Genomic DNA, 226,453 nt, shown 5'->3' with positions numbered 1-226,453 from the left:
CCGCACGAGACGCGACATCCTGCGCCGCGTTCTGGTCGGGGAGCACTCGGTGACCGCGCTGGCCGCGAACTACGACATGAGCTTCGCGGCGGTGCAGAAGCACGTCGCCGTCCTCGAACGCGCGGGCTTGATCACCAAGCGCCGCAGCGGCCGGGAGAACCTCGCCACCGGCGAGGTGGAGGCGGTGCGCTCAGTGGCATCGATGCTGGGCGAACTGGAGGAAGTGTGGCGCGGGCGCGTCGCCCGCATCGACGAGCTCCTCGCCACCGAGGGGCCGACCGGAACAAGCGAGGGAGAATGACCATGCCTGTCACCGACGTTCGACACGATCTCGACGAGCTGACCCTGACCATCACCGCGGAGTTCGCCGCCCCGGTGCAGCGCGTCTGGGACATCTACGCCGACCCGCGTCAGCTGGAGAAGATCTGGGGGCCGCCCACCTACCCGGCGACGTTCGTCGACCACGACCTGACCCCGGGCGGGCGCATCAACTACTACATGACCAGCCCGGAAGGTGAGAAGTTCTGCGGCTGGTGGGTGGTCAAGACCGTCGACGAACCCCGCGAGTTCACCTTCGAGGACGGCTTCGCCGACGAGGACTTCAACCCGCTCCCGGACATGCCGGTCTCCCACAACACCTACACCTTCGAGGAGACGAGCAGCGGCACCCGAGTCACCTACGCCAGCCGCTACGTCTCGGCCGAAGCCCTCCAGAAGGTCCTCGACATGGGAGTCGTCGAAGGCGCTTCCTCCGCCATCAACCAGATCGACGACCTCCTCGCAGCCTGACCCACCCCCGGGGGACGAGAACCGCGGCTTTCAGCCGACGAATGTTGCGGTTTTCGTCCCCGAGGTATCGGGTGCGGACGGCGGTTCCGCGCGGATCGGAGGCGGGGCATCGTTGGATTCGGTGCGGTGGGCCGGGTTCCGTGCATGCTCGTGATGCTGGACGGCTGGGCGTGGCGTGCCGCGCGACGGCGAGGGGGAAGGGCAGCGCCCGGTTCGCTGCCCGGTCGATGGGGAAGCGAGGGTGGCGTGGTGGAGCTGATCGGGGAGAGCGTGCGGCTTCGGGAGTTTCGAGCTTAGCTCTGACCGTCGTGGAGTGGTGGGCAGGGGACAGTTTTAGTGAAAACTGTCCGGGCAAAACGGACATTGATCATGGGTGATTCGAGGAAAAACTGTCCGCTGCCGAGCTCCGTGGCCGTCGGGACGCGGGGAAGCCGATGTCGGGACGAGGGTCAGTGGCTGAGGATTTTGACTCCGACGACCAGGATTCCGAGGGTGAGGAGGACGAGGACGACGAGGATGCGCTTCCACCACGGGAGCTTGGTGCGCCGGGCGGCCAGGAGGGCGAAGAGGCCGAGGGTGCCGATCGAGAGGCCGACCGCGGTCCACAGGGCGATGTGCAGGGACATGACGCCGAGGGCGGCGAGCAGGACGAGCAGCAGCGGGGCGATCGCTGCTTCGAGGATCTGACCGGAGGCGCGCAGCCCGTGCAGGAGTTCCGCGCCGCGCGGGCCCCTGCCGTGTGCGGTGAGGTGCGCGAGGTAGTCGGCGAACAGGCTCGCGGCCCAGAGACTGCCGTTGGCCACCGCGACGTCGAGGAACGCCGACCAGGCCGACGGGCTTTCGTCGAGGTGGCGCAGCAGGACGAGAAGCGTGCTCAGGCAGGCGATGCCGCCGTAGATGCGTTCGCGCAGCAGACCCGCGATCTGCTCCGGCGCGAGGGTCGATCGTCGTGCAGCGGTCATCGCGTCCTCCCCGGGTTCGCGGAGGACGTTAGCGCGCAGGGGAGGCACGGCGCGCAGCGCGGGTTTCGCGCTGCGCGCCGGTGCGGTTCAGTAGCCGCGGGCCTTCCAGTCGTCGAGGTTGGGGGCCTCGGTGCCGATCGTGGTGCCGTCGCCGTGCCCGGTGTGGACCTGGGTGTCGCCGGGCAGGGTGAACAGGCGGTCGCCGATCGAGGTGATGATCGTCGGGAAGTCCGAGAAGGACCGCCCCGTCGCGCCCGGTCCGCCGGAGAACAGGGTGTCGCCGGTGAACAGCGCCTTCGCCTCGGGCAGGTGCAGGCACACCGAGCCGGGCGAGTGGCCCGGGGTGTGCAGGACCTCCAGGGAGGTGCCCGCGACCGGGATCAGGTCGCCGTCGGCCAGCTCCCGGAACCGCTCGCCCGAGTGGGTCATGTCCCACAGCTGCTGGTCGCCCGGGTGCAGCAGCACCGGCGCGTCCAGCTCCGCGGCCAGCTGCGGCGCGACCGTGACGTGGTCGTTGTGGCCGTGGGTGCACAGGATCGCGGTGACGTTGCGGTCGCCGACGGCCTCGATGATCGGCTCCTTGTCGTGGGCCGCGTCGATGACCACCACGTCATCGTCGTCGCCGACGAGCCAGACGTTGTTGTCGACCTCCCACTCGCCGCCGTCGAGGGCGAACACGCCCGAGGTGATGACTCTTTCGACGATCAGGTTGCTCACAGGACCACCACCGAACGCAGCACCTCACCGGCGTGCATGGTGTGGAACGCTTCCTCGACCTCGTCGAGTTTGATGCGCTCGGTCACGAACTTCTCCAGCGGCAACCGGCCCTGCTGGTGCAGGTCGACCAGCATCGGGAAGTCGCGCTCCGGCAGGCAGTCGCCGTACCAGGAGGACTTCAGGGAACCGCCGCGGCCGAAGACGTCCAGCAGCGGCACCTCCAGGGTCATCTCCGGCGTGGGCACGCCGACGAGCACGACGGTGCCGGCGAGGTCGCGGGCGTAGAAGGCTTCCTTCCACGTCTCCGGGCGGCCGACCGCGTCGATGACGACGTCGGCGCCGAAACCGCCGGTCAGCGCGCGGATCTCCTCGACGCTGTCGCTCTCGGAGGCGTTGACGGTGTGGGTGGCGCCCAGGTCGCGGGCCCAGTCCAGCTTCCGCGGGTCCCGGTCCACGGCGATGATCTTCGAGGCACCGGCCAGGCGGGCGCCCATGACGGCCGCGTCGCCGACGCCGCCGCAGCCGATGACCGCGACCGTGTCGCCGCGGCTCACGCCGCCGGTGTTGACCGCCGCGCCGAGACCGGCCATGACACCGCAGCCGAGCAGGCCGACGACGGCCGGGTCGGCGGTCGGGTCGACCTTGGTGCACTGACCGGCGTGGACCAGGGTCTTGTCGGCGAACGCGCCGATGCCCAGGGCCGGGGACAGCTCGGTGCCGTCGGTCAGGGTCATCTTCTGCTCGGCGTTGAACGTGTCGAAGCAGTACTGCGGGCGACCGCGCTTGCACGCCCGGCAGTTGCCGCAGACGGCGCGCCAGTTGAGGACCACGTAGTCGCCCGGCTGCACCGTCTCGACGCCCTCGCCGACGCTCTCCACCGTTCCGGCGGCCTCGTGGCCGAGCAGGAACGGGTACTCGTCGTTGATCCCGCCCTCGCGGTAGGTCAGGTCGGTGTGGCAGACCCCGCAGGCGGCCACGGACACGACGACCTCACCCGGGCCGGGGTCGGGGACGACGATGTCGACGAGCTCGACGGGAGCGCCCTTGGCGCGGGCGATCACGCCGCGGACCTGTTGTGGCATGCGTCCTCTTCTTTCTTCGCAGGTGAACGGGTGCGCGCGCGGTGCACGACCTGGAAAACCGTACGTCCGTGACGACGTGCGGCCACCTGATCGGAAGGACGGACAAACCCCGACCTCCGTCGAGTCAAGGCCGGTAGGATCCGCGTCGTGTTCGACGTCGAAGAGGCCCTGACCTCGCTGCGCACCGTGATCGACGGGCCGCTGCACGAGATCGCGCCCCGGTTCTCCCGGGCGCTGGCCGACGGCTGGCCGCACACCGCGCTGGTCATCTTCACCCGCGAGTGCACCGGTCGTCCCCGCAAGGTCGCCGGCTCGTCCGGCGTGGTCGACAAGATCACCATCGAGGAGCTCGACCGGATCAAGGCCGACATCGACCTCGGCGGCCGGTCCAGCATCACCGCCACCCTGGGTGGCAGCGAGCGGCGGGTGTGGGCGCTGCGGGACCGGATCGGCACGCTGCTGGTCCTGGTGCCGCGCGGCTCAGGTCGGCAGTTGCCGCACCCGGAGCTGCTGGCCGGGCTGTTCGGCGTCGTGGCGACCTCGATCCGCCAGCAGGTCGCCCAGGCCAGCCCCGACTACCTCGCCGAGTCGCGCGCGGCGTCGAGCGAACGCGCCCGCACCATCGCCGAACTCGTGGCCACGCACGAGACGGCGCTGGTCACGATCCTCTCGGCGCTGCGATCCAGCGGCCTGGACGACCACCGCGCCCGCATCGCCGCCACCGAGGCCGCGGCTTCGGCGCTGGTGGCGACCCGCTCGGTGCCGCAGTCGGACGCCGCGCTGTCGGAGGAAGGTGCGCAGTCGGCCTTCGGCGAGCTGCGCAAGGAGATCCGGCAGACGCTGCGGCACCACGGGGCGGAGGTCGAGTTCGTCGCCCCCGCCAAGGAATCCCGCGCGCTCCCTGGCGAAATCGCTTACGCGGCGAGGGCGATGACGCGCACCGTCGTGCTGGCCTTCACCGCGCAGCCGGAGCTGACCCGCCTGCGCATCGCCTGGTACTGCGCGGAGGACTCGCTGCGCGTGGACGTCCGCGACGACCACTCGGGTGCGCTGGACGTCACCGCGCTGCGACGTCAGCTCGACGGTCGCGCCCGGACGCTCGGCGGCAGCATCGAGCTGGAGGCCACCCCGGGCTGGGGCAGCCGCGCCGTCATCGACCTGCCGCTGGAAACCGTCCCCGATCACGCGGGGGAAACCCGCCTGGCCAGCCTCAACCGCCGCGAACTCGACGTGCTCACCCTGGTCGCTCGCGGCAAGCGCAACAAGACCATCGCCGCCGAACTAGGCGTTACCGAGAGCACCATCAAGTTCCACATGGGCGGAGTACTCAAGAAGCTCGAAGTCACCACCCGAGGGGAAGCAGCAGCCCTCGCCATAGCCGCGGGCATCAGCTGACCCCCGGCCCGCCCCCTTCACCCGTTCGAAAACCGCTGCATTCGCGCGACGAAAACCGGGGTTTTCGACACGACGAATGTTGCGGTTTTCGACGTGAGGGGTTGCGTGGCCGGTCAGCGGGTGTTGAGGGCTCGGGTGAGGGTGTGGGCTTCGTGGAGGAGCAGCGCGCCGAGGTCTGGTTGGCGGCTGGGTTTGAAGCGGGATTCGATGCCGGTGAGGGTGAGGGCCCAGGCGGGTTTGCCCTGGGTGTCGAAGACCGCGGCGGCCATGCCCCAGCTGCCTTCGACGACCAGGCCCGGGTTGAGGGCGTAGCCGTGGCGGCGGGTGCGGGCGATGCGCTCGCGGATCGACTCGGGGGAGTGCTCCGGCCCCCAGCGGGTGGTGAGGTCGGTGCGGTGCAGGTAGGCGTCGATCGTCGCGTCGTCCTGGAAGGCGAGCAGGACCAGGCCCGCTGAGACCACGCCCAGGGGGAAGCGGGCGCCCTCGTAGAGGACGAACGAGCGGATCGGGAAGTCGCCGTCCTCGCGGACCAGGCAGACCGTCTCCTCGCCGCGCAGGGCGGAGAAGAACGCGCTCTCGCCGGTTTTGGTGGCCAGCCGGTGGACGCTGTCGCGGGCCTGGTGGGTGACGTCGTAGCGGGACCCGGCGGTCTGGCCGAGCAGGTAGAGCTCCGGGCCGAGGAACCAGCTGCCCGTCTGCTGGTCGCGGTCGACGAAGCCCTCGTCGGCCAGCGAGCTCAGCAGGCGGTGCGCGGTCGGGCGGGGGATCCCGGTGTCGCGGGCGAGATCGGTCGTGGCCGCGCCGGTGTTCCTGGCCGACAGCGCCCGCAGCAGGGCGCCGATCTTGCCGACGAGGTGGTTGTCCGTCACGACCCGAGAATAGCGTTCACTGAGTGGACGCGGAATGCTGCCGCTGCTCGGTGGGTGAGCGGATCACACCCGAATGTTGCGGTGAACAGCACGATCCCCCTTTACTCCCAGGCGTCCGGTAGTTGGACGGGGAGAGGTGACGAGTTGTCGAAGCTGCGGAGTGACGCGCAGGAGGCGCTGGCGGGCGTGCTCACCGACGGCATGACCCTGGCGGTCGGCGGGTTCGGGTTGAGCGGCGTGCCCAACGACCTCATCGAGGTCGTGCGCGACAGCGGCGTCACCGGGCTGACGGTGGTGTCGAACAACATGGGCGTCGACGGCAAGGGCCTCGGCCTGCTGCTGGAGAACAAGCAGGTCGCCAAGGCGATCTCGTCCTACGTCGGGGAGAACAAGCTATTCGCCCAGCAGTACCTCGACAAGACGCTGGAGGTCGAGTTCGCGCCGCAGGGCACGCTGTCGGAGCGGATGCGGGCCGGAGGTGCGGGCATCGCCGCCTTCTACACCCGCGCCGGGGTCGGCACCCCGGTCGCCGAGGGCAAGCCGCACGCCGAGTTCGACGGGCGCACCTACGTGCAGGAACGCGCCATCGTCGCCGACGTAGCGCTCGTCCACGCCCACACCGCCGACCCGGCGGGCAACCTCGTGTACCGGGCCAGCTCACGCAACTTCAACCCGGTGGTGGCCACCTGCGGGCGGGTGGCGGTCGTGGAGGTCGAGCACCTCAGCGACGAGCACCTCGACCCCGAGCAGGTCGTGACCCCCGGCATCTACGTGAACCGGCTGGTGCGGGCCCGGCCTCGGGTCAAGGACATCGAGAAGCGCACGGTGCGCCCCCGCGCGGCCGCGACGAACTAGGAGCAGCACATGACCTGGACCCGGGACGAGATGGCGGCGCTGGCCGCCGCCGAACTCCGCGACGGCGACTACGTCAACCTCGGCATCGGCATCCCCACCCTCGTCGCCAACCACGTCCCCGACGGCGTGGAGGTGACGCTGCAGAGCGAGAACGGCATCCTCGGCGTCGGCCCGTTCCCGTTCGAGGGCGAGGAGGACGCCGACCTCATCAACGCCGGCAAGCAGACCGTCACGGTCAACCCCGGGGCGAGCTACTTCGACTCGGCGGCCTCGTTCGCGATGATGCGCGGCGGGCACATCGACATCGCCGTGCTCGGCGCGCTGCAGGTCGGCGCCAACGGCGACCTGGCGAACTGGACGATCCCCGGCGCGCTGGTCAAGGGCATGGGCGGCGCGATGGACCTGGTCGTCGGCGCACGCCGGATCGTCGTGCTCACCGACCACGTCGCCAAGGACGGCAGCCCGAAGCTCGTCGAGCGCTGCGCGCTGCCGCTGACCGGCGCGGGCGTGGTCAACCGCGTCATCACCGACCTCGCCGTCCTCGACGTCACCCCCGACGGGTTCGCCCTGGTCGACCTCGCCCCCGGAGTCACCGAGGACGAGGTGGTGGCCAAGACCGGCTCCCCGGTCGGCCGGGTCGCCGCGCCGACCCCGGGCTGAGCGAACTCGTAGGATCGCGGGGTCGCAACGGCGCTGGAAGGGGGCCCGGGTGAACCTCGCTCAGGTGGATCTGAACCTGCTGGTCGTGCTGGACGCGCTGCTGCGCGAGCAGAACGTCACCCGGGCCGCCGAGCGGCTGCACATGTCGCAGCCGGCGACCAGCACGGCCCTGGCGCGGTTGCGCAAGATCCTCGGCGACCCGCTGCTGGTCCGGCAGGGCCGCTACCTGCGGTTGACGCCGCGCGGCGAGGCGCTGATCGAGCCGGTGCGGGAGGTGCTGGCCACCATCGAGCAGCACATCGTCGCGCCGCCCGACTTCGACCCGGGCCGCGACGAGCGGACGTTCAACCTCGTGGCCAGCGACTACGTGGGCGTGGTGATCATGCGGCCGCTGCTGGCGCGGGTGAACGGCCTGGTGCCCAACGTCCGCCTGGAGCTCGGGTCGCTGTCGGCCGACGCGGCCCGCATGGTCGAGCGCGACGAGATCGACCTGGTCATCCTGCCCGAGGTGCTCGGCGAGGAGATGCTCTCCGACTCGTGCTCCAGCGCGCCCGTGGTCCGCGACCGCTACGTCGGGGCGGCGTGGTCGCAGCACCCGCTGGCCGGGGGAGGAGTGCTGCCGCTGCGGGCCCTGGAGCAGCACCCCTACCTGGCGTTCGCGCCGCCCAACGGTTGCAGCCTCATGGACGAGGACATCGAGCGGGCCGGGGTGACGCCGCGGCCGGAGGCGACCTCGGTCAACTTCATCACCATGCCGTTCCTCATGGCAGGCACCGACATGGTCACCATCATCCCGGAGAGCCTCGGCGAGAAGCTCGCGCCCGCCGCCGACATCGTGCTGCTGGAACCGGATTTCGAGCTGCGCCCGGTGCGGGAGTCCGCCTACTGGCACAGCCGCCGCGACGCCGACCCCGGCCACCGCTGGTTGCGCGACCAACTGCTGTCCGTCGTGCCATAGCTGGTATCCACACCGCGCATTTCCGCGCTCACCCCCACGCGCCTTAGCGTCGAACGCGTCGAAGGAGGACGCGATGACGCGACGGGTCGACGGCTACGCGCTGGGGACTTTCTCGGACGGGAACGGTGAATTCGCCGGACTCGTCTCGGGCGACCGGGTGATGCCGCTGGAGGCGGCGACGGTCCGGGATCTGCTGGACGAGTGGGAGTCGGTGCGCGACCGGCTCCCGGAACGGGCGGCGACGCTCGCCGACGGCGGCGGCAGGCCGCTGGCCGAGCTGGCGGTGCGGGCGCCGGTGATGCCGCGCCAGATCATCCAGGCGGGCGCGAACTACCGCAGCCACGTCGCCGAGATCGTGCTGTCGGGCCGCGAACCCGACGACACCCGCAGCGACGAGGAGCTGCGCCGCGAGGCGGAGACGATGATGGACGAGAAGACTCGCACGGGCAGCCCGTTCTTCTTCTCCGGTCTCCCGGCGGCGATCTGCGGTCCCGACGACGACGTGCTGCTGCCCCCCGAGTCCGCCAAGGTCGACTGGGAGGTCGAGCTGACCGCGGTCATCGGCAAGACCGCGCACCGGGTCCCGCGCGAACGCGTGATGGAGCACGTCGCCGGGTTCACCGTGTGCAACGACATCAGCGCCCGGGACCTGCAGTTCCCGCCGGAGCACCGGCCGCTGGGCGGCGACTGGATCCGGGCTAAGAACCGGCCGACGTTCCTGCCGACGGGCCCGTTCATCACCCCGGTCGAGGTGCTGGGCGACTACCGGGAGCGGGCGATCACCCTCGACCTCAACGGCGAGCGCAAGCAGTCCGACGTCCCGGCGAACCTGCTGTTCGACGTGGAGGCGATCATCGCCGCCGCGTCGACGGCCACCACCCTCTACCCGGGGGACCTGGTGCTGACAGGCAGCCCGGCGGGCAACGGCGGCAAGTGGCAGCGCTGGCTCGGACCCGGTGATGTCGTGGAGGCCGGGATCTCGGGAATCGGCGTGCAGCGCAACACCTGCGTGCAGGAGCCCCGATGAGCGGGCCGCAGCCGGGACGCGCCGAGGAGGTCTCCGACGGGGTCCACGCGTTCGTCCAGCCCGACGGCAGCTGGATGATCAACAACAGCGGGTTCGTGGTCGGCCGCTCGGGCGTGGTGTGCATCGACGCCTGCGCGACCGAACGCCGCACCCGCGACCTGCTGGCGGCCATCGGCGAGGTGACCACCGCCCCGGTGCGGACGCTGGTCAACACCCACCACCACCCGGATCACACTGCGGGCAACGGGTTCTTCCCCAACGCCACCATCGTCGCCCACGAGCAGGCGCGGCCCGAGATGCGCGCCCTGGGGCTGCCCTCCAACGACGGCGTCTGGTCCGAAGTGGACTACGGGGACCTGGAGCTGCAGCTGCCGTTCCTCACCTTCACCGACCGGATCTCGGTGTGGGCCGACGACCTGCGCTGCGAGCTCATCCACCCCGGACGCACGGCGCACACCAGCAACGACGTGGTCGTGTGATCCCGGAGCGCGAGGTGCTCTTCGGCGGTGACCTCGTGTTCCACGGCGGCACCCCGTTCCTGCTGTCCGGGTCGGTGCGCGGTTCCGTCGAGGTGCTGGAGAACTTCCTGAAACCCCTGGGCGCCACCACCATCGTGCCCGGCCACGGCCCGGTGTGCGGGCCGGAGGTGATCGACGAGGTGCTGGACTACCTGCGCTTCGTCCTCGACGTCGCCGAACGCGGCCGCGAAGCCGGGCTGAGCCCGCTGGAGCTGGCGCGCGAGACCGATCTCGGCCGCTTCGCCGAGTGGACCGACGGTGAGCGCATCGTCGGCAACCTGCACAGCACCTACGCCGAGGAGTCCGGGCGACCGCTCGACCCCGGCGCCGCGCTGCGCGACATGGTCGCCTACAACGGCGGCCGCCCCTTGACCTGCTGGGCCTGAACCCCCTTCTCCCCCGAGGAGTTCCCATGTCGGAGATCTTGTTGTCGCAGCTCGCCCACGTCGAGCTGATCAGCCCGAAGCCCGCCGAGACCGTGGAGTGGATGAAGGAGGTCTTCGGCCTGGAGGAGACCTCCCGCGAGGGCCAGTCGGTCTACCTGCGCGGCTGGGCGGAGTGGCTGCACTCCAGCCTCATCATCACCGAGGGCCGCGAGCCCGGCGTGGGCCGGATCGGCTGGCGCACCTACGGACCCGAGGACCCGGAGATCGTCGCCAAGCGGCTCGCCGACACCGAGGAGGCCGTGGGCTGGGTCGACGACTGGGAGGGCCACGGCGCCACCTACCAGTACCGCGCGCCGCACGGCCGGCACCTGCACGAGGTGTTCTGGGACGTCGAGCGCTACCAGGCGCCGCCGGAGAAGCAGGACCCGGTGATCAAGAACCGGCCGCAGCGGTACTCCGGCAAGGGCATCGGCGCCCGCTACCTCGACCACGTGACGATGCCGACGCAGAACATGGTCGGCGACATCGACTTCTACAAGCGGCTCGGCGCCCGCCACACCGCGCAGACCGAGGTCGAACCGGGATTCGAGGTGTTCTCCACCTTGACCTGCAACGGGATCCGCTCCACCCACGACCTCGCGCTGGTGCCCGACTTCAGCGGCATGACCGGGCGCGCCCACCACATCGCCTTCCGCGTCGACCAGCGCCAGGACGTGGAGCGTGCCGCGGAGGTGTTCCTGGCCAACGACACGCCGATCGAGTTCGGGCCGGGCGTGCACGGCATCGACGAGATCACCTACCTCTACGTCCGCGAGCCCGGCGGCTTCCGGATGGAGATCAACTCCGGAGGCTGGATCAACACCATGCCGGACTGGGAAACCACCACCTACCAGGCCGCCGGCGGCAACCCGGGGCAGAGCATCTGGCGCAACGTCGAGGCCCCGGAGGGCTTCCACGAGGCGTGGCCGCTGCCGGCCGGTGCGGCCGCCGCGAAGAACGACGAGGCCATCGCGGGCGAGAACGTGCGCGACTTCTTCGGCGACCAGGTGGGCGGATCGCGGTGAGCGTGCGGTCGTCGGCGGCGGCATCGGCGGGCTGTCGGCGACCCTCGCGCTGCGCCAGGCAGGCGTCGAGGTCGACCTGGTGGAGAAGGACGCCGAGTGGTCGGTCCACGGCGTCGGGATCATCCAGCCGGGCAACGCGCTGCGCGCGCTGGACCGGCTGGGCGTGGCCGAGGAGTGCGTGGCTCAGGGGCATCCGATGACGGGGATGCGCAGCTGGACCGCTGACGGCGAGACCTTGCTGCGGGCGGACGAATTCCCGCCCGCGGTGGAGGGCTTGCCGCCGAACAACGGCATCACCCGCCGACGCCTGCACGACATCCTGGTCGCCGCCGCCCGGAAGTCCGGTGCCCGCATCCGCACCGGCGTCACCACGTCCGCGGTCGAACCCGGCACCGGCGATGTCGGGTTCAGCGACGGGACGACCGGCGCCTACGACCTGGTGGTGGGCGCGGACGGCCTGTACTCGCCACTGCGCGCGCGGCTGTTCGGGGTCCGGGCGAAGTTCACCGGGCAGGTCGCCTGGCGCTACAACCTGCCGCGGATCCCCGACCTCGACCGGTTGTGGGTGTACCGGGGTTCTCGGGGCACGGCTGGGTTCGTCCCGCTGGCACCGGATCTGATGTACATGCTCACCATCGAGAAGGTCCCCGAGGGCGCCCCGGTCCGGCTGCCCCGGGAGGGGCTCGCGGCCGAATACCGCCGCAGGCTCGCCGAGTACGGGGGAGCGGTCGCCGAGCACCGGGACCTGGTGCGCGACGACGCCGAGGTCGTCTACCGCCCGGTCGACAACGTCCTGCTGCCCGCTCCGTGGCATCGCGGGAAGGTGCTGCTCATCGGCGACGCCGCCCACGGCACGTCCCCGCACTGCGGCCAGGGAGGCGCCCAGGCCATCGAGGACGGCGTGGTGCTCGCCGAGGAGATCGCCGGAGGCGCCCCGGTCGAGCAGGTCCTCGACGCGTTCATGCGCCGCCGCTTCGAGCGCTGCAGGACCGTCGTCGAAGGCTCCGAACGCATCGGCCGCTGGGAGCAGGACCACACCCTCGACATCGACCCCGACGCGGTGGCCCACGCCGTCACCACGGCGGCCATGGCCCCGCTATGACCCCGCTCAACGAGGAGGAACCGATGCCCCACACCGTTCCGGCGGTCGACGTCCACGCCCACGTGGGGACGCCCGCCGTCGACGCGCTGATCGCCGACGAGCCGGGGCTGGCCCGGCAGCGGGAGATCGACGGCGCGTCGCTGGGGCCGGAGTCGGCGGCCCACAACGTCGAGCAGATCCGGTCGCTCGCGGTGAAGCTGACCGATGTGGACGCCCGGCTCGCGGCGATGGACCGCGCCGGGGTCGACGTCCAGGCGGTCAGCCCGGTGCCGCTGCCGCACAGCTGGGCGTCGCGAGACCTCGCCGAGCGCATCGCGGCGCTGGCCAACGACGCGGTCGCCGCGCTCGTCGCGAGCCGGCCGGACAGGTTCGTCGGCATCGGCGCGGTCTCGCTGCAGCACACCGATCTGGCCGTGGAGCAGCTGCGCGACGCGGTAAGGGGGCTGGGTATGCGGGGCGTGCAGATCTCCACCGCCGCCGCGCCCGGCGTCGAGCTCGACGACCCGTCGCTGGCGGAGTTCTGGGCCGCTGCCGAGGAGCTGGACGCCGCGATCCTCATCCACCCGTGGGGCTGCACCCTGGGCGAACGGCTCAACGCCTACTACCTGTTCAACACCGTCGGCAACCCGGTGGAAACGGCCCTGGCCCTGTCCCGCATCGCCTTCTCCGGCCTGCTGGAGCGCCACCCGCGCCTGAAGATCTGGTCCGCCCACGGCGGCGGCTACCTCGGCAGCTACCTGACCCGCGCCGACCACGCCTGGACGATGCGCGCCGACGCCCGCACCACCCAGGCCCCGCCCAGCGAACTCCTCCGCCGCACCTACGTCGACTCCCTGGTCTACACATCCGACCAGCTCCGCCACCTGATCACCACGATGGGCCCCACCCAGATCACCCTCGGCAGCGACTACCCGTTCGACATGGGGGTCGACGATCCCGTCGACCGCCTCCGCGCAGCAGACCTCGACCCCGCCGCGGTGGACGCGATCCGGGGCGGCAACGCGGTCCGCCTGCTGGGCGCGCTCCCTACGAGCTCCTGAAGCTCCAGTTCTGGGTCAGCAGCAGGGCTCCCGCGAGCAGGGCGGTGGTGAAGAACGCCGCGCCCTCGCCGAGCGCGAGGCACAGCAGGGACAGGGCCGCGACGGCGAGCGCGAACGCCCGGCGGCGGGTCAGCCACGCGCGGAAGTGGATGCGGGTGTTGGTCATCCTGTCGGCGAGAGCCGGGTCGTCGCTGGACAGCTGGCGTTCCATCTCACCGAGGATGCGGAGTTCGTGTCGTCGCAGCATGGTGGCCTCCCGCGGTCGACTGGCCAGGCCACCATCGCGCCCGGTGAGCCGGGGCCGGTAGGGGAGATAGACCCTGATCCGAGGACCCGGAACGTAGACTCGGTGCGGCCCTCGTCCCCGTGCCGGAAGGAGTGGAGATGCTCAGCGACGACGAGGTGGCTCGCGCGCTGGAGAACCTGCCCGGGTGGGACGGTGACGGGCGAGCGATCAGCCGGACCTGGACGCTGAAGGGCTTCAACGGAGCGATGCAGCTGGCCAACGTCGTGGCCTTCGTCGCCAACCGCGCCAACCACCACCCGGACATCAGCATCCACGACTACAAGCAGGTCACCGTCACCTCCACCACCCACGACGAGAACGCCACCACCGAACACGACCTCGCCCTGGCGCGCCGCCTCAACGAGGTCCTCGACGCCTAGGCGCCGAGGACCTCCGAGTCGGCCTGGTCTCAGGTGACGACCGGTTCTCGCAGGTAGCGGGCCAGTGCGGTGGCGGCGTCGCGGCCCGCGCGGTTGGCCCCGACCGTGGATTGGGAGGGGCCGAAGCCGACGAGGTGGACGCGGGGGTCGGCGACGACCTGCGTGCCGCGCACCTGGATGCCGCCGAGCTCGTTGTGCAGCCCGAGCGGGTCCAGGTGGGTGAGCGCGGGCCGGAAGCCCGTCGCCCAGAGGATCGCGTCGACCGGGGTGAAGGTGCCGTCCGCTTCGCGGAGCCCCCTCGGTTCGATCCTGGTGAACATGGGGCGGCGCTGCAGCGCTCCCCGGCGGTGAGCGGCCAGGGCGTAGGAGGACCAGCCGAGACCGGTGTAGGAGACGATGCTGCCGCTGGGGCGGCCGGCCTCCACGTCGGCGGCGACCTCGGCGACCACTTCGCGCCCGGCTTCGCTGTCGAACTCGCCGTCGCGGAAGTCGGGTTCGCGGCGGGTGTACCAGAACGTGGTGGCGACCCGGGAGATCTCCTCCAGCTGCTGGACCGCGGAGATCCCGCCGCCGACGATCGCCACGCGCTGACCGGCGAAGTGCTCGGCGGAGACGTAGTCGCGGGTGTGGAGCTGCGTCCCGGTGAAGGTCTCCTGGCCCGGGTAGTGGGGGAGGACCGGGTTGGTCCACGTGCCGGTGGCGTTGATGATCGCGCGGGTCCGCCACGGGCCGCCGTCGGTCTCGACGATCAGATCGGGATCGTCGTCGCGGACGGCGCTGACTCTCACCGGACGCAGGATCGGCAGGTCCGCGGCGTCCTCGAAGGCGCGGAAGTAGCGCGGCACCGCGTCCCGGCTGGGCTCGTCCGGGTCGATCGGGGGTTTCGCGAAGCCGGGCAGGTCGAAGATCCCGTTCACCGTCGCCATCCGCAGCGACTCCCAGCGCTGCCGCCACGCCCCACCGGGCGCGGGCGAGTCGTCGAGCACGACGAAGCTCCGCTCGGCCCGCTCCAGGGCGCTCGCGAAGCCTTTCCGCCGCAGGTGGTAGGCCGCCGACAGTCCGGACTGCCCACCGCCGATGACCACGACCGTCGCGAACCGCATCGCTGGACCCTCCTCGCACCGAGCACGCCGTTCAACAACCGGCGAGGACGCCTGCTTCCGCCGCGGGCCGGGAAGTGTCGCAGGCCACCGGGGTAACCTCCTCGCCGTGCTCGCCCCGAGCGCACGAGTTCCGAAGGGAAGTTCGATGACACCCCGGTTGTGGCTCTTGGTGGCGCTGCTCGTCGTCGCCTCGGGCGTCGGGTTGTGGCTGGTGCCGGGGTCGTCGTTGTTGCAGGTGGAGCAGTGGCGGTCGGCGCCGTGGCTGTTCCTGCTGTTCTTCGCCGTCGCCGCGCTCGCGTTCGTGCCCCGACCCGCCCTGGCCGCGGTCGCCGGGATGCTGTTCACCCCGCCGATCGCGCTGCTCGTCGTGATGGCCGGGACCGTGAGCGGGGCGGGACTCGCCTTCGGCGTCGCCCGCCTGCTCGGCCGCGAGGCCATCGCACCACGACTGCGCAGCGGACGCCTCGAAGCCCTGGACTCCCTGTTCGCGCGCCGCGGCTTCACCGCGACGATCCTCTGCCGCCTGCTCCCGGTCGTGCCCTACGGCGTCGTCAACTACGGCGCCGGCGTCACCCGAGTCCGCGCCCTCCCGTTCCTCGCGGGCACGGCGGTGGGCACCCTCCCGGCCAACCTCACCTACATCACCGCGGGTAACGCCCTCACCTCCGGGACCTGGACCCCGCTCCTCTGGCTCGCGCTCGCCGCGGTGGCACTCGCAGCCGCGACCTGGGGCACCCGGCGGCTCGTGGGTTCTGGAGGGCGACAGTTTTAGTGAGAACTGTCCGGGCGAAACGGACATTGATCATGGGTGATTCGAGGAAAAACTGTCCCCTGGTGCGTTGAGCGCAACACGTGAGCCGAAGTCGGCGGCGTGAGGGATGCGGTGATACTGGGCGGGGCGGGCGGTGGTGTTAGGTTCTGCTGCAGCGTCGCGTGCCGGTGGCAGTCCGTGCCAGGCATGGAGGCGTGGGATTCGAAGGACACGACATGATGATGTCCACGCCTTCGCCCTCCCGTGACTGAGGGCGAGAAGTCCAGGCTGGTCGCCTGGAACCAGGAGATGCGCCGGGTGCACGCGCGTTTGCGCGAAGCGCTGGCGGTCGTGCGCGAGGAGCTCGACTCCGGTGCGGCCGAGAAGGCCGGACGCGATCTGCTGCTGTTCTGCCGGGGGTTCTGCACCGCGCTGACCGGGCACCACGAAGGCGAGGACCGGCAGCTGTTCCCGGCGATCGCCGCCGACCACCCGGAGCTGCGCGAGACTCTTCGCGCGCTGGAGCAGGACCACTCGATGATCGGCCACCTGCTGAGCGACATGCGGGCCGCGATGAACCGGGACGCCTCCCCGGCGGAGCTCGAACGCCACCTGGAGGGCATCGGCGCGATCATGGAGAGCCACTTCCGGTTCGAGGAGCGAAAACTCATGTCCGTGCTGGAAGAACTCGCCCTCGACGCCGACCCCGACGAAGTCCTGGGCAACCTGTGAGCGCGGGAGTCACCGCGCGATGCCCTCGGCCATGCGGTCCCCGACCGGCGCGACGGGGCGTCGGCCGAGGTGCTGGAGCGCGAGTCGTCTTGTGCTCGGTCGGTCGATCTGGCTGTATGGCCTGGCCGAGGCCTACGTCCGGGGGAACCCGATCCGCTGAGGAGGCGCTGTGAGCGTGTACGACGACAAGCCGTGGTTGGCCCGCTACGCCGCAGGTCAGCCCGCTGAGATCGCGGTGGAGCACGACAACGCGGTGGACATGTTCGCCGCCTCGGTGGCGCGCGATCCGAACGGCGAGATCATCCGGTACTTCGACGGGCGGATCACGTTGCGCGAGCTCGATGAGCTCAGCGACGCGTTCGCGGCGGGTCTGGTGGACGCGGGGTTCGCGGCGGGGGAGCGGGTGGCGATCTACGCGCAGAACGTGCCGCAGTTCATGATCGCCCAGTTGGGCACATGGAAGGCCGGTGGGATCGCGGTGTCGGTGAATCCGATGAACCGCGAGCGGGAGTTGGAGGTGATCCTGCGGGATTCCGGGGCGAGTGTGCTGGTGTGCCTGGAGGGCCTCTATCTCGATGTCGCGAGCAATGTCGTGGGCGGCACCGATGTCCGCACCGTCGTCACCACTTCGGAGCTGGAGTATCAGACCCGCGGTGATCAGCGGGTTTTCGGCGGTGTTGAGCGGGTGTCGTGCGCGGGAACGGTCGACATGGCCGAGATGATCGAGCGGCACCGGGGCAGCGTCCCGCCGGACGTGTCGATCGGACCCGATGACGTCGCGCTCCTGACCTACACCTCGGGGACGACGGGTCCGCCTAAGGGCGCGATGGCCACGCACCGCAACGTGGTGTTCAACGCCCAGACCTACCGGGTCTGGATCGGGATCGGTTCCGATGACGTGATCCTGGGCGTGGCGCCGTTGTTCCACATCACCGGCCTGATCGGGCACGTGGCGTTGTCGCTGCTGGTCGGGGCGCCGCTGGTGCTGATGTACCGGTTGGACCCGGGCGTCACCCTGGAGACGGTCCGCGAGGAGAGGGCGACGTTCACGGTCGGGTCGATCACGGTGTTCATCGCGTTGATGAACGCGCCCGGTGCGGATGAGGAGGCCTTGGCCAGTCTCACGAAGGTGTACTCGGGTGGGGCGCCGATCCCGCCGAGCACGGTGAAGGCGTTCCAGGAGGTCTTCGGGCATTACATCCACAACATCTACGGGCTGACGGAGACGACTTCTCCGTCGCACGGGGTGCCGTTCGGCGCGGACGCCCCGGTGGATCCGGCCTCGGGTGCGTTGTCGGTGGGGGTGCCGGTTTACAACACGGTGGTGCGCATCGTCGGTGAGGATGGTGAGGAGCTGCCGCCGGGCGAGGTCGGTGAGCTGGTGATCTCCGGTCCGCAGGTGGTGCCCGGGTACTGGAACAAGCCCGAGGAGACGGCGAAGGCGATGGGCGGTGGCCGGTTCCGCACCGGCGACGTCGGCTACATGGACGAGGCCGGGTGGTTCTACATCGTCGACCGCAAGAAGGACCAGATCAACGCCGGTGGGTACAAGATCTGGCCGCGTGAGGTCGAGGACGTGCTCTACGAGCACGATTCGGTCCGCGAAGCCGCGGTGGTCGGGGTGGCTGATGAGTACCGGGGTGAGACGGTCAAGGCGTTCGTGAGCCTGCGGCCCGGCGCCAGTGCGGACGCCGAGGAGCTGATCGCGTTCTGCAAGCAGCGCATGGCCGCCTACAAGTACCCGCGCCAGGTCGAAATCCTCGACGAACTGCCCAAGACCGTGACCGGCAAACTCCTCCGCCGAGAACTCCGGGCGCGCGAGTCGCCTCACGGCGGATCGTGAAGCGATCGGCAGCGGCTTGGGTTCCGTCCTGGAAAGGAGATCATCCTCTGCGGTCACGACCGCCTTCGCGCTGGTTCGTGATCTGACCGAGCCCACGAACCGCGGTGGTCTCCGGTGATCTCAGGTCGTCTCGTTCATTCACCTTCTGCTGAGAGATCGGAGTGGCGCCGAAGCTCATCGACAGCGGGCTCGTCGCCTCGTGGCTCGTCTGCGGCGGGCTGAGCGACTTCCGCCTGCAGGCCTCCTTCGGCCGGATCCGACGAGTGCACCCGCGCAGGCTGGTCCTGGTGCGTCATGACATCAACCTTTCCCCTGGCACCGGTCCTGGTGGCGGGCCGGGCGCGGTGCCGACGCTCCGCCTCGACGCGGTGCGAGGCCGGTGCCCATGTCCTTCCCCGCCTTCAGGGGGCCTAAACGTCGTTCCGGAGGCTGATCGTCAGCAGCAGTGCCGATCCCGAGTGGCCGCGAGACGTCACCGGAGTCCGCGATGCGGCCCCCGGGCTCGGTGACGGGGAGGTGTGGGAGTTCAAGAACGGTTCCGGTGGCGATACGTGATCCACTGCCACAACCAGCCGCCGATTTCGGTCCGGTGCCGAGGAGTTCGATAAGGGGCGAGGTCGTCGTCCGGCTCTGGCCCGCCCCGGGCGGCCTGTGACGCCGAGTCCCACCACCTCGCCGAGCACTCACCGGACCGCTACGGCGCGCGCCTCGCGCGGTGGCGTCGGGGTCGGTCCCGACCTACGGTGAGGGGCATGCGGAATCCCGGCTCGGCGCGGTCTCAGGGGGGATCGACGACACCCAGCGCTCCGCCGATGCGCGCCATGCCGGCGACGTAGCCGTCGCACGCGTCGTCCTCCAGCGGCACCACGCCGTAGCGCGGGTGGCATCGAAGCTGGGCGCAGGACGTGTCCGCGGACCGCGTTGCGGTAGTGGGCAGCCGCGCTCGGAGGGGCGCGGCCCGATGCCGAGCTGTGGGGAAGTGAACCCGTGAGCGATTCGGAGCTCGACGCCGCTGGGATCTCCGACCCGCGACTCCGGCAGGCCTACCAGCGGTGCCGCACCCTGAACGCGCAGCACGGGCGGACCTACTTCCTGGCCACCCGGCTGCTCCCCCGGGAGCGGCGTCCGGCGGTGCACGCCCTGTACGGGTTCGCGCGCTGGGCCGACGACATCGTCGACGAACCCGCACCGCCCGATGGCCACCGCACTCGCGGCCACGCGCTGGAGGAGCTGCGCCGCGACCTGCTGGCCGGTCTCGACCAGGGTTGCAGCAACGACGAACTGCTCGCCGCGGTGGTGCACACCGCCGTGCGCTACGGGCTGCCCCGGGCGCTGTTCGAGGACTTCCTGACCTCGATGCGCATGGACCTCTCGGTATCCGATTACCCGGACCGAGCGGCCCTCAACCGGTACGTGCGCGGCTCGGCGGAAGCCATCGGGCTGCAGCTGCTCCCGGTGCTGGGTACCGTGAGCCCGCCCGAACACGCCGCACCGCACGCCGCGGCCCTGGGAAAGGCGTTCCAGCTGACCAACTTCCTGCGGGACGTCGCCGAGGACCTGGACCGCGACCGGGTCTACCTGCCGGCCGACGAACTGGCCGCGCACGGGGTGGACCGAGAGCTGCTCATCTGGTGCAGGCAGCGCAGGTGCACCGATCCGCGAGTTCGCCGCGCTCTGGCCGAGCAGCACGCCGCCACCAGGGAGGTTTACCGCTTCGCCCGGAGGGGAATCGCGCTGCTGGAACCGGTTTCACGTCCGTGCGTGGAGACGGCGTGCACCCTCTACGCCCAGATCCTGGACCGCATCGAGGAGGAGGACTTCGCCGTCTTCCGGATCCGCGCGACGGTCGGCCGGTGGCGCCGGGTCCGCGTCGCGACGTCGGGGTTGGTCCGCTCGACCCTGGCCCGCCGGGCCGGACGCGCACCGGGCACCCGCCAGGAGCGAAGGGAGATCGCGTGACCGGATCGGACGCCGCGGAGCACCGGGGAGCAGGAGGCGGCCATGACAGCTGATCAGATGCGCTACCTGCTCGTCCTCGCCCTGTGCCTGGCCATCACGGCACCGCTGGAATTCCTCGGCGGCAGGGTCTACCGCAGACCGCTGCGCACGATCAAGGCCGTGCTGCCGGTCGCCGCGGTGTTCCTGGTCTGGGACGCGGTGGCCCTCGCGAGCGGCGTGTGGTCGTTGAACCCGCGTCACGTCTCCGGGGTGGGAGCGCTCGGCCTCCCGATCGAGGAAGTGCTGTTCTTCGTCGTGGTTCCGCTGTGCGCGCTGCTGACCTTCGGGTGCGTCGAGGCGCTGCTGGGCGTCTCCCGGCGAGCAGGGCGCCCGCGGTCCGGGAAGGAGCGTGCTCCGTGATCGGCATCGGCTACACCCTGCCCGCATTGCTGTCGGTGCTCGTCGTGCTGGTGTGGGAGTCGGCGTGGCTGCGCACGGGGTTGTTCGCCAAACCGGGCTACTGGTTGACGATGGCCATCGTGCTGGGCTTCCAGATCCCGGTCGACGGCATGCTCACCAGGCTCGACCAGCCCGTCGTCGTCTACGCCGAGGAGCACCTCACCGGCGTGCGGTTCCCGTGGGACATCCCCGTCGAGGACTTCCTGTTCGGGTTCTCGCTGGTGACCTCCGTGCTGCTGCTCTGGGAGCGCTCGCGCCGCGCGGAGGCGGCTGCGCCCGGGGAAGGAGAGGCGCGGTGAAGCAGGACGAGTTCCGCCCGGACGTGACCGCGGCCTTCGACGCCGCGGCCGGTGCCTACGACCGGCTCGTCGCGGCCAACCCCGGTTACCACCGGCACCTCCGATGTTCGGCGCGCCGGATGGCCTTGCCCGGCGCGGGTTCCGGGCTGCGCCTGCTCGACGCCGGTTGTGGGACGGGAGCTTCGACCGCAGCGCTGTTGGCGACGTACCCGCGCGCGGAGATCGTCGCGGTGGACGGGTCCGCCGCGATGCTGGCGGGCGCGCGGCGCAAGAGCTGGCCGGGATCGGTTCGGTTCGTGCAGGCGCCGATCGAGTCACCGGGGAGCGCCGTGGAACCCGGCCGGTTCGACGCGATCTTCGCCGCCTACTTGATCCGCAACCTGGCCGATCCGGACGGGCAGCTGCGGGCGTTCCGAGCCCTGCTCCGGCCGGGCGGGACCTTGTGCGTCCACGAGTACTCCGTCGGCGACTCACCGCTGGCGCGCGCCACCTGGAACGCGGTGTGCTGCGGCGTGATCATTCCCGTCGGGCTCGCCGCGACCGGTGACGCCGCGCTGTTCCGCTACCTGCGGCGCAGCGTCGTCGAGTTCGACGGGGTGAGCCGGTTCCGCCGCAGGCTCGGCGACGAGGGCCTGACCGCCGTGCGCACCGCGACGATGACGGGCTGGCAGCGCAACGTGGTGCACACCTTCCTCGCCCGGCGACCGGCGGAATCGGATCGAGGTCGCGATGGACGCTGAGATCGGTTCCGACCGCAGGATCGTCCGGCACCGGGCGCACCGCCCGCGCGCGCAGCAACCCTCGGCCGCGTCCGGCGGCCGCCGGGTGATCGTCGTCGGCGGCGGCATCGCGGGGCTGAGCGCGGCGACCGGGCTCGCCGAGCGCGGGGTGGAGGTCCAGCTCATCGAGCGCGAACCGCACCTCGGTGGCCGGGTCGGCGGCTGGACCGAACAGCACGGTGGCGAGGAGATCGCCATGAGCCGCGGCTTCCACGCGTTCTTCCGGCAGTACTACAACCTGCGCCGGCTGCTCCAGCGCGCCGACCCGGGGCTGGAGAAGTTGACGGCCCTGGACGACTACCCGCTGCTCGACTCGTCCGGGCGGCTGGACAGCTTTCGGGGCTTGCCCCGCCACCCTCCGTGGAACGCGGTCGCTTTCGCGCTGCGCAGCCCCACCTTCCGCGCGCGGGATCTGCTTCGCCTCGATCCGCGCGCCGCCGCGCCGCTGGGCGACGTCAGGGTGCCCGGGATCTACCACTCGCTGGACCACGTCGACGCCGAGAGCTTCCTGCGGTCGATCAACTTCCCACCGGCCGCCCGACACCTGGCGTTCGAGGTCTTCTCGCGCAGCTTCTTCGCACCCCCGTCGCAGATGTCGGCCGCGGAACTGGCCGCGATGTTCCACATCTACTTCCTGGGCTCCAGCGAGGGAATCCTCTTCGACGTCCCCGACGCCGGGTTCGACCGGAGCCTGTGGACACCGCTGCAGAAGTACTTGACCGCCCGCGGCACCGACTTCCGCATGGGCACCGCCGTCCAGCGGATCGATCGGGTCGGCGGTGACCGGGCGTTCCGGGTGCACGACGACGCGGGCCGCACCGAGGAGGCCGACGGCGTGGTCCTGGCCGCGGACGTGCCCGGTCTCCGCGCCGTCATCGACGCGTCCCCCGAGTTGCACGCACCGCGCTGGACCGAGTCGGTGCGGAGCTTGCGCGCGGCGCCGCCGTTCTTCGTCCAGCGCCTCTGGCTCGACCGGCCCGTGGCGCCCCACCGTCCCGCGTTCCTGGGCACGGCCGGTCGGGCGCCGCTGGACAACATCAGCGTGCTCGATCGCTACGACCGCGACGCGCAGGACTGGACGGTCCGCCACGGCGGTTCGATCGTCGAACTGCACGCCTACGCGCTACCTGAGGATCACCGCACCGACCGGCTCCGCCAAGAGCTGCTGAGCCGCTTGCACGAGATCTACCCGGAGACCGCGCAGGCCGGACTCATCGCCGAGCGGTTCCTCGTGCGCGAGGACTGCCCGCTGTTCGGTCTGGGGGACTTCGCCTGTCGGCCGGGCGTGGACACCCCGCATCCAGGTCTGGTGCTGGCCGGGGACGGAATCCGGATCGACCTGCCGGTGGCGCTGATGGAACGTGCGGCCACCACCGGTTGGCAGGCCGCCAACCGCTTGCTCGGCGGATGGGGCCTGCCCGGACACGACCTGTTCTCGGTGCCGACCGCCGGCCGGTCGGCCGCGCTGCGCTGGCTCAGCGCTAGAGCGAAGGAGGGCACGCGATGAGCGTGTGGGACGCACTCGATCGGCGCTGGCCCCGGCGTTGGCCCCTGCAACCGGTCGCGGACAGCAGCTGGGTCGCGCAGGAACCCACCTACCGGGACGCCGAGCCGGCGATCATCGACGCGGCGCTCAAGCGGGCCGAAGCGCGACCGTCCGGGAACTGGTACGTCTTCGCCGCCAGCGGCGAGATCGGGTCCGGCCGTCCCCGCGGGTTCCGGGTCGACGGGACCGAACTGGTCGCCTGGCGCGACTCCTGGGGAGGGCTGCACGCAGGGCCGGGGAGCTGTCCGCATCTCGGCGCTCCGCTGAGCGAGGCCGCGGTGGATTGCGACGCCCTGGTGTGCAGGTGGCACGGTCTCCGCGTGGGCCCGGGCGCCGGACGGGGGTGGAAACCGCTGCCGTGCCACGACGACGGCGTTCTCGCGTGGGTCCGGCTGGACGGCGTCGGAGGGGAGGAGCCGTTGGACCGGCCCGTCCTCGCCGAGCGACCACCCCGGGCTTCCGGAATCGCGGCCGTGGCCTCGATGGTCGGGGTGTGCGAACCGTCCGACATCGTCGCCAACCGGCTGGATCCCTGGCACGGTTCCTGGTTCCACCCCTATTCGTTCACGCGGCTGAAGGTCCTCAGCGCGCCTCCGCCCGTCCTCGACGACCAGTCCCAGGACCGGTTCCTGGTGGAGGTGACCTTCCGCGTGGCGGGCCGGTTCGGCGTGCCGGTGCGCGCGGAGTTCTCCTGCCCGGAGCCCAGGACCGTGGTGATGCGCATCGTCGAGGGTGAGGGGGAGGGAAGCGTGGTGGAAACGCACGCGACACCGCTCGGCCGGGCTGCGGACGGCCGTTTCAGGTCGGCGGTCGTCGAGGCTGTCGTGGCTGATTCGTCCCGCCCCGGCTTCGCGGTTGCCCGGCGGGTTGCGCCCGCGCTGCGCCCGCTCATCAGGCGCACGGCGGCCCGGTTGTGGCGCGACGACCTGGCCTACGCGGAAAGGCGTTGCGCGCTGCGGAATCGCTGAACCACAAACCCCTGGAGAGTTCCACCGATGCCCACGACCGCCATCGTCGTGTTCACCCGCGACCTGCGCGTGCACGACAACCCGGTGCTGGCCGCCGCGGCCGCGGCCGACCACGTCCTGCCGGTGTTCGTGCACGACCAGACCCTGGCGACGACCGGTTTCGCGACCGGCCCCCGCACGCGCTTCCTCGACGAGTGCCTCGCAGATCTCGACGCCGGGTTGCGCGAGCGCGGTGCCGCGCTGCTGCGCCGCGAGGGCGATCTGGTCACCGAGGTGGCCCGGCTCGCGCACGAGGTCGACGCCACCGCCGTGCACATCGCCGCCGACGCCTCCGCCTTCGCCGTCCGGCGGCAGCGGCGGCTCGCGGAAGCGCTCGCGGATCGTTGCGAGCTCGCCGTGCACGACGCGGTCCACACCGTGCTGGCCGCGGGGTCGATCACGCCGCGGGGAAACGACCACTTCGCGGTCTTCACCCCGTACCACCGCCGCTGGGCGGGCGCCGCCCGGCGGGAGATCGCCTCCGCTCCCCGGCGGCTGCGGCTGCCGCCCGCCGTGTCAGCACCGGAGGCGCCGGTCGGGGCGGGAGGGGAATCGGGGATGCCCGGCGGGGAAACCGAAGCCCGCCGCCGGGCGCACCGCTGGCTGGGCGAGGACGTCGACCACTACCACCGCCGCCACGACGATCTCGCCGCCGAACGCGGGACTTCCCGGCTGTCGCCGTACCTGCACTTCGGGTGCTTGTCCGCGCTCGAGCTCGCCGCTGAGGCCGGTGCCCGCCACACCGAGGGCGCCGACGCGTTCGTCCGCCAGCTGGCCTGGCGGGACTTCCACTTCCAGGTGCTGGCGGCACGACCGCGCGCGGCGCACGACGACTACCGGTCGCGCGCCGACGACTGGCGCGACGATCCGCAGGCGCTCCAGGCGTGGAAGGAGGGCCGGACCGGCATCCCGATCGTCGACGCCGGGATGCGGCAGCTGGCCGCCGAGGGCTGGATGCACAACCGCGCGCGGCTGATCACCGGCAGCTTCCTCGCCAAAACGCTCTACCTGGACTGGCGGGCCGGTGCGGCGCACTTCCAGCAGCACCTGCTCGACGGCGACATCGCCAACAACCAGATGAACTGGCAGTGGGTGGCGGGAACGGGTACGGACACGCGTCCGAACCGCGTCCTCAACCCGCTGCGGCAAGCCGAGCGCTACGACCCCACCGGTGACTACGTGCGAACTTGGGTGCCGGAACTCGCCGACCTCGACGACCCGCGCGACCTGCACCAGCCCTGGCGTCTCGGGCCCGCCGGGCTGCGCGGGCGCGGCTACCCGGCCCCGATCGTCGACCTCGACACCGCCCGCGACCGGTTCCAGCGGCACCGCCAGGTGGACCGGACCGCGTCCTAGGCAGGAACGCTGGCGGTCCGCGGAGTTCGGAGCTTCACCGCGACCCCGGTGTTCGCGCCGGTTCCCGGAGTGCGGGGTTGGTCAGGGGAAGCGGGTGATGACCGCGTCGGCTGCCCAGCACTCGGTTCCCGTGACGATCAGCGGGTTGATCTCCACGGTTTCGTAGTCGGCCAGCGCACCGCGCTCGAAGGCTTCGCAGAGCCGGGTGAGGGCTTTTCGGGCGGCCGGGTGCTCGGTGACCCCGGCCGTGCGAAGCAGGTGCTCGGCGTCGTCGGGGCGGAGCGGGAGACGGCGGGTGGTGGAGCGGTTGGCGAGTTCGGTGGCCGTGCCGCCCAAGCCGACCACGACGTGCTTGCCGAGAACGGGATCGGTGTTGAGACCGATGAGGATTTCCTTCCCGAACACCATTTCCTCGACGAGGTGGCCCTCGATCGTGGCGGGGTCGACTCCGGCGGAGGTGACGGCGGCCTCGATCTGCTTCGTCGTGGCGGGGAGGTCGTCGGTGCTGCAGATGCCGAGCGCCACGCCGCCGAGGCGGGACTTGTGGCTGACCGGGGCGATGATCTTGACCGCGAACGGGGGGCGCAGGTCGGCGGCCACCGCTGCCGGATCGTCACCCGGGCCGAGGCGGACACCGCGCACCACGGGTGTTCCGGCCGCTTCGACCAGGTCGCGGGAATCGGCTTCGCTCAGCACGCGGTCGTCGGTCTCGGGGCCGGGGGTGCGCTCCGCGTCCGGCAGGGCGGGGAAGAGCTTGGCGAGGGCGGTGAAGGTCAGCCGCAGGTTGTGCACCACCGCGACGTGCGGGTGCCGGGCCTGGTAGTCGCGGACCCAGTCGGTGACCGGGACGGGGGCCATCGAGGTGATGACCAGCGGCATCCCGTGCTCGGCGGACAACCTCGCCAGGTCGTCCCAGTTCCAGGTGTGGACGGCCTGCTCCGGTGAGTCGGAGGGCAGCTGCACGCTCCACGGCATCAGGACGAGCCCGGTGTTGGGGTCGGCGAAGACCCTGCTGTTGACGCTCTCGTCGCCCTCGCGGCGCTTGACGCCGATCACGTCGAGCGGGTTGTCGACGAAGGAACCGGGGCCGGCGAGCTCGCGGATCCGGGCGATCGTCTCGTCGGCGAAGACGGTGAGGTTCACGCCGTGGCGTTCGGCCAGGTCGCTGCACAGCGCCGCGGCGCCGCCGGAACCGCCCAGGATCGAGACCGCGCGCGGCCGACCGGGTTTGACACCGGCGAGGCTCAGGGTGGCCAGGCGCATCAGTTCGTCGATGCCGTCGGCGCGCAGCACGCCGTGCTCGCGCAGCAGCTCGGAGAGCACCGCGTCGCCTCCGGAGATGCTGGCGGTGTGGGAGAGCACGACGCGGCCGCCGCGTTCGGACACCCCGGACTTCAGCACGATGATCTGCTTGCCCGCCTCGCGGGCGCGTTCGAAGGCGTCGACGAACACGGGGAGCTGCTCGGCGGAGATGCCTTCCAGGTAGACGCAGATGACCCGGGTGGTGGCCCTGCCGATCGCCAGCGAGATCGCCTCGGCGACCCCCAGCAGCGCGCCGTTGCCGGTCGAGGCGCAGAAGTCCACGCCCAGGTGCTCCTCGGTGGCCGCGGCGACCAGCGCGGACAGCAGGGCACCGCTCTGCGAGATGATCGAGACCGGGCCTGCGGCGGCGTCGAGCCATACCGGTTCGGCGACGGCGCAGACCCGCTCGTGGAAGTCGGCGAAACCGACGCAGTTGGGACCCCACAGGCGGGTCCCGGTACCGGAGACGATGTCGACGAGCTCGGCGTGCAGCCGACGGCCCAGGTCGTCGCCGCGTTCCCCGAAACCGTCGGAGACCAGCACGATGTCGGGGGTTCCCAGTTCGGTGAGCTCGCGGACGGCTTCGACGCTGGCCTCTCGCCGGATGGCGACCACGGCGGCGCGCGGCGCCTCCCGCAGCGCCCCGACGCCCGGGACGGTGGGCAGGCCGGCGACCTCGTCGTGGGTCGGGGTCACCGGGACGACCGAGAGGTCCGGGTTCAGCGTGCGCAGGTTGTGGATGGCGCACCGGGTCCAGAAGTTGCGGGGCGAGGCGCCGACGACGGCGATGGTGGATCGGGACACGGCGGTGGAGCTCCTTCGGGCTCGGCGGGAGGGTGCGGTGATCAGAAGGCGAGCGAGCCGCCCTCGGCGTACCAGGTGCGCGCGGCGGAGATGCCCAGCTCACCGAGCTTGGCGACCATGCGCCGGTTGCCCTCGGCGGTGTGGACCAGGGCGTCCCACCCGGCGCAGGCGTCCAGCGTTTCCCGGAAGCCCTGGCGGATCAGCACGTCGTTGGCGGCCCGCTTCTTGATCTCGAGCATGTCCAGCGGGGTCTTGGACACCTCGCGGGCGACTTCCCGCGTCTTGTCCAGCACCTCGTCGGCGGGGACCGCGTAGTTCGCCCAACCCCGGGAGGCGGCTTCGGCACCGGAGATGTGCGAACCGGCGGTGTAGGACAGTTCCTTGGCCTTCTTGGGACCGAGGTGCGACATCGCGACGGGCCCGAGCATGCCGCCGCCGATGGGCAGCACCGGCCATCCGATCTTGGTGTCCTCCCCGACGACCGCCAGGTCGGCGCAGGCCGGGATCAGCGTGGCGCCGCCCATGCAGTAGCCGTGCACACCGGCCACGACGGGCTTGGGCAGGTCGAAGACCGCGGTGAAGGCGCGGATGTGGCCGCGCAGGCGCAGCCAGTCCTCGTGGGCCGTGCGGTGGGCGGGCGCATCGCCGTTCGCGCTCGGTTCGGGGCGGGCGACGTCCCAGCCGACGCTGAACGCGCGGCCTGCACCGCGCACGATGATCACCGAGACCGAGGAGTCGTCCCCGAGCTCGTGCAACGCGCTCTCGTAGTCCTCGAACAACGCGTCGTTGAACGCGTTGAGCTTGTCCTCGCGGTCCAGCACGAGTTCGGCGACCTTCTCGTTCCGTTCGACGCGGACGAGACTCATGGCACGAGCCTTTCTGCTAGGGGAGAGGTGATGTCCGGCAAGGCGATCCGGTGGCGGTAAAGGACGAGTCCGCGGCCGCGCTCAGCGATCGAGCGCAGGGTCGCGGTGAGCTCGGCCCGGCACCGGCAGGCGTCGGGGTCGAAGAGGCAGTGCAGGCATTCGTCGTGGATGATCGGCGGCTCTCCGACGTCGTCGCCGAGGACGAGCGCCGTGATCTCGGCGGTCCCGCGGCGCCACCGGACCACGTCGAAGTCCGTGCCGCGGATCGTCAGCTGGAACGCGGCGGCACGCCGGTCACCGCGCACCAGCCGGTGCGCGAGCACGGCGGAGGTGGTCACCGCTACCAGCCCGTGCCGGTGCGCCCACGCGCGTGCTTCCGGGAGCCGCTGGACGGCGGTCGGGTCGGCGTCCGAGACCAGGCAGGCGCGAGCGGCGCCCGTTCCGGCACCGGCGAGCCTGACCAGGTCGAGAGCGGCTTCACCGGCGTCGAGCCTGCCCAGCACCCCTTCGTCGTGGGCCCGGTAGGTCAGCACGTGCCCGGGGCGTGCGAACGCCTCGGCCGCGGTCGTGGGGTCGCCGAGCAGGGCGATCGTGCGGGCGCGGTCGGCCGCGGAGATGCCGGTGCCGGCGCTCCCCGCGGTGTCCACGGCGACGCCGTACTCGGGAGCGCCGGGCGTGCTGCGGTCGCGGCTGATCGGGGGCAAGTCGAGCCGGTCGGCGTCCTGCCGGGACAGCGCGACCTGCAGCAGGCCCGAGGTGTGCCGGACCGCGAAGGAGACCGTGGCGGTCGTCGCCAGGCTCGCGGCGAACACCAGCTCACCGCACGGGTGCCGACCGGTGTCGTCCACCAGCACGACCGGATCACCCTCGCGCAGGGCGGAAGTCGCGTCGTCGACCGAGTCGGTCCGATGTGGACCGGATGTGTCCGCGACGTCGTCGGGTCGGGGATGTTCCGCGGTGGCGACCACGTCGGCGATCCCGCTCATGACGACTCACCGGGCCGCGCGGAGAAGATCTCCTGCGGGTTGTCCACGAGCATGGTGTCGATGTCGCGCCGGCTCACACCGGCTTCCAGCAGCGCGGGGAGGACGTCGCGGGTGATGTGCGCGAAGTTCCAGCGGGGCAGGTGTTCGGCCCGGTAGGCGTCGGGGAAGTTGTGGCTGTGGCACGACGCGTCGTGCGAGAGCACCAGGCGCGGGGCGTACCCGCGGCGGACGAGTTCGACGACCGTTCGGATGCGCTTGTCGAAGGGCAGGCGGTTGTCCAGCCCGAACCGGTCCATGCCCAGGTAGGACCCGTTGTCGAGCAGCCGCTGGAGGTAGTCGAGGTCCTCGGAGTCGCCGCTGTGACCGATGATGACGTTGCCGAGGTCGACGCCTTCCTCGGCGAAGATCTTCTGCTGCTCCAGACCGCGCTCGGTGGCCACGTCGGTGTGCGTGGAGATCGGCACGCCGGTGCGCAGGTGGGCGCGGGCCACCGAGCGCAGCACCCGCTCGACGTCGGGGGTGACTCCCGGGACGTCGGTCGCGCACTTGAGGATCCCGGCGCGGATGCCGGTTCCGGCGATGCCCTCGCAGATGTCGCGCACGAACATGTCCACCATCGGCTCCTCGCCGCCGATGAGCCGTCCGGGCCCGCGGAGGCGCAGGTAGGTGGGCAGTTCGTTGAAGGTGTAGTAGCCGGTCGCGGCGATGATGGTGACCGGTGAGCGCTCCGCGACGGCGCGCACCCTGCGGATGTCCCTGCCGAGCCCGAGCACGGTGAGGTCGACGATCGTGTCGATGCCGTTGGCCTTGAGCTCGACGAGCTTGGCGACCGCGTCGTCGGTGCGCTCGGCGTCGTCCCAGGTCTCGGGGTAGTTGGCGGCGTACTCGTGGTTGAACACGAACACGTGCTCGTGCATCAGCACGCGGCCGAGCTGGGCGCTGTCGATGTCGCCGGTGATGGTCTGGACCGAAGTCATGGGGTGCGCATCTCCCTCGGAAACAGGGGTGGGGACAAGCGTTTTCGCCTGCGGTGGAAGTGCGGGCGGGGGAGTGGAGGTGACTGCGGAAGGCGTCTCTGGCTGTTGACAATGACGCGCGTGTCATGTTTAGTCAAGCCCGTCTTCACCCCGGGTTGAGCAGCGATTTCGCCCGGCGGCGCCGCGTTCGAGGCGGGCTGCCGGACCACCCCGTCATGGGTCTTTGAGGAGAGCAATGAGCAACGTCGCCACCCCGCATTACGGGATCTTCAGCCTCTCGAACGTGCCCCCGTGGAACACCCACAACGAGGTCGTGCACAAGGCGGTCGAGCAGATCAAGCACGCCGACCGCCTCGGCTTCGAGGAAGCCTGGGTGGCCGAGCACAACGGCCGCCGGTACGGGATCGTGGCCTCGGCGCAGATCCTGCTGGCCGCGGCCGCGGCGGCCACCGAGCGGATCCGCCTCGGATCCGGGGTCTCGCGGCTGCCGATGCACCACCCGCTGCGGCTGGCCGAGGACTACGCCTACGTCGACCAGCTCAGCAACGGGCGGTTGAACTTCGGTATCGGAAAGGCCTACGACCGCTTGGAGTTCCAGGCCTACGGGATTCCCGAGGCCGAGCGCGACGCCCGCTACGAAGAGGTCTTCGACATCGTCATGCAGGCCTGGCGCGACGGGAAGGTGAACTACCGGGGCGAGCACTACCAGGTGCCCGCCGAGGGCGAGGTGGTCGACGAGGTCGAGCTCTTCCCCGAGGTGGTCCAGAAGCCGACGCCACCGGTGTTCGTGATGGTCTCCTCCAGCGAGGAGTCGCTGCGGTCGGCGGCCCGGCGGGGCTTCTCGTTCGTCCTCGGTCAACGACCCACTCGCGACGACGTCAAGCACCTGGTCGGCGTGTACCGGGAGGAAGCGCGCGCGGCCGGGCACTCCTTCGACGCGATCGACGAGAACATCGCCCGCGCCTCCCAGCTCAAGGCCGTGCACGTCGCGGAGAGCCGGGAGCAGGCCAAGGAGGAGTACCGCGAGGGCTACATGTGGTATGTCGGGGTCCTGACCAATCGCGCGAAGGTAGGGCTGGGCATCGAGGAGCTCAGCTACGACGAGTACATCGAGCGCAAGACGCTCGTGCTCGGTTCGCCCGACGACGTCGCCGAGGAGCTGGCCTCCTTCCACAGCCACACCGGCCTGGGCGGCTTGGTCGCCTGGTTCGACGCGGGCAGTCAACCGCAGGACCGGGTGCTGCGATCGATGACAATGTTCGCGGAGAAGGTGCGTCCGCAACTGTGAGCGCGGCGGCGAGCTGAGCAGACGCCGGTGCGCCGCACGTCCGAGGAACGGGAGACACGATGGCGAAGGGCAGCTCCGGCGAGGAACAGCGGAAGGGTCCGCCGAAGGTTTCGCAGCAGAGCCCGGAACCGCGCACCGCGCGAGGTCGCCGCACGCGCGACCGACTGCTCGCGGCTGCGCGGGTGGTGTTCGAGACCCGGGGTTTCCTGGACACCCGCGTCGGTGACATCTGCGACGAGGCCGGGCTGGCGCAGGGCACCTTCTACATCTACTTCCAGTCCAAGGAAGACGTCTTCTACAACCTGGTCGACTCGGTCATCGCCGATCGCTATCTCCTGACGGCGGTCCCGGACGACTTCACCGGCACGGTCGCCGACAGGTTCGCGTACACGTTGCGGCAGTACTTCGCCGAGATGGAGCACTCCCGGCGGTTCAGCCGCATCGTCGAGCAGGTCGCCACGTTCGACGAGCGCATGCGGGAGAACCGCATGCAGATCCGGCGCGACTTCCGGCGGCGCGTGCAGCACGGCATCGAACGGCTGCAACGGCAAGGTGCGGCAGACCCCGACATCTCCGCCGAGCTCACGGCGGAGGCGATCGTGTCGATGATCAACAACTTCGCCTACATCAACCTGGTCATCGGTGAGCGAGAAGACCTCGACATCGAAGAAGTGGTTCAGACCCTCACCAACATTTGGGCGCGCGCCTTGACGCTGGACGTCGAGAAGGCGGAGGCCAACGACCTCAGGGAAGCGCCCCGGAGCAGAAAGACCTGACGCGCATGGAATTCACCGTTCCGGACGAGGCCGCGGAGACGGCCGAGGCGGTGCTCAGCTTCATCGAGCGCCACGTCGAACCGATCGAACGCGAGCACGCCGCGCTGCTCGACGACGAGCGCAAGCGCTACGACGACGACGGACTGCTAGTGCCGGCCGTTCAGGACCTGAAGAAGCAGGTCAGGATGGCCTCGGCAGAGGCCGGTTTCTACACCATGTTCGGCGATGAGGCGCTCGGCGGGGGCGGGCTCGGCGAGATCGCGCTGGTGCACATCCAGGAGGAGCTCAACCGGATCTGCGGCCCCGCCCGGCCACTGATCCACGAGAACGTGATCCCGTCGGTGTTCACCAACGGGCTGAGCCCGATCCTGTGCGAGCTCAAGCCCGACGTGCGGGCGCGGTACCTGGACGGCATCGCTTCGGGCGAGAAGACGCTGTGCTTCGGGCTCTCCGAACCGGGCGCCGGTTCCGACGTCCAGCGCATCCGCACCCGTGCGGTCCGCGACGGTGACGAGTGGGTCATCAACGGCTCCAAGCAGTGGATCACCAACGCGCCCTACGCGGACTACTGCATCCTGTTCGCCGTCACCGATCCCGAGGCGAACAAGGACCGGCGCGGCGGCATCACCGCGTTCTTCGTCGACACCCGGTCCGAGGGCTTCGAGTGCACCAGCGTCATCCCGATCCTGGGCCACGCCGGATCGCACATCGGGATCGTCACCGTCGAGGACCTGCGGGTTCCCGACGACCACATCATCGGGACCCTGCACAAGGGGCTGGCGCTGGCGCTGCTGGGGATCAGCAAGGGCCGGCTGTCGATGTCGGCGATGTGCGTCGGCCTGGCCCGCTGGGCGCTGGAGATGTCGCTGGACTACGCCCAGCAGCGCGAGACCTTCGACTCCGCCATCGGTGATCACCAGGCGATCCAGATCAAGCTGGCGGAGATGGCGATGGACGTCTACGCCGCCAAATCGGTGGTGGCGCGCACCGCGTGGCTGGTCGAGCAGCGCGAACGGGCGGTCAAGGAGACCTCGATGACCAAGGCCCTGTGCACCGAGATGCTGGGACGGGTCAGCGATTCGGCCATGCAGGTGCACGGCGCGATGGGCCTGACCAACGAGCTGCGGCTGCAGGAGGCGTGGCGGCACGCGCGCACGCTGCGGATCCCCGACGGGACCTCGGAGATCCAGCGCCGCACCATCGCCGGGCGCCTGCTCGCCGGCGACCACGAGCTCTAGTCGCGAACCGGAGAGGTGAGCAGTGGACATCGACGCGACATCGCTGCCCGAGTACGCGGAGCTGCCGCGGCTGGACGACATCGGCGCGAACTGCTCGTGGGGCGTGTTCGGGCCCGATGACGAGCTCGGCACCCTCAACCTGCTGGACGCCGAGGCGGTGCGCGCCGCCACCGCATCGGTGCGCACCGGCGAACGGATCGGGCTGAGCCTGCCGCTGGACCAACCGGATCCGCCGCTGTTCCGGCGAGAACCGTTCCAGCACACGATCAAGCGGATCGGCAGCATGTGGGACGACCGGCTGGACTCCTTCTTCCCGCAGGGATCGACCCAGTGGGACGGGTTCCGGCACCACCGGGTGCGCGAGCACGGCTTCTACGGCGGGGTCGTGGACGACCCGGCCACCGGGAACCCGCGGCTGAGCATCCACCACTGGGCCCGCGCCGGCATCATCGGGCGCGGAGTTCTGCTCGACGTCGCCGCGCATCTCAGCGGCAGCGGCTACGACCCGCTCGCCGAGCGCAGCATCTCCGCCGACGACCTGCGCGCCGTCGCGCGGGCGCAGGACGTCACGATCCGCCCCGGTGACGTGCTGTGCGTGCGAACCGGTTGGCTGGAGGCGTACCGGGCGCTGGAACCCGCGGCGCGGGAGGAGATCTCGGCCCGCAAGAGCGGGCTGGACTCGGCCGGGCTGGGTGCCGACGAGGCGACGGCGGAACTGCTGTGGGACTGGCACATCGCAGCGATCGGCGCGGACAACCCGGCGGTCGAGGTGACGCCCGGTGACCCGGCCGTGGGCAGCCTGCACCGCCGGTTGCTCGGGCTGCTCGGCATCCCGCTCGGCGAGCTGTTCGACTTCGACGAGCTCGCGGTGCGGCTCCGGGACCTCGGCCGCTCCGAGTTCCTGTTCGTGTCGGTGCCCCTGGCGCTGGTCGGCGGGCTGGGCTCACCCGGCAACGCGGTGGCGTTGCTCTGAATTCCTCCGTCATCCCGAAAGGTGGTGAAACATGGAAACGAGCGAAAGGGCGAGGAGTGAATTCCGCGGTCCGATCTCCCCGCAGCGCTTGCGCGAGGTGGTGGGGTCCTTCTGCTCCGGCGTCGTCGTGGTCTCGGCGGTGGGCGCCGACGGGCCGATCGGGCTGACCTGCCAGTCGTTCGCCTCGCTGTCGCTGGAGCCACCGCTGGTGACCTTCGCGGTCGCCCGGACGTCGCGGACCTGGCCGCGCATCCGCGACGTCGGTTCCTTCTGCGTCAACATCCTCGCGGCCGATCAGCGCGAGCTCAGCCAGCAGTTCTCCCGCTCCGGCGCGGACAAGTTCGCCGGGGTGGAGTGGTCGCCGAGCCCGCTGGGCGCACCCGTCCTGGACGGGGTGGTCGCGTGGATCGACTGCGAGCTGCGGCACGAGTACGACGGTGGCGATCACACCATCGTCATCGGCGAGGTGCACGACCTGGCCGGCACCGGCGAGCGCCGTCCGCTGCTGTTCCACCGCGGCGACTACCTGGATATACCGGGCACGACCGCGTGATCTGAACCCTCCGGGAATTCAACACTCCAATGCCGCACGCGTTGTTGCGCGATTGCGGCACGGGCCGAACGCGGCCGCATTTCGATGCCATTCGCGATCGCCGGAACATCGGCGAATCGAAAACCACTCGCTCTCAACGAAGAGAGACATCATGGCCACATTGCAGTCCAGACGCGCCGCTGCGGCGAGCGTGATCGGAACGACCATCGAGTACTACGACTTCTTCATCTACGCGACCGCCGCGGCGCTGGTGTTCAACAAGGTGTTCTTCCCCGCGCTGCAGGGCTTGGCGGGCACGCTGGTGTCGCTGTCGACCTTCGCGGTCGCCTTCCTCGTCCGCCCCATCGGCGGCGTGGTGATCGGTCACCTCGGCGACAAGATCGGTCGGCGCCCGATGCTCGTGCTGACCCTGACCCTCATGGGCGGCGCGACGCTGCTCATCGGACTCCTGCCGGGCTTCACTACCCTGGGCGTGGCCGCCCCGGTGCTGCTGATCCTGCTGCGGATCGTGCAGGGGTTCGCGATGGGCGGCGAGCTGGGCGGCGCGGTGCTGCTGACGATGGAGCACAGCCGACCTGAGAAGCAGGGCTACTTCGGCAGTTTCGTGCAGATCGGCGGTCCGCTCGGCCTGGTGCTGGCCACCCTGGTCTTCCTGCCGCTCAACGCGTTGCCGCAGGAGGCGTTCTTGAGCTGGGGTTGGCGCGTGCCGTTCTTGCTCAGCGCGATCCTCATCGTGCTGGGTTACGTGCTGCGGCGGACCATCGACGAGAGCCCGACCTTCGAGAAGATCAAGCAGCGCGGCGCCACCGACCGGGCTCCGGCGCTGACGATCCTGCGCACCTACCCGGTGCGGACGTTGCTGGTGGCCGGTACCACGCTCAGCGGCGGCGTGGTGTTCTACCTGATGTCGGTGTTCGGACTGTCCTACGCCACGACCTCGCTGGGCATCAGCCGCGGCACCATCCTGCTGATCGTCCTGGTGGCGATGATCTTGGACTGCGCGTTCGTGGTCGCCTCCGGCACGCTGTCGGACCGGGTCGGCCGCGGCCGGATGATCCTGGCCGGGGTGTTCGGCAAGGCGATCCTGGCCTTCCCGTGGATCTGGCTCGTCAGCAGCGGGGACGTGTGGCTGATCTTCCTCGGCTACGTGCTGATGTGCATCCCGCACGCCGCGGGCCAAGGCGTGGCCGGGGTGTTCTACGCGGAGGCGTTCCCGGTCAACGTGCGGTACTCGGGCCTGTCGATCGGCTACACCATCGGCATGATCGGCGGCAGCGCGATCGCCCCGATGGTGGCGGCCAGCCTCGTGGCCACGTTCGGCATCAACTCGCTGGGCTGGTACCTGCTGGCGATGAGCCTGATCTCGCTGGTCTCGACGATCGCGGTCATCCGGATCCGCAACAGGAGCGCCGCCGACGACGAGGCGGAGGTCGGCACCGGAGCCGCGGCGGCGGCGTCATGACCGGACCGGCACCGAGGGTCGCGGTCGTCACCGGGGCGGCGTCGGGGATCGGTGCGGCGATCGCCGACCAGCTGCGCCGGGACGGGCTCCACGTCGCCGCCCTCGACCGCGACGAGACCGGACTGGCCGCCGCGAGCGGTGACCGGGACCGCCTGGCCGTGCCCTGCGACGTGCGCGAGGACGCGCAGGTCGCAGCGGCCATCGGCGAGGTCGCCGGATGGCGGTCCCGCATCGACGTCGTGGTCAACGCGGCCGGGGTGCTGGTGCGCGCCGACGCGCGCGACACGACTCCCGAGATCTGGCGGTCGGTGCTCGACATCAACCTCGTCGGCACCTTCCGCGTCGTGCAGGCCGCGATACCGCACCTCACGGCCGGGGACGGGGCCAAGCGCGTGATCAACATCGGTTCCGGTGCCGCCGACCGCGGCTACGCCTACCCGGCCTACACGGCCTCCAAGGGCGGGATCGTCGCGCTGACCCGCCAGCTCGCCGCGGAACTCGCACCGGAAGGGGTGACGGTGAACGCGATCAACCCGGGATTCATCCGCACCGCCATCAACGACGACGCGTGGCGCGACGACGAGGCCAGAGCCCGGTGGGAACGCACCATCCCGCTGGGGCGGACGGGCCGGCCGGAGGAGGTCGCCGCCGTGGCGTCCTTCCTGGCCTCACCCGGGGCCGGCTACGTCACCGGCCAAGCGATCCGCGTCGACGGCGGCAGGTCCGCGATCTCGGGGCGCCCGACATGACCTCGGGCGGCGGTCGCCTCGCCGGGAAGACGTGCGTGGTCACGGGTGCGGCCGGTGGGCTCGGTGCGGAGATCTGCCGAGCCATCCGCCGTGAGGGCGGCGCGGCGATCGGACTGGACCTGGTGCGCCCACCGGGTTCCGAGCTGCTGCAGGTCGACATCCGGGACGAGCGCTCGGTGGCCGCGGCGATGCAGCGCATCGCGGAGGAGCACGGCGGGATCGACGTGCTGGTCAACAACGCCGGCGTCGGCGGACCGCGAAGACCGGCTCACGAGGTCGAGGTCGCGGAGTTCGACGAGCTCTTCGCCGTCAACGTGCGCGGAACCTGGCTGTGCACCAAGCACGTGGTGCCCCGGATGATCGCCGCAGGCGGCGGCAGCATCGTCAACATGTCCTCGATGTACGGGCTGGTCGGCAATGCGATGCTGCCGCTCTACCACGCGACGAAAGGGGCCGTGCGATTGATGACGAAAGCCGACGCGGCCACCTACGCCGAGCACGCGATCCGGGTGAACTCGGTCCACCCCGGCTCGATCGACACGGGCTCGGCCGGCTCGGTGCGCCAGGACGAGTCGCCGACGGCGCGCGAGTACAACGCGCGCACGCTCGCCGCGATACCGATGGGCGCCCGAGGCGAACCGGCCGACGTCGCCCACGGGGTGCTGTTCCTGGCCTCGGACGAGTCGAAGTACGTCACCGGAGCCGAGCTGGTCATCGACGGCGGCTACACGGCGGTGTGAAGGTCCTGCTGCGAGGAGACGACGTGCCCACTGTTGACGAGCTGCTCGCGCGCGCCGAGATCGGTGATGTCCTCGCGCGCTACGCCCACGCGATCGACCGGGGAGACCGCGAACTCGCCAGAACCTGCTACCACCCCGACGCCACGGACGACCACGGGCGATTCAGCGGAACCGTCGACGAGCTCTTCGAGTTCTTCGAGACCTACGGCGCCACGCTGGAGAGCACGTTCCACTTCATGAGCCCGCCCACCATCGCGCTGGACGGCGAGCGCGCGGAGGTGGAGACCTACTGCCTGTACCGGCGGCAGCCTGTCGAGGGCGGTGCGGTGTTCCAAGGGCTTCGCTACTTCGACATCTTCGAACGACGCGCCGGCCGGTGGCTCATCGCCGAGCGGACCGTGATCCTCGACTGGGAGCACGACGCTCCACCGCTGCCCGCGGCGGCGAGCCCGCCGACGTGGGTGCGGGGAAGCCGCGGCGATACCGACCCGGCCGCGCCCCTGACGAGGTCGCTCGCGGCCTCCCTGCGACGACGTGCCGGGTGATCACGGGTTCATCGGGAGGTGCACGTCGTCGTAGGCGGCGTCGGCCGCGTCGATCAGACTCGCCCCTCCGGTCCGGGCGTCGGCGATGGCCGCGTACCAGGCGTCGAGGGTGGCCTTGCAGTGCCGGATCAACTCCCGGGCAGCCGGGCTCAACGCCGCGCGCCGGTGGGTCACGCCGAAGGAAACCGATACCAGCGGCTCGGTTTCGATCACGACGGCACCGAGTCGTCGTGCCTGCACGGCCATCCGCAGCGGCAGGAATGCGTGCACCCCGCCACCGAGGACGAGGGTCAGCTGCGCGTGGCGGTTGGGCATGCTGGCGAGCAGGCGCGGTTCCACCCCGACGTCGCGCAGAGCCGTGGCCACGCGGTCGTTCTCGCGCTGCGCGAGCGAGCAGATCGTCAGCGGCAGCTCCCGGAGGGCGTCGAGCGGGAGTCGGCCGGTCGACGGTGCCGGTGATCCCGGCGGCATCACCAGCAGCAGCCGCTGCACGCCGAGCTCGACGAATTCGAGGCTCTTGGCGGGCACCGGCCGGGTGGTGAACCCGAGCTCGTAGTGCCCGGCGGTCACCTCGCCGCACAGGTCCCGCACGCCGGCGACCTCCGAGATGTCCAGCCGCACGTCCGGGTGCCGGGCCCGGAACGAGGTGATCCAGGAAGCGACCGCGTCGCTGGACATCTCGGGCATCGTGGCGATCGACACCGAACCCGCTTCGAGGTCCCGGGCCGAGCTCAGCGCGTCGCGGGCGGCCACGACGTCGTCGAGGATCGCTCGCGCTTTGGGAACAAGCAGCGTCCCCGCCGGGGTGAGGGCGAGGCTGCGGCGCGCGACGCGCTGGAACAGCTCCACGCCGAGCTCGCGTTCGAGCGCCTGGATCGCCTGGGACAGCGCCGGTTGGGAGACGTAGAGGTGCTGGGCGGCGCGGTTGAGCCCCTCGTGCTCGACCACGGCCAGGAAGTACTCGATCTGGCGCAGCTCCATCGTGCCTCCTCCGGTCTCCCGCGGACCAGCACTAACGTACGCGGTAGCTGTCCGGCAGCACTCCTTCCGCCGCGACGGACCTGGTCATCGCGCGGCCGAGGTTGCGCTCGTGGATGGCGGAAGCACCCTCGTAGATCCGCAGGGTGCGCGCGCGCCACATCCGGGGCACCGGGTGCGGTCCGACGATGCCCTCCCCGCCCAGCAGCTGCACGCACTGGTCGGCGACCCTGCCGACCATCTCCGAGCAGTACAGCTTCGCAGCCGAAATCCGGTGCCGGGGAACGGTTCCGGCGTCGAAGGAGCGCGCTGCGTCGAGGGCCAGCGCGCGCCCGGCCTCCATCTCCGAGTAGCACCGGCCCAGCTGGGCCTGCACGACCCCGAGCTCGGCGAGCGGCGCGCCGAACTGGTGCCTGTTCAGGACGTGGCGCGTGGTCTCCTCCAGCATCCGGGTCGCCTGGCCGACGCAGGTTGCCGCCACGTGCAGCCGGGCGTGGTTGATGCCGCGCATCGCGGCGGCGAGCCCGGTGCCCGGCACCCCGCCGAGCAGCCCGTTCTCGGCGACGGGCACCGAGTTCAGGTCGATCTCGCCGACCGGCCCTTCGGCGTGGCCGTTCATGAGCTCGGGCACCCGGGTCGACACGCCGGCGCGGTCCGGTCCACGAGGAAGGCCGACACCTCGGCGTCGGCGGTGCGCGCGAAGACCAGCAACGTGTCGGCCCAGTGCGCGTTGGTGATGTAGCGCTTGGAACCGTCCAGGACCCACCCGTCACCGGCGCGTTCGGCCGTGGTCCGCACGTTGGTGGCGTCCGAACCGGCTTCCGGCTCGGTCAGCGCGAACGACGTGACCCGCCGGCCGCTCGCCATCTCCGGCAGCAGCTCGCGGCGTTGCTGCTCGGTGCCGTGGTCGAGGATCGCCTGCGAGCAGAGCCCGATCACGGTCGAGAAGCGCGAGCGGTAGACGCACGAGGCCCTGGTGAACTCCAACGTCAGCAGCACCTGCTGCTCCATGCTCCAGCCGAGACCGCCGTAGGCGGGCGGGATCGAGATGCCGAACAGCCCGAGCTCGGCCATGCGCTGCACGAGCCCGTCCGGGACCTGCCCGGCGGCGACCATCTCGGGTTCGGCCGGGATCAGCTCGTCGTCGGTGAACTGGGCGATCGTGCGCAGGTACGCGTCGAAGTCGGGCGTGCCGCGGGTCATCGTGCCTCCATCCCTCGTGGGTGTTGCGGCTCGCCGACGACGCCGTCGTCGGCGAGCCGGTCGATCTCGTCGTCGCCGCGCCCGAGTTCGCGCAGCACGTCGCGGGTGTGCTGGCCCAGCCGGGGCGCGGCCGAGGTCCGGCCGCGAGCCGCCCCGTCGACCCGGAAGGGCGCGGCGGGGGCGTCGATGCCCAGCTCCTCCAGCTCGACGACCAGGCCCGACGCGGAGAGATCCGCGTCCTTCACCAGCTCGTCGAACGAGCGCACCGAGCCGCACACGATCCCCCGCGAAGCCAGCAGCGCGATGACCTCGGCGCGGGTGAGGTGGCCGAGAGCGGAGCCCAGGACCTCCTTGAGCTCCGGGCGGTGGGCGACCCTCGCTCGGTTGTCCGCGAAGCGCGGGTCGGCGGCGAGTTCGGGCCTGCCGATCGCCGAGCACAGCGCCGCCCACTTGGCTTCGGTGTAGGCCGACACCACGACGGCGCCGTCGACGGTCCGCACGAGGTCCGCGGCGGGTGCGACCGCGGGCTGGCCGTTTCCGGTCCGCCGGGGCGCTTCGCCGGTCAGCCGGTAGTTCGTCCATTGCGCCGCCTGAGCCGCCACCACCGCCTCCATCAGCGACGTCTCGACGAGCGCGCCGTCGCCGGTGCGGCCGCGGCGGACCAGGGCCGCGAGCACCCCGGTGGCGAGGGCGTTGGCGGCGAGCACGTCGGCGATGGTGAAGCCGACGCGCTGCGGTTCTCCGTCGGCGTCGCCGGTGGTGTGCATGACCCCGAACTCGGCCTGCGCGGCGATGTCCAGGCCCGCTCGTCCCGCGGAGGGGCCGCGGGTGCCGAAGCCGGTGACGTACCCGTAGACCAGGTGCGGGTGGCGTGAGCGCGCCTGCTCCGGACCGATGCCGAGGCGATCGGCCGAGCCGTGCCGGAAGTTGTGCAGCAGCACGTCCGACTCCGCGCACAGCTCGTCGACGATCTGGAAACCCTCCGGGCGGCGGAGGTCGACCGCGATGCTGCGCTTGCCGCGGTTGTTGGCGTGCAGCATCGCCTCGCCGAACGAACCGACGGAGCGCGCTTGGTCGCCGGTGAGGCTCTCCACCTTGATCACCTCGGCTCCCAGGTCGGCCAGCTGCTGCCCGGCCCCGGGAGCGGCGATGTACTGGCCCAGGTCGACGACCCGGATCCCGGTCAGCGGTAGCTGCGTCACGACGCCCTCCTCATCGCGGTCTCGGCCTCCAGCGCCTGGCGGGCGGCCTCCGGGTTCAGCAGCCGCGCACCGACCGCGGCGCACGCGCAGATGGCGATGCCGACGACGAGGAACCCGTTCGCGTAGCCCGCGGAGGCCGTCGGTCCGGCTTGGACGATGAGCCCCAGCGCGTAGGGGGCGATGATCCCCGCGAGGCTGTAGAAGCCGATCACGCAGCCGAAGAACGCGGCGCGCTGGCGTTGCGGGAGGAAGTCGGACGCGCCCGCGAAGGCGACCGAGAACGCGACGCTGTTGATGGAGAAGGTGCAGATCACCAGCGCCAGCTGGAGCTTCCCCGGACCGACCAGGGTGAACGCGATCATGCTCAGGCCCGCGAAGATGATCAGCGCGCCGCTGAAGTACCCGCGAGCGGCTCGCGAGCTCCAGCCCCGCGCGAGGAGCCGGCCGGAGAGGTAACCGCTGGCGATGAGGACCACGATCGCGGTCGCGTAGGGCAGGGTCACCAGCCATCCCACGGTGGTCGGCGAGTAGCCGAGTCCCTCGCCGAGGAACGCGGGCAGCCAGGCGACCTTCAGCGAGGTGATGAGGTAGCCCGCGAACGACATCAGGCTGAGCCCCCAGAAGCTCGGCAGCCGCAGCAACCGCAGGAACGGCACGTCGATGTGGCCGTTCGGGTCGGCTTCGGCCTCCTCGGCCGCGGGGCGTTTGCGCAGCGGCTGACGCTCGACGTAGCAGAGCCAGACGACCAGCCAGACGATGCCGACCGCGATCAGCACGAGGAACGCGGCGTGCCAGGAGTGCGAGACGATCACCCAGGTCAAGGCGGGTGCGGAGATCAGCGGACCGACCGAGGACCCGGCGTTGACGATCGACCCGGCGAAGGCGCGCTTCTCCTTCGGGAACCGGTCGGCGACCACGCTCTGGCACAGCGCGTGCGCAGGGCCTTCGAAGAAGCCCAGCACGATCCGCGACACCAGCAGCACGCCGAACGTGGTGGGCACCGCGAGCGGGAGCATGCTCGCCACCCAGGTGAACATCAGGATCGCCGCCGCCCACTTCGCGGAGATCCAGCGCATGGCCGCCGACAAGCCCACGGCTCCGACCGCGAACAACCAGAAGAACGCGCTGCCGACCAGCCCGAAGTCGGCTGCGCTGAGCCCGAGGTCGTGGCGGATCTGCTGCGACGCCAACCCCACCGCGGCCTTGTCCGCGAAGTTCAGGGTGAAGAAGGCGAAGAGCAGGATGACGACGCCCCAGGCCTTGCGGTCCCGATGGGGCACGGGTGGTGACACCACCGTTGCCCCGATTTCGGCTGATGCCATGTGAGCCTCCGTCACGGCTGTGGATCTGGTTGACCTGGCGCTGCGCTGGGACAACTCCACCGTTGATCGAGGGCGTCGACAAGGCCGGAATTCGAGTCAGGGTGATAGCCAGAGCCGATAATCCGCGTGACGTGCGTGCCGCGTGAACGCCCGCAGCCCCGCCTCCTGTCGCGCGATCCTCGGTCCGTTCGGACACTGGCCAGGAGACGAGTGGGGGAGCACATGGACTTCGCGAATCGAACCGTGATCGTGACCGGCGGCACCGGGGCGCTCGGCGTCGCCGTCGTGGCCGCGTTGCTCGACGCGGGCGCGCAGTGCCGCGTCCCGTACCTCACCGATGCCGAAGCCGATTCATTTCCGCATCGCGATCGGGTCACCCTCGTTCCCCGATGCGATCTGACCGACGAGTCGGACGTCGATCGCCTCTACGACGGCGTCTCCGACCTGTGGGCATCGATTCATCTCGCGGGCGGGTTCGGCATGGGAGACCTGGCCGACACCGACAAGGGCAGCCTCTTGCGCATGCTGAACACGAACCTCGTCAGCTGCTACCTGTGCTGCCGCCGGGCGCTCGCCGCGTTCGGTCCGAGCGGCGGCCGCATCGTCAACGTCGCCGCCCGTGCCGCGCTGGAGCCCCGGCAGGGTGCGGGCACGACGGCGTACACCGTCAGCAAGGCCGGTGTATCGGCTCTCACCCAGGCGCTCGCCGCCGAGGTGGTGCAACAGAACGTCCTGGTCAACGCGGTCGCGCCCGCGATCATCGACACCCCGGCCAACCGAGCGGCCATGCCGCGTGCCGACCACCGGCGCTGGCCTTCTCCAGCGGAGATCGCAGCAACGGTCGGTTTCCTGGCCGCGCCGGACAACGAGGTCACCACCGGAGGGGTGGTGCCCGTCCACGGCCGGGCCTGAGTCCCGCGGTGGTCGCCGGGGAAGCGGGACTTTCGGACCTGGTGACCTGCGCGTCCGCTCGGTTCACTTCTGACGGAAGCCCGGTCGGTCCGGCCGGGGTCTCACCGACGACTCGGGGGTAAGGGGGACGTGGCATGACCACACCGCACCACGGCGCAGGAACCAGGATCACGATCGACGGGACGACGCTGAGCATCGCGCTCGTCATGGCGTTGGTGCTGGCCACGGTCATGCTGTCGCTGTTCGTCGTCGGGGCCTAGCTCACCGCCTCGACGCGGCCGGCCGACTACGCAGGGTTGTTGGTAATTAATCCCCTGTTCGGGGCTGCTGCGGCGGAGGACGTTGGGTGGTGTCAGCTTCGCGCATCGCGCCACCCGGAACGGTCCGATCATGTACCCGTCGCAGATCTCCCAGCAGCCCTCGCACCACCAGGCACCCCACGTGTACCGCAACGCGTGCACCGGTACGTGGATATGCGACGTGGAAGGCACCCGCGCCCGGCCCGGCCCGGACAGCGCCCGGACCGTCTGCCGCAGCCACCTCGAGGCGGTCCTCGTCGCCCTGAGCCTGAGCACCCCGCGCTGACCCGCCTGGTCACGCGACGGGGCGCTCAGGTGTGCACCAGGTGCGTCGATCAGGCCGCGATGGCTCTCTTGTCGGCGAGGTTGTTGTGCGGGTCGAGCACGAACTTCTTGGAGACCCCGCTGTCGAAGTCCTGGTAGCCGCGAGGCGCGTCGTCCAGGCCGATCACCGTGGCGTTGACCGCCTTGGCGATGGTGCACCGCTCCTGCAGGATGGCCTTCATCAGTCCGCGGTGGTACCGCATGACCGGGCACTGCCCGGTGGTGAAGGTGTGCGACTTCGCCCAGCCCAGACCGATCCGGATCGACAGGCTCCCTTCCTGAGCGGCTGCGTCGACCGCGCCGGGATCGCCGGTGACGTAGAGCCCCGGGATGCCGAGCTTCCCGGCCGCCCTGGTGACCTGCATGATCGAGTTGAGTACGGTGGCGGGCTTCTCCTGGCCCGCCTGGTCTCCGTGCCCGCGAGCTTCGAAGCCCACCGCGTCGACGGCGGCGTCGACTTCGGGAACGCCGAGGATCTGCTCGATCTGCTCCCCGAGGGAGGCGTCCTTGGTCAGGTCGACGGTTTCGCAGCCGAAGCTGCGCGCTTGGTCGAGGCGCTGGGCGTTCATGTCGCCCACGATGACCACCGATGCCCCGAGCAGCTGAGCGGAGTGCGCAGCGGCCAGCCCCACCGGTCCCGCGCCGGCGATGTAGACCTGCGAGCCGGTGGTGACGCCCGCCGACACGCAACCGTGGTACCCGGTCGGGAAGATGTCCGAGAGCATCGTCAGGTCCAGGATCTTCTCCATGGCCTGGTCCTTGTCCGGGAACGGCAGCAGGTTCCAGTCGGCGTAGGGGACCATCACGTACTCGGCCTGGCCGCCGACCCAGCCGCCCATGTCGACGTAGCCGTAGGCCGACCCGGGCCGGTCCGGGTTGACGTTGAGGCACACGTCGGTGCGGCCCTCCTTGCAGTTCCGGCACCGGCCGCAGGCGATGTTGAACGGAACCGAGCACAGGTCACCCTGCTTGATGAATTCCACATCGCGGCCGACCTCGACGACTTCGCCGGTGATCTCGTGGCCGAGCACCAGTCCCGCCGGAGCGGTCGTGCGGCCGCGCACCATGTGCTGGTCCGAGCCGCAGATGTTGGTGGCGACGCACCGCAGGATGACCCCGTGGTGGCACTGGCGGCCCACGTTCGCCGGATTGACCCCAGGGCCGTCCTGCAGTTCGAGCTTCGGGTAGTCGATCGTTTGAACTTCGACGCGATGCGGCTCGATGTAGGCAACGGCCTTGTTGCCGGGCATAGACGTCATCTCCTCAGGTTTTCGGCGGTCGCTGAACCTTCTTCAGCACGCAGCCAGGCACGAGCCGGCATCGAAGATCGCAAGGGCGCCCGAGTCGGCAGTTGGCGACCAGCCCAGGATTGGACTCGCGACGACACCCCGCAACCGCAGCGGACGGGCAGCGAAACCACTTCTGATGACGCTTCAGCGCCGACCCGTCGGCCACGACGTGAGCGGCGTTCCCCACGTGCAGTTCAGCGAGCACACCCGGGAGAACCGCGGCCCTACCGGGAGCCGATGCTCTTCAGGAGCTTCAGCGCACTGGTCAGGAGGGTGGACCAGGTCTCGTGCGAGATGCCCGAGGGCGGGTAGAAGCCCTGGACGCGTTGGTGAGCGATGGTCTGGGCCTCGGTGTACTTGAGGATGCCGTCGATGCCGTGACGACGGCCGAGCCCGGAATCGCCCATGCCGCCCATCGGGGCGTCGATGCTTCCCCACGCGGCGGCGAAGGCGTCGTTGACGTTGACGGTTCCGGCGTGCAGGCGCGCTGCGACCGCGCGTCCTCTGGCGCCGTTGCGGGTCCAGACGCTGGCGTTGAGTCCGTAGGGTGTCGCGTTGGCCTGCGCGACGGCGTCGTCGAGGTCGCGGTAGGGGTAGACCGACACGACTGGGCCGAAGGTCTCCTGGTCGTGGGCCATCATGTCGGGGGTGACGCCGGTGAGGATGGTGGGTTCGTAGAACAACGGCCCGAGGTCGGGCCGCGCCCGGCCACCGGCACGGATGGTGGCGCCCTTGGTTCTGGCGTCTTCGACGTGCGCGGTGACGGTGTCGAGCTGGGAGGGATTGGTCAGGCACCCCACGTCGATGCTGTAGTCGTAGGCGGCGCCGAGCCGGAGCTTCTCGGTTCGGGCTGCGAACTCTGCGACGAACTCGTCGAAGATCTCCTCGGCGACGTAGATGCGCTCCATCGACACGCAGAGCTGACCGGTCGAGGGGAAGCCGGCGGTGATGGCGCCGTCGGCGGCGCGGCCGATGTCGGCGTCGTCGAGCACGAGCATGGCGTTCTTGCCGCCGAGTTCGAGCGAGGAGCCGATGAGGCGCTCACCGGCGTCGCGGGCGATCTTGCGTCCGCTGGCGGTGGATCCGGTGAACATCACGTAGTCGGCGCCTGCCATGAGCGCATCGCCGATGGAGCTGCCGCGCCCGATGACCATCTGCCACACGTCGGCGGGCAGTCCGGCCTGGTGCATGAGGTCCAGGGCCCAGAGCGCGGTGAGCGAGGTTTGGGTGTCGGGTTTTTGGACCACGGCGTTTCCGGCCATCAGCGCGGGGATGGCGTCGCCTGCGGCCATGCTCAGGGGGTAGTTCCACGGTGAGATGACGGTGACGACGCCCTTGGGGTGGCGCAGTTCGGTGGTGTGGGTCAGCAGCGGGATGGCGCCGCGGCGGCGCTGGGGCGCCAGGTATCGCTCGGCGCTGCGCGCGTAGTAGCGCGCGGTGATCGCGATGTCGGTGACTTCCAGGAACGCGTCGCGGCGGGTCTTGCCGCTCTCGGCCTGCATGAGGTCCAGGGCCTCGTTCTGCCGTTCGAGGACGAGGTCGTGGAAGCGCAGCAGGATCTTCTTGCGCTCATCGATGGGTGTGGCGGCCCAGGCCGCCTGCGCGCGGCGGGCCCGCGCGAACGCGCTCTCGACGTCCTCCGGCGTGGAGATCGGGAGGTCGGCGAGCGGGGCACCGGTGTAGGGGGCGCGGGTGGTGACCGTCGGGGCCTCGGCCGGAGCCGCGACCCGGGCGGTCAGGCGCTGCAGCACCGCCGGTGTGATCGACGGAGGCAGCGCTCCCGCAGTGGTCGGGGCGGTGCTGGCAGGTACGGGGTTCATGGTCTGGCTCCGTGCGCGAGAGGGGTACCGGGTAGAGGTGTGCTGTAAGTGGGCCGATCGGGCACCACGGTGGTTCGGTTCGGCGTGGCCGCTGCGTGCGGCCACGCCGAACCCGTCGGGTCTTCGCTACTGCAGCGCGGTTTTCAGGGCGTCGATGGCGAGGTGGCGGGCGACGTTGGCCGCGCGGGTGTCGCGGAGGCTGTCCAGGAGCAGGAAGTCGTGGACCATCCCGGCGACGCGGACCGAGGTGACGTCGACACCGGCCTCGCGCAGCTTGTTGGCGTACTGCTCGCCTTCGTCGCGCAGCACGTCGGCCTCGTCGGTGATGACGAGGGTGGTGGGCAGGCCCTTGAGCTCGTCCAGGGAGGCCTGCAGCGGTGAGGCGTACTTCTCCGCGCGCTGGGCGGGGTCGGTGGTGTACTGGTCCCAGAACCACTTCATGCCGTCGCGGGTGAGGTAGTAGCCCTCGGCGAACTGGACGTAGGACGGCGTGTCGAAGTCGGCGTTGGTCACCGGGTACAGCAGCACCTGGGCCTTGACGTCGATGCCGCCGCGTTCCTTGTTCATCAGCGCGAACACCGCGGACATGCAGCCGCCGACGGACTCACCGGTGACCGCGACGCGGGAGGTGTCCAGGCCGTGCTCGGCGCCGTGCTGCAGCACCCACCGGCCCACCGCGTAGTTCTGCTCGACCTGGGTCGGGTAGCCCTTCTCCGGTGCGCGGTCGTAGACCGGGAAGACGCCCGCGGCGCCGGCGCCGACGGTGAGTTCGCGGAAGAGGCGGTCGTGGGTCTTGTCGTCGCCGAAGACCCACCCGGCGCCGTGGATGTAGAACACCACCGGCAGCGGGCCCGACGCGCCTTTGGGGCGGATGATGCGGGTGGGGACGGTGCCCCACTCCCCGGCGTCGACCTCGACCCAGGTCTCGTCGACCTCCGGGCGCGGCACGCCTTCGCCGCTTTGCAGGTCGAGCAGGATCTGCCGGCCCTGATCGGGCGGCAGCTCGTAGATGCGCGGATGCGGATCGGTCGCCTTGGCCAGCTCCGCGGCTTCCGGTTCGAGAACCGGCGTGATGGGAGGCGGGATTTCAGGCATTGCTCTCTCCAACTCCGTGATGGTGTTCGGTGTCCGACCAGTCAGGTCCTGCGCATGGGGACCGCTTGGTGCTGGGCTACTCCTTTCCCGAAACGTCGGCGATGATGCGGCGCGTGAGTGCGGCTGAGGAGCCGGGGTTCTGCCCGGTGTAGACGTTGCGGTCGACGACGACCTTGGACTTCAGCGGGAGCCCGGCGGTGTAGTGCGCACCGGCCTGCTTGAGGCGGTCTTCGAGCAGCCACTTGGCCTTCCACGCGAAGGGGTTGATCCGCTCTTCGGCGTTGGACAGCCCGGTCATGGCGTAGCCGGCGAACGGCCAGCTGCCATCGGGGTTCTCGGCGGCCAGGGAGGCGGCCGGGGCGTGGCACAGCAGCGCGAGCGGACGGCCGGAGTGCAGCCGCTTGGTCAGCAGCGCGCCGGAGACCTCGTCGACGGCGAGGTCCTCCATCGGGCCGTGGCCGCCGGAGTAGAACACGACGTCGAAGTCGTCGGGATCCATCTCGGACAGGTCGGCCGGGCTGCGCAGCACCGGAGCGAGCTGGTCGAGTTCGGCGCGCAGCTTCTTCGCCCGGGACGGCAGGACACCGCCCCTGAATCCGAGGCTGAGTTCGTCGACGACCGGCTGCTTGCCGCCGGGGGTGGCCACGGTGACGTCCCAACCGGCCTGGATGAACAGCTGGTGCGGCACGACGAACTCCTCCGCCCAGAACCCGGTCGGGTGCTCGGTGCCGTCCTTGAGCGTCCACACGCGGGCGGCCGAGAGAACCTGCAGAACTCTGGTCATCAGTCGACTCCTCGATGACGTTGCGCGGACGTGAGTTTCCGGATCACGCCTTGGCCGGTACCGAGTGCGGAACGGGCATGTGCAGCGCGAGCTGTCCCTCGGTGATCACGTCGAGCCGGATGGTGCGGATCGGCTTGAGCGAGCGCACGTCGTCGGACATGCGTCCCCGGCCGAGCTGCAGGTCGAGGTCGCGTGGGAAGGCGGTGCTTCCCGCGGACAGGGCGTTGGTCTGGCTGAACGTCGAGTGCCACGCGCCGTTGATCGAGGTGTACGAGGTCAGGCCCGACACGCGTTCACCGCTGGGATACCGCGTCTGCGACGGGGTGGGTGCGGAGAACGCCACATCGGTCTCGCCTGCGTCGTTGGCCACGCGCGCGGTGGTGCGGCTGCTGTCGATGTCGACGTCGAGTTCGGTGACCCACTTGGGGAAGCCGTAGCCGTCGTGGCCGCGGACCTGGGCGATGTCGGTGCTGACCGGCAGCGACAGCACGTAGGAGTCCAGGTGGTCGTTCTTCAAAGCGGCGACCAGATCCACGAATCCGAGCTTGCCGTGACGTGCCGGCCGCACGGCGACTCCGACGGCGGCTTCGGTGTAGAAGTCGATGTCGCACACGTCGTAGCGGAAGAAGATCACCGACATCAGCCCGATTCCCGGCGCGACCTCCAGCGGTGCCAGCTCCCGGGGCAGGCGGGAGCGGATCGCGCGGGAGCGGGCGAGCATCGTCAGCCGGGTCGAGGACATGCGGTAGTAGAAGTTCGGCGTGAGCGTCGGGCCGATCGGCGAATCGACCTCGGTCTTGGGCAGGTTCCGGAAGAAGTCCACGCCGCTGACACGCGGATCGCGAGCGACCTCGTCCAGATCGGTGTTCATCCGGTACCGGTCGAACAAGCCGTCCCGGGGAACCTCGACCGTGCGGCCGGCCAGGTCGACCTCGACCGTGGCCTGGTGCGTCGTGGGCATTGGAGCAACTCCCTCATGGGCAATGTTAACGGTGCTCACGCAGATTAGGGGCGAATGTAAGCACTGTCAACACGAGTGTCGTCGCATCCGCTCTCACGTGCAACGCGGCGACATCGGAGTCGATGCAGGAGCTGGAGTTCGACGGATTCGGGGGTCGGGCCGCATCCGCTGACGGTGATGTTCGCGCTGAGGCTGCGCCACTGGTCCATTGTGGACTTATTGATCCGGCGCTGCTATGCCTGAAGTTCTGATCGGGTCACCGCGGTGTGATTCGTCCTCAACGGATCGCCATCCGTTCGGGAGGACGAGGTCGCGGCGGGTTCGTGCCGCGCGGCTCAGCTGCGGCGTCGTTTCTCGGATCCGTCCTGGATCGTGGTGATGGCCAGGAATGCCGAGCGCACTCGATCGGCGACCGCCTCGGGGGAGTCGGCCGGGAGTTTGCCGTCGAGGTGCAGGAACGCGAGGCCGTGGGCCAGGCTCCACCCGGCGCAGGCCAGCGCGGTGGTGTCCGCCTCGGGTGCGACGTGCGCCAGGGCTTGCCCGAGGAGTTCGTGCAGCGCGTCGGCCGCCTTCACCCGCTCGTCGTTGGAGTCGTCGCAGGGGTTGCCGAACATCAGCCGGAACAGCGCCGGTCGCCGCAGGGCGAAGTCGACGTAGGTGACGCCGAATTCCGCGAGGTCGGCGATCGAGGTGGGCAAGTCGTGGCCGTCGGTCAGATCGTGCTTGAGGTCGCTGAAGCCCTTGACCGCCAAAGCGGCCTCCAAGGCGTCGCGGTCCGGGAAGTGGCGGTAGGGAGCGGTGGGGGAGACGCCGGCGTTGCGGGCGATGGCGCGCAGCGAGAAGGTCTCCCCGTTCTCCAGCATCTGCATCGCCGTGGTCAGCAGGGTCGCGCGCAGGTCTCCGTGGTGGTAGCCGCTCTTCTCGGATATCGACACCGCTAGTTCACTCCTCAAGCCCGCGTAAGCGCTGTGAACATACCGCACGATCCGCCGGGTCGATGTCAGTCGCCCCTCATCACTGTTGGCGTGGGCCCTGCCCGATCCGCTCGTCGTGGGCCTCCGCGCGGATGATGCCGAGTCCGGTTCGATACGTGGTCACGGTGAAGTCGGGGAAGGCCGCGTTGAACTTCGAGGAGTCGAAGCGGCTGTCCTGCGCGTAGCGCGGCAGTAGCTCCTTGATCTCCCGAACCTGTTGGGAGAAGAGGCCGGCCGAGCTCAGCGCCCACCTGGGAACGACGGTGTACCCGGCGTCGCGGCCGAAGGTCTCGGCCGCCATGGCCACGAACTCCTTGTAGGTCGGCCGGTTGTCGTCGACCGGGAGGTGCCAGGTCTGCCCGTACGCCTTCGGCGTGTTGCCCAGTGCCGCCAATCCCCGGCTCGCATCAGGTGTCCAGATGAGCGTGCGCAGTCGGTCGTCGCGCACCGGCACGCGGGGCTTCCTGCCGTTCTTGATGTTGTCGATGATCAGGGTGTTGGTGAAGCTCTGCGTGCGACCGGGTCCGTAGAACTCCGGGGCGCGACCGATGAGCACGTCGATGTCGCCCCGCGCCATCTCGTCGAGCACCATCGAGGCCATCGTCGCGCGGACCTCGCCCTTGCGGCCGACCGGCGCGAACGGGGTGTCCTCGGTCTGGACGCGGTCGTCCTGCGGGTACATGTAGGTGTTGTCGAAGTACGCGAACTTCGCGCCTGCGGACCGGCTCGCGTCCAGGGCGTTCCGGAGCATCGTGGGGAACTGCGCCTCCCACAGCTCGGTTTTCGGGGGTAGTCCGGCGGTGAAGTAGACGATCTCGCTGCCCGCGACCGCTGCCTTCGTCTGCTCGGCGTCGAGCAGGTCGGCGGCGACCAGGCCGTCCGCGGCGTTGACCGCGCGCGGACGGCGACTCACGAGCCTCAGATCCGTCGTGTACCGGCGGTTCAGCTCCCGAGCCAACTCGACCGCGATCTGGCCGTTCGCTCCCAGGATGGTCTGCATCATCCCTCGTCTTCCGAATGCGCGCGCCGGTCACCGGCGAGGTGGGGAGGGCAATGCCCAGCCCACCATGTTTACAGTGATTACATCACGGTAGGCGCGGAAGTAAGCGCTGTCAACATCGGGGGTGTTCGGCGGCTCCGCCCACGGCGCCTCTGCCCCGCCGCGCTGATCACGACGGGGGAGAGGCGTCGAAGTGGGGGCGTGCGGCGGAGGTCTTGATCGCCGCGATGGTGGGTGGGACGACGTCGCGGGCGTCGGTGCGGTGCACCAGCCAGGTGTTCATGGCGAGTTCGAGGTCTTCGATCGGCTTCCAGACCCAGCCGTCGAGCTGGGTGCGCGCCGTGTGGGAACCGACGAGGACGGCGTCGGCCTCGGCTGCTTCGGCACAGGCGCGGGCGTGTTCGACGAAGCGCGCGAAGATCCATTCCGGTTCGATCCCGGCGGACCCGGCGGCGGCGAGCACTCCGTCCTGCTGGGTGGGGATCTGATCGCGGGAGTGCACGAGGATTCGCAGCCGGCCGAGGTCGGCCAAGCGGTATCGAGGCGCTTCGGCGAGCGGGTGGTCTGGCCGGATGGCGACGCCGAGGGGCTCGCTGGCGATCAGCACCGACCTGGTCTCGGCCGGTGGCAGTTGGTGCACCACGGCCACGTCGAGCCTGCCCTGCGTGAGCAGCCGCAGCTGTTCGGTGCTGCCGGCCTCGACGAACCGCACCGATGCGTTCGGCACGTCGTCCAGCAGTCGGCGGGAGACCTCGACGGTCCAGGCTTGCGGCAGTCCCGGCGGCAAGCCGATGTGCACGAGTTCGCGCTGCGGTGATTCCGCGCGCACGACCTCGCCGGTCGAGTCGGCCAGCGCCAGGACCTGCCTGACGTGGGCGGCGAACGTCCGGCCTGGCGGAGTCACCGAAGCACCGGTGGAACCGCGGTCGAAGAGCTTGACGCCGAGCTCGGCCTCGATGGCGCGGATCTGCCGGCTCAGCGCGGGCTGTGCGATGTGCAGTGCTTCGGCAGCGCGGCTGAACGACCCGTGGCGGGCCACCGCCAGGACGTAGCGCATGTGACGCAGTTCCCCCCGCGAGTATCGCACCGCGCGCCATGCCTACGAGGCATGGCCGGGGCGTCTCAGCTGGTCTTGGACAGGGGCGGGTGGTGCGGCGTTCACTCTCGGGCATGGTTGACATCGAAGAGAGGCGACCGTGAACCCCATCAGCGCCTGTTCGATCATGTTCTACGACCGGTCCCCGGACGAGGCGATCGCGCTCGCGGTCGAGACGGGGCTGGCCGGCATCGAGTGGCGCGTGACCGACGACGACCCGGGAACCGGAACCGACGTGTTCACCGACAACCGGTGCACCGTCGGATTCGCCGACGTCGCCGCGATCGCCGACCGGTGCCGCCGCAGCGGTGTGGAGGTCGTCGGGCTGGACACCTACGTCGAATGCGGCGATCTGGTCGCGGCCCGGCGGGCCGCGACGGTGGCCGCCGAAGCGGGCGTCCCGTGGTTCCGGTTCCGGACTCCTTGGCGCGACGGAGCGCCGTGGGTCGAGCACGCGGACCGCGCGCGCCGGTTCGTCGACGAGCTGCAGGAGATCGCCTCCGCGCACGGCGTTCGGGCCCTGCTGGAGCTGCACCAGCGCACGATCTGCCCCAGCGCGTCGCTGACGCAGCGGATCGTGGCCGACGCCGACCCCGCCCTCGTCGGCGTGATCTACGACGCCGGAAACCTGCTGGTCGAAGGCTACGAGGACCACGGAACCGCGGTGGACCTGCTCGGCGCGCACCTGGCCCACGTGCACGTCAAGAACGCGCGCTGGGTCCCCACCGGGACGGGCGGGCCGTGGGAGCTGCAGTGGTCTCCGATGGACGACGGCGTGCTCGACGTCGGTTCTCTCCGGACCGCGCTGCACCGCGGTGGCTACGACGGCTGGTTGTCCCTCGAGGACTTCACCACCGATCTGGCGCCCGAGGCCGCGCTGGAGGTCGGTCTGCAAGTCCTGCACGCCAACGAGCCCGCGGTGGTGACTTCGTGACCGCCGGCCGGGTCGCCCTCGTCACGGGCGGAGCCGGAGCCCTCGGGGCCGCGATCGGTGAACACCTCACCGGACAGGCCGATGTGGTGCTGCTCGCCGACCGGGACCTCGACGGTGCCCGCGAGCGCAGCGAGAACCTCACGGGCGTCGAGGCGTGCTACCTCGACGTCGCCGACGACGACTCGGTCCAGGCAATGGTGGAGATGGTCGAACGGCGATTCGGGCGGCTCGACGTGATCGTCAACAACGCCGCCGTCACCGCACCCCGCGGCATGGAGGCTCTCCACCGCGACGACTGGGAGCGCGTGATGGCCGTGAACGTCTGGGGCCCGACGGAGCTGTGCCGCCGCGCCGTTCCACTGTGGAGCGAGACGGGAACGGGCGGCCGCGTCGTGAACATCACCTCCCGGACCTGGTTGTCGGGCGGGCCGATCGCCTACACGAGCTCGAAAGCCGCCGTCGTCGGTCTCACCCGCTCCCTGGCCCTCGAACTGGCGCCGTTCGGTGTCACCGCCAACGCGGTCGCGCCCAGCATGGTGGCCACTCCCTTCACCCGAGGTGATCGCAGCGAGGAGGAGTACGCGGCCTTCGAGGCCAAGCACCTCGCGATGACGCCGATGCGGCGCATCGCGACGCCGGAGGACATCGCGCACGCGGTCGGCTACCTCGCCTCCGAGTCGGCCGGCTTCGTCACCGGCGAGGTCCTGCACGTCTGCGGCGGGGCCCAACTGGCCCCGGCGCCCTGATCCACCCGATCCCGCGCCAGCGGCTGCGGGACGATCGCTCTCAACGAGGAGACGCACATGACCACCGATCTGAGCCCGACCCCGGCCGATGACGCGCCGCGCGCGGTCCCGAAGTGGACGCCGTGGGCGGTGACCGCGGCGGCGGCCGGAGCCCACGTCCTGGTGTTCGTCGACAAAGGACTGCTGGGGATCGTCGCCAAACCGATCCGCGCCGAATTCGGCATGTCGGCGACGACCTACGGGATGATCAGCTGCGCCACGTACCTGCTCACCATGATCAGTTGCCTGGCGATCGGGCTGTCCGGACGACGCATCTCCACCCGCGTGGTCCTGCTCGGCTGCGGGCTGCTGTGCGCGCTCGGGCAGATCCCGGCGGCGCTTGCCGCCGGGGCGATGATGCTGGTGATGAGCCGGATCGTGGTCGGTACGGCCGAGGGGCCTGCGGTGCCGCTGGCCCACAACGCCGCCTACTCGTGGTTCCCCGCCAGCCGGCGCGGCCTGCCGGCCGCCATCATCACCAGTGGAGCGTCCTTCGCGAAGATCGCGCTGCTGCCGGTGATCTCGCTGCTCGTGGTGGCGTTCGGGTGGCGCGTCGGGTTCGTCGCGATCGGTGTCATCGCCGTGGTGTGGACGACGGTGTGGTTCTTCATCGGCCGCCCCGGCCCGCACGCGGGGTCCGACGACGTTGCCGCGACCGCGTCGGATCGCGGTTGGATGCGGGGCTTGCGGACCCCGACGATGCTGGCCTGCCTGTTCGCCACCTTCGCCCAGGGGGCGCTCGCGGCGGTGGTGTTCACCTGGTTGCCGTCCTACTTCCAGGCCGGGCTCGGTTACTCGGCGACCACCGCCGGAATGCTGTTCGCGCTGCCGAGCGTGGCGGGCGTGGGCGCGTTGGTGCTGATCGGCGGGATCGGCGACCGGCTGATGCGCGGAGGCGCCTCGACCAAGGTCGGCCGTGGTCGGGTCGGCGGCATCTGCCTGCTGCTGTCCGGCCTCGTGCTCGCCGCGATCCCGTTGATCGACGCCCCGGTGGTCGCCGTCGCCGCGGTCGTCCTCGGCTACGGCTTCTCGGTCACGGTCAACACGGTGACCTTCCCCGTCGTGTCCGAGCTGTTCTCCGCATCGCGACGGGCCGGTGCCTTGGCCATGATCACGGCGGCCTCCGCCGCGGCGGGAATCGTGAGCCCGCTGGTCGCCGGGCGGCTGGTCGACACCGCCGCCGCACCCGGCAGCGGCTACACCGCGTCCTTCCTCGTGTTCGGCGGCCTGCTCGCCCTCAGCGGCCTGATCTTCGCCCTGGCGGTCGATCCCTCCCGCGACCACTCGCACAACTGAAAACCCACGACCCATCAGGCCCTTCGCGGCGCTGGAGGCGCGAAAGCGCCGGAACAGCACCGCGAAGGGCCTCGTGCTCACCGGCGCGCTGTTGTGGCGGGGACGCGGAGTTCGCGCGCCGCAGTTCCGGATCAGTCCTCGGCTCCGGTGACGCCGGAGGTCAGCCAGGTCGCGATGTCGACGAGCTTGAGGTTGGTGTTCTGGGAGCTCTCCACGAGCATGCGGAACGCCTTGTAGTCGTCGATGCCGAAGCGCTCCATGAGGATTCCCTTGGCCTGGCCGATCAGGTCGCGGGTGCTCAGAGCTGTCGTGAGCTGTTCGGAGTTCTGGGCGTGGGCGAGGGCGATGCTCGCGTGCGAGGCGAAGAGCTCGCCCAGCAGCACGGCCTCGTCGTCGAACACGCCCGGCCGGCGGGCGTAGAGGTTCAGACTCATGCGCCGCTTGTCCGACCGGGTGTCGAGCCGGTAGCAGAGCGCGGCGGCGACGTTCTCGCGCCGGGCGGCCTCGGCCAGCTTCGGCCACCGGTCGTACTCCTCGCCCAGATCGTGCACGCGGATCGTCCGTCCCGTCGCCAGCGCCAGCGGGCACGGGCCTTCGGCGAGTTCGTGCTGGAGCCGGTCCACGATCTCGGGCAGGGCGCCGGTGGCGACGCGTTCGACGAACTGCTCGCGCCCGAACAGCTCGGTGATGCCGGCGCCCTCGGTGCCGGGGATGGCTTCGACCGCGCCCCGGGCGGTGGACTCCAGCGTCTGGGGGAGGTCGCGGGCCGCACCGAGGCCGCCGACCGCGTCGGCGAGCCATGTCAAGAGGCGTTCGGCCTCGTCCTCGGTCAACATCGCTCACCTCCCGGGTCGCGGAACACCCGAACCTACGCGCGACCTGCACCGCCCGCGAGAGACCGATGTCCTGAGCCGTGCGAAGCCCGCCGTCCTTCCGTAGGCTCGGGTTCATCGTCGGTTGAGCACACAGCCGCCGCGGTTCCGCCCGGACGTCCTGGCCCCTGGTCGGCCGGTGCCGGTGGGACTGCTTTCCTTCTGCAGTTCGCGCGCGCCTCGTCGCGCGGGGAACAGGCTTGGAGTGTGGTCTTCGTGATGAAAGCCGACCTGACCGATGCGGTTCCGTCCCCTCGTTCGGCGGAGGTGGCGTGCGCGGCGTTGCGGGTGCGGGTCTTCCGCCCCGGCGACGGGGTGGTGGTCGTGCGGGTGTCCGGCGAGCTGGACATGTCCGCCAGCCACTTCCTGACCGAGTTCCTCCGGCAGCGGCTCGTCGGCACCTCCAGGATGGTCGTCCTCGACTTCTCGGAGATCAGCTTCATCAACTCCGAGGGCGTGAGCGCCCTGCTGGAGGCCGAGCGGTTGGCCGAAGCCCGCGACAAGGAGCTGCTGCTGGTCCCGGCGCCCGTCGTCGACCGCGTGCTGACGCTGCTGGGCCTCGCCGGCCGGTTCACCTACGCCGCGGAGCGCGAGCTCACCGCGACCGGGTGACGGCGGCGCGGCGACGACGACCGGTGTCGCCTGTTTGACGAGGCGTGCTGGTCGGTAACCGGGGTTTGTGGGTTTTCGACTTCCGGAGAGGGATCCGATGGGCATGAGGACTTCCGCGGTGAGCGGCCTGGTGACCTACGTGCGGGGCGTGACCAGCGGGTTGGAGGAGTTCACCACGGTCGACCTGGAGGTCGAGGAGGCTCCGGCGACCGTGCTGATCCTGCTGGACTCGCGCGTCCCGACGCTGCCGGAGTATCCGCTGCTGCTGACCTGGGACGAGGTGAGCGGCTGGGCGTTGCGGGTCGAGACCGACGGTGAGGGTGGGACGACGCCGGTCTGCTTCCTCGGCGAGGACGTGCTGCCGGAGCCGAGCGCCGTGCAGGAGTTCCTGCGAGCGGCCGTGCGGGGCGAGAGCCCCGGGTCGATCGAGCCCCACGCCTTCCGGTGGCCGAACGCCCAGGACGACCTGGAACGCCGCCTCGAACTGTTCCAGGACGCGGAACACCGGTAGGGCAGCTGTCCGGGCATGTGGGAGACCACGATCGGGTGCTCCCCGCACCTGCCGGACACCGCCGGCAGGTCGGAAAGCTCTCCGCGAGTGAGGATCTCAGCGCACGACGTCGAAGACGTTGAGCTGAACGCCGTTCGGATACGCCTCGTGCTCGACGAGCTTCAGCCGCTGCGCGTCCTTGTCGGTGGTGCTGAACAGGCGCTTGCCCGCGCCGAGCAGGACCGGGAACACGAGCAGGTGGTAGCGGTCGATCAGCCCGGCATCGGAGAGGTTTCGGTTGAGGGTGGTGCTGCCGTGCACGATGATCGGGCCGCCGTCGGTCTCCTTGAGCGCGGCGACGTCGTCGACGGAGCGCAGGATCGTGGTCTCGCCCCAGCCGTCGACCAGGTCGTCCTCGGAGAGGGTGCTGGAGACGACGTACTTCGGCATCAGCTTGTAGTCGGCGAACTCCGCCATGTCCGGCCAGACGGGGCTGAACGCCTCGTAGCTGACCCGCCCGAGCAGGATCGCCGAGGCTTCCTTCTGCTCCCGCCCCTTGATCTCGAACGCCTGCTCGTCGAACTCGACCTCGTTGATGGTCCAGCCGGAGTTGCGGTATCCGGGCTCGCCGCCCGGAGCCTCGACGACCCCGTCGAGCGACACGAAAGCGGAACTGATCAGCGTGCGCATGTGGCCTTCTCCTCCAGTTGAGAGGCGGGGTTCGCCGGTCGGTGATGGCGAACCGGACCTGCCTCGCAATTATCGGCACGAGCCGTGCCGATCGTGGCGCCATATTGCTCGCATATCGGACGGATTGTCAACGGCACGGTACGTGCCGATAGAATCTCGCCATGACCGACACTCCCGCCGCCCCGAGGCGCCGAGGTGCCGCGCGCACCGAGGAGCTGCTGCGAGCCACGCTGGATCTGGCCGCGGAGGTCGGTTACGCGGGCCTGAACATCGAGGCGGTCACCAAGCGGGCGGGGGTCGGGAAGCACACGATCTACCGACGCTGGCCCTCGATGGCGGCGCTGCTGCTCGACGCGCTGAGCCTGGTGTGGTCCAGCGATCTGAACTACCGCGACACCGGGGACGTCCGCGCCGATCTGCGCGAGCAGTTCCTGCGGTCGAGCCTCGCCTTGTCCACCCCGCCCATCGGCCCCGTCTACCGCGCGGTCATCGCCGAGGCGCAGGCTGATCCCGCGCTGCGGGCGACCTTGCACGAACGGTTCCTGGTCACCGTGGAGCGGAGCACCCTCGACCGGATCGCCGATGCCCAGCGCACCGGCGAGCTCACCGCGGACGCGAACCTGGAATTCGCCGCGGAGGTGCTGTGCGGCACGCTGTACTACCGCCACCTGCTGTCGACTCGCCCCATCGACGAGCACGCGATCGACGGACTGCTGGACATGTTCATGGCCGCCTACGGAACACATCACCAGGACCGGAGGTGAGGTCTTCTTCGGCAACGGTGGCTCGTGTGCCTCTGGAGAACGCACCCGAGTGAAACGTATCTGCTCGCAGCAGGTCTCGACGATCGTTCAGCCGCGCGGCCCGGTGGAGTCCCGGGCGATGAGCTGTGAGGTCATGCGGACGTCGTCGTGGCGCGGTGGGCCGTCGATCTGGTTGAGCAGGAGGTCCACGGCGAGGGTGCCGCCTTCGGTGATGCCGACGTGGACCGAGGTGAGGCCCGGGTCGGAGACGGCGGCGACGTCGAGGTCGTCGATGCCGATGATGCTGAGGTCCGCGGGGCAGCGGCGGCCGAGCTTTCGGGCGCCCGCGCGGATTCCGAGCGCCACCAGGTCGTTGTAGGCGACGACGGCGGTGGCGCCGCTGGCCACGACCGACGCCGCGGCGGCCAGGCCGCCCGCCACCGAGGCCGACTGGTGGCAGACGACGGTGAGCCGAAGTCCTTGTGCGGAGCAGTGTTCCGAGAGGGCGTCGTGCCGGTTGCGGTCGGCCCACGAGTTCTCCGGGCCGGGCACGTAGACGACGTGCTCGTGGCCGAGCGCGCGCAGGTGCTCCGCGGCTTGGCGGAGGCCGTCGTCGGCGGCGATGAGCACGCTCGGCGCCTCGGCGGTCGTCCCGTTGATGGTCACCACGGGCTTCTTCGCCGCGACCTCGTCGAGCAGCTCGACGGGGGAGCGGGGCGAGCAGACGATGATGCCGTCGGCGGAGTTGGTGAAGCGGTCGAGGGCCTCGCGCTCGCGGTCGGCGTCCTCGTTGGTGTTGGTGACCACCAGCTGGTGCCTGCCGTGCCACGCCTGGTCGTGGATCGACCGCAGCAGCGAGGCGAACACCGCGTTGGCCATGTCGGGCAGGACCACGCCGAGCGTGCGGGTGGCCGGGACGGCCGGGGTCTCGTAGCCCAGCTCCGCCGCTGCGGACTGCACGCGCTGCAGCGTGCCCGGTGCCAGCCGGTCCGGCTCCTTGAACGCCCGCGACGCCGTGGCCAGCGAGACCTTCGCGCGGGCGGCGACGTCGGTGAGGGTGGCGGGCACGAGCGCTCCTTCATCACGACGGCGGCGGGCGGACCCATTGTGCAAGAACGGCGCGGGCGAGCCGATCACCGCAGCGCTGCTGGCCTCGGCGCGGTCCTGCTGACCTGCCCGATCCGGTCCCGGTGGAACCGCAGGAGCGGTCTGCGACCAGTGTGAAATAGTTGTGCAAGATTTGGCAAACATCTTGCCGCGGCTTCACCGCCTCGCTTAGCCTCATCGCCAACATCACCGGGGATGCGCCCACCCCGGTCGCCGTCGCCCGCTAGTCGCCAGGAGCTGATCACCGATGAAAGCCCTGTTCATCCACGGTGCCGAGGACATGCGCCTCGACGAGGTCGCCGTGCCGGAACCCGGCGAGGGCGAGGTGCTGCTGCGCGTCCGCTACGTGGGCATCTGCGGCTCCGACCTGCACTACTACTTCCACGGCAAGAACGGGGAGAACCTCGTGCGCGAGCCCTTCGCCCCGGGGCACGAGTTCTCCGCGACCGTCGAGCACGACCCGAGCGGGGAATGGGCCCAGGGCACGCCGGTGACCGCGCACCCCGCGCGCTTCGGCACCCCGGTCGACGGGATCGAGGACAAACCGCACCTGTGGCCCGGCGGCGACTACCTGGGCAGCGCCGCCGACTTCCCGCACCGCCAGGGCGCGGCGGCCGACTACGTCGTGGTCGAGAAGCACATGCTGCGGCGCCTGCCCGACGGGCTCTCGCTGCGGGACGCCGCGCTGGCCGAGCCCCTCGGCGTCGCGCTGCACGCGCTGACCGTCGCCGGTGACGAGCTGGGCTCCAGCGCCCTGGTCCTCGGCGCCGGGCCCATCGGCCTGCTGGTGATCGCGGCGCTGCGCGCCCGGGGCGTCGAGCACGTCGCGGTCGGCGACACCCAGGAATCGGCGCTGGCCCGGGCCCGCGCGCTCGGCGCGAACGAGACGTTCCTCGTCGGCACCGACGAGGTCCCGGCTACCGCCTACCCGGTGGTGTTCGAGTGCTCGGCGGCGCCCCCGTCGCTGAGCCAGGCGGTCGTCTCGGCCAGTCGTGCCGGAGTCGTCGTGCAGGTCGGCATGCTCGCCGATGCCGCGATCGGCGTGAACCTCGCGCCGCTGGTGTCGAAGGAGGTGCAGCTGCGCGGCACCTTCCGCTTCTCCACCGAGATCGACGAGGCCGTCGAGATGCTCGCCGCCCACCCCTCCATCGCCGGAGTCGTGACCCACGTGCTGCCCGCGAGCGACGCGGTCGCCGCGTTCACCACCGCCAAGGACTCCGCCGCCTCCGGCAAGGTCCTCATCGAGTTCTGACCCTCCTGCGCTAGACGGCTCCACCCACTGCTGAAGGAACAACGATGTCCACTTCACCCCAGAGCCCGGAGAACTCCGGAGCGAAACCATGCCCGCCCAACGCAAGACGAGCGATCTCGTGCGCGCGGCGATGTCGGGATGGTTGGGCACCGCGCTCGAGTTCATGGACTTCCAGCTGTACTCGCTGGCGGCCGGGCTGGTGTTCAGCCAGCTTTTCTTCGTCGGCGAGAGCCCCGCGCTGGCGGTCGTCTCGGCGATGGCCACCTACGCGGTCGGCTACCTGGCCCGGCCGGTCGGCGCCTGGTACTTCGGCCGACTCGGCGACCGCGTGGGCCGCACCAAGGTCCTGTTCATCACGATCGCCCTGATGGGTGGCGCGACGACGCTCATCGGCGCGCTGCCCACGGCGCACACGATCGGCATCCTCGCCCCGATCCTGCTCGCGCTGCTGCGCCTGGTGCAGGGCTTCGGCGCCGGTGCGGAGATCTCCGGTGCGGGCGTGATGCTCGCCGAGTACGCGCCGTCCGGCCGTCGCGGCATCATCGCCTCGCTCGTCGCCCTGGGCACCAACTGCGGCACGCTCGGCGCCTCGGCGATCTGGGGCGTTCTCGTCGCGGTGCTCTCCGAGGAGCAGCTGCTCGCGTGGGGCTGGCGCATCCCGTTCCTGGGCAGCGCGGTGATCCTGCTGTTCGCGGTGTGGGTCCGGTTCCGGCTCAAGGAGAGCCCGGTGTTCGAGGAGAGCGCCCACGTCACCGACGGCGTGGCGCTCACGACCGCCGAGATCCGGGAGAAGGCCGAGCAGGAGAACGACGAGCGGATGCTCGAAGCGCTGGAGCAGAACAAGTGGCGCGCCATGATCCCGGCGTTCCTGCTGCGCTTCGGGCAGGCGGGCAACTCAGGCCTGCTGCAGACCTACATGGTCTCGTTCATCACCGTCACGCTGGCCATGTCGGCCTCGGTCGGAACGAGCGTCGTGATCGTGTCCTCGCTGGTCGCGTTCCTGACCGTGCCGCTCGTCGGGGCGCTCGGCGACAAGTTCGGCCGCCGCCGCATGTACCAGGTCATGAGCATCATCTCGCTGGTGCTCATCGTGCCGACCGTGATGGCGATCGCCGGCGCGCAGGTGCCGCAGCTGTTCCTCGGCTACATCGTCATGCACAACGTGTCGGTGATGGCCCTGGCCTCGCTGGAGAACCTGACCCTGCCGGAGATCTTCGGCTCCCGGCACCGCTACGCCGCCACCGGCGTCATCCGCGAGATCGCCGCGATGGTGGCCACCGGCATCGGCCCGGTCGTCGTGGCCGCCTGGGTCGCCGCCGCGAGCGGCTCGTGGACCCCGATCGCGATCATGCTCGCGGCGTTCACGATCTGCCCGCTCATCGGCACCTTCCTGATGCCCGAGGTCGCCGGCCGCGACCTCAAGGACCCGCGCAACGCGGTCTGACCGCCCGGCGGCGCCCCGGCCACCAGGGGCGCCGCCGGGATTCCACCACCCACGCCGCGCCAACGCGGCCCGAAAACGGAAAGCCCGCACCGTGAGCATCTCCACCGCCGACGTCATCGTCACCAGCCCCGGACGCAACTTCGTCACCCTCAAGCTCGTCACCTCCGACGGCGTCGTCGGCTGGGGAGACGCCACGCTCAACGGGCGCGAGCTCGCCGCCGCGGCCTACCTCCGCGACCACGTCGCCGGCACCCTGATCGGCCGGGACGAGGACCGCATCGAGGACACCTGGCAGTACCTGTACCGGGGCGCCTACTGGCGTCGCGGTCCGGTGACGATGGCCGCGATCGCCGCGGTCGACATGGCGCTGTGGGACATCAAGGCCAAGAAGCTGGGCGCGCCGGTCTACCAGCTGCTCGGCGGCGCGAGCCGCGACAAGCTCCGCGTCTACGCCCACGCCTCCGGCAACGACTACGCGGCCCTGTCGCAGGCGATCCGCGGCTACGTCGACGAGGGCTACACCGCGGTCCGCATCCAGACCGGCGTGCCCGGTCTCGACTCGGTCTACGGCGTCTCGGCGACGGCGAAGCCGGGGGAGAAGTACGACTACGAGCCCGCGCACCGCGCGGCCGACGGCAGGCCGCCACCCGCCCCGACGAGGAGGAGTGGGACACCCCGGCCTACCTCCGCCACGTCCCGTCGATCTTCGAGAAGGTGCGCGAGGAGTTCGGCCCGGAGCTGCGCCTGCTGCACGACGGGCACCACCGGATGTCGCCGATCGAAGCCGCCCGGCTGGCGAAATCCCTGGAACCGCACGACCTGCTGTGGCTGGAGGACGCGACCCCGGGCGAGGACCAGGAAGCGTTCCGGCTGATCCGCCAGCACAGCACCACACCGCTGGCCACCGGCGAGGTCTTCAACTCCGTCTACGACTACCAGACGCTGATCACCGAGCGCCTGATCGACTACGTCCGCTCGGCGCCCACGCACACCGGCGGCATCACGGGGATGAAGAAGCTCCTCGACTTCGCCGGCATCTACGGCATCCGCTCCGGCCTGCACGGCCCCACCGACGTCTCCCCGATCGGCATGGCCGCGGCCCTGCACCTGGACCTGGCGATCCACAACTTCGGCATCCAGGAGTACATGCCCCACAGCGACCTCACCCTGGAGACCTTCCGCACCTCCTACACCTTCGACCGGGGCTTCCTCCACCCCGGAGACACCCCGGGCCTCGGAGTCGAACTCGACGAAACCCTCGCCGCCGAACACCCCTACACAACCGCCTACCTCCCCGTGAACCGCCTCCTCGACGGCACCGTGCACGACTGGTGAGCCGCCGCGGCAGGGACGGTTCTTCCTCGAATAATCACCCATGATCGAAGTCCCTTTCACCGGGTAAATTCGAGGGAGAACTGTCCTCTGGTGGTTCGGGTCAGCGCTTCAGGACCCTTCCGGTGCTGCGGACGAGACGGTTGGCCGGTACCGGCTATGGCCGTGTGATCGCGGTGGACTTCGGTGAGCCGTGTGGGAGGTCGGCCGGCGTGGGGGCTTCGGTGGTGGGCGTTCGGAGCCGCGACTTCCGGCGATTGCTCGCGTCGTGGGGTGCGGCGTCGGTCGGTGACGGGGTGCTCACGGCGGCGTTGCCGTTGTTCAGCGCGGTGACCACGCGTGATCCGCTGTCGGTGTCGATCGTGGCGGTCGCCTCGGTGCTGCCCTGGCTGCTCGTGGCCCTGCCCGCCGGGGCTCTGGTCGATCGATGGTCGCCGCGGACGGCGTTCATCGTCAGCCTCGTGATCCGCGGTGGGCTGACGGTGTCGCTGAGCGCGCTGATCGCGGCGGGAAGCGCCGACGTTACAGCCTTGGCGGTGTGCGCGTTCCTGCTCAGCAGTGCCGAGACGTTCGCGGACTCGGCCGGTCAGACCCTGCTGGTGACGCTGGCCGGTCCGTCCGAACTGGAGCGTGCCAACGGGCGAGTGGTCAGCACCGAGACGGTCGGAGTGGAGATCGCGGGCCCGCTCGCGGCCGCCGGGCTCTTCGCGTGGAGACCGGAATTGTGCTTCCTGGCAGTGGGAATGGCGTTCATCATCGCCGGCGGGCTGGCGGCCACGGTCACCGTGAGTGCCGAGCGCCCGGTGAGCAGCAACATCACGGCGTTGCGCACCGAGGTCCTCGAAGGGGTCCGGTTCTTGGTGCGGCAGCCGACGTTGCGCGCGGTGGTCGGCGTTGTCGGACTGACCGCTTTCGTGACCAGCGGCGTCAACGCCGTGGCGTTCCTCCACGCGATCGAGTCGCTGCGGCTGCCGGAGGCATCGGTCGCCACCCTGCTCGTGTGCACCGCGGTCGGCGCCCTCGTCGCGGCGCCACTGGCCACCCGGGCGGCGCTGCGCTGCGGCGGCGGACCGGTGATGGTCGGTGCTCTGCTCATCCTGGCGGCGGGCATCGCCGTGCTGGGGACCGGAGGTTCCCCTTGGGTGGCCTGGCCGGCCTACCTCGTGATGGGTCTGGGTGCCGGGGCGTGGAACGTGTTGTCGTCCGCCAACCGTCAACGGCTGACGCCGCGCCCGCTGATGGGACGGGTGACCAGCGCACACCGGGTGCTGGCGTGGGGATTGATGCCCCTCGGCGCGGCACTCGCCGGCCCGGCGGCCGAGGCCACGTCGCTGCGCGCGGTCATCATCGGTGCCGCCGTCGTCGTCGGGGCGATCGCGGTGCTCGCAACCCCACGACTGCTCGGACTGGGGCGAGCGGAAGACCGGGCATGAACCCGGGCGTGCCTTGAGGGGGAAGGCCCGGATTTCGGTTGGAATTCCCGCTGTAGGGCGAATTCGGACCCGGTCGGGCGAAACCCGAATTGCTGTTCGTGAAGATCGATCCTAGCGTGGCGACTCCGTGGCAGCGGACGCCTGCGTTGATCGAACAGCAGGAGATGGTGTGGATCTGGGGCCCGACTCGTCCGCTGACAAGCCCGGCGCGAACAATTCCGATCCGCCGAAGTTGCAGAAGTCCTGGGTGTGGGGACGGCTGACGATTCAATCGCGGCTCCTCGTCATGCTGCTGTCGGCCAGCATCATCGCGGTGCTCGTCGCGGGCCTCGTCGGCTACGAGTCCGGCAGCAGCGCGCTCAGCAAGGAGGCCTACGACCACATCATCACCGCGCGCGACGCCCGCGCGCGGCAAGCCGAAGCCCTCTTCGCCGACGTGCGCGAATCCCTCGCGGCCACCAGCGTCGCCGAGAGCACCCGCTCCGCGATGAGCGAGTTCGGCGCCGCGTTCGGCCAACTCGCCGACGCACCCGTGTCCCCGGCGGACCGCCAGAAGCTCGAGCAGTACTACCGGCAGGACTTCGTCCCCCGCGTGCACGCCACGTCGGGCACCAACGTGACCGCCGAGAACCTCCTGCCGCGCTCGAACCAGCAGATCTACCTCCAGGCGCACTACCTCTCCACCGGCGACCAGGACGACGCGCCGCGGCCCGCGATCACCGACGCGGGCGACGGCAGCGCGTGGTCGGCGGCGCACCTCCGGTACGGCGAGTACTTCCGGGCACTGCAGCGCGAGCGCGGCTACGAGGACGTGATGCTGGTCGATCCGGGCGGCAACGTCGTCTACAGCGCCGACGGCGGAATCCAACTGGGCGCCAACCTGTTCGGCGACGCGTTCAACAAGACCGAGCTGTCCGAGGGCGTGCGCGACGTCTTCCGCTCGAACGCCGTCAACGAGGTGAAGCTGACCGACTTCGAGCAGTACATGCCGAAGATGGATCGCCCGGCCGCCTTCGGCATCACGCCCATCGGCGTCGGCGGGAAGCTGGTCGGCGCGATGGTCATCCAGCTCTCGGTGGATCGGATCAACGAGGCGATGACGGCCGACGAGAACTGGAGGGGGACCGGGCTCGGTGAGACCGGGGAGGTCTACCTCGTCGGCGATGACGAACGCCTCCGCTCCACCTCCCGGCTTCTGGTCCAGGACCCGGAGGCCTACCGCACCGCCGCCAACAACCACGGCATGCCGCCCGGGACCGTCGACGAGATCGTCGCGCAGCGAGACCCCATCCTGCGCCAGGAGGTCGACTCGGACTCCATCCGCGACGGGCTCAACGGCGGCACCGGTATCGCGGAGGAGGACAACTACCTCGGTGACACGGTGCTGACCAACTACGCGCCGCTCGCCGACCCCGACCTGAACTGGGCCGTCGTCGGCCAGATGCACAAGTCCGAGGCGCTCGCGCCGGTCCGGTCGTTCACCCGCAACATCGGCCTGGTCGCCCTGCTGCTCGTGGTGCTGGTGACCGTGGCGTCGATGATGATCGCCCGCGCGTTCACCCGTCCCATCACGAGACTGCTCGCCGGGGCGGAACGGCTCAGCAGCGGCGACCTCGACACGCGAATACCGGTGCGCAGCCGGGACGAGTTCGGTGATCTCACGGTCGCGTTCAACACGATGGGCGATCGGCTCCGGGCCAAGCAGGACCAGCTCGACGAGGTGAACGAGGAGAACGACCGGTTGCTGACGAACGTGATGCCGGAACCGGTGGCCGAGCGCTACCGCGCCGGCGAGGACGACATCACGACCGAGAGCGACGACGCGTGCGTCATCGTGGCCGCGTTCACCGGACCCGACGAAGCCGACTGGCCGGGTGAGGCCGCCGAGCGGCGAGAGCGGTTGAACGAGCTGGTGCGCAGCGTCGAGGACGCGGCCGAGACGGCGGGCGTGGAACTCGTGCACGTCTCGCAGCTCAGGTTCATCGCGACCTGCGGCCTCGTGGTCCCGCGCGTCGACACCGCGCAGCGCACCCTCGACTTCGGCACCGAACTCCTCCGCATCATCGCGGGATTCCACGCGCGGTACGCCCAGCGGCTCGTCATCGAGGCCGGGATCGACACCGGTTCGCTCGCCGGCGGCCTGCTCGGCCGGCGCACCGGCTACGACGTGTGGGGTGAGGCGCTGGACTCGGCCCGGCGCGTGGCCCGGGCGTCGGGGGAACCCGGGATCTACGTCAGCAGCGCGGTCCGCGCCCGCGTGCGGGACAGCTTCGACTTCGCGGAGGTCGACGCGGGCGTCGACGGGCAGCCCGTGTGGCGCCTGGACGAAGGACCTCGCCGATGACCGGGCAGCCGTGGTTCGGGTGGTACATCGTGGTGATCATCGCGCTGCCGGTGGTGACCGTGGCGCTGACCGAGCTGCACGGAGTGCTGGTGCGGCGCGGCAACCCGCTGGCGAAACCGCTGCAGCTGCTGCGCACCTACATCGTGCCGGGCGTCGCGATCCTGATCCTGCTCGGCCTCGCGTCCGGGCGGGTCAGCGTCACGGAGGGCTCGAACTGGGTGCGCATCGTCGCCACCGTGCTCGGGGTCCTCATCCTGCAGTTCGTGCTCTCGGCGCTGAACGCGATGTTGTTCGTCAACGCCACGCAGGGCTCGTGGCGACGGCGCTTGCCGACCATCTTCATCGAGCTCGGCCGGGTGCTGCTCGTCGCCATCGGGGTGGCCGTGCTGCTGGCGTGGATCTGGGGCGCCGACATCGGGGGCCTGTTCGCGGCCCTCGGCGTCACCTCGATCGTGCTCGGCCTGGCGCTGCAGGACGCGGTCGGCGGCGTCATCTCGGGTCTGCTGCTGCTGTTCGAGCAACCGTTCGCGATCGGCGACTGGCTCGAGGTCGACGGTGAGGTCGGACAGGTCGTCCAGGTGAACTGGCGGGCGGTGCACCTGCAGACCTTCACCGGGACCCGGATCATCCCGAACTCCTCTCTGTCGAAGGCGTCCTTCGCCAACCACAGCCAGCCACCGGGTTCGTTCTACCTGATGGTCACCCTGGCGTTCAGCGAGAGCGACCCGCCGCAGAAGGTGATCCGGACCCTCACCGAGACGGCCGCGGACATCAGCCCCGAGCTGCACGCCGGAGCGCCGAAGACCATTCCGCTGTCCCCGCCGACGTCCTTCTCGCACACGCCGCTGATGAACTACTGCGTCATGGTCCCGATGAAGGACTTCGCCGATCACTGGGGCGTGCGCACCGAACTGCGCACCCGGGCCTGGTACGCGGCTCGCCGCGCGGGCCTGGCCTTCAACGGGGTCCGCGCGCAGCTCGCCGACGACGTGGACGAAGCGGCGGCCGCGCTGCGCCGGTTCGCGCCCCGGCTGCACATCGAGCCGGAGCAGGCGCCCGAGCTCGCGAGCAGGATGCGCGTCGAGCGCTACGCGGCCGGCGAGATCGTCCTCCGCGCCGGCCGCGTCCCGTCGGTGCTGTCGCTCGTGGTCGGGGGAGAAGCCTCGGCGACGATCGCCTCGGGCGCGGAGTCGATGCGGACGCTGCGCGAAGGCGACTACCTCGGGCACGGCGCGGTCACCCGCACCGCCGCGGTCGTCACGATCACCGCGACGACCGAGCTGACGCTGCTGGCCATCCCGTGCGACATGCTCGACGAACTGGTCCGCGACAAGCCGACGGTCACCCGCGAGATCGGCCAGCAGATCGAGCAGTGGAACCGCGAAGCCGCCAACCAGCTCGCGTGATCATCCACCTCGACGGCAGGTGGTGAAGTCCTCCTGGCGGGGTGGCCGTCACCGGTCCTTGTCGGTGATGGCCCGCCAGGCGAGGGCTACCGGGGAGCGGCCTTCCGTCGTGTCGGTGGGGTTCCCGCCGTTGTGGACGTGGCGGAGGTTGAAGTGGTGGTCGCCTTCGACCTGGGACCGAATCTTGCCGTGAGTGATCGGCGGGTTGTTGCCAGCGTGGTAGAGGTACTTGTGGTTGGCTCGGTAGTTGAGGTCGATGGCGGATTCGCCCGCTACCGTTTCGTCATCCTCCAGCGTCCCGGCGAAACTCCAGTCGACGCTCTTGGCCCACGGTTCGCTGAGCCGGTTCTCCGGCAGGTGCAGCACGCGCATGAATTCCGAGTCCGGGAGCATGGACTCCCACTGCGTGTCGCTGTGGCTTGCGTGCCTCACGCCCTTGTGCGGGGTTCCGAGGGTGATCACGTCGTCGACGTTGAGGTCCGCCGGGCTGCCGTCGGCGTCCTTCGGGAAGCCGTCCCAGCCCTGCGCGGTGCCCAGCAGCGCGACCCGGGTGACCAGACCGCCCATCGAGTGGGCGACGATGTCGATCTTCTCGCCGTCGTGGCTCGCGAGCTGGTGGGCGAACGCGGCGGCGACGTGCTTGATGCGGGTGTCGCGGGTGCCGTCGTTGTTGCCGTCGTTGCTGATGTCGGGGTAGTTGACGCCGTCGCGGCAGTTCTTCGACTCGTAGTCGCCGTCGTAGTAGCGCAGCAGGTACAGCTTGCTCGGCTGCATTCCCTGCTCGTCGGCGAAGTAGTCGACGGCGTTGCCCCAGGTCTCGTCGCAGTCCTTCGGACCGCCCCAGCCGTGCACGAAGTAGACCGGATTCTGGTCCGCGGCAGCGGGTTGCGCGGCGGAGGTGCCGGTCAGCGTCGCGCCGATGATCCCGGCGACGACGGTGATGATGGCCGAACGCGTCGTGCGTTTCATGATCCCCAGTCCTTCTCTCATCGGCGACGAATCACGTCGAGGAATTGATCGGGATGCTAGGGCACATCTCCGCTGGCCGCGTGCGCTTCGCGCAGATTCCCGGCCCACCCGTGCACGGTGCTCAGCGCCGGGGCGTCAGGTGAGCGAGGCGGTGAGGGAGATCGTGGTACCGGTGAGCGCCTGGCTGACCGGGCAGTTGGCCTTGGCGTCCTCGGCCGCGGCGCGGAAGGCGTCCTCGTCGATCCCCGGGATCTGGGCCTCGACGGTGAGGTGGATGCCGGTGATGCCCGCGCCCGGCTTGAAGGTCACCTCGGCCTTCGTGTTGAGCTCGGTGGGCGGCGTGCCCGCCTGGGTGAGGCCGTTCGACAACGCCATCGAGTAGCAGCTGGAGTGGGCCGCGGCGATGAGCTCCTCGGGGCTGGTCTTCCCGTTCGGGTCCTCCGCGCGCGACGGCCAGGACACCGCGTACTGCCCGACCTGCGAGGAGTCCAGGGACACCGTCCCGGAACCCTCCATGAGCGTGCCCTTCCAAACGGTGTGTGCGCTGCGCGTGGTGCTCATTCATGTCCTCCCTGGGTCGAAATGTGGTGCGGTCGGGGCCTGCCGGCGGCGCCGGGCCGGCCCTCAGCATCCGCTCAAGCCCACCTTCGCGCACGGCGTCTCACGGAGCCGGGGGTGGTGCTGTGGGGCTCGTGCGTGCGCAGGGGACAGTTTCTCCCAGAATCATCCGAGTGATCCACAGCGAAGCGCGGGCGATTCCGGGAAGAACCGCACCCTGGTGCCCCGAGCGCTCAACCGGAACCCGGCCGCGGACGAGTCAGCGGGTGGGGGTCTTGCGGGCGTACATGTCGACGTCGGCGTCGTGGAGGAGCTCGGCGGCCGGAGTCGTGGTGTCGGCCGTGGTGGCGAGGCCGACGCTGGCGCTGAGCTCGACCACCTCTCCGGAGATGACGACGTCGGTGCGCAGCTGGTCGGAGAGGTCGTCGCGGAACGTCCTGGCCGTGGCGAGGTCCGGGGCGCGGGAGACCACCACGAACTCGTCGCCGCCGAGGCGGGCCACGGTGTCCCCGGGCTGGACGGCGTGCAGGAGGCGGTCGGCGGTGGTGACGATCAGCTGGTCGCCCGAGGCGTGGCCGAATCGGTCGTTGACGGGCTTGAGCCGGTTGAGGTCGGCGACGAGCACCATCACGATGCCGCCGTGCAAGGGGAGCGCGGCGAGCTCCTGGTTGATCCGGTCCATCAGCAGCGCCCGGTTGGCGAGGCCGGTCAGCGGGTCGTGCAGCGCCATGTGCGCGATGTGGCTGTCGCGGAGCTGCTCGTCGCCGATCGTCTCGTACTGGGCGACGACGTAGGCGGGCTGGTCGTCGGCGCCGCGGACGACGTTGAACCGGATGAGGATCCAGATCGGGTAGCCGCCCTTGTGGCGGTAGCGCTTCTCCACGCTGACGGCGTCGCCGCTGCTTTCGGCCAGCTGTGCGATGACGTCGATCTCGGAGGTGTCGTTCGGGTAGGTGAGGTCCGAGGCGTGCATGGACCGCATCTCCTCGGCGGTGTAGCCGAGCATGTCGCACAGCGCCGCGTTGACCTCGATCCAGTGCCCGGAGAGGTCGAGCGTGGCCATGCCGATCGGGGCGTTGTTGAAGGTGCCGCGCCAGCGCCGCTCGGCCGTGCGGCGCTCGGTGATGTCGTGGTACTGGGCGAAGACGACGGTCGGCTTGCCGTCCTCGTCGCGGATGAGCGCGTAGCTGATCAGGACCCAGATGACGGCGCCGTCGGCCCGGATGCCGCGCCGCTCCTCGTTCCGCGTGTCCGTCCCGGAGGCGATCATCCCGGCGAAGAGCTCGTGGTCCAGCGGCGGGTCATCGGGATGGGTGAAGTCCTGCGAGGGGCGTCCGATCACCTCCTGCAGCTCGTAGCCGAGGAGGCGGCAGGCCACCGGGTTGGCGTAGATGATGCGGGCGTGCAGGTCGAGCGCCACGACCGGTGCGGCGGCCTGGTGCAAGATCATCTGCCACATCACGCCGAAGGGCATGGCGGAGTCCGGCGATGCCACCGAACAACGATAACCGCGACAGGGTTGGCCCCGCAGCGAACCACGCGGTCGCGTGAGGCCCGGTCGAGCGTCGTCGTGACGCTCCGTGGAAGTGGGGTCAGGACGGCGCGCTGGTGAGGTTCAGCGCGACCCAGCCCGCGCAGATGATGAGGGCGATGAGGGACAGGGCGATCCCGACCTTCGCCGTCGTGAGGTTGGAGGCCTTGCCCACGTGCGCCCTCCGGACGCCGATCACGCCCAGCACGACGCCGATGATCCCGCCGAAGAACATCGTGGGCCAGGTGACCGGGCCGTTGAGGGGAAGGACGTTGATCGCGTCGACGAAGGCGGTCATCGGGAAGAGCGCCGCGACGCAGGCCGCGATCCCCACGACGAGCGCGGCGACCCCGATGCCGTTCCCGGACTTCCGGCCGGTCGGCACATCGTGCGCGGTGGACGACAACGCTTCACTCATGCCCGCGAGGCTAGAACCTCCTCCCGCAGGCCACCCCCGATTCGCCGAATCCAGCCCGAAACGTCCCCCTCGTGTCGAAAACCCCGGTTTTCGCGCGACGAAAACCGCGGTTTTTGACGCGCGAAAACCGGGGTTTTCGGCACGAGCATGAGGTCTCTGGTGGTGTAATGGGTTCAGGGGTGAATGAAATTGATGTGAGGAGGTGCTGGTTGCGAGATGTGGGAAGCGCCCGTTGACCTGCGCTGGGAGGCGGGGCAGCGGGCGCTTCGCCGGGTCGGTCGTCAGTGGGGTTGCGTTGCCGTGGTCGCGGGCGCCGGGGTGGATTCCGGGTCGTGCTTGCGGAGGGCGACCAGGGCGATGGCGCCGAGGGCGACGACGACCGCGGCGCCGGTGTAGAGCTGGGTGGCGGAGGCGCCGGCGTCCTTGAGGAGACCAGCGATCGTCGGGGAGAGGATGGCCCCGATGCGGCCCATGCCCAGGGCCCAGCCCATGCCGACGCTGCGGACGTGCGAGGGGTACAGCGGCGGCCCGACGGTGTAGGCGCCGGCGATGCAGCCGTTGATCAGCGCGCCGACGAGGACGCCGATGCCGAACCCGAGCCACAGGACGGAGGTGCTCAGGATGAACACGACCATCATCGCGGCCGACAGCAGCGAGAACCCGATCAGCACCACGCGCGGTGGCCGGAACCGGGCGAACAGCCCGTAGAGCACCGACCCGACGGTGCCGCCGATCGAGATCGCCATCCCGGCGGTGACGGCGGCGCTCTTGGACAGCCCCTCCTCGCTGAGCAGGGTCGGCGTCCAGCTGTTGACGAAGTAGAAGCCGAACATGATGGTGATGAACACGATCCACAGCAGGACCGTGGGCGCGAGCAGCTGCTTCAGCCAGCCCGAACCGGACTTCTCCGCGTCGGGACGGCCGGAGCCCTGACCGAGTTCGCCCTCCTCGACCGAATCCAGCCCCATGCGGCCCAGAATCCGGTTGATGCGCTCCAGAGCCCCCTTCGGGCGGCGCTGTTCGAGGAACGCGACCGACTCGGGCAGCAGCACGGCGATGACGATCAGCGCGAGCAGCGTCCCGACACCACCGGCGTAGAACACGGTCCGCCAGTCGCCGCCGACCGCGCTCTTGGCGACCAGGCTCGCCAGGGTCGCGCCGATGCCGTACCCGGCGGTGTAGATGCCGATGGCCAGGCCGCGGTTGCGGGTGTTGGAGAACTCGCTGGCGATCACGTTGGTGCTGGCCAGGATTCCGCCGACGCCGATGCCGGTGATGAGCCGGAAGGCGCCCATCACGAGCACCGAGGGCGCCATCGCGGCGCCGAACATGCCGACCGTGCCCAGCAGGAGGCTGATCAGGATCAGCGGGCGGGGTCCGATGAGGTCGGCGAAGGGCGCCAGCAGCATCGACCCCACGGCCATGCCGATGAGACCGACCGAGACCAGGAGTCCGAACTCGGAGCCGCTGAGACCGAACTCCTCGGTGACCGAGGGGCCGGTGAAGGCGACCGCCATGACGTCGAAACCGTCGAGGCAGTTCATGAAGGTGCACAGCGCGACGATCAGCCACTGGTAGGCGGACATGGGCGCCGCGCCGATGCGGGCCGTGAGGTTCATGGGGACATCCAGGGGGTGAGGGGGATCAGGTGAGGTGGAGGGTGAGGGACGCGCGGTCGCCGCCGTCGGCCACCGCGCGCGAGACGCACAGGCACAGCGAGTTCGATCGCTGCTTCTGCGCTTCGCTGAGGAACACGTCGCGGTGGTCGACGGTGCCGTCGACGTCGACGATCTTGGCCAGGCACAGCCCGCACTCGCCCTTGCGGCAGTCCGAGAGCGTCTCGACCCCGGCGGCGGTGAGGGCTTCGAGGATGGAGGCGTCGCGCGGGACGGTGACCTCGCGGTCGTGCTGGGGGAGCCGGACCACGAAGTCCTCGGCGTCGAAACGTCCGCTGGAGCCGAAGGTTTCGAACCGCAGGCTGGTCGGCGGCAGCGCGTGCTCGGTCCAGCTGGAGCGGATCGCGTCCATCAGCCCGATGGGTCCGCACATGTAGAGCTCGGTGGTGTCGGCGTTCGGCGCCGAGGCGATCTCGCCGACCAGGTCCGGTACCGACAGCGGAGTTCCCTCGTCGTCGACGTGCACCCGGAGCCGCTCGCCGTGCTCGGCGCGCAGCTCGTCGACGTAGGCCATGACCCGGCGGCTGCGCCCGACGAGCACCAGCTCGTAGTCGGCGCCGCGGCGGCGCAGGGCCGAGGCCATCGCGACCAGCGCGGTCACGCCGATGCCGCCGGCGACCAGGACGTAGCGCCCGGCGCCGACCGAGAGCGGGAAGCTCTGCACCGGGCCGGTCACGGTGAGCTCCTCGCCGACGGCCAGCGCGTGCATGGCCTCCGAGCCGCCGCGCGAGGCGGGGGAGAGCTGCACGCTCAGCGTCAGCCGGCGGCCCCCGTCCTCGGAGCGGACCACCGAGTAGGAGCGGACCACCGAGTAGGAGCGGAGCTGCCTGCCGCCGCGGATCGGCAGCTCGACGTCGACGTGCGTGCCGGGAGCGGCGGACTCGGGGTGGTCGACCTCCAGCACGATCCGGCGGACGCCGTCGGCCACGTGCTCGGCCTCGACGACCCGTCCGCGCTGCCGGTGGGACCGGGTGAGGGCCGCCATCAGGCACCTCGCGCGGGGAACGGGGCCGCTGCCGGGCGTCCTTCGGCGGCGAGCATGCGCTCCAGGATCTGGCGGACCCACATGCCTCCGGCGTCGATGTTGAGGCTGTAGAACTCGTGGTCCGGGTTGGCGTCGATGGCGCGCTGCTGCGCGCGCAGCATGTCCTCGTCCTCGCCGAACACCCCGTGCACGCCCTGCCGGAGCTGGGTGGTGATGGTCTGGCTGTCCAGGCGGTAGTTGCGCATGAACGCCCAGAAGTAGTGGCAGCTGCGGTGGGTCTCGGGCGTGATCGTGTTCATGACGAAGCCGTTGACGCCGTGGCTGCGGTCGCCCTCGGGCGCGCCGGTGCCCGCTTTGGCGACGCCGACGTCGATGCAGATCGTGCCGGGTGCCTGGAAGGTGATGATCTGCCAGCGGTCGACCTTGCCCTCGAAACCGGGGAACTTGTCGCGCATGTTCTTGAGCCAGAACGGCGGCGCGTCGATGTCGCGCATCCAGCGGGTGACGGTGACGGTGTCGCCGTCGTGGCTCACGTCGAACTCGGACTCGGAGAGCTCTTCCTGGCCGATGCTGGAGGAGTGCACGAACTCCTCGTGGGTGAGGTCCATGAGGTTGTCGAGCACCAGCTGGTAGTTGCAGTCGGCGTGGATGGTCTCGCCGTCGCCCGCCCAGTCCGGGTCGTCCATCTGGTGCATGTCGGGCACCGTCGCCGGGTCGGCGAGGTCGGGGTCGCCGACCCACACCCAGACGTAGCGGTAGCGCTCGACGACGGGGTAGGACGGCACGGCCGCGCTCGGGTTGATCGTCTCCTGCGCGGGCATGGCGGTGCAGCGGCCGGTCGAGTTGTAGCGCAGGCCGTGGTACGGGCACTGCAGCTCGTTGCCGAGGACCTTGCCCTGCGACAGCGGTGCGAGCCGGTGCCAGCAGGCGTCGGCGAGCGCGACGGCCCGGCCTTCGGCGTTGCGCCACAGCGCGAGCGGCACCCCGGCGACGGTGCGCGCCAGCGGCTGCTTGCCGGTGACCTCGTGGTCCCAGGAGGCGACGTACCAGGCGTTGCGGGGGTGGTTGAAGATCTTGGCCGCGGCGGTGGTCGGAGCGGAGACGTCCACCCGCGGCGTTGCGGTGAGGCTCATGGCCCAACTCCCTATGAAGAGAGGTATCTGTAGCGTGGGCCACAAGGTAACTATGGATATAGTGAGTTGGCAAGGGTGAGATAGCGTGACCGATCAAGGAGGGAGGTCGTCTTGTCGCTGCGCTACGCGCTGATCGCGCTGCTCACCGGTCGCCCGATGACCGGCTACGACATCTCGAAGAGCTTCAGCCGCTCGGTCGCCCACGTCTGGCACGCCCCGGACTCGCAGATCTACCCGGCGCTGAACCGGATGGAGCGCGACGGGCTGCTCACCTCGGTCGAGGTCCCCTGGGGCAAGAAGGGGACGAAGAAGGAGTACCACGTCACCGACGCGGGCCTGAAGGAGTTCCGCGAGTGGATGGAGTCGCCGCTGGTCCCGCAGTGGCAGCGCGACCCCGCCTACCTCAAGGCCGCCTACTTCGACTTCGCCGACCCCGACGCCGTCCGCGAGCAGCTGAACCAGCAGAAGGCCTACTGGGAAGAGCACCTGGCGATGCTGGAGGACACCCGCGCGACCCTGGTCGACCGCACCCACCCCACCCTGGCGGCCCGGCTGGCGAAGCTCGACGAGCGCGCCGCCGAACTCACCGTCCGCTACAAGGTCTACGCCTACGACGGCCTCATCGCCCACGCCCGCACCGAACTCGCCTGGATCGAGGACGGTTTCACCCTCCTCGACGAGCTGCACGACGCGTGAGCGGGCGTTGAGCCCGAATCGGGTTCGGGCTCAACGCTCCCCGAGGGTCAGGCGCGGGAGGTGCGGATCGACTCGGCGATGGCCGCGCCGACGCCCGCGGTGTCACCGGTGCCGCCCATGTCCGGGGTCAGGGCCGCGGCGCCCCGTCCGACGACGTCCTCGATCGCGGTCATCACGGCCGCCGCGGCGTCGTGCTCGCCGAGGTGGTCGAGCATCATCGAGGCGCACCAGATCTGGCCGATCGGGTTGGCGACGCCCTTGCCCGCGATGTCGGGTGCCGAGCCGTGGACCGGCTCGAACAGGCTCGGGAAGTTCTTCTCCGGGTTGATGTTCGCGCTGGGCGCGATCCCGATCGTGCCGGTGCAGGCCGGACCGAGGTCGGAGAGGATGTCGCCGAAGAGGTTGGAGGCGACCACGACGTCGAACCAGTCGGGGTGCATCACGAAGTTCGCGGCGAGGATGTCGATGTGGAACTTGTCGACCTCGACCTGCGGGTAGTCGGCGGCCATGTTCTGGACGCGTTCGTCCCAGTAGGGCATCGAGATCGAGATGCCGTTGCTCTTGGTGGCCGAGGTGAGCTTCCGGCGCGGGCGGTTCTGGGCGAGTTCGAAGGCGTACTTCAGGATCCGGTCGACACCGATGCGCGTCATCATCGTTTCCTGCACGACGGTTTCGCGGTCGCTGCCTTCGAAGATCTTGCCGCCGATGCTGGAGTACTCGCCTTCGGTGTTCTCCCGCACGACCAGGAAGTCGACGTCGCCCGGTTCCCGCCCGGCCAGCGGGCTGGACACACCCTTGAGCAGCTTGACCGGCCGCAGCGAGACGTACTGGTCGAAGCGGCGGCGGAACTGCAGGAGGCTCTCCCACAGCGAGATGTGGTCGGGCACCACCTCGGGCCAGCCGACGGCGCCGAAGAACAGGGCGTCGAAACCGCTGAGCTGCTCGAACCAGTCCTCGGGCATCATCCGGCCGTGGGCGAGGTAGTGGTCGACGCTGGCGAAGTCGAACTCGACCAGCTCGAAGCGCGTTCCGAAGACCTCCGAGACCGCGTTGAGCACGCGAACCCCTTCCGGCACCACTTCCTTGCCGATGCCGTCGCCGGGAATCACCGCAATCCGATGCGTGGCCATGACCGTCCTTCGAGTCGGGGTTGCCGGGGAGGCGAGCCACGGGCTTCGCCGCTGGCGATTAGCGTAGGAAGCAGGAAAGGCGCGGTGAAGGCGCCGACGGGCACGACATCGTTTCCTCAGGCGCAAGGAGTGGCATGGAGCTCCCGGAACTCGACGACCTGCAGTTCTTCGACGGGATCGCCCGGGCCACGACGCTGACCGAATCGGCGCGCCAGTGGGGCGTGAACGTCTCCACGGTCAGCAAGCGGCTCGCCCGCCTGGAACGGCGGCTGGGGGTGCAGCTGGTCAACCGCAGCACGCGCCGCTTGAGCCTCACCGCCGAGGGCCGGCGCTACGCCGAGGGCGCCGGTCGGCTGCTCGGCCAGATCGCCGACCTGGAGGACGACATCGGGGAGCAGCGCGCGGGCCTGCGCGGCAGGATCTCGGTGCACTCCTCGATCGGTCTGGGGCGCGCGCACATCGCACCGCTGCTGGGGGAGTTGGCCGCGGCGCACTCCGATCTCGAGGTGGACCTGGAGCTGTCGCACCTCCCGGTGCACGTCGCCGGGACCCCGTACGACTTCGCCGTGCGCGTCGGCCGGTTGCCCGACTCCCGGCTGCACGCGCGGTTGCTGCACGCCAACCGGCGCGTGGTGTGCGCGGCACCGGGATACCTGGAGCGCCGCGGTGAGCCGCGCACCCTCCCGGATCTCGCCGAGCACGACTGCATCGTGATCCGGGAGAACGACACCGACTTCATGAACTGGCGTTTCGGCGAGGAGGGCGATCAGGCGGTGCGCGTGGCGGGGGCGATGGTCAGCAACGACGGCGACGTCGCCACGGAGTGGTGCCTGGCCGGGCGCGGCATGGTGATGCGCTCGCTCTGGCAGGTGGCGCCGTTGCTGCGGGACGGGCGCCTGGTGCAGGTGCTGCCCGAGATCCCGTCGCCCCGCGCCGACATCTACGCGTTGAGCCGACCCGTCCAGGCGCTTCCCCGCCGTGCCGGGGAAGCGATCGAGCACCTGCGCCGGGGACTCGCGACCAGGCTCCCGGAGATCGACTAGGTGCGCGCCCACTCCCGGCCGACGTCGAGCAGGGCCGCTGTGGCGGGGCCGGGCCTGGAGTCGGTGGTCAGCAACCCGACGTGCAGCGATTCGTCGGTGTCGAGGGAGCGCACGGTCAGCCCGGCGGAGTGGGCGAGCGGGCGCCACGAGTCGGCCACGACCGCGATGCCCACCCCGGCCAGGACCAGCGGCAGCAGTGCTTCGCGGTGTTCGATCTCCACGGCGATCCGGCATCGGGTCCGGGACAGGATCGCGTCGGCGACGCGGCGCATCCCGGTGCCCGGTTGCCCGATCACCAGCGGGAGCTCGCCGAGGTCGGCGGGCCGCACCGGGTCGTCGCCGGGCGGCAGTTCGGCGGGGTCGCGAGCCACCAGCAGGTAGGACTGCACTTCCAGCAGTTCGAATCGGAAGCCGTTCTCCCGCAACGGTTCGTTGGGCACCGCCACCACCCCGACCTCGGCGTGACCGCGCCGCACGACATCGGCGACGTCGCCCGCCTTGGCCGCGGTGGACACCCCGATCTCCACCTCGGGGTAGCGGTCGCGGAACCGGCGGATCAGCGAGGCGAGCGGGCTCACCGCCTGCGACGGCATCGACGAGATCAGGAGCCTCCCACCGCGAAGTCCGTCGACCGCCTCGACCGTCTCCCGGGCCACGTGGAGCGATCGCACGAGATCTCGCGCTGGTTCGATCAGCGCGCGGCCCGCGGCCGTGAGCACGAGGCGCCTGCCGGTGCGGTGGAACAGTTCCGCGGACAGTTCCCGTTCCAGGCCGCGCAGCGCCTGCGAAACGGACGGCTGCGCGACGAAGAGCTGCTCGGCCGCGCGGTGCACGCTGCCGGTGTCGACCACGGCCAGGAAGTAGCGCATCTGCCGGACGTCCAACGCGCACCTCCACCAGCTCGGATAAGCGCAACCTATCAGCAGGTCAGGAAACCGGTCTTGGACGTCGGGCAGGCGGCGTGGGTGGACTGAGCGGAATCGGCCTGGTCCTCGACCGTTGAACGGAGACAGCGTTGTCCCACGATTTCCTGTTGTTGGTGACCACGGCGGTGGCGATCGTCGGCATCGTCCTGCTCATCACCTGGGCCAAGATCCCGCCCGTCTTCGCCCTGCTGCTGGGAACGCTGTTCCTCGGCGTCACGACCGATGTCGGGTTCGCCGGTACTCCGGAGGCCGTCACGAGCGGGTTCGCCGACGTGCTGGGAGACATCGGTGTCCTGATCACCTTCGGGGTCATCACCGGTGCGCTGCTGACGGTCACCGACACCATGCAACGGCTGGTCGAGGCGATGCTGCGGATCTTCGGCGAGCGGAGCCTGCCCTACATCATCGCCGTCGCGCTGAGCTCGCTGTTCACGTCGATCTACTCGGACGTGCTCCTGGTGCTGTCGGCTCCGCTGGCGCGCAGGCTCGGCTCCGGGCTCGGCCCGCGTGGCATCGCCCTGATGGGCGGTGCGCTGACGGCGGGGATCGAGGTGGGTCTGGTCTTCGTGGCACCTGGCGTTGCGGCCGTGGCGGTCGCCGGGGTGCTCGGCGTCCCGCTCGGGCAGATGTTCCTCTGCGGACTGCTCGTCGGCGTGCCCACCGCCGTGCTGACCACCTTGGTCTTCCGCCTCGCTCTGCCCCGGCTGATCCGGTGGGACCCCGCGCAGGACGAACTCGAAACAGCCGCCGCTGCGGATTCCGGCGACCGAAGCGAAACCGGATCGGGAGAGCCGGTCGCCGCGGAGGTCGCCTCGCCCGCGGTGACCAAGCAGCTCCCGCTGACGCTGGCGATCTCGCCGGTGCTGCTCTCGCTGGTCCTGATCGCCGGGGGAGCGCTGGCCTCGGGCCTGGGCGTGGACCACGACGTCATCGGGTTCGTCACCGACCCCGTGGTGGCGATCTTCTTCGGTGCCTGCCTCGCGTTCGTGCTGGCCGGTCGGGTGCGCAGCCGGCAGGAGATCGGCGCAGCCGTGGGCGAGGCGCTGACGAGCTGCGGCCCGATCCTCATCCTCAGCGGGATCAGCGGTTCGCTCGGCGCGGTGATCGAGAAGTCCGGGCTCGCGGACGTGCTGGGTTCGGCCTTCTCCTCCGGATTCCTCCCACCGCTGCTGCTGGTGTGGCTCGTCGCCGCGGTGCTGCACATCGCGCTGGGGTCGATCTCGGTCTCGGCGATCACCGCCGCCGGGATCCTCGCCCCGATCGCCGGAAGCCTCGGCGTCCCGGTGGTGCTCGTCGCACTGGCCGCCGGTTCGGGCGCGCTGTTCCTGCCGCACGTCAGCAGCAACTTCTTCTGGATGTTCCAGTCGCTGCTCGGTCTCAGCACCCGAGGCACCTTCAAGACCCACACGGTCGCCATGTCCCTCGCCTCGCTCATCTCGCTCCCCATCGTCCTCGTCCTCGGAGCCGTGGCGTGAGGCTCGATCCCGGAGGCGGCGCTCGGCGGGGAAGACATGCGACGCGTTCGATCCCCCGGGGTCAGGACATGCCGGATTCGCGCAGCGTGATGTTGAGCCGGCCGCCGCTCATGCCCAGATCCGGATCGGCGCTGCCGGGAAGGGTTCTCGGCACGCCGTGGTAGGCCATCCGCGACGGGCCGCCGAAGACGAACAGATCGCCCGAGCGCAGGACGACGTCGGTGTAGGGCTGCTTGCGGTTCTCGGTGTTGCCGAAGCGGAACACGCACTCGTCACCCAGGCTCAGCGACACCACCGGACCGCGGCTGAGCTCGTCGCGGTCCTGGTGCATGCCCATGCGCGCGTCGGCGTCGTAGAAGTTCACCAGCGCGATGTCCGGGTCGTAGGGCCGGGCCTCGGGCAGCGTCTCGGCGACGGCCCGCCTGCCCAGGTCCGCCAGCCAGTCCGGCAGCGGCTTGACCGGCGAACCGTCACCGTCGTCGACCGTCCGGGAGTAGCGGTACGGATACCAGTGCCAGCCCAGGCACACCGTGCGCACCGACATCCGCCCACCGCTGGGCAACCGAGCCGAGCGCAGCCCCGCAGGCGGCCGGGCCCACTCCCGGCACGCCTGCACCAGGCGCCGCTGCCACTCCGGCGACAGCCACCCGGGGACGTGTACCGCCCCGGGGGCGATCTCGGCGCGCGGACGCGGGAACAGCTCCATCAGCGGCGATGGTACCGCCGCGCCTGACCGGTCAGGACGTCACGAACGGCAGCACGATCGCAGCGGTGACGAGCGAGATGCCGCTGAGCAGGTCGGCCCGGACGGGGATCAGGCGTGCCGCGTAGCGCCCGATGCACATCCCCGCCAGGGACATGATCGCGGTGATGGCGCCGAAGATGATCGCCGACATCACCGGGGAGAAGCCGAGGATCCCCAGCCCGGTGCCCGCGAGCAGGTTGTCCACGCTCAACGTCAGCGGCATCCCGAACAGCGTCACCCACGGCTGGTCGATCTCCTCCGGCTCGGGATTGCGGATCGCCCCGATCAGCAGGTACAGGCCGTAGGCGCCCAGCAGCACCGGCCCCAGGTAGTCGGCGACCTCGCCCGTCGACTCCCCGATGAACTGCCCGAGGAACCCGCCGATCAGCGGCGCCACGGTGTCCCAGATGCCGAACACGACGGCGATCTGCACCGCGCGCCGGAATTTGAACGGAATCGTTCCGATCGCGATGGACGAGCGGAAGTTGTCCAGGCTGAGGAAGAAACCGAGGGCGATGATCTCGAACATGCGGACACCATTCAGGAGGAGGATTTCGGGCCATCGAGCTGCTCGCGGTCCCGGGGGATTCGTCGATGAAGCGGGTGGAAGACCCGTTTGGAATTCCTGCGGTGGCAGACGAGTCTAAGCACCGGAAACCCTTCTCCGGAAGGATCTTCCGCTGAGCCGGTCATGCGCACCGCTCCCGCTCGGAAAGCTACCGCTCAGGCCGGATCCCTACCGGTGGGCATTTCCCGAGGGCGTTCTCCGCCGATCCGAACCGCAATTCGAGAAGGGGGAGTGCCGTTCGTCCGCACCGCGATACCGCTCGTGCCGGACGGGGCGATCCGTCGGTTCCCGGAGTCTTGAACGCCGCGCCGGGGACCGACATTCTGTGCGACCGCAGTCCGACGACGGAAGGAGGAAGAACCCATGCGGGAGGAAACGAGGACCCGCAGCGCCAAGGACGCGGTCACGTTCCGCAACACGCCCGCCGGTCTCCGCTACACCGCGCTGGAATCGGTGCAGCGCGGGATGATCTGCTACCACAACGGCCTCTACGACCGGCCGGTCGGCTACGACTGGGCGGCGGGCGCGGCCAACCCGATGACCGCTGCCCTGGGCGCGGCGCTGCACGACCTGTGGGTCGCCGACCTGATCGACATCGACACCCGCAGCAACCTGTTCGCCCCGCGCGGCCACCGCGTGGTGCTCACCGCGAAGGGACGCCAGGCGTTGAGCTGGTGGCCGTTCCCCGAACCCGCCAAGCAGGCCGCGCGCAGGTGAGCCCGGTCCGACCGCGACGCGTCCGCAGCGGAACGCGCGAGGGGGACCTGGTCAGGACTTGATCCCGACCGCCGCCCAGATCTTGGAGCGCTCGGGTTCGGCGAGCCTCTCGTGCGGCTCCGCCCGCCACTCCGAGCAGTACACGGCGCCCGGTTCGACGATGTCGAAGCCGGTGAACAGCTCGGCGGCCCGGGAGCGCGGCCGGTAGGTGACCGGGGCGCTGGTCTCGTCGAAGATCGCCTCGACCCGACGCATCTGCTCCGGCAGGTCCTCGTCGGTGAGGTGGCTGATCACCAACGCACTGCCGGGCACGAGCACTCGCCGGTACCGGTCGAGCAGGTCCGCGACGTCGTCGCCGACCCAGTGCAGCACCGAGGCCATGACGAGCGCGACGGGTTCCGAGAAGTCCAGCAGCTCCGCCGTCTCCGGAGCGGTGAGCACGGCATCGGTGTCGCGCAGGTCGGCCTCGATGATCGCGGTGTTCGGCTGGTCCTGCAGCAGCCGGCGGGTCTGCGCGGCCGCGACCGGCTCGTTGTCCACGTAGACCACGCGGGCGCGCGGGTTCATCTCGTGCGCGGCCTCGTGCACGTTGCCCACGGTCGGCACCCCCGACCCGAGGTCGAGGAACCGGGTGATGCCCCGGTCCAGGCAGAACCGCACCGCACGACGCAGGAAAGCCCGGTTGGAGCGCACCACGGTCCGGGAGTCGGGATCGACCTCCAGCAGCTGGTGGAAGGCCTCCCGGTCGGCGGCGAAGTTGTGGTCCCCGCCCAGGCCGTAGTCGTAGATCCGCGCCGGGTTCGGCAACGAGACGTCCACCTCGTGCGACGACGACCCCAAGACCTTCTCCCTCCGAGAGCACCGGTGCGGCCGACGATGCTACGCAGGGGACGACCCGGCGCGGTGTGCTCCGACGGGGTGAAAGTGCGGGTCGCCCGCTACTCGTCCTCGCCCTGGTCGAGGACCCGGCGGCCGAGGCCCGGGGCGACCCGGCGGGCGGTGTTGCGGATCTGCTCGGCGATGGCGTCGAGGCGATCCTCGGTGAGGCGGATCGTGGGCCCCTGGACGGCGATGGCGGCCACGGCCGTGCCGTCGCGCAGCACCGGGACGGCGATCGCGCGGACGCCGGGATTGCGCTCCTCGTCGTTGAGGGCCCAGCCGCGTTCGCGCACGAGCTCCAGCTCGTCCTTGAGCTTCGTGCGCTGGGTGATCGTGCGTTCGGTGACGCGGGTGAGGTCGCCGAGGCTGTCGACCTGCTCCTCGATCTCGCCGACGAAGGCCAGCAGGCACTTGCCCATCGCCGACACGTGCAGCGGCACCGTCGTCCCGGAGGGCTGGTCGAAGCGCAGCGGCTGCGGCGAGGGCACGTGCAGCGCGACGTGGACGTCGTTGCCGGTCCGGATGCCCAGGTTGATCGACTCGCCGGTGGCCGCGGACAGCTCGCGCAGCATCGGCAGCGCCTGGTCGTAGCCCAGTCGCGCCGCTGCCTTCTCGCCGAGCGCGACCAGCGTCGGCCCGAGCTGGTAGCGCTCGGTGATCGGGTCCTGGGCGAGCAGGCCGCTGTAGGTGAGGGTCCGGGCCAGGCGGTGGGCCGTGCTGAGGGTGAGCCCGGTCTGGCGAGCCAGCTCGGTGACGCCGAGCGGGTCCTCGCTGTCCTCGATGGCGCGCAGCACGGTCAGTGCCCGTTCGACGGCCTGCGCTCCGGTCCTGCTCGGATTCGACGACTCACTCACGCCGGGAATCCTCGCACACGCGCCCGAGCAGGGCGCCGCCACGCTGGTCGCCGGGGGTGTCAGCGCAAGATCGTCCGAGGTGGCCTCGGGGGAGCGAGGAGCGGATGGGATCATCCGGCAAGATCAGGCGGTGCAGTCTGATCGTCGCTCGACCCGGAGGAGCCCATGACCGAGCGCGCCTACGACATCGTCCTGTTCGGTGCCACCGGATTCACCGGTGGCCTGACCGCGGAGTACCTGGTGCGGAACCTGCCGGCGGGGGCGAGGTGGGCGCTGGTCGGGCGCAGCGAAGGCAAGCTGCGGGCCGTGCGCGACCGGCTCACCGGGGCCCACCCGGACGCCGTCGAGCCCGGGCTGCTGGTGGCCGACGCGTCCGATGCGGACTCGTTGCGCGAGGTCGCCGAGTCGGCGCGGGTCGTGATCACGACCGTCGGGCCGTACCTGGAGCACGGTGAACCGCTGGTCGCCGCCTGCGCCGCCGCCGGCACCGACTACGTCGACCTCACCGGGGAACCCGAGTTCGTCGACCGGATGTACCTGGCCCACCACGCCACGGCCGAGAAGACCGGGGCGCGGCTCGTGCACGCTTGCGGGTTCGACTCCATCCCGCACGACCTGGGTGCGCTGTTCACCGTCGGGCAGCTGCCCGACGACGTGCCGGTGACCGTGCGCGGGGTGGTGCGCAGCAACGCGACGCTGTCCGGCGGCACCTTCCACTCCGCGCTCGGGCAGTTCGCGCGGGCCAAGCAGATGCGCCAGGCCATGATCGAGCGCAAGCGCGTCGAGCCGCGACCGGAGGGACGCCGCGCACGGGCCCGGTCGGACAAGCCGCGACGCGACGCCGACCTGGGGTTCTGGCTGGTCCCGCTGCCCACGATCGACCCGTTCGTCGTGCAGCGCTCCGCGGCCGCGCGCGCCGACTACGGCCCGAAGTTCACCTACTCGCACTTCGCGGGCGTGAAGAACCCGGCCACGATCGCCGTCGCGGGTCTCGGGCTCGGAGCCCTCTTCGGCGCGGCGCAGATCCCGCCGCTGCGACGCCTGATCGCCTCGCGCCTCCCGCAGGGCGAAGGTCCTTCGCCGCAGCGCCGCGCCCGCTCCTGGTTCACCGTGGACTTCATCGGCGAGGCCGGCGGCCGCACCGTGCACACCCGCGTCAGCGGCGGCGACCCCGGCTACGGCGAGACCTCCAAGATGCTCGCCGAATCGGCCCTGTGCCTGGCCTTCGACGACAACCCGACCACCGCGGGTCAGGTCACCACAGCCACGGCGATGGGCGACAACCTCATCCCGCGCCTGGTCAACGCGGGCCTCTCCTTCGACGTCATCAGCTCGAAGTGACCCCCGACCAGGGGTGACCCGATTTCAACGGAAGTCGGGTCCCCGAATTCCATTGAAATCGGGTTCGTGGTGGGGGTGGGGAAGTTTTCATGAAAACTTCCCCCACCCCCAAAGAAGGCCACGGGACGGTTCGTCACCAGTGCAGCGGTGCCAGGTGCAGTCCGCCCTGGCCCCAACCCGCGCTGGTGATGGCGGTGGTGCCGTCGGGTTCGGTGATGACCTCGGCGGCGTGGGCGTCGATCCGCCCGACCTGGGAGTCGGGTGAGAAGCGGAACGGGTTGGCGCTGCGGTACACGCGGGTGTCCCGGTAGCCGGAGTCGCAGCAGACGAACAGGTACCAGCCGTCGGAACGCCGCACCACGAACGGGGATTCGGTGGGACCGCCGACATCACCCGTGCGCGGGTGCTCGAAGGCGACGTGCTTGCCGCTCCAGTTCCGCAGGTCCGTGCTGACCCGGTAGGCGACCTCGTGGGTGCCGCCCTCGGGCGTGCTGGTGGCCGTGTAGTACAGGACCCACAGCGGCCCGACCCGGGTGACCATCGGGTCCCGGGCGTCGAATCCGTCGGTGAACAGCGGGTTCGCGTCGCTGCGCGTCCAGCGCCACAGGTCCGTGGAGGTCGCCAGGTGCATGCGGTAGGCCGCGTGGTCCGGGGTGCCCGCCGCGTAGAACAGGTGGTAGACGCCGTCGACGAGCACCACGTGGGGCGCCCAGATGTGGCTCTCGCCGGCTTCCGGGTCTGCGGTGAGCGCGAAGGGCTGCTTGGTCCACGGGCCGCGCGGTGAGGGGGCGGTGGCGTGCCCGAAGTGCTTCTCGTCCAACGGGTTCGCCGGTTCGGCGTGGGTGATGGCGAAGACGTGCCACACACCGGTGCTCTCGTCGCGGATCAGCGTGTGGTCGTTGTAGTACCACTGCTCGTCCTCGCCGACCGACGGGTCGTAGACGTGGACGAACTCCCCGGCCGACACCGAGTTCTCGCCGGAGGCCGTGCCGGGTGCGGCGAGCTGGAGCACGACGAGCAGCGCCATCACCGAGCGGATCATCGCCGACCCCCACCTCGCCGAAACCGGATCTCCTCCCGGTATACGCCGGTGATCACCCGGGCCAACAGCGGTGGAACGGGTGAAACCGGTCAGACCCGGCGGTATTCCTCGTCGCTGACGTGGGCACCCCAGGTGACGACCTCGCCGTTCTCGTCGGCCTCCTGGATGGCGACGTGCGCCATGAAGCGGTCCGGGGTGGCGCCGTGCCAGTGCTCGTCACCGGGTTCGATGTGGACGACGTCGCCGGGGCGGATCTCCTGGACCTCGCCGCCGCAGGTGCGGGATCCCGCAGACGCGGGGAAGCGCCCGCCACCCCAAGCGGGGCAGGGCGAGTTGATGTGGATACCGCCGGTACCCCGCTCAGATCCCGAACAGGTCGGCCGCGTTGCCGGACGCGGCCACCACCACGACGACCTCTCCTCGTGTCGAAAACCCCGGTTTTCACGCGACGAAAACCGCGGTTTTCGACACGACGTTCGTCGCGGTTTCGACAGCGCGCGGGTTGTCGGGTCAGCGCTCGGGCTGGGTGCGATGCTCAGGGGATGCGGGCGACGGCGCCGTAGCCGAGGGGAGCGGCGACGTCGGAGGCCTCCGAGGGGTCGTCGCCGCGCCACTCGGGCAGGGTGACCAGACCGGGTTCGACGAGCGTCAGGCCCTCGAACCAGGGCAGGATCTCGGCGTGATCGCGCGGGTAGACCGGCTCGCCGGCGTCGGCGTAGGCCGAGCGCAGCCGCTGGACCTCCTCGCGCAGCGCGGGATCGGCGTGCTCGTCGGTCAGCGTGCTCACCGCGACGAGACTGCCCGGGGCCAGGTGCTGCCGGTAACCGCGGATCACCTCGGCGGGTTCCGGGTCCGGCAGGTACAGCAGCACGCCGATGACCAGCAGCGCGACCGGCTGGTCGAGGTCCAGCAGCCGTCGCGTCTCGGGGTGGTCGAGCACGAGTTCCCGATCCCGCATGTCGGCCCGGATGATGGTGGCGTCCGGGCGATCGTCGAGCAGCCCGCGGCTGTGGTGGTAGGCGACCGGCTCGTTGTCGACGTAGACCACGCGCGCGTCGGCGCCCTCGGCGATCTGGTGCGTGTTGCCGACGGTGGGGATGCCCGATCCCAGGTCGAGGAACTGCCGGACGCCCTGGTCGAGGCAGTGCTGCACGACGCGGCGGAGGAAGTTGCGGTTCAGCCTGGTCACGTTCGGCACGCTCGGAGCGATGGCCTTGACCTGCTCGGCGAACTCCCGGTCGGCGGCGAAGTTGCTGTGCCCGCCCAGGAAGTAGTCGTAGGCGCGGGCGGCACTCGGCTGAGTCGTGTCCAGAGACATCCCGGGACGTTCCCACGAGGACGGGCCCGCAGGCCAGCCGACGAATCGCCACTAGGGTGAGAACCGGACGGCATCGGAGGTGGAGGCGGGCATGGCCGGGACGACGCTCGACGAGCTGATGGCGGAGCTGGGGGGGCTCGACGACCCGAAGCGGCGCGAGGTCAACGCCCGGCACGGGGATGACCACGGCGTGAACCTCTCCGAGCTGCGCGCGATCGCCAAGCGCCTCAAGACCCAGCACGACCTGGCCCTCCGGTTGTGGGCCACCGGCGACACCGCGGCCAAGCTCCTGGCCCTGCTGATCTGCCGTCCGAAGTCCTTCGAGCGCGACGAGCTGGACGCGATGCTGCGCCAGGCCGGCAGCGTCAAGGCGCAGGACTGGCTCATCAGCTACGCGGTGAAGAAGAACCCGCACGTCGAGGACCTGCGCTCGACCTGGCTCGACGACCCCGATCCGGTGGTCGCCGCCGCGGGTTGGGCGCTCACCGCCGAGCGAGTGGTGAAGAAGCCCGACGGCCTGGACCTGTCCGGTCTGCTCGACACGATCGAAGCCGAGATGAAGGACGCCCCGGAACGCCTCCAGTGGCAGATGAACACCTGCCTCGCCCAGATCGGCATCGCTCACCCCGACCACCGCGCCCGCGCCCTCGACATCGGCGAACGCCTCCGAGTCCTGGAGGACTACCCGACGTCGAAGGGCTGCACCTCCCCGTACGCGCCGACCTGGATCACCGAGATCGTCCGCCGCGACGAAGCATAACTGTCGAGTGTTGACATCCAACAGTCGACATCTACATAGTGAGGCATCGCCGAAGAGCCGGAACCGTGGCGCACGGTGGTCCGGTGCAGCTCAGTGAGGAGTTGACGATGCGCCGGGACGACATCCCGATCATCGATGCCCACCAGCACCTGTGGGATCTCGACGCGAACTACCACCCGTGGCTCAGCGACCAGGTCGGCCCGGCCGCGTGGGGGAGCTACGACGCGCTGCTGCGCAACTACACGCTCGACGACTTCCTGCGCGACGCCGAGGGCCAGAGCCTCGTCAAGGCCGTGCACCTCGACGTCGGCTGGGACCCGCGCGATCCGGTGGGGGAGACGCGCTGGCTGCAGAAGATCGCTGACGAGCGCGGATTCCCGCACGGGATCGTCGGTTACGCCGACCTGTCCCGCCCGGACGTCGCCGACGTGCTCGACGCCCACGCCGAGCACGCGAACTTCCGGGGCATACGGCAGTCGATGAACTACCACCCGGAGAAGGCCAAGACCTACCTGGACCGGCCGGAGGTCAGCCGCACGCCCGAGTGGCGACGCGGGTTCGAGGAGCTGCGCAAGCGCGAGCTGTCGTTCGACCTGCAGCTGTACCACCCGCAGATGCGGGAGTTCTTCGAGCTGGCCGCCGACTACCCGGACGTGCAGATCATCCTCAACCACACGGGGATGCAGGTCGACGGGCCCGACCACTTCCAGCCGTGGCGCGAGGGCATGAGCGTGCTCGCCCAGGCCCCGAACGTCGCCTGCAAGATCTCCGGGCTGGGCATGGGCGACCACGACTGGACCACCGAGTCGATCCGGCCCTACGTCGAGCACGCGATCGAGGTCTTCGGGGTCGAGCGGTGCATGTTCGCCTCGAACTTCCCCGTCGACAGCCTCTTCTCCAGCTACGGCGCGATCTTCGACGCCTTCCGGGAGATCACGCGGGACTTCTCGCGCGACGAGCGGATGGCGCTGTTCCACGACAACGCCGAGAGGTTCTACCGGCTCTGATCTTGACCTCCAGCGCGCTGGAGGTTCGACACTCGACGAGCCCGGCGTCGTCCGGCCGTCCCGCTCCGACCGGTCGACGGCGCCGGGCGACCTCTCAGCGGCACCTCCCCACCGCGGCGTAGCAGGCGGACCGCTCCGGGTGCTCGCCCGGCGGACCCTCGGGCCGCCACTCCACGGTGAACACCACGCCCGGCTCGACCAGGTCGAAGTCGCCCAGCAGCGCCTCGATCTCGCTTCGGCCGCGCAGCGTCATGGGGTTGCGGCTGTCGTCGAAGAACGGGGCCGCAGAGCGCATCTCGGGCAGATCGCTGGTCAGGTGCGAGGCGATGAAGTACGAACCCGGCGCCATGCGGGCGCGGTAGTCGCGCAGCAGGTGCTGCGGGTCCGACGCGTCGTTGACGTAGTGGAGCATGCCGACCATCAGCACCGCGATGGGCTGGTCGAAGTCGAGCAGCCGCAGGGCGTCCGGGTGTTCCAAGATCCGGTGCGGCGCGCGGATGTCCTCGTGCAGGAACGCGGTGTTCGGATCGTCGGCGAGCATGCTGCGCGCGTGGGTGACGGCGACCGGGTCGTGGTCGACGTAGACGACGCGGGATTCGGGAGCGATGTCCTGGGCGACCTCGTGCACGTTGCCGACGGTGGGAATGCCCGAGCCGAGGTCCAGGAACTGCCGCACCCCTCGGTCCAAGCAGAACCGCAGCGCACGGTGCAGGAACGCGCGGTTGGCCCGCGCGGCGTCGTTGAGGTGCGGGAACACCTCCAGCGCGGCGTCCTGCGCGCGCCGGTCGGTCTCGAAGTTGTGCGCGCCGCCGAGGGCGTAGTCGTAGATCCGCGCCACGCTCGGCTGGTTCCAGTCGATCTGCGAAGGAACCCAGTCCGGAACTCCCGCCACCGCTTCTCTCCTCGTCACGACTGCCGTTCGAGCAGCGGAGTATGGCACGCCGGGTGGTGCCGGGACCACGGTTCAGCGGTCGACGATCGCGGTGACGATCAGCCCGTCCTCGGCCAGCCAGCGGCCGTCGAACGAGGCCAGCGGCCTGCCCCGGGCGTCGTGGCCCTGTTTGAGGAGGCGGGCGTGGAAGGTGCCGTCCGGGGAGAGGGTGAGCTCGGCTTCCTCGAAGTCGAGCCACTCGCGGGTCAGCGGGAACCACGACTTGTAGACGGATTCCTTGGCGCTGAACAGGATCCGATCCCAGTGCGTCCCGCCCGGCAGACCCGAGAGCATGGCCCGCTCGGCCGGCAGCGACACCGCGTCGAGGACTCCGTCCGGCAGCGGCTCGTGCGGTTCGGCGTCGATGCCGATCGTGCGCACGTCCTTGTCCCAGGCGACCACGGCGGCCCGGTAGCCCGCGCAGTGCGTCATGCTGCCCACCACCCCCGGCGGCCAGCCCGGAGCACCGCGCTCACCCGGCAGGAGCGGGCCGACGGGTGCGCCGATCTCTGCCAGGGCGGTTCGGGCGCAGTGGCGGACCGCGGTGAACTCGCGACGCCGCTTGTCGACCGCGCGGGCGACCACCGCGGTCTCCTCGGCGAACAGCCGCGCCTCCGGCGGGTCGGTGAACAGCTCGTGCCGCGCGAGGTCGTCGGGCAGGACGTGTTCGAGCATCACGACTCCTCCGGGAACACGCGGCGCAAGAGTTCGTCGGGCAGGCCCCGCCGCTTCCACTCGCGCGGGTAGCCGATCGAGACCTCCTGGAAGCGGACGCCGTCGTGGAAGGTCGTGCGCGGGATGTGCAGGTGGCCGTAGATGACGGCGGCGGCGCGGTGGCGCAGGTGCCAGTCGGCGGTCCCGGTGGTGCCGCACCACTGCGCGAACTGCGGGTACCACAGCACGTCGGTGGGCCGGCGGACCAGCGGGTAGTGGTTGACCAGCACCGTCGGCAGGTCCGGGTCGCGGTCGGCGAGCCGCTTCTCGCTGTGGTCCAGGCGAGCCCGGCACCACGCGTCGCGGCTGGGGTAGGGGTCCGGGTGCAGCAGGAACTCGTCGGTGCACACCACCCCGGAGTCGTGCGCCACCGCCAGGGCCTCCTCCTTGGTGGAGGTGCCCGCGGGGCGGAAGGTGTAGTCGTAGCCCACGAACAGCGGCGCGATCGTGACCGGCCCGCCCCGGCCGGTCCACACCGGGAAGTCGTCCTCGGGCGTGACGACGCCGAGTTCGCGGCAGCGCCGCACCAGTTCGAGGTAGCGCGCCTCGCCGCGCAGCTGCAGCGGATCCTGCTTCGGCGTCCACAGCTCGTGGTTGCCGGGAACCCACACGACCTTCTCGAAGCGCCCGGCCAGCATCTCCAGGGTCCGGGTGATGTCGTCGGACATCTCCCCGACGTCCCCGGCGACCAGCAACCAGTCGTGATCCGAACCAGGCCGGAGTTCGCGCGCAATGTCCTTGTTCTCGCCCGCAGCGACGTGCAGATCGCTGACGGCCAGCAGTTCACCGGAACCCATGATCTCCCAACCCTACTCACCCAGAACCAGCACACCACCAGCGTTGATGTGCTAGGGGTGCCCCGGCTCCGGTGTTGTGGGCCGTTGCCGGCGGACGGTTTTTCCTCGAATCACCCATGATCAATGTCCGTTATGTCCGGTCAATTCGAGGAAAAACCGTCCCCTGGTGCGGAGCGCTCGGCTGCGGCGGGTGGTGCGGTGGTGATCGACGCCCCACTGTGGACCGCGGGGCGGGGTTGCGGTGATAACGTTCGCGCGGCTAACGAGTGGTCCGTCGGGCGGGTGCGGAGGTTCGGACGGGGAGTGGAGGTGAGGTGGTGAGTTCTCGGGTCGCGCTGTACGTCGGGGGGCTTCTGGGTCCCTTCGGGGGCGGGATCGTGGCCGCGATGCTGCCCGAGCTCGGGGCCGACTACGACGTCTCACCGGGCCTCGCCGCGAGCACGACCACCACCTACCTGCTGCCGTTCGCGCTGGTCATGCTCGTCTCCGGCAGCCTCGGCGAGCGGTGGGGCAGCAGCCGCACGATCCGGGCCGCCTACATCGGCTACGCCGTGGTGGCGGTGCTGGGAGCCGTGGCGCCCTGGTTCTGGCTGTTCCAGCTCACCCGCGTGCTGCAGGGCGTGGCCAACGCCTTCACCACGCCGCTGCTGCTGGCCAAGATCGCCGCGGGCACGCCGCAGCACCGGCTGGGCCGGGCGATGGGTGCCTACGGGGCGATGCAGGCCATCGGCCAGACCACCGCGCCGCTGATCGGCGGCCTCGCGGCCGAGAGCTCCTGGCAGCTCGCCTTCGTCGGCGTCGCGGTCGTCGCGGCGCTGCTGGCGGTCAGCCCGCTGCCGCCCGATTCCGGGCCCGCGGGTGAGCGCGAGCCGGGATTGCTGCGCGATGCCTGGACGCCGATCGTGCTGCTCAGCGGCGGGGTCGCGGGCGTCGCCTGGATGGCCTCGGCGGGCCTGCCGTTCCTGGTGTCCTTCCGCCTCGACGACGCCTTCGCGCTCAGCCCCGGCGCCCGGGGGCTCGCGCTGACCGCCTACGGCATCGCCGGGGTGCTCGCCGCCCGGCTCACCGGCGGCGCCGTCGACCGCTTCGGCGTGCGGGCCACGCTGATCACCGGCGTGCTCAGCGCCGCGATCGCCGTGACCGCCATCGGACTGGTCGAGTGGCTGCCGGTGGTCGTGCTCGCCTGGGCGCTGGCGGGGGTGTGCGGCCAGCTGATCCTGGTGGCCGTGAACGCCACCGTGCTCGGCGGTGTCGGAGGTGGTGGAGCGATCTCGGTGGTCACCGCGTGGCGGTTCCTCGGGATGTCGGCCTCGCCGGCGGTGTTCACCGCGCTCTACCGGCAGGACGCGGGACTGGGGTTCGGCCTGGCGGGCCTGCTGCTGGCACTTTTGATTCCCGTTGTTTCCATTTGGTGGCCCCGGACCCGACGAGCCGCGAGCTGAATCGTCGCAGCTCGTCGTGGATTTCCGACGTCGAGACGATCATTTCCCGCCATCTCTTCACCAGATTTGCGTCACCCAATGGTGATCCCTTCTGTGGCACGCTTCCCCCGTCTCGACCACGGGGAGAGGGAGCCATGAAGATCACCCGCTGGAAACCCGTCACGCTGTTATGCGGTGCGGTCCTGGTGGCCGCGCCGACCGCCGCCGTCGCGGTCGCCTCGCCGTCGCAGCCCAGCGCCGAGGACTACTACCAGGACGCGATCGGCAAGACCGGCCCCGAGCTGGAGGCCGCGCTGCACGGCATCATCAGCAACGGCGTCACCACGCTCGACTACGACGGCGTCTGGGACGCCCTCAAGGTCACCGACCAGGACCCGGCCAACCCGGCCAACGTCATCCTGCTCTACACCGGCCGCTCGCAGGCCGCGGACACCAACGGCGGCGACGCCGACCAGTGGAACCGCGAGCACGTCTGGGCCAAGTCCCACGGCGACTTCGACACCGTTCCCGGCCCGGGCACCGACGTGCACCACCTGCGTCCCACCGACGTGTCGGTCAACGCCGACCGCGGCAACAAGGACTTCGACATGGGCGGCACCGAGTCCGAGGAGGCGCCGGGCAACTTCACCGACGACGACTCGTGGGAGCCCCGCGACGCCGTCAAGGGCGACGTCGCCCGCATGATCTTCTACATGTCGGTGCGCTACGAGGGCACCGACGGGTTCGCCGACCTGGAGGTCAACGACCAGGTCGGCAACGGCAGCAACCCCAACATCGGCAAGCTCTCGGTCCTCAAGCAGTGGAACGAGCAGGACCCGCCGGACGACTTCGAGAAGCACCGCAACGAGGTCATATTCACCGACATCCAGCACAACCGGAACCCGTTCGTCGACCACCCGGAGTGGGTCGAGGAGATCTGGTGAGGTTTTCGGACTCCGCTGGCTGGTTTGCTTAGCGGTGCGGGTAGGGGAACCTCAGACGTCCTCCGGCTCCGGGATCCGAGACTGATGTATGCCAATACACGGCGTGTCGGCTGTCCTCACCAGAGAACGTCTGAGAACCCCCGGCGGTGCCGGTTGCTCAGGTGGTGCAAGGAGAAAGCGACTCCGTCGCTTGGCTGCGCTGCTCGGGCCGGTTGACGTTCAGCCCGGGACGACTCCGTCCGCGACGAGTCCCGCGTGGATCGCTTCGCTGACGACCTGCAGCGAGGACATGGGCCGGATCATCACCGTGAAGGTGCTGATCCGGTCTTCCGCGTCGAGGTGGATGAGGTCGATGCCCTCGACCTGCTTTCCGTTGACCACCGTGCGGAAGTGCAGCACGTGCGCCTCGGTCTCGTCCCCGGCGGGCGTCCGGCCGCGACCGGGGAAGTCGCCGACGTAGCGGAATTCCTCGAAAGTCCGCTGCAGCACCCGGAACAGCGCGCGCACGGTGTCGATGCCCTCGAACGGCGTGAACTTCACCGGGCTGAAGAACCGGATGTCGTCGGTGAACTCGTTCACGGCGGCGTCGAAGTCGCCCGCCTCGATGGCGGCGCGGAAGCGGTCTGCGGCGTTCATGCCCTCATCCCCGTTGATCGTCGTCGAGTGCTCGGATCGCGTCCTCGCACCACTCCAGCAAGGCCTGCTCGGTGCGGATCCCGCCGCGCAGCACCAGGTGCTGGTGCAGCGCCTGCCCGGTGAGCTTCGCGGGATCGCCGAAGTCGCGGCGCTCGATCTCGCGGTACAGCGACAGCCGCTGGACGTGCAGGTCGCGCTGCCGGGCGAACTCGTCGCGCACCTTCGCGACATCGCCGAACGACGCGCCGCGCAGCTTGACCGTCAGGTCGTTGCGAGTGGCGGCCGGTTCGGCGATCCAGCGCCTCAGTTCCTCGGCCCCGGCGTCGCTGACCCGGTAGACCTTCTTGTCCGGCCGCTTGAGCTGGGCGACCTGGTCGCAGTCGACCCAGCCGAGCTCGACCATGCGCTTGAGGCTCCGGTAGATCTGCTGGTGGCTGGCCGCCCAGAAGTACCCGATCGACTTGTCGAACCGGCGCGCGAGCTCGTAGCCCGAGCCCGCGCGTTCCCGCAGCGACACCAGGATCGCGTACTCCAGAGACACCGGCGGTCTTCCTCTCAGCTCGCGATGAGCTTCCCGAGCCGGTTCCGGACGAGCTCGCCGGATTCGGTGACGATCCGGTCGACCAGCTCGGCCACGGTCGGCACGTCGTTGATCAACCCCTGGACCATACCGACGCTCCACACGCCCAGCTCGGTGTCGCCCTGCTCGTAGACCTGACGACCGCGCGCCCCGGCCACCAGCTCGCGGATGTCCTCGAACTGCGCGCCGTCGTCGAGCTTGGCGACGACCTCGCGGCTCACGGAGTTGCTGGCCACCCGCGCGGTGTTGCGCAGCGGCCGGAAGATCAGCTCGGTGTCGCGCTCACCGGCCTCGGTGATGCGCTTCTTGACCTCGTCGTGGATCGGGGACTCCTGGGTGCACATGAACCGGGTGCCCATGTTCACCCCGTCCGCGCCAAGGCTCAGCGCGGCGACCAGGCCGCGCGCGTCGGCGAAACCGCCGGAGGCGATGATCGGGATGTCGAGCTCGTCGGCGGCCCGGGGGATGAGCACCAGGCCCGGGATGTCGTCCTCGCCGGGGTGCCCGGCGCACTCGAAGCCGTCGATGCTGACCCCGTCCACGCCGAGCTGCTGGGCCTTGAGCGCGTGCCGGACGCTGGTGCACTTGTGCAGGACCTTGATCCCGGCGGGCTTGAACGCGGCGACCTGATCGGCGGGGTTGGACCCGGCGGTCTCCACGACGGTGATGCCGGACTCGATGATCGCCTGCCGGTACTCGGCGTAGGGCGGGGGAGTGATCGAGGGCAGGATCGTCAGGTTCACGCCGAAGGGCTTGTCGGTGAGCTCCCGGCAGCGCGCGATCTCCTTGACCAGGTCTTCGGGCGTGGGCTGGGTCAGGGCGGTGATCATGCCCAGCGCGCCGGCGTTGGCCACCGCGGCCACCAGCTCGGCGCGGCCGACCCACTGCATGCCGCCTTGCACGATGGGGTGCTCGACGCCGAACTCCTCGGTGAACCTGGTTCGCAGCACGCTGCTCACTGCCCTTCTCAACTCGAACCGCTCCAACCGGACCGGACGCTACTATGCACCGAGTTGCAATGCAACGAGTTGCATAGGGTGCGACGAGAACGCCCCCGGCCGCGAGACCGGGGGCGCGGGATCAGAAGTTCACGTAACCGCCGTCGACGGTCAGCGCGTCCGCCGTGTGGAACGCACTCGCCGGGCTGGCCAGGTAGACCGCCAGCGCGCCGAAATCGTCCGGCCTGCCCCACCGGCCGACCGGCATCCGCGGCAGCACCTTCCGCTGGAACCCCTCCGACTCCAGCATCGGATCCGCCAGCGGGGTGCTCACCCAACCCGGCAGGACCGCGTTGGCGCGGATCCCGTGCCGGGCGAGCTCGATCGCGATCGACTTGATCATCGATACCAGCGCGCCCTTGCTCGCCGCGTAGGCCTGCCCGCGCGGCTGGCCCTGCCGGGCCGCCAGGCTGGAGGTGCCCACCAGGCTGCCGCCCTCGCCCTGGGCCACCATCTGCTTCGCCGCCGCCCGCAGCGTCAGGAACGCCCCGTCCAGGTCCACCCGCGTGACCCGGCGGAACTCGCTCAGGTCGGTCTCCAGGAAACGACTCCCGACCCCGCCGATCCCGGCGTTGGCGAAGCAGGAGTCCAACCGCCCGAACTCCTCGACCGTGCGGGCCATCGCGGCCTCGACCTGCTCCTCGTCGCCGACGTCGCAGCGCACGGCGAGCACCTTCCCGCCGTGCTTGTCCAGCTCGCGCGCCGCCTTCTCGTTGCGCTCGGCGTTGGTGCCCCACACGCACACCCCGGCACCGGCCGCCGCCAGCGCGTCGGCCATCGCCAGACCGATGCCCGAGTTGCCGCCGGTGACCAGGGCGACGTGCCCGGTCAGGTCGAAAGGATTGGCCTCGTTGCTCACGTGAGTGCTGCCTCCCGGTCGTGACTACTTGCGGTACTCGGCGCGCAGGGTCGTCTTGAGGACCTTGCCGCTGGGGTTGCGGGGGAGCTGCTCGACCAGCCGCACCTGCCGGGGCCGCTTGTAGCCGGCCAGCCGCGCGCGGCACCAGGTCTCGATGTCGTCCTCGGTCGGCGGATCGGCCGGGTCGCGCGGGGCGATCACCGCCAGCGGCGTCTCGCCCCAGCGCTGGTCCGGCACCCCGATCAGCGCCACCTCGCCGACCTTCGGGTGCCCCGACAGCGCTTCCTCGACCTCGGCGCAGTAGATGTTCTCCCCGCCGGAGATGATCATGTCCTTCTTGCGGTCGACCACGTAGATGTAGCCGTCGTCGTCCTGGCGCACCAGGTCACCGGAGTGGAACCAGCCGCCGCGGAAGGCCTCCGCGGTCTCCTCCGGCTTGTTCCAGTACTCCCGCATCACCGTCGGCCCCCGGTAGACGATCTCGCCCACCTCGCCGCGCGGCACGTCGTTCATCTCGTCGTCGACGATGCGCACCTCGACGTTGATCATCGGCGTGCCCACCGAACCGATCTTGCGCAGCGCGTCCTCGGCCCGCAGCGCCGTGGTCACCGGCGAGCACTCGGTCTGGCCGAACACCGTGCTCAGCTCCGCCTGCGGGAACGTCTCCATGATCTGGCGCAGCAGCGTCGTCGACGCCGGCGCCGCGCCCCAGCTGATCCGCCGCAGCGCCGAGAGATCGCGCTCGCCGATGTCGGGCAGCGAGCAGATCGCCTGCCACTGGGCGGGGACGAAGAAGCAGCCCGAGATCCGCTCCCGCTCCAGCATCTCGACCGTCTCGCGCGGGTCGAACCGGCCCGACGACGACAGCACGATCCGCCCGCCGCGCAGCAGCGGCCCCAACATGCCCGATACCCCGGCGATGTGGAACAGCGGCACGCCCACCAGGTACACGCGGTCGTCCTCCGAGACCCCGTTGTGCACCAGCAGGCTGAAGGTGTGCATCAGCAGGTTGTGGTGCGTCAGCACCGCGCCCTTGGGGCGGCCGGTCGTGCCCGAGGTGTACATGATGAACGCGGGCGACTCCTGCTCCACGTCCAGCTCGTCGTGCTCGGCCGAGGCCGTCGCCAGCGCCTCCTCGAACTCCACCGACCCCGGACCCGCGTCGCCACCGCCGATGACCAGCGCGGACCTCGCGTCCGGGGCCTGCTCGCGGGCCTTGGCCACGGTGTCGGCCAGCGCCGTGTCGGTGATCACCGCTGCCGCCCCGCTGTCGTTGAGGTGGTAGGCGATCTCGTCGGCGACCAGCCGGAAGTTGATCGGCACGCAGATCGCGCCGATCCGCGAACCGGCCACGTAGGACTCGATGGTCTCCAGGTGGTTGAGCGTGGCCACCGCGTAGCGGTCGCCCGGGCGCACGCCCCGGTCGCGCAGGGCGTTGGCCAGGCGAGTCACGCGCTCGTCGAACTCGGCGTAGCTGCGGGAGACCTCGCCGTGCCGCAGCGCGATCTCGTCGGGAATCTTTCGGGCATGGCGCGCGATCTGATCGCTGATCGTCATGCCCCTGCCGGGCAGTGCGGACATCGTCACCTCGCCGTTGAGGGGGGATGGGCCGATGAGGGGGATGGGCCGATGAGCGTTGATGGGCCGTGGTCGGGCTCACTCATCCTGCGGTCCGGGACGGGGGCGGTCAAGGCGAAGTTTGTTCGGTTTGTCGTCGGCGAGGTAACCAACTTCACCTCGTGCGCAGGGGTTTCGGGGCTCCGGCCGGTTCCGGTCCCGATCTCCGCCGTGCGAGGCTGATCGGCGGAAGTGGTCCGAGCCAATGCCGCGCCGAGCCGAGGTCGCGGCGGGCCGATGTCGCGCCCGGGGAGCCAGCGGAGAGTGACCGTCACCGACAAGCCGTTCGAGCTGAAAACCGTTGCCCTGGCCGCCTTCGGGCCCACCCTGCTGTTCGCCACCGGCGAGGGCGCGATCCTGCCGATGATCCCGCTGATCGCCGCCGACCAGGGCGCCGGTCTCGGCGCGCTCGGGCTCATCGCCGCCATGATCATGGTGGGCGAGCTCGTCGGCGACCTGCCCAGCGGAGCGCTGGTGCAGCGGCTCGGCGAGCGCACCGCGATGATTGTCGCCTCGCTGGTGTCGGTCGCGGGACTGCTCGGCTGCTACTTCTCCACCAACCCCTGGGTGCTGGGCGCCTGCGTGTTCGTCGTCGGCCTGTCCACCGCCGTGTTCGCGCTGGCCCGGCACGCGTTCATCACCACCAGCGTGCCGCTGCGCTACCGCGCCCGGGCGCTGAGCGTGCTCGGCGGGCTCTTCCGCGCCGGCTACTTCATCGGCCCGTTCGTCAGCTCGCTGGTGCTGGCGCTCAGCCCCGAGAAGCGCTCGGTGTTCCTGGTGCACGTCGGCTTCGCGCTGGCCACGCTCGTGCTGCTGCTGTGCACCGGCGACCTCGGAGGCGCCGACGAGGGCGAGCGGCGCGAGAGCCGCGACGGACTGCTGCCCACCATGAGCCGCCATCGCGGCGTGCTGCTGCGGATGGGTTCCTGCGCCGCGCTGCTCGGCGGCCTGCGCGCCTCGCGCAACGTCGTGCTCCCGCTGGTCGCGGTCGCCGCCGGGCTCCCGGCCTCGACCACGGCGCTGATCATCGGCATCGCCGGGGGCATCGACTTCGCGCTGTCCTACACCTCCGGGCAGATCATGGACCGCTGGGGACGGCTGTGGGCGGCGGTGCCGTCGATGACCGGGCTGGCCATCGGCCACGCGCTGCTGTTCGCCGTCACGGACGTGCCCACCTTCGCCGCCGTCGCGATGCTGCTCGGTCTGGCCAACGGCACGAGCAGCGGCATCCTGATGACCCTCGGCGCCGACCTCGCCCCGCAGTCCGGGCCCGCGCCGTTCCTCGGCGCCTGGCGCTTCACCGGCGACTTCGGCCAGGCCGCCGGACCGCTGATCATCTCCGGGCTCACCGCCCTGGCCGGGGTCGGACTAGCCGGGGCCGGGATGGGCGTCCTCGGCCTCCTCGGCGCCGGTCTGCTGCTGCGGTACACGCCGCGCTACGTGCCGCGCCGACCCGCGATGGGCTGACCGGGTGATCGTTAGCTGGAACACATGGCCCGCGTGGTGGAGTGATCGCTGGGCACACCGGATGATCGAATTGGTCGAACACCTCGCCGAGAAGGGGGAGTCGGGTGTCGGCTAAGAAGAAGACGCCGGTGTGGATGACGGTCGTCGCTGCGATCGCGCTGGGAGCGATGTGGCTGGTCTTCGAATCGGGACTGCTCGATTCGAAGGTCAGCGCGTCCTCCGGCCCGGCCGGTGACCAGCTCGCGCAGCTGAAGGTCGCCCCGGCGGGCTCGATGACCGGGTACTCGCGGGAGAAGTTCAAGCACTGGATCCCGCAGCCGGACGCCGGGAAGAACTGCAACACGCGCGAGGCCGTGCTGGCCCGCGACGGGCAGGGCGTCAAGTCCAACAACGCCTGCGAGGTCACCTCCGGCTCGTGGACCAGCCTCTACACCGGGGAGAAGGTCAGCGACGCCAAGGGCGTCGACATCGACCACATGGTTCCGCTGGCCAACGCCTGGCGCAGCGGCGCGAACAAGTGGGACGACGCCAAGCGCCAGCAGTTCGCCAACGACATGAGCCTGCCGCAGCTGGTCGCCGTGGACTCCAGCTCCAACCGCAGCAAGGGCGACCAGGACCCGTCGACCTGGAAGCCCACCGCCCAGGGCCAGTGGTGCGTGTACGCCACCGACTGGATCCAGGTCAAGAACAGCTACGCGCTCACCGTCACCGACGCGGAGAAGAAGGCCCTCTCCGAGATGCTCGCCACCTGCAAGTGACCGGTGGGGTCACGCGAGGTGGTGGGGGTGGGGGTGGGGAAGTTTTCATGAAAACTTCCCCACCCCCATGATCACCCGCCCAGGGCCTGCTTCGCGCCCGGGTGCATGGGCACCGGGTCGGTCTTGGTCGCGTCGTCCCTGTTGATGAGCTTCGCCGAGGGGTGGACGGCCTCCAGCTCGGGCTTCTTGTCGAACACCAGCCTGGTCACCGCGCAGGCGTTGTTGGCCGGGAAGTCGTCCCGCACCACCAGCAGGTTCGGCACCTGCACCGTCGGGACGTCCGCGGCCTGGCCGTAGGTCGCCGCCGGGATCGTGCCCTGCTCGTAGACGTCGCTGATCTTGTTCAGCTCCGGCAGCTGCGGGGTGACGTCGACGAACTTCACCGCCCCGCCCAGCGTCGTGGTCAGATCCGTGATCTCCGGGGTCGGCAGCCCACCGGACCAGAAGAGCCCGTCGAGGGTGCCCGACTTCATCCCGTCCACCGACTTGCTCAGCGACAGCCGCTGCGCCTGCACGTCGGCCGCCGGATCCAGGCCCGCCGTCTGCAGCAACCGGTTCGCGATGACCTCGGTGCCCGACTTCGGCGAGCCCGTCGAGATCCGCTTGCCGCGCATGTCCGCCACGCTGTTGATCCCGGAATCGGCCTTGACCACCACGTGCGTGGAGTTCGGGTAGATCCGGCTCAACGCCTGGATCGACTGCGGCTTGCCGTCGAAGGCGTCCTTGCCCGCGACCGCGTCGGCCGCGGTGTCGGCAAGCGTGAACGCGATGTCGTAGTCGCCGGCCACCAGCTGCTGGATGTTCTGCACCGACGCACCCGTCTCGGCCGCCGTCGCCCGCAGCTTGCTGTTCTGGCTGATCACCTGCGCCAGACCGCCGCCCAGCACGTAGTAGACCCCGCCGGTGTTGCCGGTGGCGATCGTCAGCCGCCCGTCACCGGCCTCGCACGACGTCGCCTGCCCGGCGGCGGGTTCCTGCACCTGCTTGCCGCCGCAGCCGGTGAGCACCAGCGTCGCGGCGGCCGCGGTCGCCAGCAGTGTCCTAATCCGCATCGAGTTCCTCCTTGAACTGCGACTCCGTGAACCGGGCCTTGCGCCGGAACGCCAGCTGAGCCACCAAGCCCAGCGCGCAGAAACCGAGACCCACCGCCACCACCGGGGGTTCGAGGTAGAGCAGGCACAGCGCGCCCGGTGCGAACAGCAGTCGCACCGGGACCGGCACCGGGCCGAACAGCCAGCCACCGGTGACCACGCTCAGCGCGCCCACCGCCACGACCGAGGCCGCCAGCACCCACAGCACCGTCACCGCGTCGGTCTGCAGCAGCAGCGCCGCGCCGTTGTCGGTGAGCACGAACGCGATCGGCACCAGGAACGCGGGCAGCGTGTACTTCCAGGCCTGCATCATCGTGGGGATCACCCGGCCGCCGGTGATCGCCGCGGCGGCCACCGCCGCCAGCGCCGTCGGCGGCGTCACCTCGGACAGGACCGCGTAGTAGAAGATGAACATCGCCCGCTCGGCGTCGGCCACGCCGAGCTCGCCCAGCGCCGGGCCGATCACCACCCAGGCGATGATGAACGAGGCCGTCACCGGCACCGCCAGGCCCAGCACGCCCACGGCCAGCGCCGAGAACACCACCGTGAGCACCAGGATCACCGTCGGGTCCTGCGAGATCGCGTTGGCCGCCTGCACCAGCGCGTCGGCCAGCTCCTGACCGAGGCCCGTCTTGGTGATCGTCGAGGTGATGATGCCCGCGGCCGCGCACACCGCCACCACCGGCAGCGCCCCGCGCACCCCGATCGACAGCGCGTCGACCATGCCGCGCGCCCAGTCCAGCACCGCCCGGCCGGGGCCGTCGGTGGCCCGCACCAGGTTCGACACCAGCGCGAACAGCGCCGCCACCCCGGTGGCGTAGACGACCGCGGCGAACGGCGGGATGTTCAGCGCCAGGAACACCACGATGATCGCCAGCGACAGGAAGTGATAACCCCCGCGCAGCAGCAGCTTCCACGCGCTGCCGCGCTCGATGTCGACGGCCTCGGCGCCGAAGCGCCGCGCGTCGGCCTCCACAGAGAACACGATGCCCAGGTAGTACAGCAACGTCGGCACGCACGCCCAGATCAGCACCGTCAGGTACGAGGTCTGCAGGTACTCCGCGATGATGAACGCCGCCGCGCCCAGCGTCGGCGGCGACAGGATCGCCCCGATGCCCGAGGCCGCCAGCAGACCACCGGCGTTCTCCTGCGGGTAGCCCGCGCGGCGCAGGATCGGCCAGGTGATCGACCCCAGGCTCACGGCCGTCGCCGTCCCCGACCCGGACACGGTGCCCAGCAGGAAGCCCGACAGCACCGCGGTGCGGCCGGGAGCGGTGCGGGAGCGCTTGAACGCGGCGAAGGAGAAGTCCACGAAGAACTGCCCGGCGCCCGAAGCCGACAGCACCGCGCCGTAGAGCGTGAACAGCACGATGTAGCTCGCCGCGACGTCCAGGGGAGTGCCGTAGAAACCGCTGGCATCGTTGTACAGCGCGTTGATGATCTGGCCGAAGTCCACCCCGGCGTGCGCGATTCCCCAGTTCTGCGGCAGGAAACCGCCGTAGTAGGCGAAGGCCACGAACGCCGCGCAGATCACCGGCAGGATCCAGCCCGTGGTGCGCCGCGTCGCCTCCAGCACCAGCAGCAACAGCAGCGAGCCCGCCACCACGTCCAAGGTGGACAGGCCGCCCTGCCGGTCGAGGAACGCGTCGAAACCGCCGGAGAGCGGCAGCACCGGGTAGAAGCTCACCAGCAGCGTCAACGCCGACAGCACCCAGTCGTACCAGGCGGGATCGTCGCGCTCACCGGCTCCGCGCCTGCCACCGGGCCGGTAGGACAGGAACACCAGCGGCAGCGTGCATCCCAGGAAGATGACCAGGTAGAACTGGTTGCCCTTGGTCAGCGGGAAGAACACCTGCCGCAGCACCAGCAGCGCCACCGCCAGGGCCACCAGGTACACCAGGAGCTCCGGGCGGCGGGAGAGCCGGCGCGCCGGTTTCTCCTCGTCGTGGGTCGCGGCGATCTCGCCTGGATCGTCGGTCTCGTCGGGAAGTCGTTCGTGCTCAGGCCGCGTCGCCCGGCTCATCCTTCGCCCTTTCGGCCCGTGGTTCCGAGGCCGGGTGCGACCGAGGTCACCTCCCGGAGGGCACAGGATGCTCGGGCGAACGGGGGAAGTCCAGAGCCCGACTCGCCCGGTTTCACGCGCTACGAAGACGTGACAGGACTTCTATGCTGGGTCGCATGGCGAAGTACTTCGACGTGCATCCGGACAACCCGCAGCCGCGCTCGATCGGGCAGGTGGTGGACATCCTCCGGGAGGACGGACTGATCGCCTACCCCACGGACTCCTGCTTCGCGCTGGGCGCTCAGCTGGGCAACAAGGACGGCATGGACCGGATCCGCGCGATCCGGCACCTCGACGACCGGCACCACTTCACGCTGGTGTGCCAGAACTTCGCGCAGCTCGGCCAGTTCGTCATCATCAACAACGCCGTGTTCCGCGCGATCAAGGCCTCCACACCGGGCAGCTACACCTTCATCCTGCCCGCCACCAAGGAGGTTCCACGTCGGCTGCTGCACCCCAAGAAGAAGACGGTCGGCGTCCGCATCCCCGACCACGTGGCCGCGCAAGCGCTGCTGGCGGAGCTGGGGGAGCCGATGCTGTCGAGCACCCTGCTGCTGCCCGGCGAGGAGGAGCCGATGACGCAGGGCTGGCAGATCAAGGACGAGTTGGACCACCAGCTCGACGCGGTCATCGACTCCGGCGACTGCGGCGTCGAACCCACCACGGTCATCGACTTCTCCACCGACGAGCCGGAGATCGTGCGCGTCGGCGCCGGCGACCCGTCCCGCTTCGAGTGATCAGGCGCTGAAGCGCTCGGCCGCCGGAAGCCGGATTCCCCTGGCCTCCAGGCGCGGCAGCACCTCGGCGACGAAGTCCTCCAGTTCGCCGAGGTAGTCCAGGAACGCCAGCGACATCCCCGACAGGCCCGCCTTCGCGTAGCGCTCGATCTCGTCGGCCACCTCCTGCGGGGTGCCGATGAGCGGGCAGGTCCCGTGCCCCGCGGCGAAGCGGGTGCGCAGGGTGTCCATGATGTCGTTGGCGAAGGACCGGGCGTACATGCCCTGCAACCGCATCAGCTCGTCGACGGCCTCCCGGTCGGCGTTCTCCTCGGCGTAGTGCCGCAGGAACTCCTCGGCCTCGGCCCGCGTCCGGCGGCACACCACGAACGCGGGCGCCATCACCCCGACGTCGCGGCCGCAGCGGGTGCGGGCGTCGGCGCGCAGCTCGGCGACGACCTGGGCGCCGTGGTCCGGGTCGCTCAGCGCGGTGAACACGAAGTCGGCGTTGCGCGCGGCGAACGCGCGGCCCTGCGGGCTGGACCCGGCGTTGAGCAGCGGCAGCGCTCCGTTGATCGGCTTGGGGGCGGCCTCGACGCCCCTGAGGTCGAAGAACCGTCCGGGCAGGTCGAACCGCCCCTCGCGGGTCCACAGCGCGTGCACGTGGTCCCACCACTCCTGGGCCAGCGCGTACCGGTCGTCGTGGGACTCGGGCAGCTCCAGTCCCATCGCCCGGTACTCGGGCTCGTTCCACCCCGCGACGACGTTGAGCCCGGCCCTGCCCTGCCCGACGTGGTCCAGGGTGGCCAGCTGCTTGGCGCTGACGACCGGGTGGTTGAAGGCGGTGTGGACGGTGGCGAAAACGGTGATCCGGCGGGTCGCGGCGAGCAGCCCGGCGGCCCAGGGGACCGGTTCGAGGACGCTCTCGTGGAACCCGGAGGTGCCGGGGTAGCCGATGAAGCGGGCGATGGGCAGCAGGAAGTCGAGCCCGGCCTCGTCGGCCAGCCGCGCGAGCGCGAGGTTGTCGGCCCAGCTCGCGCCCCACCGGTCGGCGACGGTGGTGATCGCGAGTCCGCCGGAGCAGTTGGGTGAGAACAGGCCGAGCTTGAAGTCCGGACTGGTGAGCAGCGTGCTGGACATCCGTCCCTCCTCATTCGGTTGTGAATCGATTTCAGCTTGAAGCGGAGGGTGGAGACAAGATCGGGTTCATCACGGAACGAGGTCGGATCGGAAGAACGGGAACGGCGGAAAAATGTGACGCCGGTCACGGCACGCTCGGGTGATAGTGGGAGACGTGTCCACGAGGGACCGTGTAGTGTTCGTGGCGGTCGTATTTTTCTGGGGTCGTGTTCGCGCACACTCGCAGGATGGTGATGCGGGCGTGCTGCTTTCTGGTTGTAGCTGGACAAGTCGCCGTTCGTTCAGCGGCCCAGGTCGTCACGCAGTGTGACGGTCTGATGTAGTACCGGCTCCCAGAAGGAGAGAGCAAGCATGGCACAGGGAACCGTGAAGTGGTTCAACTCGGAAAAGGGCTTCGGCTTCATCGCCCCGGACGACGGTGGCCCGGACGTGTTCGTCCACTACTCGGCCATTGACGCCCGCGGCTTCCGCAGCCTCGACGAGGACCAGAAGGTGACCTACGAGGTCAGCCAGGGCCCGAAGGGCCCGCAGGCGGCCGACGTCCGCGTCATCTGAGCACGGCGTCTCGCGTAATACCGGGACGGGCTTCCGCTTGAGGTAGGCCGTCCACTTCACAGAGCCGGTCACACGGCCCGCAGACAAGAGACCCCGCATTCACCACGAATGCGGGGTCTCTTGCGGTTCACCCGGCCCGATGCGGCGCGGCTAGTCGGTGATCGGGACGCGGCGCAGCCGCGCGGCCACGTGCGGGGTCATCGGCTCGCCCACCATCGCCCGGCTCTCGGCGCAGTCCAGGACGTCGCGGTCGAGGGAGTAGCGGCGCTGCGCGGCCCGGACCTGCTTGGCCGTGGCGGTGCCCAGCACCGTCTCGGTCTCCAGCCGCCAGGTCCCGGCCTCGGCCGAGCCGTAGAACACCTCCAGCAGGCCGGTGGCGTGGGTGAGCAGCAGTTCGAGGCGTCCCTCGGTGCCGGGTCGCCAGAATCCCGTCTCCCAGGCCGCCGGGCGCAGCACCCGGCCCTCGCTGTCGAGCAGCCACGCCCGCGCCTGGTGGCGCAGGAACGGGCGGCCGTCGTGGGAGATCGTCAGCTGCTGCCCGAAGCGGAACGGGCCGTCGATGGTGGGGTAGTCGACCTCTCCCTCGCCGTGCCAGACGCCGACCAGCTCGCGCAGCGGCGCGCAGGTCTCGTGCAGCGGCGGTCCGTCGGTCAGGTCGGTGGTGTCGGCCGGGATGGGCTGGCGGAACTGCTCGGGAAGGTTCACTGGGCCGAGCCTAGGAGCGGGCGCGCGAGGCGGCGTCGGCGGCACGCGGGCGTACCGGCATCTCGGAAATCCACAGTGGACTCGAAGGGCGCGTCCTTGTCGCGGGCGGCACGGCTGTGCTTGTGTGCTGGTGTGTACCGGATCTACTGCTTCCAGAGGCTCTCCGTGACCGTCGAGGGCGTCGACTTCCTCGACCCCGCCAAGGCGGGGGAGGCGGACGTGCGCGAACGCGGAGTGCGCCTGGAGCTGCGCAGGCTGACCGAATCGGCCGAGGCCGGTTCCGTCTACGCCTCCCGGGCGGCCTGGCTCAGCCGCGGCGTCTGCCGCTTCGACCTGCTGGAATCGCGTCCGCACGCGGCCGACCGGATGCACTGGCACCCGGAGATGTCCGACGGTGAACCCGGCGACCGCGTCTTCGACCCCGACCTCTCGGCCGATCCGATCGGCTGGCTGGTCCGCGTCCTGGGCGATGTGACCCCGCTGCTGCGCCGAGCCGGTCTCGACCCCGACGAGCACGCGGCCGACGTCGCAGCGATCGCCGACTGCGCCGGGGAGGTCACCGAGGCCGCGGGCAGGCTGCTCGCCGAAGCGCGCAAGCCGTGGCCCGAGGTCCGCCGCGACCACCGCGGCCTCGCCGAGGTCAACCTCTGATGACCGCTCCGCGGTCGCTCTGAACGCGCCTCCGCCGCGTTCATCGTCAACCCCCGGAAACCCGGCGGAACCGGTACGAATCGCGAGCGCGTTTCGCGATGCTTCCCGAGCGGGTGACTTCACCGAAGCGGTGGGGCGGCGTCCGCATCGGGGCGCGAACTTCGGGTGGGTGGCGGTCTGACCGCAACCCCGGACCTCGCGCGCGCGGCGAGCTCACGTGGGCCCCGGAGCCCGTTCTCCAACGGGCTCCAGCTACTCCGTTCGCGGGTCCGCGACATGACGCACCGTGATTGCGGACCTGCGAGGGGTGGCGTGGTCGGCCGATTTACGCCCGGTTATCGTTTGTGCAACGACGCTGCCACCCGGCGGGCTCACCATATTTTCCCATCGAGCAGTCATGAGCCGGGTCCAGAGGATCTGCGTCGCCGAGAAAGAGGAAACCTCCCATGGTGCGTGCTGTCGGAACGTTGGCCGTTGTCGGTGCCGGAGTCGTCGGTTTCTGGGTCGGGTATCTGTTCGACGCCCGTCGCAACCCGATGGCCGCGGACCTCGAACCCGCCCTCGCAGCCTGATCGTCCGCGCGAAAGCCCTGCGCAGCCGCGCGAACAGCACCCACCCGGCATCCCCGGCGGTGCCCGTTCGCGGCTTCTGCCGCTGCCAGCCGTCGCCGTCGCGTCACCACCGTTTAAGCTCTGCGAGGAGCAGACCTGCGAGGTGAGGTGGCGAGCGCGTGAGTCAGCGTTCGACGTGGTTCACGCGTCGTGACCCGGCGCGCAGACGTGCGCGCGTGGTGGCCGCGGTGCTCGGCCTCCTGTCGGCCGTGCTCGCGGTCCTGGTGCCGTTGCTGCCGGTCGACCACGAGATCACCACGCTGAAGTGGCCGACGGCCCAAGGCACCCGCTCGGTGTCCGCTCCGCTGCTCAGCCACGAACCCCTCTGGCTCAACGCGACCGTTCCCTGCGCCTCGGCCCGCAGCCTCGACGACCGGGTCAACGGCGCCGCCTCGCTGCTGGCCACCAACGCGCCCTCGGGCAGCTACGGCGGCCTGACCGGGATGAACCTGCAGGTCGACAACGGTCAGGTGAGCCTGTTCTCGCGCGGCCACCAGCTCGGCGCCGCCCCGCTGCCCGCCGGGGACTGCGCCATCACGATCAGCTCCGACGCGGGCCAGACCCGCGCCGACGTCGCCGGGATCCCGCTGGGGACGGTCGGCGGCGACCAGCGACCGCAGCTCACCGGCATCTACTCGCAGCTCGACGACCACCGCGACGACGTGCGCGGCCTGGACTTCCAGGCCGGCGTCGACACCCGGTTCGACACCACGCGCACGCCGCTGAAGACCGCGGCGATGGTCGTCGCCGTGCTGAGCTTCCTCGGTGCGCTGCTCGCGCTGCGCAAGCTGGAGCTTCGCGCGCCCGTGCGATGGCTCCCGGTGGGCTGGTGGCGGCTGAGCGCGCGCGACGTCGTGGTGTTCGGCGCGCTGGGCGTGTGGTGGCTGATCGGCGCGATGACCGCCGACGACGGCTACATCCTCACGATGCTGCGCGCCGCCCCCGACGCCGGCTACGTCACCAACTACTTCCGCTGGTTCGGCAACCCCGAATCGCCCTTCGGCTGGTTCTACGAGATCTACGCGCTGTGGGTGCAGATCTCCGCCGCCACCCCGTGGGTCCGGCTGCCCGCGCTGTTCCTCGGCGTCGTGAGCTGGCTGCTGCTGAGCAGGGGAGTGCTGCCGCGGCTCGGCCAGCAGGTCCGGCGCAGCGAATCGGCGGGCTGGGCCGCGGCCGCGGTGTTCCTGGCGTTCTGGCTGCCCTACAACAACGGTCTGCGGCCCGAACCGGTCGTCGTGGTGTTCTTCCTGCTGTCGCTGTGCGCGGTGGAGCGGGCGGTGGCCACCGAGCGGCTGACCCCGGCGGCCCTGGGCCTGGTCGCCGCGGCCCTCGGCCTGGGCGCCAACCCGCACGGCATGGTGGCTGCGCTGCCGTTCCTGGTGGCCGCCAAGCCGCTGCTGCGGGTGCTGTGGCGGCGGATGCGCGAGATCGGCCCGCTGCCGGTGCTGGCGCCGATCGCGGCGGCCGGTCTGGTGATCCTCGTCGGGGTCTTCTTCGACCAGACCCTGCAGTCGGTGCTCGACTCGGTGGACCTCAAGACCGAGTTCGGCCCCAACGACGCCTGGTACGAGGAGCTCGGCCGCTACGAGAAGCTCTTCGACAAGTGGCCCGACGGGTCGCTGACCAGGCGCTTCCCGGTGCTGCTGCTGGTGCTGTGCATCGCCGCCAGCGGAGTGGTGTTCCTGCGGCGCGGCAAGATCCGCGGCGCCGCGCTGGGGCCCAGCCGCCGGATGCTGGGCATCGCGGTGCTGTGCTTCGTCGTGCTGGCCGCCACCCCGACCAAGCACACCCACCACTTCGGCGTGTTCGCCGCGATCGGAGCCGTGCTGGCCGCGCTCACCGCCCTGGCCACCAGCGCCGCCGTGCTGCGCTCGCGCCGCAACCGCGCCGGGTTCTTCGCCGGGCTGATGGTGGTGTGCGCGCTGTCGGTGACCGGCACCAACTCGTGGTGGTACGTCTCGGGCTGGGGCGTGCCGTGGTTCGACAAGGCCCCGAGCCTCGACGGGCGCCACGCCAGCACCGCGTTCCTGGCGCTGGGCTTCCTCGCGCTGGTCGTGGGCTTCATCGAGCACGTGCGCCACGACGAACCACCCGTGATCACCCCGACGGCGCGCAAGCGGGTGCTGAGCCTGGGCGCCGCGCCGCTGACCATCACCTGCGCGCTGTGCCTGATCGTCGAGATCGGGCTGTTCGCCGTGGGCATGGACAAGCAGCGGGACAGCTACAGCCTGGGCCTGGACAACGCCAAGCAGATCGCCGGGCGCAGCTGCGGCCTGTCGGACTACATCAACGTCGAGGCCGATCCCCGCCGCGGCGTGCTCGCGCCGTCGGCGGAGCAGCCGCGCGTGCCCAGCGACACCGCGCAGCCGGCGGACTACCTGCGTGCCGAGCAGCAGGGCTTCCACCGCTTCGGCTATCCCGGCAGCACCCAGTACACCCCGCCGTGGGGTTACGGCGGTGACGACGCCCCGATCTGGGGAACCTTCGACACCGACGCCACCGGCACCGGCGAGATCCGCACCGCCTGGTTCGACGTGCCGCCGCAGGCCGCGGCCGGAACCTCGCCTGTGGTGCTGCAGTTCGCGGGCTCGTCGACCGGGACGAACGCGCTGCGCGTGGAGTGGGGTCGCGACGTTCCCGGCGGTTTCGAGATCACCGGGCACCGCGACCTGGGGCTCGACCACGGCGGGTGGCAGGACGTCCGGTTCGACGTGCCCGGCGCGAGCAAGGTGCGGGTCGTGGCCGCCGACCGCCGCGCGGACGCCGCCGGGTGGCTGGCCTTCAGCGCTCCCCGCGTGCCCGAGATGACGTCGATGACGAAGCTGATCGGCGACCAGCCGACGTTCGTCGAGTGGCCCGCCGCGCTGGTGCACCCGTGCCTGCAGCCGGCCAAGATCCACGACGGGGTCTTCGAGATGCCCCGGTTCCGGGTCGCGGGCGGCGGCATCATGCGCGACATGGGCCAGAGCTGGTCGGCACCGGCCGGCGGGGGACCGTTCGGCTGGCTCAACGTCGGCGCCAGCGTCCGGCGGCTGCCCGCCTACCTGCAGGGAGCGCCGAACCGGGACTGGGGCGCGATCTACGTGATCGACCCCTACAACCCCGACACCGTCGGAGCCGAGGCCGCGCTGCAGGTGCGGCACGAGACCCACTGGGGCGACTGGAGCCCTGGGCCGCTGACCGAGGCCGTGACGCTGCCCGGCGGGGTGCCGACCTCCGACGGGCGCACCGACCTGCGGCCGGTGGAACCGGCCATCACCGGCGACGAGAGCTGACCTCCCGGAACGCGGGAAGCGGGCGTCGCGGTGTGAGAGTCGCCATTCGGACACCCCGGGTCCGCGTGTGATCGATTAGGGTGGCTAACGGGTGGGGCGCCCGGGCGATGCGGCCGCGATGTGCGCCGAAAACCGCGTTGAGAGAACCGCAACGGCTCGCGCGCGTTTCCACAGTGGACAGCGCGCCGGGGGTGGAGGCGTCGTGTCGGGTGTGATCCAGGGCTTCGGCGTCATCGGCGCCATCGTTCTGGTCGGGTACGTGCTGGGCCGCAGCGAGGTCCTGGGGGACAGCGGACGCGACGTCCTGGCGAAGATCTCCTTCTACGTCGGCACCCCCGCGCTGCTGCTGACGATGCTGGCCGACTCCGACGTCCGCGTGTTGTTCTCGGCTCCGCTGCTGGTCACCGCGCTGAGCACGTTCGCGGCGGCGGCGCTGTTCGTGCTGATCGCGCTGTGGCGGCGGTGGAACATCCGGCGCACCACCATCGGCGCGCTGTGCTCCAGCTACGTCAACGCCGGCAACCTGGGCATCCCGGTCGCGGTCTACGTGCTCGGCGACGCGAGCCTGGTCGCGCCGGTGATGCTGTTCCAGCTGCTCGTGATGACGCCGATCGGGCTCACGGTGATCGACTTCGCGCAGTCCGGTGAGAAGGACTCGACGTGGACGCGGCTGCTGGCCCCCTTCAAGAACCCCATCGTGATCTGCTCGCTGCTCGGCGTCGGCCTGTCCCTGCTGGGCTGGCGCATCCCGGGGCCGGTCGCCGAGCCGCTGACGCTGCTCGGACACCTGTCGGTGCCGACGGTGCTGCTGGCCTTCGGCATCTCGCTGCGCGGGTCGCAGCTGCCCGCCGGGGGAGCGGAGCGCTGGCCGGTGCTGGTGTCGGTCGGGCTGAAGTCCTTCGCGCACCCGGTCATCGCCTGGGCGATCGGGGCGGGCCTGTTCGGCATGAGCGGTGCTGCGCTGTTCGCCGTGGTGGTGATCTCGGCGCTGCCCGCGGCGCAGAACCTGTTCGTCTACGCCTCGCGGTACAACGTCGGCGTCCGCCTCGCCCGCGAGTCGATCCTGCTCTCGACGATCCTGTCGGTCCCCGTCCTCGTCACCGTCACCGCGCTGCTCGGCTGAGGGTGGTTCTTCCGCGAATCACCCATGATCAATGTCTGAAATATCCGGGTAATTCGAGGAAGAAACGCCCCCTGGTGACGCAGAGCGCCGCCGGAGCTGCGACGCGATACGGAGCTGGGCCGGGGTGGTGTCGTAGCGGCGTTTGAACGTGCGGGTGAAGTGGGACGGGGAGACGAAGCCGCAGTCCCGGGCGATCTCGGCGATCGAGCAGCGGGCGGTGCGGGACGACTCCAGGAGCTCGCGGGCGAGTTCGAGGCGCCGGTCGAGGATGTGCCGGGCGACGCTGAGCCCCGCGCGGTTGAACACCCGGCAGAGCTGGCGTTCGCTGATGCCGATGCGGTCGGCGACGCGGGCCGCCGAGAGGTTCGGGTCGCGCAGGTGCAGCTCGATGACCGCCTTCGCGGTGTCGAGATGAGTGCTCGCGCCTCCGGTGAGCAGAGCGGCGAGCAGGCCGAGGGCCTGCTGCTCGGTGCGGCTGCCGTCGGTCGGCTCGTCGATGGCCGCGCGCATCAACCGGGTCAGCGCGCGCACCGTGTCGGCGGCGGCGCCGTCGGCGAGGTCGAAGAACTCCGGCTGTGCGAGCGTCGATCCGGTGAGCTCCTGCAGCGCGCCGTGCGGGATCTTGAGCACGAACTCCTTCAGCCCGTGCGAGAACCCGCGCGCGAACGGCCGGTCCGCGTCGCACAGCACCGCCTGGCCCGGGCGCAGGACGCGGGTGCCGCCGGTGCTGTAGAAGAACGCCTCCCCGGCCGTGGCGATGTAGAGCACCGCCGAACCGGTGGGCCGGTCGCTGATCTCGCGCGCGCCGCGCTCGACGAGGTGCGGGCTCCCGCTGACGTGCGCGACGTGCAGTCGCGGCAGCGGCAGGTTGCGCTCGGTCGCCGACAGCGGCGCGTCGTCGATGGTCTTGCACGACAACCCCACCAGCGCGCGAGCGTTGTGCCGCTCCCACAGCGCCACCCGCTGCTCGGCGGGCAGGCCGACGGTGGAGAACACGCGCGCGGCAGTGACCCGAGCCATAATCCCGGCACTCTAGCAGGGGGTGACGCCCCCGAAGATCACAACCGGTGGGGCGCGGGCCGGTTGCCGGTGACCACGCCGACCACCACGCACCGCCCGCCGTGCCGGGCCAGCCACACCCGCTCGTCGACGCGCGGCGACCCGCGCGGATGCGGAGTCAGGTCCAGCACCAGCAGCTGCCCGAACGCGGCGTTGGCCCCGGCGTACTCGGCGGCCTGCGGCAGGTGCGCGGCTTCGAGGTGCTCCCGCGAGGCGTCCCGCAGCTCCCGCTTGACCTCGGTGACGTAGCGCAGCGCGCCGAACGAGACCGCCACGTCCGCGCGACCTCGCGCCACGTCGCCCGATTCGACCGCCACCAGACCGCCGAGCTGCCCGGTCGCCAGCCACTGGTGGTAGTCGCGCTGCAGCGCCGACTCGCGAGGACGCCGCTCGCCGTCGCGCAGCGCACGCCGGTAGTCCTCGCCGCGGCCCCACGCGGCGGTGGTGAGATCGGCGCGGCTGAGCAGGAACCGCAGCGTCTGCTCCAGCAGCAGGCCGAACGTCGCCCGCACCCGCCCGGTGAACCCCGGGGATTCCGCGAGCCCCGCGAGAAGCCGCTCCAGCAGCGGGTCCAGCACCGGGTGCGCGGTGCGGGACCGCGCGACCTCACCGCTGTGCACCACCCCGTCGAGCAGCCGCAGGTCGTCGTCGCTGAGCGCGCCGGTGAGCCCGGCCGCGTCCCGCTCGCCGAGCACCCGCACCAGCGCTGGCGCCATCCGGTGCGCCCGAGACGCCGCCCGCTCGTCCACCTCGTGCCCCGCTCGCGGCTGGTCGGGACGCCGGTCGGCGCCCGCCGACTCGATGCGGTCCAGCAGCAGTCGCGCGGTGCGCGGGGGAAGCGGCGGGTTCTCGGCCGCCGAAGCCTCCACGACGGTGCGCCGCAACGCCGCCAACCGGCTCCGACCGCGCACGATCGCGTTCTCGATCGTCGGCTCCACGACCGCCGCCAGACCCGGCGCCGCCTGCGCGCCCGGGAGCGGCTGCAGCGTCCGCACCTGCGCGTAGGCCTCCAGCACCGCGCCGAGCGCCTCCCAGACGTCCATCCAGATCGTCTCCGCCAACCGCTCCGACGCCGTGCGCAGCAGCAGGACCAGGCGCAGCCACGCCGGTTCCGCCGCCTGCCGGGGGCGCAACCAGGGCGGCTGGTGGGTGCCGCGCAACCAGGCCGAACGCTGATCCACCGCCGCCGTGAGCCGATCCGCCGCACCCGCCAGCCGCCCCCGGTCCTGGGCCGTGAAGGCCAGCACCGCGTCGCAGGCGGCTCCGTGCGCGCGGGCGTCGTGGCGCGCCTGCTCGGCGGCGTCGACGGTGGCGAACCGGGACCGCGCCTCGCTCAACGCCTCCAGCACCGCGGGCATCTCCGTCGCGGTCAGCGCGACGCGCAGCTCGTCGCAGGCCAGCTCGAACGCCGCGTCGACCGAGGCCGCCTCCTCGTGCCGCAGCCGGTCCAGAGCCGCGCGCAGCGGCGCGGTGATCGCGGGCTCGCCCGCCCACCGGTCCATCGCCGCGCCCACCAGCCGCGGCAGCGCCTCGGTGAACTCCTCCGGAGCGCCCGGCGGCAGGTCCGCGAGCCTGCCCAGCACCGCGAACGGCGCTACGGCGTCGGCGATGGCCAACCGCACCGCGCCCGCCAACCGGCTCGCCGCGATCAGCGGATGCCGCTGCACCACCGGCTCGAGGTCGCGCAGCAGCGCGTCGTGCAACCGCGCGCCGTGCACCTGCAGCACCGTCGGCGCGGCGAGCAGCTCGTCGACGCTCGCCGCCAGCGCCAGGAGGCTGCGCTGGTCCGGCAGTCCCTCGATGAACTCCGCGACCTCCTCCCGGCCGGCGGCGTCCTGACGGGCGGCCAGCGCCGCCGCCAGGACCGGGGCCTGCGGCCCGGCCGCCACCTCCCGCGCGGTCACGGCGGGCCGAGCGGGGATCCGGTCGGGTTGTCGCCGTTGCGCGGCCGGGGCGGCTCGGCGAGCTCGGCGACCAGTTCGGCCACCGCGACCTCCGCGCGGCGCAGGCCCGCCAGCGCAGCGGCCTCCGCCGCCTCGCTGGCGGCCAGCCGCAACCGCGCGTCGATCTCCGGCGCGTCGGACTCCCGCGCGGCCGCCGACACATCGCTGGTGCACACCGCGCACCGGTGCTGCTCGCGCTCCGCCCGCCGCCGCTGCTCGGAGATCGGCGCGTCGCAGCGCGGGCAGGAATGCGGCTCCAGACCGTGGAACAGCACCCGCGCCACCCCGTTCTCCCGGGTGTCGTTGAGCGCCCGCTCGTCGGCCTGGCGTCGCTGCCGGGCCGCGCGGTGGGCCTGCTCCGAGCGCTCCCAGTCGCGCTCGGCGTCGCCGATCCGCCGCCGCAGCGGCGCCGACGGCGAGTTGCCGCCCGAGACCAGCAGGTGGGCGACGGTCTCGGCCGCCATGCCGGTGATCGCCGAGATCCTGTCGTGCAGCAGCGAGGTTCCCGCGCTCATCTTCGACACCCCCTACGCCGCGCGCAGTTCCGCGCGCAGCCGGGCGAGCCGCTCGCGGACCCGCTCGGCGATCGTGCCGATCGGGCTTCCCCGGCGCGTCCCCGCGTACTCGGCCTGCAGGTACTGGCGGTCCCGCAGCTCGTTGCCGCCGCGCCCGTCGGCCAGGTCCAGCACCAGCCGGACCCGGTCGACGTAGTAGCGGAAAGCCGGTGCCCGGGCGATGATCGTGCGCGCGACCCGCCTGCCCCGCCCCAGCAGGTAGTAGTCGTGCCGCCGGGTGTGGCCCACCCGGCCCCGGCGCCTGCGCACGATCAGGCCCGCGCTGCGCAGCACCGCCAGCGCGTCGTCGAGCGGTTCGTAGGCGCCGAAGTGGTGGCGCAGCATCGGGTAGCGGCGGACCTCGGGTTCTTCGGAATCGAGGATGCTCCCCGCCAGCTCCAGGAGTCGTCCCTCCGCGGTCCGCTCGTACTCGTTGAGCAGTTCGTCGGCGAGGAAATCGGGGCTGCGAAGCCAGAAGTCCAGCTTCTGCAGGCGGGTCTGCCCGGTCACCACGCCGACCGCGTCGGCCAGCTCCGGGTCCGGGATGGGGAAGGGCAGGGGTTCGGCGGCTCCGTCGATCAGCAGCAGCAATCGCACCGCGTCCTGCTCCCGGCTCGTCGCGGGTGAGTCGGACCGTTCGTCCGGCTGGGTACTGAGAACGTTGCGCACGTTCAACGAGCGTGCGGTCCGGTGGGGTGGTGCAGCTGTACTGCGAGCCACGAGGAGGTGTCGATCGCGGAACCAGTCGGTGCCGCGGCCCCGCGACGTGCGAGAACGCCACCTGTTCGGCGCAATCCGCAGCGGTCCGGCATCCGATCGGCGCAACGCCAACGGGTTTCGGCCGCGACCCGTGCGTGCACGCTATCGGCGGCCGATGACCGGCGCAAGCGGTTCCCGGCAAGCCGGGCTCGGCGGGATGGCCGGACGCCTCAGTTCACGCAGGGGATCCCCGCCGCGCTGATCGGCGCCTGCTCGGGCGTGTCCGAGCTCTGCTGCCGCGCCGTGCCGTCCAGGGCCAGCGCGCCGCCGGGGGAGAAGCGCGGTCCCGACGGGCCGTCGTAGTCCGAGCCGACGAGCACCTGCACCCGTCCCGACGACAGCGACGAGTCGGACTCGGTCGGCATGCCGCCCAGCAGCGAGGCGACCTCCTGCGCGGCCGACTCGCCGCCCGGGCCGTAGCGCACCACCGACGAGTTGCGCTTGCTGGTGTTGCCGACGGTGCCGACCTTGACGCCCTGACCGGAGAGCCGGTCCTGCACCTTGGAGGCCAGTCCGGAGGTGCGGGTGCCGTTGAGCACGTCGACCCGGGTGGACGCACCCTCCTCCGACGGCGAGGCCGAGGTGGTCTGCGGCTGCGGAGCCGGCGAACCGGGTGCGCCCGGCGGCAGCGTCGCCGCGCGCACCGCGGCCTTGACGGCGCGCGGGTCGACCTTGAGGGCCTCGCCGTCGGGCGTGTCGTAGGCGGCGTCCTCGATCGGGATCGTGTCGAACTTGATCGCGCCGCCGGCCAGGCCGCGCAGCCGCTCGGCGAACGACAGGACGTCGGTGTCCTCGCCTAGGTCGAGAACCACCGAGTCCTGCACCGAGCTGATCAGCTCGCGCAGCTTGTTCGGGTTGGCCAGCACCCCGCCGGACAGGGCGGTGCTCGCCAGCCCGGCCAGGAACGCCTGCTGCCGCACGACGCGGTCGAGGTCGCCGCGCGGCAGGCCGTGGCGCTGCCGCACGAACGCCAGCGCGTCGGGTCCCTTGATGGTCTGCTGGCCCGCCTTGAAGTCCGCGCCCGAGTAGCTGTCGCTGGTCGCGGAGTTCAGGCACACCGGCACGCCGCCGACGGCCTCGGTGATCTGGGCGAAGCCGAGCAGGTTGACCTCGGCGTAGTGGTCGATGGACGAGCCGGTGAGGTTCTCCACAGTGCGCAGCAGCAGCTTGCGGCCCGCGTCGTTGCCCGCCCGGTCCAGCGCGGCCGGGTCGTTGACGCCGCGCTTCTGCTGCGAGGCGATCTCGGCCTCCTTGCCGCGACCGTACGCGGAGTTGATCTTGTGCTGGCCCTGACCCGGGATCGACACGTAGGAGTCGCGGGGGAAGGAGAAGCCGACCGCGCTCGACCCGTCGTTGGGGATGTGCAGCATGATGATCGTGTCGGTCAGCGACGCGTCGTTGGACCCGGCGTGCAGTTCCCGCAGCACGTTCTCCGGCAGCGGGTTCCCGTGCGCGTCGGTGCGGCTGTCCATGCCGACCAGCAGGATGTCGACCGCGCCGTCGGCGCCGCCGCCCTCGGCGACGTCGCTGGTGGCCAGACCGTTGAGCAGGTGCCGGTAGTTGCTCCAGCCGTAGCCGGTGACCAGCAGGATCACCAGCGACATGACGGTGGCGAGCACCTTCGGCCCGATCGGCTTGCGCTGCCGGCGCTGCGGAACCGGTCGGGCCGGCGGCCGCCCCCTCGGGCGCCGAGGTGGGACCGGGTTCCTGTCGCGTGGCGTTGGCAAGGTTCCTCCGTCGGGTGCGCCCCGTGATCGGCGCTCGGACGACGCTTCCAGGATTACATCCTGAAACCGCTACTCGGGCCTGTTCTGATCACTCTTTGGCGGGGGATTTGACCACGGACGGTGATCTTCGCCGGTCAGTCCTCGGGTGTTCCGAGACCCGGCGCGTCCGGCAGGTCGCCCTGCCGGACGCGGTAGACCTGCAACGTCATGTCGTAGTACTTGGCGGTCTCACCGACCCACTCCATGCCGATGCGCTGCGCGGTGGCGATCGCGCGGGTGTTGTCCGGCCTGGCCAGGGCGAAGATCTCGTCGATGTCGAAGGTGAACGCCCAGTGCAGCAGGGCGATCGCGGCCTCGGTGGCGTAGCCGTGACCCCACTCGGCCGGGCGCAGCTGCCAGGTCAGCTCCAGGTCGTGGTCGTGCGGCGGGAGCGTCCGCAGCACCAGGCCGCCCACGACCTGCGCGTCCTCCCGCCGCTGCATCGCGAAGCGGCCGGTCGGCGGCACGAGGTTGGGCTGCGACTCGGTCCAGGAGTGCACCACGGCGCGCATCGCGGCCAGGTCGGCGACGCTGGAGATCACCGGCGTCAGCCACTCGGTGACCTCGGGGCGGCCGTAGAGGTCCAGAGCCGCCTGCACGTCGGCGTCCTCGGTGGTCCAGTCGCGGACCACGAGCCGGTCGGTGGAGATGGGGAGTTGCATCGCCTGCCCTCGCCTTCCGCGAACCAGCCGGATCGGGTGCTGTAGGGGGAGAAGCTTCGACGGAATTCTATCCGCCCAGGCCACGCGGCTAACACTAGTCAGAAATACCTATTGCTTCAGTGCGGATCGAAATCAATGCCGCTGAAGCGCAGGAGGACCCGGCCAGGACGTGCGAGGTCCAGGCCGGGTCGGGTTCAGTGGACGGGCGGCAGCTTCGGCAGGCGACCGGTGTCGTCGAACTCCCACGGGCGGGCCTCGCCGAGGGCCGTCATGTCCGGGTGCTCGGCGACCTCCTGGGCGTACGCCTCGGAGACCTCCACGCGCGGCATCGACAGCGTGTTTCGGATGCGCACCACCTTCGGCGGCCGCGGCCGGGGCCCCTGGGTGAGGGCCACGGCGGCGGTGATCGCGTCGCGGTCGGAGGCCAGCGCCATCGGGATCCGCGCTCCGTCGGGAACGCCCGAGGTCAGCGAGTTGGTGTAGAACGAGCCGAACTCGATCTGGTCCACGCAGCCCTGGGTGGTGAAGTCGGCCAGCCCGAGTCCGCACGCGTTGCCGTTGGTGTGCTCGGTCAGCCCCAGCACCACGATCCGCTTCACCGGTGTCGCGCGGAACTTGTCGGCGTTGACCGGGGCCCGGCCGGTGATGTTGGGGTCCATGCCCGCGCCGCTGATGTCCTTGCCGATCTCGTCGACGACCAGCACGTCGATGTCGGACATGAGCAGCTTCGGCATCAGCGACTTCGCCTCGGCCAGCAGCTCGGCCTCGCGCTCCAGCAGCCCCTCGGTGGGCACCAGTTCGAGCCGGGCGAGGTCCTCGTAGGCGTTCTCCACCACGGCCAGGGCGAACTCGAACGGCAGCACCGCCAGGGCCGCCGCCGCGGTCTCGGGGATCAGGGTGTCGAACTTCTCGAAGCCGTGGCGGTGCAGCGTCGCCGCGCCCTCGTGCTTGCCCAGCCCGATGGCGATCATCTTCGCCAGACCGCTCTCGTGGGAGCCGCGGAAGTCGGTGTGCGGCTTGACCCGGCCGAGCACCACGATGCTGTCGGCCTGGGCGGCCTCGGCGTCGCAGTGCACCGGTGTGCCGTCGGGCAGCTCGGTGACCACGACGGTCTCCATCGAGGCGATCACCGGCGCGCCCACGGTCTCCTCGGTGACGCCGTACTCGGCGAGCACCTGGCGCTGCCCGTCGGCGGTGCCGCCGCCGTGGCTGCCCATCGCCGGGATGACGAACGGTTTCGCCCCGTGCTCGGCCAGGGCGCCGACGAGGGCGATGACGATCCGGTCCAGCTGCGCGATGCCGCGGCTGCCGACGGTCACCGCGATCCGCTTGCCGCCGAGCTGGTGGGTGCGGGCGTGCTCGGCGACCTGCGCGCGGATCGTCCCTTCGAGGTCCTCGACCGACGAGGCCGCGAAGCGCTGCTCGACGGGCAGCATCCGCGGCAGCGGCACGTCGGCACCGGCCAACCGAACTCTCTCAACGTTGAACATGCTTCTTCTCCGGGGCTGCGGACCAGGTGTTTCCCCCACCCTGGCAGGTCGAACGGCCGCGATCACCACCTGAGCGGCGTGGTTCTATGCTGGGGGAATGCTGCGGCCGGGGCCTCTTCGGTGGATCGCCTACCAGTACGGACGGCGGTTGCCCGATCAGTACCGGGACTGGGTGCTGCACGACGCGACCTGCCGGACGTGGGTGCTGCGCGTGCTGATCCGGGGATTGCTGCAGATCGCGCCGCTGGGTGTGCTGCTGTTCGTCGGCCTGGGGGTGCTGGGCGGGGCGTGGCCGATCGCGGCCGGGGCGCTGCTGCTGGGCGTGCTGGTGGTGGCCCGGATCGTGCTGACCAGCTCGGTCGACAGCGTCGACAGCCGGCTCGCGAAGTACGGCTTCCCGCCTGGTCACGGCTCCGCTGTGCGGCGGCAGCGGGACGCCGCGGCCGCCGAGCGGTACCGGGCGGTGTGGCGGCAGGACCCGCCTGAGAGCTGAGCCACCCGACGGCCGCCCGATTCACCAGCGGCTTTAGTATCGACAGGTGTCCGTTGAGCTGAGTCCCGCCGCGATCTTCCGGGCCGGAACGCGCCTGCGTCAGGTGGTCCGGCGCACGCCGCTGGAGACCAGCAGCCGCCTGAGCGCGGAGCTGGGCGTTCCGGTCCGTCTCAAGCGCGAGGACCAGCAGGTGTGCCGGTCCTACAAGGTGCGCGGTGCCTACAACCTGATCTCCGGTCTCGACGCCGAGCAGCGCGAGCGGGGAGTGGTGTGCGCCAGCGCGGGCAACCACGCGCAGGGGCTGGCGTTCGCCTGCCGCGAGCTGCGGATCAAGGGCCGGGTGTACCTGCCGGCCAACACGCCGCGCCAGAAGCGCAAGCGCATCGCGAGCATCGGTGGCGAGTGGGTCGAGCCGATCATCGCGGGGTCGTCGTTCGACGAGGCCAGCGCGGCGTCGAAGGCGGATTCGGAGAGCACCGGTGCGATCTACGTGCACCCGTTCGACGATCCGCGCACCATCGCCGGTCAGGGCACGGTGGGCCTGGAGATCGCCGAGCAGCACGACGGCCCGATCGACACGGTGATCGTGCCGGTGGGCGGCGGTGGGCTGCTGGCCGGGATCGTGCTGTGGCTCAAGGAGCACTTCCCGGAGATCCGCGTGGTGGGTGCCGAGCCTGCCGGTGCGGCGAGCATGCGCGCGGCCTTCGACGAGGGCGCGCCGGTGAAGCTGCCGGAGGTCGACACGTTCGTCGACGGTGCGGCGGTGGGCCGCGTGGGCGATCTGGGCTTCGAGGTGGCGCGGGAGCTGGTCGACGAGCTGGTGGCGGTGCCCGAGGGTGCGGTGTGCACCGAGATGATCGAGCTGTACCAGACCGAGGGGATCATCGCCGAGCCCGCGGGTGCGCTGGCGAGCGCGGCGTCGCGGATGCTGGAGCGGGCGCCGCGAGGTCCGGTGGTGTGCGTGGTCTCCGGTGGCAACAACGACCTGAGCCGCTACGGGGAGATCGTCGAGCGGTCCCTGCTGCACGAGGGTCTGCGGCACTACTTCCTGGTGACGTTCCCGCAGGAGCCGGGCGCGCTGCGGCACTTCCTGGACGACGTGCTGGTGGACGGCCAGGACATCGTGGCCTTCGAGTACGTCAAGAAGAACAACCGGGAGACCGGTCCGGCGCTGGTGGGCATCGAGCTCGACAACGCCGACGACCTCGACGACCTGCTGAGGCGGATGAAGGAGTCCCCGCTGCAGATCGAGCAGGTCTCGCCCGGTTCGCCGCTGTTCTCGTTCCTGGTCTAGCAACGGTCGTGGGAAGGCGGGCCCGGGATGTCCGGGCCCGCCTTCTCGCGTTCCTACTTCTTGGCGCCGACGTTGACGTCGATGCAGGCGTAGAAGGCGTTGGCGGTGTCGGCGACGTTCCACACCGCGAGGACCTTCTGCGGGCCGCTGTAGCCGGACAGGTCGACGTTGTGCTGCAGCGTCTGCGGGGGCTGCTCGCCGCCCTGGTCGAAGGAGGCGACCAGCTTGTCGCCGATGTAGTACTCCCACGTGGTGGTGGCGTGGGCGGCGGTCAGCTTCCAGTTGAAGGTGGCCTGGGTGCCGATCGGGGTGGCGGTCCAGCCCTTGGAGTCGTCGTCGAGCTCGGCGAAGCTCTCGTTGCCGCCGCTGCAGCTCTTGAGGCCCTTCGGTCCCTCGACGCTCTGCGGCTCGTAGGTGATGGACCCGCACTGGACGGTGCCGGCGGCGCACTGGGCCTGGCGGCTCGGCGGGGCGTCGATGTAGCCGTGGGCGCTGGCGGTTCCGGCGGGGATCGCGAGCAGGAACGGTGCGACGGCGGCACCGACCATGGCTGCGGAGATCTTGCGCTTGGGCATTGTCAGCTCCTTCGGGGGAGAACGCGCGACAGTGTGAATCGATTCCGAACAGCGGCGCCCGTGGTGGGGCGCTCGTTGTCGGTTTTTCCTGTCGCGGAAGGGAATTCACCAATCGCTTGGTGGTCTGGACCATAATTCGGACGCGTGGGCCGGTCAAGGACGAATCGGCTACGCGTCCATTCGCCCGCGCCGGTGAAAGTGTCTTGACCTGCTGTGATGGCTGGTCTTCGTCGGTTGGTACGAAATTTCCCAGCCGCATTCCCGTTTTTTGTGGAGGATGGCATGAATTCGCCACGCGCGCGGCGAAGATCATTCTTTCGCCTGCTGAGAACGCGCCGATCCAGGGCTCTTCCGGCGTTCTGAATCGGGAATGGCGGTGAGAGGAGGGGTGCTCAGCGAATGCGCTTGAGCAAGGCCGTGGCGGCCGCGTGACCGGACCCGCCGCCCATGCCCGGACCCGGGTGCGTCGAGGCGCCGATGTGCCACAGGCTGGGGATCGAGGTCGAGTGGCCGCCCGCCGAGGGCAGCGGGCGCCACAGGTAGTTCTGGTCGAGCTCGGTGCTGCCGCCGTAGGGGTCGCCCTGGGCGGAGTTCGGGTTGTGGCGGTGAGCTCGGGCGGGCTGATGATGTCGACCGCGCACACCAGGTCGTGCACGCCGGGGGCGTGGGCGTCGAGCCGGTCGAAGACCCGCCGGGCGTAGCCCTCGGCCAGCTCCCGCGTCCAGCCCCGGCTCGTGTCGAGCTCACCGGCGGAATCGCCGACGGGGTGGAACGGCAGCTCCTGCAGCTGCAGCCACAGCGACGCCGCGCCGGTGGGCACGCGGGTGGCGTCCACCAGGTACTGGCGTCCGACCACCACCGTGGGCCGTCGCGGCAGCAGTCCGGCTTCGGCCTCGGCGCACGCGATCCCGGTGCTCGCCGACCCGTCGGTGAGGTGCACGATCGGGAAGTCGGCGAGGCGTTCGTCGCGCCACTGCAGGGGTGCGGACAGGGCCACGTGGATCTGCATGGCGGCGCGCCCGTAGCGGAACTGCGAAGCCTGGTGCGCCAGGTGGGGTTTCACCGCGCTCGGCGGCAGCAGTCGCTGGTAGAGGGTCGAGGGGGCGACGGAGGCGAGCACGGCGTGGCGGGCGCGGAAGACGTGGTCGCCGGAGACGACGCCGATCGCGCGGCCGTCGTCGATCATGATCCGCTCGACCTCGGTGTCGGTGCGCACCTGCACGCCGAGGGAGTCCAGCAGCTTGGCGAAGGCGGTCACGAAGTTGTCCGCGCCGCCCTCGACCACGGGCAGCCCCGCGCCGTGCAGGCCGGCCGCGAGCAGGCCGGTCATCAACCCGCCGGAGGCGTGGTCGGGCCCGAGCCCGGCGTGCAGCAGCCACGGGGTGAAGAGGTGGTCGACCTCGTCGCCGCGGAACTCGCGGCGGCAGAACGAGCGCCCGCTGGTGGCCAGCTGCCGCAGCCAGCCCTCGGCGCCGCGGACGCCCCCGGTGTTGATCAGCTTCGCGCCGTGCCGCAGCAACGCCCAGGAGCGCAGCTCGCTTCCGAGGAAACCGTTGATGGCGGCCATGTTCCCACCGATCCTGCCCAACATGGACAGGTAGGCGGAGCGGTCGGCGTCGTGCTCGAAGCCGTCGACGGTGCGGACCGGGTCCCGGTGGGCCAGGCTCACCCGTCCGTCGTCGGCGACGCTGGCCGCCGCCCAGGTGTCGGTGTTGCGGTAGACCAGCCCGTGCTCGTGCAGCTGCTCTCCGAGGGAGGCGTAGGCGGGGCCGGCCAGGAACAGCGGGTGCCACGAGGAGTAGGTGTCGTGGACGTAGCCGGGCACGGTGCGCTGCTCGGAGGCGATGAAGCCGCCGAGGCGGTCGTTGCGCTCGACGAGCAGGACGGAGCGGCCCGCGCGGGCGATCTCGGCGGCGGCGACCAGGCCGTTGATGCCGGATCCGACGACGATGACATCGACTTCGGTGCTCATCCCAGCCCGACCCTCCCGCGTGCCCGGCCGCGGGCACCTGATCATCACCAGAAGCGGAAAGATCCTCGCACTCGGCGCTAGACCGATCAAGGTCTTCCGCTGGGCAGAGTGTGGGGAAATCCCTGGCGCCGCAGTGCTCCGCACAACGTCGTGGACAGCAAGGACAGCACGGCCGCGAGGGCCAGCGCCACCGCAGGGCCCCAGCCGGCCAGAACCAGCCAACCCAGCCCGATGCCCACCACGCCGCTGATCGCCTTCGCGCTGTAGACCAGCCCGTGGACCTCGACGCTGCGGGACTGCCCGAAGCACTCCCGCGCCAGCGCCGCGAACAGCGGGTAGAACGCGCCGCCGCCGAGTCCGGCGACGGCGGCCCCGGTCGCCAGCCACCCGGGCGAGCCCTGCGAGATCCCGGTCAGCAGCAGCACCTGCCCGAGAGCTTGGGCGGTCATCACCCAGCGCAGCGCGCGTCGCCGGCCCAGCCGCGCGGCGACCGGGATCGCCACCGAGCGGCCCGCGCCGTTGGTCGCCACGAACAGCGCGATCGCCGCGACCGGCGACAGCGGGGCGGCCAGCAGGGCGAGGAACGCCGCGTCGAACAGCGACACCGCCGCCGCGCAGAACAGGCAGGTCGCCATCAGCGGCAACGCCGGGGTGCGCAGCGCTTCGGCGGCCGAGAACTCCCGCGCGGCAGGCGGATTCGCCCGCGCCCAGCTGCGGTGGTCGACGTGCGCGGGCCACCAGTGCCGCGGCGGGTCGGTCAGCAGGAACCCGCACCCGGCCACGCCGACGAGCAGGACGGGGGAGTAGGCGATCAACCCGGTCTCGACGTGATCGGGTGCCAGGGTCGCGGCGATGACCAGCGGGGTGGCTCCGTAGGCGAACGCGCCGGTGACGACGCCGACGCGCGCGGCGGGGTTCTCCGGGAACCACTTCTCGGCCGTGGAGGTGCAGGCCGCGTAGACCAGGCCCGCGCCGGTGCCGCCCAGCAGCCAGTACACGGTCGTCATGCCGTGGCCGAGGCTGAGAACTCCTGCGGCGCAGAGCATCCCGCCGACCACGAGCATCGTGCGCGCTCCGGTCCGGGAGCGGCGGCGCAGCAGGGCGGCCGGGTAGCCCGCGCCGGCCTGCAGCACGGTCCAGCCCGCCAGCGTCCAGCACAGCTCGGCCAGGTCGTGCCCGGCGGCCAGCAGGCCGGGGATCGCGGCGCCGAAGGCGTACTGCAGGGCTCCGACCAGCAGCATCGGCAACCAGCAGGCGCCCAGCATCACCGCGCGCGGCAGTCCCGCGAGCTCGCGCGGGCGCTCGCCGACGCGGTAGCGGCGACCGTGGTGGTCGCGCACCACCAGCTGCGGGGTGTGCAGGCCGATCATCGCCTGGTCGTCGCGCATCGGCTCCCCTCCGTTCGGGTGTCGGTGCTCACAAGAACTTCGTCAACCGGACAGTGGGCCGGCATACTGTATGCAGTGAACGAGAACGGGAGGAGGTGAGGACAATGCGGATCATCGGAGCCATCCTGCGCCATTTCGAACGCATGCCGCGCGGCTACGCGGCGGACGGGCGCGTGCTGGGACTGGCCACGTCCGCCGCGATCGCGTCGGCTCGTCACGACGACCGGCGCGGTGGCGCGCGGCCCGAGCCGGGACGCGCCGACGAGGAGCGACTCGTCGACGCGCACGGCTGATCGCCGGTGGTGGTGCCCGGTCCGCTCATGTCAGGCACCACCCCGCACCAATCGCTCCTGCACCCACACGAACCCGATCGCGAACCCGATGCCGATCAGCGCCTGGTAGACCAGGAAGGACCCCGGCTGCGGCGGCAGCGCGAACCCGTCGCCGACCACCAGCCGGGTGCCGACCTCCTGGATCAGCCGCGCCAGCGGGAACGCGATCAGCCAGTACAGCGCGATCGGCGCGAACGCCCCGGTGCGCAGCCTCCCGCTCAGGCGCAGCGCGCTGCACCCGGCGCCGAAGACCGCCAGCGGCACCGCCAGCAGCAGCCCGCCGGTCACCGCCCACGCCGCCGGCGCCCCGGCCACGAGCGCGAACAGCGCCGCGAACAGCCCGGCGACGGTGCCGATGACCAGACCCGGAGCGGTGATCCTCGTCGCAGCCCTGCCTCCCGTGATCGTCATGTCAGCTCACGACCACGCCGAACTCGACCAGGCTGTAGAACAGCATCCCGAGGTAGAACACCGCGCCCAGCCCGATGATCAGGTTGGACCACCACCTCGGCCGGATCGGCTTGGGCAGCATCCGGTTGTTCACCAGCAGCAGCACCACGCAGTAGGCGCCCATCGCGAAGGTGGACAGGAACGCGAGGATGTCCAGGATCGAGCTTGGTCCGTCGGCCGGGCCGAACAGCAGGATCACGATCCCGAAGATGATCACGCCCCACAGGAACGCCGCGTAGAGCTTCGACATCCCGAACCGCTTGGCGCCGGGCACGAAGTGATAGGTCATGTCCGCCTGGCCGCGGGAGAACGAGTCGAACAGACCCAGCGTCGCGTTGAGGCCGATCAGGGCGATGAACCCGAGGAACACCGTGCCCAGCACCGGCGAACCCGCCGCCGAGAACGCGTCCGACATCGCCGACAGCGCGGCCTCGCGCTCGCCCGACTCGATGAGCGTCTTGACGTTCGGGTTCTCCCGCGAAGCGGCCTGGGCGAGGACGGTGAACGAGATCGTCACCAGCATCGTCACGCCCCAGAACAGCAGCAGCGCGTCGAAGGTGACCCAGCGCCGCCAGCCCTTCCACTTGGCCATCTCCGACGGGTCGTCGGTGTCGAACATGAACCCGCGCGAGGGCATGGCCTCCTCCTCGCCCGCGTGCCTGAGGCCGCGGATGCGGGGGATGTGCGAACCCATGCCGGCACCCGAATCGCGCAGGTGCAGGGTGTACCACATCTGCTGCATGCCCGACGGTCCCGCGAAGGCGATCGCGCCGACGACCACCGGGAACCACTCCGGCGACATCGCCGCCTGCGGGAAGTACCCGAAGTGGAACATCCCGGCGATCGTGCTGGTCAGATCGCCGAGGTTGCCCACCAGCGAGGCGATGACCGCGGTGCCCACCACCAGCAGGCCGATCAGGATCGACAGCACGTTCTCCAGCAGGCTGTAGATCACCTTGGCCATCGTGAAGATGACCCCGACCAGCAGCAGGCCCACGCATCCCGAGATGTACCAGGGGATTCCGGTGATCTGCTCCAGCGCCGCCGCGCCCGCCGAGAGGTGGCCGGGCCAGATGTAGACCGCGATGGCGGTGATGAAGAAGAACCACATGACCGGTTTGGCCACGCGCGCCGCGCCGGAGAAGATGCTCTCGCCGGTGGCCATCGCGTAGCGCGCCATCTCCAGCATCACCACGGCCTGCAACGTCACACCGATCAGGAACAGCCAGCGGATCTCCGGGCCGAAGATCAGCACCAGCCGCGGCCACATGTAGGACTCGCCCATGCCCACACCGAGCGCCACGAGGAACACGGTGGGGCCGAGCAGGTGGATCGACGGCGGAGCGTCGGGCAGCTTGCGGATGGGCATCGGCTCCAGCCCACCTGCGCGCCACACCCGACCGCCGTCTGCTAATACCGGTTCTTGATCGTCTCTCCCAGGCGCCTGCTCAGCGTCCACATCGGACCTCCTTGTCCTTTGGGGTTGTCCATGGGAGTGCACACCGGCCCCGCAGGTCGAATACCGCAGTTCTCGCCCGGGCGGGAACCGCGGTATTCGACCCGGCGAAAACCGCGGTTTTCATCGCGTGAAAACCGCGGTTTTCGCGCGACGAATGTTGCGGTTTTCGTCCGGGGGACCGCCGATCAGGGGAGGAGGTGGGCGGAGCGGGCCCATTGGTACTTGGCGCCCAGGACCGCTACCGGTTTCTCCGTCGTGTAGGGGAAGGCGACTATGCCGTGGTCGAACAGGTAGTCCGCGGCCTTCTCCACCTCCGTGTCGCCCGCGAGCGACACCACGATCGGCTTGTCGATCCCTTCCGCGCGGGCCTCTTCGGCGACGCGGGAAGCCAGTTCGGCGAACACCATCGGCGGGGTGACGATGGTGTGCCAGTAGCCGAGGATCAGCGAGTGGATCCGCGGGTCGCGCAGGCCGAGCCGGATGGTGGCCTCGTAGGTGCTCGGCGGCTCGCCACCGGTGATGTCGACCGGGTTGCCCGCCGCGCCGAACGGCGGGATGTAGCGGCGGAACTCCTCGTCCAGATCCGGCGGGATGTCCATCAGCCGCAGCCCGTTGGCCACGCAGGCGTCCGAGAGCAGCACCCCGGAACCGCCGGCACCGGTGATGATCACGACGTTCTCGCCCTTCGGCGTCGGCAGCACCGGCAACCCCCGGGCGTACTCCAGCATCTCGTTGAGGCCCGGCGCCCGCACCACGCCCGCCTGGCGCAGGACGTCGTCGTAGACCTTGTCGTCGCCGGCCAGCGCGCCGGTGTGCGAGCTCGCCGCCCGCGCACCCATGTCGGTGCGCCCGGCCTTGAGCACCACCACCGGCTTCTTCTTGGTGATGCTGCGCGCGGCGTCGACGAACGCCCGGCCGTCCTTGAGGTCCTCCAGGTGCATGGCCACCACGTTGGTGTTGTCGTCGTGCTCGAAGAACGTCAGCAGGTCGTCCTCGTCCACATCGGACTTGTTGCCCAGCCCCACGATCGCCGACACGCCCATCTTCGTGGTCCGCGAGAACCCCAGGATCGCCATGCCGATCCCGCCGCTCTGCGAGGTCAGCGCCACGCCGCCGCGCACGTCGTAGGGCGTGCAGAACGTCGCGCACAGGTTCTCCGGCGTGTAGTAGTAGCCGTAGATGTTGGGGCCCAGCAGCCGGATCCCGTGCTCGCGGGCCACCGCCACGACCTCGTCCTGCAGCTCCTGGTTTCCGGTCTCGGCGAAGCCCGACGGGATCAGCACCGCCGCCGAGACGCCCTTGGCGCCGCACTCCCGCAGCGCCGAGGCCACGAACTTCGCCGGCACCGCGAACACCGCGACGTCCACCGGCCCCGGCACGTCGGTGATGCTCTTGTGGGCCGTGCGCCCCATGATCTCGTCGGCCTTCGGGTTGATCGGGTGGATCTCGCCAGCGTAGCCGCCGTTGATCAGGTTCTTCATCACCGAGTTGCCGATCTTGCCCTCCTCGTTGGAGGCCCCGATCACCGCGACGCTGCTCGGCGTCATCAACCGCCGCATCGACTCCAGGATCTCCTCCGGGGAGCGCTGCGGCACCGCCTCCGGCTCGTCGGAGCGCAGCACCACCCGCACGTCGGCCGCCGTGGCCCCCGACGGCGTGGCGAACACCGGGTTGAGGTCCAGCTCGGCGATCTCCGGGAAGTCGCTGACCAGGTCCGAGACCCGCCGCAGCACCTCGGCCAGGGCCTCGGCGTCGACCGGCTCGGCGCCGCGCGCGCCGCGCAGCACGTCGGCGGCGGCGATGTCGTCGAGCATCGACCTGGCCTCGTCGGCGCTCAGCGGCGCCAACCGGAATGTGACGTCCTTGAGCACCTCCACCAGCACCCCGCCGAGCCCGAAAGCCACGACCTTGCCGAACGTCGGGTCGGTGGTGGCGCCGACGATGACCTCCTGGCCGCTGACCATCTGCTGCACCTGCACCCCGGCGATGGCCGGGTTCTCGGTGTGGGCGTGGGCGTTGGCCAGGATCGTCTCGTACCCGGCGCGCACGTCGTCGGCGCCGCGGACGTCGACGAGCACGCACCCGGCGTCGGTCTTGTGCAGGATGTCCGGTGAGACGATCTTGAGCGCGACCGGTCCGCCGATCTCGGCGGCCAGCGCGACCGCCTCGTCGGAGCTGGTGGCCAGGCCCTCACCGGCGGTGGGGATGCCGTAGGCGTCGCACAGCTTCTTGGCCTCGGGGGCGGTGAGCGCCGTGCGGCCGTCGGACCGCACGGCGTCGAGCACCTCCCGCACGAGGGCACCGTCGTATGCCACGTCAGATCACTCCGTTCGCCTTGAGCTCGGCCAGTTCGGACTCGTCGATGCCCAGCCGGTCCCGGAAGACCTCGGCGGTGTGCTCGCCGAGCAGGGGGGAGCGCTGGACGTGCACGGGGGAGTCGGAGAGCTTGATCGGGCAGCCGACCGTCTTGAACTCGCCGCGCTCGGGATGATCGACGCTGACGATCATGTCGTTGTCGGCCAGCGAGGCGTCCTCGATGATCTCCTTGGTCGACAGGATCGGGCCGCAGGGCACGTTGTGCTCGTTGAGCGCGGCCAGCACGGTCCACTTGTCGTGCCCGAGCGTCCACTCCTCGATCATGCTGAACATCTTGTCCAGTTTGGACAGACGTGCTTCCGGGGTGGCCCAGTCCGGGTCCTCGATCAGTTCCGGGCGCCCGATCAGGTTCGCGATCGGCGCCCAGCCCTGCGGCTGCACGATGACGTAGATGTAGTCGTTGTCGCCGCCGGGCTTGCAGCGCACCGCCCACCCGGGCTGGCCGCCGCCGGAGGCGTTGCCCGAGCGCGGCACCTCGTCGCCGAACTCGGCGTTGGGGTACTCCCGCAGCGGGCCGTGCGCCAGCCGCTGCTGGTCGCGCAGCTTGACCCGGCACAGGTTCAGCACCGCGTGCTGCATCGCCACCGACACCCGCTGGCCCTCGCCGGTGCGCTCGCGCTGCAGCAGCGCGGCGAGAATCCCGGCCACCGTGTGGATCCCGGTCCCGGAATCCCCGATCTGCGCCCCGGTGGCCAGCGGCGGGCCGTCTTCGAAACCGGTGGTAGACATCGACCCGCCCATCGCCTGGGCCACCACTTCGTAGGCCTTGAAGTGGGTGTAGGGGCCGTCGCCGAAGCCCTTGATGGAGGCGTAGATCAGCTTCGGGTTGATCTCGCGCAGCTTGTCCCAGGTGAAGCCCATCCGGTCCACGGTGCCCGGGCCGAAGTTCTCCACCAGCACGTCGGATTCCGCGACCAAGCGGGTGAAGATCTCCTTGCCCGCCTCGGACTTCATGTTCAGCGTGATGCTGCGCTTGTTGCAGTTGAGCATCGTGAAGTAGAGGCTGTCGGCGTCGGCGACGTCGCGCAGCTGCTTGCGGGTGATGTCGCCGGTGGGGGCTTCGAGCTTGACCACGTCGGCCCCGAGCCAGGCCAGGATCTGGGTCGCCGACGGGCCCGACTGCACGTGAGTCATGTCCAGGACCCGGACACCTTCGAGTGCGCTCATGACGTCACACCTCACTTGTACATGGTCTGGTTCATCGTTCCCGGGGCGTAGACCTCGGGATCGACCCAGACGTTGATCAACGACGGCTTGCCGGACTCGCGTGCGCGCTGCAGCGCGGGGGCGATGTCGGCGGGGTCGTCGACCTCCTCGCCGTAGCCGCCGAGCATCTGCGCGAACTTGCTGTAGGAGATGTCGCCGAGGGTGTTGCCGACCCGGCCGCGGTCCTCGCCGTACTTGGCGATCTGGCCGTAGCGGATCTGGTTCATCGAGGAGTTGTTGCCGACGATGCCGACGAAGGGCAGGTCGAAGCGCACCATCGTCTCGAAGTCCCAGCCGGTGAGGCTGAAGGCGCCGTCGCCGAACAGGCACACGACCTCCTTGTCGGGGCGGGCCTTCTTGGCGGCCATCGCGAAGGGCACGCCGACGCCGAGGGTGCCCAGCGGTCCCGGGTCCATCCAGTGGCCGGGGGACTTGGGCTGGATGACCTGGCCGGAGAAGGTGACGATGTCGCCGCCGTCGCCGATGTAGATCGAGTCCTCGGTGAGGAACTCGTTGATCTCGTGCACCAGCCGGTAGGGGTCGATGGGGGAGGCGTCGGAGTGCTGGCGCGGCAGGCGCTTCTGCAGCGCGGCGGTCTCGACCTCGCGCAGCTCCTGCACCCAGGTCGTGCGGCCGCCGGCGCCGTTGTTCAGGCGCCCGGAGGCGGCCTGGGCCACGGCGGTGAGCACCGCGTCGGCGTCGCCGACGATGCCCAGGTCGATGTCGCGGTTGCGGCCGACCGTGCGGTAGTCCAGGTCGATCTGCACGACGGTGGCCTGCGGCGACAGGCGCTTGCCGTAGCCCATCCGGAAGTCGAAGGGGGTGCCCAGGATGATGATCAGGTCGGAGTTCTGGAAGGCGTAGCGGCGCGCCAGCTGGAAGTGCAGCGGGTCCGCGGGCGGAAGCGTGCCCCTCCCGGCCCCGTTGCAGAACGCGGGCACGTTCAGCTCGCGGACCAGCTTCACCGCCGAGTCCGTGGCTCGGCAGGTCCAGGTCTGGCTGCCCAGCAGGATGCAGGGCTTCTCGGCCTTGACCAGCAGGTCGGCAAGCTTCTCGATCGCGTCGGGGTCGCCCGCCGAGCGGGTGGTGGCGCGGTAGCCGCCGGGCCGCGGCACGCGGGCGCGCTCGACCGGAACCCGGGCGTCGAGGACGTCGCGCGGGATCTCCAGGAACGACGGGCCGGGGGAGCCGTGGTAGCACTCGCGGAAGGCCATCGACACCATGTCGGCGGCGCGCTCGGTGTGCGGCACGGTCGCGGCGAACTTGGTGATCGGGTTCATCATGTCGACGTGCGGCAGGTCCTGCAGCGACCCCATCTTGTGCTGCGACAGGGCTCCCTGGCCGCCGATGAGCAGCATCGGGCTCTCCGCGCGGAAGGCGTTGGCCACGCCGGTGACCGCGTCGGTGGTGCCGGGGCCGGCGGTCACGACCGCGCAGCCGGGCTTGCCGGTGATGCGGGAGTGGCCGTCGGCGGCGTGGGCGGCGACCTGCTCGTGGCGCACGTCGACGACGTCGATGCCCTCGTCCACGCAGCCGTCGTAGATGTCGATGATGTGGCCACCGCAGAGGGTGTAGATCGTGTCCACGCCTTCGGCCTTGAGCGCCTTGGCGACGAGGTGCCCGCCGGAGATCGTCTCGGGTTCGCCTGCGTTGTCGGAAGCCTGGGCCATGTGCGCTCATCCCCTTTGAAGAAGGCCGCGTCTACGGTCGGCGACATACTGCATACCGTATGAGGTGTGTCTCAGGCATACCCCAGCGGAAGCCGGGTGTCCATAGGTCGAGCCGGGGAGCCGGACCCCGCCGAAATCGTCCAGTGTGGACTCACAAGTGCGTATTCGGCCTGGTCGCAGGCGGTTCGGCGGTGGCTCTCGACGGCCTGAGGAGCGCGGAAATCTTGTCCGCGAAGTCGCATACTGTATACTGCGTGCACCGACACCCACGCCTGGCCCGCAAGACCAGAGTGGAGATCACCAGTGAGAGTCGCTGTTGTCGGCGCCGGTGCCATCGGCGCGTACATGGGTGCCTGCCTGCAGCGGGCAGGCGCGGACGTGAGCCTCATCGCCCGCGGGGACAACCTCGCCGCCCTCCGCAGTCGCGGGGTCGAGGTCCTGAGCCCCCGAGGGGACTTCCGGGTCGCACCGCACGCCACCGACGACCCCGCCGAGATCGGCCCGGTGGATCACGTCATCCTCGGCCTCAAGGCCTACTCCTACGCCACCTCCGGACCCCTGGTCCACCCCCTGCTCAAGGAGGACACCACCGTCATCGCCGCGCAGAACGGCATCCCGTGGTGGTACTTCCACGGACTGCGCGGCCCGCACGAAGGCCACCGCATCGAGACCGTCGACCCCGGCGGCGCGGTCAGCCGAGTCCTCCCCCCGCACCGCGCCATCGGCTGCGTCGTCTACGCCGCCACCGAACTCGACGCCCCCGGCGTGGTGCGGCACCGGGAAGGAACCCGCTTCTCCATCGGCGAACCCGACGGCAGCGACAGCGCGCGCTGCCGCGAGTTCAGCGACGCCATGATCGCCGGTGGGCTCAAGTGCCCCGTCGAGGACGACATCCGCCGCGACGTCTGGATCAAGCTGATGGGCAACGTCGCCTTCAACCCGATCAGCGCCCTCACCGGCGCCACCCTCGCCGGCATGTGCCGGCACCCGGGGGTGCGGGAACTGGTCGCCGCCCTGATGCGCGAAACCCTCCAGATCGCCGCCGCGCTCGGCTGCCACCCCGACATCGCCGTCGAACGCCGCCTCGCCGGGGCCGAACGCGCCGGCGAGCACAAGACCTCCACCCTCCAAGACCTGGAGCGGGGAAAACCCCTGGAACTGGCGGCGATGCTCACCGCGGTCGTCGAACTCGCCGACCTCGTGGGCGCCGACGCCCCGACCCTGCGCACCGTCAACGCACTCGGCGACCTGCTCGGCCAACGCCTCGCGCCCCGCGATCCCGCGCCGCGCGAACCGGCGGTGCGCGAACCGGCAGGGGCCGGGCCGAACTCACGGGAGTGAGCATGCACGAGAGCAGCACCCGGGCCCGTCGCGCACGCGCGGCGGGCCCGACCCGGGAGCGGACATGACCGCCCACCGGAGCGACCCGCTCGGGCGCGTCCTGCGCACCGCCGTCGAACCCCGCGCCCGCGAGGTCGACGACCGCGGCCGCTTCCCCCGCGACACCCTCGCCGCCCTGGCCGGAGCGGGCCTGCTCGGCCTCACCCTGCCCAGCAGGTGCGGCGGAGGCGGCCGCGGCCTGGTCGAAGCCACCGAGGTGATCACCCGCCTCGCCCGCGCCTGCGGCTCCACCGCCGCGATCCTCGCCTCGCACTACACCGCCACCGCCGCACTCGCCCGCCACGCCGGGCCCGAGCTGCTGCGCGCCCTGGCCACCGGCCGCCACCTCAGCACCCTCGCGCTGGCCGAGGCCGGCAACCCCGGCACGCTCCCCACCGGCCGCGCCGAGTCGGGCGGGGGAGTGACCGCGCTGTCCGCGCGCAAGAACTGGGTGACCGCCGCCGGCGAAGCCGACAGCTACCTCTGGTGCAGCCGAGACGAGGAGGGCCTGTCGTGGTGGCTGGTCCCCTCCCAAGCCCCCGGCCTGTGCGTCCCCGCGCACGCCGACGCCGTCGGGCTGCGCGGCAGCGCCACCGCCACCATCACCGCCGACCCCGTGCGGGTCCCCGACTCCGCCCTGCTCGGCACCCGAGGCGGCGGAACGGTCCTGCTCGTCGACGAGGTCCTGCCCTGGCTGTGCGCCCTGCAAGCCGCGCTCGCCCTCGGACTCATGCAAGCCGTGCTCACCCGCAGCGTCGAATGCGTCACCGGACCGCAACCCTCCTGGTCGCGCTGGCAGGACCCGCCCAGCCGGCAACCCGAGGTCCGCGCCGACCTCGCCCGGATGCGCACCAAGGTCGACACCGCGGCGCTCGTGCTCACCGACGCCGCCGGAAGCCACTGGCACGCCGACGGACTCGAACGACTCCTGCAAGCCCGAGCGCTCGCCGGCGACAACGCCGTGCAGGTCGCCGAACTCGGCATCAAGGTGTGCGGCCAGCACGCCTTCCGCCAGGACTACGGCGTCGAACGCCGATTCCGCGACGCCCACACCGCCGCCCACGGCCAGCTGCCCGCCGACCGAGCCCTCGACCACCTCGCCCGCCTGACCTGCGGACAACCGCTGCTGAGCTGAAACCCGGCGACCACCGGCGATGTTGTGTGAGGCGAACGAAGAGAAAGGGCGACCGCTCCCCACAAGCGGCCGCCCTTTGGTCCCCCTCCTGAACGGTGACGCCGGCGCCGGTGCGACGAATCCCCCATCCTCATCGAACCGACGCCCGGCCACCCGGGCGGCCGTCGAACCCAATCAGCGGACGCCCTGTGCCCCAGGCAGGCAGGAAGGATACTGCCTGACTCGGCTTTCTCAGCGCTTTCACCGCTTGGAAACCCGAGGTCATGATCGTTTCTTGGGGGTTCGGGGTTTCGTCTGCTGACAAGACTCGCTGTGGTCTCTTCGCTTGGCGGTGGGGGTAGCGGAACCCGACACGCCTTCTGGCTCCGGGATCCGAGGCTCATGCATGCCAATGCACGACACGTCGGCTGCCCTCCCCAGAAGACGTGTCAGAGCCCGCGGCGGTGCCGGTTGCTTGCTCGGGGTGGTGGGAAAGCGCCTGCGGCGCTTGCCTGACGGTGGTTGCTCTCGTCAGTCCTCGTCCGTGTCTGCGCTCTGGTCCAGGTAGGTCTTTCGGGTGTGCTCCGTGTGCTCTCGCATGAGGGTGGCCGCTGTGTCGGCGTCCTTCTTGGCGATGGCGTCGATGAGGGCCGAGTGCTCGTCCCAGGCCTGCTTGCCCCGGCTCTTGGCGACCGGGGTGTGGTACCAGCGGACCCGGCGGTTGATCTGCGAGGCGAGTTCGATGAGGACCTTGTTGCCGGAGAGCTCCGTGATGGTGGCGTGCAGCTCGGAGTTGGCGGCCACGACCGCGTCGATGTCGTCGGCCTTGAGGGCGGCGACGCCGCGCTTGTAGATCTGCTTGAGGGCCGCGACGCCGTCCTTGGTCGCGTGCAGCGCGGCCAGCCGGGCCGACTCGGCCTCCAGCAGGGTGCGCACGCCCAGCAGCTGGTCGGCCTCCTCGGGCGTGGGGCTGTGGACGAACGCGCCGTAGCCCGGGCGCAGGTCCACCCACTCGTCCTTCTTGAGCCACTGCAGTGCTTCGCGGACCGGCTGGCGGGACACGCCCAGCGCCTCGGCCAGCTCCTTCTCGACCAGGTGCTGGCCCGGCTTGAGCTCGCCGGTGATGATCAGTTCGAGGATGGCCTCGTAGACCGTCTCGCGCAGCGGGACCGGGCGCGCCACCTGGCGGGCAGCGAGGGCCTCGGACGGTTTCGAGGTCAGGGACATGCGGTCAGCTCCGGTTGCTCGTGGGCGATGCGGTCCACGGGTTCAGCCCGTGGCTTTAGCATACAGTATCCCGCCTGGCGTGACCGGTCGCGGCGAGCGGCCCCGACCGAGCCGTCCAGTGTGGACCACCGCTTGGGCCGAACGGATGGATCGCCGGTGTGGTTCTGGACACCGCCCTTCCGCCCGACTAGAACCACCGATGCCAGGCCCGAGAGCCGTGGCCTGCGGGGATCACCGACTCCCCACGCCGGAGGCGCCCATGAGCGTGCCCGCCTTAGTCCCGTCCGCAGCGGTGATCCTGCTGCTCGCGGCCCTGACCGCCGACCTGCTCACCTGCGCCCGGGAGCGCGCGCCCACCCGCCGCGACCCGCTGGTCGCCGGAGCCGGCCTGCTCGCCGCACCTCTGCTCGCGGGCGCGCTCGCGCTCGACGCCCCGGCGAAGGCGGCGGAGTTCCTGGCCGCCTGGGGCGCGGCGCTGGCGATGACCGTCGACCTCGTCGTGCTGCTGGTCCTGCTCACCCACCGCGCGCCCGGTGCCGGCGAGAATCCCGGTGTTCGTCGCGTTCGCAGCGGTTCTCGACGCGTGCCGGTCGCCGTCGGCGCCTCGGCGCTGGTCCGGATTGTGCTGGTGAGCACCGGAGCCCCCGGGCTCGGGTGGCTCTCGGCCGCCACCGGGGTCGTGGTGCTGGTGGGTGCCTGGTGGCTGTTCCGCCGGGACGAACCCGGGCTGCCCGAGGTGCGGGCCGCCCGGATCGCCGCGATCCCGGTCGCCGTCGTGCTCGGCGCCTTCGCCGTGACCGCCACCGGCGGGAGCTCCCCGCTGGTGCTGTGCGCGAACCTGCTGGCGCTGCTCGGCGTCGCGCGCCTGGTGCGCGCGGCCGCCCCGCTGTGCTCCCGCGCGCCGGGAGCGTCGGTGGGCGGAGCGGCCGTGCTGGTGTTCCTCGGCGTCGAGGCGCTGCTGGCCGGGATCGCCGGGCACGGACCCGCCCAGGACGCCTCGGTGACCGCGCTGTCGCTGACGATGACGCTGCTGGTGGTGGTGCTCGGGGCGATCACCGCCGTGCGCTCGGGGCGTTGACGATCACCGACCGCGAGCGCACGATGAGCTCTTCGCTGACCACTCGGGCGGGAGTCGCGTTGAGCACCGGAACACAGCACACGACGGGATATTTCCGCGGCCGCACCATCGCCGAGCTCGGTGAGCGGTTGCGCGCCGACGAGATCCGCGCCGTCGATCTCGTCAAGGCCGCGCTGACCGCGATCGACGCGCTCGACGGGACGCTCAACGCCTTCGTCACCGTCGACCGGGCCGGGGCGCTGCGCGCCGCCGAGACCGCCGACGCCGAACTCGCCGACGGGCGCGACCGCGGGCCGCTGCACGGCATCCCGGTCGCGGTCAAGGACATCATCGACGTCGCCGGGCTGCGCACCACGATGGGATCGGCGCACTTCGCCGACAACGTGCCCGCGCAGGACGCCGAGTGCGTGACGCGGCTGCGCGAGGCCGGGGCGATCGTCATCGGCAAGACCACCACCCAGGAGTTCGCCTTCGGCCCCACCGGCGACCGCGCCCACAACGGGGCCTCCCGCAACCCGCACGACCCCGGGCGGATGACCGGCGGTTCCAGCGGCGGCAGCGGCGCCGCGGTCGCCGCCGGCATCGTGCCGCTGGCACTGGGCACCGACACCGGCGGTTCGGTGCGCATCCCCGCCTCGCTGTGCGGGGTGGCCGGGTTCAAACCGGCCTACGGCGCCGTGCCCACCGGCGGGGTGTTCCCGCTGTCGCAGACCCTCGACCACGTCGGCGTCCTCGCCGGCAGCGCCGACGACTGCCGCACCGGCTACCGGGTGCTGGCCGGACTGCGGCCGATGCCGCGCCGGGAGCGCGGAGCCGAGGTGAGCGTCGGCTGGATCCCGCCGGACCTGCTGCACCCCACCGATCCTCGGGTCGCCTTACTCGCCCGCACCGCGCTGCGGGCCGACGGTCTCGACGTCCGCGACATCCGGCCCGGCGGCCTGGACGGGATGCTGCGGGCGTTCGGGGCCATCCAGTTCAGCGAGGCCCACGCCGTGCACGCCGAACGCGTCGCCGAGGCGCCGCAGCTGTTCACCGACGACGTGCTGGCCATCCTGCGGCAGGCGGGGGAGACCGCCGGGTGGCAGTACGTGCGGGCGCTGACCGAGCGCGAGCGGTGGCGCGCCGAGGTCGGTGCGCTGCTCGACCAGGTGGACCTGCTGGCCATGCCCACCACCTGCGTCGCCGCGCCCGAGGTCGACCAGCGCGAGATCGAGGTCGGCGGCGCGCCGCTGCCGGTTCGCGGACCGCTGATCGGCCTCACCCGGCCCTGGAACCTCGCCGGAACTCCCGCCCTGTCGGTCCCGGCCGGAACCGTCGACGGGCTCCCGGCCGGCCTGCAGCTGATCGGCAGCCCCGGCCAGGAGGACCGGCTGTTCGCCGTGGCCGAGCGCATCGGCGCGGCGCTGCAACGGTGGCGCGGAGCGACCGGAGCCGATACCAAGGACGGGTGAGCGACGACGCGACCGCGGCGCTGCGCGAGATCGCCTTCTGGCTGGAGCGGCAGAACGCGCCCACCTACCGGGTGCGGGCCTTCCGGCGCGCCGCGGCCGTCCTCGACGACGTCGACGACCTCGACCGGCGCGTCGAACGCGGCACGCTCACCGACCTGGAGGGCATCGGCCGCACCACCGCCACCGTCATCGCCCAGGCCCACCGCGGCGAGACGCCCGACTACCTGGTGAAAGTCCGCGACGCCGCCGAGGTTCCGGAGAACGGGACCGCGCTGCGGGAGGCGCTGCGCGGCGACTGCCACGCCCACTCCGACTGGTCCGACGGCGGCAGCCCGATCGCCGAGATGGCCACCACCGCCCGCTGGCTCGGGCACGAGTGGATGGCGCTGACCGACCACTCGCCGCGGCTGACGGTCGCGCGGGGTCTGTCCGCCGAACGGCTGCGCGAGCAGCTCGACGTGGTCGCGCGGCTCAACCGCGAGCTCGCGCCGTTCCGGATCCTCACCGGGATCGAGGTCGACATCCTCGGCGACGGCTCCCTCGACCAGGACGAGGACCTGCTGGCCGAGCTCGACGTGGTGGTCGCCAGCGCGCACTCCGAGCTGCGGATGGCCTCCGGGCCGATGACCCGCCGCATGGTCACCGCCGCGAGCAACCCGCACGTCGACGTGCTCGGGCACTGCACCGGCAGGCTCATCGGCGACCGCAAGCGCCCGCAGTCGACCTTCGACGCACGCGAGGTCTTCACCGCGTGCCGCGACCACGACGTCGCCGTGGAGATCAACTCGCGGCCCGACCGGCTCGACCCGCCCCGCGAACTGCTGCGCCTGGCTCGCGACCTGGGCTGCGAGTTCACCGTCGACTCCGACGCCCACGCGCCCGGCCAGCTCGACTGGCTGGTGCACGGCTGCGCCCGCGCCGAGGAGTGCGGCATCGGTGCCGACCGCGTCCGCAACACCCGCCCGGCTGCGGACATCGCCCGGTAGACCCCACTTGCGGGCCGGGTCTGCGGGCTGTCACCGTACGCCTGAGCCGCCGAAATCCCAGGTCCGGACCGGCTCGTGAGGCAACGGCCACGTGGAGAGCGAGGCGCTCATGCCTGCTACCGAACCCGTCACCCCCGCCCGGTCCGGCCACGGCGGGCCGCAGAGCCTCGACCGCTTCCGCGCCGACGTCGCGCGGATCGTCGACGACTACCCGCACCAGCCGGTGTTCCCGCTGTTCGTGGAGCTGCGCGAGCTGCGTGACCGGGCGCTGAAGGTGCTGGAGCGGCGGGTCCCGGCCGAGCACGCCCGCGACTGGTTCCGCACCGCCGGGTTGATCTGCGCGGCGATGTCCACCGCCGCCTTCGACCTCGGCCACCCCGCAGCGGCCGAAGTGCAGGCGCGCACCGCCTTCCAGTGCGCCGATCAGGCCGGGGACGACGCGCTGCGCTGCTGGGTCCGCGGCACCCAGAGCCTGGTGGCCTACTGGGACGACCGCGGCCGCGACGCCGTCGAACTCGCCCGCGACGGACTGCACTACCCGCCCGAATCCGGCACCGCCGCAGTGCGATTGGCCGCGATCGAGGCCCGCGCGCACGCGCGCCTGGGCGACGCCCACGCCGCCGAACGCGCCCTGACCCGCGCCGAGCAGGCGCGCGAGGAGGTCGCCGAGGCGGACTTCCCGGCCGGGATGATGGAGTTCCCGGTCGCCAAGCAGTACGCCTACGCCTCCTCCACGGCGCTGTGGCTGGGCGGGCAGGTGGGCCTCGCCCACGCCGAGCGGGACGCGATCACCGCCATCGCCGGTTACGCCCAGGAACCGCCCGAGCGGCAGCGGGTCGGGGAGCTGTGCCTGGCCCGGCTGGACCTGGCGGAGGTGCGGTTGCGGGGCCGCGACCTCGACGGCGCCGCGGAGCAGGTCGACCTCGTGCTCGCCGCGGCCACCGCCCGGCGCACCGAGGCCGTGCTGCGGCGGCTGCGGCGGCTCGGCCGGTCGCTGGAGCGCACGCCGCTCCAGGCGGCCCCGGCGGCGGTGCGGTTGCGGGAGGAGATCGGGTCGTTCTGCGCCGCGCGCGGCGTGTCGCCGCTGGTCGTAGGGCCTCTTTGAAACTTCAACCCCTGTTAAGCTCGGGTCGTGAGCGATACGCGCTGGCTGAGCGACGACGAGCAGCGCGCCTGGCGGAAGCTGGCGGCCCTGATGACGGTGGTTCCCGCCGCCCTGGACGCGCAGCTGCAGCGCGACGCGGGCCTGACGATGTTCGGCTACTGGGTGCTGTCGATGCTGTCGGAGGCACCCGGGCGCGAGCTGAGGATGAGCCACCTCGCGCAGCAGTCCAACGCCTCGCCGTCGCGGGTCTCGCACGTGGTGTCCCGGCTGGAGCAGCAGGGCTTCGTCGCCCGCCGCAAGGCCGAGGACGACGCCCGCGGAAGCATCGCCGAGCTCACCGAAGCCGGCCTGGCCAAGGTCGTCGCCTCCGCTCCCGGCCACGTGGAGAAGGTCCGCTCGCTGATCGTCGACGCCCTCGACGAGTCCCAGGTGACCCTCCTCGACGACCTCTGCACAGCCCTCCTCACCCAGGTCGACCCCCGAGGCACCCTCTCAGTCGCACCACCCCAGGAATAACCCGCCCAAAATCCCTCCCAAATCTTCCTCCGGGACTCGTCCCAGAGGAAGGCTTCGGTGCACCTCCTGCCCGCGAGGTCCTTTCCGGTGGTTCGCGGTTCTGGAGGGGGACAGTTTTAGCCATAATTGTCCCGACATTTCAGACATTGATCATGGGTGATTATGGCTAAAACCGCCCCCTGCCAACGGACGTTGTCACCGTGACCGTTGGCAGGGGAACGAGGAGCGCTGACCGCTAGGCGGCTTCGTCGGAGTCCGAGGCCGCGTCCGGGCCGGTCCGCTGGGTGTCCGGATCGGTCCGCTGGGTGTCCGGGCTGGTCTTCTGAACGTCCGGGTCGGTCTGCTCGGTGTTCGGGCCCGTCTGCTGGGCGTTCGAGTCGGACTGCTGGGTGTCCGGGCCGGTCTGCTGGGTGTCCGGGTCGGTTTGCTGGGCGAACTGGGTTCGGTAGAGCTCGGCGTAGTGGCCGCCTCGGGCGAGGAGCTCTTCGTGGGTGCCGTCCTCGGCGATGCGGCCGTCGTCGATGACCAGGATCCGGTCGGCTTCGCGGATGGTGGCGAGGCGGTGGGCGATGACCAGGGCCGTGCGCCCGGACAGGGCAGTGGCCAGGGCGCGCTGCACCGCGGCTTCGGACTCCGAGTCGAGGTGGGCCGTGGCCTCGTCGAGGACGACGATCGGCGGGGCCTTGAGCAGCAGGCGGGCGATCGCTAGGCGCTGCTTCTCACCACCGGAGAGGCGGTGCCCCCGGTCGCCGACCACCGTGTCCAGGCCGTCGGGCAGCGAGTCGATCAGGTGGCCGAGCTGAGCCGTGCGCAGCGCCTCGGTCAGCTCCTGCTCGGACGCGTCGGGCCGGGCGAAGGTGAGGTTGGCGCGGATCGTGTCGTGGAACAGGTGCGCGTCCTGCGTGACGACCCCGACGTGGTCGTACAGCGAGGCCAGCGACGTGTCGCGCACGTCCACGCCGCCGATGCGCACCGCGCCCGCGTCGACGTCGTAGAGCCGCCCGGCCAGGTTCGTGATCGTGGTCTTGCCCGCCCCGGAATGCCCCACCAGCGCGACGGTCCGGCCCGGCTCGGCCCGGAAGCTGATGTCGTGCAGCACCGGGTGCGCCGGGGAGTGATCCGCCCGCGCCACCGACTCCAGCGACGCCAGCGACACCTCGCTGGAGGCCGGGTAGCGGAACGAGACGTGGTCGAACTCCACGTCGGAGGCCCCCGCGGGCAGCTCCCGCGCATCCGGCTTCTCGGTGATCATCGGCTTGAGGTCCAGGATCTCGAAGACCCGGTCGAAGCTCACCAGCGCCGTCATCACGTCCACGTGCACGTTCGAGAGCGCCGTCAGCGGCCCGTACAAGCGGTTGAGCAGCGTCGCCAGCGCCACCAGCGTGCCCAGCTGGAACGCCCCCGCCAGCACCAGACCACCGCCCAGGCCGTAGACCACGGCCGTGGCCAGCGCCGCCAGCAGCGTCAGCGCCACCATGAACACCCGGCTGTACATCGCCGAGATGACGCCCATGTCGCGCACCCGCTCGGCGCGGGCGGCGAAGCGCTCGGACTCCTCGTCGGCGCGGCCGTAGAGCTTGGCCAGCATCGCCCCGGCCACCCCGAAGCGCTCGGTCATCAGCGAGCTCATCTCGGCGTCGAGCTTCATCTGCTCACGGGTGATGCGCTGCAGCCGGCGGCCCACCCAGCGCACCGGCAGCAGGAACAGCGGCAGCAGCACCAGCGCGATCACGGTGATCTGCCAGGACAGCGTGAACATGGTGACCAGCACCAGCACCAGGCTCAGCACGTTGGACACCACCGACGACAACGTCGAGGTCAGCGCCCGCTGCGCGCCGATCACGTCGTTGTTGAGGCGGCTGACCAGCGCCCCGGTCTGGGCGCGGACGAAGAACGCCACCGGCATCCGCTGCACGTGGTCGAAGACCTCGCGGCGCAGGTCGTAGATCAGGCCCTCGCCGAGGCGGGCCGAGTACCAGCGCTGGGCCAGGCTCATCGCCGCCTCCAGCACGGCCACCCCGGCCACCGCCACGGCCAGCCACACCACCAGCGAGAAGTTCCGCGGCACGATGCCGTCGTCGATGATGGCCTTGAACAGCAGCGGGTTGACCACGCCGAGCGCGGCGGCCAGCGCGACCAGCACCAGGAACGGCACGATGTCGCGCAGGTAGGGGCGTGCGTAGCCGCCGATGCGGCGGAGCAGGCCGGCGGACAGGCGTTGCCGGGTGACGGACTTGTCGCTCGCGAACGAGCGCATCGTCGACCAGTTGGCGTTCACTGGAGGTCCTTCGTGACGTGGTGGTGTCGTTCGGGTGGTTCCATCCTCGAACCTCGACTCAGGTGGAAGTCAATGCGCCTCCCGGTTGTTCCCGCCCGGTTCCGGCGCTGAGCGCGGACCGGTAAACGGACGGTTAGCCACCACAACGATTCGGCCACATCAGACGCTCGGCCGATGCGCGACTCGGCGTTGATCTTGAACGATGGGGTTGCACCACGCGGAGTGCCGCCCTGGACACCTTCCGGAGTGCGGGTCCCGCGACGAACGCGTTCTGGCTGGTGAAGGAGATCGACCACGTGTTGAAGGGCGTGGCCAGGTATGGCCGGAGCGTTCCCGAGCCCGACGGCACGCGGCTCCCGCTGCGCATCGCGGACCGGTTCTTCCTCGCCGCCCACAGCGGCGAGAACCGGATCTCGCCGCGCATCGACGCCGACCTGCTCGCCCTCGGGTGCTCGGGCGGGCTGCTCGCCGAGCTGATCGTGGAGGAGGAGATCGCCCTCACCCCCGACGTCCGGCCCAGCGGCAACGGGCGCTGCCCCGACTTCCTGTCCTGGACGGTGCTGCGCGAGATCCGCCGCGAAGCCGGCCACGACCTGCGCACCTGGTTGGAGTACCTCGCCCAGACCTCCGTGGAGAAGGTCCGGTCCCGGCTGGTGCTCGTCGACGTGCTGCGGGAGGTCCCCATCTCCGGCGGGCTGCGCGGGGGAGCGGCCGCCGCCTGGCGCCTCGCCGACACCCGCCGCGGCACCACCGCCGAGCTCGAAGAGCTGTTCACCGGGACCGACACGGCCACCGGCAACGGCGTGATCACCGTGCCCGAACGGCTGACCGAGATCACCTTCGCGCTGCTGACCCGCGAGACCGGGGTGCTGCGCCACCTGCGCTTCAGCAAGAACGCGCTGCGGCAGGGGGAGTTCCGGATGAACTCGTGGGAATCGCTGCTGCCCGGAACCCTGCGCAGCCTCCTCCACGAGATCGGCGCGGCCCGCGGAGCGTCGGCGATCACCCCGAGGCACTGAACCGAGCACTAGGAGCGTGAACGTGCCCCCTTCGAAGGTGTCGGCGACGCTGGCCGGATCCCGGATGGGCGTGCTGTCGATCGTGTTCTTCACCGTGGCCGCCGGTGCCCCTGCCACCATCGTCGGCGGTGTGGCCGCCAACGGCTTCGCGGTCACCGCCGCGCCCGGACTGCCTCTCGGGTACCTGGTGATGGCCCTGGTCGTCGGCGTGTTCGCGATCGGGTACGTGACCATGTCCCGGCACGTCGACAACGCTGGTGCCTTCTACGCCTACATCGCCAAGGGCCTGGGCCGGGCCGCCGGAGCCGGGGCGGGCGCGGTGGCCGTGGTGTCCTACCTGCTCATCCTCGGCGGGCTGGTCGGCGGTTTCGGCGTCGGCGCGGCCGACTTCGCCCGCCGCCTCACCGGCACCGACCCGACCTGGTGGTGGTACTCGGCGGCGGCGATCGCGCTGGTGGCCGCGCTCGGGCTGCAGCGCATCGACGTCAACGGGCGCGTGCTGGCGCTGCTGCTGCTCGCCGAGGTGACCGCGCTCGTGGTCTACGACGTGGCGTTCGTGGCGGCCCCGGGGCCCGAGGGCCTCACCTTCGGCGCGCTGGACCCGTCGGTGCTGCTGACCGGGTCGGCCGGGGCGATCCTGCTCGTCGCCTTCACGGGGTTCATCGGGTTCGCCAACCTCACCGTGCTGGCCCGCGAGGCCCGCGATCCGCGCACCGTCATTCACGCCGCGGCCATCTCGCTGCTGGTCATCGGCGGGCTGTTCTCCGCTTCCACCTGGGCGATGACGGTGGCGACCGGGCCCGGATCGGTCGTGGCCGCCGCCGACCGCGACTCCACCCGGCTGCTGTTCGCCCTGGCCGCCCAGCGGCTGCCCGCGACCCTGGTCGACGTCGGCAACGTCCTGTACCTGACCTCGATGTTCGCCGCCGCCTTGGCCTTCCACCACGTGTGCGCCCGCTACCTGTTCTCGCTCGGGCTGGAAGGCGTCGGAGCCCGCTGGTGGGTGCGCACCAGCGCCCGCACCGGTGCGCCGGTGGCCGGGTCGCTGGTCGCCACGGCGGTCAGCGCCGCGGCCGTCGCGGTCACCGCGCTGCTGGAGCTGGACCCGGCGGTGCACCTGTTCTTCTGGGGCGCCACGACCGGTGCGCTCGGCGTGCTGCTGCTGGTGCTGCTGACCTCGGTGGCCGTCGTCGGGTTCTTCCGCCGCACCGGCGGTCACGGGCACGGCGCCTGGCCCACCACCATCGCCCCCGCGCTGGCCGCCGCGCTGCTGGCGCTGGTGCTGGTGACGGCGGTGCTTTCGTACCGGACGACGCTGGGCGTCGCGCCCGGGCACGCGCTGGGCTGGGTGGTGCCGTCGGGTCTGGCGGGCGTCTTCGCCGTCGGATCGGCGTGGGGGATGCTGCTCAAGCGGGCGAAACCCGAGGTGTACGCCCGGATCGGAGCGGGCGCGCGGGCCACGGTCATGCGCAGCCCGGAGGTCCTCGCCCGGCGGTGATGATCGGTGACGACCGGCAGGGCACCCGGCTCCGTGCCCTGCCGCCGCCGCGGGGTGTCAGGTCTCGGCACCCACGTAGCGGAACTCCCAGGTTCCATCACCGTGCTTGCCGGAGCGCTCGTAGATCAGCCGAGGCGGCACGGCCTCGGGATTGCGAGCGCGCGCGGGCAGGGTGATGCGCGGGATCGGTTTGCCCGATGAGTCGGCCGAGACGGTCAGCTCCTGACCGTCCTGCGGCCCACCGCGGAGCCGGACCCGGATGTCTGGCACGGCGACCCCTTTCCTTCTCCCATGGACGCGTGGACAACGACATCGCCTAGGACCGCACCCCCGGCGCGACGGTTCCAGCAGTCACTTGATCGTGTGGGCGAGGAGAACATCCGGACTCCCTGATCGAGGAGCTCGTGGCGGAACCGCCTGGTAGAAAGCGATGGATGAACGTAGCACGAACGGTGCGCCTGATCTTCACCGCCGGGGCGGTCGAATCCGACACCCACGTCAACCTCTCCGCGGTGCGCACCGACGGCGAGCACCTGTGGATCGCCGGCGACGAGACCGCCACCGTCGAACGGCTCCGCTGCGATGACCCGGACCGGCCCGCCGAGTACCGCGAGCACGTCACCTTCCCGCTCGCCGACGTCGTCGACCTGCCCGGCGAGGCCGACGAGGAGGTCGACGTCGAGGGCATCTCCCGCAACGGCCCGTTCCTGTGGGTCGTGGGCTCGCACAGCGCCAAGCGGCGCAAGATCAAGCAGCACCACACCGACGCCAAGGCCGCCAAGCGGCTGGCCTCCGTCAGCGCCGAACCCAGCCGCCGCGTGCTCGCCCGCATCGCCCTGTCCGACGACGTGCCCGCCGAACGCACCCCCGAAGGCGCCCGCAGCGCCGCGCTGGGCAGGGGAGGGCTGATCGACCTGCTCGCCGACGACGACCACCTGGCCCCGTTCCTGGCCATCCCCGGCAAGGACAACGGCCTCGACGTCGAAGGCATCGCCGTGCACGGCGAACCCGGCCGCGAGCGCGTCTACCTCGGACTGCGCGGCCCCGTGCTGCGCGGCTGGGCCGTGGTGCTGCTGCTCGAACCCCGCGAGGACGACGGCGAACTGGAACTGCGCAAGATCGACGACGAGCGCTACGCGAAGATCTTCCTCGACCTCGACGGACTGGGCATTCGCGACATGTGCGTGCACGGCGACGACCTGCTGCTGCTCGCCGGACCCTCGATGGCCCTCGACGGCCCGGTCCGCGTCTACCGCTGGCCCGGCGCCGCCACCCTCGACACCGCCGACGTCGTGCACCGCGCCGAACTCCACCGCGAGCTCGACGTCCCCCACGGCGAGGGCGACGACCACGCCGAAGGGCTGGCGCTGCTGCCCTCCGGGGAGCTCCTCGTCGTCTACGACAGCCCCGCCGCCCACCGCCTGACCGAACCCGGCGTGGTCCTCGCCGACGCCCTCCCGCTCTAGCTCAGGCCGACGGTGCGACCAGGACGTGGAGGGTCCGGGGGCCGTGGACGCCCTCGACCCGGTTGAGCTCGATGTCGCTGGTGGCCGAGGGCCCGCTGATGAAGGTCGTGGGACGGGCCGGGTCCAGGCGGGCCAGGGCCGCCGGGACGTCGTCGGCGACCTGGGACTCGGCGACGACGCACACGTGCAGATCCGGCACCAGGGTCACCGCGCGGCGGCCCTGGCCCGGGCCGTGGTCCAGCACGATCGTGCCGGTCGAGGCGATGCCCACCGCGGCTGTGGTGATCACCGCGTCGACCTGCTCCAACGCCGTCGTCGACGCCCCGGGGTCGACGAGCTCGAACTCCTCGCCCAGCGCCGCGGACCACGCCTGTGGTGCCCCGTCCGGGACGAGCAGGCGGCGCGCGCCCGCGTCCCGGGCGATCCCGGCGATCCGGGAGACCACCTCATCGGCGGCAGCCCGGTCCACAGTGGCCTTGTAGTCGGCGACCGCCTCGCAGAACGCCGCCACCAGATCCGCTCGCGGGCGCGTGGACCGGTAGTCGCGCGGTACCGCCGACAGCGGTGTGCGCTCGGTGTCGCGCAGCGCTCGACGAACCCTGCCCAGCACCGCCTCGCGCGCCGAATCCGACTTCATCGCCCGTCCCCTTCCTCGCCGCGGGTGCGCTGCCACCACGAGCGGAACGACTCCTGCGCCGGGGCGGGTGCGTCCCGCGCGTCGGTCCACCCCGACAGCGGACCCGGCAGCCGGCCGATCGTGCCGCGCCGCCCGATCACCTTCCGGCTCCACGACGCCACCTTCTGCACCGCCGCCAACCGCTTGGCGTCGCCGAACACCCACGACGCCAAGCCCATCAGCGCGTCCATCGGCTTGTCCTTCGCCGAGTGCTCCTCGACCACGCGAGTCCGCAGGTGCACCAGGAGGTCCGGGATGTCGATGGCCACCGGGCACACGTCGTAGCACGCGCCGCACAACGACGACGCGTACGGCAACGACTTGTCCACTTCGGACGCCGTGCCGCGCAGCTGCGGCGTCAGCACCGCCCCGATCGGCCCCGGGTACACCGAGCCGTAGGCGTGACCACCCGTGCGCTCGTACACCGGGCACACGTTCAGGCACGCCGAGCAGCGGATGCAGCGCAACGCCTGGCGGCCCACCTCGTCGGCCAGCGCGTCGGTGCGCCCGTTGTCCAGCAGCACCACGTGGAACTCCTGCGGCCCGTCCCCGGCCGTGACGCCCGTCCAGGTCGAGGTGTAGGGGTTCATCCGCTCACCGGTGCTCGACCGCGGCAGCAGCTGCAGGAACACCTCCAGGTCCCGCCAGCTCGGCACCACCTTCTCGATGCCCACCACGCTGATCAGCGTCTCCGGCAGCGTCAGGCACATCCGCCCGTTGCCCTCGGACTCGACCACCACCAGCGTGCCGGAGTCGGCGACCGCGAAGTTCGCGCCCGAGACCGCGACCTTGGCCCGCAGGAACTTCTCCCGCAGGTGCCGCCGCGCCGCCTCGGCCAGCCGCGCGGGCTCGTCGGTGAGGTCCTCGGGAGCCGGGGTGCCGACGGCGCCCATCTCGCGGCGGAAGATCTCCCGGATCTCCGCGCGGTTGCGGTGGATCGCCGGAACCAGGATGTGGCTGGGCGTGTCGTGTCCCAACTGGACGATCAACTCGGCCAGATCGGTCTCCCACGCGTCGATCCCGGCCTCGGCCAGCGCCTCGTTGAGCTCGATCTCCTGCGTGGCCATCGACTTGACCTTCACGACCTCCCGCTCACCGGTCGCCCGGACGAGATCGGTGACGATCCGGTTGGCCTCCGCGGCGTCGCGGGCCCAGTGCACCGTGCCCCCGGCCTCGGTCACCGCGGTCTCGAACCGCTCCAGGTAGGTGTCCAGGTTGGACAGCGTGTGGGCCTTGATCGCCGCGCCCGCGTCGCGCAGCTGGGCCCAGTCGTCGAGCTCGCCGACCACGCCGGCGCGCTTGCGGCGGATCGTGGAGGTGGCGTTGGCCAGGTTGTGCCGCAGCTGCGAATCGGCCAGCTCGCGCTTGGCGGCGGTCGGGAACGAGGGCATGCCCAGGGGAGTGGCGCTCACCGCTGGTCTCCTTCCGTCGAGGCCAGGATCTCGGCCAGGTGCAGCACCCGGACGCCCGAGCGCTGCCGCGACAGCAGGCCCCCGATGTGCATCAGGCACGACGCGTCCCCGGCGCAGAGCACCTCCGCGCCGGTCTCGCGCACGTGCCGGGCCTTGTCGGCGCCCATCGCCACCGACACGTCGGGGTTCTTCAGCGCGAACGTGCCGCCGAACCCGCAGCACTGCTCGGAGGCGGGCAGCTCGACCAGGTCCAGCGAGCGCACCGCGCGCAGCAACCGCAGCGGGCGCTCGCCGACGCGCAGCAGCCGCGCCGAGTGGCAGGTGGGGTGGTAGGTGACGCGGTGCGGGAAGTAGGCGCCCACGTCGGTCACGCCCAGCACGTCCACCAGGAACTCCGAGAGCTCGTGCACCTTCGGCGCGGTGCGCTCCACCGCGCGGGTGAGCGCGCGGTCGCCGTCGGCGACCTGGGTGTGCTGGTGGCGCACCGAGGCCACGCACGAACCCGACGGCGCCACGACCGCGTCGTAGTCGGCGAAGGCCTCGACGAACGTCCGCACCGAGGAGCGGGCCTGCTTGCGGTAGCCGGTGTTGGTGTGCATCTGGCCGCAGCAGGTCTGCGCGGCCGGGAAGTCGACCTCGCACCCCAGCCGTTCCAGGAGCCGCACCGTCGCCTTCGGCGCCTCCGGGAACAGCGTGTCGCCGAGGCAGGTCGCGAACAGGGCCACCCTCATGCGCGCATCACCGGTTCCTCTCCGTCCTCGCCGGAATCCTCGCGCACCGAACGCCACGACACCCGACTTGTCGACCATTCTTTGGTCCGACCATAGACGGCACTTACCCTAGGGATCACGGACGGCGCGTGTAAAGGGGACCGAGTGAGCGGATTCGAAGCCGACGCGGGCGACGCCGACTGGCGTCCCGTCGCCCGCACCCGCACCTACGAGCTGGTCATCGACCGCGTCGAAGAGCAGATCGTCACCGGTGCGCTCAAGGTCGGTGACCGGCTTCCGGCCGAGCGCGACCTCGCCAAGATGCTCGGCGTCAGCCGCGCCGCGGTCCGCGAGGCGTTCCGCGCGCTGGAGGCCCAGGGCGTGCTGCGGATGGGCGTGGGAACCGGGCCCGACTCCGGCACGACGGTGGCCGCGCTGCCCAGCCAGGCGCTCACCCGGCTGCTGCGGTTGCACGTGGCGCTGGCCAACTTCCCCGTCGCCGACGTGGTGCGCGCCCGGCTCATGCTCGAACGCGAGAGCGCCCGGCACGCCGCCGCCCGCGCCCGGCCCGACGACCTGGCCAGGCTCGCCGAACTCCTCGACGAGATGGACTCACCCGACTGCGACCGGGCCCGGTTCAACGACCTCGACACCGAGTTCCACGTGCGCATCGCCGAAGCCGGCGGCAACCGCCTGGTCGCCGACATGACCATCGCGATCCGCGAGTCGATGCGCCGCCCGCTGCTGGCCGCCTTCGACGCCCTCGGCGACGACTGGGACCCCATCGCCGACGAACTCCGCGCCGACCACCGGGCGATCTACCAGGCCCTGCGCGACGGCGACGCCGAAGCCGCCGAGGAGCGCACCGCAGCCCACATCCGCTCCTTCTACCGCCACGGCTGGGCCCAGGAAGACCTGTGAACCTCTCTGGAGGATCACCTAGCGCGGCGGTGCGGGCGGCGGAACCCGAGTCGGGCTCCACCGCGCACCTCAGCGGGACCTAGCGCACCACGGCGCGGGACTGCGGCGAGACCGCCAGGTCCCCGGCGATGCGCCCGGCGGTGGCCAGCAGCGGGGGCAGCAGGTCGTTCTCGGCCGCTTCGCGGGTGGTGCGGCTGGCGTGCGAGGAGATGTTCACCGCCGCCACCGCCCGGCCGTAGCGGTCCCGGATCGGGGCCGCGATCGAGCGCAGCCCCGCCTCCAGCTCCTGGTCGACCAGCGCCCAGCCCTGCTCGCGGACCCGCGCCAGCTCCTCCTGCAGCGCCGCGCGCCCGGTGATCGTGTGCGGGCCCAACGGCGCGAGGTCGACCTGGTCGAGGTGGGCGCGCAGCCGGTCCTCGGGCAGGTCGGCCAGCATCACTCGGCCCATCGACGTCGCGTAGGCCGGGAAGCGGGTGCCGATGTTGATCGAGACCGTCATGATCCGCGACGTGGGAACCCGCGCCACGTAGACGATGTCGGTGCCGTCGAGCACCGACACCGACGCCGACTCGTGCACCTCCGAGACCAGGCCCTCCAGGTGGGGCTGGGCGATCTCGGGCAGCGACACGCTCGACAGGTACGAGAACCCCAGCTCCAGCACCCGCGGCGTCAGCGCGAACACCCGCCCGTCGGTCCACACGTAGCCCAGGCCGACCAGGGTGTGCAGGAACCGGCGGGCCGCCGCGCGCGACAGGTCCGTCGCGCGGGCGACCTCCGAGAGCGTCATCTCCGGGCTGGACTCGCTGAACGCGCGAATCACCGCAAGCCCCCGCGCCAGCGACTGCACGTAGCCGCTGCTGGTGTCGGACTCGGACTCCATCGATGATCCCCTCGTCGGCGGAACGGCCTCGGATGACTACTACCCCGGCTCTTCCTCGCTCAGGATCGTATTGGCGATGCCGAACGCGGTGTTGGCGCGGGGCACGCCCGCGTAGATCGCCACGTGCATCAGCACCTCCTTGATCCGCTCGGGCTCCAGGCCGTTGCGGCGGGCCGCGCGCACGTGCATCGCGAACTCGTCCTCGCAGCCGGTGGCGGCCAGGATCGCCAGCGTCAGCATGCTGCGGGTCGGCCGGTCGACGCCGTCGCCGGTCCACACCTCGCCCCACGCGTAGCGGGTGATGAAGTCCTGGAAGCCCTCGGTGAAGTCGGTCTTGCGGGCGTTGGCGCGGTCGACGTGCGCGTCGCCGAGCACCTCGCGCCGCACCGCCATGCCCGCGTCGTAGCGGCTCTCGTCGCTCACGCGGCACCCCCGAAGTGCTCCAGCAGCAACCGGTTCACGGCCTCCGGCTGCTCGGCGTTGGCCAGGTGCGCCGCGGGCGAGAGGACCTCGACCCGCGCCCCGGGCACACCGGCGGCGATGCGCTCGGCGTGCGACGGGGGAGTGGCCGGGTCCTCGGCACCGGCGATCACCAGCGTCGGCGCGGTGATCCCGGGCAGGCCGTCGAGGACGTCCATCTCGGCGATCGCCTCGCAGCAGCCCGCGTAGCCCTCCGGGTCGGCGCTGAGGATCATGTCGGTGAACTTCTCCCGGATCTCCGGGTTCCCGACCGCGGCGGGGGTGAACCAGCGCGGCAGCGACGAGTCGACCATCGCCGCCATGCCGTTCGCGCGCACCGTCGCCGCCCGCTCCGACCACGACGGGCCGCCCAGATCCGCCGAGGTGCACAGCAACGCCAGCGACGCGATGCGCTCCGGCGCGTTCTCGGCCAGCCACATCCCGGTCATGCCGCCCAGCGACACCCCGGCGAAGTGGGCACGCTCGACGCCCAGTCGGTCCAGCAGCTCCAGCGCGTCGCCGCCCAGGTCGGCCAGCGAGTACGGGCCCGGCTCGGCCTTCGTGCCGCCGTGCCCGCGCTGGTCGTAGCGCAGCACCCGGAAGTGCTCGCGCAGCGCGGGGACCTGCTCGTCCCACAGGCGCAGGTCGGTTCCCAGCGAGTTGGACAGCACCACCACCGGAGCCCCCTCGGGCCCGGTCAGCTCGTGGTTGACGTTCAACGCTCCTCCATTCCGGTGTGCGCGGCCAAAGCCCGATCGATGAATTCCGACGCCGACCCCAGGTAGTCGCTCGCCGAGGTCGCCGCGACCACGTCGTCCTCCGAGAGCACCTCGCGCACCCGGGGTTCGGCGAGGAGCTCCGCGCGCAGCGTGCTGCCGTTCCCGGTGGTGCGCCGGCACAGTTCGGCGACCAGCGCTTGCGCGTCGGTGCGGCCCAGCGCGCCCATGAGCCGCCCGGCGGCGTTCTCCGCGAGCACCAGCCCGCGGGTGAGGTCGAGGTTCTCGGCCATCCGGTCCGGGTGAACCTTCAGGCCCTCCAACAGCTCCCGCGTCCGCCGGGCCGCCGCTGCCGACAGGCGCAGCAGCTCGGTCAGCGGTTCCCACTCCGACTGCCAGGCCCCGGCCGCGCGCTCGTAGGACTGCGGCATCGCCGACAGCAGCGTCGCCACCAACCCCGGAACGCGTTGGGTCGCGGCCGTGATCAGCACCGACGTGGCGGGGTTCTGCTTGTGCGGCATGGCGGAGGACCCGCCGGGCCTGCCCTCGGTGAGCTCGCCGACCTCGGTCTGGGCGTGCAGCTCCACGTCCAGCGCGATCTTGCCCAGCACCCCGCACGCGGTGCCGAGTGCACCCGCCAGCTTGGCGATCCGGGCGCGGTCGGTGTGCCACGGCAGCACCGGCTCGGCCAGCCCCAACCGCTCGGCGACCCCGCCCAGCACCTCGGTGCCGCCGTCGCCCAGCGACGCCAACGTGCCCGCCGCGCCGCCGAACTGCACCGCCGGACGCACCCGCCGCAGCCCGGTGATCGCCTCGTCCAGCGAGGTCAGCCAGCCGGCGCAGCGCAGCCCGAACGTCGTCGGAAGCGCCTGCTGCAGCAGCGAACGCGCGATGAGCACCGTCCCGCGATGCTGATCGGCCAGCCTCGCGCACTCCCGCGCCGCCGCCAGCAGGTCCTCGACGACCAGCTCCAGCACGTCGCGCGCCAGCAGCATCGCCGCGGTGTCGATGACGTCCTGGCTGGTAGCGCCCCGGTGCACGTGCGGACGCGACCCCGGTCCGACCGCCGCCGCGAGGTCCTTGACCAGCGCGATGACCGGCGTCGCCGAGGCCACCGCGCGCTCGCCGATCGAGGCCGCGTCGAACAGCTCCGCGCGGCAGTGCGCCGCGATGTCCTCGGCCGCCTCGGGCGGCACGATCCCGGCCTTGGCCTGCGCCGCGGCGAGCGCCGACTCGAAGTCCAGCATCGCCTGCAGCCATGCCGCGTCGCCGGTGCGCTCGGTGGCCTCCGGAGTGCTGAACATCGAACCGAACACACCCGACTCCTTCGATCTCCTGTGGACTGACCGCCCCATCAGACCGCGAAGAACACCGTTTCGCCATCGCCCTGCAGGCGGACGTCGAACCGCAGCCCCTCCTCGTCGGTGACGCCCAGCAGCGTGTCGCGCCGCTCGGTCGGCACCGCCGTCAGCACCGGGTCGGCGTCGTTGGCCGCCTCGCCCGGGAAGTACACGCGGGTCACCACGCGGTTGAGCATGCCCCGGGCGAGCACGGTCACGTCGATGTGCGGTGCCTCGATCTCGCCGCCCGGGGTGGGCAGCGCACCGGGTTTGACCGTGCGGAACCAGAACCGGCCCTCGGTGTCGGTGGGGCAGCGGCCGAAGCCCTGCCAGCCCGAGGAGTCCGGGCGCGGGTCGTCGGGGTGGTCGAAACGGCCCTGCTCGTCGGCCTGCCAGATCTCGATCACCCCGTCCGGGACCGGATCGCCGCTTCCGTCGCGGAGAACGCCGTGCAGCACGAACGCGCCGTCGCGGTCGGCGGGCACGAGCTCGGGCCCGTCGTCCCACAGGATCCCGTCCGGCAGGGCGTAGAACGGGCCGACCGTCTGCGACGGGGTGGTGGCGGGAACGCCCATCAGTCGTCGTCCTCCTCTTCCTCGTCCTCGAACACGGTGGCCTGCGGGCCGCGCAGCACGATGTCCCACTTGAAGCTCAGCGCCCACTCGGGAACCGTGGAGTCCAGGTCGAACCGGGAGATCATCCGCTCGCGTGCCTTCTCGTCGCGCACCGAGTTGAAGATCGGGTCCTGGTAGAACAGCGGGTCGCCCGGGAAGTACATCTGCGTGATCAGCCGCTGCGTGAACGCCTGCCCGAACAGCGAGAAGTGGATGTGCGCTGGGCGCCACGCGTTGTCGTGGTTGCGCCACGGGTAGGCGCCGGGCTTGATGGTGATGAACCGGTAGTTGCCCTCGGCGTCGGTCATGCACCGCCCGGTGCCGGAGAAGTTCGGGTCCAGCGGAGCCGGGTGCCGGTCGCCCTGGTGCAGGTAGCGACCCGACGAGTTCGCCTGCCAGATCTCCACCAGCGTGTTCGGGATCGGCTTGCCCGCCGAGTCGAGGACCTTGCCGCTGACGATGATCCGCTCGCCCAGCGGCTCCCCGTCGTGCTGCGCGGTCAGGTCGTGGTCCTGCTCGCCGCACCGGTCCTGCCCCAGCAGCGGCCCCGTGACCTCGGTGAGGTTCTGCGGCAGGTACTGCAGCGGCTGCTTCGGATGCCGCAGCGCCGACGACCGGTACCCGGGGGAATCCAGCGGCGGGTGCGAACGGTCGTCGGGCAGGTACTCGGGCAGGATGAGACCGGAATCCGACCGAGTCTCATGAACAGTCATAAGTGGACTCCTTGAACTGAACCCGCGGCGGTGCCGGTTGCTTGCTTGGGGCAAAGAGGAAGCACCTTCGGTGCTTGCCTGACGGTTAAACCGTAGCTTTGAGGGCGCGCAGGACTTCCAGCTCGTTTTCACTGGGCGGATCCTGGGCGCCGAGGTCGTCCGAGACCTTGAGGTCCCAGCCCGCCGCTTCCTTGGCCTGCTCGACGGTGGAACCGGGGCTGAGCTCGGTGAGGGTGAGCTCGCAGGTGTCGGGATCCGGGCGCAGCACGCCGAGGTCGGTGATGACCTTGACCGGGCCCTTGCCGCGCAGGCCCAGCTCCTCGCGGTCGCCCTTGCCGGTGCCGTAGCCCAGCGAGGTCACGAAGTCCACGCGGTCGACGAAGCTGCGCGGGCTCATCCGCATCACGATCAGCACCTCGCGGCACGAGGCCGCGATCTCCGGGGCGCCGCCCGCGCCGGGCAGCCGCACCTTCGGGTTGCTGTAGTCGCCGCCGATGACGGTGGTGTTGATGTTGCCGAACTTGTCGACCTGCGCGCCGCCGAGGAAGCCGATGTCGATGCGGCCCGGCTGCAACCAGTAGTTGAAGATCTCCGGCACGCTGATCACCGAGTCCGCGGTGTCGGCCAGCACGCCGTCACCGATGGACAGCGGCAGCCGGTCGGGCTTGGCGCCCAGGGTGCCCGACTCGTAAATCAGCACCAGGTTCGGGGCGTGGGTGCGGCGCGCCAGGTTGGCCGCGGTGCTGGGCAATCCGATACCCACGAAGCACTTCGCGCCGTCCTCCAGCGATCGGGCCGCCCCGACCGTCATCATCTCGTCGGAGGTGAACTCCAGGCTCATCGCGCGCTCCTCTCCGCACCGCGGACCTCGGTGGCCAGCCACTGCTCGAACCGCTCGCGGTCCCGGCCGATCGGATCCCACTCCTGGTAGTAGCTGTTGTCGCGTTCGTAGTAGCCCTGCGCGTACGAGGGGTGCGCGCCGCGCGGCACCTCGGCGACGGCGGTGACCGCCCACTGCGGCAGCACCACGGCGCCCGGCACCGGTTCGAGCTCGTCGACGATCTCCTCCACGGTCGCCAGCGACCGCGCCGAGGCCAGCACCGTCTCCTTCTGCACGCCGGTGATGCCCCACATCTGCACGTTGCCCGCCCGGTCGGCGCGCTGCGCGTGGATGATGCCCACGTCCGGGTTCACCGCCGGGACGGCGGTGAGGCGCTCGCCGGTGAACGGGCACTCGATCGGCTTGATCGTCTCGGTCTGGGCGGGCAGGTCGGTGCCGGTGTAGCCGCGCAGCACGGCGAACGGCAGCCCGGAGGCCCCGGCGGCGTAGCGGTTGGCCATGCCGGCGTGGCTGTGCTCTTCGATCTCCAGGGGCACCGGCCAGGAGTTCTGGATGGCGTCCCGGAAGCGGTGCAGCGAGCCGACGCCGGGGTTGCCGCCCCAGGAGAAGATCAGCTTGCGCGCGCATCCGGCGCCGATCATCTGGTCGTAGACGATGTCCGGCGTCATGCGGATCAGCGTCAGGTCCTTGCGGCCTTGCCGGATGATCTCGTGTCCGGCGGCGACCGGGATGAGATGCGTGAAGCCCTCCAGCGCGACCGTGTCGCCGTCGTGGACGAGCTCCGCGACGGCCTCGCGAAGGCTCAGGATGCGTGCCACCCCGACCACCCCTTGTTGTGCGCATAGTGAACAGATGTGCTTCATGCGAACGATAGGGGAGATGCGAGGTCCCGGTCAAGAGAGGTCGTGCCTGGTCGACGCGCGGTGGAGGGGTCAGAGATCGCCGGACGGGGGCAGCCCCTCTGCGGGCAGTCCGAGCACGTCCACGGCCGCCTCGGCGGCGCAGGTGGCCTGCAGGTAGCCGGTCTCGCCCCAGGCCAGCAGGTCGCCGGCCTTGCTCGGGTGGACCAGCAGGCGCCGGTAGGTGCGGCCGCTGTCCGGGTCCGGCGCGGGCGGGTAGGCGCACGAGATCAGCGCGGCCATCCGGACCTGGGCGTAGGGGGAGATGCCGTCGTCGACGCGCTGGTACCCGAGGTAGTGCGGGTCGTCGATGTCGACGGTGACCTCTTCCATCGCCTCGCGGCGCAGGATGTCGGCGTAGGCGACCTCGCCCGGCTCCGGCCGACCGCCGGGCAGCGTGTGCTTGCTGCCGTCGAGGCGGATCAGCAGCCTGCCGTCGGGGACGAACAGGAACCCGTACACCTGCCGCACCGCCAGGCCCGCCGGAACGGGGTCGGTGTGCCAGGAGAACTTGGGCATCGGTGCGGGTCCCTTCGCCATCGAGTCAGAAAAGATCACTTTACCGGAGAGCGGCCTGACCGCACCGGCTTTCGGCGGGGCGTTTCCGCTGCGCACGGCTTTCGATTCGGACATTCGGGATGGATCCAGATGTGTGAGCTGGTTCACAAGCGGATGTCGGGTTGCTACACCTGATCGGCCGTATCCGCTCCACCCAGGAGGCACCGTGGCCATCCAGGACCGAGAGATACCGGAAGCAGGGGCCGTCGCCCGCGAACTGCCGAGCAAGTTCCTCCCCCCGGCCAGGTACCGGGACCTGCCCGAGCCGCGCCGGTTCCGGCAGATCTTCGGCGCCAGCATCATCCTCACCGCCACCGCGATCGGCTCCGGTGAGTTCGTGCTGTGGCCCTACATCACCAGCCAGGTCGGTCTCGTTCTCATGTGGACCGCCGTGCTCGGGTTCTTCATGCAGTACATCCTCAACATGGAGATCGAGCGGTACACGCTGGCCACCGGCGAGACCGCGGTCACCGGCTTCACCAGGATCTGGCCGCCGCTGGGCGTGCTGATCACCGTCATCGCGATCATCCCCAACCTCTGGCCGGGCTGGGCGACCGGCGCGGCGACGATCGTGACCTACGTGGCGGGCGCCGGAGCGCCGGTGCCGATCGCGATCGTGGCGATGGTGGCGATCGGCTCCGCGCTCACGCTGTCCAAAGTGGTCTACCGGACCGTGGAGCGCGTCGAGATGGTGCTGGTGGGCGGCATCGCGGTGTTCCTGGTGGTGGCGCTGTTCGTCGGCACCGGCCTGTCGGACTGGGCCGCCTTCGGCGCCAGCTTCGCCAGCGTGGGCCAGCTGCCGCCGATGGAGGAGGTCGGCGGCGTTGCCGCGCTGCTGGGCGCGATCGCCTTCGCCGGAGCCGGTGGCGGCAACAACCTGGTGCAGAGCAACTGGGTGCGCGACAAGCAGATGGGCATGGGGCAGTTCATGCCTCGGGTGACCTCGCCGTTCACCGGCGAGGAGGCCGCCGCGGCCGGGACCGGGCACATGTTCCTCGACAGCGACGACAACCGGCGCCGCTGGAAGGGCTGGTGGAAGGTCGCCAACGTCGAGCAGTTCGGCACCTTCTTCGTGCTCGGCTGCGGAACCCTGGTGATCATGTCGGTGCTGGCCTACGCCACGGTGTTCGGCCACCCGCTGCCCGAGGACGACTTCGACTTCATCAAGGCCGAGGGCGAGATCTTCGGGCAGAACTTCGGCCTCTGGTTCCAGATGGCGTTCTGGTGCGCCGGTGCGATCGCGCTGTTCTCCACCCAGCTGGGCATCATGGACTGGGTGAGCCGGTTGACCGCCGACACCGTCAAGGTCACGTTCTTCCGCGACAGCACCAAGGTCACCGAGAGCCGCATCTACTTCGCGGTGATCTGGACGATGATCATCGCCGGGTCGGCGATCCTGCTGTCGGGCACCGAGGAACCGCTCGCGCTGATCCTGATCTCCTCGTCGGCGGGCGGCGTGGTGATGTTCCTGTACTCGATGCTGCTGATCGTCATCAACCGCCGGTTCCTGCCCCGCGTCATCCGCCTCGGAGGCTGGCGCCTGGTGATGATGGGCGTGGCGGTGGTCTTCTACGGCTACTTCTCCATCGCCCTGCTCGTCGACCAGTTCTAGTTCGGCTCCAGCACCACCCAGACCTGGCCGGCCGCCACGGGCAGTGGTGCGCCGGCCTGGTCTGCGTAGGTGGTCGGGGATTCGGGGGAGGGTCGGTTCCAGGTGCCCGCGTAGCTCTTGCCGTCGCGCAGCACGATCGCCTGGCCGCTGCCGATCGTCTCGGCGACCGGGGAGGTGTTGCCCGCCGCGTCGCGCACCACCGAATCGTGGGTGCGGACCTTCTGGACGATCACCGTGGACACGCCCAGGCGTCCGCTGTTGACCGCGGCGTAGGGCTCGCCGTCCATCGAGATCATCCAGCGGCGGTTGTCGTGGTTGAAGAAGAACCCGGCGGTGGCCGCCGTGTAGTGGACCTCGTAGCGCTCGGTGGGCGCGCCCCCGGCGGGCGCGTCGCCGACGAGCGGGCGGGAGGCGCCCGACCAGGGCTGCCCGGGCGGGAGCTTGGTGGAGTCGACGAACAGGTTGTGCGGCACCGGGCGGGAATCGTCGCGGGAGTACGCGTCGGGCACGCGCGCGTCGGAGGCGTCGGTGAGCGGGGCCGCGTCGATCGTCGGCAGCACCTCGGGTGCGGCGCCGGAGTAGGCCAGGGTGGGGCGGCCGTACTGCGGCAGGATCTCGGCGTCGGTCTCGCGGGCGCTGCGCACCGGGCCGATGGTGGTGGGCTTGTGGGTGGCGAACAGGGCCAGGATGCGGCTCAGCCCGCCTTCGACGGGTTCGAGGTAGACCACGTCGGCGGCTTCCAGGCCCACCGGCGGGCGGCCCTCTGCGGCGTTGTCGATCTTGACGGCGACCACCGGCGGCCCGTCCGGCGCTCCCGCGCCGCCCTGCTGGTCGGAGGTGACGCCGCCGCCCTGCTGCGGTGGTGCCGGTGCCGGTTCGCACGCGCTGATGCCCGCGAGCGCGAGCGCGGCCAGTGCGGCGGAGAACGTGCGTGAGCGGATGCGCATGATGCCGCGAACTCCTTCCCCCCGCAGCTCAGACTACGTATCTGGAAAGAATTCGCATTTCGATCGAGGTCGTGGGCGTCGAGCGGGGCGCGATCCGGAATAAGTTAGTCTTGCTAATGGTTGTTCGAGTCAACCGTCTCCGGGTCCGGCGCACGGGAACCCCCGTGCCGAGAAGAAGGAGGTTCCTTGACCGAGCCACAGCCACCCTCGACGGTGCGCACGCTGGTCAACACCCTGTGGTTCCCCGCGTTCTTCATCTGCGGGTTCATGCTCTGCTACCTGCTGCCGCTGCACGCCCCGAAACCCCACGACATGCCGGTGGTCGTCGTCGGCGACCAGGCCGCGCACCAGCTCGCCACCACCTTCGAGGCGGCGATGCCCGGGGGCTTCGACGTCACGGCGGTCCCCGACGAAGCCGGTGCGCGCGAGGCCATCACCCAGCGCGAGGCCGTCGCCGGGTACGACCCCGACAACGGTGAGCTGCTCTACGCCAAGGCCAACGGGTCGGCGCTGATGATGATCCTGCAGCAGATCTTCACCCCCGTGGCCTCGGCCACCGGACACCACCTGGTCCTCACCGATCTCGCGCCCTCCGCGCCCGGCGACGTCATGGGCACCGGCCTGCTGTACTGCCTGCTGGCGATGAACATCCCGCCCTACGTCACGGTGATGATGCTGCTGCGCGCCGAACTGCGCACCCGCCAGAAGCTCGCCGCGCTCGTCGGCGTCGGCGCCTTCGCGGCCGTCGTCTGCTACAGCGCCGCCCTGGCGATGGGCGTGATCTACAACCGGCCGCTGCTGCTGCTCGTCGGCTTCCTGCTCACCCAGGCCGTCGGCTGGACCACCTTCGGGCTGGTGCCCTTCGTCAAGCAGTTCCTGCCCGGCGTGGCGATGGGGACCTTCGTGCTGCTGAGCATGCCCTCCTCCGGCGGCGCGATCCCGAAGGAGCTGGTGCCGCCGTTCTTCCAGGCGCTGCACGGGTTCCTGCCGCTGGGCCAGGCCGTCGACGCGATGCGCGGCATCCTCTACTTCGACGGCGTCGGAGCCCCGCGCGGCATCATCGGCCTGTGCTGCTGGTACGCGCTGGGCATCGCCCTGGTCGTCGGTCACCGGCTGTGGGTGCGGCGCAAGGGCGAGGGCGACCCGGCCGCCGTCACCTCGGCGGGCACCTACGAGCACGAGGACGACGGTGACGTCGTCGTCGACCCGGTGCTGGAAGCGCCGAAACCACGCAAGCACCGGACGCTCTCGGGTACCGTCCGCGACGACGACGGAACCCCGGTTCCCGGCGCGATCCTGACCATCACCGACCAGTCCGGGCTGCAGCTGGCCCGGCTGGTGACCTCCACCGACGGCGAGTACGAGGTCCACGACCTGCCCGAGGGCTTCGCGACCGTCGTCGTGTCCGCCCAGGGCAGGCGACCGGCCGTGGACCGCGTGCCCGTCCGCAGCTGGCGCTCCGGTGACCAGGACTTCGTGCTGAGCACCGAACGACTGGCCGCGAGGAGGTAGGCACGTGTGGGACTGGCGCTGGGGCTACGGAGGCGGCTGGGGATTCTGACGCCCGGCCCTGCATCATGGAGCGCATGAGCAACGAGCGAGTCGCGGTGGTGACCGGAGCCGGAACCGGGCTGGGGCGGGTGATCGCCCGAGCCCTGCTCGCCGAGGGCTACCGGGTGGCGCTGGCCGGGCGCCGCCCCGAACCCCTCGCCGAGACCGCGGGCGAGTCCACCGCGGCCCGCGCGATCCCCACCGACGTCACCGACGCCGACTCGGTGGCCGCCCTGTTCGACACCGTCCGGCAGGAGTGGGGACGCGTCGACCTGCTGGTCAACAACGCCGGCACCTTCGGGCCAGCCGGTGACGTCGGCGAACTCGCGCCCGACGACTTCGACGCCGTCGTGCGGGCGAACCTCACCGGCTCGTTCCTGTGCGCGCACCACGCGTTCCGGATCATGGCCGAGCAGGCACCGCGCGGCGGGCGGATCATCAACAACGGATCGATCTCGGCCCACGCGCCCCGGCCGCGCAGCGTCGCCTACACCACCACCAAACACGCGATCACCGGGCTCACCAAGTCGATCTCGCTGGACGGCCGGGCGCACGACATCGCCTGCGGTCAGATCGACATCGGCAACGCGGCCACCGACATGACCTCCGGCATCGCCACCGGCGCCACCCAGGCCGACGGCTCGGTGAGCCCCGAACCGACCTTCGACCCCCGGCACGTCGCCGACGCCGTCCTCTACATGGCCGGTCTCCCGCTGGAGGCCAACGTCCAGTTCATGACCATCACCGCGACCACCATGCCGTTCATCGGACGTGGCTGAGAACGCGCAGTTCTCATGAAAACCTCACCACCCCCGAAGACCGGGGACGGGGAGGTTTTCATGAAAACTTCCCCTCTCCTGGTGAGGGAGGTTTCCGACGAGAACTCCCTCCCCACCGGAAATTCGACGATTCAGCGGAAACGTCGGGTTCTCTGGGGGAGGGAGGTTTTCATGAGAACTGCGCGCCTCACGAGTCGGCCCAGGACTTGGCGAGGAGGTCGTAGGAGCGGACTCGGTCCGCGTGGTCGTGGGTGATGGTGGTGATGACGAGTTCGTCGGCGTCCGTGACGCGTCGCAGGGTCGCGAGCCGGTCGGCGACGTCGTCCGGGGTGCCGACGAACTGGGTGGCCAGCCGGTCGGCGACGACGTCGCGGGCTTCGTCGTCCCACTCGAACTCGGCGGCCTCGGCGGGGGAGGGGAACGGGATCGCGCCCGCGCCCGCGCGGATGCTGTGCACCCACATGCCGTAGGGGGAGGCCAGTTCGCGGGCGCGCTCGGTCGTGTCGGCCACCACGACGTCCGCCGAGACCACCACGTGCGGCCGGTCCAGGTGGGCCGAGGGCCGGAAGTGCTCGCGGTAGGCCTCCACGGTCTCCAGCACCGTCGACGGCGTGATGTGGTAGCTCGCCGCGAACGGGATCCCCAATTCCCCTGCGGTGACGGCGCTCTCGCCGCCGCTGGAGGCCAGGACCCACATCTGCAGGTCGGCGCCCTCGGCCGGGTTGGCGCGCACCGGCTCCCCGTCCGGCCCGGGGAACCCGCCTTCCAGGAACCACCGCACCCGCTGGACCTGCTCCCGGTAGGTGAGCTCCTCGGCCGGGGCGCCGACGAGCTCGGCCTGCCGGCGCAGGCGGGCCGCGTACTTCTCCGACCGCGCCACGGCGCGCGGTTTCGCCGGCACCACCAGGCCGTCGACCGTGCTGCCCTCGTGCTCGACCGGGGCGGTCAGCCGCTCGGTGAGCTCCTGGGTGCGCTTCTTGCCCGACCGGCCCACGCCCAGGTCCACCCGCCCCGGGTGCAGCTGCGCGAGCGTGCCGAACTGCTCGGCGACGGTCAACGGCGAGTGCTGCCCCAGCAGCACCGCGGCCGAGCCGACCCGGATCGTGCTGGTGACACCGGCGATCGCGGTCAGCAGCACCGCCGGAGCCGCCGAGGCGACACCCGGCGTGAGGTGGTGTTCGGCGATCCAGTACCGGCGGTAGCCGAACTCCTCGGTGCGGCGCGCGAGGTCGAGCGTGTTGCGCAGGGCATCGGCTGCGGTCTGCCCGGAGACGATGGGCGAGAGGTCCAGGACCGACAGGGGGACTGGCATCGAAGCCTCCGGGGCTCTAGGGAACGGGTGGCAGACCGAGGTTCTCGCGCAGCGTCGTCCCCGGGTACTCGGTTCGGTAGACGCCGCGCTCCTGCAGCAGCGGCACGACGCGATCGGCGAAGTCGTCCAGTCCGCCCGGTGTCAGGTGCGGTACGAGGATGAACCCGTCGGAGGCGTCCTCCTGCACGAACCGGTTCATCTCCTCGGCCACCGTCGACGGGCTGCCGATGAACGACTGCCGCGCCGTGACCTCGATGATCAGCTCCCGGATCGAGAGCTTCTCGGCCTCGGCGAGCTCGCGCCAGCCGCGGGCGGTGGCCAGCCGGTCGCCGAACATGCGGGTGCTGGCCCGGCCCTGGGTGATGGCGTCGCCGTCGACGACCGGGTCGAACTCCGGCAGCGGGCCGTCCGGGTCGAGCTCGCTGAGGTCGGTGTTCCACAGCTGCTCCAGGAACGAGATCGCGGTCGGGCCGCTGACCTGCTGCTTGCGGATGATCGCCGCCTGCTCCTGGGCGTCGGCATCGGTGTCGCCGACGACCACCGAGGTCGCCGGGAACACCAGCAGCTCCTCGCGGTCGCGGCCGTGCGCGGCCAGCCGGGACTTGACGTCGGCGTAGAAGTCCTTGCCCGCCTGCAACGTCGAGTGCCGGGTGAAGATCGCGTCCGCCGCCGAGGCCGCGAACTCCCGCCCGGCCTCGGATCCCCGGCCTGGAAGATCACCGGCCTTCCCTGCGGGCTGCGCGGCACGGTGAACCGGCCGCGGATGTCGAAGTGCGCGTCGGAGTGCTCGAACTCCCCGGCGCGCGGATCGGACAGGAACGCACCGGAGTCCTTGTCGGCGAGGATCTCGTCGCCGCGCCACGAGTCGAACAGCTCCGTCGCGGTCTCCAGGAAACGCCGCGCGCGCTCGTAGCGCTGGTCCTCCGGCAGGAACCCGCCCCGCCGGAAGTTCTCGCCGGTGAACGCGTCCCACGACGTCACCACGTTCCACGCCGCCCGTCCCGCCGAGAGGTGGTCGAGGCTGGCGAACTGGCGCGCCACCTCGTAGGGCTCGTTGAACGTGGAGTTGATGGTGCCCGCCAGCCCCAGCCGGTCGGTCGTCCCGGCCAACGCCGCCAGCACCGTGAACGTGTCCGGCCGTCCCACGACGTCGAGGTCGTGGATGCGTCCGGCGTGCTCGCGCAGCCGCAGGCCCTCGGCGAGGAACAGGAAGTCGAACCGCGCCCGCTCGGCGGTGTCGGCGAGGTGGGTGAACGAGGAGAACTCGATCTGGCTCAGCGAGCGCGGATCGCTCCACACCGTAGTGTTGTTGACGCCGGGGAAGTGCGCGGCGAGATGGATCTGCTTGGTCACGGCGTGCCTCCAGCGCTCGCGTAGCGGTTGACCGGCCGGGCCAGCCCCAGCCGGTCGCGCAGCGTCCCGGCGTCGTAGCCGGTGCGGAACACCCCGCGCCGCTGCAGCTCCGGCACCAGTTCGTCGGTGATGGCGGCCAGGTCGACGGGAAGCTCACCCGGGTGCAGCCGGAACCCCGTCACGCCGCGTTCGGCCAGCTCCGCCAGCAGGTCGGCCAAATCCCGCGCGTCGCCGACGAACTCGGGCAGGTCCGATGTGGACGGATCGAGCGAGTCGAGACGTGCCTTGCGCTCCGCGGCGTCGGTTCCCAGGTGGACCACCAGGTCCCCGAAGACGTGCAGCGCACCGGCCAGGGCCACCGCCCGGTCCGCGGCGCCCGGGTCGGGCAGCGGGGTGAACACCACGTCGGCGGAGCGGCGGGCGAAGCCGAACCCGGCCTCGTCCGAGGCGGTCGCGGTCACCAGCGGCTGCCCCTGCGGCGGGCGGGGCGTGATCGACGGGCCCTTGACGCTGAACCACTCGCCCCGGAAGTCGATGTGGTGCAGCTTGTCCCGGTCGATGAACCGGCCGGTGGCCACGTCGCGGATCTCCGCGTCGTCCTCCCAGGAGTCCCACAACCGGCGCACCACCTCCACGTGATCGGCGGCCTCGTCGAGCAGCCGATCCGGCTCGATCGCGCGGCGACCGAAGTGCGCGTTGTCCCCGGCGCTCGCGCTGACCTGCGGCAACCAGCCGGCCCGGCCGCCGGAGACGTAGTCCAGCGTCGCGATCGCCTTGGAGATGTGGAACGGCTCGGTGTGGGTCACCACGGCGACCGGGACCAGCCCGACGTGCCGGGTCCGGGGCGCGACGCGCGCCGCGATCAGCCCGGCGTCGAGCCGGCCGCGCACCCGGTCGGTGCGCTCGTCGGGGCCGTCCGGGTCGCTGGACTGCGGGCCCAGCGAGTCGGCGAACGTGACGAGGTCCAGCAACCCGGACTCGGCGCGCGAAACCAGGTCCAGCCAGTACCCGGCGGTGAACAGGTCCTCGGGTCTGGCCTGCGCGGACCGCCACGAGGCCGGGTGCGCGCCGGTCCCGTCGAGGGCCACGGCCAGATGCCACTGCGTGGGTTGAACCATCCTCGTGTCCTCCCTGCGCCTGCTGCGCGGGTCGAGGGGTGGGAACGCCGCTGCGATGCGGTTGGGGAATCACCGCTCGGCCCGGGCACGAGACCGGGCGACGAGCGGAGAACGGGGGGAGGAGCGGCCGGAACTCGCCCGTCAGCGGGGACAGGCGGCGGCGATGACCCGGAGCAGGTCGATGTGGTCGCGCGTGACCAATCGCAGCCGGAGAGCCATGCCTCCCAAGCTAGAACCGCGCCTCGACCCCGTCAACGCGGTCCGAGATGTGGGCACCGGCCGGAAAACGGCGGTGTTCCGCGACCGGAATGCGGCCGTATTCCGTTGTCGGAGAACTCCCGTATTCCGGTCCCGGAGAACTGCCGTGTTCCGGTCCCGGAGGACTGCCGTGTTGCGGGAGTTTCAGCGCAAGGTGATGCGGATGTCGTCGGTGCGGTGGGGGAGGACGTGGCCGATGACCGGGGAACCGGGGACCTCGCCCACGACGAGCAGGCCGCCGGAGGTCTGGGCGTCGGCGAGGAGGAACAGGTCCTCGGCGCTGGTGCCGCCCGGGTCTAGGTGCGGGCGGCACCAGTCGAGGTTGCGGCGGGTGCCTCCGCTGATGAAGCCGTCGCGGACCGCTTCCCGCGCGCCGTCGAGGACCGGGACGGCCGCCACGTCGATCTCCGCGGACGTGCCGGAGGCGCGCATCGTCTTGAACAGGTGCCCCAGCAGGCCGAAACCGGTGACGTCGGTGGCGCACACCGCTCCCGCCCGCAGCGCGGCGCGGGAGGCGTCGCGGTTGAGCTCGGTCATCACCGCCACCGCGTGATCGAAGCGCTGCCCGGTCCGCTTGTGCCGGGTGTTGAGCACCCCGACCCCCAGCGGCTTGGTCAACGACAGCGGCAGACCCGGCCGCGCCGCGTCGTTGCGCAGCATCCGGGCCGGATCGACCAGGCCGGTCACCGCCAGCCCGTACTTCGGCTCGGGATCGTCCACGCTGTGCCCGCCGCCGAGGTGGCACCCGGCGCTGGCGGCGACGTCGGTGCCGCCGCGCAGCACCTCACCGGCCAGCTCGAACGGCAGCACCTCCCGGGGCCAGCCCAGCAGATTGACCCCGAGCACCGGCGTGCCGCCCATCGCGTAGACGTCCGAGAGCGCGTTGGCCGCCGCGATCCGGCCCCAGTCGTAGGGGTCGTCGACCACGGGCGTGAAGAAGTCGGTGGTCACCACGATCCCGGTGCCCTCGTCGGTGCACACCACCGCCGCGTCGTCCCCGGTGTCCGTGCCGACCAGCAGCTTGGCGTTCGGCTCGGGCACGTCCGGCACGAGGGAACCGACGACGTCCTCCAGCTCGCCCGGTGGGATCTTGCAGGCGCACCCGCCGCCGTGCGCGTACTGCGTCAGCCGGTAGCCGCCCATCGAACTCGTCCTCGCGGTCGGTGGCAGAGGTCTTTGGCGGAGACGGACGGGAATCGAACCCGCCGCGTCGAGTTGCTCGGCGCCAACGGCTTTGAAGGCCGCGGGGGTCACCAGACCCCGAACGTCTCCGCCGCCCACTGTAGGAGAACGGGCCCGGCTCCACAGATCAGGAGCTCACCGACTCCGGTAGCCCGAACCGGGCGAAGTCGACGTCGAAGAAGCACACCACGTGCCTGACCCGCTCGTCGTCGAGTTCCAGGACGTGCAGTTGAAAGGGGCGGAACACGTCGTCGTCGCAGCGGCTGTAGACGCCGTAGGCGAGCTGGCCGTTGGCGCGGGTCGGTCGCAGCCGCAACCCGTCCGGACCCGCCGGGCACTGCCGCGCGGTGAGCTGCGCGATCAGCTCACCTCCCCGCACCCACAGCTCGAACGGCGGCATCTCCCACACCGCCTCGGCGGTGAACAGGCCCACGATCGCGTCCACGTCCTTGGCCTCGAACGCCGCGACGTAGCGCTCCAGCAGCTGCTCCTGCTCGGCGGTCAGCGGCTGCGGGCGGTCGTCCTCGGAGGGGGCGGCGTCGGCGAGCTGGGCGCGGGCGCGCTGCAGGACGCTGTTGACCGCGGCCGTGGAGATGTGCAGCGCGTCGGCGACCTCGGCGGCGCGCCACTTGAGCACGTCGCGCAGGATCAGCACCGCCCGCTGCCGCGCGGGCAGGTGCTGCAGGGCCGCGATGAACGCCAACCGCGTGCTCTCCCGCAGCCCCACGATCGAGGCGGGGTCGGTGGCCTGGTCAGCGATCATCCCGTCCGGGATCGGCTGCAGCCACGGCACCTCGCCGGACTCGACGACCTTCTCCCGAGGCACCTCGTCGGCCGGTGCGCCCAGGCCGCTGGGCAGCGGCCGCCGCTTGCGGCCCTCCAGCGCGGTCAGGCAGGTGGTGGTCGCGATCTTGTAGAGCCAGGTGCGCAGCGAGCTGCGGCCCTCGAAGCCGGCGTAGGAGCGCCAGGCCTTCAGGTAGGTCTCCTGCACGAGGTCCTCGGCGTCCTGCAACGACCCGAGCATCCGGTAGCAGTGCGCGAGCAGCTCGCGGCGGTACGAGTCCGCCTGCGCGACGAAGTCATCGGTTGGCGCGGTCGTCGTGACTGGCATGGCGGTGGCCCTTCGGTGAGAGGTGGCCCGACCCGATGCCGAAGACCGTAGCGCGCTGCTCCGACAAGGAGGTCAGCTCCGACCTTCGCGCCAATAGCCCATGAACGCCACCGAGCGCTTCGGGATGCCGTGCTCGTCGACGAGCAGCCGCCGCAGGCGCTTGATCACCGCGGCCTCGCCCGCGAGGAACCCGTAGATCGAGCCGGTGGAGTCCTCCGGGACCTCCCACAGCACGCCGGTGTCGACATCGACGTCCTCCAGCGCGCTGTCCCGCGAGCCGGAGGACTCCGCCGGGCACAGCTCGTTCAGCGCCGCGGCGACGCCCTCGCCGAGCAGCTTGCCGTGCGGCGCGCCGGTGCGCGCGTACCAGCGCACCCGCACCCCGGCCGGGCACGCCCACTCCTGCCGGTCGTCCTCCTCGGGGACCTCCACGCACACCACGCCGCGCGCGTCGGCGGGAAGCGACTCGACGATGGCCGCCAGCGCGGGCACCGCGGTCTCGTCGCCGGCCAGCACGAGGCGGTCGGCCGAGTCCGGCGGAGCCCACTCGCAGCCCCACATCCGCCCGGTGCCCGGGCGGTCCGGGGCGAACAGGCCGATGACCTGGCCGGGCCGCGCTCCGGCGGCGAAGGTGGAGGCCGGTCCGGCGTGGCCGTCGTCCAGGCCGTGCAGCACGAAGTCGACGTCGACCTCGCAGGACTCTGGCCGGTAGTCGCGGACGGTGTAGGTGCGCAGGTCCGGGCGGACGTCCTCGGGCAGGTCCAGCCAGCGCGGGTACCAGTCGTCGCCCTCGGGGAAGTCGTCGAGCGCGCGGCCGGGCTTGGGCAGCACGATCTTGATGCGCTGGTCGTGACCGCCGAAGCCGAACCCGGACAGGCAGGCGCCGCCGAAGGTGATCCGCACGAAGCTCGGGCCGAGCCGAAGCACGCGGGCGACCTCCACGGGGAACAGGCGGTAGCCCGGCTTGGCCTGCTCCGTTCGCCCGTTGCGCGTCCCTGTCATCCGAAACCTCCCGATCGTGGTGCTAGGTTAGCCTAGCCTTAGAACAATGGGAGGTCGACCTTGCGTCACACGATCAGGGCCGCTGCGGTGATCGCGGCATCCTTGGCTGCCGTCGGCACGCTGTCCGCGTGCGGACCCTCGCAGCCCGAGCAGACCGGCACCGGCTGGTCCTACACCGATGATCGCGGCACCACGGTCACCCGCCCCGAACGTCCGCAGCAGATCGTCGCCCAGGTCTCCTCCGCCGCCGCGCTGCAGGACTTCGGCGTGCAGGTCGCCGGAACGTTCGGTCCGCTGGTGCGCGACGACGGCTCCGTCGAACCCGAAGCCGCCGGTCTCGACCCCGCGAAGGTCACCGACGTCACCGGCGCCGGCTACGGCGAGATCAACCTGGAGCGGCTCACCGCGCTGCAGCCCGACCTGCTGGTCAGCGGCAAGTACGCGGAGTACCCCGGGCTCTGGCACCTCGTGGAGGACCAGGAGAAGAAGGTCGCCGAGATCGTGCCGACCCTCGGCGTGCAGCAGTCGGGCATCGCGCTGCCGGAGGCGATCGGCAAGTACCGGGAGCTCGCCCGCGCGTTGGGCGCCGACGTCGACTCGCCGAAGGTGAAGGCCGACGAGCAGGCGTTCCACTCCGCCGCCGAACGGCTGCGCGGAATCGGCGCCCGGATGAAGGCCGAGGGCCGGTCGATCCTGGCGATCGGCGGCACGAAGGAGGAGTTCTTCGTCGTCGTGCCCGGCCGCAACCCCGACCTGGACTACTACGTCACAGAGCTCGGCCTGCCGATCACCACGCCGAACAACCCCGACCAGGCCAGCGGCGGCTACTACGAGCGGCTGTCCTGGGAGAAGGCCAACGCCTACCCGGGCGACATCATGCTGTGGGACGCCCGCTCGGTGTCGATGACCCCGGAGCAGATGATGCAGAACCCGGTCTTCGCCAACACGCCCGCGGCCGCGGCCGGGCGCTTCGCGGAGTGGGACGCGGTCGCCCCGATGAGCCACGCGAGCTACGCCAAGATCATGAACGAGCTCGCCGACCAGCTGGAGTCCCGCCTCGCGGCGTGAGGTGGTTCGAGCAGTCCGCTTCGTCCGGACGGTGAGGACGAAAAACCGCCCTGCTCCTGGAGTTCCAGGGGCAGGGCGGTTGCGCGGAACCGCGGGTCAGCTGCCGAGGCCGCGGACGTCGGCGAGGAGTTCCAGCGAGCGGAGCCAGGCGGCGCGGTCGACCGCGGAGGAGACGATCATCAGCTCGTCGGCCTGGGCCTGCTTGGCGAAGCCGTCCAGGTACTCGTCGACCTGTTCGGGGGTGCCGACGGCGCTGTAGCGGGCCATCGACTGGACCTGGCGGCCGGCGGGGGAGGCCAGCAGGGCGTCGATCTCCTCGGTGCTGAGCTTGCGGCCCTGGGCCAGCATCCGGCCCGCGCGGTAGCGCTTGGCCTCCAGCAGCTGCTCCTCGGCGTAGTCGGTGGTGTCGGCGGCGATCACGTTCACCCCGGCGATCACGTAGGGCTCCGACAGCTGCGCCGAGGGCTTGAACTCCTTGCGGTAGTGCGAGGTGGCCGCTTCCAGCGCGTCCGGGGCGAAGTGCGAGGCGAACGCGTACGGCAGGCCCAGCAGGGCCGCCAGCTGTGCGCCGAACATCGACGAACCCAGCACGTACAGCGGAACGTTCGTGCCGTAGCCCGGGGTGGCGTTGACACCGGCGACGCGGGACTCACCGGCCAGGTAACCCTGCAGCTCCAGCACGTCCTGCGGGAACGAGTCGGCCGAGGTGGGGTCGCGGCGCAGCGCGCGCATCGTGCGCTGGTCGCTGCCGGGCGCGCGGCCCAGACCGAGGTCGATGCGGCCCGGGAACAGGGTTTCGAGGGTGCCGAACTGCTCGGCGATCGTCAGCGGGGAGTGGTTCGGCAGCATGATGCCGCCCGCGCCCAGCCGGATCGAACTGGTCTGCGCCGCCACGTGACCGATCAGCACGCTCGTCGCCGACGAGGCGATGGTGGGCATGTTGTGGTGCTCGGCGTACCAGATGCGGTGATAGCCCCAGCGTTCCGCGCGCTGGGCCATGTCCACGCTCGCGGTGAAGCTGTCCGCGGCGGTCTCCCCATCGCCGATGTGCGCCAGGTCGAGAACGGAGAGAGCCACAGTCACGGCAGGATCAGCCTTTCCACACGAGAACACCGCGGGACACCACGTCCCGGCCTTTCCGGAGCAACGCGGAGCGAAACGTCGATATTTCCGGCCTGGCCTGTGATCTGGCCCCGCATGCGCGCCGTGACCGGGCGGACGCGCAGCGTCAGGACCGGGGGCCGGCGGTGCTGCCGCGCACGACGAGATCGGTGGCCAGCTCCACGCGGTGGGTGTCGAAGCGGCCGGTCTCGGAGTGCCGCAGCACCATCCGCGCGGCCTCCGCCGCCATCGTCGCCACCGGCTGGTTCACCGTGGTCAGCGCCGGTGAGATCCACTGGGCCATCGGCAGGTTGTCGAAGCCCACCACGCTGAGGTCGTCCGGGAGGCGCAGCCCGCGCCGCTCGGCGGCCCGGTAGGCGCCGAGCGCCTGCTGGTCGTTGGCGGCGAAGATCGCGGTCGGCGGGTCGGGCAGCGCCAGCAGCTCCTCGGCGGCCCGCTCGCCCCGGTCGTGGGTGAAGTCGCCGTCGGCGACGAGAGCGTCGTCGACGCCGATGTCGGCCGCCATCAGCGCCGACCGGTAGCCGTCCAGCCGCGCCACCGAGCACTGCAGCTGCGGGGGCCCGCCGATGAACCCGATCCGCCGGTGGCCCAGTTCGAGCAGGTGCTCGACGGCGGCGCGCGCACCGCTCCAGTTCGTCGCTCCCACCGAGGCCACCCGCGCATCCGGCTGGCCCAGCGAGTCGATGATGATCACCGGCACGCCCAGGCCGTGCAGCTGCTCGGCGTGGCGCGGGCCGAGCTCGGTGACCGCCAGGATGATCCCGTCCGAACGCCGCGAGGTGAGGTTGTCCAGCCACGCGCGCTCGGTCTTGCGCCCGTCGTGCACCGCCGAGACGACCATCCCGACCCCGGCGTCGTGCGTGACGCTCTCGACGCCGCGCACTATCTCCAGCACCCACTCGTTGTCGAGCGTGTGGAAGACCAGGTCGATCAGCCCGGCCCGGCCGCTGCCGTGACTGGCCCGGCGGGAGTAGTTGTAGCGGGTGATGAGCTTCTCGACCCGCTCCCGGGTGTGGGCGGCGACCTCCGGACGGCCGTTGAGCACCTTCGACACGGTCGGCACCGAGACACCGGCCTCCCGCGCGATGTCGCTGATCGTCACGCGGTTCTTCTTAGCCTCGGTCACAGTGCCTCCTAGCTCGACCGACGTCACCGTACCTGAAAGTTTCGGGCCCACCGCCCGCACCCGATCACGTCACTCCGAGATCGTCACCGGGGTGTCCAGCACGCGGTCCGCACCGACCTCGCGGACCTCGCCGACGAGGCGGAACTCGCCGGAGAGACGGGGGTTCGCGCTGTCGCCGCCGACGTGGACCTCGATCAGACCGGGGTCGACGATCCGCTTCCCGCGCGCGCCCGCGTAGGCCGTCCGGTCGGCGTGCAACCGGAACGACACCCGCCTGCTCTCGCCCGCGGGGACCGAAACCCGGGCGAAACCGGCCAGCTGCCGCACCGGGCGGGTCACCTGGGCCACCGGGTCCCGCAGGTAGAGCTGCACGACCTCGTCGCCGTCGCGGTCGCCGGTGTTGGTGACCGTGCACGCCACGTCCACCGCGCCGTCGGTGCCGACCTCCTCGGCGCTGACCTCAAGGTCCGAGTAGGCGAAGTCGGTGTAGGACAGGCCGTGCCCGAACGGGAACAGCGCCGTCGGGTCCAGCGAGCTGACCTCGCTGGCCGCGCCGAGGGGAGCGGTCAGGTAGGTCCCCGGGTTGCCGCCCGGCGTCGCCGGGATCGACACCGGCAGCCGACCCGACGGGTTCACCTCGCCGGTGAGCACACCGGTCAGCGCCGCGGCGCCCGCCTCGCCGGGGAAGAACACCTGCACCACCGCCGCGACCCGGTCGGCCAGCGCGCCCAGCGCGTACGGGCGGCCGCTGGAGACCACCAGCACCACCGGGGTCCCGGTCTCGATCAGCGTCTCCACCAGCTCCTGCTGGTCACCGGGCAGCCGCAGGTCCGCGGCGTCGCAGCCCTCGCCGGAGGTGCCGCGGCCGAACAGGCCCGCGCGGTCGCCGACCACCGCCACGCACAGGTCCGCCCCCGCCGCCGCTGCTCGCGCGGCGTCGAAATCCGCTCCGCCGGACGGCAGGTCGCAGCCCTTGACGTGGTCGACGTGCTCGGCGACGCGGGCGATCTCGTCGCGGAACGTCGGCAGGTCGATGCCGTGCGGCCAGTCCGGGTAGGACACACCGATGTGAGCGGGGAACGAGTAGCAACCCAGCAGCGCGAACGGGTCGTCGGCCAGCGGGCCGACCACCGCCACCCGGCCGGGCTCGCGCACCGGCAGCGTCCCGTCGTTGGCGACCAGCACCACCGACTCCTCGGCGAGCCGTCGCGCCAGGTCCCGGTTGGCGGCCGAGTCGAACTCGCGCGGTCCCGGTGCCTCCGGTGACCAATCCGGGTCCAGCAGGCCGAGTTCGACCTTCTGGCCCAGCACCCGGCCCAGCGCCCGGTCCACCAACGCCTCGTCGACCTCGCCCGAGCGCACCAGCCGCGCCAGCGGGTCGACGTAGCAGCGGGCGTTGGGCAGCTCCACGTCCACCCCGGCGCGCAGCGCGGCCGCACCGGCCTCGCCCGGCCCCTCGGCGACGCCGTGCAGCTTGTGCAGGAACGACACGCCGAAGTAGTCGGCGACGACGGTGCCGGTGAAGCCCAGCTCGTCGCGCAGCAGATCGGTCAGCAGCGCCTCGTCGGCGGCCGAGGGCATGCCGTCGACGTCGGTGTAGGAGTGCATCACCGAGCGGGCGCCGCCGAGCCGCAGCGCCATCTCGAACGGCGGCAGCACCACGTCGGCGAACTCGCGCGGACCCATGCTCACCGGCGCCAGGTTGCGGCCCGCGCGGGAGGCCGAGTAGCCCGCGAAGTGCTTGAGGGTGGCCACGATCCCGCTGGACTCCAGGCCGGCGACGTAGGCCGAGCCGACGGCGCCGATCAGGTACGGGTCCTCGCCGAGGGTCTCCTCGACACGGCCCCACCGCAGGTCCCGCACCACGTCCAGCACCGGCGCCAGACCCTGGTGCACGCCCGCCGAGCGCATGTCGGCTCCGATGCTCGCGGCCATCTCGCCGACCAGTCCCGGGTCGAACGAGGCGCCCCAGGACAGCGGCACCGGGTACGCGGTGGCGCCCCAGGCGGTGAACCCGGCCAGGCACTCCTCGTGCGCCACCGCCGGGATGCCGAAGCGGCTGGAGCCGGTGATCTCGCGCTGCAGCCGGGTGAGAGCGGCTGCGCCGCGGGCGGGTTCGATGGGCGCGCTGCCGAAGACGCGGGTGAGCTGGCCGAGACCGCTCTTGATCATCTCGTCCCAGGGCGGGGTGTCGTCGGCGAAGTCCTCCTGGTGCGGGGCGACGCGCTCCTCGGCGCCGGAGACGTAGATCCACATCCCGACGAGCTGGTTGAGCTTCTCCTCCAGCGTCATGCGGGACACCAGATCGGCGACCCGCTCCTCGACCGGTAGTGCGGGATCGCGGTAGGGCTGGCGGTCCTCGGTCGGGCGCGACTGCGGCATGTGCTGCGACTCCCGTCGTGGTTGGGCGGCCGTCCGCGTCGACACTTTCGAAACTGTTTCGGTGTCGTGCTCCGGTCACCGGGGTGTAACGATCGACAGATTGCCACATCGGCCGCCGAATGTCCTGCATGGATCCCGATAAATGGCGGGGAGGCCGGATCGTGAAAGTTTTGGAAACTCAGTCTTGTCGATCGTTCGGCCGCTGCGGTACCGTCTCGCCGTCCGGCAGCCGGGTGTGACCGCGTGCACACCACCTCCGGAGATCGTGGAAAGTTCGCAACGGTGCGACGGGAGCGACGATGCGTGGACTGCGACGTCTGTGCGCGATGGGGGCGACGCTGGCGTTAGCCCTGACCTCGACCGGGTGCGCCGTTCTGCTGCCACCCAGCGAAGGCAGCGCCGACCTGGTCACCACCTGGGCGATCAGCGGCGGCGGTGAGGAAGAGCTGATGCCCGTCGAGGGCGAGAAGTTCGAGCAGCGGACCGGCCGCCCGATGCAGACCCAGTTCTTCCAGAACGACCCCTACAAGAACAAGCTCTGGGTCTCGATGGGCTCGGGCACCCCGCCCGACACGTTCTTCGGCTGGGGCGGGGGAGCGCTCGAGGCGTTCCTCGACGCGGGCAAGGTCGCCGACCTCGCGCCCGCGATGCGCGAGCACCCCGAGTGGCGCGAGCACTTCCTGCCCAGCGTCATGAGCCCGGTCGACATCCGCGGCGGCACCTACGGCATCCCCATCGGCGGCATGCAGCCCGTGCTGCTCTACTTCAACAAGGACGTCTACGCCGAGACCGGGCTGCAGCCGCCGCGCACCTGGAACGAGCTGCTCGACCAGATCCCGAAGCTCCAGCAGGCCGGATACCTGCCGATCTCCCTGGGCGGCGCCGACTCCTGGACCTACCTGATGTGGGAGGAGGCGATCGTCGACCGCGTCGCCGGTCCCGAGGCGTTCCAGGCGGTCCTGGACGGAAAGCCCGGCGCCTGGCTCAACCCCGACATCATCAAGGCCAACACCATGCTGCAGGACCTCGTGCGCCGGGGAGCCTTCGGCAACGCCTTCGCCTCCACCAGCGCCGAACTCGGCCAGCAGCGCACGCTGCTGCGCAGCGGACGCGCCGCCATGATGGTCCACCTGGGCGCCGGTTACTCCGACATGCTCGGCGACGACGAGCAGTGGGTGCGCGAAGGCCACCTCGGCTGGGCGCCGTTCCCCGCCGTCGAGGGCGGCAAGGGCGATCCCGCCAACCTCGTCGGGAACCCCACCACGTTCATGTCCGCCACCGCCGGACCCGACCAGCAGGTCGCGATCGACTACCTCCGCGAAGAGCTCTCCAGCCCCGAGTTCACCCGGGGCCTCATCGAACGCGGCGACGTGCCACCGGCGGCGGGCGTGGAGGAGCAGCTGCGCGCCTCCGACGACGCCGACTACATGTCCTTCGTCTACGACCTCGCCAAGAACGCACCGCACTTCCAGCAGTCGTGGGACCAGGCGCTGCCGCCGGGCCCCGCCCAGAACGTGCTGATCAACCTGCAGAAGCTGTTCCTCGACCAGATCAGCCCGGAAGAGTTCTCCCAGCTGATGGAGGAGTCCTCGCGATGACCGCCACCGAGGCCCTGCGCCCGACCGCGCCCGCCCCAGCATCACCGCAACGCCGCCCCGCGCGGCACTGGACCGAGCCGTCCACCTGGTTCGCCGCTCCCGCGCTGCTGTTCTTCGCCGCGCTGGTCATCGCGCCGATCGTCGTCGTCATCGTGCTGTCCATGATGGACTGGAACGGCATCTCGGCGCCGGAGTTCAACGCGGCCGGGAACTGGGGCGAACTGGCCACCGATTCCGGCTTGTGGCACTCGGTGTGGGTGTCGCTGCAGGTCATGATCCTGTGCTGGGTCGTGCAGACCCCGATCAGCATCCTGCTCGGCGTCTACGTCGCCGGGAAGCAGAAGCACCGGGCCGTGCTCGCGGCCCTGTTCTTCCTGCCGCTGGTGCTGTCGTCCACCGGCATCGGCATCGTGTGGCGCAACCTGGTGGACCCCGAGTTCGGCGTGCTGCCCGCGCTCGGCCTGCCCGGCCTGAACCTGCTGGGGGACGCGCACTTCGCGCTCTACACCCTCATCTTCGTGGTGTCCTGGCAGTTCATCCCGTTCCACACGCTCCTCTACCAGGCGGGCGTGCGCCAGATCCCGGCGCAGCTCTACGAGGCCGCCGAGCTCGACGGCGCCGGCCCGGTGCAGAAGTTCTTCCTGGTCACGCTGCCGCAGCTGCGCAACACCATCGTCACCTCCAGCACGCTGATGCTGGTCGGCTCGCTGACCTACTTCGACCTGTTCTACGTGCTCAGCGAGGGCGGTCCGGGTGACGCCACCCGGATCCTGCCGGTGAACATGTACGTCACCGGTTTCCAGCAGTACCAGCTCGGCTACGCCAGCGCGATCGCGCTGCTGCTCGTGGCGCTGGGCACCGCCCTGTCGCTGGGACTGACCAAGTACTCCGGCTTCGCCCGGATGCGCAGCGAGCAGGAGGGCGCGTGATGCTGCGAATCAAAGGCCTGCTGCCCAACGCCGCCGCCCTGCTGTGGGCGCTGGTGGTGGCCATCCCGCTGTACTACGTGGTGGTCACCAGCCTGCGCGGCGAAGACGCCTCGGTGACCGAGAACCCGCTGTCGTTACCGGCGATCCCGACCCTGGACAACTACGGGCTGGTGTTCTCCGACGGGTTCGCCAAGTTCCTGTTCAACAGCCTGCTCACCACCGGCATCACGGTCGTGGTCGTGCTCGCCACCGCGCTGCCCGCGGCCTACGTGGTGGTGCGCGGACGACGCCGCAGGCATCAGTGGTTGTTCCGGATGTTCCTGGCGGGCCTGGCGATCCCGCTGCAGGCCACGATCATCCCGGTCTACGTGATGATCGTGGAGGCCGGACTCTACGACAGCCTGCTGGCGGTCATCCTGCCCGCCATCGCCTTCGCGATGCCGCTGTCGGTGCTCATCCTGAGCAACTTCCTGCGCGACATCCCCGAGGAGCTCTACGAGTCCATGTGCCTCGACGGCGCCGGGCAGTTCCGGGTGCTGGTGAACCTGGTGCTGCCGCTGTCGCGACCGGCGCTGCTGGCCGTCGGCATCTACCAGGCGCTGCAGGTGTGGAACGGGCTGCTGTTCCCGCTGATCCTCACCCAGCGCGAGGAGACCGCGATGCTGCCGGTGATGCTCTGGCAGTTCCAGGGCCAGTACACGGTCAACGTCCCGGCCATCATGGCCGGTGTCGTGCTCTCGGCGATCCCGGTGCTGGTGCTCTACATCCTCGGCCGCCGGTTCATGATCGCCGGACTCACCGCGGGCGCGGGCAAGTGAGGAGGGCGCCGGTCGGCGAGGAGGGGCACCTCGCCGACCGGCGCGATCACGACCGCTCGCGCTCCAAGTACCGCAGCACCGCCGTCACCCGGCGGTCCGCGCGATCGTCCGGCGGCAGGTCGAGCTTGGCGAAGATGCTGCGGATGTGCTTGTGCACGGCGCCTTCGGTGACCACCAGGCGCTCGGCGATCGCGCCGTTTCCCAGACCCTCCGCCATCAGCGCCAGCACGTCGCGCTCCCGGGGGCTCAGCCGGTCCAGGCCGGAGCCGCGCCGGGTCAGCCGGCTTCACGGCAACCCGGCGCGCGGGACCTCCACCCGCACCGCTCGCAGCTGGGCTTCGCGCACCGGGCGGCGTTCGTGCTCGGCGAAGGACGGGGCCGTGCACAGGAACAGCGTCCTGCCGTCGTTGCCGCCCAGCATGCATGCGAAAACGCCTGTGCCGATGCTGATTTCATCGACGATCTCGCCGCCTTCGCGCACCCGCAGCACCCGGCCGTGCAGCGCGTCGGCCACCCAGATCGCGCCTTCGGCATCCGCGCAGATGCCGTCCGGGCCGACGGCGAGCGCGCGGAGCACCTGCTCGACGTCGTCGGAGTCCGGAACCTCGGAGAACTTCGCCCAGACCCTGCGCTCGTGCAGCGAACCGTCGGCGGCGACGTCGAACGCGGTGAGCCGCCCCGCGAACGTCTCGGCCACCACCAGCACGTTCCCGTAGAGCAGAACCATCCCGTTGGGGAAGCCGAGATCGGTGGCGGCCTCGTGCACCGACCCGTCGGGGTCGACCCGCAGCAGGCTCGTCCACCGGATCGGATCGCCCGCCATCAGGTCGAAACCGAAGTTGCCGACGTAGGCGCGACCGCGCTCGTCGACCAGCATGTCGTTGAGCGCTCCCGGGGCGAACGTCGACAGATCCGCGTGTTCGGTCAAGCGACTGTCGGGCTCCCGCACCAGCAGCCGCTTGTCGCGCATCGAGGCGATCAGCGCCCGCCCGTCCGGCAACCACCCGATCCCGCCCGGCTGTTCCGGAACCTCGGCGAGGACCTCGGCCGGTCCGCGACGGTCGGTGGCCACGACCCGGCCGGTGTAGAAGTCCGACACCCACAGCCTGCCCTCGTGCCAGCGCGGGCACTCCAAGAAGGAGAAACCGTCCAGGACCGTGCTGATCTCGCGCATCATCGCCCACCTCGTCGCCGTTGACGTTCCCGGCGAGTATGGGCGCCCGGCCGCGTCGCGTCACGCCGGTGCGGAAGGCGGCGGGCCTCGGTCCCCCGAGCGACCGAGGCCCGCCCCGGTGGTCAGGGCTTGAGCTCGACCACCTCGACGCCGTACGGCGCCAGGACCACCTCCGACAGCGGCTCGCCGGACAGGCTCCGCACCGAGCCCGCGCACTGCGGCGAGACCGTCGTTTCCCGGGAGTGCTGGCTGACCAGCCAGGCGAATCGGCGGCCGTCCTCGTGCACCAGGACGTCGGCGAACACGCGCGGGTCGTCGACCACGACCTCCCGCTCGACCCCGGCGATCGCGGCCAGCGCTGCGTAGAGGCGGTGGCTGTCGTCCGGGTTCACCCGCGTGCTGCGGGACGCGAACAGCTCCACCGGGTAGGTGCACAGCACCGCCTCGCCCGCGCCCGTCGCGTACCGCAGCAGCGCCGGGTTGCCGTGCGCGTCGGTCGCCACCACCGTCGCGCCCCGCGGCGTGACCGGGAGGAAGGCGCGGCTGTGCTCGTTGCCCGACACCCGGAACCGCAACGACTCGCCCGCGCCGATGCCGCCGAAGTCCTCGGCGAAGTCGAACCGCACCTCCTCGTCGACCACCTCGTCCACCACCCCGTAGGTGATGTTCTTGCGCACCCCGAAGGTCTCGTCGAAGTAGGGGATCCACGGCTGCCGGTGATGCCCCACCTCGCCGGCCGTGTACGACAGGTACAGCACCGCGCCCTCGCGCACGCGCTCGCGCAGGCGCTGCCACGTCGGTCCCTGGATCTGCTTGACGCACGGCAGCAGGTACAGGTCGACCTCGGCGTCGATGCCGTCGCGCTCCCGCGTGAAACCGACCGGCAGATCCGCCTCCCGCGCCGCCACGTACGCCTGGTGCAGCGTGTCGAAGATCAGCGGGCGGTCGTCGTCCTGCGTGAACGGGTAGCCGCGCTCCAGGTACTCGGTCACCACCAGCGCGGCGCGGGCGTCGCTGCGCTCGCAGCGGGCGAAGTCCACCCGCTCCAGCACCTCGGCGAACGACGCCAGCTCCCGCAGCGGCGGTTTCGGCGCCCCGGTAAAGTCGGTGATCCCGAAGTGCATCTCGAACGGGTGGTGCGAGTACGGGCCCTGGCCGATCAGGTCGTCGTAGTCGGTGTTGTTCCACGCCACCCAGCCCGTAGACCCGGCCAGCAGCGAGTTGTGCAACGTCTGCCGGTAGTAGTGGGCGGCGTTCTCCGGCGACACCTGGTCGCTGGACAGCCCGAACTCCTCCAGCACCACCGGTTTTCCCGCCACCGCCGAGAGCTCGCACACGAACGCCGCGATCAGGTGCTGGCGCACCGGGTCGCTGTCGATCCGGTACACGTGCGGGCCCACGAAGTCCACCATCGCGCCGGTCTCGCGCACCGAGAAGCCGTTGTCGACGCCGGTGACCTCGATGCCCCACGCGCCGTCGCCCAGCGACACCGGCTGGGTCCCGCCGCCGGCGCGCACCGCCTGCACCATCAGCCGCGCCCACGCGCTGACCTGCTCGGTCGGGGCCTTCGGCTCGTGCCGCAGACGGCCGTAGATCGGCATCTCGTTGCTGATCAGCCAGCCCGCCACCGCCTCGTGTCCGGCGAAGCGCTCGGTCATCCGCTGCACGAACCACGCCTGCTGGGCCACCAGCCACACGTCGGCGTAGAGATCACGACCGCCGCGCCACTCCGGGTCCCAGTTGTCGCCGGACATGTGCCCGACGATGAACGTGGGGATCGAGGTCATCCCGACCTCGGCGTGCGCGTCCAGGAAGTCCTGGTAGTGCGCGACCTTCTGCTCGTCCACCTCGTTCGGGGCCGGCATGAAGTCGGGCCAGTAGAAGAACGACCGGGTCTGCCGCAGGCCGTGCTCGTGGAGCACCCGCAGCTCCTCGCGCACGACCTCGGGGGAGTAGTCGCGCCACATCAGCGGGCCACCGGTGCGCGACCAGAAGTTCGCGCCCAACCACACCTCCGGTCGCCCGTCCGCGGTCACCTTGGCGGTGTTGCGTCGCATGAGAACCCTTCCGCAGCGATGGAAACTGCACGGAACACCACGACCGGTCCCGCACCGGCCGAGTCACTTCACCGCGCCCGCCGTCAGCCCCTGGGCGAGGTAGCGCTGCAGCGCCAGGAACCCGATGACCACCGGGATGCTGACCACCAGCGACGCGGCCATCACCTCGTTCCAGTACACCGAGGTCTCCGTCGAGTACTCGCGCAGACCGACCGCCAGCGTCCGAGAATCCGAATCCGTCATGATCGACGCGAACAGGGTCTCGCCCCACGCCGTCATGAACGCGTAGATGCCCACCGCCGCGATGCCCGGCCGCGCCGCGGGCAGCACCACCCGCCACAGCGCGCCCAGCGGGCTCGCCCCGTCGATCAGCGCCGCCTCGTCGAGATCGCGCGGGATCGTGTCGAAGTAGCCGACCATCATCCAGATCGCGAACGGCAGCGAGAACGTCAGGTACGTGACGACGAGCCCGAGCAGGCTGCCGTAGAGCTCGATGCCGGTGTAGCGGCCGATCGTCGCGTAGATCAGGTACAGCGGCAGCAGGAACAGGATGCCCGGGAACATCTGCGTCGACAGCACCACGATCCGGAACCCGTCGCGACCCCGGAACCGGTAGCGGCTCACCGCGTAGGCGGCCAGGATCGCGATCGCCAGCGACACCGCCGCTGCGCCCAGCGCCACGATCGCGCTGTTGAGGAAGTAGTCGGCCAGGTCGATCGTCGACCACATGTCCACGAACGGCTCGAAGGTCAGGTTCCCCGGGAACCACTCGAACCGGTCCCGCACCTCGCCCAGCGGTTTCAGCGACGAGGTCACCATCACGTACAGCGGGATGACCGTGAACAGCGTCAGCGCCACCAGGCCCACGACCCGCAGGACGCGGAACCACCTCGGCTCAGGCATCCTTCATCCTCCGCGATGTGAAGGCCAGGTACCCGGCCGTGACGACCAGCAGGAACAGCAGCAGCAACGTCGACATCGCCGAACCCATACCGAAGTTCCAGGTGATGAACGAGTTGTTGTAGATGTGGATCGACAGCAGGTTCGCCGCGCTGGGCACCGACTTGTCGAACAGGACGTAGGGCACGTTGAAGTCGTTGAACGTCCACAGGAACAGCACCAGCACCAGGACCTGGTTCACCGGCCGAAGCATCGGCAGCGTGATCGACCGGAACTGCTGCCACAGCCCCGCGCCGTCCACCGTCGCCGACTCGTAGACGTCGTGCGGGATCGACTGCATGCCTGCCATCAGCACCAGGAACGCGAACGGCCACAACCGCCACGTCGCCGTCGCCACCGTGGCCAGGAACGCGTTGTCGCCCAGCAGCCAGAACGTCTGACCGTCGGTGATGCCCAGCCCGCTCAGCGTCGCGTTGACCATGCCGTCGTCCTGGTCCAGCAGGAACTTCCAGACCATCGCCGCGGTGTAGACCGGCAGCGCGTAAGGCACCAGGAACAGCGTCCGCAGCACCGCCCGCCCCCGGAACGAGCGCTGCAGCAGCATCGCCGCGAACACCCCCAGCAGCCACGACAACCCGACGGTGAGCACCGAGAACCCGGCGGTGACCGCGAACGAGCGCACCAGCGCCGCGCCGACGGCACCGTCGAAGTCCAGCGCGAAGCGGAAGTTCGCCAGACCCGCCCACGGCGCGTGCAACCAGTCCCGCAGGTAGAACTGGGTCAGCTCCAGCACGCTCATGTACAGCCCGCCGAGCATCGGCAGCAGGTGCACCAGCAGTTCGAAGCACAGCGCCGGAGCCACCAGCAGGTACGGCAGCAACCGCCTGCTCGGCGCCCACCGGCGGCGCGGCGGAGGATCGGGCGGGGCGACCGGTGCGGTGGGGGAGGTGGCGGTACTGGTCAACTTCCGGTACCTCGCATCTTCTGCTCGGCGTCGGCCAGGGCCGCCCGCACGTCCTCGGTGGTGACCTCGCGGCCGGTGGCGATCTCGGCGAAGAGGTCCCGCATCGCCGAGCCCACCGTGGTCTCGAAGTGCGCTTCGGTCGGGATCATCGGAGCGGGCTCGGAGTAGTTGGCCAGCACGTCCGAGAAGACCCTGTCCCGCTCGGTGTGGAACGCGGGGTCGTCGTAGGCGTCGGTGACCACCGGCAGCGTCCCGTACTTCTTGTTCAGCGACGCCTGGGTCTCCTCGCTGGTCAGGAACCGCACGAGTTCGAGGGCCTGCTCGCGCTTCGGGCTGTCGGCGAACACCGCGACGTTCGAGCCCGCGACGTGGCTCAGCGCCGGGGTCCCGCCCGGAGGCAGCGGATCGGGCGCGGGCAGCCGCACCACGCCGTAGGCGTCGCCGGACATGCCGTTGTCCTCCAGCGTGGGGATCACGCTGTTCTGCGCGATGAGCATCGCCGCGTTGCCGTCGGTGAAGTCCTCGGCGGCGCTGGAGGTGGTGCCCTCCTCGGCGTCGCCCGGGCTCACGACCTTCTGCGTCGACATCAGGTCTAGGTAGCGCTGGACGGCCGAGACCGCGCCCGGCGAGTCGAAGTCGGGGCCGTGGCGGGTGATCAGGTCGACGCCCTGCCACCGGGCGAACATGAAGGCGAAGTGCGAGTTCTCGGTGTAGCTCGCGCCGGCGATCGTCAGCCCCCAGCGGTTGCGGGCCGGATCGGTGAGCTTCTTCGCCGCCGCGACGAACTCGTCCCAGTCGCGCGGCGGGGCCACCCCGGCCTCGGCGAAGAGCTTCTTGTTGTAGAACACGCCGTAGCTCAAGCCGTACAGCGGCAGCGACGTCGGCACCTGCCCCGCCATGCCGGTGGAGCTCATGCTGCTGTCCAGGAAGCGTTCCCGGCCGCCGAAGCGCTGCATGAGCTCGTCGTCGAACGGCACGAACGCTCCGGTCGCCTGCAGCGAGGCCGACCAGGTGTTGCCCAGGTTCACCACGTCCGGTCCGACTCCGGAGGTCGCCGCCCCCAGGATCCGGTTCAGCAGATCGTTCCAGCCGATGACCTCGACGTTCACCTTGATGCCGGTCTCGGCGGTGAACCGGGCCAGGTCGTCGTGCAGGACCTCCATGTCCTGCTCGGCGCTCTCGCCCTGGTTGCTGGCCCAGTAGGTGATCGTGTTCGGGTCGTCGGCCGAGCCTGCGCAGCCGGTCAGCGTTGCGGCGAGCACGGCGGCGATCAGCGACACCGTCGCGAGCGAGCGTTTGATCACGAAACGACTCCTCGGCCTCGTCGGACCCGTCGTTGGGCCCGCCGCTCAAGCTAGGGACTTAACCGGTTAACCAGAAGGTCCGGTACGGCCGGCGTGACCGATTCGTTACCGCTGGCGGCCCTTCGCTGCTCCGATCAGCGCACGGGCGCTGCGCCCGTGCTGTCGCGCGTGATCAGCTCGCGCGGGTGCATCCGGGCGTCGTCGGCCACGCCCGTCTCGATCAGCTCCAGCAGCATCAGCGCCGCCCGCTCGGCGGCCCCGCCGACGTCGTGCGAGAACGCGGTGATCGCCGGGCGGACCACCCGGCACAGCATCGAGTCGTCCCACGCCAGCACCGAGAGATCGCCCGGTACGCGCACTCCCAGCTCGTCGGCGCGGGCGACCGCGGCCACCGCCATCACGTCGTTGTCGAAGATGATCGCCGTCGGCGGCCGCGCAGAACCCAGCAACCGGGCCGCGGCCGCCACGCCACCGGCCTCGGTGTAGTCGCCGTGCGCGGGAACCAGCTCCGTCCCCGGCATCTCGGCGACCGCGCAGCGCAGCTCCCGCTCCCGGCGGGCGGTGTGGCGCAACTGCTCCGGACCCTGCACGTGCCCGATCCGCCGGTGGCCCAGCGCCGCCAGGTGCCCCACGGCGCTCGCCGCGATGTCGCGCTCGTCGACCCACAGCACCGGGATTCCCGCCATCGGCCGCTCGGTGCCGAAGAAGACCGCCGGAACCCGCAGCTCGCGCAGCAGGGCCGGGCGCGGGTCGTCGACCCGCAGGTCCGTCAGCAGCACGCCGTCGACGCGGCGCTCCGCCCACCAGCGCCGGTAGGTCTCCAGCTCGGTCGCCGTGTCCGAGGCCAGCGCCAGCTGCAGCGAGAAGCCGTGCGCCGACAGGGTTTTCTCCAGGCCCGCCACCACCTGCATGAAGAACGGCTCGGTCCGCAGCACCTCCGGCGAGCGGGCCAGCACGACGCCCACCGTGGCCGCCCGGTCGCTCGACAGCGCCCGCGCGGCGCTGCTGGCGCGCCAGCCCAGCTCGGCGGCCACGTCCAGGATCCGCTCCCGCGTCTCCTGCGAGACCCCGCCGCGCCCGTTGAGCGCGTAGGACACCGCCGCCTTCGACACCCCGACCTCGCGGGCGATGTCGATGATCGTCGGGCGCTTCACGGCGCCACGGCCTCGTCCAGCCGCCGCGCCAGCAGCACCGCCCCGTCGAGCTCGGCCTGCGGCACGTCGCTGAAGACCACCCGGCGCGCGCGGTGCTGCGGCAACGACGACCGGGGCAGTTCCTCCCGCAACGGCCCCAGCAGCAGGTCCCCGGCCCCGCGCACGGCGCCGCCGATCACCACCAGATCCGGGTCCAGCACGTTGAGCAGGTACGAGATGCCTCGCGCCAGGCCGCGTCCCGCTCGCGCCAGCGCCGCGCGGGCGGCCTCGTCGCCCTCGTGCGCCGCCTCGATGATCAGGCGCAGGTGGCTCCCCTCGCGCAGGGAGCTGAACCGGCCGTCGCGCAGCGCGACGTCCACGGCCCTGGTGATGGCCGGCTCGCCGGCGACCGTCTCCAGGCAGCCCGCGTTTCCGCAGCCGCACTCCAGGCCGTCGTCCTCGACGCGGCAGTGCCCGATCTCCCCGGCGATGCCCGTGCTGCCCGAGAACAGCTGCGATCCCAGCACCACGCCGGAGCCGACACCGGTGCCGACGCTGAGCCGGACGAACGATTCCACGCCCACCGCCACACCGGCGTGGTGCTCCGCCAGCGCACCCGCGTGGGCCTCGTTGAACACCGTCGCCGGAGCTCCGATCAGCTCCTCCATCCGCGCCTGGATCGGCACGTCCCGCCAGCCCAGGTTGGGAGCGAGCAGGCAGCGGCCCGAGGTCTGGTCGACCAGGCCCTCCACCGAGACGCCGACGGCCGCCACCAGGTCGATCGCCATGTCGGCGCGCCCGCACGCGCGCAGCACCAGCGTCCGGGCGGCGCGCAGGCCGCGCTCGGCGTCGCCGAGGGAGCTGGCCGTCGAGGCGCGGGCCAGCGGGTTCCCCAGCGCGTCGGCGAGGGTCACCATCGTCCGCTGCGCCCCGAAGTGCACGCCGACGTAGGCGCGGTGGCGCTCGTTGAAGCGCAGCAGGTTCGGCCGCCGGCCTCCCGCCGAGCCGGGTTCGCCGACACCGGCGTCGAGGAGGAATCCCTCGGCGAGCAGCCCGTCGGTGATGGCGGAGGCGGACGGCTTCGTCAGGCCGGTCTGCCGGGCGACGTCCGCGCGCGACCGGACCTCACCGTCGCGGAACAGGTCGAGGACCAGTCGGCGGTTGAGCTGTCGCACCATCTGCGGGCCGTTCGGGGACACCGGGGAAGTATGCCCGGGCGGGCGAGGGCGCGGTGGTGTGGCCAAGGCGGGCACCGCCTCCCTTGACGATGAGTTGGTATGTGTCCTTTACTAACCCGCGCCGCACACGCGGCGCAAGAGAACAACGCACTGCAACGGAGCAACGCCATGGCGGAAAGCGCCAGGACCGTCACCCCGGGTGACGGAAGAACAGCCGGTCCGAGACGTGTGAAGGCATTGCACTTCGCCTGCGTCGCGGCCCTCGGCGGATTCCTCTTCGGCTACGACACCGCCGTGATCAACGGCGCCGTCAACGCCATTCGAGATCATTTCCAGATCGATGCAGTGGCCACCGGCGTCACCGTCGCCATCGCCCTGCTCGGATCAGCCGTCGGCGCCTGGTTCGCCGGGTCCATCGCGGACCGCTCCGGCCGGCTCTTCGCGATGCGCCTGGCCGCGATCCTGTTCTGCATCAGCGCGATCGGGTCCGCCGTCCCGTTCTCCGCCTGGGACCTCGGGTTCTGGCGACTGGTCGGCGGCGTCGCCATCGGCATGGCCTCGGTGATCGCCCCCGCCTACATCGCCGAGATCGCGCCCGCCTCGCAGCGCGGCAAGCTCGGAACCCTGCAGCAGCTCGCGATCGTGCTCGGCATCGCGATCTCGCAGGTCGTCGACTGGGGCATCGCCGAAGCCGCGGGCGGCGCCACCCAGCCGCTCGGATTCCTGTCCGCCTGGCAGTGGATGCTCGGCGTCGCCGCCGTGCCCGCGATCCTCTACGGCGTCCTGTCGTTCACCATCCCCGAATCGCCGCGGCACCTGGTGGCCACGGGGCGCTCCGACGAGGCGCGCGAGGTGCTCGTCTCGCTCGAACCGACCGATGTGGACACCCGCCTGTCGGAGATCGAGGAATCGCTCAGCAGCGACCGCAAGCCCCGGCTGAGCGACCTCAAGGCCAAGGGCACCGCGCTGCTGCCGATCGTGTGGATCGGCATCGGGCTGTCGATGCTGCAGCAGCTCGTCGGCATCAACGTGATCTTCTACTACTCGTCGGCGCTGTGGCAGTCGGTCGGCATCAACGAGGACAGCTCGCTGCTGCTGAGCATGTCCACGCAGATCTTCAACATCGCCGGCACGATCGTGGCCCTGGTGCTGCTGGACCGCCTGGGTCGTCGTCCGCTGCTGCTGACCGGCTCGGTGGGCATGGCCGTCACCCTGGGCGCGGCCGCGTTCTCGTTCGCGCAGGCCCAGCTGGTCAACGGTGAGCCGACGATGCCCGACCCGTACGGCATGATCGCCCTGGTCTCGGCGCACGCGTTCGTGTTCTTCTTCGCGATCTCCTGGGGCCCGGCGGTGTGGGTCCTGCTCGGCGAGATGTTCCCGAACCGCATCCGCGCCTCGGGTCTGGCCGTGGCCGCCGCGGCTCAGTGGGTCACCAACTGGGCCGTCACGGTGACGTTCCCGTCGCTGTCCGAGTCCAGCCTCTCGGGCGCCTACATCGGCTACACGGCCTTCGCGGTCCTGTCGATCTACTTCGTCTGGAAGTGGATCCCGGAGACCAAGGGCCGAACCCTGGAGCAGATGGGCTGATCCCAGCGATCCACCGCCAGCGGGGGCGCGACCACCAGGTCACGCCCCCGCTTTCGCGTCTCCGGTCGAAAACCCCGGTGTTCATCGCGTCGAAAACCGCTGCATTCGCGCGACGAAAACCGGGGTTTTCGACGCGCGAATGCAGCGGTTTTCGACGGTGGGAGAGGGGCGATCCGGTGGAGTGACCGTCGTGCGGCGGTAGGGTGCCGGGTTCGTCGATGTGTGAGGGGTACGTCGTGGGTGATGGTGAGGTTCCGGGGGCGGGGAGTTCTGGGTGGTTCCCGTGGTTCGAGGTGGGTGGGGGAGGTTTTCATGAGAACTTCGCCGACCACGGGACAGGGGTGGTCGTGGACGGGGAGGTCGTGGAGCCCCGGGTTGAGGTCGTCGGGGGTGAGGAGTTCTTGTTGCCCGTTCGTTCGGGGTGCTAGAGGTCCGGGAGGGCTTCGGCGAGCGAAGGGGTTGCGCGGTGGGTGTTGGGGAGTTCGACGGGTTGTCGGCGGTGGTCACCGGTGGTGGGTCGGGGATCGGCTTGGCCGTGGTGCGGGAGTTGGCCGAGCGCGGTGCGAAGGTCGCGGCGCTGGACCTGGATCCGGGTGGTGTGCCTGCCGGGGTTCTCGGCCTGAAGTGCGATGTGAGCGATGAGGGGTCCGTGCGGGTCGCCGTGGACGAGGCGGTGCAGCGGCACGGCGGGGTGGACGTGCTGGTCAACAACGCGGGGATCGGGGCCCAGGGCACCGTCGAGGCGAACTCCTACGAGGAGTGGCACCGCGTGTTCGACGTGAACGTGCTGGGCATCGTGCGCACCACGCGGGCCGCTCTGCCGCACCTGCGGAAGTCGGCGGCGGCGTCGATCGTCAACACCTGCTCGATCGCGGCCACGGCGGGACTCCCGGATCGCGCGGCCTACAGCGCGAGCAAGGGGGCGGTGCTGTCGTTGACGCAGGCGATGGCCGCCGATCACATCCGCGAGGGCATCCGCGTCAACTGCGTCAACCCGGGAACCGCCGACACCCCGTGGGTGCGCCGGTTGCTGTCGGCCGCCGACGATCCCGACGCGGAACTCGCCGCGCTCAACGCCCGCCAGCCGTCCGGCCGGTTGGTGTCGGCCGAGGAGGTGGCGGCCGCGGTGGCCTACCTGGCGGGCCCGTCGGCGGGGGCCACGACCGGGACGTCGCTGGCCGTCGACGGCGGCATGCAGGGCCTGCGGCTGCGGAAGTGACGCATGCGGGTGAGCCCTTGGGGTTTCGGCGGAGCGGTCATCGGCAACCTCTACCGCGAGGTCGACGACGGCACGGCCGCCGCCACCGTGGACGCGGCCTGGAACGCCGGGGTCCGCTACTTCGACACGGCCCCGCACTACGGACTCGGCCTGGCCGAACGCCGCCTCGGTACCGCCCTGGCGGGACGCCCCCGACACGAGTTCGCGGTGTCCACGAAGGTCGGGAGGATCCTCGACCCGGTCGACAACCCGCGCGGAACCCGAGACGACGCGGCCGGGTTCGCCGTCCCCGCCGATTTCGCCCGCCGCTGGGACTTCAGCGCCGACGGCGTCCGCCGCTCCCTGGAATCCAGTGCGGACAGGCTCGGGCTCGACCACGTCGACCTCGTGCTGCTGCACGATCCCGACGACCACTGGCAGCAGGCCGTCGACGAGGCCTACCCGGCCCTGCACGACCTGCGCGCGCAGGGAGTCATCGGGGCGATCGGCGTCGGCATGAACCAGTGGCCGATGCTGCACCGCTTCGCGACCGAGACCGACGTCGACGCCGTCATGCTCGCCGGCCGCTTCACCCCGCTGGACTCCTCCGGCGAACCGCTGCTCGACGAGTGCGCCCGGCGCGGCGTCTCGGTGCTGGTGGCGGGCGTGTTCAACGGCGGCCTGCTGGCCACCGACGACCCGGCGGCCCACGCGGTCTACGACTACCGCCCCGCCCCGCCGCACCTGGTGGCGAGAGCGCGGCGGCTGGCCGAGATCTGCCACCGGCGCGGGGTGTCGCTGCCGCAGGCCGCGATCGCCTTCGCGCGGCGGCACCCGGCGGTGGCGTCGGTGGTGCTCGGGGCGCGGACGCCGGACGAGGTCCGCGGCCACGCCGAAGCCTTCGACGCGCCCGTGCCGGAGGAGCTCTGGGAAGACCTGGCGGAGGCCGGGTGAGCCCGACCCCCGCGCGGGACCAGAAAAGGCGGGACCAGAAAAGGCGGGACCAGAACAGGCGGGATCAGAACAGCAAGACCAGGCGGCCGCGGGTGCCGCCCGCTTCGAGGCGGTGGTGCGCCTCGGCGCCGCGCTCGGCCGGGATGGTGTCGGCGACGCGCAGCGTCAGCACCCCGTCCTCGGCCTGCTGCCGCAGCTCGTCGAGCTTGTCCCGCTCCTTCCAGTAGTCGCTGACCAGCACCCGGTGATAGGTGACCCCGCGGTCGGACTCGGTGGAGAAGAAGCGCACCGTCGCGAGACCGCCGCCGTCGCGCACGGCGGGCTCGACCTTGTCGTCGAGCACCGCGGCGTCCACGACCGCGTCCACGCCGTCGGGGGCGATCTCGCGGAAGCGGGTCGCGACGTCCTCGCCGCGCTCGACGATCTCGTCCGCGCCGAAGGAGGCGACCAGCTCGCGGTCGGAGTCCTTCGCGTCGGCGAGGACCCGCAGCCCGTCGGCCTTGGCCAGTTGCACGACGTAGCCGCCGAGCGTGCCCGCGGCACCGGTGACGGCCAGCAGGCTCCCGGGCGCCAAGGCGAGGCTGTCGAGCGCCAGGCGCGCGGTCAACCCGTTCATCGGCAGCGTCGAGGCGGCCGCGTGGTCGGCGCCCGCAGGGACGCGAGCGACCGAGTCGGCGGGCACCACGAGGCTCTCCGAGTAGGCGCCGTGCGAGCCCGACGGGACGACGATGGCCATCACGTCGTCACCGACCCGCAGGTCCGTGTCGGTGCCCGCACCGATCTCGTCGATGACCCCGGCCGCGTCCATGCCCGGCACGTAGGGAGGTTCGAGATCGCGGTACCGCTCGGTGAACCAGCCGGCGCGTCCGGCGGTGTCGGTCGGGTTGACCGCCGCCGCGCGCACGCGGATCCGCACTTCGCCGGGGCCGGCGTGCCGCTCGGGCACGTCGTGGATCCCCAGCACGTCCGGACCGCCGAATTCGGTGAAACCCAAAACACGCATGTCGATCACAACCCGCCCCCGGAAGCGGCTATTCCGCACCGTTGAACTCCGCACTCCGAGCGGGCCGCTAAGGTCGGCGGTCATGCGGAGGTTTCAGCAGGTCGACGTGTTCACCGACACCCCGTACTACGGCAACCCGGTGGCGGTGGTGCTCGACGCCGAGGGCATGTCCGACGAGGCGATGCAGCGGTTCGCGGCGTGGACGAACCTGTCGGAGACGACGTTCGTGCTGCCCCCGGAGGACCCCGGCGCCGACTACCGGGTGCGGATCTTCACCCCGTCCGAGGAGCTGCCCTTCGCCGGTCATCCCACCCTCGGCACCTGCCACGCCTGGCTGTCGGTGCACGGCGACCGCGACTCGGTGGTGCAGGAGTGCGGCGCCGGACCGGTGACGGTGCGGCGCTCGGGCGGCGGGCTGGCCTTCGCCGCGCCGCCGCTGCTGCGCTCGGGCCCGGTGGAACCCGACGTGCTGGAGCGGGTCGCCGAGCACCTCGGGATCGGCACGGGCGAGATCGTCGACGCCCAGTGGGCCGACAACGGACCGGGTTGGGTCGCGGTGCTGCTGGCCGACGCCGACGCGGTGCTGGCGCTGGAACCGTCCTACCGGGAGGACATCAAGATCGGCGTCGCGGGTCCGCACCCCGCGGGCGGGCCCGCGCGGTTCGAGGTCCGCGCCTTCGCCCCGCTCGGCGGCGCGGGCTGCGTCGAGGACCCGGTCACCGGCAGCCTCAACGCGTCCCTCGCCCAGTGGCTGCTCGGTTCCGGGCGCACCACCGCGCCCTACACCGCGCGGCAGGGCACGGCGCTGGGCCGGGCCGGAACGGTGCGCGTCGACACCGACGACAGCGGCGCGGTGTGGGTCGGCGGCAGCACTGTCACCTGCATCGACGGCCAGGTCGCGATCTGACCTGAGTTCCGCCGAGCGCGAGGCTCTTCGACCGGTCGCGATCCCACTCCGCTGTCCGAGTGATTCCACCCGGATCGCCGGACGTCCCCGCGCATCCCTGCGAGTCTCCGGACATCGGGGGGAAACCAACGCATGGGGGTCGATCAGCGAAATGGCGGAAAAGTTACCTGAAGGACCGTCGGCGGGCCGAGCGACGGGTCGTCCCGACCCGGACGTGGGGCGGGTCATCCATGCCGTCGGTGAGCACCTCGACGTGTCCGACAGGGTGATGCTGGCTGCGTTCGAAGCCGCATTGGTGGAGTCGGGGATGGAGAACCTCGATTACGGGGATCGGGACTCCGTGGGTGTCTTCCAGCAACGTCCCAGCCAGGGTTGGGGCTCCGCGAAGGACTGCATGAACGTGAACTACGCGTCGAGGCAGTTCTTCTCCCGCGCGGTCGAGGCCGAGGAGGACAACCCGAAGTTCAGCGCCGACGAGCTGGCGCAGGAGGTGCAGCGCTCCGCTTACCCGGGTCGCTACGCGGAAGCCGAGGATCGCGCACGGGATCTGCTGGAGAACGCCGAGAGCTCTGGGAAGCGGCAGGAATCGTCCCGTTCCGGGGGTTCCCGCAAGCGGGCCGACTGGGCCGATCTCAGCGAAGCCCGTTTCAACCGGACTCTGGAGTACATCTACGGCGAGATGATGACGAATGGGAATTCGGCCATCGCGTGGGCGATTTGGGCCCTGAACTTCGGCGGGCTGGGTTCCTCGATCGGTGATATCGCGGGGAAGCTGTTCGGAGGTCCCGAGTGGGCCAAGTGGTTGGAGCTCGTCGAGCAGGCGGCCGGCCGTCCGACACCGACGCTGATCTTCGCGGTGAAGGTCGCGCCCGGAATGGATTGGGACCACAAGCCGAAGATCGCGGCTCGGGAGGACCTGGACACCGGGAACGCCGACGAGCTGTACTTCAAGATTCCCGGTGACGACGAGGGCCGCGAGGTCTTCTACGACGTCTGGTCGAACGTTCACTACGGTTACGTGGGCCGGTCGTGCGGCTTCGACGCGGACGTCCTGCACACGGCTCCGACGTTGCCCGGGACCGGCGAGCACGACAAGGGCGATGTCCTGACCATGCAGGCCGGGATGGACCTCTGGGACGAGCACGAGCAGGACCTGACGTTGTCCCAGCTCCGCGCCAAGGTCTACCAGGTGATCGACCAGATCGATGACGAGAGGCCGAACCTGCAGCAGGTGCGCAAGTGGACCGCACCGTAAAGCGGGTCGTCGTCACCGTCGTCGGGGTGCTCGCGATCGTGCTGGTGGGTGCCCTGGTGTGGTGGTGGTTGGTGGCGCCGGGGGAGCAGCGGCGGGTGGTCGGTGCGGCCGAGCTCGTCGACGTCGCGCCTCCGGCGCTGCCGGGGCGCTCGACGGCCGAAGTGGTTGATCCTGGGCGGTTGTCGTCGGACTGGGGTGCGCAGGAGCAGGCGACGGCTTCGTGGCGCGCTCCCGAGGCCGTCGAGGTCGACTACACCGTGCGGCGTTACGCCTCCGCGCGGTGGGCGGGCTGGGCCTTCGGTCGGGTGGACCCGCGTGGTGGCGAGGGCTTCGACGAGACCTCGCAGCGCTTCCCGCGGGTGCCACCGCGCGAGGCCGACGAAGTGCGCTTCGTGTGCGGGGAGATCCGGGGCAGGCCCGGCGCCTGCGACACCTGGTGGGTGGACCTGCGTTACGGGCAGTACCTCGTGCAGGTGCAGAGCACCGATGTGCCGGTCGAAGATCCTTCGGTCCCGTCGTGGCTGGATCAGCTGGTCGTGGGAGTGGACGCGGAGTTCGCGGAGGTCGTTCCCCGGCCGTAGCCGGTGTGCCGGAGGAGCCCGGCGAACCCGGGTGGGCTACCAGCGCCTCGCCGACCGCCGAGCTCCGACCTCCTAGTTCTCGATCAGTGCGGCGAGGCCGTCGAGGATCCGTTGGAGGCCGAATTCGTAGGTGCTGTCGGCCCTTCGCGCTGCGAGGTGCTCGGCGCCCGCGGCTTCGCTGACGCGGAAGGTGTTGGGGTACTCGGCGGGGTCGAAGACCTCGGCCAGCAGCGTCTCGTTGGCGCGCCACCACTGCTCGTCGGTGGTGGCGCTGTCGCGCTGGGCGGCCTGGGCCTCGACCTCGGAGCGCGTGGAGGACTGCACGAAGTCCAGCACCAGCGTCAGCGCCTTCTCCAGGTGCGCGTCGTCGAGGCCGAGGTCGAGGAACGCGCCCACCTCGTGCTCGAACTTGGCGATCAGGCCGGGCCCCAGCGGCAGGCGGTTCGTCGACACCTGCATCGCCCAGCGGTGCTCGCGGTAGAGCTCGCGGTTCTGCGCCGCGACCAGCGTCACCCGCTCCCGCCACGGCAGGCCGTCCAGCGGCGTGCGCGGCATCTGCTGGAAGAGGCGGTCGAGCATGAGGTCCAGCAGTTCGGCCTTGCCGGGCACGTAGGTGTACATCGACATCGTCGAGACCCCGAGGCTGTCGGCGAGCCGACGCATCGTCACCGCCGCCAGCCCGTCGGAGTCGGCGAGCTCCACCGCGGCGTCCACGATCTGATCGATGCTCAGGCTCTTGCGCGGTCCGCGCTGCGCCGAGGGCTCACCGAGCTTGTGCCGCCACAGCAGTTCCAGCGTGCGCCCGGGATCACCGGCGCCGGTCCGCTCGACCACCTCACCACCACCTCTGAGCTCCGTACAGTAGACGACGCAGGGGGCGTCGAGGGAGATGGGGGAGCACATGAAGATCAACGCGACGGCGGTGTCGCTCAACGTCGAAGACGTGGCCGCGTCGAGCCGGTTCCTGGTGGAGCACTTCGGGTTTCAGGAGGTCATGGCCGCCGACGGGTTCGCCTCGCTGACCAGGGACGACGCCGGGGTCAACGTGGTGTTCCTGCGGCGCGGCCTGGCCTCGCTCCCGGCCGACCAGCGCGACGATCACGCGAGCGGCCTCATCCTCGCCTTCGAGGTCGACGACCTGGAGGGCGAACTCGCCCGCCTGGAAGGCGAAGGCGTCACGATCACCATGCCGCTCACAGCGGAGGAGTGGGGAGAGCGCGCCTTCCAGGTCCGCGACCCCAACGGCGTCATCGTCCAGCTCGTCGACTGGAACGGGTAAACGGCCCTGACCTCGGGCGTGAGCCACTCCGGGTGCTCACGGGATCACCTGATTGTGGTGGTGTGGGGGAAGTTTTCATGAAAACCTCCCCCACACCACGACGAAAGAGCGCGTTCAGTCGCGAAAAGCCCGAACCCGACATCCTTCGGCCGGGTGCCCCCGCAGCGCGGCGGGGGAGGGAGAGGCGGCATATCCTCGCGGCATGCAGCTAGATCTTTCCGGACGCACCGCTCTCGTCACCGGCTCCACCCAGGGAATCGGGTACGCCATCGCGCAGGGGCTGGCCCGCGCGGGGGCGCGGGTGGCGATCAACGGCCGCACCGCCGAGCGCGTCGAGGAGGCCGTGCGGCAGATCCAGCAGGACGTGCCCGGCGCTGAGGCGATCGCCGCGACCGCCGACGTGACCACCGAGGACGGTACGGCCGGACTGCTGGAGGTGCTGCCGCGGGTCGACGTGCTCGTCAACAACCTCGGCATCTTCGGGGCCCAGCCGGCGATGGAGATCACCGACGACGACTGGCGCCGCTACTTCGAGGTCAACGTGCTCTCCGCGCTGCGCCTCACCCGCGCCTACCTGCCGGGCATGGTGAAGCGGGGCTGGGGCCGCATCCAGTACATCGCCAGCGACTCGGCGGTGGTCATCCCCGCGGAGATGATCCACTACGGGATGTCCAAGACCGCGCTGCTGGCCGCCTCCCGGGGTTTCGCGAAGGAGGCCGCCGGGACCGGGGTGACGGTCAACTCCGTGATCGCCGGGCCCACCCACACGGGCGGTGTCGAGAAGTTCGTCTACGAGATGGTCGACTCGTCGCTGCCGTGGGACCAGGCGCAGCGGCAGTTCATGCGCGAGCACCGGCCGCAGTCGCTGCTGCAGCGGCTCATCGAGCCCGAGGAGATCGCCAACATGGTCGTCTACCTCAGCTCTCCGCTGGCCTCGGCCACCACGGGCGCCGCGGTCCGCGTCGACGGCGGTTACGTCGACTCGATCGTCCCCTGATCGCGCAGGTGGGGGTGGGCGAGCAGCCAGTCCCACATCGGCGCTGCTGAGGTGAACTCGCGCTCGGCACCGCAGCGGCAGAGCGCCCGCATCCCGCCGGGCGTCCACTCGACGCGGTGCTCGACGTTCTCGCGGGTCAGGCAGGTGGTGTCGATGGTGGGCTCCTGTCGCGCAGAGGTCGATTCCCACACTAGATGCTGTTGATCTTGACAGTAAACCGGGAAAACGTAAATCAGGCGATGGCGCGCGAGATCGCGCGGGCGCTCGCGCGCACCAGGGCGCTCAGCGAGTGCGGGGTGGCGGTGCCGTGCCGCACGACCAGGGACACGGCGGCCGCCACCTCGCCGCGCTGGTCGATCACCGGTGCCGCCACCGACAGCGCGTCGTCGGTGACCTGCCGGTCGCTCACCGCGAAACCGCAGGCCCGCGCCTCGGCCAGCATCCGCCGCAGCTCCGCCGGATCGGTCACCGTGAAGTCGGTGAAGCGCGGTATCTCGCCGCCGAGCACCACGTCCTGCACCTCGGCCGGGGCGTGCGCCAGCAGCACCAGACCCACGCCCGTCGCGGTGAGCGCGAACCGACCGCCGACCCGGGTGCGCACCGGCACCGCTCCCGTGCCCGCTATCCGCTCGACGAACACCACCTCGGTGCCCTCGCGGATCGCCAGCTGCACGTTCTCCCTGGTCACCGCCGAGAGGTCTTCCATCGTCGGCAGCGCGTGCTCCCGCAACCCGAGGCCGCGCGGAGCCAGCGCCCCGAGCTCCCACAGCCGCAGCCCGATCCGGTAGGCGCCGTCGTCACCGCGCTCCAGCGCGCCCCAGTCGACCAGCTCGCCGAGCATCCGGTACGTCGTCGAAGCGGGCATGCCGGTGTGGCGCGCCAGCTCGCTCAGCGTCATCGCCGTGCGGTCGGGGGAGAAGGCGTCGAGCAGCTGCAGCGCGCGGCGCACCACCGGGCCCGTCGGGCCACCCGGTCCGCCGCGCCGCGCGGCCATCACAGCCCGATCGTGCGCGCGAGGAAGTCGTTGGTGAACCTGCCGTCGGGGTCGAAACGCCGTGCCAGCGAACGGAAATCGGCCAGCTTCGGGTACAGCAGGTCCAGGTCGGCGGGTTCGGTGGTGAACAGCTTGCCCCAGTGCGGCCGGCCGCCGAACGGCTCCAGCGCCGCCTCGATGTCGGGCAGCAGCGCCTCCACCGCCGACTGCTGGGGCCACCAGGTGAAGTGGAACGCCACCGAGTCCGCGCCGTGCGCCGGGCTCAGCCACAGGTCGTCGGCGGCGATCGTGCGCACCTCGCTGATCTGCAGCAGCGGCGCCATCTTGTCGGCCAGCGGCCGCAGCGCCGCCAGCGCGGCGGCCCCGTGCTCGGCCGGGACGAAGTACTCGCTCTGCAGCTCGTCGCCGTTGCTGGGGGTGAAACCCGCCTTGAAGTGCGGCAACCGGTCGTGCCACGGACCCGCCGCACCCAGCTGGTCGGTGAGGTTCTCGATGCCGGTGTCGCGCAGCATGTGCGTCGGCACCTCGGCCGGGCGGGCGCCGAACAGCTCGCCGCGCGCCTCATCTCCGACGCGGGCCTTCGCCCACACCTGGATGACCTCGTCGAAGTCGGTGAACACGCTGACGCTGTAGGCGGCGGACATCACCGCGTCGAACTCGCCCAGCAGCGCGTCCCAGCCCAGCCCCAGGTGCACCGTGGTGGCCACGTCGAACGCGGGCTGCACGCGCAGACCGATGCGGGTCACCACGCCCAGCGCGCCCAGGTGCACCACGGCACCGGGGAAGTCGGGGTCGACGGGGCGCAGCCGCACCAGCTCCCCGTCGGCGCACACCAGGTCGAGCCCGGCCACCGCCGCGCTGAGCGACCGGTTGCCGACCCCGGATCCGTGGGTGCCGGTGGCGGTGGCCCCGACGACGGTGATGTGCGGGAGCGAGGCCATGTTGTGCAGCGCCAGGCCGGAGGCGGCCAGGTGGGTGGCGAGCTCGCCGTAGCGCATCCCGCCGGGCACCCACACCACGTCACCGTCGATCTCGACCTCGGCCGGAAGGGCGTCGAGGGAGAGGTGGTCCTCGGAGGTGTCGGCGATGTCGTTGAAGCAGTGCCGCGACCCCAGCACCTTGACCCGCTCGGATCCGGCGACGATCCGCCGCACCTCGTCGACGCTGCGCGGGCGGTGCAGCCGCTTCGCCCGGTAGGTGAGGTTCTTCGCCCAGTTCGTTCCAGCCACGCAGCAACGTTAACGCCGTGCGCACCGGCGGCGGTACGCCCCTCTCCAGCGCACCGCCGCCGGGTGGGTCTCACGCGCTGATGTTGGCCTTGAGCTTGCCCAGCGCGGTGGTCAGCTGCTCGACGACCTCCGGGTCGTCGGCCGGGTGGGTCTCGGCGAAGCGGGTCATCGAGCCGGGGATGCTCAGCTTGACCTCGTCGACGATCGTGGCGCCGGCGATGCCCGCGGACTTGCGGGTCTCGTCCTGCGCCCACACGCCGCCGTACTGGCCGAAGGCGGTGCCGATCACGGCGGTGGGCTTGCCCGACAGGGCGCCCGCGCCGAACGGGCGGGACAGCCAGTCGATGGCGTTCTTGAGCACGGCCGGGATGGTGCCGTTGTACTCGGGCGCGAACAGCAGGAACGCGTCGGCGGCGTTGGCGACGTCGCGCAGCCGGGTCGCGGCGGCGGGCACGTCGGCCTCGGTGTCGATGTCCTCGTTGTAGAAGGGCAGGTCGCCGAGACCGTCGAAGATCTCGATCTCGACATCGCCGGGTGCGAGGGTGCGGGCGGCCTCGGCGAGCTGGCGGTTGTGCGAACCGGAGCGGAGGCTGCCGACGAGCGCGAGGATCTTGACCGACATTGGTATCTCTCCAGGTGAGGAGTAAGGTGGGGAACAAGCGGACCGTGGTCCGATTGCATTTCTACCACCGAAGCGGACCGAGGTCCAGTTCCCTGTGGGAGGCGTTACGCTGTGCGCATGAGTGGTGGCATTCCCCGGATCGGACCCACCGGTGACGCCCTGGCCGGACCGGTCGAGTTCGAGGTCACGCCCGTCGACGCGGGCCGCAGGCCCCGCGCCGACGCCGTGCGCAACCGGGCCAAGCTGCTCGACGCCGCCGCCCGCCTGGTCACCCGCTGCGGGGCGGCCAATCTGACCATGGACGCCGTCGCCGCCGAAGCCGAGGTCGGCAAGGGCACCGTGTTCCGCCGCTTCGGCGACCGCAACGGCCTGCTGCTCGCCCTGCTCGACCACGAGGAGCAGCGGCTCCAGCACGCCTTCCTGTCCGGCCCGCCGCCGCTCGGGCCCGAGGCCACCGCGATCGAGCGGCTGCGCGCCTTCGGTCCGGCCGTGATGCGCCACGAGCTCGACCACATCGAGCTCTACCTCGCCGCCGAGCCGCCCGTCGAACGCCGCTGCCAGGTTCCCGCGCGCGGGCTGCGCAGGTCGCACGTGGCGATCCTGCTGCGGCAGACCGAGGCCGCCACCGACGTCGAGCTCGCCGCCGAGACGTTGCTGGCCTCCATCGACACCCCGCTGCTGCACCACCTCGTCGTCCAGCGCGGCTTCCCCCTCGACCGGCTCGACGCCGCCTGGCGCGACCTCGTCGCGCGCTACACCACGCCACCCGCCTGAGCCCTCGACCATGATCCTTCCGCTGGGCGGGAAGATCGACTTGGCGAACTCCCGTTCGTGGTGCGAACCTTCCGCGGCTTGAGCGCGAAGGGAGCCCGCCGGTGAACGTTCCGGGGAACGACGTGCCGTCCCAACGGCTTTCGGCGCGCGCCCGATGAGCGCGCTGAGCAGGCGGAACTTCCTGGCCGCCACCGGGGTCGGCGCCCTGGCCGCCCTCACCGGCTGCGCGCCCGGCGCGCACCGGCCGGTCGCCGCCACCTACCTGACCACGTCCTACGACGACCTGTACCCGGGCGTGGAGCGGTTCCTCGACCAGGCCCGCGCGCTCGGCGGGTTCGACTTCGACGTCTTCCCGTCCGGGCAGCTGCTCGGGGCCGAGGAACTCGTGCCCGGCCTGCTCAACGGCGTCGCCGACGTCGTGCTGCAGACCAGCTCCTACGTCTCGTCGAGCTTCCCGATCCTCGGCTCGCTCGAACTGCCCTTCACCACCGAGCACTTCGACCGCTACCTGCGCGCCTGCGATCCGGCGAGCCCGGTCTCGGCGCTGATCAACGAGCGGTTGACCGGGCAGAACATGCGGATGCTCGGCGGCATGGCCACCGGGTTCGAATACCTCTGGACCATCGACAAACCCATCCGCGCGCCCGAGGACGTGCGCGGCCTGCGGCTGCGGGTGGCGGGCGAGATCGAGGGCGAGACCGTCAAAGCCCTCGGCGGCGCACCCGTGTTCCTCGGCTCGGCCGAGCTGTACCAGGCGCTGGAGCGCGGAACGATCGACGGGATGATGAGCTACCTGGGCACGGTCGTCTCCCGCGACCTGCAGGAGATCCTGCGCTACGGCACCGCCGCGCACTTCGGCGCCTACACCGTCGACGCCTACTGCCGCCAGGACTTCTACGCCGCGCTGCCGCCGCACCAGCGGCACGCCCTCGACGAGGCCGGGAAGGTGCTCTTCCGCGACGGCACCGCCACCCTCCTCGACGTCCACCAGAACCAGTACCTTCCCGCCGTGCGCGACGCCGGGGTCGAGCTCATCGAGCTCGACGAGGCCGGGCTGCGGCCGTTCCGCGACGCCGTGTCCGCCGTGCACGAGCGCTGGCGCGCCCTGCTGGGCGACCCGGTCGCCGCGCAGCGGGCCCTCGACCTGATCCGCACGGCCTGAGGAGCGACGATGCTCGACCACCTCCGCCGCATCGCGCTCATCGGCACCCGGTCGATGGCGGTGCTGGCGATGCTCACCGTGGGGCTGATGATGCTGTCGATCAGCTACGACGTCATCGCCCGCTACGCCTTCCGCGCGCCCACCGACTGGGCGTACCCGCTCAACTCCAGCGCCGTGCTCGCGGTGACCGTGCTGGCGATCCCGCACCTCTACGCCACCGGCCACCACATCTCGATGGACCTCGTGCACCGGGCGCTGCCGCGCGGGCTGCGCCGGATCGCCGACGCGGTGACCGCCGCGGCCGCCGCGCTGCTGGGAATCGTGCTGGCCACCACCGGTTTCCACTCCGCGGTGCTGTCCTACGGGCACGGTCTCACCGGTTCGGGCACCTTCAGCGTTCCGCTGTGGGTGCCGGACGCGATCCTCGGCGTCTCCGGAGCGCTGCTGCTGGTGGTGGCGCTGCTGTTCCCGCCGCACGCCGAACCCGAGCTCGCCGCGACCACCGCCGGCGCCCCCGACACCGAGGACGGAGGTCCCGCGTGATCCTCTCCGACGGTCTGGTCGTGGCGCTGGCGGTCGCGCTGCTGCTGGTGCTCATCGCGGCCCGCACGCCGATCTTCATCGCCCTGTCGGTCTCCGGCATCATCGGGCTGCTGTGCCTGTCCGGCTTCGACGGGCTCAAGCTCGTGCCGCTGGCGATGGGCGCCCAGCTGCAGGAGTACGCGCTGGTCGCGGCGCCGCTCTACATCCTGCTCGGCGAGGCGCTGGCCGTCACCGGGCTCGGGCGCGATCTGTTCGGCGCCGCGCACCGCTGGTTCACCCGCGTGCCCGGCGGGCTCGGGGCCTCGGCGATCGCGTCCTCGACGCTGTTCGGCGCCATGTCCGGCGTCAGCATCTCCTCGGTGGCGCTGATCGGGCGGATGGCCGTGCCCGAGATGCTCTCGCGCGGCTACAAGCCGGGCTTCGCCGCCGGATCGGTCGCCGCGTCCGGGGCGCTGGCGATGCTCATCCCGCCGAGCCTCATGTTCATCCTCTACGCCTCGGTGACCGGCGAGAGCGTCGCCTCGCTGTTCGCCGGGGGCATCGTGCCCGGCCTGCTGCTCGCGGTGCTCATGATCGGTTACGTGGTGGTGCGCGCGAAGCTCAACCCCGACAGCGCGCCTCGCGACGGCGAGCACTTCGGCTGGCGGGAGCGCTGGACCGCGCTCGGCAAGATCACACCGGCGCTGGTGCTGATCGCCCTGGTGCTGGGGTCGATCTACACCGGTTTCGCCACACCCACCGAGGCCGCGGCGATCGGCGCGCTGCTGGCGCTGGCCATGACCGGCCTGGTGTACCGGAAGCTGGGCTGGGCCAACCTCAAGCTCATCTTCGCCTCCACCGCGACGGTCTCGGCGGCGATGCTGGCCATCGTCGGCTCGGCGTTCGTGTTCACGCAGATGCTCGTCGTGGCACGGGTTCCCGAGACGCTCACCGACTTCGTCGTCGGCCTCGACGTGCATCCCTACGTGGTGCTGATCGGCATCATGCTGGTGCTGGTGCTGCTCGGGTGCCTGGTCGACGCGGCCTCGCTGCTGCTGGTGGTCACCCCGATCCTGGTGCCCGCGATCGAGGAGCTCGGCTTCGACCCGCTGTGGTTCGGCGTGCTGCTGGTGGTCAACCTGGAGATGGCGGTGATCACGCCGCCGGTCGGCCTGAACCTCTACACGATGAAAACGGTGGTCCCCGAACTCGACCTCGGCGACGTCTTCCGCGGCATCGCCCCCTACTTGGTGATCGAGTTCGCCCTCATCCTGCTCATGATCGCCGTCCCGGGCACCGCCACCTACCTGCCGAGCCTGATCACCTAGGGATACGTTTCAAAAGGAACGCGACCAGGATGACCCAAGCTTTAGTAGACGCGACCCACTACGGGTACGTTTCGAAAGGCAGTGGCAATTTCTTCTGAAATTGGCAGACCGCACAACGCAAGAAAACCACGAAACGCAGCCAATTCCTGGAGAAATTGTCACTCCGCACGCAAGCAGCTCGACCCCGCGAAGCGCTCCCGAAGAACCCCGTGGAGGTGGTGCAGTTTTCATGAAAACTGTCCGACCCCACGGGGTCTCTCTGTGGGGTGGGCTCCAGGGGTCCCGAGGTGGTTGAGCTGGGGTTTTGGGGTTCCGTCTTGTGGGTGGAGTGACAGTTCTCATGAAAACTGTCCCACCCCCTCGGGGGCGCCTTGGGAGCGCTTCGCGGGGTACTTCGGGTGGGTGCGGAGGGGCAATTTCGTCCGAAATTGGCTTCGTCTTGGGGGTTTCTTGCGTTGTGCAGTCCGCCAATTTCGAACGAAATTTCCCCTGCCTTTCGAAACGTACCCGTAGTGGGTCGCGTTTACCAAATCTTGGGTCATCCTGGTCGCGTTCGTTGCGAAACGTACCTGTAGTGGGTCGCGTTTACCGAAGCTTGGGTCGTTTTGGTCGCGTTTCTTTCGGAACGTCCTAGAGCCACTCCGGGCGGCTGGAGCCGCGGGGGAGCAGGACGTGGCGGTAGCGGCCCGGCGTGGCGGTCATGCGGACCTGGTCGGTGACGCCCTGGTAGCGGCCGAGGGGCGTGTCCGCGGTGAAGGTCTCGGGATCGAGGTAGCGGTGCTGCTCGCCGCGACCGGCCGTCTCCGCGGCGTAGGCCTGGTCGAACACGCCCAGGCTCAGGATCCACAGCGCCGCGCGGGTCAGCGAGACGTGCACCCGCCAGCTGCCGCCCTCGGTGGCACGCCGCGTCAGGGCCGCGACGACCCCGGCGGTGAGCAGCCACGACACGATGTAGTCGTTGACCACCAGGATCGGTGAGAGCTTCGGCGTGGTGCCGTCGCCCTCCAGGTCCATCATCCCGACGAGACTGCCCGCCGTCTGGTCGAAACCGACCCGGTCGGCCCACGGCCCGCGCTCGCCGTTGAGCGTTGTCGTCGCGTGCACGATCCCCGGCCGCAGCTGCGCGGCCTCCTCCGGCGACAGCCCGATCGAGGCCAGGTAGCCGGGACGCCGGTTGGCGTAGAACACGTCCGCGCCCGCCAGCAGCTCGGCCACCTTCGCCTGGTGCGCACGGGGATCGACCGTCGCCGAGCGCACGCCGACGTTGGCGCTCATGTAGGCGCCCTCGTGCTCGAACTCGCCCGGCCGCCACAGGTTCAGCACGTCGGCGCCGTGCAGCGCCAGCGCCCTGCCCGTCCCGGCCCCGGCGATGACGTGGCCCATGCCCAGCGCGCGGATGCCCGAGAGAGGCTGCTCGACGCCCGGCGGCAGCGGCTCGGGCTCGGCGTCGCCGATGCGCTCGATCTCCACCAGCGGCATCTCGGCGAAGTGGTCGCGGTACTGCGGTTCGGCCAGGATCTCCTCGGGGCGGCGCAGCAGCGGCATCACCACACCCGCCTCGGCACCGGCCTCTTCGAGATCGCGTCCCTTCCACCCGGCGATGGCCGCCGCCACCGACGCCGAGTCCTCGGGCACGTCGAGCAGCTTCTGCGCCCCGGCCTTGATCTTCGGGTACGGGTTGAGCGGCATCACCCACCGCTCGTCGGCGGTGGGGTAGAAGCGAAAGCCCAAGGCCTGGTTGGAATCCCCGGCGCCGGGATAGCCGTTGAGCAGCTCCCACCTGCGGTCGTAGAACGGGCACAGCCGGTGCGGAGCCACCCGCAGGTCGGTCTCGATGTCCTGACCCTCGCCGCCGCGCAGCCGCCACAGGCGCGCGATCGCGGCCGACTTCGCCGCCAGGGTGATCGCCGCCGCGCCACCGAGCCGCAGGGTGCTGGGCACCACCGGGTCGGCGCCGAGGAACCGGACCTGACCGCCGGTGTCCGACGGGCTCATCCCGATCCCGGCCAGCACCTCGGCGAACTCGGCGTGGGCGTCGAAGGCGTCGTCGGTGCGGGGTGCGGCCACGGCCTCGGTGATCCGGTCGGTCAGCGTCACGGTGCTCTCCCGTCTCGCGGTCGTTGCGGAAGCTCGGAGGTGGCCAGGAAGATCTCGCTGCACCACTCGACGATCTCGGTCTCGGAGGCGGCGAGGTCGCCGTCCAGCCACGCGGTCAGCGTCTGGGCCAGCCCGCCGACCAGGAAGCTCGACAGCAGCTCCAGCCGCGCACCGCCCTGCACGCCGTAGACCTGGCGGGCCTGGGTGCCCAGCAGCTGGGTGAACAGGCGGGTGGACTCGGTGCGCCGGTGCGCGAGCGGTGTTCCGGCCAGGAACGGGGAGAACAGCAGCCGGCCGCGCCGGGGATCGGCGGCGATGAGCCGCACGATGGTGGCCAGTCCGGTGCGCACCTTCAGCTCGGCGTCATCGACGGCCGTCACGGCGTCCAGGGCGGTGGTGGCGATCTCGTTGACCACGTGGTCGTAGACCGCGGTGGCGAGCTCGTCGCGGTCGGTGAAGTTCTCGTAGAAGTAGCGGTTGGCCAGCCCGGCCTGGCGGCAGACCCCGCGCACCGTCAGGCTCGGGTCGCCATCGGGGGAACCGAGCAGTTCCAGCCCGGCTTCGAGGAACAGGGCGCGGCGCTCGGCCTGGCGGTCCGAGCCCGTCACGCCGCCGTAGACGCGCAGAGGAGTGGTGGCCACCCGGCCATCTTGACATCTCGATCGCCCACTCGTCTCATGGTTCTGATAACGACTGTTACCAGATCACTCCTCGGGAGGTCCTGCGATGCCCAGCGGCGTGGACGACTCGGTGCTCGGTGCGGGATTGCTGGCCGGAGCGGCGAACGTGATCATGCAGCTCAGCCGCCCCGGAGTCGGCCACGGCGTGGTGGAGAGCCGCGTCGACAGCGGCAACCTCTTCAAGCGCCCGGTCAAGCGCACCCGCACCACCATCACCTACCTCGCCGTCGCCCTGCAGGGCACCGACGAGGAGCGCGCCGCCTTCCGCCGCGCCGTCAACCGCCAGCACGCCCGGGTCCGCTCCACCGAGCGCAGCCCGGTGTCCTACAACGCGTTCGACCCCGAGCTCCAGCTGTGGGTCGCGGCCTGCCTGTACAAGGGCGTCGAGGACATCTACCGCCTGTTCGGCGACATCACCGACCCCGACGCGCTGGAGGAGGTCTACCGCGAGTCGGCCGCGCTGGGGACCACGCTGCAGGTGCGCGAGGACATGTGGCCCGCCGACCGCGCCGAGTTCGAGCGCTACTGGACCGAGCAGCTCGACAACGTCCACATCGACGACACCGTCCGCGACTTCCTGCACGACGTGGCCGCGCTGAAGTTCCTGCCCGCCCCGCTCAGCACCGCGTTCGGCGGCTTCAACGTGTTCATGACGACCGGATTCCTGCCGCCGCGATTCCGCGAGGAGATGCGGCTGCCCTGGACCGAGAAGGACCAGGCCCGCTTCGACCGGATCATCCGGGTCGTGGCCGCCGTCCAGAACCTCACCCCGCGCCCGCTGCGCCGCCTGCCCTACGACCTCGCCCTCTGGGACCTGCGGCAGCGAATGCGCCGCGGAATGCCCCTGGCCTGAGACCTGCGAGGGTTGCATTGCGCGGCGGGGGAGGGCGCGGCTGCGCCGCGTGTGCCAACCGCCCCTAGCTGTCCTCGCTGAGGCGGGCGTGCAGGTCCCGGCTGCCGGCGGCCATGCTGGGGGTGACGCCGAGGTCGGTGAGCATCTCGGTGGCGGCGGCCATCTCGTCGGTGCGGCGCACCGCGTGCTGGTAGGTGCCCGAGACGATGCGTTCCACAGTGGACTCACCGGCCGCGGTGAGGTCGGCGATGATGTTCTCCCGCAGCAGGTCCTCGAAACCGGCCGCCCGCGCGGCCTCCAGGGCCTCGACGATCGAGGCCGCCATGCCCTTGAAGTACACGCTGCGCAACAGCTTCCGCGTCGCCGCCAGTCCCGGCGGCCCGTCGAGGACCTCCACCCGAGCGCCGAAACCGCTCAGCAGCTCCGCCGCGCGCACCGCCCCCGGACCGCTGACCAGCATCGGCACCTGAAGTCGGGGCCCGGGAACCGGGGCCATGATCGCGATGTCGGCGAAGGCGATCCCGTGCCGCTCGGCGATTTCGGCGAGCCGCTCCTTCTTCGCCGGGGACGCCGTGTTGAGATCCGCCCACACCGAACCCTCCGGCAGCGCACCGATCCCGGCCTCCATCACCTCGACCGCGACGGCCGAGCGGTTCACGCTGAGCACCAGGTCCGCGCCGGTCGCGGCGTCGGCCTCGCTGCTCGCCGCGACGAGGCCCGGCCCGGCGGGCACGGCAGGGTCGTAGCCGCGCACCTGCGCGCCCGCCGCCGCCAGGTCGACGCTGAACGCGCCCCCGGCCTCGCCCAGGCCCAGCACGCCGATCACGGTTCGCTGCGACATCCGGTGTACCCCTCCGCTCGTCCGACCCGTCCGCCCCGAACATAATCGCTCGGGCGGCGGTCGCCCCGGTCGACCACGTCACGCCAGCCACAGACCGGCCGCGGTGACCAGCGCCGCCGCGGCCCGCCGCAGGGTCGGTTCGAGGCCGGTCGGCACGAACTCGGGGGAGTGGTTGCCCGGTGCGAGCCCGGCCGCCACCGCCGCGTTCGGCCTCGCCGGGTCCGGGTAGTCGGCCGGGTCGAAACCACCGAAGTTCCAGAACACCGACGGCACCCCGGCCGCGGTGCCGAACGCGCCGAAGTCCTCGCTGCCCGCCTTGGCCGGTGGCTCGTGCACGAAACCGGCCCCGAACTCCCCGGTGAACGCCTCGCTGATGCGCCGGGCGGCGTCGACGTCGTTGACCAGCATCGGGAACGAGTTGATCGGCTCGATGTCGGGTTCGCGCGGCGCTCCCGCCGCGGCGGCCTCGTGCCGGACGATGCGGCCGATGGCCTCCAGCACGGTCTCCCGCACCGCGCGGTCGAAGGTGCGCACGTTGAGCTTGAGCTCGGCGGTGGCGGGGATGACGTTCTCCTTGTTGCCCGCGTGCACCGCTGCCACCGTCACCACCGCGACGTCCTCGGGAGAGATCTCGCGCGCCACCACGGTCTGCAACCGCAGCACGATCGACGAGGCGATGACGATCGGGTCGACCGCGGCCTGCGGCTGCGCGCCGTGCCCGCCCCGGCCGTGCACGGTGACGCGCAGGCTGTCGGCGGCGGCCATGAACGTCCCCGGCCGTACGTAGAGGTGCTCGCTGGGGGCCGAGGCGATGTGCTGGCCCAGAGCCACGTCGAAAGCGGGGAACCGCTCCAGGAAACCGTCCTCGATCATCGCCCGCGCACCGCCGCCGACTTCCTCGGCGGGCTGGCACACCGCCAGCACCGTCCCCGACCAGGACCCCCGCCGGTCGGCGAGCTGCTCGGCCGCGGCGATCAGCGCCGCCATGTGCGTGTCGTGCCCGCACGCGTGCATCACCGGAGTCTCGGCGCCGTCGGGTCCGACGCCGGTGGCCGCGCTGCGGTAGTCCACGACCTCAACCTCGCGAACCGGCAGCGCGTCCATGTCGGCCCGCATCAGCACCCCGGGTCCGTCGCCGTTGCGCAGCACCCCGACGACCCCGGTGCCGCCGACCCCGGTGGTCACCTCGTACCCGGCGGCCCGCAGCCGCTCCGCCAGCACCCGGGCGGTGCGCACCTCCTGGAACGACAGCTCCGGATTCCGGTGCAGGTCCTCGTAGAGCTCGCGGATCCCCCCGATGCGCTCGTCCAACCCCGCCAGCAACCCCGACATGCACGCTCCTCTCCTCGCGACCGGACCAGCCTCGCACCTCGCCCGTCCCGGCGGTGTGAAGCGGCGATGACGACTCTGTTCGAGCGATCGTGCTCGCCCGCCCGCCGGGTCGCCGCCATGCTGGAGGGGACCGAGCCGCCCGACCGGCGGCCGCTTCGGGGGAGGCACGAGATGACGATCGCCGACCAGCCCACCACCACCGCTCACCCGCTGGACCCGATGAGCGCCGAGGAGGTCGACGCCCTCCGCGCGGCGCTGGAGGACGCCGGGCTGCTCGGCGAGCACGTCCGGTTCACCTTCGTGGCGCCGGAGGAACCCGACAAGGCCGCCGTGCTCGCGCACCGCCCGGGCGAGCCGGTCGACCGCCGGTTCCGCGCCGTGCTGCTGGACCTGGCCACCGGTGTCTCCCACGACACCGTCGTGTCCACCACGCGTTCCGCGGTGGACTCGGTGCGGCGGCTGGACCCGGTCACCGACGGGCAGCCACCGATCATCGACACCGAGTTCGAGCTCGTCGAGGAGATCGTCAACGCCGACGAGCGCTGGACCTCGGCGCTGCGCCGCCGCGGCATCGACCCCGCCACCGTGCGGGCCGCTCCGCTGTCGGCCGGCGTCTACGACGAGCCGGGTGAGCGGGGGCGGCGGATCATCCGCTCGCTGGGCTTCCAGCAGTTCCACCCCGCCGACCACCCGTGGGCGCACCCCGTCGACGGGCTGTGCGCCTACGTCGACCTCACCCACCGCGAGGTCACCCGCGTCATCGACCACCGCGACCTCCCCGTCCCGCCCGAACCCGGCAACTTCGACGACCCCGAGGTGACCGGGCCGCCGCGCACCAGCCTCAAGCCCATCGAGATCACCCAGCCGGAGGGGCCGAGCTTCAGCGTCGACGGTCATCGGGTGCGCTGGGAGAACTGGGACCTGCGGATCGGGTTCAACGAGCGCGAGGGCCTGACCCTGCACCAGCTGTCGTTCCACGACCGGCCGGTGCTCTACCGCGCCTCGATCGCCGAGATGGTGGTGCCCTACGCCGACCCGTCACCGGTGCGGTTCTGGCAGAACTACTTCGACTGCGGCGAGTACATGTTCGCCCGCTACACCAACCCGCTGGAACTGGGCTGCGACTGCCTCGGCGAGATCCACTACTTCGACGCGGTCGTCGCCGACGACTTCGGGCGCCCGCGCACCATCCGCAACGGGATCTGCCTCCACGAGGAGGACTTCGGCGTGCTGTGGAAGCACACCGACCTGTTCACCGGTTCGCGGGAGACCCGGCGTCAGCGCAGGCTCGTGATCTCGTTCTTCACCACCGTCGGCAACTACGACTACGGCTTCTACTGGTACCTCTACCTGGACGGGACCATCGAGCTGGAGACCAAGGCCACCGGCATCACCTTCACCGGGGCCTACCCGGAGGAGGGCCACGAGCACGCCACCCAGGTCGCGCCCGGTCTGGCCGCGCCGTTCCACCAGCACCTGTTCTGCGCCCGGCTGGACGTCGCGATCGACGGGCCGCGCAACGCCGTGGACGAAGTCGAGGCCGAGGCCCTGCCGGTCAGCGACGCCAACCCGCACGGCAACGCCTTCCGCGCGAGGCGAACCCGTCTGACCACCGAGTCCCAGGCAGCCCGCCTGGCCGACAACTCGCGCGCCCGCACCTGGCACGTCGTCAACCCGGAGCGCCTCAACCGCCACGGCGACCCGGTGTCCTACGTCCTGCGGCCCGAGGGACAGCCGGTGATGCTCGCCGACGAGTCGTCCTCGGTGCACGCTCGCGGCACCTTCGCCACCCGGCACCTGTGGGTCACCCGCTACGACTCCGAACAGCGCTACCCGGCGGGCGATTTCGTCAACCAGAACCCGGGCGGCGCGGGTCTGCCGTCCTGGACCGGGGCCGACCGCGGCATCGACGGCCAGGACATCGTCCTGTGGCACACCTTCGGCCTCACCCACTTCCCGAGGCCCGAGGACTGGCCGATCATGCCCGTCGACCGCTCGGGCTTCACCCTCGTGCCCCAGGGGTTCTTCGACCGCAACCCCACCCTCGACGTCCCGCGCTCCGGCGGGCACTGCGGGTCCTGACGGTCAGCGGCCGCGGACCTGGAGGGAGTCCAGGAGCTTGGCCGTGGCGCGTTCGACCTCGTCCACCGCTTGTTCGAAGGTCTCGGCGTTGTGGGCGGCCGGGGCCCGGAAGCCGGAGATCTTGCGGACGTACTGCAGGGCTGCGGCGCGGATGTCGGCGTCGGTGACCTGCTCGGCGTAGGGCGGGCGGAGGGTCTTGATGCTGCGGCACATGCCCGCATTGTCCGCCTGCCCACCGACACCGACCAGGGTTAGCGTGGAGCGGCCACCGACCCCGGAGGAGACGATGACGCTGCCGATCTGCGCGACCTGCGGGACGCAGTACGCACAGGCCCGCCAGGACTGCCCGATCTGCGAGGACGAGCGCCAGTGGGTTCCGCGCGACGGCCAGCAGTGGACCGACCTCCAGGCCCTGCGCGCCGAGCACGAGGCGGACCTGCGCGAGGAGGGCGGAGTGCTGGGCATCGGCTGCGCGCCGAAGTTCGCCATCGGGCAGCGCGCCCTGCTCGTGCGCACCGAAGCGGGCAACGTGCTGTGGGACTGCACCGCCTACCTCGACGACGAGATCGTCCGCACCATCACCGACCTCGGCGGGCTGATCGGCATCGCGATCAGCCACCCGCACTACTACACCACGATGGTCGAGTGGGCGCGCGCCTTCGACGTGCCGGTCCACCTGCACGAATCCGACCGCCAGTGGGTCGGGCGCCCCGACCCCGCGCTGCGGTTCTGGAGCGGCACCACCCACGAGCTCGCCCCGGGGCTGACGCTGATCAACCTGGGCGTGCACTTCGCCGGCGGCACCGTCCTGCACCACGCCGCCGGTGCCGGTTCGCTGTTCTCCGGCGACATCGTGCAGGTCATCCCGGACCGAACCCACGTCGCCTTCATGTACAGCTATCCCAACCTCATCCCGGAGCGGCCGTCGGTGGTGCGCCGCGCCGCCGAGATCCTCGACGGCTACGCCTTCGACTCGCTGCACGGGGCCTGGTGGGACACCGTCATCCCCACCGGCGCCCACGAGATCGTCCAGCGCTCCGCCACCCGCTACCTCGACTTCACCCTGGAACGCTGACGCGTTCACCGAGCGCTGGCGATCCCGCCCGCGGGGACGGACCGGCGCCGCAGCGGCACCAGTTCCCACCAGGTGATGCTGCGCAGTACCCATTCCACCGGGCCGTAGCGGAACTTCCGCAGCCACCGGCGGCTGAACGCGGCCTGGATCGCGAGGATGATCAACGCCAGCAGCAGCGCGGTGGACCAGGCCGAGGACTCGTGCAGGCCCAGCGCTCCCGCCACCGCGACGACGATCAGAGTGGCCGTGAGGTAGTTGGTCAGGGCCATCCTCCCGAGCGGCTCGAACAGCGCGCGCACCGGGCGGCCCAGCCGCGTCCGGAGGACGAGCAGGAAGGCCGCCGCGTAACCGATCGCACCGAGAACACCCGCGAGCGCGGAGATCCGGGAGGCCAGCGGCCCGTCCACCGGGTACACCAGTTCCGCCCACACGGTCGGCACGCTCAGCAGCACCGCGACCGCCAGCACGACGCGGAGTCGCCCCGGTCGGCGGGGAGCGGTGTCCGCCAGCCCGGTCCGCGCGCACGCCAGTCCCAGCAGGAACAGCCCGGGAATGCTGAACGTCCCGCCCGAGGCCGCGGTGAATCCCGCGACGGCCACCAGAACGCTCACCGGCACCAGAACCGCGTTCGGCAGCCACGACGCCGGAAGCAGGACCAGCAGCCCGGCGATGGCGTAGGGCAGCAGTGCCTCGCCGGGCTGCAGGAGGTGGTGCCCGACGCCGAGCAGGCCGAGGAAGACGAGCCTGCGGACCAGCAGCAGCCGGGGGTGCTTCGACCGCCTCTCGGCGCCGTCGAGGAACAGGGCGAAGCTCAACCCGAACAAGAAGGCGAAGATCGGGTAGAAGTGGCCCTCCACCACCATTCCGAGCCCGTCCGAGACCAGGTTCGACGTGGTGCTGTCCGAAGCGGGGGACAGCCGGGTGATCTGCGGGATGTTGATCAGGAGGATGCCGCACAGGGCGAAACCGCGCAGCGCGTCCCACTCGGTGATCCGGGACGGCGACCGCTCACCGGAAGCGGCGGTCGGCGCGGTCGGCGTGCTGGCTCGGGTGTTCATGACGACCAGCCTGCGCCGCGCCCCGCCCTCGCGCCTCGGCCTGCGGGCCGAGCCGCATCGGCCGAAAGTCCGGAACCGGCCGAGATCTCAACCGGCGGGGTCGGTGGTGACGGTGCCGGTCGACCACGCCCACGCGGCGATCTCCACCCGGTTGCGCACGCCCAGCTTGGACTGGATGTTGGTCAGGTGGGTCTTGATGGTGCCCAGCGAGATGTGGAGCTCGGCGCAGATCTCCTGGTTGGTGTTCCCGACCGCGACCAGTCGCGCCACGTCGAGTTCCCGCTCGGAGAGCGCCGCTCGTCGAGCGCTTGATCGGCGCGGGGGCGCTTCTCGGGGCGCCAGCCGGTGCAGCAGCCGGACGGTCACCGCCGGTGAGATCAGCGCGTCACCGCGGCGGGCGGCCTCGACGGCCTCGATCAGCAGCGTCGGGCTGGCGTCCTTGAGCAGGAACCCACAGGCGCCGTTGCGCAGCGCCGCGTGCACGTAGTCGTCCTGGTCGAACGTCGTCACGACCACGACGCGCATCGGTTGGGCGGTCCCGGGGCCGGCCAGGATCCGCGTCACCTCGAGCCCGTCGAGCCCGGGCATCCGAACGTCGACCAGGCAGACGTCCGGTCGCAGTCGCCTGGCCAGTTCGACGCATTCCACGCCGTCGGCGGCCTCACCGATCACTTCGACATCCGGCTGGGCGTCGAGGATCATCCGGAACCCGCTGCGGACCAGCCGCTGATCGTCGGCGATGAGCACGCGCGTGGGATTCCCGGTGGTCTTCTCGCTCACCTGGCGGAGTCTGCCACGCCCAGCACCGGGAAGTCGGCTGCGATGCGCCAACCACCGTCGGGCGTGGCGCCGGCTTCCATCGTCCCGTCCACCGCCGAGACCCGCTCGTGGAGTCCGACGACCCCGAACCCGCCGCGACCGCCGACCGGCGGCGCGGGTGACCTGGCGGGCGCGGTGTTGCGCACCTCGACCCGAAGCCGGTCGCCGGTCAGGTCGACCTCAACGGTCACCACCGTGCCGGGCGCGTGCCTGCGCGCGTTGGTCAGCGCCTCCTGCACCACCCGGAGCACCGAGGTCTCCACCTCCGGTGCGAGCCGGGCACCGCGCGCCGACGCCGCGACCGCGAGCGTCGCGAACTGCTGATCGGCGGTGCAGAAGTCGCTGACCAGGGCGGCGAGCTCGCCGAACAGCTCGCCCTGGCGGCGCGGCCGTCCGTCGGCCTCCCGCAGCACGTGCACCAGCCGACGCATCGAGTCGAGGGTCTCGACGCCCGCGTCGTGGATGTCGGCCAGGATCGCGTCGATCCGCTCGGGCGCGGTCTCGCGGACGGCACGAGCCGCGTTGGCCTGCACGACGATCCCGGTGACGTGGTGCGCCACGAAGTCGTGCAGGTCCCGCGCCAGTTCCAGGCGCTCGCCCTCCCGCACGGCCCGCACCGCGCGGGCCCTCCGGGCGTCGAGCACGCGCAGGTAGCAGCCGAGCCCGATGACACCACCGGCGGCGAAGGTCAGCAGGAACGAGAAGCTCAGCACCGAGGTCAACTGGTCCGGGTTCCAGTCGTAGGTGCGCAGCGGGCCGGAGATCACCGCTGCGGTGAGCGCGATCGCTACCATCGGCACCCGGATCCGGCGGCACGTCTGGCACAGCAGGATGAGCAGGCACACCGACTCCAGCGCGCCCCAGGTGGCGGCTGCACCGGTGGTGAGCAGCATGGTCGCGGTCAGCGCGAGCGATCCGATCGCGGCGATCCACGACCGGTGGTGCAGCGGCAGGTACCGGTCGGGCACGGCCAGCAGGGCCGACGCGAGCGCGCCGGAGACCAGCGGTGCGATCCAGGCGCCGTGGACGTCGCGGATCCCGTCGGAGGACTCCAGGTCCAGCAACCAGACCAGCAGCAGCATCCCGCACAGCCCGGCGGCCAGCGCGCGGTGGGCGGGACGGGGCAGCGGTGCCGTCTCGGTGGGTACCTCGTTCTGCACGTGCCGAGGCTAGGGCATCCGTGCGGGCACGACCTCGTCCACGAGACCGACCCGCGCGTGGTGGGCATCGGCCCGCGGGCCGATGCCCACCACGACGAGATCTCTGGAGATCAGGCCGCGTCCTGCGGGACGTTGAGGTCGCGGTCCTTGGTCTCCGGGGCGATGAGCGAGGCGGCGAAGCTGATCGCCATGATCACCATCATGTAGATCGCCACCGGCACCCACGAGCCGCCGAAGGCGGCCATCAGCCCGGCGCAGATCAGCGGAGCCACACCGCCGCCCACGACCGAGGAGAACTCGCGGCCCAGCGCCACGCCCGCGTAGCGGTAGCGGTTGCCGAACAGCTCCGGGAAGTAGCTCATCTGCACGCCGACCGAGCCGTGGCAGGCCAGGACGAACCCGATCACGATGGCCACCGTGATCGCCACCGGCGAGCCGGTGTTGAGCGCGACGAACGTCGGCACCGGCAGCAGCACCAGCGCACCCATGATCGTGGAGTAGACCCTCTTGCGGCCCAGCACGTCCGACAGAGCGCGAACCCGAAGGCCGCGATGCCGCCGCAGATCGCGCCCAGCAGCAGCACCTTCGGCACGAACGACTTGTCCACGCCCACCGTCGACACCAGGTAGGAGGCCATGAACACCTGGTAGGTGTAGGACTGGGCGTTGGACCCGACGTTGAGGAAGAACGCCAGCAGCAGCGGCCGCCGTCCCTCGCGGAACGTCTCGGCGATCGGTGCCTTCGTCTCGCCGACCTGCTCCTTGAGCTCCTGGAACACCGGGCTCTCGTTGAGCTTCCGGCGGATGACCAGCGCGGCGATGGTCACCAGCAGGCTGCTGCCGAACACCAGCCGCCAGCCCCAGCTCATCAGCGCGTCCTCGGGCAGCGCCTGCGCCAGGATCCACGCCACCGCGCCCAGGGCGGTGCCCAGCGCGGCCCCGGTCATCACCAGCGACGCCAGCGCGCCGCGCTTGCCGCGCCCGGCGGTCTCGGTCAGCAGCGTCGCCCCACCGGCCTGCTCGGCGCCCGCACCCATGCCCTGGAAGAACCGGCACGCCACCAGCAGGATCGGCGCCAGCAGTCCCACCTGCGAGTACGTCGGGAGCAGGCCGATCGCCAGCGTCGAGCCGCCCATGAGCAGCAGCGTGGCCACCAGCACCCACTTGCGGCCCAGCCGATCACCGAAGCGGGAGAAGATCAGCCCGCCCAGCGGTCGCGCGGCGAAGCCCACCGCGTAAGCGCTGAACGAGGCCAGGATCCCGGCGACGGGGGAGATGTTCGGGAAGAACAGCTTGCTGAAGATCAGCGCCGACGCCGTGCCGTAGATGACGAAGTCGTACTGCTCGAGCGTCGTGCCGATCAGTCCGGCCCACGCCGCTCGTCGCACGGCCTTCCGGTCGGCCGGCGTCTCGGTGGTGTCCACTGTGGAACTTCGTTGTTCGCTCATCGGACCACGCAATCTTCTCGTGCGGTTATCTCTGGGCTTGCAGGGCTTCCTCGGTGGCGGCCGCGACCCCGCGGGTGGCGAGCACGTCGATGAACTCCGCGACGCGGGCCTGGAACTCGGCGTGGGCGGCCAGCTCGTCGCCGAGCAGGCCGTCGCGCAGCGCCGCCGTCACGAACTCGCGGGTGCTCGCGGCCCCGGCGTGCGCCTCGCGCAGCGCTTCGGCGGCGGGGTCGACGATCGCCGCGGTGTGCTCGTTGGTCTCCGGTGCGGTCGTGGCGCGCAGGTAGGCCGCCACGCACAGCGCCAAGTGCTGCGGCATCCGGCCCGCGGCCAGGTGCAGCGCAGCCGGGACCGGGACGCGCTGGGCGAGCTTGGTCGAGCCGTCGGAACCGACCTGGCGGGTCCGGTGCCCCAGGGCGCTGTTGCTCCAGCGCGTGAACAGCTGGGCGGCGTAGTCGTCGAAGTCGATGTCGGACGGCATCGTCAGGCTCGGCAGGTAGTCGGCGCGCATCACCTGCCGGGCCGCCTCGGCGATGTGCGGTCGCGCGGTGGCCTCGGCGATGAGGTCGCAGCCCTCCAGCGCGCCCAGGTAGGCGATCAGCGAGTGGGTGCCGTTGAGCAGCCGCAGCTTCATCAGCTCGTAGGGCTCGACGTCGTCGGTGAAGGTCACCCCGCCGTGCTCCCACGCGGGCCGGCCGGCGGCGAAGTGGTCCTCCAGCACCCACATGCTGAACGGCTCGGCGGGCACCGGCGCCTCGTCGCGCAGGCCGAGCCGCTCGGCCACCGCCGCCCGGTAGGCGTCGGTGGTGGCCGGCACGATCCGGTCCACCATGCCGTTCGGGAAGCTCACCGAGCCCCGCAGGTAGGACAGCAGGTCCTCGCGCTCGGGCGCGGGCAGCGCCTCGGCGAACTCGCGCACCAGGCGCCCGGTGAGCTCGCCGTTGCCGGTGAGGTTGTCGCAGCTGAGGATCGCCACCGGTGCCGCGTGCGTGGCGGCGCGGCGCTGCAGCGCGCGGGCCAGCCTGCCGACGGTGGTGCGCGGCGCGCCGCCGTCGAGGTCGGCCCGCACGGCCGGGTCGTCGAGGTCGAGCCGCTGGGTGCGCGGCGAGTAGCTGTAGCCCTTCTCCGTGACGGTGAGCGTGACGATCCGGGTCTCCCGCGCCGCCAGCGCGTCGAGCACGGCCTCCGGCTGCTGCGCGGCGACCAGCACGTCGCTGTGCACGGCCGGGACACCGACCTCGGTGCGCTCCGGGGAGATCTCCACGACGCCGTAGCGCATGTCCTGCTCCCGCATCGCCTGCGCGACCGCCGCCGAGGAGTTCGCGACCCCGACGATCGCCCACGGCCCCTCGGTGTGCTCCAGCGCGCGGGCGGTGTGCACGGCCTGGTGCGCCCGGTGGAAGTTGCCGAGTCCGAGGTGGACGATGCCCGGCGCGCCCAGCGAGCGGTGGTGCTGCAGGGCCGAAGCGGGCGTGGTGGACGCGGAGAGTCGTTGCATGGCGAGCCAATCGGTGCGGGAAGGGGAAATAATCAGCGGGAGGCGGGAGCGGTGGATTCGCGCACCACCAGCTGCGCGGGCAGCAGGTGCTTGCGCGGCGGAGTCCGGTGACCGCCCAGGATCGGGCCGAGCAGCTCCACGCTGAGCGCTCCGGCCTTGGACCAGGGGATGGAGATGCTGGTCAGCGAGGGGCGGGAGACCTCGGTGAGCGCCACGTCGTCGATGCCGATGACGCTGAGCCCGTCGGGCACGTCCACGCCCAGCGCGCGGGCGCCCTTGATCACGCCGATGGCGACCAGGTCGTTGTGGGTGATCACCGCCGAGGCGCCGGTGGCCAGGACGCTGGCGGCCACGGCGGTGCCGGCTGCGACCGTCTCGGCCTGCCAGTCCAACACCTCCAGCTCGATGCCCGCCTCGGCGGTGAGCTCCTCGACGAGCCGCACCCGGCGGGGGCTGGACCACGAGTGGTGCGAGCCGGAGACGAACGCGATCCGCCGGTGGCCGAGCGCGGCGAGGTAGTCGACGGCCTGGCGGAGGCCGTCCGCGGCGTCGGCGAGCACGCAGTCGACGTCGTCGTGCTCCTGGTTGATCAGCACCGACGGCGTGGACCCGCACAGCTCGACGAGCTCGTCGGCGGGCAGTCGCGACGAGCACAGCACGATCGCCGCGACCTGGCTGCGCAGGTGCGTGATCGCCTCGCGCTCGCGCTCCGGATCGCGGTCGGTGTCGTGCAGCACGAGGGTCTGCTTGCGCCGCCTGCCCTCGCCCTGGGCGGCCTTGACCAGCGTGCCGTAGACGGGGTTGGCGATGTCGGGCACCACCATCGCCACGGTGGACCCGGCGGCCTGGGGCTCACCGGGCTTGGCGCCCTGGTAGCCCAGCTCCTGGGCGGCGGCGAGGACCTTGCGCAAGGTGTCCGGGCCGAGTCGCTGCGGGTCGCTGAACGCGCGCGACGCCGTGGACAGGGCGACGTCGGCCCGCTTGGCCACGTCGGTCAAGGTCGGCGCCATCGCCCCTCCGCTCTCGCACGTCCCGGTGCGGCACCGGGCAGAGCAGATATTGACCAACCTTGCGCAAACTTGTCAACTCCGTTGCCGAACTCGGTGGTCCGCACGCCGGGCGCCGACGGCTACTCCGGGGCCGAACCGCCCAGGACGTCGCCCAGGCGCAGGCGGTAGAGGCGGGTGGGGCGGCCGCGGCGGGTCGGCTGCGCACTGCCCTCGGAGGTGACCAGCTCGGCGGTGCCGAGCTTG

Annotated in this window: 219 protein-coding genes, 1 tRNA gene and 3 pseudogenes (2 of these 223 cut by a window edge); 101 read left to right on the top strand and 122 right to left on the bottom strand. The window is 70.9% G+C overall.

The features are described 5' to 3' along the window. Both REH65_RS03320 and REH65_RS03315 read left to right on the top strand, forming a co-directional pair. A protein-coding gene (locus tag REH65_RS03320; protein WP_406691218.1) for an ArsR/SmtB family transcription factor crosses the window boundary here: on the top strand, positions 1-301 show its 3' portion. The gene continues 56 nt to the left of window position 1, outside the view; only the last 301 of its 357 coding nucleotides appear in the window; its start codon lies beyond the left edge, outside the window; its stop codon occupies positions 299-301. 2 nt (positions 302-303) lie between these two features. Next, positions 304-789 (top strand): SRPBCC domain-containing protein, encoded by a 486-nt coding sequence (locus REH65_RS03315; RefSeq protein WP_406691217.1) that lies wholly within the window; start codon positions 304-306, stop codon positions 787-789. Positions 790-1,238: 449 nt separating this feature from the next. Here REH65_RS03315 and REH65_RS03310 read toward each other — a convergent pair whose 3' ends face one another. The 3 genes from REH65_RS03310 to REH65_RS03300 form a co-directional block, all read right to left on the bottom strand. Beyond that, complete coding sequence (locus REH65_RS03310; RefSeq protein ID WP_406691216.1) at positions 1,239-1,751, bottom strand: hypothetical protein; 513 nt, start codon at positions 1,749-1,751, stop codon at positions 1,239-1,241. Positions 1,752-1,838: 87 nt separating this feature from the next. After that, positions 1,839-2,468, bottom strand: coding sequence for an MBL fold metallo-hydrolase (locus tag REH65_RS03305; RefSeq protein WP_406691215.1), 630 nt, complete (start codon positions 2,466-2,468; stop codon positions 1,839-1,841). After that, the gene (locus REH65_RS03300; RefSeq protein ID WP_281454627.1) at positions 2,465-3,550 is read right to left on the bottom strand and encodes an S-(hydroxymethyl)mycothiol dehydrogenase; all 1,086 of its coding nucleotides are present in this window, start codon (positions 3,548-3,550) and stop codon (positions 2,465-2,467) included. The genes REH65_RS03305 and REH65_RS03300 overlap by 4 nt, the downstream gene beginning before the upstream one ends. A gap of 147 nt (positions 3,551-3,697) precedes the next feature. On the opposite strand from REH65_RS03300, the gene REH65_RS03295 reads away from it, so the two are divergent. Continuing rightward, complete coding sequence (locus REH65_RS03295; protein ID WP_406691214.1) at positions 3,698-4,945, top strand: LuxR C-terminal-related transcriptional regulator; 1,248 nt, start codon at positions 3,698-3,700, stop codon at positions 4,943-4,945. Between the two features lie 113 nt (positions 4,946-5,058). Here REH65_RS03295 and REH65_RS03290 read toward each other — a convergent pair whose 3' ends face one another. Next, on the bottom strand, positions 5,059-5,814 hold the full coding sequence (locus REH65_RS03290) for an IclR family transcriptional regulator (RefSeq protein WP_406691213.1): 756 nt from the start codon (positions 5,812-5,814) through the stop codon (positions 5,059-5,061). A gap of 144 nt (positions 5,815-5,958) precedes the next feature. On the opposite strand from REH65_RS03290, the gene REH65_RS03285 reads away from it, so the two are divergent. From REH65_RS03285 to REH65_RS03245, 9 genes are all read left to right on the top strand, one after another. Further along, positions 5,959-6,669 (top strand): CoA transferase subunit A, encoded by a 711-nt coding sequence (locus REH65_RS03285; RefSeq protein ID WP_406691212.1) that lies wholly within the window; start codon positions 5,959-5,961, stop codon positions 6,667-6,669. 9 nt (positions 6,670-6,678) lie between these two features. Next, positions 6,679-7,329 (top strand): 3-oxoacid CoA-transferase subunit B, encoded by a 651-nt coding sequence (locus REH65_RS03280; protein WP_406691211.1) that lies wholly within the window; start codon positions 6,679-6,681, stop codon positions 7,327-7,329. Between the two features lie 49 nt (positions 7,330-7,378). Beyond that, entirely contained in the window at positions 7,379-8,287 is a 909-nt protein-coding gene (locus REH65_RS03275) for a LysR family transcriptional regulator (RefSeq protein ID WP_406691210.1), read from the top strand. Positions 8,288-8,360: 73 nt separating this feature from the next. Continuing rightward, on the top strand, positions 8,361-9,314 hold the full coding sequence (locus REH65_RS03270; RefSeq protein ID WP_406691209.1) for a fumarylacetoacetate hydrolase family protein: 954 nt from the start codon (positions 8,361-8,363) through the stop codon (positions 9,312-9,314). Continuing rightward, the gene (locus REH65_RS03265; protein ID WP_406691208.1) at positions 9,311-9,793 is read left to right on the top strand and encodes an MBL fold metallo-hydrolase; all 483 of its coding nucleotides are present in this window, start codon (positions 9,311-9,313) and stop codon (positions 9,791-9,793) included. The genes REH65_RS03270 and REH65_RS03265 overlap by 4 nt, the downstream gene beginning before the upstream one ends. After that, entirely contained in the window at positions 9,790-10,218 is a 429-nt protein-coding gene (locus REH65_RS03260; protein WP_406691207.1) for a hypothetical protein, read from the top strand. The genes REH65_RS03265 and REH65_RS03260 overlap by 4 nt, the downstream gene beginning before the upstream one ends. 26 nt (positions 10,219-10,244) lie before the next feature. Continuing rightward, positions 10,245-11,282, top strand: a complete 1,038-nt coding sequence (locus REH65_RS03255) for a VOC family protein (RefSeq protein ID WP_406691206.1) — start codon at positions 10,245-10,247, stop codon at positions 11,280-11,282. Continuing rightward, positions 11,197-12,384, top strand: coding sequence for an FAD-dependent monooxygenase (locus REH65_RS03250; protein ID WP_406691205.1), 1,188 nt, complete (start codon positions 11,197-11,199; stop codon positions 12,382-12,384). Before REH65_RS03255 ends, REH65_RS03250 begins: the two co-directional genes overlap by 86 nt. Positions 12,385-12,407: 23 nt before the next feature. After that, entirely contained in the window at positions 12,408-13,424 is a 1,017-nt protein-coding gene (locus tag REH65_RS03245; protein ID WP_406691204.1) for an amidohydrolase family protein, read from the top strand. On the opposite strand, the gene REH65_RS03240 is transcribed toward REH65_RS03245, so the two are convergent. Continuing rightward, positions 13,411-13,671, bottom strand: a complete 261-nt coding sequence (locus tag REH65_RS03240; protein ID WP_406691202.1) for a DUF3040 domain-containing protein — start codon at positions 13,669-13,671, stop codon at positions 13,411-13,413. The genes REH65_RS03245 and REH65_RS03240 overlap by 14 nt on opposite strands. 137 nt (positions 13,672-13,808) lie before the next feature. Here REH65_RS03240 and REH65_RS03235 point away from each other — a divergent pair, with 137 nt between their 5' ends. Then, positions 13,809-14,090, top strand: a complete 282-nt coding sequence (locus REH65_RS03235; protein ID WP_406691201.1) for a 4a-hydroxytetrahydrobiopterin dehydratase — start codon at positions 13,809-13,811, stop codon at positions 14,088-14,090. A gap of 29 nt (positions 14,091-14,119) precedes the next feature. Here the strand turns inward: REH65_RS03235 and REH65_RS03230 are convergent, their stop codons facing one another. After that, positions 14,120-15,193 (bottom strand): NAD(P)-binding domain-containing protein, encoded by a 1,074-nt coding sequence (locus REH65_RS03230; protein ID WP_406691200.1) that lies wholly within the window; start codon positions 15,191-15,193, stop codon positions 14,120-14,122. A 145-nt stretch (positions 15,194-15,338) separates the two neighbouring features. Between REH65_RS03230 and REH65_RS03225 the strand changes: the two genes are divergently transcribed. From REH65_RS03225 to REH65_RS03180, 10 genes are all read left to right on the top strand, one after another. Then, complete coding sequence (locus REH65_RS03225) at positions 15,339-15,965, top strand: TVP38/TMEM64 family protein (protein ID WP_406691199.1); 627 nt, start codon at positions 15,339-15,341, stop codon at positions 15,963-15,965. Positions 15,966-16,208: 243 nt separating this feature from the next. Beyond that, positions 16,209-16,676 carry a hemerythrin domain-containing protein gene (locus REH65_RS03220; RefSeq protein ID WP_406691198.1) on the top strand — a complete coding sequence of 156 codons (468 nt, stop codon included), beginning with the start codon at positions 16,209-16,211 and terminating at the stop codon, positions 16,674-16,676. A gap of 169 nt (positions 16,677-16,845) precedes the next feature. Beyond that, positions 16,846-18,519 carry a class I adenylate-forming enzyme family protein gene (locus REH65_RS03215; RefSeq protein ID WP_406691197.1) on the top strand — a complete coding sequence of 558 codons (1,674 nt, stop codon included), beginning with the start codon at positions 16,846-16,848 and terminating at the stop codon, positions 18,517-18,519. A 987-nt stretch (positions 18,520-19,506) separates the two neighbouring features. Further along, the gene (locus tag REH65_RS03210) at positions 19,507-20,478 is read left to right on the top strand and encodes a phytoene/squalene synthase family protein (RefSeq protein ID WP_406691196.1); all 972 of its coding nucleotides are present in this window, start codon (positions 19,507-19,509) and stop codon (positions 20,476-20,478) included. 42 nt (positions 20,479-20,520) lie between these two features. Continuing rightward, complete coding sequence (locus REH65_RS03205) at positions 20,521-20,877, top strand: lycopene cyclase domain-containing protein (RefSeq protein ID WP_406691195.1); 357 nt, start codon at positions 20,521-20,523, stop codon at positions 20,875-20,877. Further along, entirely contained in the window at positions 20,874-21,215 is a 342-nt protein-coding gene (locus tag REH65_RS03200; RefSeq protein ID WP_281454606.1) for a lycopene cyclase domain-containing protein, read from the top strand. The genes REH65_RS03205 and REH65_RS03200 overlap by 4 nt, the downstream gene beginning before the upstream one ends. Next, positions 21,212-21,955 (top strand): class I SAM-dependent methyltransferase, encoded by a 744-nt coding sequence (locus REH65_RS03195; protein WP_406691194.1) that lies wholly within the window; start codon positions 21,212-21,214, stop codon positions 21,953-21,955. The genes REH65_RS03200 and REH65_RS03195 overlap by 4 nt, the downstream gene beginning before the upstream one ends. Then, the gene (locus tag REH65_RS03190) at positions 21,945-23,501 is read left to right on the top strand and encodes an FAD-dependent oxidoreductase (RefSeq protein WP_406691193.1); all 1,557 of its coding nucleotides are present in this window, start codon (positions 21,945-21,947) and stop codon (positions 23,499-23,501) included. Before REH65_RS03195 ends, REH65_RS03190 begins: the two co-directional genes overlap by 11 nt. Further along, complete coding sequence (locus tag REH65_RS03185; protein ID WP_406691192.1) at positions 23,498-24,508, top strand: DUF5914 domain-containing protein; 1,011 nt, start codon at positions 23,498-23,500, stop codon at positions 24,506-24,508. The genes REH65_RS03190 and REH65_RS03185 overlap by 4 nt, the downstream gene beginning before the upstream one ends. Positions 24,509-24,535: 27 nt before the next feature. After that, entirely contained in the window at positions 24,536-25,903 is a 1,368-nt protein-coding gene (locus tag REH65_RS03180; RefSeq protein ID WP_406691191.1) for a cryptochrome/photolyase family protein, read from the top strand. Positions 25,904-25,984: 81 nt separating this feature from the next. Here REH65_RS03180 and REH65_RS03175 read toward each other — a convergent pair whose 3' ends face one another. Genes REH65_RS03175 through REH65_RS03160 form a run of 4 tightly spaced genes read right to left on the bottom strand, consistent with a single transcriptional unit; the run spans position 25,985 to position 30,838 of the window. Next, on the bottom strand, positions 25,985-28,009 hold the full coding sequence (locus REH65_RS03175; protein WP_406691190.1) for an acetate--CoA ligase family protein: 2,025 nt from the start codon (positions 28,007-28,009) through the stop codon (positions 25,985-25,987). 41 nt (positions 28,010-28,050) lie between these two features. Further along, positions 28,051-28,875, bottom strand: a complete 825-nt coding sequence (locus REH65_RS03170) for an enoyl-CoA hydratase/isomerase family protein (protein WP_406691189.1) — start codon at positions 28,873-28,875, stop codon at positions 28,051-28,053. Then, a complete protein-coding gene (locus REH65_RS03165; RefSeq protein ID WP_406691188.1) occupies positions 28,872-29,861 on the bottom strand; it encodes a 3,4-dihydroxy-2-butanone-4-phosphate synthase in 990 nt (329 codons plus the stop codon). The genes REH65_RS03170 and REH65_RS03165 overlap by 4 nt, the downstream gene beginning before the upstream one ends. Further along, positions 29,858-30,838, bottom strand: a complete 981-nt coding sequence (locus REH65_RS03160) for a phosphotriesterase (RefSeq protein ID WP_406691187.1) — start codon at positions 30,836-30,838, stop codon at positions 29,858-29,860. The genes REH65_RS03165 and REH65_RS03160 overlap by 4 nt, the downstream gene beginning before the upstream one ends. 235 nt (positions 30,839-31,073) lie before the next feature. Between REH65_RS03160 and REH65_RS03155 the strand changes: the two genes are divergently transcribed. From REH65_RS03155 to REH65_RS03115, 9 genes are all read left to right on the top strand, one after another. Then, entirely contained in the window at positions 31,074-32,126 is a 1,053-nt protein-coding gene (locus tag REH65_RS03155; RefSeq protein ID WP_281454597.1) for an LLM class flavin-dependent oxidoreductase, read from the top strand. Positions 32,127-32,185: 59 nt separating this feature from the next. After that, positions 32,186-32,902 (top strand): TetR/AcrR family transcriptional regulator, encoded by a 717-nt coding sequence (locus REH65_RS03150; RefSeq protein ID WP_406691186.1) that lies wholly within the window; start codon positions 32,186-32,188, stop codon positions 32,900-32,902. Between the two features lie 5 nt (positions 32,903-32,907). Then, positions 32,908-34,140: an acyl-CoA dehydrogenase family protein gene (locus REH65_RS03145; RefSeq protein WP_406691185.1), complete on the top strand. Its 1,233-nt coding sequence runs from the start codon at positions 32,908-32,910 to the stop codon at positions 34,138-34,140. A gap of 22 nt (positions 34,141-34,162) precedes the next feature. Further along, positions 34,163-35,113 (top strand): cyclase family protein, encoded by a 951-nt coding sequence (locus tag REH65_RS03140; RefSeq protein ID WP_406691184.1) that lies wholly within the window; start codon positions 34,163-34,165, stop codon positions 35,111-35,113. Positions 35,114-35,144: 31 nt separating this feature from the next. Further along, positions 35,145-35,666 carry a flavin reductase family protein gene (locus tag REH65_RS03135; RefSeq protein WP_406691183.1) on the top strand — a complete coding sequence of 174 codons (522 nt, stop codon included), beginning with the start codon at positions 35,145-35,147 and terminating at the stop codon, positions 35,664-35,666. Between the two features lie 151 nt (positions 35,667-35,817). Next, positions 35,818-37,128 carry an MFS transporter gene (locus REH65_RS03130; RefSeq protein WP_406691182.1) on the top strand — a complete coding sequence of 437 codons (1,311 nt, stop codon included), beginning with the start codon at positions 35,818-35,820 and terminating at the stop codon, positions 37,126-37,128. Further along, positions 37,125-37,877, top strand: coding sequence for an SDR family NAD(P)-dependent oxidoreductase (locus REH65_RS03125; protein WP_406691181.1), 753 nt, complete (start codon positions 37,125-37,127; stop codon positions 37,875-37,877). The genes REH65_RS03130 and REH65_RS03125 overlap by 4 nt, the downstream gene beginning before the upstream one ends. Beyond that, positions 37,874-38,617, top strand: coding sequence for an SDR family NAD(P)-dependent oxidoreductase (locus REH65_RS03120; protein ID WP_406691180.1), 744 nt, complete (start codon positions 37,874-37,876; stop codon positions 38,615-38,617). Before REH65_RS03125 ends, REH65_RS03120 begins: the two co-directional genes overlap by 4 nt. A 23-nt stretch (positions 38,618-38,640) precedes the next feature. Next, the gene (locus tag REH65_RS03115) at positions 38,641-39,162 is read left to right on the top strand and encodes a nuclear transport factor 2 family protein (RefSeq protein WP_406691179.1); all 522 of its coding nucleotides are present in this window, start codon (positions 38,641-38,643) and stop codon (positions 39,160-39,162) included. Here REH65_RS03115 and REH65_RS03110 read toward each other — a convergent pair whose 3' ends face one another. Genes REH65_RS03110 through REH65_RS03090 form a run of 5 tightly spaced genes read right to left on the bottom strand, consistent with a single transcriptional unit; the run spans position 39,163 to position 43,867 of the window. Beyond that, a complete protein-coding gene (locus REH65_RS03110) occupies positions 39,163-40,143 on the bottom strand; it encodes a LysR family transcriptional regulator (protein WP_406691178.1) in 981 nt (326 codons plus the stop codon). Positions 40,144-40,174: 31 nt separating this feature from the next. After that, the gene (locus REH65_RS03105) at positions 40,175-40,783 is read right to left on the bottom strand and encodes an acyl-CoA dehydrogenase family protein (RefSeq protein WP_406691177.1); all 609 of its coding nucleotides are present in this window, start codon (positions 40,781-40,783) and stop codon (positions 40,175-40,177) included. Further along, a complete protein-coding gene (locus REH65_RS03100) occupies positions 40,756-41,343 on the bottom strand; it encodes an acyl-CoA dehydrogenase family protein (protein WP_406691176.1) in 588 nt (195 codons plus the stop codon). The genes REH65_RS03105 and REH65_RS03100 overlap by 28 nt, the downstream gene beginning before the upstream one ends. Beyond that, positions 41,340-42,545 (bottom strand): CaiB/BaiF CoA transferase family protein, encoded by a 1,206-nt coding sequence (locus REH65_RS03095; RefSeq protein WP_406691175.1) that lies wholly within the window; start codon positions 42,543-42,545, stop codon positions 41,340-41,342. Before REH65_RS03095 ends, REH65_RS03100 begins: the two co-directional genes overlap by 4 nt. Further along, the gene (locus REH65_RS03090) at positions 42,542-43,867 is read right to left on the bottom strand and encodes an MFS transporter (protein WP_406691174.1); all 1,326 of its coding nucleotides are present in this window, start codon (positions 43,865-43,867) and stop codon (positions 42,542-42,544) included. Before REH65_RS03090 ends, REH65_RS03095 begins: the two co-directional genes overlap by 4 nt. 243 nt (positions 43,868-44,110) lie before the next feature. Between REH65_RS03090 and REH65_RS03085 the strand changes: the two genes are divergently transcribed. From REH65_RS03085 to REH65_RS03075, 3 genes are all read left to right on the top strand, one after another. Next, positions 44,111-44,779, top strand: a complete 669-nt coding sequence (locus REH65_RS03085) for an SDR family oxidoreductase (protein ID WP_406691173.1) — start codon at positions 44,111-44,113, stop codon at positions 44,777-44,779. A gap of 134 nt (positions 44,780-44,913) precedes the next feature. Further along, positions 44,914-45,039 carry a hypothetical protein gene (locus REH65_RS03080; RefSeq protein WP_281454583.1) on the top strand — a complete coding sequence of 42 codons (126 nt, stop codon included), beginning with the start codon at positions 44,914-44,916 and terminating at the stop codon, positions 45,037-45,039. Between the two features lie 130 nt (positions 45,040-45,169). After that, positions 45,170-45,364 carry a hypothetical protein gene (locus REH65_RS03075; RefSeq protein ID WP_406691172.1) on the top strand — a complete coding sequence of 65 codons (195 nt, stop codon included), beginning with the start codon at positions 45,170-45,172 and terminating at the stop codon, positions 45,362-45,364. A 49-nt stretch (positions 45,365-45,413) separates the two neighbouring features. On the opposite strand, the gene fdhA is transcribed toward REH65_RS03075, so the two are convergent. From fdhA to REH65_RS03035, 8 genes are all read right to left on the bottom strand, one after another. Next, entirely contained in the window at positions 45,414-46,652 is a 1,239-nt protein-coding gene (gene fdhA, locus REH65_RS03070) for a formaldehyde dehydrogenase, glutathione-independent (protein ID WP_406691171.1), read from the bottom strand. 263 nt (positions 46,653-46,915) lie between these two features. Next, on the bottom strand, positions 46,916-48,511 hold the full coding sequence (locus REH65_RS03065; RefSeq protein ID WP_406691170.1) for a succinic semialdehyde dehydrogenase: 1,596 nt from the start codon (positions 48,509-48,511) through the stop codon (positions 46,916-46,918). Positions 48,512-48,637: 126 nt separating this feature from the next. Next, positions 48,638-49,606 (bottom strand): alpha/beta hydrolase, encoded by a 969-nt coding sequence (locus REH65_RS03060; RefSeq protein ID WP_406691169.1) that lies wholly within the window; start codon positions 49,604-49,606, stop codon positions 48,638-48,640. A gap of 76 nt (positions 49,607-49,682) precedes the next feature. Continuing rightward, complete coding sequence (locus REH65_RS03055) at positions 49,683-50,390, bottom strand: type 1 glutamine amidotransferase domain-containing protein (protein WP_406691168.1); 708 nt, start codon at positions 50,388-50,390, stop codon at positions 49,683-49,685. Positions 50,391-50,433: 43 nt separating this feature from the next. Further along, positions 50,434-51,351, bottom strand: a complete 918-nt coding sequence (locus REH65_RS03050) for an acetoacetate decarboxylase family protein (protein WP_406691167.1) — start codon at positions 51,349-51,351, stop codon at positions 50,434-50,436. Between the two features lie 335 nt (positions 51,352-51,686). Further along, positions 51,687-52,286 (bottom strand): TetR/AcrR family transcriptional regulator, encoded by a 600-nt coding sequence (locus REH65_RS03045; RefSeq protein WP_406691166.1) that lies wholly within the window; start codon positions 52,284-52,286, stop codon positions 51,687-51,689. Positions 52,287-52,365: 79 nt separating this feature from the next. Next, entirely contained in the window at positions 52,366-53,328 is a 963-nt protein-coding gene (locus tag REH65_RS03040; protein ID WP_406691165.1) for an NAD-dependent epimerase/dehydratase family protein, read from the bottom strand. A gap of 166 nt (positions 53,329-53,494) precedes the next feature. After that, positions 53,495-54,382 carry a LysR family transcriptional regulator gene (locus REH65_RS03035; RefSeq protein WP_406691164.1) on the bottom strand — a complete coding sequence of 296 codons (888 nt, stop codon included), beginning with the start codon at positions 54,380-54,382 and terminating at the stop codon, positions 53,495-53,497. 139 nt (positions 54,383-54,521) lie between these two features. On the opposite strand from REH65_RS03035, the gene REH65_RS03030 reads away from it, so the two are divergent. Genes REH65_RS03030 through REH65_RS03020 form a run of 3 tightly spaced genes read left to right on the top strand, consistent with a single transcriptional unit; the run spans position 54,522 to position 57,436 of the window. Then, a complete protein-coding gene (locus tag REH65_RS03030; protein WP_406691163.1) occupies positions 54,522-55,355 on the top strand; it encodes a sugar phosphate isomerase/epimerase family protein in 834 nt (277 codons plus the stop codon). Beyond that, positions 55,352-56,101 (top strand): SDR family NAD(P)-dependent oxidoreductase, encoded by a 750-nt coding sequence (locus REH65_RS03025; RefSeq protein WP_406691162.1) that lies wholly within the window; start codon positions 55,352-55,354, stop codon positions 56,099-56,101. Before REH65_RS03030 ends, REH65_RS03025 begins: the two co-directional genes overlap by 4 nt. Positions 56,102-56,158: 57 nt before the next feature. Then, a complete protein-coding gene (locus tag REH65_RS03020) occupies positions 56,159-57,436 on the top strand; it encodes an MFS transporter (RefSeq protein ID WP_406691161.1) in 1,278 nt (425 codons plus the stop codon). A gap of 131 nt (positions 57,437-57,567) precedes the next feature. Here the strand turns inward: REH65_RS03020 and REH65_RS03015 are convergent, their stop codons facing one another. Then, on the bottom strand, positions 57,568-58,272 hold the full coding sequence (locus REH65_RS03015) for a GAF and ANTAR domain-containing protein (protein ID WP_406691160.1): 705 nt from the start codon (positions 58,270-58,272) through the stop codon (positions 57,568-57,570). Between the two features lie 243 nt (positions 58,273-58,515). Here REH65_RS03015 and REH65_RS03010 point away from each other — a divergent pair, with 243 nt between their 5' ends. Continuing rightward, positions 58,516-58,920, top strand: coding sequence for an STAS domain-containing protein (locus REH65_RS03010; protein WP_406691159.1), 405 nt, complete (start codon positions 58,516-58,518; stop codon positions 58,918-58,920). A 103-nt stretch (positions 58,921-59,023) separates the two neighbouring features. Next, positions 59,024-59,431, top strand: a complete 408-nt coding sequence (locus tag REH65_RS03005; protein ID WP_406691158.1) for a DUF6292 family protein — start codon at positions 59,024-59,026, stop codon at positions 59,429-59,431. 96 nt (positions 59,432-59,527) lie between these two features. Here REH65_RS03005 and REH65_RS03000 read toward each other — a convergent pair whose 3' ends face one another. Beyond that, positions 59,528-60,100: a dihydrofolate reductase family protein gene (locus REH65_RS03000; protein WP_406691157.1), complete on the bottom strand. Its 573-nt coding sequence runs from the start codon at positions 60,098-60,100 to the stop codon at positions 59,528-59,530. A 161-nt stretch (positions 60,101-60,261) separates the two neighbouring features. On the opposite strand from REH65_RS03000, the gene REH65_RS02995 reads away from it, so the two are divergent. Beyond that, the gene (locus REH65_RS02995) at positions 60,262-60,864 is read left to right on the top strand and encodes a TetR/AcrR family transcriptional regulator (RefSeq protein ID WP_406691156.1); all 603 of its coding nucleotides are present in this window, start codon (positions 60,262-60,264) and stop codon (positions 60,862-60,864) included. A gap of 87 nt (positions 60,865-60,951) precedes the next feature. Here the strand turns inward: REH65_RS02995 and REH65_RS02990 are convergent, their stop codons facing one another. Continuing rightward, a complete protein-coding gene (locus tag REH65_RS02990) occupies positions 60,952-61,911 on the bottom strand; it encodes a LacI family DNA-binding transcriptional regulator (protein WP_406691155.1) in 960 nt (319 codons plus the stop codon). 286 nt (positions 61,912-62,197) lie between these two features. Between REH65_RS02990 and REH65_RS02985 the strand changes: the two genes are divergently transcribed. From REH65_RS02985 to REH65_RS02955, 7 genes and pseudogenes are all read left to right on the top strand, one after another. Continuing rightward, entirely contained in the window at positions 62,198-63,202 is a 1,005-nt protein-coding gene (locus REH65_RS02985; RefSeq protein WP_406691154.1) for an L-idonate 5-dehydrogenase, read from the top strand. 88 nt (positions 63,203-63,290) lie between these two features. After that, the gene (locus REH65_RS02980; RefSeq protein ID WP_406691153.1) at positions 63,291-64,646 is read left to right on the top strand and encodes an MFS transporter; all 1,356 of its coding nucleotides are present in this window, start codon (positions 63,291-63,293) and stop codon (positions 64,644-64,646) included. A 91-nt stretch (positions 64,647-64,737) separates the two neighbouring features. Then, a pseudogene (locus REH65_RS02975) lies at positions 64,738-65,007 on the top strand (bifunctional D-altronate/D-mannonate dehydratase); the annotation flags it as partial. A gap of 8 nt (positions 65,008-65,015) precedes the next feature. Continuing rightward, positions 65,016-65,981 carry an enolase C-terminal domain-like protein gene (locus REH65_RS02970; protein WP_406691152.1) on the top strand — a complete coding sequence of 322 codons (966 nt, stop codon included), beginning with the start codon at positions 65,016-65,018 and terminating at the stop codon, positions 65,979-65,981. 221 nt (positions 65,982-66,202) lie between these two features. Then, positions 66,203-67,411, top strand: coding sequence for an MFS transporter (locus REH65_RS02965; RefSeq protein ID WP_406691151.1), 1,209 nt, complete (start codon positions 66,203-66,205; stop codon positions 67,409-67,411). 169 nt (positions 67,412-67,580) lie between these two features. Further along, complete coding sequence (locus REH65_RS02960) at positions 67,581-69,755, top strand: HAMP domain-containing protein (protein ID WP_406691150.1); 2,175 nt, start codon at positions 67,581-67,583, stop codon at positions 69,753-69,755. Continuing rightward, positions 69,752-71,161: a mechanosensitive ion channel domain-containing protein gene (locus REH65_RS02955; RefSeq protein ID WP_406691149.1), complete on the top strand. Its 1,410-nt coding sequence runs from the start codon at positions 69,752-69,754 to the stop codon at positions 71,159-71,161. The genes REH65_RS02960 and REH65_RS02955 overlap by 4 nt, the downstream gene beginning before the upstream one ends. A 48-nt stretch (positions 71,162-71,209) precedes the next feature. Here the strand turns inward: REH65_RS02955 and REH65_RS02950 are convergent, their stop codons facing one another. The 7 genes from REH65_RS02950 to REH65_RS02920 all read right to left on the bottom strand — a co-directional run bounded on the left by REH65_RS02950 (position 71,210) and on the right by REH65_RS02920 (position 78,431). Next, the gene (locus tag REH65_RS02950; RefSeq protein WP_406691148.1) at positions 71,210-72,130 is read right to left on the bottom strand and encodes an esterase/lipase family protein; all 921 of its coding nucleotides are present in this window, start codon (positions 72,128-72,130) and stop codon (positions 71,210-71,212) included. A gap of 135 nt (positions 72,131-72,265) precedes the next feature. Then, a complete protein-coding gene (locus REH65_RS02945) occupies positions 72,266-72,691 on the bottom strand; it encodes an OsmC family protein (protein WP_281454543.1) in 426 nt (141 codons plus the stop codon). 256 nt (positions 72,692-72,947) lie between these two features. After that, entirely contained in the window at positions 72,948-74,183 is a 1,236-nt protein-coding gene (locus REH65_RS02940; RefSeq protein ID WP_406691147.1) for a PAS domain S-box protein, read from the bottom strand. 97 nt (positions 74,184-74,280) lie between these two features. Next, complete coding sequence (locus REH65_RS02935; RefSeq protein WP_406691146.1) at positions 74,281-74,637, bottom strand: hypothetical protein; 357 nt, start codon at positions 74,635-74,637, stop codon at positions 74,281-74,283. 281 nt (positions 74,638-74,918) lie between these two features. Continuing rightward, positions 74,919-76,256, bottom strand: coding sequence for an MFS transporter (locus REH65_RS02930; protein ID WP_406691145.1), 1,338 nt, complete (start codon positions 76,254-76,256; stop codon positions 74,919-74,921). 25 nt (positions 76,257-76,281) lie between these two features. Further along, entirely contained in the window at positions 76,282-77,298 is a 1,017-nt protein-coding gene (locus REH65_RS02925) for a PDR/VanB family oxidoreductase (protein WP_406691144.1), read from the bottom strand. Continuing rightward, positions 77,298-78,431 carry a Rieske 2Fe-2S domain-containing protein gene (locus REH65_RS02920; RefSeq protein WP_406691143.1) on the bottom strand — a complete coding sequence of 378 codons (1,134 nt, stop codon included), beginning with the start codon at positions 78,429-78,431 and terminating at the stop codon, positions 77,298-77,300. The genes REH65_RS02925 and REH65_RS02920 overlap by 1 nt, the downstream gene beginning before the upstream one ends. Positions 78,432-78,542: 111 nt before the next feature. Between REH65_RS02920 and REH65_RS02915 the strand changes: the two genes are divergently transcribed. Beyond that, a complete protein-coding gene (locus REH65_RS02915; RefSeq protein ID WP_281454537.1) occupies positions 78,543-79,127 on the top strand; it encodes a PadR family transcriptional regulator in 585 nt (194 codons plus the stop codon). Positions 79,128-79,174: 47 nt separating this feature from the next. On the opposite strand, the gene REH65_RS02910 is transcribed toward REH65_RS02915, so the two are convergent. Then, positions 79,175-80,257 (bottom strand): tartrate dehydrogenase, encoded by a 1,083-nt coding sequence (locus REH65_RS02910; protein WP_406691142.1) that lies wholly within the window; start codon positions 80,255-80,257, stop codon positions 79,175-79,177. Between the two features lie 134 nt (positions 80,258-80,391). Between REH65_RS02910 and REH65_RS02905 the strand changes: the two genes are divergently transcribed. Further along, positions 80,392-81,300, top strand: a complete 909-nt coding sequence (locus REH65_RS02905; RefSeq protein WP_406691141.1) for a LysR family transcriptional regulator — start codon at positions 80,392-80,394, stop codon at positions 81,298-81,300. Here the strand turns inward: REH65_RS02905 and REH65_RS02900 are convergent. Then, positions 81,297-82,184 (bottom strand): LysR family transcriptional regulator, encoded by an 888-nt coding sequence (locus REH65_RS02900; RefSeq protein WP_406691140.1) that lies wholly within the window; start codon positions 82,182-82,184, stop codon positions 81,297-81,299. The genes REH65_RS02905 and REH65_RS02900 overlap by 4 nt on opposite strands. A gap of 131 nt (positions 82,185-82,315) precedes the next feature. Here REH65_RS02900 and REH65_RS02895 point away from each other — a divergent pair, with 131 nt between their 5' ends. After that, positions 82,316-83,701, top strand: coding sequence for a GntP family permease (locus REH65_RS02895; RefSeq protein ID WP_406691139.1), 1,386 nt, complete (start codon positions 82,316-82,318; stop codon positions 83,699-83,701). A 61-nt stretch (positions 83,702-83,762) separates the two neighbouring features. On the opposite strand, the gene REH65_RS02890 is transcribed toward REH65_RS02895, so the two are convergent. Together REH65_RS02890 and REH65_RS02885 are read right to left on the bottom strand one after the other, a co-directional pair. Continuing rightward, positions 83,763-84,407, bottom strand: a complete 645-nt coding sequence (locus REH65_RS02890) for an alpha-ketoglutarate-dependent dioxygenase AlkB family protein (RefSeq protein WP_406691138.1) — start codon at positions 84,405-84,407, stop codon at positions 83,763-83,765. Positions 84,408-84,438: 31 nt separating this feature from the next. Beyond that, positions 84,439-84,975 (bottom strand): manganese efflux pump MntP family protein, encoded by a 537-nt coding sequence (locus tag REH65_RS02885; protein ID WP_406691137.1) that lies wholly within the window; start codon positions 84,973-84,975, stop codon positions 84,439-84,441. Positions 84,976-85,377: 402 nt separating this feature from the next. On the opposite strand from REH65_RS02885, the gene REH65_RS02880 reads away from it, so the two are divergent. Continuing rightward, positions 85,378-85,731, top strand: coding sequence for a hypothetical protein (locus REH65_RS02880; protein WP_281454531.1), 354 nt, complete (start codon positions 85,378-85,380; stop codon positions 85,729-85,731). A gap of 51 nt (positions 85,732-85,782) precedes the next feature. Here REH65_RS02880 and REH65_RS02875 read toward each other — a convergent pair whose 3' ends face one another. Both REH65_RS02875 and REH65_RS02870 read right to left on the bottom strand, forming a co-directional pair. Further along, positions 85,783-86,571, bottom strand: coding sequence for an SAM-dependent methyltransferase (locus REH65_RS02875; protein WP_406691136.1), 789 nt, complete (start codon positions 86,569-86,571; stop codon positions 85,783-85,785). Positions 86,572-86,669: 98 nt separating this feature from the next. Beyond that, the gene (locus tag REH65_RS02870) at positions 86,670-87,464 is read right to left on the bottom strand and encodes an IclR family transcriptional regulator (RefSeq protein ID WP_281454529.1); all 795 of its coding nucleotides are present in this window, start codon (positions 87,462-87,464) and stop codon (positions 86,670-86,672) included. 165 nt (positions 87,465-87,629) lie between these two features. Here REH65_RS02870 and REH65_RS02865 point away from each other — a divergent pair, with 165 nt between their 5' ends. After that, complete coding sequence (locus REH65_RS02865; protein ID WP_406691135.1) at positions 87,630-88,805, top strand: saccharopine dehydrogenase family protein; 1,176 nt, start codon at positions 87,630-87,632, stop codon at positions 88,803-88,805. A gap of 133 nt (positions 88,806-88,938) precedes the next feature. On the opposite strand, the gene REH65_RS02860 is transcribed toward REH65_RS02865, so the two are convergent. Then, complete coding sequence (locus tag REH65_RS02860; RefSeq protein WP_406691134.1) at positions 88,939-89,847, bottom strand: glycosyl hydrolase family 32; 909 nt, start codon at positions 89,845-89,847, stop codon at positions 88,939-88,941. A 535-nt stretch (positions 89,848-90,382) separates the two neighbouring features. Then, complete coding sequence (locus tag REH65_RS02855; RefSeq protein ID WP_406691133.1) at positions 90,383-91,165, bottom strand: SAM-dependent methyltransferase; 783 nt, start codon at positions 91,163-91,165, stop codon at positions 90,383-90,385. 91 nt (positions 91,166-91,256) lie between these two features. On the opposite strand from REH65_RS02855, the gene REH65_RS02850 reads away from it, so the two are divergent. After that, entirely contained in the window at positions 91,257-91,925 is a 669-nt protein-coding gene (locus REH65_RS02850; protein WP_406691132.1) for a DNA alkylation repair protein, read from the top strand. Positions 91,926-92,032: 107 nt separating this feature from the next. Beyond that, the gene (locus REH65_RS02845) at positions 92,033-92,932 is read left to right on the top strand and encodes an amidohydrolase family protein (protein WP_406691131.1); all 900 of its coding nucleotides are present in this window, start codon (positions 92,033-92,035) and stop codon (positions 92,930-92,932) included. A gap of 94 nt (positions 92,933-93,026) precedes the next feature. Here REH65_RS02845 and REH65_RS02840 read toward each other — a convergent pair whose 3' ends face one another. From REH65_RS02840 to REH65_RS02830, 3 genes are all read right to left on the bottom strand, one after another. Then, positions 93,027-93,824: an SAM-dependent methyltransferase gene (locus REH65_RS02840; RefSeq protein WP_406691130.1), complete on the bottom strand. Its 798-nt coding sequence runs from the start codon at positions 93,822-93,824 to the stop codon at positions 93,027-93,029. A 72-nt stretch (positions 93,825-93,896) separates the two neighbouring features. Further along, complete coding sequence (locus tag REH65_RS02835; RefSeq protein WP_406691129.1) at positions 93,897-94,538, bottom strand: 4'-phosphopantetheinyl transferase; 642 nt, start codon at positions 94,536-94,538, stop codon at positions 93,897-93,899. Next, positions 94,538-95,374 carry a metallophosphoesterase family protein gene (locus REH65_RS02830; RefSeq protein WP_406691127.1) on the bottom strand — a complete coding sequence of 279 codons (837 nt, stop codon included), beginning with the start codon at positions 95,372-95,374 and terminating at the stop codon, positions 94,538-94,540. Before REH65_RS02830 ends, REH65_RS02835 begins: the two co-directional genes overlap by 1 nt. A gap of 317 nt (positions 95,375-95,691) precedes the next feature. On the opposite strand from REH65_RS02830, the gene REH65_RS02825 reads away from it, so the two are divergent. Together REH65_RS02825 and REH65_RS02820 are read left to right on the top strand one after the other, a co-directional pair. Continuing rightward, positions 95,692-96,816: an MFS transporter gene (locus REH65_RS02825; protein ID WP_406691126.1), complete on the top strand. Its 1,125-nt coding sequence runs from the start codon at positions 95,692-95,694 to the stop codon at positions 96,814-96,816. Positions 96,817-96,950: 134 nt separating this feature from the next. Next, positions 96,951-97,739, top strand: a complete 789-nt coding sequence (locus REH65_RS02820; RefSeq protein ID WP_406691125.1) for an endonuclease I family protein — start codon at positions 96,951-96,953, stop codon at positions 97,737-97,739. 219 nt (positions 97,740-97,958) lie between these two features. Here the strand turns inward: REH65_RS02820 and REH65_RS02815 are convergent, their stop codons facing one another. The 5 genes from REH65_RS02815 to REH65_RS02795 form a co-directional block, all read right to left on the bottom strand. Continuing rightward, positions 97,959-98,375 carry a nuclear transport factor 2 family protein gene (locus REH65_RS02815; protein ID WP_406691124.1) on the bottom strand — a complete coding sequence of 139 codons (417 nt, stop codon included), beginning with the start codon at positions 98,373-98,375 and terminating at the stop codon, positions 97,959-97,961. Between the two features lie 4 nt (positions 98,376-98,379). After that, positions 98,380-98,916, bottom strand: coding sequence for a PadR family transcriptional regulator (locus tag REH65_RS02810; protein WP_281454518.1), 537 nt, complete (start codon positions 98,914-98,916; stop codon positions 98,380-98,382). 14 nt (positions 98,917-98,930) lie between these two features. Continuing rightward, positions 98,931-99,905: an NAD(P)H-dependent flavin oxidoreductase gene (locus tag REH65_RS02805; RefSeq protein WP_406693071.1), complete on the bottom strand. Its 975-nt coding sequence runs from the start codon at positions 99,903-99,905 to the stop codon at positions 98,931-98,933. Between the two features lie 130 nt (positions 99,906-100,035). Next, the gene (locus REH65_RS02800; protein WP_406691123.1) at positions 100,036-100,812 is read right to left on the bottom strand and encodes an SDR family NAD(P)-dependent oxidoreductase; all 777 of its coding nucleotides are present in this window, start codon (positions 100,810-100,812) and stop codon (positions 100,036-100,038) included. A gap of 24 nt (positions 100,813-100,836) precedes the next feature. Continuing rightward, a complete protein-coding gene (locus REH65_RS02795) occupies positions 100,837-102,393 on the bottom strand; it encodes a long-chain-fatty-acid--CoA ligase (protein ID WP_406691122.1) in 1,557 nt (518 codons plus the stop codon). Positions 102,394-102,693: 300 nt separating this feature from the next. Between REH65_RS02795 and REH65_RS02790 the strand changes: the two genes are divergently transcribed. Both REH65_RS02790 and REH65_RS02785 read left to right on the top strand, forming a co-directional pair. Then, a complete protein-coding gene (locus REH65_RS02790; protein WP_406691121.1) occupies positions 102,694-103,896 on the top strand; it encodes an MFS transporter in 1,203 nt (400 codons plus the stop codon). A gap of 104 nt (positions 103,897-104,000) precedes the next feature. Further along, positions 104,001-104,654, top strand: a complete 654-nt coding sequence (locus tag REH65_RS02785) for an HNH endonuclease family protein (protein ID WP_406691120.1) — start codon at positions 104,001-104,003, stop codon at positions 104,652-104,654. A gap of 71 nt (positions 104,655-104,725) precedes the next feature. Here the strand turns inward: REH65_RS02785 and REH65_RS02780 are convergent, their stop codons facing one another. Together REH65_RS02780 and REH65_RS02775 are read right to left on the bottom strand one after the other, a co-directional pair. Beyond that, positions 104,726-105,706: a TAXI family TRAP transporter solute-binding subunit gene (locus REH65_RS02780; RefSeq protein WP_406691119.1), complete on the bottom strand. Its 981-nt coding sequence runs from the start codon at positions 105,704-105,706 to the stop codon at positions 104,726-104,728. Beyond that, complete coding sequence (locus REH65_RS02775; protein WP_406691118.1) at positions 105,696-107,768, bottom strand: TRAP transporter permease; 2,073 nt, start codon at positions 107,766-107,768, stop codon at positions 105,696-105,698. The genes REH65_RS02780 and REH65_RS02775 overlap by 11 nt, the downstream gene beginning before the upstream one ends. 155 nt (positions 107,769-107,923) lie before the next feature. Here REH65_RS02775 and REH65_RS02770 point away from each other — a divergent pair, with 155 nt between their 5' ends. Continuing rightward, entirely contained in the window at positions 107,924-108,544 is a 621-nt protein-coding gene (locus REH65_RS02770; protein ID WP_281454510.1) for an L-threonylcarbamoyladenylate synthase, read from the top strand. Here the strand turns inward: REH65_RS02770 and REH65_RS02765 are convergent, their stop codons facing one another. Next, positions 108,545-109,663, bottom strand: coding sequence for an LLM class flavin-dependent oxidoreductase (locus tag REH65_RS02765; RefSeq protein ID WP_281454509.1), 1,119 nt, complete (start codon positions 109,661-109,663; stop codon positions 108,545-108,547). Positions 109,664-110,014: 351 nt separating this feature from the next. On the opposite strand from REH65_RS02765, the gene REH65_RS02760 reads away from it, so the two are divergent. Further along, positions 110,015-110,218: a cold-shock protein gene (locus tag REH65_RS02760; protein WP_093418446.1), complete on the top strand. Its 204-nt coding sequence runs from the start codon at positions 110,015-110,017 to the stop codon at positions 110,216-110,218. 150 nt (positions 110,219-110,368) lie between these two features. Here REH65_RS02760 and REH65_RS02755 read toward each other — a convergent pair whose 3' ends face one another. After that, positions 110,369-110,923 carry an FABP family protein gene (locus REH65_RS02755; protein ID WP_406691117.1) on the bottom strand — a complete coding sequence of 185 codons (555 nt, stop codon included), beginning with the start codon at positions 110,921-110,923 and terminating at the stop codon, positions 110,369-110,371. A gap of 132 nt (positions 110,924-111,055) precedes the next feature. On the opposite strand from REH65_RS02755, the gene REH65_RS02750 reads away from it, so the two are divergent. The 4 genes from REH65_RS02750 (at position 111,056) to REH65_RS02735 (ending at position 116,583) form a co-directional block, all read left to right on the top strand. Continuing rightward, positions 111,056-111,574, top strand: coding sequence for a hypothetical protein (locus REH65_RS02750; RefSeq protein WP_406691116.1), 519 nt, complete (start codon positions 111,056-111,058; stop codon positions 111,572-111,574). Between the two features lie 446 nt (positions 111,575-112,020). After that, positions 112,021-112,146, top strand: coding sequence for a hypothetical protein (locus REH65_RS02745; protein WP_281248777.1), 126 nt, complete (start codon positions 112,021-112,023; stop codon positions 112,144-112,146). 158 nt (positions 112,147-112,304) lie between these two features. Beyond that, on the top strand, positions 112,305-115,460 hold the full coding sequence (locus REH65_RS02740; RefSeq protein ID WP_406691115.1) for an arabinosyltransferase domain-containing protein: 3,156 nt from the start codon (positions 112,305-112,307) through the stop codon (positions 115,458-115,460). A 202-nt stretch (positions 115,461-115,662) separates the two neighbouring features. After that, the gene (locus REH65_RS02735) at positions 115,663-116,583 is read left to right on the top strand and encodes an AEC family transporter (RefSeq protein ID WP_281454505.1); all 921 of its coding nucleotides are present in this window, start codon (positions 115,663-115,665) and stop codon (positions 116,581-116,583) included. An 18-nt stretch (positions 116,584-116,601) separates the two neighbouring features. On the opposite strand, the gene REH65_RS02730 is transcribed toward REH65_RS02735, so the two are convergent. The 7 genes from REH65_RS02730 to REH65_RS02700 form a co-directional block, all read right to left on the bottom strand. Beyond that, positions 116,602-117,603 carry a helix-turn-helix domain-containing protein gene (locus tag REH65_RS02730; protein ID WP_406691114.1) on the bottom strand — a complete coding sequence of 334 codons (1,002 nt, stop codon included), beginning with the start codon at positions 117,601-117,603 and terminating at the stop codon, positions 116,602-116,604. Positions 117,604-117,641: 38 nt separating this feature from the next. Further along, positions 117,642-119,546, bottom strand: coding sequence for a hypothetical protein (locus REH65_RS02725; RefSeq protein ID WP_406691113.1), 1,905 nt, complete (start codon positions 119,544-119,546; stop codon positions 117,642-117,644). Continuing rightward, a complete protein-coding gene (locus tag REH65_RS02720) occupies positions 119,543-120,100 on the bottom strand; it encodes a hypothetical protein (RefSeq protein WP_406691112.1) in 558 nt (185 codons plus the stop codon). The genes REH65_RS02725 and REH65_RS02720 overlap by 4 nt, the downstream gene beginning before the upstream one ends. A gap of 12 nt (positions 120,101-120,112) precedes the next feature. Next, positions 120,113-120,808, bottom strand: a complete 696-nt coding sequence (locus REH65_RS02715) for a hypothetical protein (RefSeq protein WP_406691111.1) — start codon at positions 120,806-120,808, stop codon at positions 120,113-120,115. Between the two features lie 260 nt (positions 120,809-121,068). Continuing rightward, a complete protein-coding gene (locus REH65_RS02710; RefSeq protein ID WP_406691110.1) occupies positions 121,069-122,502 on the bottom strand; it encodes an LCP family protein in 1,434 nt (477 codons plus the stop codon). 257 nt (positions 122,503-122,759) lie between these two features. Next, positions 122,760-123,326: a GNAT family N-acetyltransferase gene (locus tag REH65_RS02705; protein WP_281454499.1), complete on the bottom strand. Its 567-nt coding sequence runs from the start codon at positions 123,324-123,326 to the stop codon at positions 122,760-122,762. Positions 123,327-123,520: 194 nt separating this feature from the next. After that, positions 123,521-124,816, bottom strand: a complete 1,296-nt coding sequence (locus REH65_RS02700) for a lactate racemase domain-containing protein (protein ID WP_406691109.1) — start codon at positions 124,814-124,816, stop codon at positions 123,521-123,523. A gap of 97 nt (positions 124,817-124,913) precedes the next feature. Here REH65_RS02700 and REH65_RS02695 point away from each other — a divergent pair, with 97 nt between their 5' ends. Both REH65_RS02695 and ilvA read left to right on the top strand, forming a co-directional pair. After that, positions 124,914-125,309 (top strand): DUF5313 family protein, encoded by a 396-nt coding sequence (locus tag REH65_RS02695; protein WP_406691108.1) that lies wholly within the window; start codon positions 124,914-124,916, stop codon positions 125,307-125,309. Positions 125,310-125,355: 46 nt separating this feature from the next. Further along, positions 125,356-126,603 carry a threonine ammonia-lyase IlvA gene (gene ilvA, locus REH65_RS02690; protein WP_406691107.1) on the top strand — a complete coding sequence of 416 codons (1,248 nt, stop codon included), beginning with the start codon at positions 125,356-125,358 and terminating at the stop codon, positions 126,601-126,603. Between the two features lie 53 nt (positions 126,604-126,656). Here ilvA and REH65_RS02685 read toward each other — a convergent pair whose 3' ends face one another. The 4 genes and pseudogenes from REH65_RS02685 to REH65_RS02670 all read right to left on the bottom strand — a co-directional run bounded on the left by REH65_RS02685 (position 126,657) and on the right by REH65_RS02670 (position 130,538). Next, positions 126,657-127,178: a lytic polysaccharide monooxygenase auxiliary activity family 9 protein gene (locus tag REH65_RS02685; RefSeq protein ID WP_281454495.1), complete on the bottom strand. Its 522-nt coding sequence runs from the start codon at positions 127,176-127,178 to the stop codon at positions 126,657-126,659. A 392-nt stretch (positions 127,179-127,570) separates the two neighbouring features. Further along, positions 127,571-127,819 carry a hypothetical protein gene (locus tag REH65_RS02680; protein WP_406691106.1) on the bottom strand — a complete coding sequence of 83 codons (249 nt, stop codon included), beginning with the start codon at positions 127,817-127,819 and terminating at the stop codon, positions 127,571-127,573. Positions 127,820-128,160: 341 nt separating this feature from the next. Further along, a pseudogene (locus REH65_RS02675) lies at positions 128,161-129,150 on the bottom strand (phytoene desaturase family protein); the annotation flags it as partial. An 86-nt stretch (positions 129,151-129,236) separates the two neighbouring features. Beyond that, positions 129,237-130,538 (bottom strand): MFS transporter, encoded by a 1,302-nt coding sequence (locus REH65_RS02670; protein ID WP_406691105.1) that lies wholly within the window; start codon positions 130,536-130,538, stop codon positions 129,237-129,239. Positions 130,539-130,642: 104 nt separating this feature from the next. Here REH65_RS02670 and REH65_RS02665 point away from each other — a divergent pair, with 104 nt between their 5' ends. Then, a complete protein-coding gene (locus tag REH65_RS02665) occupies positions 130,643-130,831 on the top strand; it encodes a hypothetical protein (RefSeq protein WP_406691104.1) in 189 nt (62 codons plus the stop codon). A gap of 30 nt (positions 130,832-130,861) precedes the next feature. Here REH65_RS02665 and REH65_RS02660 read toward each other — a convergent pair whose 3' ends face one another. The 5 genes from REH65_RS02660 to REH65_RS02640 form a co-directional block, all read right to left on the bottom strand. Next, the gene (locus tag REH65_RS02660) at positions 130,862-131,281 is read right to left on the bottom strand and encodes a hypothetical protein (RefSeq protein ID WP_406691103.1); all 420 of its coding nucleotides are present in this window, start codon (positions 131,279-131,281) and stop codon (positions 130,862-130,864) included. A 1-nt stretch (position 131,282) separates the two neighbouring features. Further along, a complete protein-coding gene (locus tag REH65_RS02655; RefSeq protein WP_281454490.1) occupies positions 131,283-132,689 on the bottom strand; it encodes an Nramp family divalent metal transporter in 1,407 nt (468 codons plus the stop codon). 275 nt (positions 132,690-132,964) lie between these two features. Then, on the bottom strand, positions 132,965-135,094 hold the full coding sequence (locus tag REH65_RS02650) for an acetate--CoA ligase family protein (RefSeq protein ID WP_406691102.1): 2,130 nt from the start codon (positions 135,092-135,094) through the stop codon (positions 132,965-132,967). A gap of 1 nt (position 135,095) precedes the next feature. Continuing rightward, a complete protein-coding gene (gene frc / locus REH65_RS02645) occupies positions 135,096-136,322 on the bottom strand; it encodes a formyl-CoA transferase (protein ID WP_406691101.1) in 1,227 nt (408 codons plus the stop codon). Positions 136,323-136,333: 11 nt separating this feature from the next. Further along, entirely contained in the window at positions 136,334-138,031 is a 1,698-nt protein-coding gene (locus REH65_RS02640) for a thiamine pyrophosphate-binding protein (RefSeq protein ID WP_406691100.1), read from the bottom strand. Between the two features lie 303 nt (positions 138,032-138,334). Between REH65_RS02640 and REH65_RS02635 the strand changes: the two genes are divergently transcribed. Further along, positions 138,335-139,372: a 2-dehydropantoate 2-reductase gene (locus REH65_RS02635; RefSeq protein ID WP_406691099.1), complete on the top strand. Its 1,038-nt coding sequence runs from the start codon at positions 138,335-138,337 to the stop codon at positions 139,370-139,372. Between the two features lie 64 nt (positions 139,373-139,436). Beyond that, positions 139,437-140,546: an acyl-CoA dehydrogenase family protein gene (locus REH65_RS02630; RefSeq protein ID WP_406691098.1), complete on the top strand. Its 1,110-nt coding sequence runs from the start codon at positions 139,437-139,439 to the stop codon at positions 140,544-140,546. A gap of 510 nt (positions 140,547-141,056) precedes the next feature. Here the strand turns inward: REH65_RS02630 and REH65_RS02625 are convergent. Continuing rightward, positions 141,057-141,752, bottom strand: a complete 696-nt coding sequence (locus REH65_RS02625) for a GntR family transcriptional regulator (RefSeq protein WP_406691097.1) — start codon at positions 141,750-141,752, stop codon at positions 141,057-141,059. A 259-nt stretch (positions 141,753-142,011) separates the two neighbouring features. On the opposite strand from REH65_RS02625, the gene REH65_RS02620 reads away from it, so the two are divergent. The 5 genes from REH65_RS02620 (at position 142,012) to REH65_RS02600 (ending at position 146,888) form a co-directional block, all read left to right on the top strand. Further along, positions 142,012-142,830 carry a hypothetical protein gene (locus tag REH65_RS02620; protein ID WP_406691096.1) on the top strand — a complete coding sequence of 273 codons (819 nt, stop codon included), beginning with the start codon at positions 142,012-142,014 and terminating at the stop codon, positions 142,828-142,830. Next, positions 142,827-144,281 (top strand): amidase, encoded by a 1,455-nt coding sequence (locus tag REH65_RS02615; RefSeq protein WP_406691095.1) that lies wholly within the window; start codon positions 142,827-142,829, stop codon positions 144,279-144,281. Before REH65_RS02620 ends, REH65_RS02615 begins: the two co-directional genes overlap by 4 nt. Then, positions 144,278-145,267, top strand: a complete 990-nt coding sequence (locus REH65_RS02610; protein ID WP_281454481.1) for a PHP domain-containing protein — start codon at positions 144,278-144,280, stop codon at positions 145,265-145,267. Before REH65_RS02615 ends, REH65_RS02610 begins: the two co-directional genes overlap by 4 nt. 109 nt (positions 145,268-145,376) lie before the next feature. Next, a complete protein-coding gene (locus REH65_RS02605) occupies positions 145,377-146,372 on the top strand; it encodes a hypothetical protein (RefSeq protein WP_406691094.1) in 996 nt (331 codons plus the stop codon). Positions 146,373-146,399: 27 nt separating this feature from the next. Continuing rightward, positions 146,400-146,888, top strand: coding sequence for a MarR family winged helix-turn-helix transcriptional regulator (locus REH65_RS02600; protein WP_406691093.1), 489 nt, complete (start codon positions 146,400-146,402; stop codon positions 146,886-146,888). 235 nt (positions 146,889-147,123) lie between these two features. On the opposite strand, the gene REH65_RS02595 is transcribed toward REH65_RS02600, so the two are convergent. Further along, complete coding sequence (locus REH65_RS02595; RefSeq protein ID WP_406693070.1) at positions 147,124-149,145, bottom strand: ABC transporter ATP-binding protein; 2,022 nt, start codon at positions 149,143-149,145, stop codon at positions 147,124-147,126. A 317-nt stretch (positions 149,146-149,462) separates the two neighbouring features. Here REH65_RS02595 and REH65_RS02590 point away from each other — a divergent pair, with 317 nt between their 5' ends. Together REH65_RS02590 and REH65_RS02585 are read left to right on the top strand one after the other, a co-directional pair. Beyond that, positions 149,463-150,185 (top strand): GPP34 family phosphoprotein, encoded by a 723-nt coding sequence (locus tag REH65_RS02590; protein WP_406691092.1) that lies wholly within the window; start codon positions 149,463-149,465, stop codon positions 150,183-150,185. A 22-nt stretch (positions 150,186-150,207) separates the two neighbouring features. Next, positions 150,208-151,683 carry an APC family permease gene (locus REH65_RS02585; protein ID WP_406691091.1) on the top strand — a complete coding sequence of 492 codons (1,476 nt, stop codon included), beginning with the start codon at positions 150,208-150,210 and terminating at the stop codon, positions 151,681-151,683. A gap of 57 nt (positions 151,684-151,740) precedes the next feature. Here the strand turns inward: REH65_RS02585 and REH65_RS02580 are convergent, their stop codons facing one another. Further along, positions 151,741-151,953 (bottom strand): hypothetical protein, encoded by a 213-nt coding sequence (locus REH65_RS02580; protein ID WP_281454476.1) that lies wholly within the window; start codon positions 151,951-151,953, stop codon positions 151,741-151,743. Between the two features lie 164 nt (positions 151,954-152,117). On the opposite strand from REH65_RS02580, the gene REH65_RS02575 reads away from it, so the two are divergent. Beyond that, positions 152,118-153,149 carry a DUF3616 domain-containing protein gene (locus REH65_RS02575; RefSeq protein ID WP_406691090.1) on the top strand — a complete coding sequence of 344 codons (1,032 nt, stop codon included), beginning with the start codon at positions 152,118-152,120 and terminating at the stop codon, positions 153,147-153,149. A gap of 1 nt (position 153,150) precedes the next feature. Here REH65_RS02575 and REH65_RS02570 read toward each other — a convergent pair whose 3' ends face one another. The 3 genes from REH65_RS02570 to REH65_RS02560 are packed head-to-tail and all read right to left on the bottom strand — an operon-like array spanning position 153,151 to position 155,968. Further along, positions 153,151-153,786 carry a lactate utilization protein C gene (locus REH65_RS02570; RefSeq protein WP_406691089.1) on the bottom strand — a complete coding sequence of 212 codons (636 nt, stop codon included), beginning with the start codon at positions 153,784-153,786 and terminating at the stop codon, positions 153,151-153,153. Further along, complete coding sequence (locus REH65_RS02565) at positions 153,783-155,216, bottom strand: LutB/LldF family L-lactate oxidation iron-sulfur protein (RefSeq protein ID WP_406693069.1); 1,434 nt, start codon at positions 155,214-155,216, stop codon at positions 153,783-153,785. Before REH65_RS02565 ends, REH65_RS02570 begins: the two co-directional genes overlap by 4 nt. Positions 155,217-155,233: 17 nt before the next feature. Then, positions 155,234-155,968, bottom strand: coding sequence for a (Fe-S)-binding protein (locus REH65_RS02560; protein WP_281454473.1), 735 nt, complete (start codon positions 155,966-155,968; stop codon positions 155,234-155,236). Between the two features lie 144 nt (positions 155,969-156,112). Here REH65_RS02560 and REH65_RS02555 point away from each other — a divergent pair, with 144 nt between their 5' ends. Further along, positions 156,113-156,868, top strand: coding sequence for a FadR/GntR family transcriptional regulator (locus REH65_RS02555; RefSeq protein ID WP_406691088.1), 756 nt, complete (start codon positions 156,113-156,115; stop codon positions 156,866-156,868). 79 nt (positions 156,869-156,947) lie between these two features. Here the strand turns inward: REH65_RS02555 and REH65_RS02550 are convergent, their stop codons facing one another. The 9 genes from REH65_RS02550 to REH65_RS02510 all read right to left on the bottom strand — a co-directional run bounded on the left by REH65_RS02550 (position 156,948) and on the right by REH65_RS02510 (position 163,870). After that, positions 156,948-157,748 carry an IclR family transcriptional regulator gene (locus tag REH65_RS02550; RefSeq protein WP_406691087.1) on the bottom strand — a complete coding sequence of 267 codons (801 nt, stop codon included), beginning with the start codon at positions 157,746-157,748 and terminating at the stop codon, positions 156,948-156,950. 39 nt (positions 157,749-157,787) lie between these two features. Further along, complete coding sequence (gene pcaC / locus REH65_RS02545; RefSeq protein WP_281454470.1) at positions 157,788-158,171, bottom strand: 4-carboxymuconolactone decarboxylase; 384 nt, start codon at positions 158,169-158,171, stop codon at positions 157,788-157,790. Next, positions 158,168-158,926: a 3-oxoadipate enol-lactonase gene (pcaD, locus tag REH65_RS02540; RefSeq protein ID WP_406691086.1), complete on the bottom strand. Its 759-nt coding sequence runs from the start codon at positions 158,924-158,926 to the stop codon at positions 158,168-158,170. Before pcaD ends, pcaC begins: the two co-directional genes overlap by 4 nt. Beyond that, complete coding sequence (gene pcaB / locus REH65_RS02535; RefSeq protein ID WP_406691085.1) at positions 158,923-160,239, bottom strand: 3-carboxy-cis,cis-muconate cycloisomerase; 1,317 nt, start codon at positions 160,237-160,239, stop codon at positions 158,923-158,925. Before pcaB ends, pcaD begins: the two co-directional genes overlap by 4 nt. A gap of 38 nt (positions 160,240-160,277) precedes the next feature. Further along, the gene (gene pcaG / locus REH65_RS02530; RefSeq protein ID WP_406691084.1) at positions 160,278-160,838 is read right to left on the bottom strand and encodes a protocatechuate 3,4-dioxygenase subunit alpha; all 561 of its coding nucleotides are present in this window, start codon (positions 160,836-160,838) and stop codon (positions 160,278-160,280) included. After that, the gene (gene pcaH / locus REH65_RS02525) at positions 160,838-161,590 is read right to left on the bottom strand and encodes a protocatechuate 3,4-dioxygenase subunit beta (protein WP_406691083.1); all 753 of its coding nucleotides are present in this window, start codon (positions 161,588-161,590) and stop codon (positions 160,838-160,840) included. Before pcaH ends, pcaG begins: the two co-directional genes overlap by 1 nt. 85 nt (positions 161,591-161,675) lie before the next feature. Beyond that, a complete protein-coding gene (locus REH65_RS02520; RefSeq protein ID WP_406691082.1) occupies positions 161,676-162,431 on the bottom strand; it encodes a CoA-transferase subunit beta in 756 nt (251 codons plus the stop codon). Then, positions 162,428-163,249 carry a CoA transferase subunit A gene (locus REH65_RS02515; protein ID WP_281454464.1) on the bottom strand — a complete coding sequence of 274 codons (822 nt, stop codon included), beginning with the start codon at positions 163,247-163,249 and terminating at the stop codon, positions 162,428-162,430. The genes REH65_RS02520 and REH65_RS02515 overlap by 4 nt, the downstream gene beginning before the upstream one ends. Before the next feature lie 114 nt (positions 163,250-163,363). After that, positions 163,364-163,870: an NUDIX domain-containing protein gene (locus tag REH65_RS02510; RefSeq protein WP_406691081.1), complete on the bottom strand. Its 507-nt coding sequence runs from the start codon at positions 163,868-163,870 to the stop codon at positions 163,364-163,366. 184 nt (positions 163,871-164,054) lie between these two features. Here REH65_RS02510 and REH65_RS02505 point away from each other — a divergent pair, with 184 nt between their 5' ends. Further along, complete coding sequence (locus REH65_RS02505; RefSeq protein ID WP_406691080.1) at positions 164,055-165,500, top strand: Nramp family divalent metal transporter; 1,446 nt, start codon at positions 164,055-164,057, stop codon at positions 165,498-165,500. Here REH65_RS02505 and REH65_RS02500 read toward each other — a convergent pair. Continuing rightward, the gene (locus REH65_RS02500; protein WP_406691079.1) at positions 165,497-166,447 is read right to left on the bottom strand and encodes a DUF3048 domain-containing protein; all 951 of its coding nucleotides are present in this window, start codon (positions 166,445-166,447) and stop codon (positions 165,497-165,499) included. The two genes, REH65_RS02505 and REH65_RS02500, sit on opposite strands and share 4 nt — an antisense overlap. A gap of 186 nt (positions 166,448-166,633) precedes the next feature. Between REH65_RS02500 and REH65_RS02495 the strand changes: the two genes are divergently transcribed. Together REH65_RS02495 and REH65_RS02490 are read left to right on the top strand one after the other, a co-directional pair. After that, positions 166,634-167,959 (top strand): carboxypeptidase regulatory-like domain-containing protein, encoded by a 1,326-nt coding sequence (locus REH65_RS02495; RefSeq protein ID WP_406691078.1) that lies wholly within the window; start codon positions 166,634-166,636, stop codon positions 167,957-167,959. Between the two features lie 74 nt (positions 167,960-168,033). Beyond that, the gene (locus REH65_RS02490) at positions 168,034-168,777 is read left to right on the top strand and encodes an SDR family oxidoreductase (RefSeq protein WP_406691077.1); all 744 of its coding nucleotides are present in this window, start codon (positions 168,034-168,036) and stop codon (positions 168,775-168,777) included. Between the two features lie 187 nt (positions 168,778-168,964). Here the strand turns inward: REH65_RS02490 and REH65_RS02485 are convergent, their stop codons facing one another. From REH65_RS02485 to REH65_RS02455, 7 genes and pseudogenes are all read right to left on the bottom strand, one after another. After that, positions 168,965-170,089, bottom strand: a complete 1,125-nt coding sequence (locus REH65_RS02485) for an MsnO8 family LLM class oxidoreductase (protein ID WP_406691076.1) — start codon at positions 170,087-170,089, stop codon at positions 168,965-168,967. A gap of 16 nt (positions 170,090-170,105) precedes the next feature. Next, positions 170,106-171,442, bottom strand: a pseudogene (locus REH65_RS02480) (NtaA/DmoA family FMN-dependent monooxygenase). After that, the gene (locus REH65_RS02475; RefSeq protein WP_406691075.1) at positions 171,439-172,560 is read right to left on the bottom strand and encodes an LLM class flavin-dependent oxidoreductase; all 1,122 of its coding nucleotides are present in this window, start codon (positions 172,558-172,560) and stop codon (positions 171,439-171,441) included. The pseudogene REH65_RS02480 and the gene REH65_RS02475 overlap by 4 nt, the downstream one beginning before the upstream one ends. Before the next feature lie 402 nt (positions 172,561-172,962). Further along, positions 172,963-173,961 carry a selenide, water dikinase SelD gene (gene selD, locus REH65_RS02470; protein ID WP_406691074.1) on the bottom strand — a complete coding sequence of 333 codons (999 nt, stop codon included), beginning with the start codon at positions 173,959-173,961 and terminating at the stop codon, positions 172,963-172,965. 34 nt (positions 173,962-173,995) lie between these two features. Next, a tRNA-Sec gene (locus REH65_RS02465) sits at positions 173,996-174,090 on the bottom strand. A 37-nt stretch (positions 174,091-174,127) separates the two neighbouring features. After that, the gene (locus REH65_RS02460; RefSeq protein ID WP_406691073.1) at positions 174,128-175,111 is read right to left on the bottom strand and encodes a sigma-70 family RNA polymerase sigma factor; all 984 of its coding nucleotides are present in this window, start codon (positions 175,109-175,111) and stop codon (positions 174,128-174,130) included. Between the two features lie 72 nt (positions 175,112-175,183). Next, a complete protein-coding gene (locus REH65_RS02455) occupies positions 175,184-176,113 on the bottom strand; it encodes a siderophore-interacting protein (protein ID WP_406691072.1) in 930 nt (309 codons plus the stop codon). Positions 176,114-176,200: 87 nt separating this feature from the next. Here REH65_RS02455 and REH65_RS02450 point away from each other — a divergent pair, with 87 nt between their 5' ends. Then, a complete protein-coding gene (locus REH65_RS02450) occupies positions 176,201-177,181 on the top strand; it encodes an ABC transporter substrate-binding protein (protein ID WP_406691071.1) in 981 nt (326 codons plus the stop codon). 96 nt (positions 177,182-177,277) lie between these two features. Here the strand turns inward: REH65_RS02450 and REH65_RS02445 are convergent, their stop codons facing one another. The 3 genes from REH65_RS02445 to REH65_RS02435 form a co-directional block, all read right to left on the bottom strand. Beyond that, a complete protein-coding gene (locus tag REH65_RS02445; RefSeq protein ID WP_406691070.1) occupies positions 177,278-178,264 on the bottom strand; it encodes an LLM class flavin-dependent oxidoreductase in 987 nt (328 codons plus the stop codon). Between the two features lie 145 nt (positions 178,265-178,409). Then, positions 178,410-179,429, bottom strand: a complete 1,020-nt coding sequence (locus REH65_RS02440; protein WP_406691069.1) for a LacI family DNA-binding transcriptional regulator — start codon at positions 179,427-179,429, stop codon at positions 178,410-178,412. A gap of 69 nt (positions 179,430-179,498) precedes the next feature. Then, positions 179,499-181,811: a glycoside hydrolase family 3 N-terminal domain-containing protein gene (locus tag REH65_RS02435; protein WP_406693068.1), complete on the bottom strand. Its 2,313-nt coding sequence runs from the start codon at positions 181,809-181,811 to the stop codon at positions 179,499-179,501. A 299-nt stretch (positions 181,812-182,110) separates the two neighbouring features. Here REH65_RS02435 and REH65_RS02430 point away from each other — a divergent pair, with 299 nt between their 5' ends. The 3 genes from REH65_RS02430 to REH65_RS02420 are packed head-to-tail and all read left to right on the top strand — an operon-like array spanning position 182,111 to position 185,156. Next, positions 182,111-183,409 carry an ABC transporter substrate-binding protein gene (locus REH65_RS02430; protein ID WP_406691068.1) on the top strand — a complete coding sequence of 433 codons (1,299 nt, stop codon included), beginning with the start codon at positions 182,111-182,113 and terminating at the stop codon, positions 183,407-183,409. Then, the gene (locus REH65_RS02425) at positions 183,406-184,338 is read left to right on the top strand and encodes a carbohydrate ABC transporter permease (protein ID WP_406691067.1); all 933 of its coding nucleotides are present in this window, start codon (positions 183,406-183,408) and stop codon (positions 184,336-184,338) included. Before REH65_RS02430 ends, REH65_RS02425 begins: the two co-directional genes overlap by 4 nt. Continuing rightward, positions 184,338-185,156, top strand: a complete 819-nt coding sequence (locus tag REH65_RS02420) for a carbohydrate ABC transporter permease (RefSeq protein WP_406691066.1) — start codon at positions 184,338-184,340, stop codon at positions 185,154-185,156. The genes REH65_RS02425 and REH65_RS02420 overlap by 1 nt, the downstream gene beginning before the upstream one ends. Before the next feature lie 46 nt (positions 185,157-185,202). Here the strand turns inward: REH65_RS02420 and REH65_RS02415 are convergent, their stop codons facing one another. From REH65_RS02415 to REH65_RS02380, 8 genes are all read right to left on the bottom strand, one after another. Beyond that, entirely contained in the window at positions 185,203-185,406 is a 204-nt protein-coding gene (locus REH65_RS02415; protein WP_406693067.1) for a response regulator transcription factor, read from the bottom strand. Positions 185,407-185,442: 36 nt separating this feature from the next. Next, positions 185,443-186,333: an SMP-30/gluconolactonase/LRE family protein gene (locus REH65_RS02410; RefSeq protein WP_406691065.1), complete on the bottom strand. Its 891-nt coding sequence runs from the start codon at positions 186,331-186,333 to the stop codon at positions 185,443-185,445. Positions 186,334-186,452: 119 nt separating this feature from the next. Then, positions 186,453-188,387, bottom strand: a complete 1,935-nt coding sequence (locus tag REH65_RS02405; RefSeq protein WP_406691064.1) for a cellulase family glycosylhydrolase — start codon at positions 188,385-188,387, stop codon at positions 186,453-186,455. A gap of 63 nt (positions 188,388-188,450) precedes the next feature. Continuing rightward, a complete protein-coding gene (locus REH65_RS02400; RefSeq protein ID WP_406691063.1) occupies positions 188,451-189,290 on the bottom strand; it encodes a carbohydrate ABC transporter permease in 840 nt (279 codons plus the stop codon). Next, entirely contained in the window at positions 189,283-190,251 is a 969-nt protein-coding gene (locus tag REH65_RS02395) for a carbohydrate ABC transporter permease (protein ID WP_406691062.1), read from the bottom strand. Before REH65_RS02395 ends, REH65_RS02400 begins: the two co-directional genes overlap by 8 nt. Further along, complete coding sequence (locus REH65_RS02390; RefSeq protein ID WP_406691061.1) at positions 190,248-191,555, bottom strand: ABC transporter substrate-binding protein; 1,308 nt, start codon at positions 191,553-191,555, stop codon at positions 190,248-190,250. The genes REH65_RS02395 and REH65_RS02390 overlap by 4 nt, the downstream gene beginning before the upstream one ends. A gap of 134 nt (positions 191,556-191,689) precedes the next feature. After that, positions 191,690-192,709, bottom strand: coding sequence for a LacI family DNA-binding transcriptional regulator (locus tag REH65_RS02385; protein ID WP_406691060.1), 1,020 nt, complete (start codon positions 192,707-192,709; stop codon positions 191,690-191,692). After that, a complete protein-coding gene (locus REH65_RS02380; protein ID WP_406691059.1) occupies positions 192,706-193,887 on the bottom strand; it encodes an ROK family protein in 1,182 nt (393 codons plus the stop codon). The genes REH65_RS02385 and REH65_RS02380 overlap by 4 nt, the downstream gene beginning before the upstream one ends. A 78-nt stretch (positions 193,888-193,965) precedes the next feature. Between REH65_RS02380 and REH65_RS02375 the strand changes: the two genes are divergently transcribed. From REH65_RS02375 to REH65_RS02365, 3 genes are all read left to right on the top strand, one after another. Then, a complete protein-coding gene (locus REH65_RS02375; protein WP_406691058.1) occupies positions 193,966-195,453 on the top strand; it encodes a sugar porter family MFS transporter in 1,488 nt (495 codons plus the stop codon). 466 nt (positions 195,454-195,919) lie between these two features. After that, positions 195,920-196,672 (top strand): SDR family NAD(P)-dependent oxidoreductase, encoded by a 753-nt coding sequence (locus REH65_RS02370; protein ID WP_406691057.1) that lies wholly within the window; start codon positions 195,920-195,922, stop codon positions 196,670-196,672. Between the two features lie 3 nt (positions 196,673-196,675). Beyond that, positions 196,676-197,605, top strand: a complete 930-nt coding sequence (locus tag REH65_RS02365; RefSeq protein ID WP_406691056.1) for an aldo/keto reductase — start codon at positions 196,676-196,678, stop codon at positions 197,603-197,605. Positions 197,606-197,669: 64 nt separating this feature from the next. Here the strand turns inward: REH65_RS02365 and REH65_RS02360 are convergent, their stop codons facing one another. After that, a complete protein-coding gene (locus tag REH65_RS02360) occupies positions 197,670-198,608 on the bottom strand; it encodes an NADP-dependent oxidoreductase (RefSeq protein WP_406691055.1) in 939 nt (312 codons plus the stop codon). Positions 198,609-198,690: 82 nt separating this feature from the next. Here REH65_RS02360 and REH65_RS02355 point away from each other — a divergent pair, with 82 nt between their 5' ends. The 3 genes from REH65_RS02355 to REH65_RS02345 all read left to right on the top strand — a co-directional run bounded on the left by REH65_RS02355 (position 198,691) and on the right by REH65_RS02345 (position 201,351). Next, positions 198,691-199,515 (top strand): PhzF family phenazine biosynthesis protein, encoded by an 825-nt coding sequence (locus REH65_RS02355; protein WP_281454433.1) that lies wholly within the window; start codon positions 198,691-198,693, stop codon positions 199,513-199,515. A 307-nt stretch (positions 199,516-199,822) separates the two neighbouring features. Next, positions 199,823-200,770 (top strand): polymorphic toxin type 44 domain-containing protein, encoded by a 948-nt coding sequence (locus REH65_RS02350; RefSeq protein WP_406691054.1) that lies wholly within the window; start codon positions 199,823-199,825, stop codon positions 200,768-200,770. Next, the gene (locus tag REH65_RS02345; RefSeq protein WP_406691053.1) at positions 200,755-201,351 is read left to right on the top strand and encodes a hypothetical protein; all 597 of its coding nucleotides are present in this window, start codon (positions 200,755-200,757) and stop codon (positions 201,349-201,351) included. Before REH65_RS02350 ends, REH65_RS02345 begins: the two co-directional genes overlap by 16 nt. 72 nt (positions 201,352-201,423) lie before the next feature. Here REH65_RS02345 and REH65_RS02340 read toward each other — a convergent pair whose 3' ends face one another. Further along, the gene (locus tag REH65_RS02340) at positions 201,424-202,185 is read right to left on the bottom strand and encodes a TetR/AcrR family transcriptional regulator (protein ID WP_406691052.1); all 762 of its coding nucleotides are present in this window, start codon (positions 202,183-202,185) and stop codon (positions 201,424-201,426) included. Positions 202,186-202,252: 67 nt separating this feature from the next. Here REH65_RS02340 and REH65_RS02335 point away from each other — a divergent pair, with 67 nt between their 5' ends. Together REH65_RS02335 and REH65_RS02330 are read left to right on the top strand one after the other, a co-directional pair. After that, entirely contained in the window at positions 202,253-202,630 is a 378-nt protein-coding gene (locus REH65_RS02335; protein ID WP_406691051.1) for a VOC family protein, read from the top strand. 202 nt (positions 202,631-202,832) lie between these two features. Then, complete coding sequence (locus REH65_RS02330; RefSeq protein ID WP_406691050.1) at positions 202,833-203,627, top strand: SDR family NAD(P)-dependent oxidoreductase; 795 nt, start codon at positions 202,833-202,835, stop codon at positions 203,625-203,627. Here the strand turns inward: REH65_RS02330 and REH65_RS02325 are convergent. From REH65_RS02325 to REH65_RS02310, 4 genes are all read right to left on the bottom strand, one after another. Beyond that, complete coding sequence (locus tag REH65_RS02325) at positions 203,603-203,818, bottom strand: hypothetical protein (protein ID WP_406691049.1); 216 nt, start codon at positions 203,816-203,818, stop codon at positions 203,603-203,605. The two genes, REH65_RS02330 and REH65_RS02325, sit on opposite strands and share 25 nt — an antisense overlap. A 41-nt stretch (positions 203,819-203,859) precedes the next feature. Further along, on the bottom strand, positions 203,860-204,621 hold the full coding sequence (locus REH65_RS02320; RefSeq protein WP_406693066.1) for an IclR family transcriptional regulator: 762 nt from the start codon (positions 204,619-204,621) through the stop codon (positions 203,860-203,862). Then, on the bottom strand, positions 204,621-205,850 hold the full coding sequence (locus REH65_RS02315; protein ID WP_406691048.1) for a D-arabinono-1,4-lactone oxidase: 1,230 nt from the start codon (positions 205,848-205,850) through the stop codon (positions 204,621-204,623). Before REH65_RS02315 ends, REH65_RS02320 begins: the two co-directional genes overlap by 1 nt. 70 nt (positions 205,851-205,920) lie before the next feature. After that, positions 205,921-206,472: an NADPH-dependent FMN reductase gene (locus REH65_RS02310; protein ID WP_406691047.1), complete on the bottom strand. Its 552-nt coding sequence runs from the start codon at positions 206,470-206,472 to the stop codon at positions 205,921-205,923. A gap of 117 nt (positions 206,473-206,589) precedes the next feature. On the opposite strand from REH65_RS02310, the gene REH65_RS02305 reads away from it, so the two are divergent. The 4 genes from REH65_RS02305 to REH65_RS02290 all read left to right on the top strand — a co-directional run bounded on the left by REH65_RS02305 (position 206,590) and on the right by REH65_RS02290 (position 210,258). Continuing rightward, entirely contained in the window at positions 206,590-207,246 is a 657-nt protein-coding gene (locus REH65_RS02305) for a TetR/AcrR family transcriptional regulator (protein ID WP_406691046.1), read from the top strand. Positions 207,247-207,400: 154 nt separating this feature from the next. Then, positions 207,401-208,408: a TRAP transporter substrate-binding protein gene (locus tag REH65_RS02300; protein ID WP_406691045.1), complete on the top strand. Its 1,008-nt coding sequence runs from the start codon at positions 207,401-207,403 to the stop codon at positions 208,406-208,408. 9 nt (positions 208,409-208,417) lie between these two features. Continuing rightward, the gene (locus REH65_RS02295; RefSeq protein ID WP_406691044.1) at positions 208,418-208,951 is read left to right on the top strand and encodes a TRAP transporter small permease; all 534 of its coding nucleotides are present in this window, start codon (positions 208,418-208,420) and stop codon (positions 208,949-208,951) included. After that, positions 208,948-210,258, top strand: a complete 1,311-nt coding sequence (locus tag REH65_RS02290; RefSeq protein WP_406691043.1) for a TRAP transporter large permease — start codon at positions 208,948-208,950, stop codon at positions 210,256-210,258. The genes REH65_RS02295 and REH65_RS02290 overlap by 4 nt, the downstream gene beginning before the upstream one ends. Before the next feature lie 630 nt (positions 210,259-210,888). Here the strand turns inward: REH65_RS02290 and REH65_RS02285 are convergent. Together REH65_RS02285 and REH65_RS02280 are read right to left on the bottom strand one after the other, a co-directional pair. Next, a complete protein-coding gene (locus tag REH65_RS02285; RefSeq protein ID WP_406691042.1) occupies positions 210,889-212,355 on the bottom strand; it encodes a CoA transferase in 1,467 nt (488 codons plus the stop codon). Beyond that, positions 212,352-212,996, bottom strand: coding sequence for a TetR/AcrR family transcriptional regulator (locus tag REH65_RS02280; RefSeq protein ID WP_406691041.1), 645 nt, complete (start codon positions 212,994-212,996; stop codon positions 212,352-212,354). Before REH65_RS02280 ends, REH65_RS02285 begins: the two co-directional genes overlap by 4 nt. A gap of 85 nt (positions 212,997-213,081) precedes the next feature. Between REH65_RS02280 and REH65_RS02275 the strand changes: the two genes are divergently transcribed. Next, a complete protein-coding gene (locus tag REH65_RS02275) occupies positions 213,082-213,888 on the top strand; it encodes an oxygenase MpaB family protein (protein ID WP_406691040.1) in 807 nt (268 codons plus the stop codon). 64 nt (positions 213,889-213,952) lie between these two features. Here REH65_RS02275 and REH65_RS02270 read toward each other — a convergent pair whose 3' ends face one another. Both REH65_RS02270 and REH65_RS02265 read right to left on the bottom strand, forming a co-directional pair. Next, positions 213,953-214,729: a DUF1932 domain-containing protein gene (locus tag REH65_RS02270; protein WP_406691039.1), complete on the bottom strand. Its 777-nt coding sequence runs from the start codon at positions 214,727-214,729 to the stop codon at positions 213,953-213,955. 78 nt (positions 214,730-214,807) lie between these two features. Further along, a complete protein-coding gene (locus REH65_RS02265) occupies positions 214,808-216,061 on the bottom strand; it encodes an amidohydrolase (protein WP_406691038.1) in 1,254 nt (417 codons plus the stop codon). A gap of 171 nt (positions 216,062-216,232) precedes the next feature. Here REH65_RS02265 and REH65_RS02260 point away from each other — a divergent pair, with 171 nt between their 5' ends. Beyond that, entirely contained in the window at positions 216,233-218,143 is a 1,911-nt protein-coding gene (locus tag REH65_RS02260) for a primary-amine oxidase (protein ID WP_406693065.1), read from the top strand. Between the two features lie 3 nt (positions 218,144-218,146). Here the strand turns inward: REH65_RS02260 and REH65_RS02255 are convergent, their stop codons facing one another. Then, a complete protein-coding gene (locus tag REH65_RS02255) occupies positions 218,147-218,356 on the bottom strand; it encodes a DUF2277 domain-containing protein (protein ID WP_281454414.1) in 210 nt (69 codons plus the stop codon). 73 nt (positions 218,357-218,429) lie between these two features. On the opposite strand from REH65_RS02255, the gene REH65_RS02250 reads away from it, so the two are divergent. Next, on the top strand, positions 218,430-219,218 hold the full coding sequence (locus REH65_RS02250) for an MBL fold metallo-hydrolase (RefSeq protein ID WP_406691037.1): 789 nt from the start codon (positions 218,430-218,432) through the stop codon (positions 219,216-219,218). A gap of 5 nt (positions 219,219-219,223) precedes the next feature. On the opposite strand, the gene REH65_RS02245 is transcribed toward REH65_RS02250, so the two are convergent. From REH65_RS02245 to REH65_RS02210, 8 genes are all read right to left on the bottom strand, one after another. Next, positions 219,224-220,276: a DUF418 domain-containing protein gene (locus tag REH65_RS02245; protein WP_406691036.1), complete on the bottom strand. Its 1,053-nt coding sequence runs from the start codon at positions 220,274-220,276 to the stop codon at positions 219,224-219,226. An 87-nt stretch (positions 220,277-220,363) separates the two neighbouring features. Next, a complete protein-coding gene (locus REH65_RS02240) occupies positions 220,364-221,056 on the bottom strand; it encodes a response regulator (protein WP_406691035.1) in 693 nt (230 codons plus the stop codon). After that, positions 221,053-222,255, bottom strand: coding sequence for a sensor histidine kinase (locus tag REH65_RS02235; protein ID WP_406691034.1), 1,203 nt, complete (start codon positions 222,253-222,255; stop codon positions 221,053-221,055). The genes REH65_RS02240 and REH65_RS02235 overlap by 4 nt, the downstream gene beginning before the upstream one ends. Positions 222,256-222,365: 110 nt before the next feature. Then, a complete protein-coding gene (locus REH65_RS02230; RefSeq protein ID WP_406691033.1) occupies positions 222,366-222,743 on the bottom strand; it encodes a hypothetical protein in 378 nt (125 codons plus the stop codon). Continuing rightward, positions 222,659-223,702, bottom strand: coding sequence for an MFS transporter (locus REH65_RS02225; protein ID WP_406691032.1), 1,044 nt, complete (start codon positions 223,700-223,702; stop codon positions 222,659-222,661). Before REH65_RS02225 ends, REH65_RS02230 begins: the two co-directional genes overlap by 85 nt. A 25-nt stretch (positions 223,703-223,727) precedes the next feature. Beyond that, positions 223,728-225,200 (bottom strand): mannitol dehydrogenase family protein, encoded by a 1,473-nt coding sequence (locus REH65_RS02220; protein WP_406691031.1) that lies wholly within the window; start codon positions 225,198-225,200, stop codon positions 223,728-223,730. Between the two features lie 32 nt (positions 225,201-225,232). Then, the gene (locus tag REH65_RS02215; protein WP_406691030.1) at positions 225,233-226,210 is read right to left on the bottom strand and encodes a LacI family DNA-binding transcriptional regulator; all 978 of its coding nucleotides are present in this window, start codon (positions 226,208-226,210) and stop codon (positions 225,233-225,235) included. Between the two features lie 119 nt (positions 226,211-226,329). Continuing rightward, a protein-coding gene (locus tag REH65_RS02210) for a hypothetical protein (protein WP_406691029.1) crosses the window boundary here: on the bottom strand, positions 226,330-226,453 show its 3' end. It continues 1,166 nt past the right edge of the window; only the last 124 of its 1,290 coding nucleotides appear in the window; the start codon falls outside the window, past its right edge; the stop codon is at positions 226,330-226,332.

The organism is Saccharopolyspora sp. ID03-671 (genome assembly GCF_045278815.1).
GTDB classification, from domain to species: Bacteria; Actinomycetota; Actinomycetes; order Mycobacteriales; family Pseudonocardiaceae; genus Saccharopolyspora; species Saccharopolyspora ipomoeae.
Note: the sequence above shows the minus strand (reverse complement) of the source record. Positions and strands in the feature narration are given on the sequence as shown.

Bases quoted from the DNA above. Each gene is read 5' to 3' on its own strand.
- REH65_RS03315 (WP_406691217.1), top strand. From the start codon at position 304: ATGCCTGTCACCGACGTTCGACACGATCTCGACGAGCTGACCCTGACC.
- REH65_RS03310 (WP_406691216.1), bottom strand. From the start codon at position 1,751: ATGACCGCTGCACGACGATCGACCCTCGCGCCGGAGCAGATCGCGGGT.
- REH65_RS03300 (WP_281454627.1), bottom strand. From the start codon at position 3,550: ATGCCACAACAGGTCCGCGGCGTGATCGCCCGCGCCAAGGGCGCTCCC.
- REH65_RS03280 (WP_406691211.1), top strand. From the start codon at position 6,679: ATGACCTGGACCCGGGACGAGATGGCGGCGCTGGCCGCCGCCGAACTC.
- REH65_RS03270 (WP_406691209.1), top strand. From the start codon at position 8,361: ATGACGCGACGGGTCGACGGCTACGCGCTGGGGACTTTCTCGGACGGG.
- REH65_RS03265 (WP_406691208.1), top strand. From the start codon at position 9,311: ATGAGCGGGCCGCAGCCGGGACGCGCCGAGGAGGTCTCCGACGGGGTC.
- REH65_RS03255 (WP_406691206.1), top strand. From the start codon at position 10,245: ATGTCGGAGATCTTGTTGTCGCAGCTCGCCCACGTCGAGCTGATCAGC.
- REH65_RS03245 (WP_406691204.1), top strand. From the start codon at position 12,408: ATGCCCCACACCGTTCCGGCGGTCGACGTCCACGCCCACGTGGGGACG.
- REH65_RS03240 (WP_406691202.1), bottom strand. From the start codon at position 13,671: ATGCTGCGACGACACGAACTCCGCATCCTCGGTGAGATGGAACGCCAG.
- REH65_RS03235 (WP_406691201.1), top strand. From the start codon at position 13,809: ATGCTCAGCGACGACGAGGTGGCTCGCGCGCTGGAGAACCTGCCCGGG.
- REH65_RS03230 (WP_406691200.1), bottom strand. From the start codon at position 15,193: ATGCGGTTCGCGACGGTCGTGGTCATCGGCGGTGGGCAGTCCGGACTG.
- REH65_RS03225 (WP_406691199.1), top strand. From the start codon at position 15,339: ATGACACCCCGGTTGTGGCTCTTGGTGGCGCTGCTCGTCGTCGCCTCG.
- REH65_RS03205 (WP_406691195.1), top strand. From the start codon at position 20,521: ATGACAGCTGATCAGATGCGCTACCTGCTCGTCCTCGCCCTGTGCCTG.
- REH65_RS03190 (WP_406691193.1), top strand. From the start codon at position 21,945: ATGGACGCTGAGATCGGTTCCGACCGCAGGATCGTCCGGCACCGGGCG.
- REH65_RS03185 (WP_406691192.1), top strand. From the start codon at position 23,498: ATGAGCGTGTGGGACGCACTCGATCGGCGCTGGCCCCGGCGTTGGCCC.
- REH65_RS03180 (WP_406691191.1), top strand. From the start codon at position 24,536: ATGCCCACGACCGCCATCGTCGTGTTCACCCGCGACCTGCGCGTGCAC.
- REH65_RS03170 (WP_406691189.1), bottom strand. From the start codon at position 28,875: ATGAGTCTCGTCCGCGTCGAACGGAACGAGAAGGTCGCCGAACTCGTG.
- REH65_RS03165 (WP_406691188.1), bottom strand. From the start codon at position 29,861: ATGAGCGGGATCGCCGACGTGGTCGCCACCGCGGAACATCCCCGACCC.
- REH65_RS03160 (WP_406691187.1), bottom strand. From the start codon at position 30,838: ATGACTTCGGTCCAGACCATCACCGGCGACATCGACAGCGCCCAGCTC.
- REH65_RS03155 (WP_281454597.1), top strand. From the start codon at position 31,074: ATGAGCAACGTCGCCACCCCGCATTACGGGATCTTCAGCCTCTCGAAC.
- REH65_RS03150 (WP_406691186.1), top strand. From the start codon at position 32,186: ATGGCGAAGGGCAGCTCCGGCGAGGAACAGCGGAAGGGTCCGCCGAAG.
- REH65_RS03145 (WP_406691185.1), top strand. From the start codon at position 32,908: ATGGAATTCACCGTTCCGGACGAGGCCGCGGAGACGGCCGAGGCGGTG.
- REH65_RS03135 (WP_406691183.1), top strand. From the start codon at position 35,145: ATGGAAACGAGCGAAAGGGCGAGGAGTGAATTCCGCGGTCCGATCTCC.
- REH65_RS03130 (WP_406691182.1), top strand. From the start codon at position 35,818: ATGGCCACATTGCAGTCCAGACGCGCCGCTGCGGCGAGCGTGATCGGA.
- REH65_RS03125 (WP_406691181.1), top strand. From the start codon at position 37,125: ATGACCGGACCGGCACCGAGGGTCGCGGTCGTCACCGGGGCGGCGTCG.
- REH65_RS03120 (WP_406691180.1), top strand. From the start codon at position 37,874: ATGACCTCGGGCGGCGGTCGCCTCGCCGGGAAGACGTGCGTGGTCACG.
- REH65_RS03110 (WP_406691178.1), bottom strand. From the start codon at position 40,143: ATGGAGCTGCGCCAGATCGAGTACTTCCTGGCCGTGGTCGAGCACGAG.
- REH65_RS03100 (WP_406691176.1), bottom strand. From the start codon at position 41,343: ATGACCCGCGGCACGCCCGACTTCGACGCGTACCTGCGCACGATCGCC.
- REH65_RS03090 (WP_406691174.1), bottom strand. From the start codon at position 43,867: ATGGCATCAGCCGAAATCGGGGCAACGGTGGTGTCACCACCCGTGCCC.
- REH65_RS03080 (WP_281454583.1), top strand. From the start codon at position 44,914: ATGACCACACCGCACCACGGCGCAGGAACCAGGATCACGATCGACGGG.
- REH65_RS03075 (WP_406691172.1), top strand. From the start codon at position 45,170: ATGTACCCGTCGCAGATCTCCCAGCAGCCCTCGCACCACCAGGCACCC.
- fdhA (WP_406691171.1), bottom strand. From the start codon at position 46,652: ATGCCCGGCAACAAGGCCGTTGCCTACATCGAGCCGCATCGCGTCGAA.
- REH65_RS03065 (WP_406691170.1), bottom strand. From the start codon at position 48,511: ATGAACCCCGTACCTGCCAGCACCGCCCCGACCACTGCGGGAGCGCTG.
- REH65_RS03060 (WP_406691169.1), bottom strand. From the start codon at position 49,606: ATGCCTGAAATCCCGCCTCCCATCACGCCGGTTCTCGAACCGGAAGCC.
- REH65_RS03055 (WP_406691168.1), bottom strand. From the start codon at position 50,390: ATGACCAGAGTTCTGCAGGTTCTCTCGGCCGCCCGCGTGTGGACGCTC.
- REH65_RS03050 (WP_406691167.1), bottom strand. From the start codon at position 51,351: ATGCCCACGACGCACCAGGCCACGGTCGAGGTCGACCTGGCCGGCCGC.
- REH65_RS03040 (WP_406691165.1), bottom strand. From the start codon at position 53,328: ATGATGCAGACCATCCTGGGAGCGAACGGCCAGATCGCGGTCGAGTTG.
- REH65_RS03035 (WP_406691164.1), bottom strand. From the start codon at position 54,382: ATGCGCTACGTCCTGGCGGTGGCCCGCCACGGGTCGTTCAGCCGCGCT.
- REH65_RS03020 (WP_406691161.1), top strand. From the start codon at position 56,159: ATGACCACCGATCTGAGCCCGACCCCGGCCGATGACGCGCCGCGCGCG.
- REH65_RS03015 (WP_406691160.1), bottom strand. From the start codon at position 58,272: ATGTTGACCGAGGACGAGGCCGAACGCCTCTTGACATGGCTCGCCGAC.
- REH65_RS03005 (WP_406691158.1), top strand. From the start codon at position 59,024: ATGAGGACTTCCGCGGTGAGCGGCCTGGTGACCTACGTGCGGGGCGTG.
- REH65_RS03000 (WP_406691157.1), bottom strand. From the start codon at position 60,100: ATGCGCACGCTGATCAGTTCCGCTTTCGTGTCGCTCGACGGGGTCGTC.
- REH65_RS02995 (WP_406691156.1), top strand. From the start codon at position 60,262: ATGACCGACACTCCCGCCGCCCCGAGGCGCCGAGGTGCCGCGCGCACC.
- REH65_RS02985 (WP_406691154.1), top strand. From the start codon at position 62,198: ATGAAAGCCCTGTTCATCCACGGTGCCGAGGACATGCGCCTCGACGAG.
- REH65_RS02980 (WP_406691153.1), top strand. From the start codon at position 63,291: ATGCCCGCCCAACGCAAGACGAGCGATCTCGTGCGCGCGGCGATGTCG.
- REH65_RS02955 (WP_406691149.1), top strand. From the start codon at position 69,752: ATGACCGGGCAGCCGTGGTTCGGGTGGTACATCGTGGTGATCATCGCG.
- REH65_RS02950 (WP_406691148.1), bottom strand. From the start codon at position 72,130: ATGAAACGCACGACGCGTTCGGCCATCATCACCGTCGTCGCCGGGATC.
- REH65_RS02945 (WP_281454543.1), bottom strand. From the start codon at position 72,691: ATGAGCACCACGCGCAGCGCACACACCGTTTGGAAGGGCACGCTCATG.
- REH65_RS02935 (WP_406691146.1), bottom strand. From the start codon at position 74,637: ATGAGTGAAGCGTTGTCGTCCACCGCGCACGATGTGCCGACCGGCCGG.
- REH65_RS02930 (WP_406691145.1), bottom strand. From the start codon at position 76,256: ATGAACCTCACGGCCCGCATCGGCGCGGCGCCCATGTCCGCCTACCAG.
- REH65_RS02925 (WP_406691144.1), bottom strand. From the start codon at position 77,298: ATGGCGGCCCTCACCCGGTCCCACCGGCAGCGCGGACGGGTCGTCGAG.
- REH65_RS02920 (WP_406691143.1), bottom strand. From the start codon at position 78,431: ATGAGCCTCACCGCAACGCCGCGGGTGGACGTCTCCGCTCCGACCACC.
- REH65_RS02910 (WP_406691142.1), bottom strand. From the start codon at position 80,257: ATGGCCACGCATCGGATTGCGGTGATTCCCGGCGACGGCATCGGCAAG.
- REH65_RS02905 (WP_406691141.1), top strand. From the start codon at position 80,392: ATGGAGCTCCCGGAACTCGACGACCTGCAGTTCTTCGACGGGATCGCC.
- REH65_RS02890 (WP_406691138.1), bottom strand. From the start codon at position 84,407: ATGGAGCTGTTCCCGCGTCCGCGCGCCGAGATCGCCCCCGGGGCGGTA.
- REH65_RS02885 (WP_406691137.1), bottom strand. From the start codon at position 84,975: ATGTTCGAGATCATCGCCCTCGGTTTCTTCCTCAGCCTGGACAACTTC.
- REH65_RS02880 (WP_281454531.1), top strand. From the start codon at position 85,378: ATGCGGGAGGAAACGAGGACCCGCAGCGCCAAGGACGCGGTCACGTTC.
- REH65_RS02865 (WP_406691135.1), top strand. From the start codon at position 87,630: ATGACCGAGCGCGCCTACGACATCGTCCTGTTCGGTGCCACCGGATTC.
- REH65_RS02860 (WP_406691134.1), bottom strand. From the start codon at position 89,847: ATGATCCGCTCGGTGATGGCGCTGCTCGTCGTGCTCCAGCTCGCCGCA.
- REH65_RS02855 (WP_406691133.1), bottom strand. From the start codon at position 91,165: ATGTCTCTGGACACGACTCAGCCGAGTGCCGCCCGCGCCTACGACTAC.
- REH65_RS02850 (WP_406691132.1), top strand. From the start codon at position 91,257: ATGGCCGGGACGACGCTCGACGAGCTGATGGCGGAGCTGGGGGGGCTC.
- REH65_RS02845 (WP_406691131.1), top strand. From the start codon at position 92,033: ATGCGCCGGGACGACATCCCGATCATCGATGCCCACCAGCACCTGTGG.
- REH65_RS02835 (WP_406691129.1), bottom strand. From the start codon at position 94,538: ATGCTCGAACACGTCCTGCCCGACGACCTCGCGCGGCACGAGCTGTTC.
- REH65_RS02830 (WP_406691127.1), bottom strand. From the start codon at position 95,374: ATGGGTTCCGGTGAACTGCTGGCCGTCAGCGATCTGCACGTCGCTGCG.
- REH65_RS02820 (WP_406691125.1), top strand. From the start codon at position 96,951: ATGAAGATCACCCGCTGGAAACCCGTCACGCTGTTATGCGGTGCGGTC.
- REH65_RS02815 (WP_406691124.1), bottom strand. From the start codon at position 98,375: ATGAACGCCGCAGACCGCTTCCGCGCCGCCATCGAGGCGGGCGACTTC.
- REH65_RS02795 (WP_406691122.1), bottom strand. From the start codon at position 102,393: ATGTCCGCACTGCCCGGCAGGGGCATGACGATCAGCGATCAGATCGCG.
- REH65_RS02780 (WP_406691119.1), bottom strand. From the start codon at position 105,706: ATGCGGATTAGGACACTGCTGGCGACCGCGGCCGCCGCGACGCTGGTG.
- REH65_RS02775 (WP_406691118.1), bottom strand. From the start codon at position 107,768: ATGAGCCGGGCGACGCGGCCTGAGCACGAACGACTTCCCGACGAGACC.
- REH65_RS02770 (WP_281454510.1), top strand. From the start codon at position 107,924: ATGGCGAAGTACTTCGACGTGCATCCGGACAACCCGCAGCCGCGCTCG.
- REH65_RS02765 (WP_281454509.1), bottom strand. From the start codon at position 109,663: ATGTCCAGCACGCTGCTCACCAGTCCGGACTTCAAGCTCGGCCTGTTC.
- REH65_RS02760 (WP_093418446.1), top strand. From the start codon at position 110,015: ATGGCACAGGGAACCGTGAAGTGGTTCAACTCGGAAAAGGGCTTCGGC.
- REH65_RS02745 (WP_281248777.1), top strand. From the start codon at position 112,021: ATGGTGCGTGCTGTCGGAACGTTGGCCGTTGTCGGTGCCGGAGTCGTC.
- REH65_RS02730 (WP_406691114.1), bottom strand. From the start codon at position 117,603: ATGGCTCGGGTCACTGCCGCGCGCGTGTTCTCCACCGTCGGCCTGCCC.
- REH65_RS02720 (WP_406691112.1), bottom strand. From the start codon at position 120,100: ATGAGCGCGGGAACCTCGCTGCTGCACGACAGGATCTCGGCGATCACC.
- REH65_RS02710 (WP_406691110.1), bottom strand. From the start codon at position 122,502: ATGTCGCTGGTGATCCTGCTGGTCACCGGCTACGGCTGGAGCAACTAC.
- REH65_RS02705 (WP_281454499.1), bottom strand. From the start codon at position 123,326: ATGCAACTCCCCATCTCCACCGACCGGCTCGTGGTCCGCGACTGGACC.
- REH65_RS02700 (WP_406691109.1), bottom strand. From the start codon at position 124,816: ATGTTCAACGTTGAGAGAGTTCGGTTGGCCGGTGCCGACGTGCCGCTG.
- REH65_RS02695 (WP_406691108.1), top strand. From the start codon at position 124,914: ATGCTGCGGCCGGGGCCTCTTCGGTGGATCGCCTACCAGTACGGACGG.
- REH65_RS02685 (WP_281454495.1), bottom strand. From the start codon at position 127,178: ATGCCCAAGCGCAAGATCTCCGCAGCCATGGTCGGTGCCGCCGTCGCA.
- REH65_RS02670 (WP_406691105.1), bottom strand. From the start codon at position 130,538: ATGCGCGACGACCAGGCGATGATCGGCCTGCACACCCCGCAGCTGGTG.
- REH65_RS02665 (WP_406691104.1), top strand. From the start codon at position 130,643: ATGCGGATCATCGGAGCCATCCTGCGCCATTTCGAACGCATGCCGCGC.
- REH65_RS02660 (WP_406691103.1), bottom strand. From the start codon at position 131,281: ATGACGATCACGGGAGGCAGGGCTGCGACGAGGATCACCGCTCCGGGT.
- REH65_RS02655 (WP_281454490.1), bottom strand. From the start codon at position 132,689: ATGCCCATCCGCAAGCTGCCCGACGCTCCGCCGTCGATCCACCTGCTC.
- frc (WP_406691101.1), bottom strand. From the start codon at position 136,322: ATGAGCGCACTCGAAGGTGTCCGGGTCCTGGACATGACTCACGTGCAG.
- REH65_RS02640 (WP_406691100.1), bottom strand. From the start codon at position 138,031: ATGGCCCAGGCTTCCGACAACGCAGGCGAACCCGAGACGATCTCCGGC.
- REH65_RS02630 (WP_406691098.1), top strand. From the start codon at position 139,437: ATGACCGCCCACCGGAGCGACCCGCTCGGGCGCGTCCTGCGCACCGCC.
- REH65_RS02625 (WP_406691097.1), bottom strand. From the start codon at position 141,752: ATGTCCCTGACCTCGAAACCGTCCGAGGCCCTCGCTGCCCGCCAGGTG.
- REH65_RS02620 (WP_406691096.1), top strand. From the start codon at position 142,012: ATGAGCGTGCCCGCCTTAGTCCCGTCCGCAGCGGTGATCCTGCTGCTC.
- REH65_RS02605 (WP_406691094.1), top strand. From the start codon at position 145,377: ATGCCTGCTACCGAACCCGTCACCCCCGCCCGGTCCGGCCACGGCGGG.
- REH65_RS02595 (WP_406693070.1), bottom strand. From the start codon at position 149,145: ATGCGCTCGTTCGCGAGCGACAAGTCCGTCACCCGGCAACGCCTGTCC.
- REH65_RS02575 (WP_406691090.1), top strand. From the start codon at position 152,118: ATGAACGTAGCACGAACGGTGCGCCTGATCTTCACCGCCGGGGCGGTC.
- REH65_RS02570 (WP_406691089.1), bottom strand. From the start codon at position 153,786: ATGAAGTCGGATTCGGCGCGCGAGGCGGTGCTGGGCAGGGTTCGTCGA.
- REH65_RS02565 (WP_406693069.1), bottom strand. From the start codon at position 155,216: ATGCCCTCGTTCCCGACCGCCGCCAAGCGCGAGCTGGCCGATTCGCAG.
- REH65_RS02560 (WP_281454473.1), bottom strand. From the start codon at position 155,968: ATGAGGGTGGCCCTGTTCGCGACCTGCCTCGGCGACACGCTGTTCCCG.
- REH65_RS02550 (WP_406691087.1), bottom strand. From the start codon at position 157,748: ATGGAGTCCGAGTCCGACACCAGCAGCGGCTACGTGCAGTCGCTGGCG.
- pcaG (WP_406691084.1), bottom strand. From the start codon at position 160,838: ATGGGCGTTCCCGCCACCACCCCGTCGCAGACGGTCGGCCCGTTCTAC.
- pcaH (WP_406691083.1), bottom strand. From the start codon at position 161,590: ATGACTGTTCATGAGACTCGGTCGGATTCCGGTCTCATCCTGCCCGAG.
- REH65_RS02520 (WP_406691082.1), bottom strand. From the start codon at position 162,431: ATGAGCCTGGAGTTCACCTCCGACGAGATGATGACGGTCGGGGCGGCC.
- REH65_RS02510 (WP_406691081.1), bottom strand. From the start codon at position 163,870: ATGGCGAAGGGACCCGCACCGATGCCCAAGTTCTCCTGGCACACCGAC.
- REH65_RS02500 (WP_406691079.1), bottom strand. From the start codon at position 166,447: ATGCGCATCCGCTCACGCACGTTCTCCGCCGCACTGGCCGCGCTCGCG.
- REH65_RS02490 (WP_406691077.1), top strand. From the start codon at position 168,034: ATGAGCAACGAGCGAGTCGCGGTGGTGACCGGAGCCGGAACCGGGCTG.
- REH65_RS02485 (WP_406691076.1), bottom strand. From the start codon at position 170,089: ATGCCAGTCCCCCTGTCGGTCCTGGACCTCTCGCCCATCGTCTCCGGG.
- REH65_RS02475 (WP_406691075.1), bottom strand. From the start codon at position 172,560: ATGGTTCAACCCACGCAGTGGCATCTGGCCGTGGCCCTCGACGGGACC.
- selD (WP_406691074.1), bottom strand. From the start codon at position 173,961: ATGGGCGGCTACCGGCTGACGCAGTACGCGCACGGCGGCGGGTGCGCC.
- REH65_RS02460 (WP_406691073.1), bottom strand. From the start codon at position 175,111: ATGCCAGTCACGACGACCGCGCCAACCGATGACTTCGTCGCGCAGGCG.
- REH65_RS02455 (WP_406691072.1), bottom strand. From the start codon at position 176,113: ATGACAGGGACGCGCAACGGGCGAACGGAGCAGGCCAAGCCGGGCTAC.
- REH65_RS02435 (WP_406693068.1), bottom strand. From the start codon at position 181,811: ATGCCGCAGTCGCGCCCGACCGAGGACCGCCAGCCCTACCGCGATCCC.
- REH65_RS02430 (WP_406691068.1), top strand. From the start codon at position 182,111: ATGCGTGGACTGCGACGTCTGTGCGCGATGGGGGCGACGCTGGCGTTA.
- REH65_RS02425 (WP_406691067.1), top strand. From the start codon at position 183,406: ATGACCGCCACCGAGGCCCTGCGCCCGACCGCGCCCGCCCCAGCATCA.
- REH65_RS02420 (WP_406691066.1), top strand. From the start codon at position 184,338: ATGCTGCGAATCAAAGGCCTGCTGCCCAACGCCGCCGCCCTGCTGTGG.
- REH65_RS02410 (WP_406691065.1), bottom strand. From the start codon at position 186,333: ATGATGCGCGAGATCAGCACGGTCCTGGACGGTTTCTCCTTCTTGGAG.
- REH65_RS02405 (WP_406691064.1), bottom strand. From the start codon at position 188,387: ATGCGACGCAACACCGCCAAGGTGACCGCGGACGGGCGACCGGAGGTG.
- REH65_RS02400 (WP_406691063.1), bottom strand. From the start codon at position 189,290: ATGCCTGAGCCGAGGTGGTTCCGCGTCCTGCGGGTCGTGGGCCTGGTG.
- REH65_RS02375 (WP_406691058.1), top strand. From the start codon at position 193,966: ATGTGTCCTTTACTAACCCGCGCCGCACACGCGGCGCAAGAGAACAAC.
- REH65_RS02365 (WP_406691056.1), top strand. From the start codon at position 196,676: ATGCGGGTGAGCCCTTGGGGTTTCGGCGGAGCGGTCATCGGCAACCTC.
- REH65_RS02360 (WP_406691055.1), bottom strand. From the start codon at position 198,608: ATGCGTGTTTTGGGTTTCACCGAATTCGGCGGTCCGGACGTGCTGGGG.
- REH65_RS02355 (WP_281454433.1), top strand. From the start codon at position 198,691: ATGCGGAGGTTTCAGCAGGTCGACGTGTTCACCGACACCCCGTACTAC.
- REH65_RS02350 (WP_406691054.1), top strand. From the start codon at position 199,823: ATGGAGAACCTCGATTACGGGGATCGGGACTCCGTGGGTGTCTTCCAG.
- REH65_RS02335 (WP_406691051.1), top strand. From the start codon at position 202,253: ATGAAGATCAACGCGACGGCGGTGTCGCTCAACGTCGAAGACGTGGCC.
- REH65_RS02330 (WP_406691050.1), top strand. From the start codon at position 202,833: ATGCAGCTAGATCTTTCCGGACGCACCGCTCTCGTCACCGGCTCCACC.
- REH65_RS02320 (WP_406693066.1), bottom strand. From the start codon at position 204,621: ATGGCCGCGCGGCGCGGCGGACCGGGTGGCCCGACGGGCCCGGTGGTG.
- REH65_RS02310 (WP_406691047.1), bottom strand. From the start codon at position 206,472: ATGTCGGTCAAGATCCTCGCGCTCGTCGGCAGCCTCCGCTCCGGTTCG.
- REH65_RS02305 (WP_406691046.1), top strand. From the start codon at position 206,590: ATGAGTGGTGGCATTCCCCGGATCGGACCCACCGGTGACGCCCTGGCC.
- REH65_RS02300 (WP_406691045.1), top strand. From the start codon at position 207,401: ATGAGCGCGCTGAGCAGGCGGAACTTCCTGGCCGCCACCGGGGTCGGC.
- REH65_RS02295 (WP_406691044.1), top strand. From the start codon at position 208,418: ATGCTCGACCACCTCCGCCGCATCGCGCTCATCGGCACCCGGTCGATG.
- REH65_RS02275 (WP_406691040.1), top strand. From the start codon at position 213,082: ATGCCCAGCGGCGTGGACGACTCGGTGCTCGGTGCGGGATTGCTGGCC.
- REH65_RS02270 (WP_406691039.1), bottom strand. From the start codon at position 214,729: ATGTCGCAGCGAACCGTGATCGGCGTGCTGGGCCTGGGCGAGGCCGGG.
- REH65_RS02265 (WP_406691038.1), bottom strand. From the start codon at position 216,061: ATGTCGGGGTTGCTGGCGGGGTTGGACGAGCGCATCGGGGGGATCCGC.
- REH65_RS02260 (WP_406693065.1), top strand. From the start codon at position 216,233: ATGACGATCGCCGACCAGCCCACCACCACCGCTCACCCGCTGGACCCG.
- REH65_RS02255 (WP_281454414.1), bottom strand. From the start codon at position 218,356: ATGTGCCGCAGCATCAAGACCCTCCGCCCGCCCTACGCCGAGCAGGTC.
- REH65_RS02250 (WP_406691037.1), top strand. From the start codon at position 218,430: ATGACGCTGCCGATCTGCGCGACCTGCGGGACGCAGTACGCACAGGCC.
- REH65_RS02245 (WP_406691036.1), bottom strand. From the start codon at position 220,276: ATGAACACCCGAGCCAGCACGCCGACCGCGCCGACCGCCGCTTCCGGT.
- REH65_RS02230 (WP_406691033.1), bottom strand. From the start codon at position 222,743: ATGGGTGCGCTGGTGCTGCTGCCGGTGCCGACGTTCGTCGCGCTCAAC.
- REH65_RS02225 (WP_406691032.1), bottom strand. From the start codon at position 223,702: ATGAGCGAACAACGAAGTTCCACAGTGGACACCACCGAGACGCCGGCC.
- REH65_RS02220 (WP_406691031.1), bottom strand. From the start codon at position 225,200: ATGCAACGACTCTCCGCGTCCACCACGCCCGCTTCGGCCCTGCAGCAC.
- REH65_RS02215 (WP_406691030.1), bottom strand. From the start codon at position 226,210: ATGGCGCCGACCTTGACCGACGTGGCCAAGCGGGCCGACGTCGCCCTG.